Annotated in this window: 217 protein-coding genes, 8 tRNA genes and 2 pseudogenes (2 of these 227 running past the window's edge); 133 read left to right on the top strand and 94 right to left on the bottom strand. The window is 37.5% G+C overall.

Annotated features, from left to right (window positions below; translation table 11 throughout):
- Together BS34_RS0106515 and gloB are read right to left on the bottom strand one after the other, a co-directional pair.
- On the bottom strand, window positions 1-1,560 hold the 5' portion of the coding sequence (locus tag BS34_RS0106515) for a lytic transglycosylase (protein ID WP_158660984.1). The gene continues 249 nt to the left of window position 1, outside the view; 1,560 of the gene's 1,809 nt are visible here — the first part of the coding sequence; its start codon is at window positions 1,558-1,560; its stop codon lies off the left edge, out of view.
- 53 nt (window positions 1,561-1,613) lie between these two features.
- Window positions 1,614-2,390: a hydroxyacylglutathione hydrolase gene (gloB, locus tag BS34_RS0106510; RefSeq protein ID WP_038126299.1), complete on the bottom strand. Its 777-nt coding sequence runs from the start codon at window positions 2,388-2,390 to the stop codon at window positions 1,614-1,616.
- Between the two features lie 76 nt (window positions 2,391-2,466).
- Here gloB and BS34_RS0106505 point away from each other — a divergent pair, with 76 nt between their 5' ends.
- Window positions 2,467-3,267: a class I SAM-dependent methyltransferase gene (locus BS34_RS0106505; RefSeq protein WP_051640724.1), complete on the top strand. Its 801-nt coding sequence runs from the start codon at window positions 2,467-2,469 to the stop codon at window positions 3,265-3,267.
- Between the two features lie 32 nt (window positions 3,268-3,299).
- Here BS34_RS0106505 and dnaQ read toward each other — a convergent pair whose 3' ends face one another.
- The gene (dnaQ, locus tag BS34_RS0106500; RefSeq protein ID WP_029407726.1) at window positions 3,300-4,001 is read right to left on the bottom strand and encodes a DNA polymerase III subunit epsilon; all 702 of its coding nucleotides are present in this window, start codon (window positions 3,999-4,001) and stop codon (window positions 3,300-3,302) included.
- A gap of 67 nt (window positions 4,002-4,068) precedes the next feature.
- Here dnaQ and BS34_RS0106495 point away from each other — a divergent pair, with 67 nt between their 5' ends.
- Window positions 4,069-4,494, top strand: coding sequence for an FKBP-type peptidyl-prolyl cis-trans isomerase (locus tag BS34_RS0106495; RefSeq protein ID WP_029407725.1), 426 nt, complete (start codon window positions 4,069-4,071; stop codon window positions 4,492-4,494).
- 413 nt (window positions 4,495-4,907) lie between these two features.
- On the opposite strand, the gene BS34_RS0106490 is transcribed toward BS34_RS0106495, so the two are convergent.
- Window positions 4,908-5,600, bottom strand: coding sequence for an MBL fold metallo-hydrolase (locus BS34_RS0106490; RefSeq protein ID WP_029407724.1), 693 nt, complete (start codon window positions 5,598-5,600; stop codon window positions 4,908-4,910).
- Between the two features lie 130 nt (window positions 5,601-5,730).
- Here BS34_RS0106490 and hrpA point away from each other — a divergent pair, with 130 nt between their 5' ends.
- From hrpA to rluF, 3 genes are all read left to right on the top strand, one after another.
- Window positions 5,731-9,744: an ATP-dependent RNA helicase HrpA gene (gene hrpA / locus BS34_RS0106485; RefSeq protein ID WP_029407723.1), complete on the top strand. Its 4,014-nt coding sequence runs from the start codon at window positions 5,731-5,733 to the stop codon at window positions 9,742-9,744.
- 467 nt (window positions 9,745-10,211) lie between these two features.
- Window positions 10,212-10,730 carry a c-type cytochrome gene (locus BS34_RS13115; protein ID WP_233993153.1) on the top strand — a complete coding sequence of 173 codons (519 nt, stop codon included), beginning with the start codon at window positions 10,212-10,214 and terminating at the stop codon, window positions 10,728-10,730.
- Window positions 10,731-10,961: 231 nt separating this feature from the next.
- Window positions 10,962-11,909, top strand: a complete 948-nt coding sequence (gene rluF, locus BS34_RS0106475; protein WP_029407721.1) for a 23S rRNA pseudouridine(2604) synthase RluF — start codon at window positions 10,962-10,964, stop codon at window positions 11,907-11,909.
- Between the two features lie 518 nt (window positions 11,910-12,427).
- Here the strand turns inward: rluF and BS34_RS0106470 are convergent.
- Together BS34_RS0106470 and BS34_RS0106465 are read right to left on the bottom strand one after the other, a co-directional pair.
- Window positions 12,428-12,790 (bottom strand): DUF6172 family protein, encoded by a 363-nt coding sequence (locus tag BS34_RS0106470; RefSeq protein WP_029407720.1) that lies wholly within the window; start codon window positions 12,788-12,790, stop codon window positions 12,428-12,430.
- Window positions 12,791-12,915: 125 nt separating this feature from the next.
- Window positions 12,916-13,221 carry a peptidylprolyl isomerase gene (locus BS34_RS0106465; RefSeq protein WP_029407719.1) on the bottom strand — a complete coding sequence of 102 codons (306 nt, stop codon included), beginning with the start codon at window positions 13,219-13,221 and terminating at the stop codon, window positions 12,916-12,918.
- Window positions 13,222-13,357: 136 nt separating this feature from the next.
- Between BS34_RS0106465 and BS34_RS0106460 the strand changes: the two genes are divergently transcribed.
- The gene (locus tag BS34_RS0106460; protein ID WP_029407718.1) at window positions 13,358-13,804 is read left to right on the top strand and encodes a hypothetical protein; all 447 of its coding nucleotides are present in this window, start codon (window positions 13,358-13,360) and stop codon (window positions 13,802-13,804) included.
- A 360-nt stretch (window positions 13,805-14,164) separates the two neighbouring features.
- Here BS34_RS0106460 and BS34_RS0106455 read toward each other — a convergent pair whose 3' ends face one another.
- A complete protein-coding gene (locus tag BS34_RS0106455) occupies window positions 14,165-14,449 on the bottom strand; it encodes a VF530 family protein (RefSeq protein ID WP_051640723.1) in 285 nt (94 codons plus the stop codon).
- Window positions 14,449-15,780, bottom strand: coding sequence for a glycosyltransferase (locus BS34_RS0106450; protein ID WP_029407716.1), 1,332 nt, complete (start codon window positions 15,778-15,780; stop codon window positions 14,449-14,451). The genes BS34_RS0106455 and BS34_RS0106450 overlap by 1 nt, the downstream gene beginning before the upstream one ends.
- Window positions 15,781-15,903: 123 nt before the next feature.
- Here BS34_RS0106450 and BS34_RS0106445 point away from each other — a divergent pair, with 123 nt between their 5' ends.
- The 5 genes from BS34_RS0106445 (at window position 15,904) to BS34_RS0106425 (ending at window position 19,405) form a co-directional block, all read left to right on the top strand.
- Complete coding sequence (locus BS34_RS0106445; protein WP_029407715.1) at window positions 15,904-16,233, top strand: hypothetical protein; 330 nt, start codon at window positions 15,904-15,906, stop codon at window positions 16,231-16,233.
- 41 nt (window positions 16,234-16,274) lie between these two features.
- On the top strand, window positions 16,275-16,613 hold the full coding sequence (locus BS34_RS0106440) for a DUF5052 family protein (protein ID WP_233993152.1): 339 nt from the start codon (window positions 16,275-16,277) through the stop codon (window positions 16,611-16,613).
- Between the two features lie 347 nt (window positions 16,614-16,960).
- On the top strand, window positions 16,961-17,386 hold the full coding sequence (locus BS34_RS12595) for a hypothetical protein (RefSeq protein ID WP_051640722.1): 426 nt from the start codon (window positions 16,961-16,963) through the stop codon (window positions 17,384-17,386).
- 132 nt (window positions 17,387-17,518) lie between these two features.
- Window positions 17,519-18,727: a GGDEF domain-containing protein gene (locus tag BS34_RS12590; RefSeq protein ID WP_051640721.1), complete on the top strand. Its 1,209-nt coding sequence runs from the start codon at window positions 17,519-17,521 to the stop codon at window positions 18,725-18,727.
- Window positions 18,728-18,952: 225 nt separating this feature from the next.
- Complete coding sequence (locus BS34_RS0106425) at window positions 18,953-19,405, top strand: FKBP-type peptidyl-prolyl cis-trans isomerase (protein ID WP_029407711.1); 453 nt, start codon at window positions 18,953-18,955, stop codon at window positions 19,403-19,405.
- A gap of 80 nt (window positions 19,406-19,485) precedes the next feature.
- Here the strand turns inward: BS34_RS0106425 and BS34_RS0106420 are convergent, their stop codons facing one another.
- Window positions 19,486-19,773 (bottom strand): PP0621 family protein, encoded by a 288-nt coding sequence (locus BS34_RS0106420; protein WP_029407710.1) that lies wholly within the window; start codon window positions 19,771-19,773, stop codon window positions 19,486-19,488.
- Between the two features lie 400 nt (window positions 19,774-20,173).
- On the opposite strand from BS34_RS0106420, the gene sucC reads away from it, so the two are divergent.
- From sucC to BS34_RS0106405, 3 genes are all read left to right on the top strand, one after another.
- Window positions 20,174-21,337, top strand: a complete 1,164-nt coding sequence (gene sucC / locus BS34_RS0106415; protein ID WP_029407709.1) for an ADP-forming succinate--CoA ligase subunit beta — start codon at window positions 20,174-20,176, stop codon at window positions 21,335-21,337.
- Window positions 21,338-21,340: 3 nt separating this feature from the next.
- A complete protein-coding gene (gene sucD, locus BS34_RS0106410; protein WP_029407708.1) occupies window positions 21,341-22,222 on the top strand; it encodes a succinate--CoA ligase subunit alpha in 882 nt (293 codons plus the stop codon).
- Between the two features lie 76 nt (window positions 22,223-22,298).
- The gene (locus BS34_RS0106405) at window positions 22,299-23,930 is read left to right on the top strand and encodes an NAD+ synthase (RefSeq protein ID WP_029407707.1); all 1,632 of its coding nucleotides are present in this window, start codon (window positions 22,299-22,301) and stop codon (window positions 23,928-23,930) included.
- A gap of 201 nt (window positions 23,931-24,131) precedes the next feature.
- Here the strand turns inward: BS34_RS0106405 and BS34_RS0106400 are convergent, their stop codons facing one another.
- Entirely contained in the window at window positions 24,132-25,007 is an 876-nt protein-coding gene (locus BS34_RS0106400; protein ID WP_038126297.1) for an outer membrane protein assembly factor BamD, read from the bottom strand.
- A 199-nt stretch (window positions 25,008-25,206) separates the two neighbouring features.
- Between BS34_RS0106400 and rluD the strand changes: the two genes are divergently transcribed.
- Window positions 25,207-26,250 carry a 23S rRNA pseudouridine(1911/1915/1917) synthase RluD gene (rluD, locus tag BS34_RS0106395; protein WP_029407705.1) on the top strand — a complete coding sequence of 348 codons (1,044 nt, stop codon included), beginning with the start codon at window positions 25,207-25,209 and terminating at the stop codon, window positions 26,248-26,250.
- Window positions 26,251-26,271: 21 nt separating this feature from the next.
- Window positions 26,272-27,042: a peptidoglycan editing factor PgeF gene (gene pgeF / locus BS34_RS0106390; protein WP_029407704.1), complete on the top strand. Its 771-nt coding sequence runs from the start codon at window positions 26,272-26,274 to the stop codon at window positions 27,040-27,042.
- Window positions 27,043-27,097: 55 nt separating this feature from the next.
- On the opposite strand, the gene BS34_RS0106385 is transcribed toward pgeF, so the two are convergent.
- Together BS34_RS0106385 and nadC are read right to left on the bottom strand one after the other, a co-directional pair.
- Complete coding sequence (locus tag BS34_RS0106385; protein WP_029407703.1) at window positions 27,098-29,092, bottom strand: monovalent cation:proton antiporter family protein; 1,995 nt, start codon at window positions 29,090-29,092, stop codon at window positions 27,098-27,100.
- Window positions 29,093-29,339: 247 nt separating this feature from the next.
- Window positions 29,340-30,188: a carboxylating nicotinate-nucleotide diphosphorylase gene (nadC, locus tag BS34_RS0106380; protein ID WP_029407702.1), complete on the bottom strand. Its 849-nt coding sequence runs from the start codon at window positions 30,186-30,188 to the stop codon at window positions 29,340-29,342.
- A gap of 424 nt (window positions 30,189-30,612) precedes the next feature.
- Between nadC and ampD the strand changes: the two genes are divergently transcribed.
- A complete protein-coding gene (gene ampD / locus BS34_RS0106375) occupies window positions 30,613-31,206 on the top strand; it encodes a 1,6-anhydro-N-acetylmuramyl-L-alanine amidase AmpD (protein WP_084151578.1) in 594 nt (197 codons plus the stop codon).
- A gap of 67 nt (window positions 31,207-31,273) precedes the next feature.
- Here the strand turns inward: ampD and BS34_RS0106370 are convergent, their stop codons facing one another.
- Window positions 31,274-31,486: a hypothetical protein gene (locus BS34_RS0106370; protein WP_029407700.1), complete on the bottom strand. Its 213-nt coding sequence runs from the start codon at window positions 31,484-31,486 to the stop codon at window positions 31,274-31,276.
- Window positions 31,487-31,917: 431 nt separating this feature from the next.
- Here BS34_RS0106370 and BS34_RS0106365 point away from each other — a divergent pair, with 431 nt between their 5' ends.
- A complete protein-coding gene (locus BS34_RS0106365) occupies window positions 31,918-32,433 on the top strand; it encodes a flavodoxin (RefSeq protein ID WP_029407699.1) in 516 nt (171 codons plus the stop codon).
- A 153-nt stretch (window positions 32,434-32,586) separates the two neighbouring features.
- Here the strand turns inward: BS34_RS0106365 and BS34_RS0106360 are convergent, their stop codons facing one another.
- A complete protein-coding gene (locus BS34_RS0106360; RefSeq protein WP_029407698.1) occupies window positions 32,587-33,240 on the bottom strand; it encodes a histidinol-phosphatase in 654 nt (217 codons plus the stop codon).
- A 194-nt stretch (window positions 33,241-33,434) separates the two neighbouring features.
- Here BS34_RS0106360 and BS34_RS0106355 point away from each other — a divergent pair, with 194 nt between their 5' ends.
- The 8 genes from BS34_RS0106355 to BS34_RS0106315 all read left to right on the top strand — a co-directional run bounded on the left by BS34_RS0106355 (window position 33,435) and on the right by BS34_RS0106315 (window position 43,894).
- Window positions 33,435-33,926, top strand: a complete 492-nt coding sequence (locus tag BS34_RS0106355) for an RNA pyrophosphohydrolase (protein WP_029407697.1) — start codon at window positions 33,435-33,437, stop codon at window positions 33,924-33,926.
- A 451-nt stretch (window positions 33,927-34,377) separates the two neighbouring features.
- Window positions 34,378-37,038: a pyruvate dehydrogenase (acetyl-transferring), homodimeric type gene (gene aceE, locus BS34_RS0106350; protein WP_029407696.1), complete on the top strand. Its 2,661-nt coding sequence runs from the start codon at window positions 34,378-34,380 to the stop codon at window positions 37,036-37,038.
- A 129-nt stretch (window positions 37,039-37,167) separates the two neighbouring features.
- Entirely contained in the window at window positions 37,168-38,520 is a 1,353-nt protein-coding gene (gene aceF, locus BS34_RS0106345; protein WP_029407695.1) for a dihydrolipoyllysine-residue acetyltransferase, read from the top strand.
- Between the two features lie 12 nt (window positions 38,521-38,532).
- The gene (gene lpdA, locus BS34_RS0106340; RefSeq protein WP_029407694.1) at window positions 38,533-40,320 is read left to right on the top strand and encodes a dihydrolipoyl dehydrogenase; all 1,788 of its coding nucleotides are present in this window, start codon (window positions 38,533-38,535) and stop codon (window positions 40,318-40,320) included.
- A 251-nt stretch (window positions 40,321-40,571) separates the two neighbouring features.
- The gene (locus BS34_RS0106335) at window positions 40,572-40,877 is read left to right on the top strand and encodes a type II toxin-antitoxin system RelE/ParE family toxin (RefSeq protein ID WP_029407693.1); all 306 of its coding nucleotides are present in this window, start codon (window positions 40,572-40,574) and stop codon (window positions 40,875-40,877) included.
- A complete protein-coding gene (locus BS34_RS0106330; RefSeq protein WP_029407692.1) occupies window positions 40,864-41,136 on the top strand; it encodes an addiction module antidote protein in 273 nt (90 codons plus the stop codon). Before BS34_RS0106335 ends, BS34_RS0106330 begins: the two co-directional genes overlap by 14 nt.
- 234 nt (window positions 41,137-41,370) lie before the next feature.
- Window positions 41,371-42,003 carry a hypothetical protein gene (locus tag BS34_RS0106325; RefSeq protein ID WP_029407691.1) on the top strand — a complete coding sequence of 211 codons (633 nt, stop codon included), beginning with the start codon at window positions 41,371-41,373 and terminating at the stop codon, window positions 42,001-42,003.
- Between the two features lie 343 nt (window positions 42,004-42,346).
- Window positions 42,347-43,894, top strand: a complete 1,548-nt coding sequence (locus BS34_RS0106315; RefSeq protein ID WP_051640720.1) for a pyruvate kinase — start codon at window positions 42,347-42,349, stop codon at window positions 43,892-43,894.
- A gap of 157 nt (window positions 43,895-44,051) precedes the next feature.
- On the opposite strand, the gene BS34_RS0106310 is transcribed toward BS34_RS0106315, so the two are convergent.
- The 3 genes from BS34_RS0106310 to BS34_RS0106300 all read right to left on the bottom strand — a co-directional run bounded on the left by BS34_RS0106310 (window position 44,052) and on the right by BS34_RS0106300 (window position 47,394).
- Entirely contained in the window at window positions 44,052-44,615 is a 564-nt protein-coding gene (locus BS34_RS0106310; protein ID WP_029407689.1) for a DsrE family protein, read from the bottom strand.
- Window positions 44,616-44,814: 199 nt separating this feature from the next.
- Window positions 44,815-45,294 carry a protein-tyrosine phosphatase family protein gene (locus BS34_RS0106305; RefSeq protein ID WP_029407688.1) on the bottom strand — a complete coding sequence of 160 codons (480 nt, stop codon included), beginning with the start codon at window positions 45,292-45,294 and terminating at the stop codon, window positions 44,815-44,817.
- 192 nt (window positions 45,295-45,486) lie between these two features.
- Complete coding sequence (locus tag BS34_RS0106300; protein WP_029407687.1) at window positions 45,487-47,394, bottom strand: bifunctional diguanylate cyclase/phosphodiesterase; 1,908 nt, start codon at window positions 47,392-47,394, stop codon at window positions 45,487-45,489.
- 321 nt (window positions 47,395-47,715) lie between these two features.
- Between BS34_RS0106300 and BS34_RS0106295 the strand changes: the two genes are divergently transcribed.
- Window positions 47,716-47,925 (top strand): DUF3820 family protein, encoded by a 210-nt coding sequence (locus BS34_RS0106295; RefSeq protein ID WP_029407686.1) that lies wholly within the window; start codon window positions 47,716-47,718, stop codon window positions 47,923-47,925.
- A gap of 47 nt (window positions 47,926-47,972) precedes the next feature.
- On the opposite strand, the gene BS34_RS0106290 is transcribed toward BS34_RS0106295, so the two are convergent.
- Window positions 47,973-48,227 carry a hypothetical protein gene (locus BS34_RS0106290; RefSeq protein ID WP_029407685.1) on the bottom strand — a complete coding sequence of 85 codons (255 nt, stop codon included), beginning with the start codon at window positions 48,225-48,227 and terminating at the stop codon, window positions 47,973-47,975.
- A gap of 313 nt (window positions 48,228-48,540) precedes the next feature.
- Between BS34_RS0106290 and BS34_RS0106285 the strand changes: the two genes are divergently transcribed.
- The gene (locus BS34_RS0106285) at window positions 48,541-48,873 is read left to right on the top strand and encodes a DUF1840 domain-containing protein (RefSeq protein WP_029407684.1); all 333 of its coding nucleotides are present in this window, start codon (window positions 48,541-48,543) and stop codon (window positions 48,871-48,873) included.
- A gap of 118 nt (window positions 48,874-48,991) precedes the next feature.
- Entirely contained in the window at window positions 48,992-50,266 is a 1,275-nt protein-coding gene (locus tag BS34_RS0106280) for a TlpA family protein disulfide reductase (RefSeq protein ID WP_051640719.1), read from the top strand.
- Window positions 50,267-50,362: 96 nt separating this feature from the next.
- Here BS34_RS0106280 and BS34_RS0106275 read toward each other — a convergent pair whose 3' ends face one another.
- Entirely contained in the window at window positions 50,363-51,409 is a 1,047-nt protein-coding gene (locus tag BS34_RS0106275; protein ID WP_029407682.1) for an NADP(H)-dependent aldo-keto reductase, read from the bottom strand.
- 259 nt (window positions 51,410-51,668) lie between these two features.
- On the opposite strand from BS34_RS0106275, the gene BS34_RS0106270 reads away from it, so the two are divergent.
- A complete protein-coding gene (locus BS34_RS0106270) occupies window positions 51,669-52,823 on the top strand; it encodes an IS4 family transposase (protein WP_051640592.1) in 1,155 nt (384 codons plus the stop codon).
- A 250-nt stretch (window positions 52,824-53,073) separates the two neighbouring features.
- Here the strand turns inward: BS34_RS0106270 and BS34_RS0106265 are convergent, their stop codons facing one another.
- Entirely contained in the window at window positions 53,074-53,949 is an 876-nt protein-coding gene (locus BS34_RS0106265; protein ID WP_029407681.1) for a delta-class carbonic anhydrase, read from the bottom strand.
- A 563-nt stretch (window positions 53,950-54,512) separates the two neighbouring features.
- Here BS34_RS0106265 and ppsA point away from each other — a divergent pair.
- From ppsA to BS34_RS13110, 5 genes and pseudogenes are all read left to right on the top strand, one after another.
- The gene (gene ppsA, locus BS34_RS0106260; protein ID WP_051640718.1) at window positions 54,513-56,993 is read left to right on the top strand and encodes a phosphoenolpyruvate synthase; all 2,481 of its coding nucleotides are present in this window, start codon (window positions 54,513-54,515) and stop codon (window positions 56,991-56,993) included.
- Between the two features lie 106 nt (window positions 56,994-57,099).
- Window positions 57,100-57,753 carry an oxygen-insensitive NAD(P)H nitroreductase gene (locus BS34_RS0106255; protein WP_029407679.1) on the top strand — a complete coding sequence of 218 codons (654 nt, stop codon included), beginning with the start codon at window positions 57,100-57,102 and terminating at the stop codon, window positions 57,751-57,753.
- A 176-nt stretch (window positions 57,754-57,929) separates the two neighbouring features.
- Complete coding sequence (locus tag BS34_RS0106250; protein ID WP_051640717.1) at window positions 57,930-58,655, top strand: MBL fold metallo-hydrolase; 726 nt, start codon at window positions 57,930-57,932, stop codon at window positions 58,653-58,655.
- A gap of 28 nt (window positions 58,656-58,683) precedes the next feature.
- Entirely contained in the window at window positions 58,684-59,334 is a 651-nt protein-coding gene (locus tag BS34_RS0106245) for a hypothetical protein (RefSeq protein WP_029407677.1), read from the top strand.
- A gap of 186 nt (window positions 59,335-59,520) precedes the next feature.
- Window positions 59,521-60,225, top strand: a pseudogene (locus BS34_RS13110) (dUTP diphosphatase).
- Window positions 60,226-60,666: 441 nt separating this feature from the next.
- Here BS34_RS13110 and BS34_RS0106235 read toward each other — a convergent pair.
- Window positions 60,667-61,278 carry a DUF938 domain-containing protein gene (locus BS34_RS0106235; protein WP_029407676.1) on the bottom strand — a complete coding sequence of 204 codons (612 nt, stop codon included), beginning with the start codon at window positions 61,276-61,278 and terminating at the stop codon, window positions 60,667-60,669.
- Between the two features lie 266 nt (window positions 61,279-61,544).
- Here BS34_RS0106235 and BS34_RS0106230 point away from each other — a divergent pair, with 266 nt between their 5' ends.
- Window positions 61,545-61,868 carry a DUF4156 domain-containing protein gene (locus BS34_RS0106230; protein WP_029407675.1) on the top strand — a complete coding sequence of 108 codons (324 nt, stop codon included), beginning with the start codon at window positions 61,545-61,547 and terminating at the stop codon, window positions 61,866-61,868.
- Between the two features lie 83 nt (window positions 61,869-61,951).
- On the top strand, window positions 61,952-62,467 hold the full coding sequence (locus BS34_RS0106225) for a GlcG/HbpS family heme-binding protein (protein ID WP_233993151.1): 516 nt from the start codon (window positions 61,952-61,954) through the stop codon (window positions 62,465-62,467).
- Between the two features lie 157 nt (window positions 62,468-62,624).
- Here BS34_RS0106225 and BS34_RS0106220 read toward each other — a convergent pair whose 3' ends face one another.
- The 3 genes from BS34_RS0106220 to BS34_RS0106210 form a co-directional block, all read right to left on the bottom strand.
- Window positions 62,625-63,086 (bottom strand): Spy/CpxP family protein refolding chaperone, encoded by a 462-nt coding sequence (locus tag BS34_RS0106220; protein ID WP_029407673.1) that lies wholly within the window; start codon window positions 63,084-63,086, stop codon window positions 62,625-62,627.
- A 109-nt stretch (window positions 63,087-63,195) separates the two neighbouring features.
- Complete coding sequence (locus BS34_RS0106215) at window positions 63,196-64,362, bottom strand: GNAT family N-acetyltransferase (protein ID WP_029407672.1); 1,167 nt, start codon at window positions 64,360-64,362, stop codon at window positions 63,196-63,198.
- A gap of 247 nt (window positions 64,363-64,609) precedes the next feature.
- Entirely contained in the window at window positions 64,610-65,464 is an 855-nt protein-coding gene (locus tag BS34_RS0106210) for a pirin family protein (protein WP_029407671.1), read from the bottom strand.
- Window positions 65,465-65,569: 105 nt separating this feature from the next.
- On the opposite strand from BS34_RS0106210, the gene BS34_RS0106205 reads away from it, so the two are divergent.
- Entirely contained in the window at window positions 65,570-66,514 is a 945-nt protein-coding gene (locus BS34_RS0106205) for a LysR family transcriptional regulator (protein ID WP_233993200.1), read from the top strand.
- A gap of 100 nt (window positions 66,515-66,614) precedes the next feature.
- Here the strand turns inward: BS34_RS0106205 and BS34_RS0106200 are convergent, their stop codons facing one another.
- Window positions 66,615-67,061, bottom strand: coding sequence for a hypothetical protein (locus BS34_RS0106200; protein ID WP_029407669.1), 447 nt, complete (start codon window positions 67,059-67,061; stop codon window positions 66,615-66,617).
- Window positions 67,062-67,239: 178 nt separating this feature from the next.
- Here BS34_RS0106200 and BS34_RS0106195 point away from each other — a divergent pair, with 178 nt between their 5' ends.
- The 9 genes from BS34_RS0106195 (at window position 67,240) to hybE (ending at window position 76,831) form a co-directional block, all read left to right on the top strand.
- A complete protein-coding gene (locus tag BS34_RS0106195; protein WP_029407668.1) occupies window positions 67,240-68,343 on the top strand; it encodes a DNA alkylation repair protein in 1,104 nt (367 codons plus the stop codon).
- A gap of 25 nt (window positions 68,344-68,368) precedes the next feature.
- A complete protein-coding gene (locus BS34_RS0106190; protein ID WP_233993150.1) occupies window positions 68,369-69,043 on the top strand; it encodes a TIGR01621 family pseudouridine synthase in 675 nt (224 codons plus the stop codon).
- A 75-nt stretch (window positions 69,044-69,118) separates the two neighbouring features.
- On the top strand, window positions 69,119-69,562 hold the full coding sequence (locus BS34_RS0106185; protein ID WP_029407666.1) for a YcgN family cysteine cluster protein: 444 nt from the start codon (window positions 69,119-69,121) through the stop codon (window positions 69,560-69,562).
- Window positions 69,563-69,872: 310 nt separating this feature from the next.
- On the top strand, window positions 69,873-70,628 hold the full coding sequence (locus BS34_RS0106180; protein WP_029407665.1) for a hypothetical protein: 756 nt from the start codon (window positions 69,873-69,875) through the stop codon (window positions 70,626-70,628).
- Between the two features lie 268 nt (window positions 70,629-70,896).
- The gene (locus BS34_RS0106175) at window positions 70,897-73,701 is read left to right on the top strand and encodes a molybdopterin-dependent oxidoreductase (protein ID WP_029407664.1); all 2,805 of its coding nucleotides are present in this window, start codon (window positions 70,897-70,899) and stop codon (window positions 73,699-73,701) included.
- A 12-nt stretch (window positions 73,702-73,713) separates the two neighbouring features.
- Complete coding sequence (locus BS34_RS0106170; RefSeq protein ID WP_084151576.1) at window positions 73,714-74,541, top strand: 4Fe-4S dicluster domain-containing protein; 828 nt, start codon at window positions 73,714-73,716, stop codon at window positions 74,539-74,541.
- 3 nt (window positions 74,542-74,544) lie between these two features.
- Window positions 74,545-75,474 (top strand): NrfD/PsrC family molybdoenzyme membrane anchor subunit, encoded by a 930-nt coding sequence (nrfD, locus tag BS34_RS0106165; protein WP_029407662.1) that lies wholly within the window; start codon window positions 74,545-74,547, stop codon window positions 75,472-75,474.
- Window positions 75,475-75,626: 152 nt separating this feature from the next.
- Entirely contained in the window at window positions 75,627-76,142 is a 516-nt protein-coding gene (locus BS34_RS0106160; protein ID WP_051640714.1) for a TorD/DmsD family molecular chaperone, read from the top strand.
- The gene (hybE, locus tag BS34_RS0106155; protein ID WP_029407660.1) at window positions 76,142-76,831 is read left to right on the top strand and encodes a [NiFe]-hydrogenase assembly chaperone HybE; all 690 of its coding nucleotides are present in this window, start codon (window positions 76,142-76,144) and stop codon (window positions 76,829-76,831) included. Before BS34_RS0106160 ends, hybE begins: the two co-directional genes overlap by 1 nt.
- Window positions 76,832-77,093: 262 nt before the next feature.
- Here hybE and apbC read toward each other — a convergent pair whose 3' ends face one another.
- The 3 genes from apbC to BS34_RS0106135 form a co-directional block, all read right to left on the bottom strand.
- Window positions 77,094-78,191 (bottom strand): iron-sulfur cluster carrier protein ApbC, encoded by a 1,098-nt coding sequence (gene apbC / locus BS34_RS0106150; RefSeq protein ID WP_084151574.1) that lies wholly within the window; start codon window positions 78,189-78,191, stop codon window positions 77,094-77,096.
- Between the two features lie 809 nt (window positions 78,192-79,000).
- Window positions 79,001-79,480, bottom strand: a complete 480-nt coding sequence (locus BS34_RS0106140) for an FKBP-type peptidyl-prolyl cis-trans isomerase (RefSeq protein WP_029407657.1) — start codon at window positions 79,478-79,480, stop codon at window positions 79,001-79,003.
- 123 nt (window positions 79,481-79,603) lie between these two features.
- Window positions 79,604-80,089 (bottom strand): FKBP-type peptidyl-prolyl cis-trans isomerase, encoded by a 486-nt coding sequence (locus tag BS34_RS0106135; RefSeq protein WP_029407656.1) that lies wholly within the window; start codon window positions 80,087-80,089, stop codon window positions 79,604-79,606.
- A gap of 71 nt (window positions 80,090-80,160) precedes the next feature.
- Between BS34_RS0106135 and BS34_RS0106130 the strand changes: the two genes are divergently transcribed.
- On the top strand, window positions 80,161-80,583 hold the full coding sequence (locus tag BS34_RS0106130) for a CopD family protein (RefSeq protein WP_029407655.1): 423 nt from the start codon (window positions 80,161-80,163) through the stop codon (window positions 80,581-80,583).
- Window positions 80,584-80,913: 330 nt separating this feature from the next.
- Here BS34_RS0106130 and BS34_RS0106125 read toward each other — a convergent pair whose 3' ends face one another.
- A complete protein-coding gene (locus BS34_RS0106125) occupies window positions 80,914-81,162 on the bottom strand; it encodes a hypothetical protein (protein ID WP_029407654.1) in 249 nt (82 codons plus the stop codon).
- 604 nt (window positions 81,163-81,766) lie between these two features.
- On the opposite strand from BS34_RS0106125, the gene rimO reads away from it, so the two are divergent.
- The 14 genes from rimO (at window position 81,767) to BS34_RS0106050 (ending at window position 95,855) form a co-directional block, all read left to right on the top strand.
- Entirely contained in the window at window positions 81,767-83,140 is a 1,374-nt protein-coding gene (gene rimO, locus BS34_RS0106115; RefSeq protein ID WP_029407652.1) for a 30S ribosomal protein S12 methylthiotransferase RimO, read from the top strand.
- A gap of 186 nt (window positions 83,141-83,326) precedes the next feature.
- A complete protein-coding gene (locus tag BS34_RS0106110; RefSeq protein ID WP_029407651.1) occupies window positions 83,327-83,833 on the top strand; it encodes a DNA-deoxyinosine glycosylase in 507 nt (168 codons plus the stop codon).
- 153 nt (window positions 83,834-83,986) lie between these two features.
- On the top strand, window positions 83,987-85,483 hold the full coding sequence (yegQ, locus tag BS34_RS0106105) for a prephenate-dependent tRNA uridine(34) hydroxylase TrhP (RefSeq protein ID WP_233993199.1): 1,497 nt from the start codon (window positions 83,987-83,989) through the stop codon (window positions 85,481-85,483).
- Window positions 85,484-85,487: 4 nt separating this feature from the next.
- Complete coding sequence (locus BS34_RS0106100) at window positions 85,488-85,745, top strand: YfhL family 4Fe-4S dicluster ferredoxin (RefSeq protein WP_029407649.1); 258 nt, start codon at window positions 85,488-85,490, stop codon at window positions 85,743-85,745.
- 148 nt (window positions 85,746-85,893) lie between these two features.
- Window positions 85,894-86,559 (top strand): glutathione S-transferase family protein, encoded by a 666-nt coding sequence (locus tag BS34_RS0106095; protein ID WP_029407648.1) that lies wholly within the window; start codon window positions 85,894-85,896, stop codon window positions 86,557-86,559.
- 45 nt (window positions 86,560-86,604) lie between these two features.
- Window positions 86,605-87,609: a hypothetical protein gene (locus tag BS34_RS0106090; RefSeq protein ID WP_029407647.1), complete on the top strand. Its 1,005-nt coding sequence runs from the start codon at window positions 86,605-86,607 to the stop codon at window positions 87,607-87,609.
- Window positions 87,610-87,814: 205 nt separating this feature from the next.
- Window positions 87,815-88,708, top strand: coding sequence for a prenyltransferase (locus BS34_RS0106085; protein ID WP_158660983.1), 894 nt, complete (start codon window positions 87,815-87,817; stop codon window positions 88,706-88,708).
- A gap of 124 nt (window positions 88,709-88,832) precedes the next feature.
- Window positions 88,833-89,729, top strand: coding sequence for a cysteine synthase CysM (gene cysM / locus BS34_RS0106080; protein WP_029407645.1), 897 nt, complete (start codon window positions 88,833-88,835; stop codon window positions 89,727-89,729).
- A 24-nt stretch (window positions 89,730-89,753) separates the two neighbouring features.
- Entirely contained in the window at window positions 89,754-90,251 is a 498-nt protein-coding gene (locus BS34_RS0106075) for a CYTH domain-containing protein (protein WP_029407644.1), read from the top strand.
- The gene (locus BS34_RS0106070; RefSeq protein ID WP_084151573.1) at window positions 90,238-91,686 is read left to right on the top strand and encodes a TolC family outer membrane protein; all 1,449 of its coding nucleotides are present in this window, start codon (window positions 90,238-90,240) and stop codon (window positions 91,684-91,686) included. Before BS34_RS0106075 ends, BS34_RS0106070 begins: the two co-directional genes overlap by 14 nt.
- Window positions 91,687-91,748: 62 nt before the next feature.
- A complete protein-coding gene (locus BS34_RS0106065; protein ID WP_233993149.1) occupies window positions 91,749-93,293 on the top strand; it encodes an ABC transporter substrate-binding protein in 1,545 nt (514 codons plus the stop codon).
- Between the two features lie 314 nt (window positions 93,294-93,607).
- Window positions 93,608-94,135: a L,D-transpeptidase gene (locus BS34_RS0106060; RefSeq protein ID WP_029407641.1), complete on the top strand. Its 528-nt coding sequence runs from the start codon at window positions 93,608-93,610 to the stop codon at window positions 94,133-94,135.
- Between the two features lie 20 nt (window positions 94,136-94,155).
- The gene (gene nikB / locus BS34_RS0106055) at window positions 94,156-95,055 is read left to right on the top strand and encodes a nickel ABC transporter permease (protein WP_029407640.1); all 900 of its coding nucleotides are present in this window, start codon (window positions 94,156-94,158) and stop codon (window positions 95,053-95,055) included.
- Window positions 95,055-95,855 carry an ABC transporter permease gene (locus BS34_RS0106050; RefSeq protein ID WP_029407639.1) on the top strand — a complete coding sequence of 267 codons (801 nt, stop codon included), beginning with the start codon at window positions 95,055-95,057 and terminating at the stop codon, window positions 95,853-95,855. Before nikB ends, BS34_RS0106050 begins: the two co-directional genes overlap by 1 nt.
- 108 nt (window positions 95,856-95,963) lie before the next feature.
- On the opposite strand, the gene BS34_RS0106045 is transcribed toward BS34_RS0106050, so the two are convergent.
- Window positions 95,964-96,413 carry an MOSC domain-containing protein gene (locus BS34_RS0106045; protein WP_029407638.1) on the bottom strand — a complete coding sequence of 150 codons (450 nt, stop codon included), beginning with the start codon at window positions 96,411-96,413 and terminating at the stop codon, window positions 95,964-95,966.
- Window positions 96,414-96,595: 182 nt separating this feature from the next.
- Between BS34_RS0106045 and nagZ the strand changes: the two genes are divergently transcribed.
- Together nagZ and BS34_RS0106035 are read left to right on the top strand one after the other, a co-directional pair.
- Window positions 96,596-97,666, top strand: coding sequence for a beta-N-acetylhexosaminidase (gene nagZ, locus BS34_RS0106040; protein ID WP_199774076.1), 1,071 nt, complete (start codon window positions 96,596-96,598; stop codon window positions 97,664-97,666).
- Window positions 97,666-98,781, top strand: a complete 1,116-nt coding sequence (locus tag BS34_RS0106035) for a mechanosensitive ion channel family protein (RefSeq protein WP_029407636.1) — start codon at window positions 97,666-97,668, stop codon at window positions 98,779-98,781. The genes nagZ and BS34_RS0106035 overlap by 1 nt, the downstream gene beginning before the upstream one ends.
- Before the next feature lie 41 nt (window positions 98,782-98,822).
- On the opposite strand, the gene BS34_RS0106030 is transcribed toward BS34_RS0106035, so the two are convergent.
- Both BS34_RS0106030 and murB read right to left on the bottom strand, forming a co-directional pair.
- On the bottom strand, window positions 98,823-99,458 hold the full coding sequence (locus BS34_RS0106030) for an START domain-containing protein (RefSeq protein ID WP_051640713.1): 636 nt from the start codon (window positions 99,456-99,458) through the stop codon (window positions 98,823-98,825).
- A 57-nt stretch (window positions 99,459-99,515) separates the two neighbouring features.
- Window positions 99,516-100,538: a UDP-N-acetylmuramate dehydrogenase gene (gene murB, locus BS34_RS0106025; RefSeq protein WP_029407634.1), complete on the bottom strand. Its 1,023-nt coding sequence runs from the start codon at window positions 100,536-100,538 to the stop codon at window positions 99,516-99,518.
- Between the two features lie 53 nt (window positions 100,539-100,591).
- Here murB and BS34_RS0106020 point away from each other — a divergent pair, with 53 nt between their 5' ends.
- The gene (locus BS34_RS0106020; RefSeq protein ID WP_029407633.1) at window positions 100,592-102,046 is read left to right on the top strand and encodes a sodium-dependent transporter; all 1,455 of its coding nucleotides are present in this window, start codon (window positions 100,592-100,594) and stop codon (window positions 102,044-102,046) included.
- Window positions 102,047-102,149: 103 nt separating this feature from the next.
- Here the strand turns inward: BS34_RS0106020 and BS34_RS0106015 are convergent, their stop codons facing one another.
- The 4 genes from BS34_RS0106015 to BS34_RS0106000 all read right to left on the bottom strand — a co-directional run bounded on the left by BS34_RS0106015 (window position 102,150) and on the right by BS34_RS0106000 (window position 104,927).
- Complete coding sequence (locus BS34_RS0106015) at window positions 102,150-102,629, bottom strand: Crp/Fnr family transcriptional regulator (RefSeq protein ID WP_029407632.1); 480 nt, start codon at window positions 102,627-102,629, stop codon at window positions 102,150-102,152.
- Window positions 102,630-103,045: 416 nt separating this feature from the next.
- Window positions 103,046-103,285: a hypothetical protein gene (locus BS34_RS0106010; protein WP_029407631.1), complete on the bottom strand. Its 240-nt coding sequence runs from the start codon at window positions 103,283-103,285 to the stop codon at window positions 103,046-103,048.
- Between the two features lie 67 nt (window positions 103,286-103,352).
- Complete coding sequence (gene dapE / locus BS34_RS0106005) at window positions 103,353-104,483, bottom strand: succinyl-diaminopimelate desuccinylase (RefSeq protein ID WP_029407630.1); 1,131 nt, start codon at window positions 104,481-104,483, stop codon at window positions 103,353-103,355.
- A 102-nt stretch (window positions 104,484-104,585) separates the two neighbouring features.
- Window positions 104,586-104,927 carry a Spx/MgsR family RNA polymerase-binding regulatory protein gene (locus BS34_RS0106000; RefSeq protein WP_029407629.1) on the bottom strand — a complete coding sequence of 114 codons (342 nt, stop codon included), beginning with the start codon at window positions 104,925-104,927 and terminating at the stop codon, window positions 104,586-104,588.
- A 189-nt stretch (window positions 104,928-105,116) separates the two neighbouring features.
- Between BS34_RS0106000 and BS34_RS0105995 the strand changes: the two genes are divergently transcribed.
- Window positions 105,117-106,016 carry a DapH/DapD/GlmU-related protein gene (locus BS34_RS0105995; protein WP_029407628.1) on the top strand — a complete coding sequence of 300 codons (900 nt, stop codon included), beginning with the start codon at window positions 105,117-105,119 and terminating at the stop codon, window positions 106,014-106,016.
- A gap of 638 nt (window positions 106,017-106,654) precedes the next feature.
- Complete coding sequence (locus BS34_RS0105990; protein ID WP_029407627.1) at window positions 106,655-107,035, top strand: VOC family protein; 381 nt, start codon at window positions 106,655-106,657, stop codon at window positions 107,033-107,035.
- Window positions 107,036-107,141: 106 nt separating this feature from the next.
- On the opposite strand, the gene glnD is transcribed toward BS34_RS0105990, so the two are convergent.
- Together glnD and map are read right to left on the bottom strand one after the other, a co-directional pair.
- A complete protein-coding gene (gene glnD / locus BS34_RS0105985) occupies window positions 107,142-109,781 on the bottom strand; it encodes a [protein-PII] uridylyltransferase (protein ID WP_029407626.1) in 2,640 nt (879 codons plus the stop codon).
- A 65-nt stretch (window positions 109,782-109,846) separates the two neighbouring features.
- Window positions 109,847-110,629, bottom strand: coding sequence for a type I methionyl aminopeptidase (gene map, locus BS34_RS0105980; RefSeq protein WP_029407625.1), 783 nt, complete (start codon window positions 110,627-110,629; stop codon window positions 109,847-109,849).
- 238 nt (window positions 110,630-110,867) lie between these two features.
- Between map and rpsB the strand changes: the two genes are divergently transcribed.
- From rpsB to BS34_RS0105905, 15 genes are all read left to right on the top strand, one after another.
- A complete protein-coding gene (rpsB, locus tag BS34_RS0105975; RefSeq protein WP_029407624.1) occupies window positions 110,868-111,608 on the top strand; it encodes a 30S ribosomal protein S2 in 741 nt (246 codons plus the stop codon).
- A 99-nt stretch (window positions 111,609-111,707) separates the two neighbouring features.
- Window positions 111,708-112,592: a translation elongation factor Ts gene (gene tsf / locus BS34_RS0105970; RefSeq protein ID WP_029407623.1), complete on the top strand. Its 885-nt coding sequence runs from the start codon at window positions 111,708-111,710 to the stop codon at window positions 112,590-112,592.
- Window positions 112,593-112,767: 175 nt separating this feature from the next.
- On the top strand, window positions 112,768-113,487 hold the full coding sequence (gene pyrH, locus BS34_RS0105965; RefSeq protein WP_029407622.1) for a UMP kinase: 720 nt from the start codon (window positions 112,768-112,770) through the stop codon (window positions 113,485-113,487).
- 1 nt (window position 113,488) lies between these two features.
- The gene (gene frr / locus BS34_RS0105960) at window positions 113,489-114,046 is read left to right on the top strand and encodes a ribosome recycling factor (protein ID WP_029407621.1); all 558 of its coding nucleotides are present in this window, start codon (window positions 113,489-113,491) and stop codon (window positions 114,044-114,046) included.
- Between the two features lie 197 nt (window positions 114,047-114,243).
- Window positions 114,244-114,924, top strand: a complete 681-nt coding sequence (gene uppS, locus BS34_RS0105955; protein WP_233993198.1) for a polyprenyl diphosphate synthase — start codon at window positions 114,244-114,246, stop codon at window positions 114,922-114,924.
- Complete coding sequence (locus tag BS34_RS0105950) at window positions 114,924-115,751, top strand: phosphatidate cytidylyltransferase (RefSeq protein WP_029407619.1); 828 nt, start codon at window positions 114,924-114,926, stop codon at window positions 115,749-115,751. The genes uppS and BS34_RS0105950 overlap by 1 nt, the downstream gene beginning before the upstream one ends.
- A gap of 12 nt (window positions 115,752-115,763) precedes the next feature.
- Window positions 115,764-117,161, top strand: coding sequence for an RIP metalloprotease RseP (gene rseP / locus BS34_RS0105945; protein WP_029407618.1), 1,398 nt, complete (start codon window positions 115,764-115,766; stop codon window positions 117,159-117,161).
- Window positions 117,154-119,457 (top strand): outer membrane protein assembly factor BamA, encoded by a 2,304-nt coding sequence (gene bamA, locus BS34_RS0105940; protein ID WP_029407617.1) that lies wholly within the window; start codon window positions 117,154-117,156, stop codon window positions 119,455-119,457. The genes rseP and bamA overlap by 8 nt, the downstream gene beginning before the upstream one ends.
- A gap of 348 nt (window positions 119,458-119,805) precedes the next feature.
- Window positions 119,806-120,303, top strand: a complete 498-nt coding sequence (locus BS34_RS0105935; RefSeq protein WP_233993148.1) for an OmpH/Skp family outer membrane protein — start codon at window positions 119,806-119,808, stop codon at window positions 120,301-120,303.
- A gap of 15 nt (window positions 120,304-120,318) precedes the next feature.
- Complete coding sequence (gene lpxD / locus BS34_RS0105930; RefSeq protein ID WP_029407615.1) at window positions 120,319-121,359, top strand: UDP-3-O-(3-hydroxymyristoyl)glucosamine N-acyltransferase; 1,041 nt, start codon at window positions 120,319-120,321, stop codon at window positions 121,357-121,359.
- Between the two features lie 26 nt (window positions 121,360-121,385).
- A complete protein-coding gene (fabZ, locus tag BS34_RS0105925; RefSeq protein WP_029407614.1) occupies window positions 121,386-121,820 on the top strand; it encodes a 3-hydroxyacyl-ACP dehydratase FabZ in 435 nt (144 codons plus the stop codon).
- A 2-nt stretch (window positions 121,821-121,822) separates the two neighbouring features.
- On the top strand, window positions 121,823-122,590 hold the full coding sequence (gene lpxA / locus BS34_RS0105920) for an acyl-ACP--UDP-N-acetylglucosamine O-acyltransferase (protein ID WP_029407613.1): 768 nt from the start codon (window positions 121,823-121,825) through the stop codon (window positions 122,588-122,590).
- Window positions 122,574-123,749 (top strand): lipid-A-disaccharide synthase, encoded by a 1,176-nt coding sequence (gene lpxB / locus BS34_RS0105915; RefSeq protein ID WP_233993147.1) that lies wholly within the window; start codon window positions 122,574-122,576, stop codon window positions 123,747-123,749. The genes lpxA and lpxB overlap by 17 nt, the downstream gene beginning before the upstream one ends.
- Window position 123,750: 1 nt before the next feature.
- Entirely contained in the window at window positions 123,751-124,368 is a 618-nt protein-coding gene (gene rnhB, locus BS34_RS0105910) for a ribonuclease HII (protein WP_369699483.1), read from the top strand.
- Window positions 124,369-124,902: 534 nt separating this feature from the next.
- The gene (locus tag BS34_RS0105905; protein WP_029407610.1) at window positions 124,903-125,886 is read left to right on the top strand and encodes a chemotaxis protein CheV; all 984 of its coding nucleotides are present in this window, start codon (window positions 124,903-124,905) and stop codon (window positions 125,884-125,886) included.
- 100 nt (window positions 125,887-125,986) lie between these two features.
- Here the strand turns inward: BS34_RS0105905 and ykgO are convergent, their stop codons facing one another.
- Entirely contained in the window at window positions 125,987-126,112 is a 126-nt protein-coding gene (gene ykgO / locus BS34_RS0105900) for a type B 50S ribosomal protein L36 (RefSeq protein WP_029407609.1), read from the bottom strand.
- Between the two features lie 244 nt (window positions 126,113-126,356).
- Between ykgO and BS34_RS0105895 the strand changes: the two genes are divergently transcribed.
- From BS34_RS0105895 to BS34_RS0105880, 4 genes are all read left to right on the top strand, one after another.
- A complete protein-coding gene (locus BS34_RS0105895) occupies window positions 126,357-128,297 on the top strand; it encodes an ATP-dependent DNA helicase (RefSeq protein ID WP_029407608.1) in 1,941 nt (646 codons plus the stop codon).
- A gap of 40 nt (window positions 128,298-128,337) precedes the next feature.
- Window positions 128,338-129,084: a tRNA (adenosine(37)-N6)-threonylcarbamoyltransferase complex dimerization subunit type 1 TsaB gene (gene tsaB, locus BS34_RS12575; RefSeq protein ID WP_158660982.1), complete on the top strand. Its 747-nt coding sequence runs from the start codon at window positions 128,338-128,340 to the stop codon at window positions 129,082-129,084.
- A gap of 237 nt (window positions 129,085-129,321) precedes the next feature.
- A complete protein-coding gene (locus tag BS34_RS0105885; protein ID WP_051640711.1) occupies window positions 129,322-129,783 on the top strand; it encodes a universal stress protein in 462 nt (153 codons plus the stop codon).
- A 16-nt stretch (window positions 129,784-129,799) separates the two neighbouring features.
- Complete coding sequence (locus BS34_RS0105880; RefSeq protein WP_051640710.1) at window positions 129,800-130,663, top strand: hypothetical protein; 864 nt, start codon at window positions 129,800-129,802, stop codon at window positions 130,661-130,663.
- 3 nt (window positions 130,664-130,666) lie between these two features.
- On the opposite strand, the gene BS34_RS0105875 is transcribed toward BS34_RS0105880, so the two are convergent.
- Window positions 130,667-130,978 (bottom strand): hypothetical protein, encoded by a 312-nt coding sequence (locus BS34_RS0105875; RefSeq protein ID WP_051640709.1) that lies wholly within the window; start codon window positions 130,976-130,978, stop codon window positions 130,667-130,669.
- Window positions 130,979-131,523: 545 nt separating this feature from the next.
- Here BS34_RS0105875 and ycaO point away from each other — a divergent pair.
- Complete coding sequence (gene ycaO / locus BS34_RS0105870) at window positions 131,524-133,242, top strand: 30S ribosomal protein S12 methylthiotransferase accessory factor YcaO (protein ID WP_029407603.1); 1,719 nt, start codon at window positions 131,524-131,526, stop codon at window positions 133,240-133,242.
- Window positions 133,243-133,314: 72 nt separating this feature from the next.
- On the opposite strand, the gene BS34_RS0105865 is transcribed toward ycaO, so the two are convergent.
- Complete coding sequence (locus tag BS34_RS0105865; protein WP_029407602.1) at window positions 133,315-134,052, bottom strand: DUF481 domain-containing protein; 738 nt, start codon at window positions 134,050-134,052, stop codon at window positions 133,315-133,317.
- 237 nt (window positions 134,053-134,289) lie between these two features.
- Between BS34_RS0105865 and BS34_RS0105860 the strand changes: the two genes are divergently transcribed.
- From BS34_RS0105860 to BS34_RS0105835, 6 genes are all read left to right on the top strand, one after another.
- Window positions 134,290-135,246: an acetyl-CoA carboxylase carboxyltransferase subunit alpha gene (locus BS34_RS0105860; RefSeq protein ID WP_029407601.1), complete on the top strand. Its 957-nt coding sequence runs from the start codon at window positions 134,290-134,292 to the stop codon at window positions 135,244-135,246.
- A 48-nt stretch (window positions 135,247-135,294) separates the two neighbouring features.
- Entirely contained in the window at window positions 135,295-136,731 is a 1,437-nt protein-coding gene (tilS, locus tag BS34_RS12570; protein WP_051640708.1) for a tRNA lysidine(34) synthetase TilS, read from the top strand.
- 182 nt (window positions 136,732-136,913) lie between these two features.
- On the top strand, window positions 136,914-138,542 hold the full coding sequence (locus BS34_RS0105850; RefSeq protein ID WP_029407599.1) for a CTP synthase: 1,629 nt from the start codon (window positions 136,914-136,916) through the stop codon (window positions 138,540-138,542).
- Window positions 138,543-138,546: 4 nt separating this feature from the next.
- Window positions 138,547-139,389 (top strand): 3-deoxy-8-phosphooctulonate synthase, encoded by an 843-nt coding sequence (gene kdsA, locus BS34_RS0105845; RefSeq protein WP_029407598.1) that lies wholly within the window; start codon window positions 138,547-138,549, stop codon window positions 139,387-139,389.
- Window positions 139,390-139,480: 91 nt separating this feature from the next.
- Window positions 139,481-140,761, top strand: a complete 1,281-nt coding sequence (eno, locus tag BS34_RS0105840; RefSeq protein ID WP_029407597.1) for a phosphopyruvate hydratase — start codon at window positions 139,481-139,483, stop codon at window positions 140,759-140,761.
- Between the two features lie 22 nt (window positions 140,762-140,783).
- Window positions 140,784-141,107 carry an FtsB family cell division protein gene (locus BS34_RS0105835; protein ID WP_051640707.1) on the top strand — a complete coding sequence of 108 codons (324 nt, stop codon included), beginning with the start codon at window positions 140,784-140,786 and terminating at the stop codon, window positions 141,105-141,107.
- Between the two features lie 17 nt (window positions 141,108-141,124).
- Here BS34_RS0105835 and BS34_RS12565 read toward each other — a convergent pair whose 3' ends face one another.
- The gene (locus BS34_RS12565; RefSeq protein WP_051640706.1) at window positions 141,125-141,679 is read right to left on the bottom strand and encodes a Smr/MutS family protein; all 555 of its coding nucleotides are present in this window, start codon (window positions 141,677-141,679) and stop codon (window positions 141,125-141,127) included.
- Between the two features lie 115 nt (window positions 141,680-141,794).
- Here BS34_RS12565 and surE point away from each other — a divergent pair, with 115 nt between their 5' ends.
- The 4 genes from surE to BS34_RS0105810 all read left to right on the top strand — a co-directional run bounded on the left by surE (window position 141,795) and on the right by BS34_RS0105810 (window position 144,887).
- Window positions 141,795-142,571 (top strand): 5'/3'-nucleotidase SurE, encoded by a 777-nt coding sequence (gene surE, locus BS34_RS0105825; RefSeq protein ID WP_029407594.1) that lies wholly within the window; start codon window positions 141,795-141,797, stop codon window positions 142,569-142,571.
- Window positions 142,572-142,670: 99 nt separating this feature from the next.
- Complete coding sequence (locus BS34_RS0105820; protein ID WP_029407593.1) at window positions 142,671-143,306, top strand: protein-L-isoaspartate(D-aspartate) O-methyltransferase; 636 nt, start codon at window positions 142,671-142,673, stop codon at window positions 143,304-143,306.
- A complete protein-coding gene (locus tag BS34_RS0105815) occupies window positions 143,303-143,890 on the top strand; it encodes a YqaA family protein (RefSeq protein ID WP_029407592.1) in 588 nt (195 codons plus the stop codon). The genes BS34_RS0105820 and BS34_RS0105815 overlap by 4 nt, the downstream gene beginning before the upstream one ends.
- Before the next feature lie 91 nt (window positions 143,891-143,981).
- Window positions 143,982-144,887: a M23 family metallopeptidase gene (locus BS34_RS0105810; protein WP_029407591.1), complete on the top strand. Its 906-nt coding sequence runs from the start codon at window positions 143,982-143,984 to the stop codon at window positions 144,885-144,887.
- 302 nt (window positions 144,888-145,189) lie between these two features.
- Here BS34_RS0105810 and BS34_RS0105805 read toward each other — a convergent pair whose 3' ends face one another.
- The gene (locus tag BS34_RS0105805; protein ID WP_029407590.1) at window positions 145,190-145,567 is read right to left on the bottom strand and encodes an Mth938-like domain-containing protein; all 378 of its coding nucleotides are present in this window, start codon (window positions 145,565-145,567) and stop codon (window positions 145,190-145,192) included.
- Window positions 145,568-145,833: 266 nt separating this feature from the next.
- Here BS34_RS0105805 and alaC point away from each other — a divergent pair, with 266 nt between their 5' ends.
- From alaC to BS34_RS0105780, 5 genes are all read left to right on the top strand, one after another.
- Window positions 145,834-147,030, top strand: a complete 1,197-nt coding sequence (gene alaC / locus BS34_RS0105800) for an alanine transaminase (protein WP_029407589.1) — start codon at window positions 145,834-145,836, stop codon at window positions 147,028-147,030.
- 61 nt (window positions 147,031-147,091) lie between these two features.
- The gene (locus tag BS34_RS0105795) at window positions 147,092-148,402 is read left to right on the top strand and encodes a homoserine dehydrogenase (protein WP_029407588.1); all 1,311 of its coding nucleotides are present in this window, start codon (window positions 147,092-147,094) and stop codon (window positions 148,400-148,402) included.
- 81 nt (window positions 148,403-148,483) lie between these two features.
- A complete protein-coding gene (locus BS34_RS0105790) occupies window positions 148,484-149,527 on the top strand; it encodes a hypothetical protein (protein ID WP_233993146.1) in 1,044 nt (347 codons plus the stop codon).
- Window positions 149,528-149,991: 464 nt separating this feature from the next.
- Window positions 149,992-151,467, top strand: a complete 1,476-nt coding sequence (gene thrC / locus BS34_RS0105785) for a threonine synthase (RefSeq protein ID WP_029407586.1) — start codon at window positions 149,992-149,994, stop codon at window positions 151,465-151,467.
- 125 nt (window positions 151,468-151,592) lie between these two features.
- Window positions 151,593-152,429 (top strand): MBL fold metallo-hydrolase, encoded by an 837-nt coding sequence (locus BS34_RS0105780; protein ID WP_029407585.1) that lies wholly within the window; start codon window positions 151,593-151,595, stop codon window positions 152,427-152,429.
- A 102-nt stretch (window positions 152,430-152,531) separates the two neighbouring features.
- On the opposite strand, the gene BS34_RS0105775 is transcribed toward BS34_RS0105780, so the two are convergent.
- The gene (locus tag BS34_RS0105775) at window positions 152,532-153,392 is read right to left on the bottom strand and encodes a damage-control phosphatase ARMT1 family protein (RefSeq protein ID WP_029407584.1); all 861 of its coding nucleotides are present in this window, start codon (window positions 153,390-153,392) and stop codon (window positions 152,532-152,534) included.
- Window positions 153,393-153,585: 193 nt separating this feature from the next.
- A complete protein-coding gene (locus tag BS34_RS0105770) occupies window positions 153,586-155,346 on the bottom strand; it encodes a single-stranded-DNA-specific exonuclease RecJ (RefSeq protein WP_029407583.1) in 1,761 nt (586 codons plus the stop codon).
- A gap of 17 nt (window positions 155,347-155,363) precedes the next feature.
- Between BS34_RS0105770 and BS34_RS0105765 the strand changes: the two genes are divergently transcribed.
- A complete protein-coding gene (locus BS34_RS0105765; protein WP_029407582.1) occupies window positions 155,364-156,008 on the top strand; it encodes a YqiA/YcfP family alpha/beta fold hydrolase in 645 nt (214 codons plus the stop codon).
- A gap of 208 nt (window positions 156,009-156,216) precedes the next feature.
- Window positions 156,217-156,687 (top strand): peptide-methionine (S)-S-oxide reductase MsrA, encoded by a 471-nt coding sequence (gene msrA, locus BS34_RS0105760; protein ID WP_029407581.1) that lies wholly within the window; start codon window positions 156,217-156,219, stop codon window positions 156,685-156,687.
- 45 nt (window positions 156,688-156,732) lie between these two features.
- Here the strand turns inward: msrA and BS34_RS0105755 are convergent, their stop codons facing one another.
- The 4 genes from BS34_RS0105755 to dksA form a co-directional block, all read right to left on the bottom strand.
- Window positions 156,733-157,071, bottom strand: coding sequence for a hypothetical protein (locus BS34_RS0105755; protein ID WP_029407580.1), 339 nt, complete (start codon window positions 157,069-157,071; stop codon window positions 156,733-156,735).
- 79 nt (window positions 157,072-157,150) lie between these two features.
- A complete protein-coding gene (locus tag BS34_RS0105750) occupies window positions 157,151-157,768 on the bottom strand; it encodes a hypothetical protein (RefSeq protein WP_051640703.1) in 618 nt (205 codons plus the stop codon).
- Between the two features lie 42 nt (window positions 157,769-157,810).
- Window positions 157,811-159,463, bottom strand: coding sequence for a bifunctional aminoglycoside phosphotransferase/ATP-binding protein (locus tag BS34_RS0105745; RefSeq protein ID WP_029407578.1), 1,653 nt, complete (start codon window positions 159,461-159,463; stop codon window positions 157,811-157,813).
- 115 nt (window positions 159,464-159,578) lie between these two features.
- Window positions 159,579-160,007 (bottom strand): RNA polymerase-binding protein DksA, encoded by a 429-nt coding sequence (dksA, locus tag BS34_RS0105740; protein ID WP_029407577.1) that lies wholly within the window; start codon window positions 160,005-160,007, stop codon window positions 159,579-159,581.
- 290 nt (window positions 160,008-160,297) lie between these two features.
- Here dksA and BS34_RS0105735 point away from each other — a divergent pair, with 290 nt between their 5' ends.
- Window positions 160,298-161,059 (top strand): HAD family hydrolase, encoded by a 762-nt coding sequence (locus BS34_RS0105735; protein ID WP_029407576.1) that lies wholly within the window; start codon window positions 160,298-160,300, stop codon window positions 161,057-161,059.
- 98 nt (window positions 161,060-161,157) lie between these two features.
- Here BS34_RS0105735 and BS34_RS0105730 read toward each other — a convergent pair whose 3' ends face one another.
- Together BS34_RS0105730 and BS34_RS0105725 are read right to left on the bottom strand one after the other, a co-directional pair.
- Window positions 161,158-161,499, bottom strand: a complete 342-nt coding sequence (locus tag BS34_RS0105730; RefSeq protein WP_029407575.1) for a HopJ type III effector protein — start codon at window positions 161,497-161,499, stop codon at window positions 161,158-161,160.
- 80 nt (window positions 161,500-161,579) lie between these two features.
- Window positions 161,580-163,022: an FGGY-family carbohydrate kinase gene (locus BS34_RS0105725; RefSeq protein WP_029407574.1), complete on the bottom strand. Its 1,443-nt coding sequence runs from the start codon at window positions 163,020-163,022 to the stop codon at window positions 161,580-161,582.
- A gap of 368 nt (window positions 163,023-163,390) precedes the next feature.
- Between BS34_RS0105725 and BS34_RS12245 the strand changes: the two genes are divergently transcribed.
- From BS34_RS12245 to yjgA, 3 genes are all read left to right on the top strand, one after another.
- Window positions 163,391-164,539 carry a cell division protein ZipA C-terminal FtsZ-binding domain-containing protein gene (locus BS34_RS12245; RefSeq protein WP_038126292.1) on the top strand — a complete coding sequence of 383 codons (1,149 nt, stop codon included), beginning with the start codon at window positions 163,391-163,393 and terminating at the stop codon, window positions 164,537-164,539.
- A 109-nt stretch (window positions 164,540-164,648) separates the two neighbouring features.
- Window positions 164,649-166,676: an NAD-dependent DNA ligase LigA gene (ligA, locus tag BS34_RS0105715; RefSeq protein WP_029407572.1), complete on the top strand. Its 2,028-nt coding sequence runs from the start codon at window positions 164,649-164,651 to the stop codon at window positions 166,674-166,676.
- Window positions 166,669-167,214: a ribosome biogenesis factor YjgA gene (gene yjgA / locus BS34_RS0105710; protein WP_029407571.1), complete on the top strand. Its 546-nt coding sequence runs from the start codon at window positions 166,669-166,671 to the stop codon at window positions 167,212-167,214. The genes ligA and yjgA overlap by 8 nt, the downstream gene beginning before the upstream one ends.
- Before the next feature lie 569 nt (window positions 167,215-167,783).
- Here the strand turns inward: yjgA and BS34_RS12830 are convergent.
- The 6 genes and pseudogenes from BS34_RS12830 to BS34_RS0105685 all read right to left on the bottom strand — a co-directional run.
- Window positions 167,784-168,104, bottom strand: a pseudogene (locus BS34_RS12830) (EamA family transporter); the annotation flags it as partial.
- 62 nt (window positions 168,105-168,166) lie between these two features.
- Window positions 168,167-168,592: a DMT family transporter gene (locus BS34_RS12825; RefSeq protein ID WP_158660981.1), complete on the bottom strand. Its 426-nt coding sequence runs from the start codon at window positions 168,590-168,592 to the stop codon at window positions 168,167-168,169.
- A 442-nt stretch (window positions 168,593-169,034) separates the two neighbouring features.
- Window positions 169,035-169,535, bottom strand: a complete 501-nt coding sequence (locus tag BS34_RS0105700) for an asparaginase domain-containing protein (protein ID WP_029407570.1) — start codon at window positions 169,533-169,535, stop codon at window positions 169,035-169,037.
- A gap of 24 nt (window positions 169,536-169,559) precedes the next feature.
- Window positions 169,560-170,021, bottom strand: coding sequence for a transcriptional repressor LexA (lexA, locus tag BS34_RS0105695; RefSeq protein WP_029407569.1), 462 nt, complete (start codon window positions 170,019-170,021; stop codon window positions 169,560-169,562).
- Window positions 170,022-170,194: 173 nt separating this feature from the next.
- Window positions 170,195-170,518 (bottom strand): YciI family protein, encoded by a 324-nt coding sequence (locus tag BS34_RS0105690; RefSeq protein WP_029407568.1) that lies wholly within the window; start codon window positions 170,516-170,518, stop codon window positions 170,195-170,197.
- A gap of 3 nt (window positions 170,519-170,521) precedes the next feature.
- Window positions 170,522-171,157, bottom strand: a complete 636-nt coding sequence (locus tag BS34_RS0105685; RefSeq protein ID WP_029407567.1) for a septation protein A — start codon at window positions 171,155-171,157, stop codon at window positions 170,522-170,524.
- Between the two features lie 73 nt (window positions 171,158-171,230).
- On the opposite strand from BS34_RS0105685, the gene BS34_RS0105680 reads away from it, so the two are divergent.
- The 4 genes from BS34_RS0105680 to rluB all read left to right on the top strand — a co-directional run bounded on the left by BS34_RS0105680 (window position 171,231) and on the right by rluB (window position 174,550).
- Complete coding sequence (locus BS34_RS0105680; RefSeq protein ID WP_029407566.1) at window positions 171,231-172,079, top strand: PHP domain-containing protein; 849 nt, start codon at window positions 171,231-171,233, stop codon at window positions 172,077-172,079.
- 222 nt (window positions 172,080-172,301) lie between these two features.
- Window positions 172,302-172,925: an L-threonylcarbamoyladenylate synthase gene (locus BS34_RS0105675; RefSeq protein ID WP_029407565.1), complete on the top strand. Its 624-nt coding sequence runs from the start codon at window positions 172,302-172,304 to the stop codon at window positions 172,923-172,925.
- The gene (locus BS34_RS0105670) at window positions 172,922-173,575 is read left to right on the top strand and encodes a site-2 protease family protein (protein WP_029407564.1); all 654 of its coding nucleotides are present in this window, start codon (window positions 172,922-172,924) and stop codon (window positions 173,573-173,575) included. The genes BS34_RS0105675 and BS34_RS0105670 overlap by 4 nt, the downstream gene beginning before the upstream one ends.
- A 63-nt stretch (window positions 173,576-173,638) precedes the next feature.
- The gene (rluB, locus tag BS34_RS0105665) at window positions 173,639-174,550 is read left to right on the top strand and encodes a 23S rRNA pseudouridine(2605) synthase RluB (RefSeq protein ID WP_029407563.1); all 912 of its coding nucleotides are present in this window, start codon (window positions 173,639-173,641) and stop codon (window positions 174,548-174,550) included.
- A 106-nt stretch (window positions 174,551-174,656) separates the two neighbouring features.
- On the opposite strand, the gene BS34_RS0105660 is transcribed toward rluB, so the two are convergent.
- The 4 genes from BS34_RS0105660 to BS34_RS0105645 form a co-directional block, all read right to left on the bottom strand.
- Entirely contained in the window at window positions 174,657-175,265 is a 609-nt protein-coding gene (locus tag BS34_RS0105660; RefSeq protein WP_038126290.1) for a hypothetical protein, read from the bottom strand.
- 23 nt (window positions 175,266-175,288) lie between these two features.
- Complete coding sequence (locus BS34_RS0105655) at window positions 175,289-175,510, bottom strand: SlyX family protein (protein WP_029407561.1); 222 nt, start codon at window positions 175,508-175,510, stop codon at window positions 175,289-175,291.
- Between the two features lie 107 nt (window positions 175,511-175,617).
- Window positions 175,618-177,450, bottom strand: coding sequence for a M61 family metallopeptidase (locus BS34_RS0105650; RefSeq protein WP_038126289.1), 1,833 nt, complete (start codon window positions 177,448-177,450; stop codon window positions 175,618-175,620).
- Window positions 177,451-177,573: 123 nt separating this feature from the next.
- Window positions 177,574-178,563: an SLAC1 anion channel family protein gene (locus tag BS34_RS0105645; protein WP_029407559.1), complete on the bottom strand. Its 990-nt coding sequence runs from the start codon at window positions 178,561-178,563 to the stop codon at window positions 177,574-177,576.
- A 127-nt stretch (window positions 178,564-178,690) separates the two neighbouring features.
- Here BS34_RS0105645 and BS34_RS0105640 point away from each other — a divergent pair, with 127 nt between their 5' ends.
- The 6 genes from BS34_RS0105640 (at window position 178,691) to BS34_RS0105615 (ending at window position 182,037) form a co-directional block, all read left to right on the top strand.
- The gene (locus tag BS34_RS0105640) at window positions 178,691-179,725 is read left to right on the top strand and encodes an SLAC1 family transporter (RefSeq protein ID WP_029407558.1); all 1,035 of its coding nucleotides are present in this window, start codon (window positions 178,691-178,693) and stop codon (window positions 179,723-179,725) included.
- 131 nt (window positions 179,726-179,856) lie between these two features.
- Window positions 179,857-181,269, top strand: coding sequence for a glutamate--tRNA ligase (gene gltX, locus BS34_RS0105635; protein WP_029407557.1), 1,413 nt, complete (start codon window positions 179,857-179,859; stop codon window positions 181,267-181,269).
- Window positions 181,270-181,513: 244 nt separating this feature from the next.
- Window positions 181,514-181,589: transfer RNA gene (locus tag BS34_RS0105630), tRNA-Ala, on the top strand.
- An 88-nt stretch (window positions 181,590-181,677) separates the two neighbouring features.
- Window positions 181,678-181,753 (top strand) — tRNA-Glu (locus tag BS34_RS0105625).
- A gap of 4 nt (window positions 181,754-181,757) precedes the next feature.
- Window positions 181,758-181,832 (top strand) — tRNA-Gly (locus tag BS34_RS0105620).
- 129 nt (window positions 181,833-181,961) lie between these two features.
- Window positions 181,962-182,037, top strand: a tRNA-Glu gene (locus BS34_RS0105615).
- A gap of 230 nt (window positions 182,038-182,267) precedes the next feature.
- Here the strand turns inward: BS34_RS0105615 and BS34_RS0105610 are convergent.
- Window positions 182,268-184,424 carry a RelA/SpoT family protein gene (locus tag BS34_RS0105610; RefSeq protein ID WP_029407556.1) on the bottom strand — a complete coding sequence of 719 codons (2,157 nt, stop codon included), beginning with the start codon at window positions 184,422-184,424 and terminating at the stop codon, window positions 182,268-182,270.
- Window positions 184,425-184,611: 187 nt separating this feature from the next.
- Between BS34_RS0105610 and dusA the strand changes: the two genes are divergently transcribed.
- From dusA to arsC, 4 genes are all read left to right on the top strand, one after another.
- Complete coding sequence (dusA, locus tag BS34_RS0105605) at window positions 184,612-185,688, top strand: tRNA dihydrouridine(20/20a) synthase DusA (protein ID WP_255327152.1); 1,077 nt, start codon at window positions 184,612-184,614, stop codon at window positions 185,686-185,688.
- Window positions 185,685-187,334 carry an exodeoxyribonuclease VII large subunit gene (xseA, locus tag BS34_RS0105600; RefSeq protein ID WP_029407554.1) on the top strand — a complete coding sequence of 550 codons (1,650 nt, stop codon included), beginning with the start codon at window positions 185,685-185,687 and terminating at the stop codon, window positions 187,332-187,334. The genes dusA and xseA overlap by 4 nt, the downstream gene beginning before the upstream one ends.
- A gap of 254 nt (window positions 187,335-187,588) precedes the next feature.
- Window positions 187,589-187,831: an exodeoxyribonuclease VII small subunit gene (gene xseB / locus BS34_RS0105595; RefSeq protein WP_029407553.1), complete on the top strand. Its 243-nt coding sequence runs from the start codon at window positions 187,589-187,591 to the stop codon at window positions 187,829-187,831.
- Window positions 187,832-187,849: 18 nt separating this feature from the next.
- Window positions 187,850-188,203, top strand: a complete 354-nt coding sequence (gene arsC / locus BS34_RS0105590) for an arsenate reductase (glutaredoxin) (RefSeq protein ID WP_029407552.1) — start codon at window positions 187,850-187,852, stop codon at window positions 188,201-188,203.
- Between the two features lie 120 nt (window positions 188,204-188,323).
- Here arsC and BS34_RS0105585 read toward each other — a convergent pair whose 3' ends face one another.
- Entirely contained in the window at window positions 188,324-189,478 is a 1,155-nt protein-coding gene (locus BS34_RS0105585; RefSeq protein WP_051640592.1) for an IS4 family transposase, read from the bottom strand.
- Between the two features lie 549 nt (window positions 189,479-190,027).
- Here BS34_RS0105585 and BS34_RS0105580 point away from each other — a divergent pair.
- Both BS34_RS0105580 and BS34_RS0105575 read left to right on the top strand, forming a co-directional pair.
- Window positions 190,028-190,603, top strand: coding sequence for an IS3 family transposase (locus BS34_RS0105580; protein WP_051640702.1), 576 nt, complete (start codon window positions 190,028-190,030; stop codon window positions 190,601-190,603).
- Window positions 190,604-190,779: 176 nt separating this feature from the next.
- Window positions 190,780-191,058, top strand: coding sequence for a hypothetical protein (locus BS34_RS0105575; protein ID WP_029407550.1), 279 nt, complete (start codon window positions 190,780-190,782; stop codon window positions 191,056-191,058).
- Window positions 191,059-191,198: 140 nt separating this feature from the next.
- Here the strand turns inward: BS34_RS0105575 and BS34_RS0105570 are convergent, their stop codons facing one another.
- Window positions 191,199-191,648, bottom strand: coding sequence for a hypothetical protein (locus BS34_RS0105570; RefSeq protein WP_029407549.1), 450 nt, complete (start codon window positions 191,646-191,648; stop codon window positions 191,199-191,201).
- A gap of 421 nt (window positions 191,649-192,069) precedes the next feature.
- On the opposite strand from BS34_RS0105570, the gene BS34_RS0105565 reads away from it, so the two are divergent.
- The 4 genes from BS34_RS0105565 (at window position 192,070) to BS34_RS0105550 (ending at window position 197,125) form a co-directional block, all read left to right on the top strand.
- Window positions 192,070-193,572 carry an RNA polymerase factor sigma-54 gene (locus tag BS34_RS0105565; protein ID WP_029407548.1) on the top strand — a complete coding sequence of 501 codons (1,503 nt, stop codon included), beginning with the start codon at window positions 192,070-192,072 and terminating at the stop codon, window positions 193,570-193,572.
- Between the two features lie 226 nt (window positions 193,573-193,798).
- Window positions 193,799-194,728 (top strand): cupin domain-containing protein, encoded by a 930-nt coding sequence (locus BS34_RS0105560; RefSeq protein WP_029407547.1) that lies wholly within the window; start codon window positions 193,799-193,801, stop codon window positions 194,726-194,728.
- A gap of 88 nt (window positions 194,729-194,816) precedes the next feature.
- Window positions 194,817-195,524: a response regulator transcription factor gene (locus BS34_RS0105555; RefSeq protein WP_029407546.1), complete on the top strand. Its 708-nt coding sequence runs from the start codon at window positions 194,817-194,819 to the stop codon at window positions 195,522-195,524.
- A 53-nt stretch (window positions 195,525-195,577) separates the two neighbouring features.
- Window positions 195,578-197,125, top strand: coding sequence for an ATP-binding protein (locus BS34_RS0105550; protein WP_029407545.1), 1,548 nt, complete (start codon window positions 195,578-195,580; stop codon window positions 197,123-197,125).
- Between the two features lie 270 nt (window positions 197,126-197,395).
- Here BS34_RS0105550 and BS34_RS0105545 read toward each other — a convergent pair whose 3' ends face one another.
- A complete protein-coding gene (locus tag BS34_RS0105545) occupies window positions 197,396-198,595 on the bottom strand; it encodes an SPOR domain-containing protein (protein WP_029407544.1) in 1,200 nt (399 codons plus the stop codon).
- Window positions 198,596-198,690: 95 nt separating this feature from the next.
- Between BS34_RS0105545 and BS34_RS13150 the strand changes: the two genes are divergently transcribed.
- Entirely contained in the window at window positions 198,691-198,819 is a 129-nt protein-coding gene (locus tag BS34_RS13150; RefSeq protein ID WP_255327151.1) for a hypothetical protein, read from the top strand.
- Window positions 198,820-198,850: 31 nt separating this feature from the next.
- Here the strand turns inward: BS34_RS13150 and BS34_RS12235 are convergent, their stop codons facing one another.
- From BS34_RS12235 to gyrA, 21 genes are all read right to left on the bottom strand, one after another.
- Complete coding sequence (locus BS34_RS12235; RefSeq protein ID WP_158660980.1) at window positions 198,851-199,177, bottom strand: YchJ family protein; 327 nt, start codon at window positions 199,175-199,177, stop codon at window positions 198,851-198,853.
- Window positions 199,178-199,265: 88 nt separating this feature from the next.
- The gene (locus BS34_RS0105530; RefSeq protein ID WP_029407542.1) at window positions 199,266-200,642 is read right to left on the bottom strand and encodes an MATE family efflux transporter; all 1,377 of its coding nucleotides are present in this window, start codon (window positions 200,640-200,642) and stop codon (window positions 199,266-199,268) included.
- Between the two features lie 28 nt (window positions 200,643-200,670).
- Window positions 200,671-200,997: a hypothetical protein gene (locus BS34_RS0105525; protein ID WP_158660979.1), complete on the bottom strand. Its 327-nt coding sequence runs from the start codon at window positions 200,995-200,997 to the stop codon at window positions 200,671-200,673.
- A 232-nt stretch (window positions 200,998-201,229) separates the two neighbouring features.
- A complete protein-coding gene (locus BS34_RS0105520; RefSeq protein WP_029407540.1) occupies window positions 201,230-201,838 on the bottom strand; it encodes an NUDIX domain-containing protein in 609 nt (202 codons plus the stop codon).
- 3 nt (window positions 201,839-201,841) lie between these two features.
- Window positions 201,842-202,924, bottom strand: coding sequence for an alanine racemase (alr, locus tag BS34_RS0105515; protein ID WP_029407539.1), 1,083 nt, complete (start codon window positions 202,922-202,924; stop codon window positions 201,842-201,844).
- Between the two features lie 36 nt (window positions 202,925-202,960).
- A complete protein-coding gene (gene dnaB / locus BS34_RS0105510; protein WP_029407538.1) occupies window positions 202,961-204,409 on the bottom strand; it encodes a replicative DNA helicase in 1,449 nt (482 codons plus the stop codon).
- 198 nt (window positions 204,410-204,607) lie between these two features.
- Window positions 204,608-205,060: a 50S ribosomal protein L9 gene (gene rplI, locus BS34_RS0105505; RefSeq protein ID WP_029407537.1), complete on the bottom strand. Its 453-nt coding sequence runs from the start codon at window positions 205,058-205,060 to the stop codon at window positions 204,608-204,610.
- An 11-nt stretch (window positions 205,061-205,071) separates the two neighbouring features.
- Window positions 205,072-205,968, bottom strand: a complete 897-nt coding sequence (locus tag BS34_RS0105500; protein WP_029407536.1) for a DUF2232 domain-containing protein — start codon at window positions 205,966-205,968, stop codon at window positions 205,072-205,074.
- Between the two features lie 33 nt (window positions 205,969-206,001).
- Entirely contained in the window at window positions 206,002-206,229 is a 228-nt protein-coding gene (gene rpsR / locus BS34_RS0105495) for a 30S ribosomal protein S18 (RefSeq protein ID WP_029407535.1), read from the bottom strand.
- Window positions 206,230-206,232: 3 nt separating this feature from the next.
- Window positions 206,233-206,598, bottom strand: a complete 366-nt coding sequence (gene rpsF / locus BS34_RS0105490) for a 30S ribosomal protein S6 (RefSeq protein WP_029407534.1) — start codon at window positions 206,596-206,598, stop codon at window positions 206,233-206,235.
- Window positions 206,599-206,839: 241 nt separating this feature from the next.
- Window positions 206,840-207,568 carry an orotidine-5'-phosphate decarboxylase gene (gene pyrF, locus BS34_RS0105485; RefSeq protein WP_029407533.1) on the bottom strand — a complete coding sequence of 243 codons (729 nt, stop codon included), beginning with the start codon at window positions 207,566-207,568 and terminating at the stop codon, window positions 206,840-206,842.
- A gap of 9 nt (window positions 207,569-207,577) precedes the next feature.
- Window positions 207,578-207,913: a lipopolysaccharide assembly protein LapA domain-containing protein gene (locus BS34_RS12230; protein ID WP_038126285.1), complete on the bottom strand. Its 336-nt coding sequence runs from the start codon at window positions 207,911-207,913 to the stop codon at window positions 207,578-207,580.
- 85 nt (window positions 207,914-207,998) lie between these two features.
- Window positions 207,999-208,304 (bottom strand): integration host factor subunit beta, encoded by a 306-nt coding sequence (locus BS34_RS0105470; protein ID WP_029407530.1) that lies wholly within the window; start codon window positions 208,302-208,304, stop codon window positions 207,999-208,001.
- 131 nt (window positions 208,305-208,435) lie between these two features.
- A complete protein-coding gene (rpsA, locus tag BS34_RS0105465; protein WP_029407529.1) occupies window positions 208,436-210,094 on the bottom strand; it encodes a 30S ribosomal protein S1 in 1,659 nt (552 codons plus the stop codon).
- Window positions 210,095-210,295: 201 nt separating this feature from the next.
- Window positions 210,296-210,964, bottom strand: a complete 669-nt coding sequence (gene cmk / locus BS34_RS0105460; protein WP_029407528.1) for a (d)CMP kinase — start codon at window positions 210,962-210,964, stop codon at window positions 210,296-210,298.
- Window positions 210,965-210,966: 2 nt separating this feature from the next.
- A complete protein-coding gene (aroA, locus tag BS34_RS0105455) occupies window positions 210,967-212,307 on the bottom strand; it encodes a 3-phosphoshikimate 1-carboxyvinyltransferase (protein ID WP_029407527.1) in 1,341 nt (446 codons plus the stop codon).
- 237 nt (window positions 212,308-212,544) lie between these two features.
- Window positions 212,545-213,435 (bottom strand): prephenate dehydrogenase, encoded by an 891-nt coding sequence (locus tag BS34_RS0105450; RefSeq protein WP_029407526.1) that lies wholly within the window; start codon window positions 213,433-213,435, stop codon window positions 212,545-212,547.
- Window positions 213,432-214,559 (bottom strand): histidinol-phosphate transaminase, encoded by a 1,128-nt coding sequence (gene hisC / locus BS34_RS0105445; protein WP_029407525.1) that lies wholly within the window; start codon window positions 214,557-214,559, stop codon window positions 213,432-213,434. The genes BS34_RS0105450 and hisC overlap by 4 nt, the downstream gene beginning before the upstream one ends.
- Window positions 214,560-214,586: 27 nt before the next feature.
- Window positions 214,587-215,678, bottom strand: coding sequence for a prephenate dehydratase (gene pheA, locus BS34_RS0105440; protein ID WP_029407524.1), 1,092 nt, complete (start codon window positions 215,676-215,678; stop codon window positions 214,587-214,589).
- Window positions 215,679-215,732: 54 nt separating this feature from the next.
- Window positions 215,733-216,827 (bottom strand): 3-phosphoserine/phosphohydroxythreonine transaminase, encoded by a 1,095-nt coding sequence (gene serC / locus BS34_RS0105435; RefSeq protein WP_029407523.1) that lies wholly within the window; start codon window positions 216,825-216,827, stop codon window positions 215,733-215,735.
- 97 nt (window positions 216,828-216,924) lie between these two features.
- Window positions 216,925-219,558, bottom strand: a complete 2,634-nt coding sequence (gyrA, locus tag BS34_RS0105430) for a DNA gyrase subunit A (protein WP_029407522.1) — start codon at window positions 219,556-219,558, stop codon at window positions 216,925-216,927.
- 253 nt (window positions 219,559-219,811) lie between these two features.
- Here gyrA and ubiG point away from each other — a divergent pair, with 253 nt between their 5' ends.
- From ubiG to BS34_RS0105415, 3 genes are all read left to right on the top strand, one after another.
- Entirely contained in the window at window positions 219,812-220,531 is a 720-nt protein-coding gene (ubiG, locus tag BS34_RS0105425; protein ID WP_029407521.1) for a bifunctional 2-polyprenyl-6-hydroxyphenol methylase/3-demethylubiquinol 3-O-methyltransferase UbiG, read from the top strand.
- A gap of 48 nt (window positions 220,532-220,579) precedes the next feature.
- Window positions 220,580-221,236, top strand: coding sequence for an HAD family hydrolase (locus BS34_RS0105420; protein ID WP_051640700.1), 657 nt, complete (start codon window positions 220,580-220,582; stop codon window positions 221,234-221,236).
- A gap of 61 nt (window positions 221,237-221,297) precedes the next feature.
- A complete protein-coding gene (locus BS34_RS0105415; protein ID WP_029407519.1) occupies window positions 221,298-222,014 on the top strand; it encodes an SDR family NAD(P)-dependent oxidoreductase in 717 nt (238 codons plus the stop codon).
- Window positions 222,015-222,340: 326 nt separating this feature from the next.
- Here the strand turns inward: BS34_RS0105415 and BS34_RS0105410 are convergent, their stop codons facing one another.
- The 4 genes from BS34_RS0105410 to BS34_RS0105395 are packed head-to-tail and all read right to left on the bottom strand — an operon-like array spanning window position 222,341 to window position 228,586.
- Window positions 222,341-223,969 (bottom strand): ABC transporter ATP-binding protein, encoded by a 1,629-nt coding sequence (locus BS34_RS0105410; protein ID WP_029407518.1) that lies wholly within the window; start codon window positions 223,967-223,969, stop codon window positions 222,341-222,343.
- An 8-nt stretch (window positions 223,970-223,977) separates the two neighbouring features.
- Window positions 223,978-225,348, bottom strand: a complete 1,371-nt coding sequence (locus BS34_RS0105405) for an ABC transporter permease (protein WP_029407517.1) — start codon at window positions 225,346-225,348, stop codon at window positions 223,978-223,980.
- A complete protein-coding gene (locus tag BS34_RS0105400; RefSeq protein ID WP_029407516.1) occupies window positions 225,345-226,322 on the bottom strand; it encodes an ABC transporter permease in 978 nt (325 codons plus the stop codon). Before BS34_RS0105400 ends, BS34_RS0105405 begins: the two co-directional genes overlap by 4 nt.
- A complete protein-coding gene (locus BS34_RS0105395) occupies window positions 226,322-228,586 on the bottom strand; it encodes an ABC transporter substrate-binding protein (RefSeq protein WP_233993145.1) in 2,265 nt (754 codons plus the stop codon). Before BS34_RS0105395 ends, BS34_RS0105400 begins: the two co-directional genes overlap by 1 nt.
- A 451-nt stretch (window positions 228,587-229,037) precedes the next feature.
- On the opposite strand from BS34_RS0105395, the gene BS34_RS0105390 reads away from it, so the two are divergent.
- Complete coding sequence (locus BS34_RS0105390) at window positions 229,038-229,817, top strand: enoyl-ACP reductase FabI (protein ID WP_029407514.1); 780 nt, start codon at window positions 229,038-229,040, stop codon at window positions 229,815-229,817.
- A gap of 454 nt (window positions 229,818-230,271) precedes the next feature.
- Here BS34_RS0105390 and BS34_RS0105380 read toward each other — a convergent pair.
- The 4 genes from BS34_RS0105380 to BS34_RS0105365 all read right to left on the bottom strand — a co-directional run.
- Window positions 230,272-230,348, bottom strand: a tRNA-Asp gene (locus BS34_RS0105380).
- An 8-nt stretch (window positions 230,349-230,356) separates the two neighbouring features.
- Window positions 230,357-230,432: transfer RNA gene (locus BS34_RS0105375), tRNA-Val, on the bottom strand.
- Between the two features lie 120 nt (window positions 230,433-230,552).
- Window positions 230,553-230,629: transfer RNA gene (locus BS34_RS0105370), tRNA-Asp, on the bottom strand.
- A gap of 1 nt (window position 230,630) precedes the next feature.
- Window positions 230,631-230,686 (bottom strand) — tRNA-Val (locus BS34_RS0105365) (it continues 20 nt past the right edge of the window).

Genomic DNA, 230,686 nt, shown 5'->3' with positions numbered 1-230,686 from the left:
AGAGTGAACGTCATAATGTTTCGCCACTAACCAAAGGCTTTCACCTTCTTTTAGGGTGTGCTCGATTTTTACTCTCTGTTCATAATTTGGAATAATTAATTGTTGACCAATTCTCAATGCTGTTTTTACAGAGAGATGATTTCTAGAGGCGATCTGTTTAGTGCTTAGGTTATATTTTTTAGCTAATAACCATAATGACTCACCTGACTTAACGGTATGTTTATGATTATGCTTATCATTATGTGTGCTTTCAGCATGTTTATGAAGCGTTTTTTTAGAATGTAACTTAGCTTGAGATGCCGATGCCAATTGGGTTTTAACTAAACTGAATTTGTCAGCAGGAATGGGAATTAATAAGGTTTTTCCCGCTCTAATTCTAGAACTCTTCATTCCATTTAGGCGTTTAATTGCTTTGGCAGAGGTTTTATATTTATGAGCAATAACACTCAAGCTATCACCTGAACGAATTTTGTGTTTTTGCCAGTGAATATCAAAGATTGCTTGATTGTTTTCAATCTGCTTTTCAAACGTCTCTGCTTTGTCTACAGGAAGAAGTAGATCGTATGGCCCATTTGGTGGGGTGGCAGGTTGATGAAAGCCGGGATTAAGTGAAGCAAGAACTTCTCTAGTGGTTGATGATAGCTTGGCAACTTGCCCTAAAGAAACTTGTTTGTCTAAAACAATTTGCGAGAAATAGGCATGATTGGCAATCGGTTCAAGAGCTATATTAAAACGGTTTGCATATTCAATAATATGTGCCATGGATAATAATTTGGGTACATAACTTTGGGTCTCTTTAGGGAGAAATTGTTGTATTTCCCAAAAGTTAGGTTGGTATTTGGCAATATTGGCTCGGTCTTTATTTGCTTTTCGATATTTTCTTTGTGCTTTATAGACATTACCTAGTCCAGCATTGTAAGAGGCTAAAGCTAGTAACCAGTCGTTGTTATTAAGCTTATAAAGTTTTTGCAAGTAGTCTAATGCGGCACGTGTACTTTCTACTATATCTTTGCGGCCGTCATACCACCAAGTTTGATCTAAGTCATACAGGTCGCCGGTGCTTGGTATAAATTGCCACAATCCGACGGCTTTCTGATGAGAACGAGCAATGGGTCTAAATCCACTTTCTACAGCGGGTAATAGAGCAATCTCATAAGGCATATTGCGTTTTTTTACTTCACTAAGAATAAAGTATAGATAGGGCTTTGCTCGTTCAGAGACACGTTTAAGATGAGTTTTTCGACTATGGTAAAACCCTAGAAAGTCAGCGTAATGTTCGAAATGTTCATCTGCTAAATCAAACTTATAACGCATTTCATCCCAGATAATAGGGTGGTATATATTTTCTTGCAGCTTTACCTTGAAATCATCCGTTGTAACTTCGGCGTTTATCTGGGGTTGAGCGGGATTGCTTGTTTTTGAAAGTAGAGTTTTAGAGGGCTCTGATTTTAGCGTTGAATTAGAAATGCAGCCGGTTAACAGTAGAGAGCTTAAACCAAGAGTGACTAGACCCAGACTGCTGACTAGACCAAAGCTTAGTGATTTGAATTTAATTGTCATTAACGGTAATTTTTTTATAGAAGGGGATAACATAAGTTTTTTGTCGTTCTACTCTAATGATTATGGTCGTATTCATCTTTCCAAGCTCTTAGCTCAGAAAATAAGCTTTCTTTAGAGTCTTGGGCTCCACGTTCAAGCAATCTTGCTTTTAGTTTGGGGGTATCAAACCTTAGGAAAGGGTTGGTGTCTTTCTCTTCGCCTAAAGTGGATTGTGCTCCTTGATGAATACTCGGGTAATTGATGGTAGTTTGGGTTATTCTCTTTGCTAATAGCTTGTTTTCAGGTTCTGCTAGTTCTGCAAATCCAAGGTTACTTAATGTATATTCATGTGCAGAGAAAAATTGGAGTTCATCGGGTAGCTCACGAAGCTTAAGAATCGATTGGCTAAACTGCTGCACCGTACCGCCTAAAATTCGACCACAACCTGCAGTAAATAAGGTGTCTCCACAGAATAGTAATTGATTATTATAAAAAACAATGTGATCTTTGGTGTGGCCGGGTGTTTCCATCACGCTAAACTGCAAGTCTTCTGCTAGCTGAATGACATCACCTTCTTGGCACTTAATTTGAATACTCGCTAGAGAGCTTTTCGCCGGGCCATAAACGGTAGCATTGGGAAAAGTAGCTAATAACGCATCAATTCCGTCAACATGGTCAAAATGTTGATGGGTAATTAAAATAGCTTGCAACTTAAGCTGGTGCTGTTCTAGGTAATCTAATACTTGTTGAGATTCTCCTGGGTCAACCACCCAAGCATTGACATGATTATGAATAACCCAAATATAGTTGTCATAGGTGCCGACAAAGGCAGGTAAACCAACGATATTCATATAAGATCCCATAAGCAATTGCTATAATTGGCGCTAATGATATCAAAAATATACTGTAAATAGTGGGAAAAGCACGATGAATCAAGGTTTTCAAACGTTTTTAAGGCATTGGTTTCAAACTCCACCAGGCCTGGTAGTTTACAAACAAGAAAAAAAATTGGTTGATAAAGCTCTTAATCGTGTTTTTGGATATTTTTTGGTTCAGCTGGGCTGCGTTTCTAACGAAAATTTGGTTGCGAATAGCCGGGTAGTGACTAAATTGTTAGTCGATAAAAAACTAAGTGACTTACCGGCGCAATCAAAAGACGTGAATTGGATTCAAGCAGAGTTAGATTTTCTACCCATTGCTCGTGATAAAGTCGATGTGGTTTTTTTACCGCATACCTTAGAAACCATTGATGATCCTTATTACCTGCTAAGACAAGTCGATACGATGCTCGTGCCAGAAGGGCATATTGTATTAACAGGGTTTAATCCTTATGCTTGTATTCCTTTTAGACTTAAATACTTTTCTTCTTTAACCTCTTTTAATAAGGCAAATTTCCACCGAGCAAGCCGGCTTAAAGAGTGGCTTGAGGTATTGGGTTATGAGGTGACGCTGGTGGAACACAGTTCAGTAATGTGTTTTACCAATAATGGAAAGTATAAAGTTTGGACTAAAATAATAGAAAAGGTTGAAGAGTCTTTAAAAGGCATTGGTTTAGACTTTGGTAATGTGTACTGTTTAGTTGCTAAGAAAAAAGTAGATGCGCCGACTTTAGTTGGGCTAAAGTGGCATTTACCGAAATGGAGAGGGGTTAAGAATGGAGTCTCGGTATCAAGAGAATCAACTTCTAGACAATCTAAATCTAGACAATCAAATAAAAGCTCTCTTTAATTGTTGGTTAGATATACTGTTCTGAATAAAGCCTACCAGACGAGCTCTTGTCCAGATTTCTTAGAAATTTCTTCTAGTTTTTTCTGATGTAATAAAATTTCAGCATCAGTCGCTTTTAATATTTTAAGTGCAGGGCGGTCGCTTCTTACCTGTACTTTGCTTTCAGCGTCGGTATCAGCATCTTGACTGCCGGCATTTAGGGTTAATGCTGTTTGCCCACCCGTCATTATTAAGTACACGTCTGCTAAAATTTCAGAATCGAGTAAAGCGCCGTGTAAGGTTCGGTTAGAGTTATCAATTCCTAAGCGCTTGCATAACGCATCTAACGAATTTCGTTGGCCTGGATAAGATTTACGCGCCATTTTTAGTGAGTCAGTAATCACACAATGGTCTTCAATTTTGCCCCACTTATTTCCGGGTAACAAAGAGAGTTCATGGTTAATAAAGCCAACATCGAACGGTGCGTTATGAATAATCAGTTCCGCTCCAGCAACGTATTCCATAAATGCATCTGCTACTTTGGCAAATACGGGCTTGTCTTGCAAAAACTCGTCAGTAATACCGTGAACATCAATCGCATCTTGCGGAACGGTTCTTTCAGGATAAATGTATTGATGATAATTGTTATTTGTTAAACGACGCTTAAACATTTCAACAGCACCAATTTCAATAATTCTATCGCCATTGTGCGGCTCAAAACCGGTCGTTTCAGTATCTAATATTATCTGACGCATTCAAATTCTCTTTGCTGTAAAATATCGTTCACCATTTTAAAGCAAAACAAATTCAAAAGGTTGAGTTATGAAGATTAAAAAAGGCAGTCGAGTTACATTTCATTATGAATTACGTGATGATAAAGGCAATGTTTTAGATTCGACATTTGGTGGTGAACCTGTGATTTATATTCAAGGTGAAGGTGAAATTATTGAAGGTCTTGAAGAGTTTATGCAAGGTGAAGAGCCTGGTTTTGAAGCCAAAGTAAGTATTCCTCCAGAAAAAGCTTATGGCTTAACTAATGACGATTTAGTGGTATTTGCAGGCCCAGAAAATTTTGATGATAATGTAGAAATTGAAGTGGGTTCATCCGTAGAAACTGAAGACCCAGAAGGTAATACCATTACTTTCCGTATTATAGAAGTGACTGAAGACAAGGTTTATCTTGACGGTAATCACCCTCTAGCGGATAAAACTTTAGACTACAAAGTAGAAGTATTAGAAGTTCATTAATTCTTCGCAATAATTCAGCTCACTCCTAAAATTTGTTATCTCTGCGTCAGGAAATGGTCATTTACACTTGTAAGCTCACATTAACTTGCTTGACCTAACAAATTTTAGGCGCAATCTGAATCATTCTTAATATTTATAGAGACCTTTGCACGAGACCATGAACACATAAAAACAGCTATAATTCTCTATCTTCAAGCTAAAAAATCCGCCCAATAACTAGTTATTATGCGTATTTTTTAGCCTAAATCTAAAGAATTCTATCTTGTTTTTCTTGTGCCCCTGTCTCGTGCAAAGGTCTCTTATAGTTTTAAATTCTAAAATCACAAAAAAAGCCCGATGAACATAGTTTCAATCGGGCTTTTTTGTATATTAACTTTTAACTTTTAACTTTTAACTTTCAGCTTGTAAGTATCTTAGTCTTCTAAGTCTCCACATTTTAGGTTACCAGGAACTGAAATATCTAAACGTTTTGGGTTAGGAAGGTTTAAACCGTCCATAATGATTGAAAAGTCGTTAAACGATTTGCCATTCCCTACACGCGAATTAAATTGTTTTTCTTCACCAATCGTCGATTGACTAAAACCTTTATAGTCATGCGCAGGGAACACCAATGTGTCTTCAGGTAAGCTAAAAAGTTTTTCTGTGAGTGAATGGTACATGTTTTCGTTGCTACCTAATTGAAAGTCAGTACGACCGCAATCACGAACAAATAAGGTATCTCCGGTAAATGCAGCGCCTTCAATTAAGTAGGTGCTGTCATTGTCAGTGTGACCAGGTGTATACAGCACTTTAATTTCTTGTTCACCTAATTTAAACATATCGCCATCATTCGTCAGAATATCCGCACATTCAGAACCCGATTTAGAGTGAACTGCAATTTTTGCACCAGTGCGTTTACGGATTGGGCCAGCGCCTGTGATGTGGTCTGCATGGATATGTGTTTCTAAAAGGTATTTTACTTTTAGTCCTAATTCTTCAATATGTTGCATATCACGTTCAACTTGTTCTAAAACTGAATCGACCACTGCGGCTTCTTTGGTAGCCTCATCCCAGATTAAATAGGTGTAAGTCCAAGTATCGTAATCAAATAACTGACGAATTTTCATGATTGACTGCCCTGTGTTAGTGAATGAGTAGAGATTGTATTTGTTATAATAAGCGTTTTATTTTGCTTTTTCATGTACTTGAAAAACAATAATACTATATAAAACATTTATCTGGTTATTATCTATACTTATGCTCAATTCGTCAACCCAAAGCTTTTCTGTTAAAAATATTAAAAATGCCATTCAGCGTTGCATGATTAAAGACCGTTTCTTTCTTAAAAGAGCTTTTAATCAAGGGGCTTTTGAAAAGTTTTCGGCTGAAGAATTAGAAAACAACCAGGCCTGGTTAAAGCTCACCAAGCGATTGCAAGATTCTTTATTAAAAGTTGAAGCTCGTCAAAAGACTTTACCAAAGATTGATTATGATGAAGCTCTGCCCGTTGCCAGTAAAAAAGACGGGTTGGTAGAGTTGATTAAGCATAATCAAGTGGTGGTCATAGCCGGGGAAACGGGTTCAGGTAAAACCACACAAATCCCTAAGATTTGTTTAGAAGCGGGTTTGGGTTTGCACGGTAAAATTGGTTGTACTCAACCGCGCCGCTTGGCGGCTCGTAGTGTGGCAGAACGAATTTCTGAAGAACTCGGTTCGTCGCTTGGAAAAATCGTCGGTTATCAAGTACGTTTTTTGGACCAGGTACATGAGCATAGCTTAATAAAAGTGATGACGGATGGGATTTTATTGGCTGAAGTGCAAAATGACCGTTACCTTAGCCAATATGAAGCGATTATTATTGATGAAGCCCATGAACGCAGTATTAATATCGATTTTTTATTAGGAATACTTAAACAGCTATTACCAAAACGCCCCGATTTAAAAGTCATTATTACCTCAGCCACAATTGATACCCAACGTTTTGCAGAACACTTTACTATTAATGGTCAACGACCTCCTGTGGTTGAAGTTTCAGGGCGCACTTATCCGGTTGAATTACGTTATCGCCCATTGTCGGTGTATGAAGACGATGCAGGTAATGAAATAGAGCAGGATATGATGACGGGCATTATTGATGCCGTTGATGAACTCGGTAAAGAAGACCCATTTGGTGATGTTTTAGTGTTTCAGGTGGGTGAAAGAGACATTAAAGAAACTGCTGAAGCCTTAAGAAAACACCAGCATAAAAATACTGAAATTGTGCCGTTATATGCTCGTTTATCAATGAGTGAACAACAAAAGGTATTTCAAACGTCTCAAAAACGCCGCATTATCTTAAGTACTAACGTAGCGGAAACCTCTTTAACGGTGCCAGGTATTAAGTATGTGATAGACCCAGGCCTGGTAAGAATTAGCCGTTACAGTGTGCGTAATAAAGTTCAGCGTTTACCTATCGAAAAAATTTCCCAAGCTTCTGCTAATCAACGTAAAGGTCGTTGTGGTCGTGTGAGTGATGGTATTTGTATTCGTTTATACGCAAAAGACGATTTTAATTCAAGACCGGAATTTACCGATCCTGAGATTCATCGTACCTCATTGTCATCGGTCATCTTGACCATGACTCAATTGCAGTTAGGTGCGGTGAATCGTTTTCCATTTATTGAAGCCCCTAATGATAAAGCCATTAATGATGGTTTTAGACAACTACATGAGTTAGGCGCTTTAGATGATAAACGTCGTTTGACGGAACAGGGTCGCCAAATTGCAAAGCTACCGATAGATCCGAGTGTGGCTAAAATGGTGATTGAAGCTGAGAAAAATGGGGTTCTAGCGGAGGTTTTGATTATTGCCGCCGTTCTTAGTATTCAAGACCCACGTGACATTAATGAAACCACTATGCAGGCAGCACGTACCGCACATAAACCGTTTGAAGATGAACGTTCAGATTTCTTATTCTTTTTAAATCTTTGGCACTTTTATGAGCATCAACGCCGTCACTTATCGCAAAACAAGTTACGTAAGCTTTGTAAAACCAATTTTTTAAACTATATGCGCATGAAAGAGTGGCATGAGTTAACCATTCAATTGGAGCAAAGTTTAAAACGCATTGGCATGAAAGTCGGTGAGTTGCATCTGTTTGAAGAAGTTCGTAAAAAACTTCCTAATGGCCAAGAGGGTGAAGTCACTGAGCGTTTAAGCGATATACATAGTATTGCGGTACACCGTTCTCTATTGGCTGGTTTACTGGGTAATGTGGCAACACGTGATGACGAAAAATCTTATCTGGGAGCGCGTAATACTAAGTTGTTTATTCATCCGAGTTCAAGTCTGTTTAAGCGTAAACCTAAATGGATGTTATCCGCTGAACTGGTTGAAACAACCAAACTTTATGCTCGTACCAATGCTACCATAGACGTGCGTTGGGTAGAAAGTTTAGCTAAACATCTTATCAAGCACAGTTACAGTGACCCGCATTGGCAAAAGAAAAATGGTCAAGTTGGTGCTTACGAATCCATCACTTTGTATGGTTTGCCCATTGTGACCAAACGCCACTGTAATTATGGACCAATTAACCCAAAAGAGTCGCATAAAATCTTCTTACGTCATGGTTTAGTTGAAGGGCAATTATTTACCAAAGCCCAGTTTTTTGTTCACAACCAAGCGTTAATTCAAAAGATTGAAAAGCTAGAACACAAATTGCGTCGTCCTGATTTCTTGGTAGATGAAGAGGTGTTGTATCAATTTTACGATGAACGAATTCCTAAACACCTTTATAGCAAACCCGCATTTGAAAAGTGGGTTAATAAAACTGAAAAAGAATCGCCTCAGACTCTTCAAGCTTTGTTTTTAAGCGAACAAGATTTAATGAAACAAGCTGCCAGTAATAGTGTGTTACATGACTATCCTGATCAAGTTCATTTAAGTCACCAAATGTCTTTAGAAGTAGACTACCATTTTGAACCAGGTAAAAAGAACGATGGTCTAATTTATCACTTACCGTTAGCCAATTTAAATAATGTAGAAGCAGAAGACTTTGAATGGTTAACACCAGGCCTGCTTAAAGAGAAAACGGCTTTTTACATTAAGTCATTACCTAAACAATTGCGTAAACAATTTATTCCAGCTCCCCAGTACGCTGATTTAGTTTTAGCTGAAATGAATCCTGATAAAACGGTAGCCGTAGGTAAAAAAGAGTCATATTTAAATCAACTTGTTTGGGCATTGAATCGTAAAGCCAATCAAAAGGTTTCGTTAAATGATTTTATAGAAACCGATTTACCAGACCATTTAAAACCGTATTTTGTTTTAGAGGATGATAAGGGTAAAAAACTCTCAGAAAGTCATGACTTGAATGTTCTAAAACAAAACTATCAACACTTGGTTGATGCCAAAATACAAAAACATCAAGCTAAACAAAAGACACAAAATCGTATCATTAATGAATGGGATTTTGGTGACCTCTCTGAAAGTAAAACGATTAAAAGCCAGGGTAAAGAGATGTTGGCTTATCCCGCTTTACAAATTCAAGATGAAAATATTGTATTAGGGTTAATGGGGGATCAGCAGTCTGCTTTACATGCCCATTCTCAAGCGGTTATGTTGCTAATTGAACGATTGCTAATGGATAAGGTTAAATATCTACAAAAAAAGTTACCGCTACAAAAAGCTTGTTTATGTTATGCCCCTTATGGAACTTGCCAAGACTTAACGCAACAAGTCATTGACCGAGCATTAAAGACTTTAGTTTCTAATCCTGAACAGATTCGTAAGCAATCTGAGTTTAATGATATTTTGGAAAAAGTACGATCAGAGTGGGTTTTAGTAGCGCAGCAGATAGCTAAACAAGTAAATGAAATTTTTACCTTACATCAAAATGTCGCCAAGCAAGTGAGGGGGCGAGTCAACCCACGGTGGTTAGCCTCGGTTGCGGATATTAAAATACAATTAGATGAGTTAATTTCTAAAGACTTTGTGCGTAATACTCCTGAGAAATGGTTTAAACAAATTGAGCGTTATTTAAAAGCCTTGCAAATGCGTCTGCAAAAGCTGGATTTAGATCCTAATAAAGACCAAAAATCGATTAGAGAAATTCAACCCATCTTAAAAATGTATCAGGATTTAGCCAAAGAGCCGGCTTATCAAAATCAACCAGGCCTGGAAGAAATTCGTTGGATGATTGAGGAACTAAGAGTGTCATTATTTTCGCAGCCTATGAAAACCCTCAAACCGGTTTCAATCAAACGCTTAGAAAAGCAGATTAATTCGCTTTAAATAACTGCTAAAGTAGAGTATTGCTAAATTAGATAATGGTTAAAGCTACATAAAAAACATAGAAATATAAGCACATTAAACTAATCGAGACCTTTGCACGAGAGTATGCACGATTAAAAATGGTTCTAGGTGCCCCTTGAGGGTAAAAATTCACCTGATTTTTGTTGTACCCCAAGGGCACTTACGTTGGGCGACAACTTGTGAATAGCTATCTATTCCCTGCGTTTTCCGCCGCAATCAGGTGAATTTTCCCTCATTTTTCTTTCGCACCTATCTCGTGCAAAGGTCTCTAATCAATTGAATAAGCACTTGTATAAGTGTTTAAAGCGTTTTAAACTCTTATACAAGGCTTTATTTACTTTTTGAATTGCAAAGAATGTTTGTTGCGAATTTGTCATAACCCGGTTAAAAAACTTAAGTATAATGTTCAAGTATAAAATTTAAGTACAAAAATAAAAGGATTTAACATGAAGAAACGTTTTAATTTTAAAACTACTGCAGTCATCACGACAGCAATTTTAGGTTCTACTTTATTATTAGCCGGTTGTTCAGGCGATAATGACGACACAACGGCTGCAAAAGCACCAGCTGCTGAACAAAATACAATGGCAGTAAAACAACCTGCTCCCGTTGAAGCACCTAAAGCTGCGTTACAGCCAGCTCCAGCACCAAAAGCAATGGAAGAAGCTAAAGCTGTGGTAGAAGAGAAAGTGGCGGAAGTGAAAGAAGCCGCAGCTGAGGTGGTTGCTGCAGCACCATCGGGTGAAAAACTTTATGCCACGTGTGTAGGGTGTCACGGTTCAAAAGCTGAAGGTGGAGTTGGACCACGCTTAAGTAATCAAAAGCCAGAAGACATTGTTGCTAAGCTAACAAAATACAAAGCGGGTGAACAGATGGGGCCAATGACAGGAATGATGGCGCCAATGGCAGCAGGATTAAGCACAGCAGATATGGAAGCGATTTCAAAATACGTGACCACTCTATAAATTTTTTATTGTTATCCGTTTAAACGGGTTAACAATATTTAAATTGAATGGCTTAAATAATTAAGCACCTTGTCTTTGGCAAGGTGCTTTTTTGTTTTTTACGAGCTCAATATCTGAAATTTTGCCAATTAATGAATCTAAAGGTCTCCTTAATGACTAATTATTTATGTTTGACTAACATTCGTTATGGTTTAATACACTTTTTTCATGGCATAGAAATTAGGACTCGCTTTGACAATACCGACTGAAAAACGATTGAATAAATATATTAGTGATTCTGGTTTCTGTTCAAGAAGAGAAGCGGATCGTTTAATTGAGCAAAACCGAGTGACCATAAATGGAAAATTGCCTGAATTAGGGACTAAAGTTTTATCGGGCGATATTGTTAAGGTTGATGGAAAAGCGATTGGTGCGGTGGCAGATAATAAGTCAGATCGGGTTTATATTGCGTATAACAAACCCATTGGAATCATTTGTATTACAGATACAAGTATTGAAGATAATATTATTGATGCGATTGGCTATAAGCAGAGAATCTTTCCTATTGGACGATTAGATAAACCTTCTGAAGGTTTAATCTTTTTAACCAATGATGGTGATATCGTTAATAAGATATTACGAGCTGAAAACGCACATGATAAAGAGTATATCGTAACGGTAGATAAACCTATTACTAAAAGTTTTTTGGATCACATGTCCCGTGGAGTACCTATATTAGGGACAATCACTAAGCCTTGTAAGGTTAAAAAAGAGAGTCAATTTGTCTTTAATATGATTTTAACTCAAGGGTTAAATCGTCAGATTCGCCGTATGTGTGAACATTTAGGTTACAACGTTAGAAAACTAAAGCGTTCTAGAATTATGAATGTTGAGTTAGGTGATTTAAAACCCGGTGCATGGCGTTATTTAACGAGTCAAGAAATGAAAGAGATTAATGCTGCGGTCGTCAATTCAAGTAAAACGGCGGCAGAAGACCAAGGTTCAAGACCCAAAGCACAAAATCATACTCGGGATGAATATCGTCAAATTCTTCAAGACAGAAAAGACGGTAAAGTTGCTAAATCTTATAAGCTTGAAAAACCTCAGAAAACTCATAAGACAAAGCCATCAAAATCGGCTAAAAAAACGGTTATTAAAGTCAATAATCCAAAAAGAAAGTCTCTAAGTTTAAAAAAATAATCGGCTCACATTCTTATATAGAAATCAAAGCTAATAAACTTAACCTGTAAAAATTAACCTTAATCTGACAATACAACAGTTAATTACTAACTTAACTTGATAAAAATTCATTATCAGGTTTGGGTTATTTTCCACTTTTGTGATGCTTAATATTGAAGCTTGGGCAAACGCCTTAAGTCCCCTTGTAATAAATGGTGCAAGGTTCTTAGTGTAGTGAACGTTTAAAAAACGCTGCTGTTTGAGCGTAGCGAGTTCAGCGTTTTCAGTTCACAAGCTTAGAACTTGCCCATTTATGGAGTGGGGTTTGTTTTTTGGTTACTTTTTTGCCAAATTGCAAAAAGTAACGGGAAGCCTGTGTGACAATATTTAAGGCAAAGGCTTAATATTTAAATAGGCTTCTCAATCGCTGTATTGTCTGATTAAATCTAAGTTTTTAAACTTAACCAGAGAAAGTTAATTTTTTACAGTTTAGAATTTATCTGATATTGCTATCTAGTAAAGCTTCTCAGGATTAACTTTTATTGAAAATCTTCATCAAGTTCTTCATCAAACTCATCATCAAAATACTCTTCTTGTTCAAGCTCTTTAAGTTCAGCAGGTTTTTTAGTGCGGGTAACGGCTTTAGCTAAAATTTCAAGATAAAATGACTCTAGGCCATCGGCTTGCACTTTGTCGATGATATTGTTTATTTCACTAACATGAAATTCTTTACTCGTTGATTCGTCAGCTCCAAACTTACAATCAAAGTCCCAAAAATTAGTTCCTTTAGGTAAGGCTTTTTTGCGTTCACGATTTAGGTATTTTCTCACTTCCTTTTTAATCGATTCAATCTCGCGGTTAGCTTGAGGATTTTCAGGGGTTAATTTATAAGTTTTTTTCATGATATCTCACAATATAGGTCGAGCTTAAAAAGAGCGGTGATTATAGGGTATTTTGTAGGTTCAAGAGTGCCTTATTTATTTTTGTTTGGATAATATTGGCGTTAATCTTGTCGTTAATCTTGGTATTAATCTTTATTGGCTAAATGGCGTTTAGTTACCCATGTTAAGTGATAACCATGAACCGTTTTAATTGGGCCAATTAGGGTGTTTATCGGTTCGTTAAAAATCGCTTCAGCCATTTCAGTCGCAATGATTTCAGGTTTTACTAATCCAATATCGCCGCCAATTTTTGCTGAAGGGCAGATTGAGTGAGTTTTAGCGAGTTCAATTAAGTCCTCTAAGCAATCAATTTGTGTCTTTAGTGTCACACATTGCTCTTCATTATCGACTAATATGTGGTGGGCTTTAGCACGTGAATCAGGGTGAATCATAATAAACCTCAATTAACAGAAAAACTATTTGATAAGAGTATAAAGAATTCTATTCCTGTTAAGTGAAGATTGTTACACTAAGTTTACACTGCTTAGTTATACTTAGGTTTTTTTAGTGGTATAAAGAATTTTGAATATGAGTAAATACCCTTCGATATTTTTGAATGTAGTGTTGGCCATTACATTATCAAGTATGGCCACAACCTCTCAGGCAATTGATACCAGGCAAGCTATTTGGTTAGATCCGGTTGAAAAAGAAGTGCTTTTAATGGAAATGCGTAACTTTTTAAGAGGTTCGCAAGAGGTTTTAGATTATTCGCTTCAAGGGGATATGGATTTGGTTCATCGAACGGCAAATCCAATTGGTACTAAAATGCTAAAAAATTTACCAAAAGAGATGACTAATAAAATGCCAAAGTCTTTTTATGTAATGTTAAAAACATTACATTATGGTTTTGCTGAAATTGCGGATATTTCAAAATCTTCAGAAGCTCAGCCGGTAGTGGTTATGCAAAAGCTGGCGAGCATGCAAAAACTTTGTGTGGGTTGTCATGCAACCTATCAACTCAAGGTGAATAAATAGAGAACTTTTTCAAAGCTACCAGGCCTGGTAGCTTGTTTTTTTGGGTATATGTATTTTATGATTGATTAAATAAATCTTTTAACCACGAAGACACGAAAGCACGAAGATTTCTAATGTTTAATACCAACTTAAATTTAACGAATAACCAAACTAAACGTAATAAATTAATTGCTGTTAAACTATACAAATGCAAAGCCTTATAGGCATGACTTAAGATCGTTAGGGTATGATTTTCTAATCGCTTTTATTTATTTTTTATCTTCGTGCCTCTGTGTCTTCGTGGTTAATTTTTACAATACTGGATAATCAATCACAAAATATGGATACCCGTTTTTTTATATATTCGTTTATCTGCTTAAACTAGCTTTTTTTGTATTTTCCCCAGTTTTGTTTTGAGCGTATATAAAGTTGTTCAACTTTTTCTCTGGACCATGGGGTTTTTCTTAAAAACGTTAAACTAGATTTTAGGCTAGGGTTACTTTTAAAACAATTAACTGGAATCTTTTCAGCCAAACCTTCCCATCCATAATGTTCTTCAAGTTCACTTACAATCGTTTTAAGACTTAAACCATGCAGTGGATCATTAGGGTGCTCACGTTTTTCAGATGTTTGTTGGTCGGTTTTTTTAGGGGGTAAATTATTCATTAATTCTCATTCTTATTATTTTTTGCTTCTATCCATTGTGCCATATATTGAGTGCTTTTGTGATGGTGATGATTCAGTATTGAGCCAATAAAATTTTGACTACGGTGGTCTTCTAAATGATCAAGCATCTCTTTACAATGTGTGGGTAAAGAGTGTTTTTCTTTAACCTTTTTGTTATTTAAAACATAACGTTGACTGACTATGTTAAAGCCAGTTATTTTTTTATTTAACCAGGCCTGGTGATTTTGATAGAGTTCAATTGCAGCGTCAGCAAACTCGTTGCTACTGTTGGCAATGTTACCAGGCCAATCACTTTTAGAGTCATCGAGCATAGACTCTTTCCCTATTAAAGTTGTAACGCTAGGCGTACCATTTAACATGGCTTCTGCAAGCTTGCCTTTTATGCCCGCACCAAATCTTAAAGGGGCTAACAGTACTTTGGCATTTTGAATAACATCAAATGCATCTTCAGCCCAACCCTTAACTAAAAAGCCTTGTTTGGGATTGTTTAATGCCGTGGCTTTGGGTGGTGGATAAGCTCCATAAATATGCATTTCTGCTTGGGGAAGTTGTTGTCGAATGATGGGCCAAATCGCTTCTTTTAACCACAAAACGGCATCCCAATTCGGGTCGTGTCTAAAATTACCTATGGTCACAAAATGCTGACGTTGTTCAAAGGTGGGAAGGTTTTTAGTCTCTAGCTCTTTATAAAGAAATGGCAAATAGAAAAGTTGTCTAGCGGGGATTTGAAACTGTTCTTTTAATAGTTTAATTTCAAATTCAGAAATCATTAAGGTTAAATCGCATCTGAAAATTGCGGCTATTTCTCTTTTGGTTATTTCGGTTTTTGTCATTTTTGAGAATAACCAGGCCTGGTCGGTTAAGGTTAAGTTTTTAAGATTGATTTCTTGGGGTTTAGTTTTTAAGTAGTCTTTAATGATTTGTTGGCGGCATGCTCTTAAAGAGTGTAAATCTTCGGTATTTAGGACTCTTAAAGCGTTAGGTGCATATTTTTCTACTCGCCAACCAAATTGTTCTTCCATCATAAAACGATCGAAAATGACCAGGTCGGGTTGTAAATTTTTAATAAATTGGTCAAAACTGGCATTGTTCAATTCTATGTTTTGCTCAGTGATGCCAGATTTGGTTAAATCTACTCGGTGTTCTCCAAGTTTAGCGGGGCTAGCAAAAGTGATATTCCAAAGGTCATCTTGAAACAATTTGATTAACTGCATCATTCGGCTACCGGCTGCAGATGAGTTAGGTTCTGGCCAAACATAACCAATAATTAATAATGTTTTATTTGCTGGGCACTGAGAGGAGTGGTTCAAAGTCGTGTCTACTTTTTGATTGGTTTTGATATTGGCTTGAATATGAAACTTTTAACATTATATTGTAATAATCTAAGTGCAATAATGATAACAAAGTAAATGGTATTGTTTTTAAGGATGTATATGAAAAAGAGTTTATTGATTTTGGGTTTGATTGCCATAACAAACTCTGCGCAAGCAGGCTTATGGGAAGATTCTAAATCCTTAGCGGCTGAGGCTTGGGAAAGTACAAAAGAAGCTTCGCTTGATTTAAAAGATAGTGCCTCCCAGAAATGGAATGAAGTAAAAAAAGAGATGGGTTCATCTGAATCAGAAGAAGAGAGTGGACAGCTTTCTGATATTAAAAAATTAGGTGATAAAGAAACTTATATTAAAGCTTGGGAAGGGATTAAAGAGAGCGCGATGAATCCATCAGAACCGAATGTTGATGAAAACGGGATTCCCAAACAATAGGCTATAATAGGTTTAATTAATAAAATTATAGGTGGTAGTTCATGCAACAAAATCAATTCAAATTAAACACAAAACGCTTAGTTTCGATGACGTTAGCGGGCATTATTGGGTTAACCTTAATGTTTTCTTTAAGTGGTTGTGAAAAGGTTGCCAATAGTGCTAAAAACCTTCAATCTGACTGGGTTGGTTTAAATCGAACGGTTGAACTTTACACTTGTATGACGGGTAAGCTAATTAAGGTTTATCGGGGGGATGTTCGATTAAATCCTGAAGATACGTATGGCGCCTCGCTGTTAATTGATGGTAAAAAAGTTCATACCAATTTGTGTTATGTGATTTCAGAAGTTGGCACAAAAGAAGAACCCATAAATATAAAGTGAGACCTTTGCACGAGACGGATGCACGAATAAAAATGGTTAAAAATCGCCTGATTGTTGTTGAAAAACTTGCCAATAGCTAGCTATTAGCTTCGCTTTTCGCCTAAATCAGACAATTTTTACCACATTTTTCTTTCGCGCCCCACTCATGCAAAGGTCTCAAAGTAACTTACTAATAGAAAGTAACTTATTGTTGTAGGAGAAATTAAGGGTTGTTAAATCTAGAGTTCAGCCTTTTTATGGCGATGTTTTCTATTTAAAACAATGCTCTTTTTTATGAAATTCTGCTATTATATTTGCCATTAAATAAAGCAACTAAATAACGATTTCACCTAATTAAAGGTAATAAAATGTTTCAATTTTCAAAGCAAGCAGGCCTGGTAGCTCTAGGTTTTAGTTTGTTAGCTCTAAGTGGTTGTTCTACTCTATCTAATGGTGTGGACTCTGTTGGTAAAGGCGTTGTCTATGCGGGAGAGGGCTTAGAAAAAGTAACTCATGATGTGAGTGTTGAGAAGGTCGATGATGAACGCTTTAATTTATCTACGGAATATAATGAGCCAGTCAGAAAACTAGACAGCTGGGCTATGCGCATAGAAGCAAGAGAAGTTTGTCCTAAAGGTTACGTTTACCTTTCTAGAAACGCTAGAAAAACTGGTGGATTTGCTTATTCTGATACTCAATGTCAGGGCGGAATGTCTTGTTCTTATCAATTAGAGTGGCGAATTAAGTGTCAAGATGTTCCGGATGAGCCGTTTAGTTTATTTGGTAAGATTTAATCCGTATTAACTAACTAAAAAGCCACATTTGAGATGTGGCTTTTTTATATGAGAGATCTTTGCAAAGGTCTCAATATAAAAACGACTAAGTAGAGAACAATTATTACTATTTTAACTCGACATTACCTTTGGTTGACTACCCTTACTGTTGTTACGGTATGGCAAGCATTATCTATTTCACAGTGGCCTGAATCTTGGTTGAGATTGGTGGCTTATGCGCCTTATGCAGTAATGATTCTGGGTGGCTTTATCAGTTTATGGCTTAATCGCATACAACCTTTTTTGGTCTTGTTAAGTGTGTTGTTAGTTAATATATTATTTAGCTATTTTGCACCAGCCGAGCAAATATCCATTGCGCTCTCAATTTTATTTACGATTCTTAGTTTTTTACTCCCTCTGAATTTATTGTTATGGGGTGTTTTGCCAGAGAAAGGTATTCATAACCACTCTTTTAATAGTTTAGCGATGGCTGTTTTTGTGGCTCAAGGTTTGTTGGTTTACTGGGTTATGAGTGAGCTGAATTTGCACTGGATTGATGCTATATCGATGCAAGTATTTCCGGGTGTTGATTTTTATCATCTCTCTTTTGCGAGTACATTGAGCTTTTTATTGGCTGGTTTTATCTTGTCATTAAAGCTCAATCGCCAAAAACAGTTGCGAGTATTTAATCATTCGTTGGTCTTCGTTTTATTGTTAATGGGGTTGGCTCTTAATCAATATATGCAACCCGGTGTTATTGCTTGGGTCTCTTCAATGGTGGGTCTTATTGTGATTTTGTCTTTAGTTTTAGATTCTCACCATATTGCTTATACCGACGAGTTAACTGGCATAAAAGGGCGTAGAGCATTGAATGAATCTTTTATGGGTTTAGGTAAGCGTTATGCGCTTGCCATGATTGATATTGATCACTTTAAAAACTTTAACGATACTCATGGGCATGATATGGGAGATATCGTTTTAAAAATGGTTGCACAAACATTGGATACGGTTAAGGGCGGATCAGTTTATCGTTTTGGTGGTGAAGAGTTTGCCATTGTTTTTGCTGGTAAAACAGCCCATTCGGTAAAATATGAGTTGGAACGCTTACGTGAAGCAGTTGCTAGTCAGATGATTTATGTGGATGCTAAAAATAAAACAAAAGCTTCAGATAAACCGGTAAATGTCACGATTAGTCTTGGATTAGCAGAACCTGATACCAAACATACTACACCTACAGAGGTCTTAAAATTCGCTGATGAAGGCTTATATAAAGCAAAACGTTTAGGGCGAAATAAATTGATTCACTCATTTGAAAAACCGACTAAATCTAGTCCCAAAAGAAACTCCAAAAAAACGGCTTAAACTGTTTAAACCGCTTTAAATCATCTTAAAGCCATTTTGAGACCTTTGCACGAGAGTATGCACGAGTAAAAATGGTTAAAATTTAGCTGATTTTTGTTGGAAAACTTGCGAATAGCTTGCTATTCCCTGCGTTTTCCACCGCAATCAGGTAAATTTTTCCTCATTTTTCTTTCGCACCTATCTCGTGCAAAGGTCTCATTTTCTAACAAAATTTAAAGGTAAATTATGTCTGATAAAAAACGTTCATTGCCAGTAGTGGCAGAAAACAGTGAAATTTCCATAACGTTTAAACTTGAGTTACCCGATGGCACTTTGGTTGAAGAGACTCAGGAGAATGAGCCGTTTCGTTTTCAGATAGGTGATGGTAGTTTTATTAGTACTTTAGAAAGTTTATTAGTGGGTTTGGAACAAGGCACAACGGCTAAGTTAACCTTATCACCAGAGCGTGCTTTTGGTGTTTCTGATCCAGATAACTTTCAGACCATGAATCGAGCCGACTTTCCTGCGGATATGGAGTTACAACCAGGCCATGTTATTGGATTTAATACACCAACAGGAGAAGAGGTACCAGGTACTATTCATGAGTTAGAGGGAGATGAGGTGGTTGTGAATTTTAACCATCCCTTGGCCGATGCAACTGTAATTTTTACAGCTAAAGTTGAAGAGATTTTTGCTTAAAAAGTTTTGGGTATCCGTATTTTATGATTGTTTAAACAATCATAAAATACATATCCAAAGTTTTTTAGGGAGCCCATTTCTTATCGCTCTTTAGAGTGAGCGTGCTCCGCATGATATTTTTGCATATGACCTTCGCTGCAAAAAGTGTCTTTACCATCAAAATAGGCTTCTGCTTGGGGTAGGTGAACGCCGCATTCTGCGCAACGAACCATCTCTTCTGGGTTGTTATTTTTTTTAGCTTGTTGGGCTTTTTCTTTTTGAAACTCTTGTTGACGTTGCTTATCTCTTATTTCAATAACGCGGTTTAATACAAAGCGCACAATAAAAAAAATCAACACTACAAATAGTAGAAATACAATCGCTCTCACAAGCGCTCCTTAATTCAGTTTTATTTTAAAAGTTAAATCATACCTTAAAGTCATCGTTTCATTTAAAAACTTATGTTTTAAGAGGCTTAAAACCTTTTAAATAGGCAATTGTTAATGCATTTAACGCCTAAAAATCATACAATAACAGCAATTTATTTTTTAAGTTGAATATATATAAGAGACCTTTGCACGAGTGGGGCGCGAAAGAAAAATGTGATAAAAATTGTCTGATTTAGGCGAAAAATGTAGCTAATAGCAAGCTATTGGCAAGTTTTCGCCCAACGGAAGTGCCCTTGGGGTACAACAACAATCAGGCGGTTTTTAACCATTTTTATTCGTGCAACCGTCTCGTGCAAAGGTCTCTCTAAGTTTGCTATAACTCTTTGGAGAAGTGTTTTCCATGAATTTACATGAATATCAATCAAAAGCCTTGTTTGCTGAATATGGCATAAAAGTGCCGCAAGGTCAGCTAATTACCCAGTTAGATGAACTTAATAGCGCCCTAGACGCAGTTGGCGACAACGCATGGGTTGTTAAAGCTCAAATTCACGCAGGGGCTCGTGGTAAAGCGGGTGGCGTAAAGCTGGTTAGCTCTCGCGAAGAAGCGATGCAAGTTTCTAGTGAACTGTTAGGAAGTGCTTTAGCCACCATTCAAACAGCGGGTAAGGCTTTACCTATTAATAGCCTTTTGATTGAGCAAACGCTAGATATTGAAGAAGAACTTTATTTAAGTCTTTTAGTTGACCGTGTAACGCGTACTCATACGTTTGTCATTTCTGCTGCTGGCGGTATGGATATTGAAGCGGTAGCCGAAGAGACACCTGAAAAGATTTTTAGTGTGCATATTGATCCAACGGTTGGTGTTATGCCATATCAGTGCCGTGAAGTAGGATTTGCTTTAGGTTTAAAAGGGTCAGCATTTAAACAGTTAGGGCAGTTAATGAGCCGTTTTTATCAACTTGCTTTAGATAAAGATGTTTCTCAACTAGAGATTAACCCTCTAGTAAGAACCACAGACAATGATTTAATTGCTTTAGATGCTAAGGTCAATATTGACCCTAATGCTTTATATAGACAACCAGGCCTGGTTGAATTGCGTGATTTTTCTCAAGAAGATGAGCGTGAAGCCAAAGCCTCTGAGCATGAGTTGAATTATATTGCCTTAGATGGCGATATTGGTTGTATGGTAAATGGTGCAGGTTTAGCCATGGCAACCATGGATTTAATTAAATTAAATGGCGGTAATCCAGCTAACTTCTTAGATGTTGGTGGTGGCGCAACGCCTGAACGTGTTGCGGAAGCTTTTAAGTTAATCTTATCTTCATCGGATGTGAAATCTATCTTAGTCAATATTTTTGGCGGAATTGTCCGTTGCGATTTAATTGCTGAAGGGATTATTCAAGCGGTTCAAGAAGTGGGACTTAATATCCCCGTTGTTGTTCGTTTAGAAGGCACAAACGTAGAACTGGGTAAAGAAATTTTAGCCAATAGTGATTTAAGCATAATTACGGCAGATGGTTTAGCAGATGCCGCACGTAAAGTTGTTGAAGTGGCAGGAGCATAATAGATGAGTATTTTAATTGATAGCAAAACAAAGGTTATCTGCCAAGGCTTCACAGGAAAACAAGGGAGTTTTCATTCCGAACAAGCGATTGCCTATGGAACGAATATGGTCGGTGGCGTTACGCCAGGTAAAGGTGGTCAAACACACCTAGGTTTACCCGTATTTAATACGGTTGCTGAGGCAGTCGCTGAAGCTGGTGCAGAAGCGTCTATGATTTATGTACCACCTGCATTTGCAGCCGATTCTATTATTGAAGCGATTACAGCGGGTATTAAAGTGATAACTTGTATTACTGAAGGGATTCCCGTTGCGGATATGCTTAAGGTACGTGCCGTTTTAGAAAAATCTGATGCCTATTTGATTGGTCCTAACTGCCCAGGCCTGATTACTCCTGGTAATGATGGAGAGGGTTGTAAAATAGGAATTATGCCAGGGCATATTCACTTGCCAGGTAAAATTGGTATTGTTTCACGTTCTGGTACCTTAACTTATGAAGCGGTTCATCAAACTACTCAAAATGGTTTAGGGCAGTCAACTTGTGTAGGTATTGGTGGTGATCCAATTCAGGGGATGAATTTTATTGATTGTCTAACACTTTTCCAGGAAGACTCTCAAACCGAAGGGATTATTATGGTGGGTGAGATTGGTGGCCAAGCTGAAGAAGATGCCGCTGAATTTATTAAAGCCTATGTTACCAAACCCGTGGTTGCTTATATTGCCGGGGTTACCGCTCCAGCCGGTAAGCGTATGGGACACGCTGGTGCAATTGTAAGTGGTGGAAAGGGAACCGCAGAAGCTAAATTCTCCGCTTTAGAAGATGCGGGTGTTAAGGTTGTGCGTTCACCTGCTGATTTAGGGAAAGCAATGAAAGAAACCCTCGGTTAATGGGTGAATTAGGTTTAAAATTGATGACCAGCCGATTCATTTTTTAAATTTTGCGTTGATTAAAGAGAGACGATAAATGACACAACAAGTAACTGTAGTTATGGGACAAATTGATCCGATTGTGGGTGATATTAGTGCAAATGTGGAATTAATAATCAACGCAGCGCAACAAGCAAAAAAAGAACTTCAAGCCGATATTATCGTTTTTCCAGAAATGACAATTACAGGCTATCCACCAGAAGATTTGTTGTTGCGAGATGGTTTATATCGACAAGTCAAAAAAGCCTTAACTCAAATTTGTGAATCCGTTCATGACATTGTTTGTGTTGTTGGCTATCCCATGCAGGATGAACTTGGTGAACGTTTTAATATGGCCGCTTGGATTGAAGATGGAATGATTCAAGCCAGTTATATTAAACAGAATTTACCCAATTACAGTGTTTTTGATGAGCAACGCTACTTTACTCCAGGCCAACAAACCTGTGTTGTTGAGTTTAAAGGTATTAAGTTTGGTGTTTTAGTTTGTGAAGATATTTGGAAAATTACACCTTGTACCGAGGCTAAAGAAGCGGGTTCAGACGTGATATTAAATCTAAATGCCTCACCGTTTTCTGAAGAGAAACATAAAGACCGTATTGCCACTGTGCAAAGACGTGTTGATGAAATTAAACTGCCAATTATTTATGTTAATCAGGTTGGAGGCCAAGACGATTTAGTCTTTGATGGCGGTTCGTTTGCTATGTGTGCAGATGGTGAAGTTTGCGTGCAAAGCCCTGAATTTACTAATGATTTAACTTCGGTAACATTCGTTAAACAAGCCGAATCAGTGGTGATGTTAGAGGGCAGCAAAGCTGAACTCTATGAAGGGGAAGCTAGGGTTTACCAGGCGCTTAAAATGGGCGTTAAAGATTATGTTGAAAAAAACGGGTTTCCAGGTGTTATTTTAGGGCTGTCTGGAGGGATTGACTCCGCATTAACCATGGCGGTAGCGGTGGATGCATTAGGTGCAGATAAGGTTGAAGCGGTCATGATGCCGTTTCATTATACTGCTGAAATTAGTAAAGAGGATGCTGCCCAGCAAGCAATGACAATGGGCGTGCATTACCAATCAATTCCTATTGAATCTATGTATAACGCTTTTGAAGCGGCTTTAGCCAGGAGTTTTGAGGGTGCTCCAGCAGATTTAACAGAAGAGAATTTACAAGCCCGTATTCGTGGGACTTTGCTAATGGCTATGTCTAATAAAGGTGGCAAGATGGTATTAGCAACAAGTAATAAAAGTGAAGTCGCCGTAGGTTATTCAACTTTATACGGTGATATGGTAGGGGGCTTCTCTCCATTAAAAGATATTCCAAAGACTTTAGTTTATCGTCTAGCACAATACCGTAATACACTTTCACCCTGTATTCCAGAAAGAGTGATTACTCGTCCACCTTCGGCAGAGTTAAGGCCTGATCAAGAAGATCAAGACAGTTTGCCAGATTATGAAGTTTTAGACGCGATTATTAAGTACTACGTTAAGCAAGATAAAACTCCACAAGAGATTATTGAGTTAGGGTTTAACGCTGAAGAAGTCAATAAGGTGATTCGTTTAATTGATCGAAGTGAATATAAACGACGTCAGTCTGCCCCGGGTATTAAAATTACCCAACGTGCCTTTGGACGTGATAGACGTTATCCGATTACCAGTCACTATTCTGAAAGTTAACACTAAAAGTAAGCACTAAAAGTTAACAGTAACTAATACAAAAATAACACAAACTAGCGAACTGCTAAAATATTCAAGTTAGCTGAAATTTTGGTAATAAAAAACCCCATCTACCAGGCCTGGTAGATGGGGTTTTTGTTTAATTATTGTAAAGGTCTTTCTTAGCTTAACTAATTATAAACTAATCAAAACTAATCAAAACTAATCAAAAATCCCATCAAAGATACCCGTAATACTAGACCACCAAGACTTATCTTCTTTAGCCGAATTTCCTTTTTTACCATTTTCTGATGGTGAATTTGTTTGAGCTTCAAAGGAGACATCGGTTGCTTCATTGAATGCATCTTTGTTTAGCTGATAAACGTTTTTGGCATTTTGCGCCGCTTCAGTCATACCTAGTTTTTGGTATGAATCTTCAAGCATCGTTAAAGCTTTAAGGGTTGAAGAAGATTGCGGGTAGTTTTCTAGAATGTACTTAGCTCGGTTGGCAGAGGCAAGAAATGCTTCTTTTTTAAAGTAAAAACTTCCTGCTTTAAGTTCGTGTCTCGCCATTTGGTTGCGTAAGATAACTAAACGTTTACTTGCAGCGACCGCATATTTACTATCTGGAAACTGACTAATTAATTGACTGTAGTAATCATAAGCACGTTTAGCCGATTTTACATCACGTGTGGCTGGGTCAGTAACGTAGTTGTCTAGCCAGCTACGAATAATTGAATCGGCAGCCAACCCTTTTAGGTAATAAGCGTAAGCAAGTTGCTTATGTTTTGGAAACAGACGAATAAATTCATCGAGTTCAATAATGGCTGATTCAGGCTCGTCATATTTATAGTATGCATAAGCTAACTCTAAATGAGTTTGCTCAGCATATCTGCCGTAAGGAAAAAAAGCTTTTAACTTTTCATAGTTTTGAATCGCCGTATCCCATTGTTGATCTTTAAAGGCATCGGTGGCATCTAGATAGAACTCTTCTACGGTTTTTTCATCATCCGGCTTTTCAATCAAGCCATTAAGTGTTGAACAGCCTTGTAAAGCCAGGCCAGAAACTAACATTAAGGATAGTAGCGTTTTTTTCATGTTTATTGGGTACTCTTAGGTACAATATGTGTTTTACAATGCGTGAATAAATTTCAAACGATTGTATCATAAATATTGATTATTCAATGATTGGCTTTTATATAAAATCGATCAAAAATGCGAGTTTGCGCATTAGATAAAATTAATAAAACCCTTTAAACGATCACTTAACAATCACTTAGCTAAAAAAGGTTATCTTTTGAGTCAACAAATTCTTACCGCCACTATTCCTCACGATGCTTTAGGCGATCGTTTGGATGTCGTTATCAGCTCACTATTTTCAGATTATTCTCGAAACCGCATTCAGCAATGGATTAAAGACGGTAACCTTAAAGTTGATGGTGAGGTTTGGAAAAAACCACGCCAAGCTGTTTTAGGGGGAGAGCAGGTTGAGTTGTTGGTGGAAATTGAAAACTCGACAGAAATTCCCGCACAAGAAATTGAGTTAGAGATTGTCTATGAAGATGATGCCATTATGGTCATCAATAAGCCACCAGGCCTGGTAGTTCACCCTGGCGCAGGTAATCCGGACGGTACTTTAATGAATGCCTTGTTATTCCATAACCCAGCATTGCGTGAAGTACCTCGAGCAGGGATTGTGCATCGTTTAGATAAGGATACTTCTGGTCTTATGGTAGTGGCTAAAACCGTCCCGGCACAAACTCATTTGGTAGAGCAGTTACAGCGTCATGCGGTGGAACGTATTTATGATGCAGTTGTTGTCGGTAAAATGGCACACGGCGGCACGGTGGACAAACCTATTGGACGCAGTCCTGCAGATAGAAAAAAAATGGCTGTAAGAGCGATGGGCGGTAAAGAAGCCATTTCTCATTACCGTGTCTTAGAGCATTTTAGAGAACATACGCGTATTCGCGTTAAATTAGAAACTGGTCGTACACATCAAATTCGTGTGCACATGGCATTTCTTGGATACCCTTTAGTTGGCGATCCGGTTTATGGTGCACGTTTCAGAATTCCGAAGCGAATGAATGAAGAGTTTGTGAGTTTTTTAAGAGGTTTTCATCGCCAAGCCCTTCATGCAGGAGCCTTAAGTTTAACGCATCCAGTCAACGGTAAAACCATGAAATGGAAAGCCGCCATGCCTGATGACCTCTTTGAATTGGTGGATGTTTTGCGTGAAGATATGGAAGAGTACGAAAACGCACAACTCGGTTACGATGACTTTGATTACGATTACGGCGTTGAAGTTGAGTGGGTAACGGATGAAGATATTCCAGATTAGTATGTAAAAAGAGCTTCTGTTTTGTTTATTATTCCTGATTGGCCAATCCCTAAAAATATCAAAGCCTTATGTACCACTCGTCAAGGTGGTGTCAGTAAGGCGCCTTTTGATTCCCTTAATATGGCAACGCATGTTGAAGATGTCTTAAGTGATGTTATGCAAAACCGTGCCTTAATTCAGCAAAAAGCTAATCTACCTAGCGAGCCTGTGTGGCTCAATCAACAGCATACTGATATTGCCTTAGAGCTGACTAATCAGAGCAGTTTTGCAGAACCTGTGATTGCAGATGCTTCATGGACACAATCGCAAAACGTGGTTTGTGTGGTTATGACTGCTGATTGTTTACCTATTTTACTTACAGATAAACAGGGAAGCTGTGTTGCTGCCATTCATGCAGGCTGGAAGGGTTTGGCAGATAAAATTGTGAGTCAAACCATTCAAAAAATGCCTGTTGAACCCTCAGAATTAATGGCATGGATTGGTCCAGCTATATCCGCAAGACAGTTTGAGGTAGGGCAAGATGTGTTTGATGCTTTTGCACTGCAATCTTCTGATAATACACAGTTTTTTTATCAGCAATCAACACAATCGAGCACAAAATTTCAAACCGTAAAATATTTAGCAGACTTACCAGGCCTGGTAAGTCTTGAAATGCAAAAGTTGGGACTGACTCAAATACACAAAAGTAACTTGTGTTCTTATGAAGATAATGAACAGTTTTTCTCTTACCGGCGTCATGGTAAAACCGGGAGAATGGCCTCTATGATTTGGATTGAAGAATCGCGCTGTTGATTCAATCTCTTAAAGAGGTTTGAGTAACGAGTCTTAAAATGAGTTGGCTTTTATATTAGATTTTTTTACCTTTTTTTAGAAATTTTTCAGCACATTTAATATCTTCTGGTAAACCACTGATAACCACATGATCGTCAAGTCTTAAAACGGTGTCACTTGAAGGGTTTTCACCACGAACATGTCCACGTTTTATCGCATCTATTTGTACATTCAATTCTGAAAGATTGAGTTGTTTTATACTTTTGCCTACTGCGAACATAGTATCTTCAATCAACACGGTGTGAATAATTCCTTTCATCACTTGATGCTGTTCAAGTGGATTATCGTCTTCACCTGGATAGTAGTTTTCGAGTGTTTTATAGCGATTTTTGCGAATATTTCTTGTTTGTTTCAATACTTGGCTAGGTGGTTCTCCAATCATAAGTAACAAGTGTGATGCCAGCATAATACTTGATTCAAAGGTATCAGGAACAACCTCATTTGCACCTGCCTCGGTTAGTTCGTTGACATGTTGATCGTCTATCGTTCTAACCAAAATAGGGATATTGGGATCCAATGCTCTAACGGTTTTAATAATCTTTATTGAGGCGTGAAAATCATTAAAGGTAATAATGACTGACTTTGCTTTACTTAGGGATGCTGCGTTTAATATGGTCTCTTTAGCGGCATCGCCATAGTACACGCTTTCACCCGCTGCACGAGCTTCATGCACACGTTTAATGTCCATATCCAATGCAATAAATCGTTTGTTACTTTTATGTAAAAATCGGCTTACGGTTTGCCCAACACGACCAAATCCGCAAAGTATAACGTGCTTATTTATATTTTTATTGTCTTGCTCAATGGTGTTTTCGATTTCATGATGACTGACTGAATAAGAGCCTTTGTGCAGTTTTTTGGCAATTTTTCCGTTAAATTTAACCAGAAAAGGTGCTACAGACATGCTTAAAACCGCTGCAGTTAATAAGATATTACCAATCTCTTGTGGGAGTAACTTGTAGGTAAAGGCTAAAGTCATTAAGACTAAACCAAACTCACCTACTTGAGAGAGGGTAAGGCTAATGCGAAGTGCCACGCCACCTTCTTTTTGAAACAGCCTGGAAACCGTGTAGAGTACAGCGCCCTTGATAAAAATAATACTTAGCGTAATCGCAATGATTACCCAGAAATGTTTCGCCAAAATATCAATTGAGATAAGCATACCTACGGTAACAAAAAATAGCCCTAATAATATGTCTTGAAATGGACGAATGTCAGACTCTATTTGATGACGATATTCCGTTTCGCTTAACATCATTCCGGCTAAAAAGGCGCCTAAAGTCATAGATAAGCCCATCTCTTCCGTAAATGTCGCTGCACCCAGTGCCACGGTTAATACGGTTAGGGTAAACAGTTCTTGTGACTTGGCTGAAGCCACTTCATGAAAGAGGGGTCTAAGTAGGTACTTACCTATTAAATGCATGATGACAACAACCAAAACCCCTTTGAGGAAAGCCATGCCTAATGCCCAGGAAAGCGCACCATCTTCACCGCCACTCATGGCGAGAGTAGGGATTAAAATAAGTAAAGGAATCGCCATAATATCTTGGAAGATAAGAATGCCTAATGAAGCTCGACCATGCCTAGATTGAATTTCTGATTGTTCAGTCAATTGTTTAATGACTATCGCGGTAGAAGATAGGGCAAACGCACCGGAAACCACAATAGCGGTATTGGCATCCAGGCCTGCAAAGGTGCTAATAATGTAAATAACTGATGCGGTCGCTAAGACTTGAGCTGTTCCAAGTCCAAATACCTGTTTTCGCATAGCGTACATTTGTGAAAAAGAGAACTCTAAACCAATTGCAAAGAGCAAAAATACAATACCAAATTCCGCTAATAGCTCAATGTTTTTCTCTTGTTGTATCCAACCAAAACCGTTAGGACCAACAATAATACCCACAATGATATAGCCCAAAATAGGAGGGAAGTGCAGGCGTCTTGAGATGGATACCGTAATAACTGCTACTGTTAGCAGTAAAACTATATGTAGTAAAATGTGTTCATTCACGGCGATATCTCATTGAAATTAATAATTATTTTTTAGATTATGGTTAGTATGAGACCTTTGCACGAAAGTATGCACGAGTAAAAATGGTAAAAATTCACCTGATTTTTGTTGGAATACTAGCGAATAGCAAGCTATTCCCTGCGTTTTCCGCCGCAATCAGATAAATTTTTTCTCATTTTTCTTTCGTACCTATCTCGTGCAAAGGTCTCAGTATAATAGTAGCAGGTTTATTTTTAGGCTAAGTTTTTTATGCTTTTTTCATCTTAAAGCGCATAGATAAGTCTATTGAACGCAAGTGTTTGGTAATTGCCCCTGTAGAAATAAAGTCTACTTGGGTTTTGGCTAGGGTTTCTAAATCACCAATTTCCACATTCCCAGAAACTTCAAGTTTAGCTTGACCCTTAACGGTTTCAACGGCTTGATACATCATCTCTAGGGTAAAGTTGTCTAGCATAATGATATCGGCCCCCCCTACTAGGGCTTCTTGAACTTCTTCAAGGTTTTCGGTTTCAACTTCCACTGTTTTACCAGGATGTTGAAATTTAGCTATGCCAATCGCTTCTGCAATACCACCGGCTGACATAATGTGATTTTCTTTTAATAGAATGGCATCATAAAGACCAATACGATGATTTTGACCACCACCACAAGCGACAGCATATTTTTGAGCTAAGCGTAAACCTGGTAGGGTTTTACGTGTATCAAGTAGTTTAGTTTTGCTACCTGCTAAATGTTTAACGTATTCGGCAGTGGTTGTTGCTGTTCCCGATAAGGCTTGTAGAAAGTTTAAGGCGGTTCTTTCGGCAGTTAATATATTGCGTGCCGAACCATTAATTTTACAAATGAGTTGGTCTTTTTCAACGTTTTCTCCCTCTTCACATAGCCATTCTACTTGAGCGGTTTCATCGACTTGCCTTAACACTTCATCAAACCAAGGTCGACCACAAATAATAGCAGGTTCACGACAAAATATATTGGCCGTAGCAAGAATGTTTTCAGGAATTAAGCCCGCAGTTAAATCACCCGATTTAATATCTTCATCCAAGGCATTCGCCACGTTACTTTCAATGTTTTCAAAATAATTAATATCAGTCATAATGGTGTCGTATTTGTCTTTCTATGAGAGTGAATCAGGGGTAAATTACGCACAATGTTGCACGATTTAATTAATGGAAGGTATTATAACCAAATAGGACCTAAATAGGACTCAAATAGGCTTTTCTATAAGCAATTTTAGTGATATCTAATGATTAAGTTGATAACTCAAGTTGTTTACCCAAGTAACCACTTTGAAAAAAACTCCTATTAGAGACCTTTGCACGAGATAGGTGCGAAATAAAAATGAGGTAAAATTTGCCTGATTGCGGCGGAAAACGCAGGGAATAGCTAGCTATTCGCAAGTTTTTCAACAAAAATCGGGTGAATTTTTACCCTCAAGGGGCACCTAGAACCATTTTTATTCGTGCATACTTTCGTGAAAAGGTCTCTATTAGTTGTGATGTAAAATTAAAAGCGTAAACATGCATAAAAAAAACTTAAATGTTAACCATGGTCAAGATTTAAAAGTAAATAACCAAAGTGGGTTGATTGAAAATGGCAATTACATTGCCAGCCCAAACTGTGATGATCGTCCAAATCACGAACTACCAGGCCTGGTAGTTGTGCACGGCATTAGTTTGCCGCCCAATCAGTTTGCTGGTGAGGGAATAACGCAGCTATTTACTAATCAACTAAACCCTAAAGAACATCCTTACTATGAAACTATTCAGGGTCTAAGAGTTTCAGCTCATGCTTTAATTAGACGTGATGGGCAAATTATTCAGTATGTGCCATTTCATCAACGTGCTTGGCATGCCGGGTTGTCTGAATATGAAGGACGGGAACGTTGTAATGATTTTTCGATAGGTATTGAGTTAGAGGGCACAGATACTACGCCTTACACTGCAGCACAATACGCCTCTTTATCAAAATTAATTAAAGGGCTTTGGAGTGCTTATCCTACCTTAAAACAAAAACAGGTCGTTGGGCACAACGACATTGCACCGGGCAGAAAAACCGATCCTGGTGAATATTTTATGTGGGATTCTCTAAATCGCTTGTTGCAAAAAGATTAATCCGCTAAATATATAACCAGGCCTGGTTGTTTATGTTGATGTTTTTTTACTGTTTTTTTTGCAGTCGTTAAGCAATCCAACCATCTTTTTTAGGTTTTTTCACCTTAGTTTTTTTAGGGCTATATTTCAAACAATCATCACCTGAAGTTTCTAAAACAACATCACTCGGTAAACGACGAGTTTTAAAGCCAAAGGCTTTACAGCCGCGCGGATTGTTTGCATCCCAGGTGACATAAAAATGTTTACAGGAAAAGCAGTCTATAGGATTAGTTTTTTTCATGTTTAGGTATAAAAATAAGTAAATTCTTAAATTATTAAACTGTGATATTATTCAAATCACAAGGATTATAAGTAATTGTTATTAAGAGACCTTTGCACGAGATAGGTGCGAAAGAAAAATGAGCTAAAATTTGCCTGATTGCGGCGGAAAAGGCAGGGAATAGCCTAGCTATTCGCAAGTTGTCGCCCAACGGAAGTACCCTTGGGGTACAACAAAAAGCAGGTGAATTTTAACCATTTTTACTCGTGCATACTCTCGTGCAAAGGTCTCATTAGTATAAGTAAAAAGTGATTTGAGTTAAGTTGAATTAAATTTTATCGTTTTTTTTACTTTAGGATATTGATTTGAACTCAAATATACTGATTAATACAAGTAATGATTAACAAAACGTATTTTACTAAAGTTTTTTAAGTTTTTAAAAGGGTAATAAAATGAGCAAAGTTGGCCTATTCTACGGAACGGATACAGGTAATACAGAACGTGTAGCAGATATGATCAAAGACAAAGTGGGAGCAGATGTTTGTGAAGTTCACGATATTGCTTCTGCAAGTGCAGATGATTTTGCAAAATACGATAAAATTATTTTAGGTCAACCAACATGGTATTACGGTGAACTTCAAAGTAGCTGGGATGATTTTTGGGAGGACTTTAAAGGTATCGATTTTACAGGTAAAACGGTTGCTTGTTTTGGTTTAGGTGACCAAGCTGATTATTCAGAATACTTTTTGGATGCAATGGGATTAATGCATGATATTGCGGTTGAAAATGGGGCTACTCCTGCAGGTTATACCTCAACAGATGGTTTTGAATTTGATGAATCAAAAGCCGTAACAGAAGATGAAGAGTTTTTTGTTGGCCTAGGTATTGATGAAGACCAACAACCTGAACTGACTTCAAGCCGTGTTGACGAGTGGGTTGATCAAATTAAAGAAGAGATGGAATTGTAATCTCAGCGCAATTCAAAATGACTTGTTTAAAATGAGTAAAGAGCCGTTTATGTCAAATATGACATAAACGGCTTTTTTAGTTTTAGGGCGTGCAAACTACCAGGCCTGGTTGTTTAAATTTGCTTTGGGCTTGCCTAGGTGGTTACTGGGTTTTTATCTAAAACTAATGGACGGCCAGTTGTTTTCTTTAGCGATGGCGATGAGTTTATCGTCACCATCAACCACAATCGGGTTATCTACTATCTTTAATAGCGGTAAGTCGTTAAATGAGTCTGAATAAAAGTAGCTATCGTCTAAGTTTTCGCTTTCTTTGGCTAACCATTCATTTAAACGGGTGACTTTGCCTTTTTGAAATGTAGGCGTGCCGGCGACTTCACCCGTGTAGCGGTTGTTAACTATTTCACCGTTTGTTCCTAAGAGTTCTGTAATTCCATAGCGTAATCCAATCCGGCGGGTAATAAAAGTATTGGTGGCGGTGATAATAATGACTCTATCACCATCTGCTTTGTGTTTATCGACTATAGCTTGTGCTTTTGGCAGGATAATTGGCTCAATATAGGTTTGCATATATTGAGCGTGCCATTCATTGAGGGTTTCCATACTTTGTTCGCTAAGTGGTTTTAAAGCAAAACGTTGGTAGGCCATAATGTCCAAGTTGCCAGCTTTGTAATCTTCATAAAATTGGGCGTTTTGTTCGGCAAAATATTCTGCATCCACATAGTTGTTTTTAACTAAAAACTCTCCCCAAAGATAATCACTGTCGCCGCCAATAAGGGTGTTGTCTAAATCAAAGATTGCTAATGCCATAGTTTTAAATTCTCAATATTAGTTTGCGTGTAATCCTAATCTAAACGGGGTTGTCAAACAAGAATGATGCATTAAAAGAGGGAATAAATAGGCGGGATTGTAATTAAATTTTAATAAAGCTTCCTTTATTGATTGAAAAAACCACAATTTTTAGGCACTATTAGGCTAATTAAAAAAATTTGTACAAGGTTCACATGATAGATTCAGATGGTTATCGGCCTAATGTCGGTATCATTATCGTAAATAAAGAGGGTAAATTATTTTGGGGTAAACGCATTCAACAAGATGCTTGGCAGTTTCCTCAGGGTGGTATTCGCGATAATGAAACTCCGCAACAAGCGGTGTTTAGAGAGTTAAAAGAAGAGGTGGGGTTAGAGCCTTCCGACGTGCGTGTATTAGGTCGTACTCAAGATTGGATTACTTACGATTTGCCCAAACATCTAATTCGTCATTACAGTCAGCCAATATGTATTGGTCAAAAACAAATTTGGTTTATGTTGGGCTTAGAGGGTGATGTGTCTAACATTAATCTTAACCTACACGATACCCCTGAATTTGAAGATTGGGATTGGGTTGACTACTGGCGACCTGTTCAAGAGGTGGTGAACTTTAAGCAAGCGGTTTATCATCAAGCTTTAACCGAGTTGGAAGACTCAATACAAACCTTTTGGTTGGCTCGAAATTGATTTAGACGCTATTTAAAAGTCATTAAACTTTATTAAAACCCATTTATAACAAAATGGGTTTTTTTATGTTTAAAATAAATAATTTAAGCCAGTTGATAGCGGTTAAAAGTTTGTTTTTTTCTGTGGTTGTAAAAATTAGTCATGGATATAAATGATTAGCTTTCAATGGCTTATCTTTAGTTTTTGCATTGAAAGCTTTTACCAGGCCTGGTAGAAATGTTTTTTTGCTTAAAAAATGTTATTATTCACAGGATTTTATTGTCTCTTTTTGAGTCTAAGTTGCGCTCGTTCATGCGCGATAGTTAAAAAGAGAATGCTTTGGAAATACTAAGTAGCTGGAACCCAAAGTAAACAAATGTTGGCGGTATAGATAAGACCTATCTTATGCCGAACCCTTTAGGCTTACCCAGCACCTAAAGATAAATGATCCAACCCATGAGGACACCATAATATGAGCGAGAATTTCGTCGATCAAGATCCACAAGAAACTCAAGAATGGCTAGATGCATTAGAAGCGATAGTCTCTTTTGAAGGGTCTGATAAAGCACAGCATGTCATCGCGACTTTAATTGAAAAAGCCCGAGTTCACGGCATAGACATTCCTTATTCTGCGAATACCCCTTACTGCAACACCATTGCAGAAGAAGAGCAGGCACATTATCCTGGTAATACTTCTATAGAACAAAAGATTCGTGCCATATTGCGATGGAACGCAATGGCAATGGTTTCGGGTGCAAATAAAAATACCAGCGTAGGGGGACATATTGCCTCTTACGCCTCTAGCTGTACTTTATATGAAGTTGGAATGAACCACTTCTTTAAAGGCCCTAAGCACGAACAAGGTGCGGATATGGTTTTCTTCCAAGGGCACACCGCACCAGGGATGTACTCTCGTTCATTTATGGAAGGCCGTTTAACAGAAGAACAGTTAAGAAATTATCGTCAAGAAGTCGACGGTAACGGTCTTTCTTCCTATCCACACCCATGGTTAATGAGTGATTACTGGCAGTTCCCAACAGTTTCAATGGGCTTAGGGCCATTGATGGCCATTTACCAAGCTCGTTTTATGAAATATATGGCCTCTCGTGGTTTAGCGAAAGTTGACGGCCGTAAGGTTTGGGCATTCCTCGGTGATGGTGAAATGGATGAGCCAGAATCACGTGGCGCGTTACAACTGGCTAAGCGTGAACAACTAGACAACCTAGTGTTTGTGATTAACTGTAACTTACAACGTTTAGATGGCCCTGTTCGTGGTAATGACAGCATTATTCAGGAACTTGAAGGTGTATTCCGTGGTGCAGGTTGGGCGGTGACTAAGGTTATTTGGGGGTCTGGTTGGGATCGTTTACTGCAAAAAGATACCTCAGGTAAATTAATTGAGCGTATGGGTGAAGTGGTTGATGGTGAATACCAGGCCTATAAAGCCAAAGATGGTGCTTTCGTTCGTGAACATTTCTTTGGTAAATACCCAGAAACAGCTGCATTAGTGGCGGATATGACAGATGATCAAATCTTTAAGCTTTCTCGTGGTGGACACTCTCCTCGTAAAATCTATAACGCCTATAAACGTGCAGAAGAAACCAAAGGTCAGCCAAGTGTCATCCTAGCGAAAACTGTTAAGGGATATGGAATGGGGCCTTATGGTGAATCTGCCAACACGGCTCACCAACAGAAAAAACTAGACTACGAAGGTTATAAATACTTCCGTGATCGTTTTGCCATTCCGTTCTCTGATGAAGATTTAGCAAAACAGGTTCCTTTTTATGTGCCTGATGAAGACTCAGACGTTATGAAGTACATGCGTGAACGTCGTGAAGCTTTGGGAGGGTCTTTACCTGCTCGTCATGACGAAGCAGAACCTTTACCTGTTCCAGATTTAGAGGCCTTTAAAATGCTAACAGACGGCACGGGTGACCGTGAAATGTCGACGACAATGGCATTTGTGCGTTTAGTTTCAATTCTGTTGCGAGATAAAACCATTGGGCCACGTGTTGTGCCAATCATTCCTGATGAAGCGCGTACGTTTGGTATGGAAGGTCTATTCCGTCAAGTCGGAATCTACGATCCAGCGGGTCAGTTATATGAGCCAATGGATAACGATCAGTTGATGTGGTACAAAGAATCATCAAATGGTCAGGTATTTGAAGAGGGAATTAACGAAGCAGGTTCAATGGCTAACTGGATTGCCGCTTCTACCGCTTATGCAAACTATGGTGTCAGCATGGTTCCCTTCTATATTTACTACTCAATGTTTGGTTTCCAACGTATTGGTGATTTGGCTTGGGCAGCGGGTGATTCACATGCTCGTGGTTTCTTAATAGGTGGGACAGCAGGTCGTACCACGCTAGAAGGTGAAGGTCTTCAGCACCAAGATGGCCACAATATCATTCAGTATGATCATATTCCTAACTGTATGAGTTATGACCCAACATTTGCCTTTGAAATGGCGGTCATTATTCGTGACGGGATTAAACGTATGTTTAATCAAAAAGAGGACGTTTTCTACTACATCACTGCGATGAATGAAAACTATACTCACCCAGCGATGCCTAAAGGGTCTGAAGAAGACATCTTAAAAGGTCTATACAAATTTAAAGATTCAACGGCTAAACACAAAAATCGTGTTCAGTTAATGGGTTCCGGTACGATTTTCCGTGAAGTCATTCAAGCCGCTGAAATGCTTGAAAATGAGTGGAATGTAGCGGCTGATATTTGGGGTGTACCAAGTTTCAACTTGTTGCGTCGTGAAGGGATTGAAGCAACTCGTTGGAACACAATGCACCCAACTTCAACACCTAAAGTTCCATTTGCCACTGAGAAGCTACAAGGTTCTGAAGGGCCATTTATTGTGGCTACGGATTATATTCGTGATTATCCAGAGCGTATTCGTCAATATGTTCCCGGTGAATACTATGTATTAGGGACTGACGGATTTGGTCGTTCAGATACACGTGAACAGCTACGTAAATTCTTTGAAGTAAACAGCGAATATGTTGTGGTTGAAGCTCTAAAAGCTTTAGCCGATGCGGGGACGATTAAGGCAGAGGTCGTTAAACAAGCCATTGAAAAATATGGTATTGATAGCGAAAAAACCTATCCAGTCCACGCTTAATGTTGTAAGTCGCTCGTAAAAACGAGCGACTTTTTCATTTGGGTATTAAGAATATTAAATAAGAATATTAAAAATACCCACTACACAGAATTCGAGAGGTTAATCCCTCTATACAAAGGAAACTTTGAAATGGCAATACAGCAAGTAACTATTCCTGATATTGGTGATTTTGATGCCGTTGAAATCATTGAAATCTTAGTCTCTGTAGGCGATACCGTTGCAGTAGACGACTCTTTATTAACGCTAGAATCTGACAAAGCAACCATGGAAATTCCCTCTCCTGTTGCCGGTACGGTTAAAAGTATCGCAGTTGAAATGGGTGGTAGTGTCTCAGAAGGCGATCACGTTTTTGATATTGAAGTAGAAGACAGTGCCGCTGCTTCAGCACCTGCAGAAAAACCTGTAGCAGAAAAATCACAACCAGCCCCTGCAGTACAAGCGGCAGAAGCGCCACAAGCTCCTAAAGCTGAAACATCCAAGCCAGCGCCGGCAACACACGCAACGGTTGAAAACTCTCCGGTTGTCGCTGCGGCAGCCAATAAACCTGTTAACGCTCAAACGATGAGCGCAAAATCTCACGCTTCTCCATCGGTACGCGCCTTTGCTCGTAAGTTAGGGGTCGATTTAGGAAATGTTAACGGATCTGGTCCTAAAGGCAGAATTGTACAAACTGATGTTGAAGCCGCCATTAAAGCCGTCATGAGTGGTGCGACTGCCGCACCAGGTCAAGCAGCCATGAGTGGGTCAGGTATTCCTCCTATTCCAGAAGTCGATTTCAGCAAGTTTGGTGAAACCACGACTGAAGAATTAGGTCGCATTAAAAAAATCTCTGGTAAATTCTTACATGCAAGCTGGTTAAACGTCCCGCACGTGACACAGTTTGATGAATCTGACATCACTGAGATGGATCAATTCCGTAAAGATCAAAAAGCCTCTGCTGAGAAGCAGGGCATTAAATTAACACCACTTGTTTTCGTAATGAAAGCAGTGGTTAAAGCATTACAAGACTTCCCAAGCTTTAATGCTTCATTGTCTGTTGATGGTCAATCTATTATCAAAAAACAGTATTACAACATTGGAATTGCGGTCGATACGCCTAATGGCTTAATGGTTCCAGTGGTTAAAGACGTTGATCAAAAAGGCATTTATGAACTTTCTCGTGACCTAATGGAAATCTCTGCTAAAGCACGTGATGGTAAGTTAGGGCCTGCCGATATGGCGGGTGGTACTTTCACCATCTCTAGCTTAGGCGGCATTGGGGGTACACAATTTACACCCATTGTAAATGCGCCAGAAGTGGCGATTATGGGTTTATCTAAAGCTAAAATGCAGCCAGTTTGGAATGGTTCAGAATTTATGCCACGCCTAATCATGCCTTTCAGTGTTTCTTATGATCACCGTGCTATTGATGGTGCAGAAGGGGTGCGTTTCACCACCACTGTTGGCAAATACTTAACTGACTTACGTCAGCTAATTCTTTAATAGGAGCTCAAGATGAGTAAAATTATAGACATCGTCGTTCCAGACATCGGTGATTTTGCCGAGGTTGATATTATTGAAGTATTGGTTTCTGCAGGCGAAGAAGTTGCCCAAGATGACTCTTTAGTCACCTTAGAATCTGATAAAGCGACGATGGAAATCCCAGCGCCCTTTGCCGGAAAAGTGGTTTCTTTTTCTGCCGCAGTCGGCGATAAGGTAAAAGAGGGCTCTATTATCGGCACAATGGAAATTGCCGACAATGATACAGTTGCCGCCAACGTAGAAGAAAGCATAAAGCCAGGGGAGTCAGAAACGCCAGTTGCTAATGAAAACACAGCTGAAACCGCTGCGCCTCAAGCCGTTTCTGCATCGGATTTACCGCCAGCAGATATGCAATGTGAAGTCTTGGTGCTAGGGTCAGGGCCTGGTGGTTACACTGCCGCTTTCCGTGCGGCTGACCTGGGTAAAAAAGTGGTGATGGTTGAACGTTACAGCAATATTGGAGGGGTATGTCTAAACGTAGGTTGTATTCCTTCTAAAGCCTTATTACACATGTCAGTGGTATTAAATGAAACCAAAGAGATGAGTGCGCACGGTATTACCTTTGCTGAACCCCAAATTGATATTGATAAAATCCGTGAATTCAAAGACGGCGTTATCAATCAGTTAACAGGTGGTTTATCAGGCCTGGCAAAAGCTCGTAAAGTAGAAGTGGTGACGGGTTACGGTAAATTCACTTCGGCCAATACCGTTTCAGTAGAAGCCGAAGATGGTTCTATTAAGACCATTGCTTTTGAAAAAGCGATTATCGCCGCTGGTTCACGTGTTATTAAATTACCCTTTATCCCACATGATGACCCACGTGTGATGGACTCAACTGGGGCATTAGCCCTAGAAGAAATCCCAGAACGTCTATTGGTTATCGGTGGGGGGATCATCGGTTTAGAAATGGCACAGGTTTATGATTCTTTAGGGTCAAAAATCACGGTGGTAGAACTAGGCGATACCATTATCCCTGGTGCAGACAAAGACATCTCTAAACCACTGCTTAAAAGCATTAAGAAAAAATATGAAAACATTTTCTTAAAATCAAAAGTCACCAATGTAGAAGCCAAAGAAGAAGGTTTATTAGTCACCTTTGAAGGTAAAAATTGCCCTGAAACGGACATGTTCGACCGCGTGTTAGTCGCAGTAGGGCGTGCCGCTAACGGTAAACTGATTGATGCTGAAAAAGCCGGTGTTGCCGTCAACGATTGGGGCTTTATTGACGTTAATGAACGCCAAGAAACCAATGTAGATAACATCTATGCCATCGGTGACCTGGTGGGTCAACCTATGTTAGCCCACAAAGCGGTACACGAAGGTAAGGTCGCCGCAGAAGTGATTAGCGGAATGCCAAGTGCCTTTACCCCAATGTCTATTCCTTCAGTCGCCTATACCGATCCAGAAGTCGCTTGGGCGGGTAAAACCGAAGACGAACTCAAAGCTGAAGGCATTGAATACGAAAAAGGTGCATTCCCTTGGGCAGCGTCGGGTCGTAGCTTAAGTATTGGTCGTGATGAAGGGCTCACCAAAGCCATGTTCTGTGCCAAAACACACCGTTTACTAGGGTGTGGAATGGTCGGGCCAAATGCGGGTGAGCTGATAGCAGAAGCCATGCTAGCGATTGAGATGGGGGCAGATATGCAAGATATTGGATTAACCATTCATCCACATCCTACTTTGTCTGAGACGCTATGTTTTGCGGCTGAGATGGCGGAGGGGACGATTACAGATCTAATGCCACCCAAGCGTAAAAAGTAAATAGGGTTGCGGCTAAAACGTGCCATTTCTGCGTTATGAAAATGATCACATGCGACAGCATGCTCAACATTTTCAAGCCTTGAACTGACAAGTTTTATCTCACAACTTAGCGCTTTTAAGAAACCTGCTTTTGCAGGTTTTTTTATACTTACATGATGTTTAATGCTTAATTTTGCGTAAAATAAAGCCTTTAAAGAAAGCAAAGTTTTTATTTTCTTTACTTTTTATTATCTAATTGGATAAAATGACAAATGCAAATACAGAAGTTTTGGTTGGGTGATGTATGTCCGTTTGATGAAAGCCTAAACCAAATTAAAGATAAACAGGCTAAAGCGAGAATCTTAACTAGACTAAGAAGACTTGAGTTAGGTAACCGTGGTGACTTTAAAAATATTGAAGCTAACCTTTATGAATTACGAATTGATGTTGGCAAAGGTTGGCGTGTTTATTATCAACAGCAAGGTAATGAGTTAGTTTTGCTTTATTTGACTGGTACTAAAGCATCTCAAACAAAAGATATTGAGAAAGTAAAAGGGTGGATAAATGAAAACAAGTGAATTTAGTGCATCTGAATACTTGGAAACAGCAGAAGATGTAAAGGCCTATTTACAAGCGGCTCTAGATGAAAATGATGCTGAATTCTTTATTGATGCATTAGGAGTGGTCAGCCGTTCCAAGGGAATGAAAGAACTATCCCAAAAGACGGGCTTAGGTTATCAAAGCTTATATAAATCGTTTGGCGCAGGTAAACACCCCCGTTTTGAAACGGTTTATAAAGTCGTGAATGCTTTGGGGCTTAATTTTAGGTTGGTTTAACTGGAAAAGGGTAGTGTCCTCTTTTTTTAAATATGCCCCTCTTATTTTTTAGTAAAAGAGTTTGTGGTAGATTTAAACGAACTAATGTTATATTGAGTTATTTTACTTGGATACATATGTCGTCACGGTTTTTGCAAAAAAAATACGCACAAGTTACACCAGTATACTCCGCAAGTGAATGCGGCGTTAGGATGACTAATTATAAATTTGAATAAATGGAGAGTATTGATACAAATGTTTAAAAAATTAAAACAGGCTATTGCTGATGATAATGAACTAGATAGTGAAACCTTACGAATTCTATCGCTGCTTTTTCTATTATTATCAGCATCGATGTCTTTTATACAATACACTCAACATTTCGATTGGTGGCCAGATGCTGAAAGGTCTTTCAGACCAGGGTTGATATCAACAATTGTTGCAATGCTTTTAGTGACGCCTCTTTATATCAGAGGAATCCTAAAATGGAATAAATCATTTTTCACTATTTTTTCATTGATACTTATTCTATTGGTATTTTCTTCTTTTGTTCAATTAGCTGTTGGTGGAAAAGAACATAGTAGTATTATCTATTCTTTGCTGGGAATATCGGTAGTTTTGTCTTGGCTTGGTATTAAAGAAATTGCAGGATTTAGCTGGGCTTTTGCTTTAGCTTCAGGTATCTACTCGGCGATTGAAAGCAGTCTAGTAATGGATTTTGCTGGATTTGTATATATTACTTCAGGATTTGTGGGTGTCCTCTTACACTCAGGTTTAAATCCTGGGCAGTTAGTTCAAGGTATCAAAGAAGAGTATTCTTCATCCTCGAAAAAAATTGTCGATAGTGTCGATAGCGATATCAATTCATCAATTGATAAAATTACATAACAAGCAACTTCATACGGATATTTTGTTCTGCTACGCGCCGTAAAATTCCGGTGAGTTGATTTGTTATATGCTTATAGAAAAGCGGTCAGCTTAGAGTAAAAGAGGTCAGACTGAGGTTCCCCCAAAAAACTGGACACTAAGAAAATTGGACGCTACCCTTTTACTTTGAAATTACCAGGCCTGGTTGTTTAAAAAGGGTAGGCTTTCCCCTCAAACTCGGCAATAACTGTAAATAAAATACTCAGAATTTGACCAAATAAATAGCTTGTGTCACAAAATTTTAAACTCTCTGTATTGGCGTTGTTTTTATAATAGTAAATCACCATTTATAAAGAGCCTTTACATGCCACATACCACCGTATCAGAACAATGTGTACAGTTACCTCAATTACTAAAAGAAGTAACGAATCTCAAACATCGGATTTTGACTGAAACTGAAAAGGAAATTGCTAAACTCGATTTGACGAATACTTCTGAAGCCGCTTTATATAGTATTCTAAATGTATTGAATTACGTAATTATGCGTCGAGAAAAATTACATTCTTTACAATCTAACTTAGCGCAAGCTGGGTTATCCTCTCTAGGACGAATCGAACCGCATGTTATGACAAATATTGATTCCGTTTTAGAAATCTTATCAAGAGTGGTTTCTTGTGAGTCTTATCCAGTGTCAGAGAACCAAGTGTGTATAGATTACGAAGGTGGTTATCGTCAGCTGAAAAAGCGGGCTGAGCGTTTGTTTGGAAGCCCTCCAAAAGGTCGTTCGGAGTATATTATGGTGACTATTCCGACAGAAGCGGCTAGTCAACCTGAACTTATTGAATCATTTCTTAAAGCGGGCATGAATAATGCGCGTATTAACTGTGCTCATGATGATGCAGAAACCTGGTTAGCAATGATTGAACATATTCGTTCTAAATCTACACAGTTAGGATGTGATTGTCGGATTTTAATGGATTTGGCGGGGCATAAGATTCGTACAGGTGACATCATAGCCTCAAAGCACAAGCAGGAAAAACATAAAAGCAAAGATACACAAAAACCTCCACGTGTTTTAATGGGAGATTGGATTATACTCAGTAAGTCTCTGCCTGATTCTAGTGAGCCTTTTAATCAGTTTGCTATTGCTGGTGATGTGTTAGTTACCTGTACTTATGCAGATGTGATTGATTTAGTTAATTGTGAAGAAACGGTTTGGTTTGATGATGGGAAAATTGGAACCATTATTAAGCAGAAAAATGATCAAGCTCTGTTACTTCAAGTGACACATGTTGGGCCTAAAGGTGCTCGACTAAAAACTCAAAAAGGTATAAATTTTCCACAAACGGCATTGAACTTACCCTCTTTGAGCCACAAAGATTGTTCTGACCTCGAGTTTGTTAGTCAGCATGCCGATATGGTAGGTTTGTCATTTGCTGAGTGTGCTGAAGACGTTCTCTATCTTCAAAATAAGTTGATTGAATTAGGACGAATAGATTTACCTATTTTGGCAAAAATTGAAACGGCAGATGCTGTGCAAAACTTACCTGATATATTGATTAAGTCATTAGCTGAGAATATAGATATTGGGGTTATGATTGCACGTGGCGATTTAGCCGTAGAGCTGGGCAGTGTGAGAATGGCGGAAACTCAGGATGAGATTTTACGTCTTTGTGAGTCTGCTCACGTGCCCGTGATTTGGGCAACTCAAGTTTTAGAATCCTTAGCCAAGCAAGGGACGATATCGAGGCCTGAAATTAGCGATGCAGCTATGTCACAACGGGCAGAATGTGTGATGCTAAATAAAGGACCTTATATCACAGATGCTGTTAATATTTTAAGTGAGGTTTTGCAAAAAATGGAAGCGCATCAGTTTAAAAGCCACACCCACTTTAGAGCATTAAAATGGTAGTTTTTCAAAAGTTTGGAGTTTATCTGACAGGTATTCATTTTTAGCTAGTGTCTTTAAAATATAGGATGCTTTACACTCAAGAATCAAGTGCAACACCAAATAACCCCTTTATGGATTCAAAAATCAACTTATTCGTTTAATTGAGTACACTTTTATATTAACGCAAGTAATCTTTGGGTTGTTCGAATAGGTCTTTACGTTCTTGTTTGTTTAGCTGACGAATTGGCACTACGGTGTAACCGATGGCTATGTAATCATTTAGTTGTGCCATTCCTGAGGCAGAAAAGCTAACAAAATCGGGGAAATCTTCTTGTGATAATTTCTTTAACCCAGCGACTGCACCGCATACGTGAATACTAACCTCTTCTTCTTGTACCAACTGATTAAATAGATTGTGCAGTTTTTGTTGACCTTTTGCCTGTTTTTGCAAAGCAAACTCTTCAGCTCCATGCGTTACTACCGCGATATCGACATTTGGGAATTTCTGACGAATTAACATAATTTGATCTCGCACAAAAGGCGCATATTCTGGCAAGGCATTAACATCTAAGGTTTCTATATCGAATACTATCCCATCTGGTTCTTCATTCAAGGCTAGAATCTGTTGAACTTCTGGAGCCATTTTTGGCAATGATTTGTCAGTTTGCTCAGCTTTGCAATTAACTGACACAACCATTAATGCAAGTGCAAACGTTGCTATTATCCAATTAACCTGCTTCATGACATCTTCCTTTTAAGAGGGCTAACCTAGGAATTAATCTCTATATACCTATTATAAATTTAGGCCGAATTTTTAGCGAATTCATTAAGATAAGCTTATATTGAGTAGCTTGATAAAGGATGGGGGCAAACAAGGAGTAGCAGGCCTGGTAAATCCTACATTTGCTTAGTCATTCTCTTGAGGTATTTTGCAGAAGTCTTTAATAGTTTTTTACCAATTCACGTTGAATGTCGCATACAGGTACGTTTTTATCTTGTCGTCCTTCTTGTGCTAAACGGGTGGCTTCTTCAGCGGAATATCCAAACTCTTTCATTAAGGTGATGGCTACTGTTCCAGCTCGACCTCGTCCACCGTGGCAATGAATGGTGATGGATTTTCCGTGTTCAATTTTTTGCTTGAGTTGTTGATTGAATTTTTTGAGTTCTTCAAGATCTGGAATATCCATGTCCTTTACTGGAAAGTTGATGAATTCCATGCCATGTTTTTTACAGATACGTTCTTCTTCTAATAAACCTAACTTTGTAATTTCTTCTGGCAGTAAAAGGCTAATTACGGTATTTATCCCTTGAGATTGATAAAAGTTAATATCTTTTTCAAGTTGGCTATTATCTGGTTTTGGCATCATATAGATTTTAGCGTTATTAATTTCAATGATTTTATACAGCGGAGTAGGTTTCATTATGTATATCTTTGTGTGCGGAATAAAAGTGAATTTATTCTAACGATTTGAGAACAAAATACAATTTGCTTTGTGTCAGTAAATAACAACTCTGCATTAATCGATTTGAACTTGATATGTTCCTGAAGTTTAAACAGATTATAGAAGAAGCTAGTTTAACAATGTGGTTTTAAGCGTTTAAGATTTTGTTGTTTATATCTTATTAATTTTAAGTTTTTCAGTCATTTCTTCAAAAGGAATTGGTCTAGAAAAATAATAACCCTGTAATAAATCAACGCCTAAGTTTTGCAATAAATCGCAGTGTGCTTTAGTCTCTACGCCTTCGGCAACAATGGTTAAATCTAAACAATTTGATAAAGCAATAATCGCTGTGGTAATCGCTAAATCGTTTTTGTCTTCTGTAATATCTCTAATGAGAGATTGATCTATTTTAATTTTATTAATGGGGTAGGTTTTTAAATAACTTAAAGAAGAAAATCCTGTGCCAAAATCATCTAAAGATAAACCGATACCACTTTGCCTTATTTGTTGTAAAAGATTAATTGCTTTTTTATCTTTATCCATTAAATAACGTTCAGTCATTTCAAAGTCAATATAGTCGGTTAATTTTGCAGCTTCTATCAAGGCGATTAATTGACTAATATGCTGTGTAGTAAACTCCAGACCAGATAGGTTAATTGCAACCTTAAAATCCCTAAAGCCTTGCTCATGCCAGCGTTTTAAATCGGTGATGGCTTGAGAGACTACCCAATTTGTTATTTTTGAAATGACACCAATTTCTTCTGCTAATGGGATAAATGAATCAGGTGGAATAAAACCTTTTTCAGGATGGCGCCAACGAATTAGCGCTTCCATATAAACAATATCTTGCCCGTCAGAAGACATAATGGGTTGATAGTAGAGTTCAAAGGCTTCTTGTCTGATCGCTAATTTGAGCTCTGTTTCTAACCAAATGTTTTCCTTAATAGACTCTCTAATCTCCTCATCAAATAGAAAACAGACGTGTTTTTCTGGATTATTCACTTCAGATTTGGCAATCGTCATTGCCATATCGGTTTCTTTCAGAAGTTCGGAACCGTTATTTAATCTCGGTTCAAAACGAGTGACTCCAATACTAGCGGTTAAATTAAATTCTCGTTCGTCAATAATGTAGGGGGATGTAATAATGTTAGATAATTCATTAATCGTCGTGTTAAGTTCTTCTCGGTTCATGTTGGGGTTAAACAACAAGACAAACTCATCGCCTGAAATTCGAAAAAAAGCATCCTCATTTAGAAAGTATTGTTCAATTCGAGTTGATATTTTTTTAAGAAGACTGTCGCCAGTTTTATGGCCGTAACTGTCGTTAATGATTTTGAATCTATCTAAACCAAGTTGTAATAAATAAAAAGCCTTTTCTTGGTTTACTCTTTTTTCGAGTGTTTCTACAAGAGAGGCTCTATTTTTAATGCCGGTTAATACATCGTAATAAGCTAGATAGTCGAGTTTAGTTTCTTGAGCTTCACGTTTTAAGACGATTCCCACAATATACGCACATACATCTAAGACTCTACGATGAAATAAAGTTGGCACTCTTTCTTCAAAACTAGATAAGGCAAAAGTCCCTATAATTTCGCCTTGTTTTATACAAACGGGCATAGACCAGCAAGCGCCTAAATGAAATTCTTTAACTAGATTTTGAAGGTCGTCCCAGCGCTTATCATTTTGGGTATTAGTAACAAAAACAGGCATTTTTTGGTAAATGACGTTACCACAAGACCCCGTGAATGGACCTGGTTTTAATCCGTTTAAGGTCAGTATACCTTCAGGAGGTAGGCTGGGCGCGGCTTTAACATTTAAAACATCATTGGAATTGAGAAGCATGATACTGGCGATAGCATTTGGTACTAAGTTTTCTGCCATAATACAAAGTTTATCTAATGTTTTTTGAGTGTCTTGTTCAAGAGCAATACTTTCTAAAACTTCGCGTTGAAGCCCGTATAAGTGCTCTAATTGTTCAGTAGATAGGAAATCATCTTTGGGTATTGGACAAGTTTCGTCTCCGATGAGCAGCTTATCTAAGGTATCTTTATCACTAGTATTTTTTGACTTGGGTGACATCAATATAATCCTTATTGTTGATATCAGAGGTTTTTAATGTAGTGAAAATGTAAATCACTAGCATATAGCATTTTATATTAACGATTATAATAAGCATTATCAATTTATAATTTGATTTAATGATTGAGTCTTCGTATCTCAAGGTCTTTGTTTATAACCGAGCGTTATTTTTTTATCTGAAATTTGTGGTATTGAGCAAGAGGCGAGAAGTACGGTTGAATGATTAAAAAAGTTTATTTTAGAAGAATAAACTATTCTTGTAGACATCTTTAAGAGGATGCCTTTTTAGTAGAGGTTATCCATTGTTAGAAAAGTTAATTTATGAATCCAGAAAACTTAAAAAAACTAGTTGTTGTGACTATGCCTTATGGAAAATATGAGGGCAGAATTATTGCTGATTTACCCGGAAACTACCTTAATTGGTTTGCGCGAGAGGGCTTCCCACCGGGTAATTTAGGGCAATTGTTAGCTTTAATGCATGAGTTAGACCACAATGGTTTAAAGCCGTTGCTTGACCCCTTAAGATCTTGAGTTATTAAGGTAGTAAGTGCTTGATTGGAAAGAGACCTTTTTTAATATCAGCGATGTTTTTCAAGTTTGTGAAATTGCATCAAAATGATATTAAACAAAATGACATCTAAAATGATGTTAAAGAGTACGTAAAACGCCGTTTGGTAATGCGATAAAAAGAAGGGTAAGCCAATCGTTTGGATTAGATTAGAAACGATGATGTAGTTAAGTATAAATACAGGAATACTGAAAATAAGTGCTTTTTTAAATGCTCTTTTACCAGGTGAAGAGACTGGCTGTGTTGTTTCGATATTGCTTTCCATTTAAAAACCCTTATTTCGACTTCAATATATAATGATAAGTTTGTTCAGACTCTATTTTAGGGCATTAACAGCCTGTATTACTTGAAGAATAATGAATGTAAAAGCGTCTAATAAAGTAAATCCTTAAATTGGAGTGTAGTATTTACAAAAAGTTCGTTATCTGTTTTTTTGAGTACTTTTAGTGATTTAAGTTGATGATATATATACATGATTATTATATTTGAGTCGCTAAAATATAGTTTACACTGATTCTAAAGCGTTGAATTACACATCGTTGAATTACACATCGTTTAATAATACATGGAGAAAACCAATGTTAGTTACTTTTAAAACTAAAGCGCATGCAGGGGTAACGATGTTTGGTGATGTTGCCAGTTACATGATAAACAAAATGGGGCATAGTGGGACAATACCGAGTGCAATTTTAGCCGAGGATGTTCCTGAGGCGCTTGACCTTTTAACGAAAGCAATTAAAGCCAATTCTGCGACCTTTACTGAAACCAATAACAGTGCATGGGATGATGATGCCTCAAGTATAAGTCAGCAAAGCCGGGCAATGCCCTTAATTGAACTATTGAAGGCTGCCGCTGAAGAGAAGTGTGATGTTATGTGGGATAAAGCAAGCGCAACTGAGCCTGGCATTTAGATTTCTAAACTGATAAAAGATCGTTGCTAACGATAGATTAATTAATCGGCTAAATATTTGAAAGACGATTTATGTTTATAGCGATAGGGAAGTTTAGCTTTTTTTAAGGAATTTAACAGTGCGTATTTCGATTAGTTTCATTAGTCTGTGGTTTTGCCTTTCTTATGTTCAGGCAAGTGAGGATATTAATTTACCATTAGATTCGGGTGAAGAAGTAACCGTTAAGGTCTATCCAGCAACCTTTTCTGAACCTAAGAAGCCAATCTTAATTTGGTTTACAGAAGGTTATTCAAGCCGAAAACCGTTTAAAAAATTGATCTCTGAATTTAATGATTTAGGCTATGAGTTTTGGCAGGTTGATCTTTTGGATTCTTATTTTTTAGAACGAACACCAACTAATGTACGCAGATTAAGTGGAGAAGGGGTGGCTGCCGTATTGGAATATGCCACTAAGCAAACCAATAAAACTGGCAAGTTTTTTGTACCGATTAGTACAGGACGAATGAGTTTAATTTTATTGCGTGGCAGTCGTTTATGGCAGTTAAATGAGCATCCTAATCATGGTGTTGGTAATCTTAAACAGGTGGTGACATTTTTCCCTAATTTTTTTGATGCGCCAAAAAAAGCAGGTGATGCTCCCAGATTATTTCCTATTGTTGCTTCAACGAGTTTACCGATTACCCTTGTGCAACCTAGTGAAGGTACTTATAAATGGAAACTTCCGCATATTATTAAGGCATTGGAGTCTGGTAACAGCCAAGTGACGGTTGCTTCGGCAGCAAATTCAAGAGATTGGTACTTTTTACGACGTGACCCTTCTGATTTAGAAAAACAGGAGGGTGAAAAGATTTCAGAACGTTTTGAAACCTGGTTAAAAGCAGGTCAGGTATCTGCTGCGCAAAACTTTAAGCCTGCAGTTAACTTGCAAACTACAACGGCAACAATGAGTGTTAAAGGGTTAGTTCCTATTGATAAACGCATAGCGCCTAATTTTGAGTTGAGCGACGTGCAAGGTAATAAAATTCATTTAAAAGACAAACGTGGAAAAGTAGTTTTGCTTAACTTTTGGGCAAGTTGGTGCCCGCCTTGCGTTAAAGAGATTCCTTCTATGAATCGTCTTGCTAAAAAATTTAAAGTGGATGATTTTGAGATTGTCTCTGTTAATTTTAAAGAAACTCCTGAGACCATTAAAGCGTTTTTAAAGAATGCGCAGGTAGACTTTCCGGTATTAATTGATTTAGATGGAAAGGTCTCAAATCAATATGAAATATTTGCGTTTCCGAGTTCTTTTATTATTGATGCTCAAGGTAGGTTACGTTATTCAGTGAATTCAGCGATAGAATGGGATAAATCACAAGTAAAACAAGTGCTTAATACCTTAATTAAAAAGTGATTTCTAAGTTAACAGGCCTGGTAAAAATAAGGAGTGATGGCATACACTCCCTTATTGAGACGTTTTGAAAATTTGAAGATTTAAAGAGTCGAAGAATTAAGGTGATGGATAAGTGTATTTTTGATGAATTTGCTCCAACTCTACAAGTAGTTCGTTGTTTAACGTGGTGTGAATCGAGTTAATGTTCTCTTCAAGTTGTAGCATGCTGGTTGCACCAATAATGTTGCTGGTAACAAAAGGGCGGGTATTAACATAACTTAATGCCAGTTGCGTTAAAGAGAGACTATGCTTTTGAGCTAAATCATAGTAGGCCTGAATCGCCGCTTGTGCTTGAGGGTTTTGGTAGCGATCAAAACGTGGAAATAGTGTTATTCTGGCATTATCAGGTTTTTGGTTGTTTAAATATTTACCACTTAATTCACCAAATGCCAGCGGTGAATAGGCAAGTAAACCAACATGTTCTTGATGTGAAATTTCAGCTAACCCTACTTCATAACTTCGGTTTAACAAGTTATATGGATTTTGTACCGATACAATTTTTTCTAGCCCCATCTCTTTTGCTAATTGAATAAATTTCATAGTTGCCCAGGCGGTTTCATTTGATAAGCCTATGTGGCGAATTTTACCTGCTTTTACTTGTTGTGAGAGAGCTTCTAAAGTCTCTGCCATGGGGGTTAAATCTTGCGGAGATTCTTTTGGTGTTTCAAAACCTAGTTGCCCAAAATAGTTGGTTGGACGTTCAGGCCAATGTAGTTGGTATAAGTCAATATAATCAGTTTGTAAGCGGCTGAGAGACTGATTTAAGGCTGTTTCAATGGTTGTTTGATTAAATCGAGTCTTGCCCTTACGAATATGTTCAACAAATTCACCAGGTCCCGCTATTTTTGAAGCCAAGACCACCTCATCACGGCGGCCAGTTTTGGCAAACCAGTTACCAATAATTTGTTCAGTTGCACCGTAGGTTTCTGCTTTAGGTGGTACAGAATAAAGTTCAGCAGTATCCCAAAAATTAACGCCTTGGTCTAATGCATAATCCATCTGCTCAAAGGCTTCTGCTTGGGTATTTTGTTGACCCCAAGTCATCGTACCTAAACAGATTTTACTGACTTTTATGGAAGTGTTTCCTAATTGGCTGTACTGCATATGACTCTCTTTAAACGTATTGTATTTGGCATGATTTAGAATTTTATCATAGTACAAAAATTAGATAATGACAGGTTTTAAAGACGCGGATTAAAGTAATAAACGTAAAATAAGAGTTAATGAAAAAACGCTTTTAACTTACCAGGCCTGGCACTAGTGTCCGGAATAAATATTAAAAGCCTTGACAAAAAAGCCGTAACTCCTAGGATAGAAGTATTTCCACCACGAAATAGACTTCAAAAACAATGAGATTACGGCTGTGTTTAACTCTACCCGATTTGCCCAATTTTTAAAACCCATTCGTACCACTTTTCAATCACTTGTTCATCAATATCAAACCGACAAACACGCCAAAGGGTTTAGTAGCTGGAATCAATTAGTCGCGATGATGTACGCACAACTTAGTGGCACTAAATCATTACGCCAGTTGGTTGAAGGGTTTAACGCCCAATCCTCTCACCACTACCACTTAGGCGTAAAAGAGCTGAAACGCAGCACATTATCTGAAGCAAACCGTAAACGCTCTGCTGATGTCTATCAAGCACTTTGCCAACAACTCATGGCTGGTGTGAATCGACAATTACGAAAAGAACTCCACGCTTTTACCTATCTAATAGACTCTTCTCCAATTCAACTGCTCGGTAAAGGTTTTGACTGGGCAGTACAAGGTTCTCGAGTCACAGGCTTTAAGCTGCATATGCAACTAGAACTATCCAACCAAGTCCCTGTTTGTTTTGAAATCACACAGGCCAATATTCCTGATATTACTCAAGCACGAGAGTGGAATTTAGAACCAGGTTCAACCTATGTGATGGATAAAGGGTACTTAGACTACCTCTGGTGGAAAAAGCTCAATGATCAAAAAATCAAGCTGGTCTGTCGTTTGAAAAAAAGAGCGGCAATTACCGTCATACAATCCTACGAACTCGATGAAAAAGCCCCTCATATTCTTGAAGACCAATGCATTGAGTTTAGTGGTTCAAGCCAGAAAAAACGTCTTGGTCAATTCCAGATGCGCCGTGTTGTTGTCAAACGTGACGATAATAAAGGTGAATTGGTATTGATTACCAATGACTTCGAGCGTTCAGCTCAAGAGATTGCCCATCTATACAAGCAACGCTGGCAAATTGAATTATTTTTTAAATGGATTAAACAACACCTCAAAATCAAAAGCTTCATTGGCCAAAACAGTAATGCTGTTCGTATCCAAGTGCTATCAGCCCTTATTGTGTATCTATTGATTAAGCTTGAACAGATGAAAAATAAGTCAGCAGAACCGTTGAGAGTAACGTTTTGGCGGCTTGCTCATGGGTTGTTTGAAAGACCTATTCAGCAGAGTGAATACTTTAGGCGAAAACAACAACGGGAAGAGTTTAAGAAATACCAACTTCCGCTATGGGAGGCTGGTATATGAATTGTGGTACTGAAATATTATTCCGGACACTAGTGCCAGGCCTGGTAACTCAATAGCGAGTTCAAAAATGATGTTAATTTTGACGGGGATTGTGGGTTTTATTCGAAAGGATTAAGTGATTTATTTAAAAAAAGAGACAAGAGGAAGGTTCGTTTAAAGAGTTACCTAACTCAAAGCATGAGTTAGGTAATGTGTTCGTATGTGTTCGCTAAAAATAGTTAACCAATTTCTAGTTGAACTTTTTTAACACTTATTTAATTTTAGAAAGCAAATCAGGGTTAGTGACTAAATTTCTTACGCCGTGAGCGTGATCTTCTTTAAATACGTTACCTTTACACCATTGAGCAACACTTTCAATGTTCACTTTAGCGACCTTAGGACGAACACTCCAGGTGACTTGGAAAGGTGAACCTTTCTCGTTATAACCAGGTCCGGTTGTTGAGCCAGCATATTGAACAGGCGTGCCTGTGTTAGTAGGGATATTTAATGCCTGTTGCTGACCATTCTTAATGCCATATTTAGTTAACGCATTAAAATCGAGTGCATTCTTGTCGTTAACAAGCACATAAACTTGACCTTCAACGCGAAGTTGTGGGTTTTTAATGGAATCACTTAAACAAGAACCTAAGGTTGGGCCTGGTGTGACTTGCGCTGATGAATACACATAGTGCACTTCAATCGTATCCCCAGGGTATAAGCTTCCGTGAGCACTTGGGCAAATTTCGTTATGAACCTTTTGAGTTTCTTTTGCGGTTAACTGACCAGAATAAGCATATCCACTTAAGTAGCCATGACCATCGCCATTACCTGCAAACTTAATGAACTCTCCACCTTTGTGCTCGGCATTTTTATGAAAGTGAATGTTACATAGGTTCATTTGGCTTGCGGCAGGTGCGGTATTAAATGCAATATGGTTGTTTCCTGCTTTAGAATCTATATCTCGTGGAGCTTGTGGGCCAAAGCCTTTTCCGTGAGTGCTTTCTGCTAATTCTGCGCGTTGTTCAGCAATAACTTCATCACTTACTAAAGCATGATGCCCTTCGTGGTGATCTTCGTGATGACCTGTTGTCGTACAAGCCGGTAATATTAAGGCTGCAGAAAAGGCTGCTAAAAGTTTAGTATTCAATTTAATGCTCCTGATTAAGATTAAAAGAGATATTTTATGCTTTTTAATTTTTGTGTTTTGTAAAAGCTAAAAATGACCTAAAGTTGGTTGCCGTCATTTTTGGTGCTTCAAAGTATATACAGTTTTAGTTTTGGGGGTACTTAATATAAATTATCGAGCATAAATAAAACTTATGACAATATGTTTATGATTTATAAAATCTATGTGGATTTTTTATCTGTCACATTAATTTATAGAGGTTTGCTTGATTATAGATTTGTTAATTTTGAGTGTCTTGATTAGCGTTATTTTCTTTTGAAATTAAGCGTTAATTTGATGTTTTTCTTTAATAAATCCTAAAATTTGGGTTAATTTTAGAATCTTTTTTTGTAAATATCGTCTTCTAAATAGGTTTGGTTTTAGTTTTTGTTTAGTTGTAACCTTATGAATTTATTATATAAAGGCTATAACTTAAGTGTTTTCTATAGTAAGTATTGTAAATATCAATATTCAAAAAGGTTTGTGGTTGAAAAAAAACGGTAATCTAGCGCTGTAACAAATGATTATTAAATCTGGAGAAGGTTATGACGTCAGAATTACAATTTGTAAATAGTTCGTATATCCGATTTTTTTCACAAGTGGGTATAAATGATATTCAGTTGGTAGGAGGTAAAAATGCTTCTTTAGGAGAGATGTATCAAAGTTTGGTTCCGCAGGGTGTACCTGTGCCAAATGGCTTTGCTATTACCTCTGACGCCTATAACGTTATTCTTAAAGAAAATGATTTATTAGAGCCACTGCATTCGATTTTAGATGCGCTTGATGTTGAAAATACACAAGCGCTACAAAAGAGCGGTGCAAAGATTAGATCATTAATCTATAACGCAGGGTTACCTAAAAGCTTATATGACGAAATGGTGATGGCCTACAGAACCTTGACCGATTCACTTGGTGAAAATTTTTCATTAGCCGTTCGCAGTTCAGCTACAGCAGAAGATTTACCAACCGCTAGTTTTGCTGGTCAACAAGATTCGTATTTAAATATTTCTGGAATAGATGATTATATTGATGCTTGTAAGCAGTGTTTTGCAAGTTTGTTTAATGATCGCGCAATTCATTATCGTGCTGAACAAGGCTTTGATCATTTTGATGTTTCTTTGTCTGTTGGAGTTCAACTCATGGTACGTTCAGACTTAGCGTCTTCTGGAGTAATGTTTACAGTAGATACCGAAAGTGGTTTTGAAGACCTTATATTAGTTACCGGAGCCTATGGTCTGGGTGAAAACGTTGTGCAAGGTGCTATTGAACCCGATGAATTTTATGTACATAAGCCCACTTTTAAAAAAGGCTTTAGAAATGTCTTAAAACGTCATTTAGGGTCGAAAAAAATCAAAATGATTTATGCAAGTGACGCTAAAAATGGTGATGAAAGTCATGAATGCATTGAAAATGTGACCACGCCTTTAGAGCAGCAACAGGTTTTTTGTATTAGCGATCAAGAGGTCATGAGGTTAGCGGAATATGCCATTAAGATTGAAGATTACTATTCTAAGCATGCGGGTGTGAATCGCCCGATGGATATTGAATGGGCCAAAGATGGCATAACTGGCGAAATCATGATTGTGCAAGCTCGTCCTGAAACAGTGGTTTCTCAGAAATCCGGTGGGTTCTTAAAACAGTATTCATTACAGGAGAATCGTCCAGAAGCTTTAGTAAAAGGTAGAGCCGTGGGGAGCCGAGTGGCTAGTGGTAAAGCTAGAGTGATTGAATCAGCGGAATTTTTGCATGAATTTCAAGAAGGTGAGGTGTTAGTTGCTGATATGACCACCCCTGACTGGGAACCGATAATGAAAAAAGCTGCAGCGTTAGTTACCAATCGTGGAGGTCGTACTTGTCACGCCGCTATTATTGCCCGTGAGTTAGGAATCCCAGCCGTAGTTGGTACCGAAAAAGCCACGGATTTAATTAAAAATGGTGCCGCTTTAACGGTTTCTTGTGTAGAAGGGGATGAAGGTCGGGTTTATGATGAAATTTTACAATTTACGGAAACAGAAATAGATATTGGTGATTTAACCTTGCCTAAAACCAAAATTAAAATGAATTTAGGCAATCCTGAACAAGCTTTTATTGTTAACAAAATTCCTAATGAAGGCGTCGGTTTGGCACGTATGGAATTTATTATTAGCAATAGTATTAAAGTTCATCCACAAGCTTTATTAAATCCACATCAAGTAACTGACACGGCTGTACAAAAACAAATTACCGAAATTACGGCAGGCTATGAGAGTGGTCGAGAGTTCTTTATTGATAAGTTATCAGAAGGCATTGCGAGTATCGCCGCGGGATTTTATCCTAAAGAAGTTGTATTAAGGTTATCTGATTTTAAGACCAATGAGTATGCAACCTTAATAGGCGGTGATGTTTTTGAAGAAGATGAAGAAAACCCAATGCTTGGCTTTAGAGGTGCCGCTCGCTACAACGATGCTCAATACAAAGAGAGTTTTGCTTTAGAGTGCGAAGCGGTTAAACACGTTAGAGAAAACCTAGGGTTAGAAAATGTGGTGATTATGATTCCATTTTGCCGAACGGTGGAAGAGGCCGCACTTGTTATTGACAACTTAGCCATGAATGGACTTAAACGAGGAGAGAATGGCCTGAAAGTCTTTATGATGGTTGAGTTACCCAGTAATGTGCTATTAATGGATGAATTTTCAGAATATTTTGATGGTTTTTCCATAGGAACTAACGATTTGACTCAGCTTGTATTAGGGGTTGATCGTGATTCGCACAAAGTGGCATTTGAATATGATGAACGCAATGCGGCGGTTAAAAAGATGGTTAAAATGGCCATTGACGGTGCTCAACGAAATAACAAACCCATTGGTATTTGTGGACAAGCACCATCAGACTACCCAGAATTTGCAGCCTTTTTAGTCAAAGAAGGCGTTTCATCAATGAGTCTAAACCCTGATTCGGTTTTAGACACCATTCCTATTGTTTTAGAGGCTGAAGAAGAGATAACGCTCTCTAATAAAGTTTTATCCTTCTTTTCTAAAGTAGGTTAAGCCATTAATTAAGGTATCTCATACCAGGCTAGGTGTTTTTTTACACTTAAGCCTGGGTTTTTATTATCATATCAACAACTCAAAATAGACCTAAGGAACCCAAAGAATGAGTATTGTTGAGGTAGCAAAAAAACGATATGCAACCAAAAAATTTGATGCGAGCAAGCAAATTTCTGATTCTGACTTTACTCAGATTAAAACCTTATTACGTTTAAGTCCTTCTAGTATTAACTCCCAACCTTGGCATTTTATTATTGCCGATTCAGCCACCGGTAAGCAACGCTTAGCGAAAGGTACTGAGGGTGCATACAGTGCTAACCATCCCAAAATTTTAGCCGCTTCTCATGTGGTTTTATTTTGTGCTAAAACAGACATTACCGACGAGTACTTACAATATATAACGGATCAAGAAGATAAAGATGGGCGCTTTTCTAATCCAGAAGGTAAAGCTATGGCTTTAAAAGTTCGTGGTTTTTATTCTGATTTACACCGTAAAGAGTGGCATGACGTGCGCTGTTGGACAGAAAAGCAGGTTTATCTCAATATTGGGAACCTGCTTTTAGGAGCGGGCGCTTTAGGGGTTGATGCCGTCCCTATTGAAGGTGTGGATTTAGAGGTGCTAAATCAAGAATTTGACTTAGCCAACAAAGGTCTTACCGCAGTAGCTATTGTGGCATTAGGTTATCAATCCGATGAAGACTTTAATGCAAAACTACCTAAATCACGCTTACCTGAAGAGGTTTTGTTTACTCATTTATAATCAAATAGCTAAATAGACGAATAAAACAAATATGTCATCACGGGTTTCTTCAGTAATTAACCAGGCCTGGTAGAATTTAAAATATTGATTTGTTGTGGGTTAACCCTTTAGGTCTTTGCAAAGGTCTCCTGGAGAGGCTTACGTTAACCTTCAATTTTATACGTAGTGAGAATAGGTTGCAAAATACAGAATTTGAGTTAGTGGTTTTAGGAACTGGAGCAGGAGCATCTTCTGTTTATCATGGTTTGGCAAGTAGTAGTTTTATGCTACTTCATAAGAGTAAACCGTTCTGTTTGGTCGATTTAGGTTTAGGCGTTGGCCATAAGGTTATTCAATATTTTGGTGAGTTTCCTCAACAAGTGATTATTACTCATAATCATTCAGATCACTCAGGTGACTTGCCGGTTGTTTTAAGGGTTGAGCACGCAAAGGGTAATAAAATAAATGTTTTAGCGGCTAAAGAGGTTTCTAAACGTTTACAAGCTTATCGTATAGCTGAACACTTTCAGCAAATTTCTGCTGAACAGCTGGCCGATTGGTCAGAAATTGAACCTTATCAGCCTTTTAAATTGGCTTTTGGATTGTCGATTGAATTTTATCAAGGCGTTCACTCTGAGCTCAGTTACGGTTTTGTATTACGAGATGCCAATGGCAAAGCGCGCTTGGGTTATACCGCCGACAGCTGCGTAGATCAAAGTTTATATAAATTTGTTCAGCAAGCTGATGTGTGTATTTTAGATGCAAGGGCTAATCGAAACGCTTGGCATGCTAGTTTTGGTGAATTAAAAAATTATTTACGACCCAATACCTATATTATTGGGCATGGTTTAAGTTCTACTGATGCAAAAGAAGTTTTAAACTTTTATCCACTATTAGTAGAAGAACAGCGGCTTAAATTTTGATTGTCGTTTTTTAGAAAAGGTTGATTAAATGCTAAATACCGCAGAATTTGTTAAGCAGTTAATACGTTGGGTGTATGTGTTTTCGCCTTATTTTTGGGTGGATAGTTACTTCAAACGTCAAGAGAGTCATTTTGAAATAGAATCTCAGAGCTGGCAAAAAATTCGCGATAAGCGTCTGTTTTTATCAGAATTTTATATTGTAGGTTGGCTCGGCTTATCGATTGCTTTAACCTTAATGACCGTTAATTTCCCGCAAATCAATTGGCCATTGTGGGTTTTACTTTTTCTTATGTTGCGCATATTTGGCATCGTCAATAAAGAGTTAGGCGTTATTTTGTTTGGTATTTGTAAAATTACAGAAGGTTCAATGGTCTCTGCAACCGGTAGAGTTATTGTGTTGGCAATGGTGAACTTTTTAACTGCTATGTTTCTCTTTGCGAGCATTTATCAAATAAATGGAGTCTTTAGTGATGTGCCTAATTATTTTCAGAGTGCATCGCATATTGCAGGGCTAATTCAATCTTTAAATGTTCAGTTCACTATGTCTGGAGCCTTTACACCCGGTAACGCCTTTACTTGGTGGTTAACAACGGCACAAGGTATGTTTTGCTTTGTTTTTGGTACGATTGTTATCTCGCTTTTTGTTTCTTTACTTAGTGTAAAACCTTTAAAAGCTTAATACAAAAAGATAATAAGTATATGACTCTAAGTGTATGATTCTAAGTATATTTATTGGTTTATAAAAGCAAATGATTGAATGAACAACCAGGCCTGGTTGTTTTTTTTATTTGTTGCCAGTTTTATCGGCGTAATAATTTTAATATGACAAAGCGTTAACTAAAAACGTTAACTAATTAGGTAACTCATGACCCAAACAACTCAAAAACCAGAAACCTCACTTGCGATAAATGAAATGCTAACCATGCAAAACACATTAAACTGTGCCACAAATGGAGACGCATGGCGTTCAGGCGTTACTCAGTTGGGTAAAACCATTGATTGGCGTCGTTGTATTGTTATGGAATCTGCGGAGTTAATTGATAGCTACCCCTGGAAACATTGGAAAGCGGTAGATGCTAAAACGGATATTGAAAATGTTCGTGTTGAGTTAGTGGATATTTGGCATTTTTTATTAAGTTTAGGCTTAGAGCACTTTAATCAAGAAACTTGTAAAGACCTGTTTTATAAAGCATTGTTGGCTAATCAACAAGTTGATCATCCTAAACCTAATTCGGTGTTGGATGAAGTAAGAGTACATGAAAAAATGATGCGCTTGGCATTGAAATAAGAAGGCGTTTCCCATGAATACCTTTTAGATTTGAGCACGAGTTTTTTTGATTCTTGTACCGTTGCAGAGCTGGAATTTGAGCAACTTTATCAAATCTATATGGCCAAGAATGTGTTAAATACATTCAGACAAGACAATGGCTATAAAGAGGGCACTTACATTAAAGATTGGAATGGTAAAGAAGATAATGTGGTGATGTTTGAAGTCATTGAACAAATGCAATCTTTCTCAGGTGATGAGCTGTATATGAACTTGGAAAAGTTATATAACCAGTTGTTTTAAGGCGTTATCTTAATACGTTATCCTAAAAAGTTATCTATACCCAAATGCCCCTTTACTTGTAAAAGCTTGAAATTAATCATATAGCGATTGAGAAGCCTTTTTAAAATTACGCCTTTGCCTTAAATTGTGTCACTCAGGCTTCCCGTTACTTTTTGCAATTTGGCAAAAAGTAACCAAAAAACAAACCCCACTCCATAAATAGGCAAATTCTAAGCTTGTGAACTGAAAACGCTGAACTCGCTGCGCTCAAACAGCAGCGTTTTTTTACCGTTCACTACGCTAAGAACCTTGCACCATTTATTACAAGGGGACTTAAGGCGTTTGTCCAAGCTTCAATATTAAACATCAAAAAAATGCAAAATAACTCAAATCTGATAATGATTTTTTATCAAATGATGTTAATAGTTTAGCTGTTGTACTGCCAGATTAAGTTCAATTTTTTTAGATCTTCTTTTGCCAAACCAAAATACGGTTATTCATGGGCATTTCAATGTCTTCTAATAAACTCAGTTGTGCTTCTTGAGCTAAACAATCACACCATTCAAAATCTTTAATGCCACTCTGAGAATTTCTGTTTTTGAGCCATATATCAAAGTTAGCATTGCTCTCACTGGTATAGGCGCCGTTGTAATTAAACGGGCCATAGATTATTACAATCGCTTTTTCATTCAGAATAGCGCTAACATTCTTAAAAAAATCAGTTACATTTTGCTTACTCATAATGTGAAAACTGTTTGCACTGAAAATACCATCGTAATAGGTATTTGGCCATTGTGTCTCAGAAACATTTAATTCTAATGGAGGCAGAATATTGGGTAAATTCACACTGTTTATCCATTGTTTAATTCCCGAGTGAGATTCAATTAAATCAGATGTTTGCCAACTCAAAAAGGGCATTTTTTCAGCAAAATAAACGGCATGTTGCCCTGTACCACTAGCTATTTCTAATACACGTTTACTCTGACTTAAAAGAGGGTTAATAAGTTTAAAAATGACCTCTTTATTTTCTTCACTAGATTGAGAATAAGGCTTGTTGTTTTCAAATTTTTTCATATTTAGTGCTCTTTAAATAGCAGTTTAAAATTAGCTTAACTCAGGTTCTTTAAGAGTATTTTATGGCATAGATTTGCAATATCGCTAAAAATCGATTGACCAAAGTAACAGCCGTAAAACTAAATAACAACCTATTCCAAAAAAATCATGTATTTTGTCTTTTTTTGCGATTGAATTTAGCTTTAGCAAAATCTATTTTTTTTAGTTAAGGTTATAGGTTAATATTTAGCACAGTAATAATTTAAAAACTTCAAATGGAATTAGAGATGAAAAAACGAATACAAAGTGTCTTGATATTAAGTTCAGTATTATTGCTTTCTGCTTGTAGTTGGATTCAACCTTTACCTGGTGCTTATGGAGTAGGGCTTTTGGATGCAGATGAAGTGGCTCACTGTAAAAAGTTGGGTAGCACAACGACTTCTGTTTTAAGCCGAGTAGGGCTTTATGAAAGAGATACAGCGGCAATGAGAAAGGATTTAATTTTGCTCGCACGTAATGAAGCGGTAAATATGCGTGGCGATACTATTGTTGCTATTTCGCCAGTACTCGAAGGTCGTATGGAATTTGCGATTTATAAGTGCCTTAAATAGATATTGTTGAGTAGATGTTGTTGAGTAGAAAATTTTAAGTAGAAACTTTTGCAAGAGTCGATAAAAGTACAAAGGGAAAGCATATGAAGGTTTTAATGAAAAAGACGGTTTATGTTTTAGGGCTCGCCGTTGGCTTGTCTACAGCATCGTTAGGTTTAAGTAACGCTTATGCTGAAGATGTCGTTGATGAGCAAAATATTGGTATGGAGTTGGCGCGTGACTTAGCGACTGAAGCGGTTTTAGCGTGTAGAAAGCAAGGTTATTCAGTGAGTGCAGTGGTAGTCGATAGACACGGTAATCAGCGTGTTGCTTTACGTGATGATTTTGCTTCAAGATTTACCCTACAAATAGCCGAAGAGAAAGCCAATGCGACGATTATGTCGGGATTAAAGTCGGGTGATTTTAGAGCAAAACGAGGTGATATTCGTCCAGAACTTAATCATGTTGATGGTGTTTTAATGATGGTGGGTGGTGTACCGATTATTAGTGGCGGAGTGAGAATTGGGGCGATAGGTGTAAGCGGAGCTCCAGGTGGCGAAAAGGATGAAGCGTGTGTTATGCAGGCTTTAGATAAGCTTGAAGATAGATTAGGATTTTGATTAGAATTAAGTTTAAATAAATTATTTAAAACTTTGTTTTATTTAATTATTTATTTCAAGTAAGTTGAAAATTAAAATTTGAAATGACCTCCCAAAATTGGATATTAACTTTGGGAGGCAATTTTAGCAAACAACCAGGCCTGGTTAAGCGTGCCGATTATTTATAACTTGTTAAGACCTTTTTGTACTGCTTAGGTGTAAGGACCGACTTTATAAATGAACGGCATTTTAATTTGGCCATCATTAAATCAAAGCGCATATTTAAACTCATTTTACCCACTTGCATAACTTGCTCTGGCGGATAATTTTCTAGGGCCATTCTTTTACCTTCGGCTTCCATCTCAATAAGCTTTTTTACCATTCGTTGAACGTTAGGCGATTGCGTTTTATGAAACTTTTTCAATGCCTGCATTTGTTCTTTTGTGACTTTGAGTTCTTTTTTGTGCTGTTTAATGGTTTTCATTAAATTAGGCATAAAACTAGCATGATTTAATTCTTTAAAAAACTCCGCAGAAGGTTTTCCTGGGTGATTCATTTTATGGTTATCAGCACAACTTACTGTGGGTAATAACGTTAGGCTTAATGCGCTGAAAGAGACGGCAAGAATGATTTTTTTCATAATGACTCCAGTCAAGTTTAGGTTTAAAGGTGAATATAAGAGTTATAACGTAAATCAAGCGTTATAGCAAAGGTAGGTCTCTTTATTTAACGTTACCAGGCCTGGTTGTTTATTGATAAGGTGAGTGTTGCTGACAATCTTTTATATACTCATCTATCGCTTGTTTTTCTTGAGCAATAAACTGCTTGATTCCTTGTTCAAAAGGGTTAAGTCCTAACCAATGGGTTGATTGCATGGCAACAGGCGTAAAGCCTCTAGCAATTTTATGTTCACCCCCAGCGCCGGGTTCAAATATTTGTAAGTTATGGTTTATGGCATACTCAATGCCCTGGTAAAAACAGGCCTCAAAATGCAGATGTTTAATCTCTTGCGCAGCTCCCCAGTGTCTGCCATATAAATGTGTGTCAGACTTAAACATTAGGGCGCCGGCGATACATTCGCCGTTTGGGTTATCTGCTAGGACTAATACAATATTATCGGCAAGTGTTTCACCAATGCTTTTAAAAAAGCCAATATTCAGTGTTGGAGTACTCCACTTTTCAATAAAGGTTTTTTGGTAGAAAAAATCAAAATTTTCCCAGTCTTGTTCGCTAGCTTGGTGACCATTTAAAATGCGATAAGTAATTCCGGTTTGCTGGATAGCTTTACGTTCTTGACGAATGTTTTTACGTTTTTTAGGTTTTAGCTGAGCCAGAAAGTCTTCAAATGTTTGGTAGTTTTGATTGTGCCAGTGAAATTGGCAGTCATGTCGTATATAACAATTTGGGTTGTTTTGATCAGCTAACCAGGCCTGTTGATTGGGTTTGGCAAATAAAACGTGAGCACCACTCATGCTGTTTTCATCACAAAATTCGGTCATATGGGTAAACAGCAACTCATATAAATCTGTTTTTTCATTGTCGGATAACTGAGGATTAACTAAAAAACGCTGACCTAGCGCGGGGGTATAAGGTGTGGCTGAAACAAGTTTTGGGTAATAGGGCAGTCCAATTTGGTTCCAGGCTTGTTCCCAAGCTTGGTCAAATACAAATTCACCATAGTTATTGTGTTTTTCGTAAAGCGGCATGGCCGCCACTAATTGGTTTTGAGTATCGTATATCGCAATATGATGAGGTATCCAACCGTATTTTTCACTGACACAATGGTGTACTTCTAAGGCATTCAAAAAACCATGTGTAAGAAACGGGTGGTTATTCTCAATTAAATTATCCCATTGAACCGCTGAAACTTCTGCAATTCTTGAGTGAATTTTAATTTGATAGGGTACGTTGGTCATAGATTAATTTATGGTTTATTTGTGTTGTGTAAGACTTGAACCAGGCCTGCTAGTTTAAGAGATTCCTTTTAACTCGTTGTTAAGATTCTATTTTAAAATCACCAGGCCTGGTTAGTTTGTTGTTTTGTGCTCTGTCTTAAATCCGGTTTTAAATTCGGTTTTAAATTCTATTGAGAAATATTAGCACTAAATCGATTTTTTAATCTTAGTTTTGGCTTTTGTTTGAGTTTGAGTTTTTGTTTTGGTGTTAAAACAATCCATTGTTGTAGTCAGCAATGGCTTGCTTAATTTCAGATTGAGTATTCATCACAAATGGACCACCTTTGGCAATAGGTTCATTAATTGGCTGCGCGGCAACCAGTAAAAAACGAGTATTATCAGTTGATGCCGTTAAATGAATGTTGTCGCCTTCGCTTAATATAGCGAGCTCTTTTGCTTGAATCTCTTTAAAACCTGATTGTGCTTGGGTTAACTTTAGCGAGCCTGAAATTAAGTAGATAAATGCATTAGCATCAAAATCTATCGTTTCGGTAAATTCAGCGCCATTTTGCAAAGTTACATCCATCATTAAAGGTTGAATGTAGCTATTTTTAACGGGGCCAATGGTTCCTTGTGATGTTTTACCGGTGACGACTTTAATTTGAGTGTCATTATTACGTTGTTCAAGAGATATTTCATCAGGTGAAAATTCTTGGTAACTTGGCTCGACCATCTTGGCAGAAGAAGGTAGGTTTACCCAAAGTTGAAATCCCATCATTAAGCCATCTTCTTGTTCGGGCATTTCAGAATGAATAATGCCTTTGCCTGCCGTCATCCATTGAACACCTCCAGCTTTTATTAAACCTTCGTGGCCTTTGTTGTCTTTATGGCGCATATTTCCAGCCAATAAATAGGTTACGGTTTCAAACCCCCTGTGCGGATGAGGTGGAAACCCTGCAATGTAATCATTGGGATTGGTTGATTCAAAATAATCGAGCATTAAAAAAGGGTCTAGTTGCTCTAGCTCTGGACTTCCAATAATTCGAGTTAAACGCACTCCTGCCCCATCAGATGCTGGTATACCACGGGTTTTGTAGTTAATACTTCTATTTGTCGATGTCATATTTTTTTGTTTCAACCTCTTTTTGATGTTTGTGAAAATCATAACTGTTGTTTTATAGTGAATAAACTGGCAATATTTGAATTAAGTGTTCTTGTTTTGGCAACAATGTTAATTCTGTTTGTTTCAGCATTAAAAGAGGTAACTATGGGGCAGTTAGAGAATATTCAGGTTTTTATTAGAGTAGTGGAAGCAGGTGGAATTAGTCGAGCGGCGGAACAATTAAATATTGCAAAATCAGCGGTCAGTAGAAGGCTAGCTGAGTTAGAAAACCGTTTACAAACTAAGCTTATTCATAGAACCACGCGCCGTTTTAATTTAACTGAAGCTGGTCAGCTTTATTATAACCAAGCGTTAGGCGTGGTCGATTCTGTAAAAGCCTTAGATAATAGCTTGGCAAGGTCGAGTGAATCTTTTGAAGGTCAGCTAAACTTAGCTTTACCTCTGTCTTTTGGGTTATTGCATTTAACGCCAGTCATTGATGCTTTTATGCAAAAACACCCAAAATTAAACATTAAGGTAGATCTTTCTGATAAAGAGATTAACTTGGTGCAAGAGGGTGTGGATGTGGCATTAAGAATTGGTGTTTTACATGATTCATCTATTCAAGCCAGAAAGATATTACGGATTAAGATGATGTTATGTGCTAGCCCCAACTATTTAAAAGAGTACGGTGAACCTAAAACGGTCAAGGCATTGAGTGAAAGAACCTTTTTAAGATATTCAGCGGATGCAGGTGATACCTTCACCATAACTAATCCAAAGGGTAAAAAAGAGACTTTAACTGTAAAAGGACGATTACAATCTAATAATGGTGATTTGTTACAGGCCTTAGCAATACAGGGTAATGGTGTTATTTTGACGCCCACTTTTGTTTGTTGGAAAGCATTAAAAGAGGGATTGCTTAAACAGGTGTTACCAGATCATAAGTTGGCTTCTATCAATGCTTATGCAATCTATCCACAAAATCGATTTTTATCTCAAAGTGCGCGGGGTTTTATTGATTTTTTAATTGAGTATTTTGCCGATAAACCTTATTGGGATGAACTTTAAATGTATCTGATTATGGGCTTGCTTTAAATACTAAAAAGTCCGCTAAGAACAGAATTCAGAGCGGACTTATCACGGCAATGATAGGTTTTGATTTTGTCTTTTAGTGAGTGACAGTCTCATTAAACAGGTTTTGTTGACCCATTAAGATATCAATTTCGTCTTGAGTTAAATACTCATGTTCATTTGGCTGTTTACTCGCAACGGCACTAGGAAGTTCAAATGGGTAGTGTTTAAGTTGGTTTTCATTCAAACTATCAACAAACTTTTGTAGTGCGATGATGACCTGACCATTTAAATCGCGGTTAGTTTGTTCAAGAATAATGTCATGCAATTGATTTACCCAGTTCATTTGAGTGGCTCTAACAAGTTCAGAATGATTTTTTAGGTTGCCACTTTCAATGGCGGCCTGATAACCTTCGGTTAGTTGTTTAATATCGGCAATTATCATTTCAGCAATTTGAATAGTTTGCTCAGAGGTGGTCTCTAATCGTTGGTCAATAAACTCTAAACAGGTTTGAATTTTTTGTGTGGTATTCATGGTCGACATGGTCAGTATCCTTTTTAATAATCTGTACTAGTGTCAATTAATCGACGTTATTACGATATTTTTTTATTCTACAACTACGGTTATATCAAATGGTGTGCCAGTTTTGAGTTTTTAACTTTAAAATTAATTAACTTATTGAATTATATAAGTTTTATATTGGAATTATGTTGGAATTGTTTTGTCAAAGTTATTAAAAGAAGAAATTAGTAAGCAAAATATCAAAAAATTGACAGGTCTAATAAAAAACATTAAACCAGATTTTGACGCCCTAAGTTTTGAACACTCTGTTTTAGATGAACAATGGGTTAATCTTGCTTTAAAGCAGAGAATACGCAAACTTAGTGAGCAACTTCAAGTTTATTTAAGTTGTTCATACTTAGAGTCTTTAAACATACTGAAAGCGGTATCGGTTGAATTTAGTGGCTTGTTTCATTTTATTTTTGCTGATTATGTAGAGCTTTATGGCTTGAATGATTTTGAATCATCCATGCAAGCGTTGGCTCTGTTTACTAAGAACAGTACTGCAGAATTTGCTATTAGAGCATTTTTAACTAAAGAACCTGAAAAGACTAAACAGCAACTCTTAATTTGGTCAAAAAGTAATAATGAGCACTTAAGGCGTTTGGCGAGTGAAGGCGTTAGGCCTCGTTTACCGTGGGCTGGGCATTTAAACTGGATTGCAGAAAACCCAGAGTGGGTTAGGCCTATATTAGAAAATTTACACTCAGATGGTAGTCGTTATGTACAAAAAAGTGTTGCCAATTTACTCAATGATTTAAGTAAGAGCCAAGAACAATGGGTTTTAGAATTACTGGAAACTTGGTTAACGCATAATAGTCCTAGTAATGAAACCAAGTGGATTGTTAAACATGCACTAAGAACATTATTAAAAAGAGGCAATGCCAAAGCGTTGGCGTTAATGGGGTATGGTTCTATTGAACATATAACGCTTAATGAATGGCAGTTAGATAAAAATGTCCAAATTGGTGAGGTTTTAAATGGGCAATTTATCATTACATCTCAACAAAAATTAGGGGTATTGCGGTTAGAATATGCGTTATGGTTTTTAAGAAAATCGCAGAGTCCATACCGTAAAGTATTTAAACTGGCTGAATCTTGTTATAACTCGGATTGTAAGGCGTTTAACTTACGTCATAACTTTAAGCTGATTAGCACTCGTCACTATTTACCAGGCCTGCATAAAATTGAATTAATCATTAATGGGCAAACCATGCATTCATCAATGTTTGAACTCCAACAATCTATTACTAATCAAAGCTAATAAGAACTAATAAGACTGAATAAACGTGATTCCTATTCTTTTTCAAAATAATGACTTTATTGTGGTGAATAAACCTGCGGGGTTAAATTTTCACTCAGAAGAATCACCAGGCCTGGTAGTTTTGGTTAAACAGCAATTAGGTGTTAATGAGATTTATCCGGTGCATCGTTTAGATAAAATGACCTCTGGACTGTTAATTTTGGCTCTAAATAAACTAAACGCTCAGAATTTTCAGAAATTATTTGAAACTCACCAAGTCGAAAAGTTTTATATTGCTATTTCAGACCAAAGGCCCAAAAAGAAACAGGGATGGGTTAAAGGAGATATGATTCCCGCGCGAAGAGGGAATTGGATGTTAACCAAAACACAAAGTAACCCTGCAATCACTCAATTTGTGAGTGCTTTAATTCAACCTGGTGAGCGACTGTATTTGTTAAAACCTAAAACCGGTAAAACCCATCAGTTAAGAGTCGCTATGAAAAGTTTATCGTCACCGATTTGTGGTGATGAACGTTATGGTGATTCACTAAAAGCAAAACTTAACGATAGAGGCTACTTACACGCTTATGCCATTCGTTTTACATTAAATGGTCAAGATTATGAATATGTCTGTAATCCCGATACAGGAAAACGCTTTTTACAAAACGAGACCGTAAACCTTTTACAAAACTGGCAACAACCTTGGAAGCTATTTAAATAGTCTTTTTATGAATAGTCTAAATAAATATTTTAAATAAATACCTTAAATAAATTAACTTAGTTTTTTGTGAGTAATATGAGTAATAAAGCAAAACCGTTTTGGGAAACTAAAACCTTAGATGAGATGTCGCAAACAGAATGGGAATCATTGTGTGACGGCTGCGGATTATGCTGTTTAACCAAGTTACAAGATGATGAAACAGACGAAGTGGTTTATACATCCGTTGTCTGTCCATACTCAGATGTAGATACTGGACAGTGTAAAGATTATGCAAATAGAAGCGTTAACGTACCAACATGTGTTCAATTAACCTTAGAACGCGTAGCAGAGTTTGATTGGTTGCCTGATACTTGTGCTTATCGAATGATTTACCGTGGACAAGGTCTAGCAGATTGGCATCCTTTAGTTTCAGGGAGTTCAAAAACAATGAAACAAGCACGAGTTGGCTTAACGGCAATTCCCGTTGTTATTGATAGATCAGGTATAAATTACGAAGAGTTTATGATTGATAAACCTTAAGAGTTAAACCTTAAGAAATAGATCTTATGAAATAAGTCTTAAAAATCCAGTTGATAAACCATGTATAAGAATATGCTTATATAAGGTATTTTAAGTCATAATAAAAATTTTCAGGTGGATAATCTCTGTCTTTAGTTTCAAACTGTCTATGTATGTCCATGTGAAGCAAATTTATTCACTTTACGATTTTTTTAAGCATTCATTAAGAATATTTTTAATAAAGAATAAAAAAATTGCTTATGCAGTTCGTTGTGTTTGAATTTATCATAAACAGTGATTTGGATATCCACATAAATTAAATGGAGTTAATATGAAAGAAAGTTCTTGGTTAAATTTACCTAGTTTGTCACTGTCAATGAAGGCACTTTTTACAGGGTATATTTTTGTTGTTGGTTTAGGTTTGATGATGGCGGGTGCACAAATTATGTTAACCCACGGTATGGCAGATGGTAAGTTTGGTTTGTCGGTTGATGATATTGTTTATAGCTATTACGGTAACCGAAATGGTTCTAAATTAGAAAGTAAGTTGCACGGTTCTATGAAAGAGAAGGCTACGCCAGAAGAAAATTTAACACTGATTAAGTGGGCGCGAGCAGGAGCCGATGAAGCTGAATGGAAGGCTACTATTAAACCCATCGTCGATGCAAAATGTGCAATGTGTCACGCTAATATCCCAACGCTACCAAATATCACTAAATACGATGTGATTAAGAAAATTGCTGAGGTTGATCATGGTGCAGAAATTGGGTCATTAACTCGTGTCTCTCATATTCACTTATTTGGTATCTCTTTTATCTTCTTCTTTGTGGGCTTGATTTTCTCAATGGCTGTTGGATTTAAACCTTGGGTGAAGGCAACGATTATTTTTATACCATTTGCGTTCTTAATTTTAGATATTGCCTCGTGGTGGTTAACAAAAATAAACCCTAATTTTGCTTACTTTGTCATTATTGGTGGTTTTGGATACAGTATGGCGGCCGGTATTATGCTGTTTACCTCTCTTTACCAGATGTGGGTTATGCCATTTAAAGGTCAAGAGTCAGATGAGAACACCTGGAAAGGTTAAAAATTAGATTGTTTCAAATCAAGTTTTGTTTAAATAAAATTTAAGCAAATCTTTTATAAAAGACCCAAGATTTTATCTTGGGTTTTTTTTGCCAGCTAAATCCCTTATATTACTAAGGTTTAGAGAGAAACCTAGTTATTTACTAGGTTTATTTATATATAAATTTTATTTTCCCTTATTAATAATAATGATTTTAACTGAGATAAGTCGGTGCTTATACTCAGTTTTGTATAAATGCATATTATTAGTCAAAAACAGGGAATAGTTTATGGCATGGTCATTTCCAAAACTCACTCGTAGAACCTTTATTAAAGGTGCGGCTGCAACAACAGCAATGGGTGCTTTAGCGACTTCAAAAATTGCTTCGGCACATTTACCTTCATGGGACGATCTGATGTTTGCTGATAGCAAACGTAAAGAGATGAAAGAAAAGTTAGATTACACAATTTGTAACTTTTGTTCTTCATTATGTAATATTGAGATTCGTACCCTAACCGATGGCGAAACAAGTCGTATTGTTAAGCTAGAAGGGAACCCTCATTCAACCTTAAACCGCGGCCGAGCTTGTGCCCGTGGTCAGTCTGGTTTATTTCAAACTTACGATACCGACCGTATAAAGACACCGATGATTCGTGTTGAAGGTTCTAAACGCGGCGAGATGGCTTTCCGTAAAGCAAGCTGGGAAGAGGCTTACGAGTATATCGCTAAAAATACCAAGGACGTTAAGCCTTGGGAGTGGACAACCGTTGGCGGTTGGACTAACTGCGTGTTTTATATGAATTGGGCCGTGCCTTTTTCAATGGCAAACCAAATTCCTAATATTGTTGCTTCACCAATGCAGCACTGTGTTACCACCGGTCACCTTGGCACCGATTCAGTGACGGGTAACTTTAATATCCATGATGAAATCCTACCGGATTTTGATAATGCTCGTTACATTATGTATATCGCGAATAACGGTTCTATGGGGGCGGTATCAACAGCTCGTGTGGTTCGTGCCGCTGAAGGGATTCAGCGTGGTGCTAAGGTGGTCGTGTTAGACCCTCGTTTATCAGAAACCGCTGCCAAAGCGGATGAATGGGTGCGTATTCGTCCAGGTACCGATTTAGACTTTACCATGGCGTTAATGAACGAAATCATGTCTAAAGATTATTACGACAAAGATTTTTGTATTAAACATACTAACTTACCCTTCTTGATTGAAAAAGATGCGGAAGGTGAGTGGCAGATACTTCGTGATGCCAATGGTAATTTTTCTGTTTATGACGAGGTCACCGCATCTGTTCAACAAGTTAAGGCACATGATAATGCCAATGAGTTAAGCCTTGATGGTAAGCGACTGATTCCAAGCTTGAGATTACCTGAAGGCTTAGAACTCAATGGCAAGCCTGTCCAAACGGTATTTGAAGCACAGCTTGATGAAATTAAGCATATTACGCCTGAATTTGCCGCTAAAACCACTACGATTCCTGCTGAAGATATTGTGCGTATCGCTTATGAATACTCTCACATTAAACCTGCCATTATTGATCCAGGCTGGATGGGCGCGCGTTATAACAATGTACAAATGTTGCGTCGTACACAAGCTATGTTACAAACCTTAATTGGGGGAATTGATAGCAAGGGTGGCTGGATTAATGCCGCCGAAGTGCGTCATAAAGTCCACACTACCCATGAAGCTCGCCAAAAAGGTGAACAGCAAATGCATCCATTGGCAACGGTGGGTGGAATGCCATTTGCAGAGATGGTGGTTGATGTCTTCAGTAATCCTAAAAACTTTAAACATGGTAAGCCTGCATGGGCGTATGCCTTTGCCGAGCAACAAAAAGCAGCCGGTAAGCCTTGGGTCTCTTTACCCGTTATGGCCGACACAGGTTTGTTTGAGTCTGTGCGTGGAGAGGTTGAATATAAGGGTGAGCAATATCTTACGAAAGCCTTCTTTATTAATGGTGCTAACCCTGTACATCATTATTTCCCTGACTCTTATTGGAAGGACATGCTAAATCATGACAATGTTAGTTGTGTGGTTTGTATGGATGTTCTGCCTTCAGATACGACGGCTTACGCGGATGTTATTCTCCCTAACTCAACATATCTAGAACGGGATGAGCCAGGTATTTATGGAAATGGTGTTAACCAAGATTTAGGCTTAACAACGCGCTTTAAAGCGATTGACCCTATTTACGATACCCATGAAGTGGCTGATGTCATGTTTAAAATGACAGAGATTATTTCTGGTAAAGCAGGTGTTGAAGCTTATTATCAATCTATTGATGAATTAGCGGGGTTATCGGCCTCTAAAGCTAAGAAATATGTGGCAGAAGAAACCGCAAAAGGCACCCCTGATCCTCATGCGGCAGCTTATCGTCGTGTGAGTATGGAAAATGCCGCTGAAGAGGTTGGCGAAACCGCTGAAAACTTTGAAAAAATCCTGCGTGAGAAAGGGGTTTATTACATTAAAACCATGGAAGAGTTGCTTGAAGAAGCGGCTATGCCTCAAAAAATGCCGGTACCGACTAAATCGGGTCGTTTAGAGTTTTACTCTGGCTTATTTGAAATGATTCGTGGTAACAGTACAACGCGTGCGCCTAACTTTGGTGTATTAGCAACGCACTTCCCATCGGGTATTTTAGGTGAAAAAGTCAATCAAGACCGCATGTTAGGTGAAGGTGAGTTTTACTTTACTTATGGTAAATCGCCAACCGTATCTCATGGTTCTACTAATGCCAATAACCCAGTCTTGTCTGCAATTAATGTTTTTAAAGAAGATATTTACACGGGGATTTGGATTAACCCTACGCGTGCCGACAAGTTGGATATTAAAACAGGTGACATGATTAAAATCACAAACCTTGAAGATGAAAGTTTAAATGTTGATGGTAAAGCTTATGTCACTAATCAAGTTCAGCCAGAATCCGTATTTATGTACTCATCATTTGGGACAGAAAACGCGGCCTTAAGTCGTGCAGCAGGTTTTGGTAGTGCCATTAATAAAGTGATTGGTTACAAAGTTGACCCGGTTGTGGCAGGTTTCCGTTCACAAGAATTCACTATCAAAGTTGAAAAAGTTTAAAGGAGATCACGGATGGCTCATTATGCAATGCTAATTGACCTCAATACCTGCACAGGCTGCAACGCTTGTATGGCGGCTTGTGCGGTCGAAAACCAAACGCCGTTTTGGTCTGACAAATGGCGTACTAAGGTACATGATATTACTAAAGGAAAAACCGATGCAGACACGGCTCGAATTTTCTTCCCACGTTTGTGTAATCACTGCGACAACCCACCTTGCGTGACGGTTTGCCCAACAGGGGCAACTTACAAAATGGATAACGGAATTGTCGATGTTGATGATGATATGTGTATGGGCTGTCAAGCTTGTACCCTAGCTTGTCCATACGACGAACGTTATGCCTTAGATTATGATGACAATACTGAGAAAAAAGCCGTTTTTGGTGAAGAAACTTTGAAAAAGACGCGCCCAGGCGTTGATAAGTGTAACTTCTGTAGAGACCGTGTTGAAGACAATCGCTTACCTGCGTGTGTTGAGACTTGTGTGGGGAATGCACGTCAGTTTGCCGATTTAGATAATCCAAATGACCCGGTCACGCAACTCATCAATTCAGGCATCGCTGAACCGCTGATGGCACATTTAGGGACTAAGCCAAATGTCTATTACATACCGGTTAAAAAACAGACCATTCATTATGAGCGTGACATGTTTAATGGTCAAAACTCGGAAGGTGGTTTGCACCCTGTAGGGGGCGAAAACGGCACAACTTTTGAGCGTAAACAAGCTGCTGAAAGTGGTCAAACCGAACCGGCTCATGAGCAGGCAATGTTTGATGTTAACAGCCCATTTGCGAATTCGAGTGATGCTCAAATGACAGACTTATTAAAAGTGGAGGCGTAATCTATGTTCTATTTTGGACAAGAACAATGGAATTGGCTAGTTGCCGTTTACCTCTTTTTAGGGGGCATGGGCGCTATGGTGATGGCGATTTCTACTTTAGTTCACCGTTTAAAAGTGTTTGGTCAGGATAATACTTTACTGATGATTTGGGGGAACTTAACTGGGTTTGTCATGTTGTCAGTGGGTTCAGCGATGCTGTTCTATCACCTTTTGGACCATTTAGCAGTTTGGCATGTTTTATTAGGTGTGTTTAACAAGCCGGATGCCTGGATTGCGTGGGGTACTTGGTCTATTATTTTTGGGATGATTTGGGGGCTTGTTTATACCTTGCCACACATTCCGACGCCAAAATTTTTAGGTTGGTGTCAGTTATTAAAGTTCTTTAAATGGTTTGGAACAAAGTACGCTGGGCTGATGGCATGGGGTACGGTGTTTATGTCGGTGTTTACGGCTGTTTATACGGGTATGTTGTTACAGTCATTCCCAGCCGTTGAATTGTGGCATAACCCTGGTATTCCCGTCTTGTTTACGGTTTCTGCCACCTCAACCGCATTAGCATCATTATTAATCCTTCAGTATGTTGTTGTGCGTGCTGATGACCATGAATTACGTCACCGTTTTGAATTGATTGATACTTGGTTGATTGGTTCAGAAATTATTATTATTGCAGGGTTCTTCTTCTACCTTTTAAACGGGACTTTAAATGGTCAAGCATCTCATGAATTGCTTTGGGGAGATCCAATTTGGACTTATGGATTTTTTGTAGCAGGTCTGATTGTTCCATTTTTGATTAACTTAGGCATGGTCACGCATAAACTGCCAAGCAATGGTTTTTTGGTGATTGTTTCAGCGACTTTAATACTAATGGGTGGTTACATCCTTCGTCACTACATGCTATTGGCTGGAATATGGGAACTGCCGTATCCTAAATAATCCTTAAATTAGTTAGCCTATAAAAAGTAGTTTTAACAAAAAGCACTCAATTTTGGGTGCTTTTTATTTTATGGAGATTTTGCATGAGTCTCAATCTCCTATAACGATTTCAAGATATAATCCAAAATAAAAAATGATAACAAGGAATGTTTATGTCAGAAAAAATACAAGAACTGATTGTTCTTTCTGGTTTGCTTGGAGAGCCCTGTGAAGAATCAATAGAAGCGATTCAAGAACTGGCGCCACAGCTCAACTGGTTATCTGAGGCATCAATAAATGAAATTGAATCGACGCCTTTAGAAAGGTGGCAAATGGAACATACTCGTTTATTTGTTTCAGGACACCCTAAAACAGAATGCGCCCCTTTTGAATCGGTTTGGATAGAAGGGCGTATGATAGGTGAAACCACGCACTCTATTCAGGCGTTATATAACAAAGTTCAATACAGCCCCGATGCAGAGCTGCCCGCTGACTATTTAGGGTCAGAACTTGAGTTTTTAGCCTTTGTTTTAGAAAACTACAGTGAACAACAAGCTTTTTTAGTTGAGATTTTAGAACACTTACATACTTGGGTTCCCAAGTTCGCGAAGGCCGTTCGTATACATGCTGATATGAGCTTTTATCGTGATTATGCCAAACGTTTAGAAGCCTTATTTGAGATGCAATAATGTCAGACGCTAGCGAAAAACAATTAGAAAATATGACCAGGCTTGGTAATCCATATTGGCAGTTAATTCCGGCGAACACTCTTAAAGAAGCGCATGACTTAATTATTCATAGTTTTGAGCATACCTACCACAAAAACTTTGAAGATCAGTGGATGGGGGTAAACCATGATTTGCAAGTTGAAATGCGTGGTATTAAATTTGTAGAAGGGTGGATAACTGGGTTTTTACTGACGCCATGGATGTTATGTAATCTTTACATTCCTGTGCACCCCGAAAAGACACTTTCTTTTGACATTGAGCCCGAGTGGCAAGCAAGCGCACAATCAGATCAAGACTATGTGGTGATTGGGCCTTTACAAGAATTTTCTGTTGGCGGCCAAGCGCAAAAAGCCTATTTGAACTATCACCCTGAATTAGGTCATTATTTACTGCAACCCTTAGTGCAAATTATGGATAAATATCCCGATAATGAGCGAGCTTTTGGTGCTTGGTCTGAGGTTATTGCTTTTCGTAAAGCGCATTATGAAAAATTAGAACAAGAACAAGTGGCAAGAGAATTGGCTGAGCAAGAGGTTCATCAACAGAATCCTCAACAGAGTCAACAAGACGCCACGCATTCAAATGACAATAAAGTGATGGATGAAAATGAAGTTTTAGATAGAAGAGGGTTTTTATCTAAATGGCTTTAAAGAATGGGTTGCTGAACGCCTATGACAAGCGAAAAGGGCTGTCATAGGCGGTTCAGCCAAAGTTAATCAGAAAAGTCTTTATGAGACCTTTGCACGAGATAGGTGCGAAAGAAAAATGAGTTAAAATTTGCCTGATTGCGGCGGAAAACGCAGGGAATAGCTAGCTATTCGCAAGTTTTTCAACAAAAATCAGGTGAATTTTTACCCTCAAGGGGTACCTAGAACCATTTTTACTCGCGCATACTTTCGTGCAAAGGTCTCTTTATATATTCCATTTGATGGTTTGTGGGTTTTGCGTTCCTGACTTGAGTTGTTCTTCTGTTTGCGGTACCAAAGGGGCTTGGCTGTCTTGAATGTACAATGCGGATGCGACTTTACGTGCAATTTCTCTAAAGCTTAAAGCGACCTTAGACTCTGGCTCAGCGGCTACGGTAGGTTTGCCGCCATCGGTTTCTTCTTGAATACGTTTATCTAATGGCAAAGACCCTAAAAAATTAACCATGTATTGCAATGACATGAGTTGTGCACCGTCGTGACCAAAAATATGCTCTTCATGGCCGCATTTAGGGCAGATAAACATATTCATATTTTCAATCACGCCCAAAACCGGGACTTCGACTTGGTGAAACATTTTGAGACCTTTTTTAGCATCTAATAACGCAATTTCTTGCGGGGTAGACACCACAACCGCACCTGACACAGGAATTTGCTGAGAAATCGTTAATTGCACATCCCCCGTTCCTGGCGGCATATCAATCACTAGGTAATCTAATTCTGGCCATTGCGTACTAAAGAGTAAGGTTTTTAAAGCGGAATCTAATTGCGCGCCACGCCAGATAAGCGGGGTGTCTTCTCGGGTAATATGATTGGCAATGGTGGCGATTTCGATACCATGTGCTTGAATGGGTTTGATTTTATCGCCGTTAATCTCTGGACGTAGTTCATCAATTCCAAACATTTTCGCTTGGCTTGGGCCGTATAAGTCGGCATCTAAAATCCCCACTTTAGCCCCTTCAGCTTGCAAGGCTAAAGCTAAGTTGGCCGTTACGGTAGACTTACCAACACCGCCTTTTGCAGAAGAAATTGCAATGATATTTTTAATATTTACCAGGCCTGGTTGTTCTTTAGAAACACGGGTATAAGGTGTTATTTGGTAATTAAATAGGATTTCAGGGCGAGCAGCATCATTCAGTTCTTTTTCGATTTCTGCACGCAGAGCCTTTTCATTTCCTTTAGCAGGGTAAGGAAGTGTTACCTTAATTTGGTTCTCAGAAAAAGCGAGAGCATCTAAATCATTTAGGGTTTTGCCAAGATAGGGTTCATTAATATTGCCTATTTTGATTTTTGTTTGATTATCCATAATCAATATTCCACTTTTTGCATTATTTAAACATGCATTATTTAAACATAAGGGGTAATTTTACTCGGCTTGCAGAATATTTAAAATTAAGGTATTTAATATTTGTTGATAAAGAATCTGTAAAACCTTACTAAACCATTTTTAAAATATTGGGTATATGTATTTTATGATTGATTAAATAAATCTTTTAACCACGAAGACACGAAAGTACGAAGATTTCTAATGTCTAATACCAACTTAAATTGGGTATATGTATTTTGTGATTGATTAAACAAATCTTTTAACCACGAAGACACGAAAGCACGAAGATTTCTAATGTCTAATACCAACTTAAATTTAACCAATAACCAAACTAAATTTAATAAAATAATCGCTTTTAAACTATAGAAATGCAGATCTGCATAGCTTATAGGCATGACTTAAGATCGTAAGGGTATGATTTTTAAATCGCTTTTATTTATTTTTTTATCTTCGTGCCTCTGTGTCTTCGTGGTTAATTTTTACAAAACGGGATAATCAATCACAAAATACGGATACCCCCTTAAATTTAACGAATAACTAAACTAAAAGTAATAAATTAATCGCTTTTAAAGTTTACAAATACAGAGTTTATAGAAATAACTTAAGATCGTTAGGCTATGGTTTTCTAATCACTTTTATTTATTTTTTATCTTCGTGCCTCTGTGTCTTCGTGGTTAATTTTTACAATACTGGATAATCAATCACAAAATATGGATACTCAAAATGTTTAGACATAAAAAAGCCCCAGTTAAAATGGGGCTTTTTTAGGCTCTAATTTTTAATTTAAATTAGTGCTCATGACCACCGTCACCGTGAGCATGACCGTGCTCTATCTCTTCAGGCGTTGATTCACGTAAACCCACCACTTCAACATCAAATGTTAGCGCTTGACCGGCTAGTGGGTGGTTACCGTCTACCGTTACCTGATCATCTTCAATATGAGTAATTTCTACTGAGTGCATTCCTTGTTCAGATTGCGCTTCAAAACGCATACCAATTTCTAATTCTTCAACGCCTTGAAACATTGAACTTGGAACGGTTTGTACTAATTCATCAACACGTTCACCGTAAGCTTGCTCAGCAGGGATAGTTGTCTTAAATTTATCACCGACTTTTTTACCCGCTAACTCGGCTTCTAAACCAGGAATTAAATTATTGTGTCCATGTAAATAAGCTAAAGGATTGCCGTTAGAAGCATCCATTTGCTCACCATGTTCGTTGGTTAAGGTGTATTCGATTAAGGCGACTTTATCTTGTTCAATATTCATCTATCTGTGTCCTGGTAAATCTATTAAGTATTTTTGAAATTAACCGTTTAATGTTAACAACTGAGGTTTTAACTGACAACTATCATAACGTTTCAGTTTTGTTTCTGCACTTTTTGCTGAAAATTAATCGTGGTGATGTCCACCAGTGCCGTGTGCGTGGCCATGAGAAATCTCTTCTTCAGTGGCATCACGAACATCAATAACTTCAATATCAAATGTTAAATCCATGCCCGCCATTTCGTGGTTACCATCAACAGTCACGGTTTCATCGTTGATTTCAGTAATCACGACCGAATGAAAACCTTGTTCAGATTGTGCTTCAAAACGCATGCCTACTTCAATATTATCAACGCCTTGAAACATCTCTTTAGGTACACCATCTTGAATTAAATGGTTTTGTTTTTCGCCATAAGCTTCTTCTGCAGGAATGGTAACGACAAATTTATCGCCAGCTTGTTTATTACTTAATTCCGCTTCTAGTCCTGGAATTAAATTATGATTTCCATGCAGGTATGCAAGAGGTTCGTCACCTGAAGCATCCAATAGGTTGCCTTGCGCATCAGTAAGGGTGTATTTAATTTGAACAACTTTATCGTTTTCGATTTTCATGGCGATTCATCTATTAGTTTTTTATAAAACAGGTATGATACTAAAAATAAATTAACCCTTGGAGAAATACAATGTTATGGCTTAAAACTTTTCATATTTTATTTGTGATGTCTTGGATGGCGGGTATTTTTTATCTTCCCAGAATTTTTGTACATTTCGTTGAAGGCAAAGAAGCTGGTCAAGATGTGGATCGTTTAGCAATAATGGCTAAAAAGCTATACGGCTTTATGACGATTATGATGATGTTAGCAATTGGAACCGGTGTTTGGTTGTGGTTGGCGTATTTTCCTATTGCAGAGGGGATGGGTTGGTTACACGCGAAAATTGTTTTTGTACTCTTAATGTTGGCTTATCATCTATGGGCTAAAAAACGCATGAAAGAGATGCAAGAAGGGCATTTGGATCACGGTGGTATTTATTATCGTTGGGCAAATGAGATTCCATTACTGTTAGTCACTATCATTCTTATTTTAGTGGTTGTTAAGCCTTTCTAATAACTTGAGACCTTTGCACAAGAGTATGTACGAGTAAAAATGGTTAAAATTCACCCGCTTTTTGTTGCACCCCAAGGGTACTTCCGTTGGGCGACAACTTGCGAATAGCTAGCTATTCCCTGCGTTTTCCGCCGCAATCAGGCAAATTTTACCTCATTTTTCTTTCGCACCTATCTCGTGCAAAGGTCTCAACTTAAATAGTGTTTAAGTTTTATTTAAAAAGGAGTTATCAGGCCTGGTAACTCCTTTTTTTATGCCCTTTAAAATTGGTAGAAAAGTCGCAAGCTTAAATTATAGAGTTCCTTGGGCTCTTTATTAATGAGCGTGGTATCAATTCTTTTTAGGAGTGTTGGAACCTTCTATATGAAAGACAATGAAGTCTTTTTTGGAAAGTTCATATTCTAGTTTAATATCAAAAGACAAGGTCGTTTCAGGTTCAATTTGACTTTCAGAACTCTGTTGATGTACTAAGTTTATGCTAGCTTCAGTATTAAAAGGCAATGAAGTATTGGCATTAGCCGAACCATTAATACTGTAACCCAAGGTTATGATAAATAGAGGGGTTAAGAAATTCTTCATTAGTCACTTTGCCATATTATTTACCTGTTTAATTATCTGAAAAGGTCTCAATTGATTTTTTGTCTATTATTCATGAGAAAATATAAATATCAATCTAAATAATAATGATTTGTATTTATAATTGGTTTTAGAGATGTTAAGATGTTTTTTAGGTTTTAAATAGTTAAATTTAATGTGTGGATTTAATAGGTGGATTTAATAGGTGGATTTAATAGGTGGAGGATGTGATGGAGTTACAGTTGCAAATATCGGATGAAGTCATAAAAAAGTTGTTGATTTTAGGTGTGCTTCACCCTAACGAAATAAAATGCTTAAATTCGGAAAGTAGAGATGTCATTAAGAATATGTGTTTGGCGTCTTGTTCACCAAAAAATTGTCATTTGTGTGATATGAGAGACAGTTGCAGTATGCCTTTTATGGATGAAAAGAGGGTTAATATTTCAATTCAAAACAAGAAGGTTTTAGAGTCTGTAAAAGGTTTCTAATTAAGCTCTCTAACTAAGCTCTCTAAACAAGGTCTGATAGCTTCCAAAAAATGTATTTTTGGTCTGTTGCTCGTAATCAGTTAAAATACGCCCATTCAAAATATTAAGAGAATGGTGTTATGTCTAAGTCACAACCAACGGTTGGTGTTATTAGTTTAGGTTGTCCAAAAGCAACGGTGGATAGTGAGCGTATTTTAACGCAGTTAAGAACGGAAGGTTATCAGCTAACTAATAGCTATGAAGATGCTGACACGGTGATTGTGAATACCTGTGGTTTTATTGATAGTGCCGTACAAGAGTCTTTAGACACTATTGGTGAAGCATTAGAAGAGAACGGTAAGGTGATTGTTACTGGTTGTTTAGGGGCTAGAGCAGAAGAAATTACCGATGTTCACCCTAAAGTGCAAGCTGTATCGGGTCCTGCGGCTTATGAAGAAGTTTTAACGGCCGTTCATGAAGTTATTGAGCCACCCAAACATAATCCTTTTGTAGATTTAGTACCGCCTCAAGGTATTAAATTAACCCCAAAACATTTTGCGTATTTAAAAATATCAGAAGGCTGTAATCACCGCTGTACGTTTTGTATTATTCCGTCAATGCGTGGTGATTTAGTGAGTCGTCCAGTGGCTGATGTGATTAATGAAGCCCAACGTTTAAAAGAAGCAGGCGTTAAAGAGTTATTAGTCGTTTCTCAAGATACTGCCGCTTATGGTGTAGATGTAAAATACAAAACAGAATTTGCAGAAGGGCGACCAACTAAAACTTCGATGGTGGGCTTATCAGAAGCATTAGGTGAAATGGGCGGTGTTGATGAGTTTTGGATTCGTTTACATTATGTTTACCCTTACCCTAATGTGGAAGAGGTGATTCCTCTAATGGCAGAAGGTAAAATTTTGCCTTATTTAGATATGCCATTGCAGCATGCAAATCCTCGTGTTTTAAAAGCCATGAAACGCCCAGGTAATATAGATAAAACACTGGAACGTATTAAAAAATGGCGTGAATCAGTACCGGATTTAACCATTCGTTCGACCTTTATTGTGGGGTTCCCTGGCGAAACAGAAGAAGAGTTTCAAGATCTTTTAGACTTTTTAGAAGAAGCTCAGTTAGATAGAGTGGGCTGTTTTCAGTATTCACCAGTGACGGGTGCTGTGGCAAATGATATTGCAGAGCAAGTGCCTGATGAAATCAAACAAGAGCGTTATGACCGTTTTATGCAATTACAGCAACGAATCAGTGCTGACAAAATGCAAGCTAAAGTGGGTAAGGTCATGAAAGTATTGGTTGATGAAATTGATGATAAAGGCGCGGTAGCTCGTTCTATGGCCGATGCGCCAGAAATTGATGGAATGGTCTTTATTGATGATGCTTTTCACTTACAACCTGGAGAGTTGGTCACGGTAGAAATTATTGGTGCGGATGAATATGATTTGTGGGCAAAGCCAGTAGATGAGTTTGTAAAACAAGATAGTTCTTATATTGAATTGGGTTAAAATTTTGTTTCTAGATTTTTTTGAGATTTAATCACGAAGTCACGAAGACAGGAAGGTTGAAGAGGAAATGTAAAAAGAGATGTTTGTTAAGGCCTCTAAGTCTTTATTACTTAACCTACCTTTAAAAACTTCGTGCCTTCGTGCCTTCGTGTCTTCGTGGTAAAAATTAATTTTTAAGAAATACTTATGAACCAAGACCACTGTGAAAGCTTTTCATATATAGCATCAGAAAATCCACATTGGATGATTTTGGGTACTATGCCGAGTGTTGAATCATTAAAGCAATCTTTTTATTACGCACATCCTAGAAATGCGTTTTGGCCAATTATGCAAAAATTGACTCATCACAGCATTCAATCACAAGAAGATAAAATACAATTAATCAAATCAACAGGCCTGGTACTTTGGGATGTTTTATCAAGTTGTGACAGGCCTGGTAGTTTAGATAGTGCTATTAAGCAACCCGTTGCTAATGACTTTAATGGCTTATTTGCGGATTTTTCAAATATCAAAACCGTGGTCTTTAATGGTCAAAAAGCACAACAACTGTTTAAACAGCATGTATTAAAAAAGCAAAATTTGCCTACTGATATTCAATATATTGTCTTACCCTCCACCAGTCCAGCCAATGCTGTCATAAAACCTAAAGATAAACAGTTGTTTTGGCAAGAAAAATTATCTCATTTAGTTTAAAATACCGCCTTCAATTAATTTAGAAAATAATTGTCTTATTGAATTACCCATTTTTCATTCATCAACTCATTACTTTGGAGATTTGCCTTGGAAGCAGAAAATCAAATACGAGTTGTATCAGAGCTGTTATCACCAGCAGGTACAACTAAAAACATGGAATACGCCTTTGCTTATGGAGCAGATGCCGTTTACGCAGGTCAACCACGCTATAGCTTACGTGTAAGAAATAATGAGTTTGATGAAGAAAATCTAGCCAAGGGTATTGCTCGTGCCCATGAATTAGGTAAGAAGTTTTATGTGGTTAGTAACATCGCTGCACATAACTCAAAAGTAAATACCTACATGAAAGATATTGAGCCAGTTATTGCTATGAAGCCAGACGCTTTAATTATGTCTGACCCTGGTTTAATTGCGATGGTGCATGAGAAATTTCCAGAACAAGAGATTCATTTATCGGTTCAATCAAATGCAGTGAACTGGGCTACGGTTAAGTTTTGGTATCAAAACGGGGTACGTCGTGTGGTGTTATCTCGTGAGCTTTCTATGGCAGAGATTCGTGAAATTCGCGAAAAAGTGCCTGAGATGGAACTTGAAGTGTTTGTTCACGGTGCTTTATGTATTGCCTACTCAGGTCGTTGTTTATTGTCTGGTTATATTAATAAACGTGATGCTAACCAGGGAACTTGTACCAATGCATGTCGTTGGAACTACAACACCTATGAAGCCAAAGAAGATGAAACTGGCGATGTTGTTGGAACTCCACGTATTGAAGTTGAAAATATCACTGATTTAACCGGCAGTACTGAACGTGCCGCCCCTGAAGTTACTAATTATTCGCCAGAACAAGCAGCTACTTCTGAACCAACCGCTACGCCAGAACCAACATTGGGCTTGGGTGAAACTACTGAAGTCGCCATGTTGCTTGAAGAAGAAGGCCGACCAGGTGAATTAATGCCAGCGTTTGAAGATGAACATGGTACTTATATCATGAACTCTAAAGATTTACGTGCGGTTGAACTGATTCCCGAATTGGTTGATATGGGCGTCCACTCTCTTAAAATCGAAGGGCGTACTAAGTCACATTATTACGTGGCACGTACTGCACAGGTTTACCGTAAAGCGATTGATGATGCCCTAGAAGGTAAAGAGTTCGATCAAACTTTACTCACAGATTTAGAGAGTTTGGCTAGCCGAGGTTACACCGAAGGTTTCTTGCGTCGCCATGTGCATTCAGAATATCAAAACTACGAATATGGCGTGTCTAAATCAGAACGTCAACGTTTTGTAGGGGAAGTAACTGGAGTGATTGAACGTGATGGTAAATCCTTCTTAGAAGTTGATGTTAAAAACAAATTCTGTGTCGGTGATTCTATTGAAATTATGAGCCCCGCAGGCAATGTTTCTATGGTTTTAGACCATATGCAAACACATCATGATGAAGTGGTTGATTGTGCAAAAGGCTCGGGTTGGTTGGTTAGAATACCTAATCCGTTCAAAGATTTAGATGAATCTGTTCTTAAGTTTTGTTTAGTGATGCGTAATGAATCTTGGGGTGGTGATGTTAAGCGTGATGCGGCAGCCAAAAAAGTAAAACAAGAGCAAGAAGCTCAAGATTTAATTAACCGTGCAGCAGCTAAGGCTATCGGATAATTTCATGGCGTTAAAGATTCTTAAAGGCTGTATAAATTGCGATATGTGTGAGCCTGAATGCCCAAATAAAGCGATTTCTATGGGTGAGAAAATTTATGAAATTAACCCCGATTTATGCACTGAATGTGTTGGGTTTTACGACAACCCAACGTGTATCAGTGTTTGTCCGATAGATGTCATTATTACCGATCCAGAAAGGGTTGAAGATCATGATACGCTTTATGAAAAGTTTACCGAATTAGTAAAGTCTGACAAAATTTAGACGGTTTCTTTAAACATTCATTAACCCTTGCAAAGGTCTCTGAGAGTAGTTGCTAGTAAAAAATTAGCCGACTATACCCAGAGGCCTTTTTTTATGGTTTAATCTTCTTTATTAAAACATTTATTTAATATCTATTTGAGAGAGTCCCATGTCTACAACATTAGAACTAATCAGTTTCAAATTATGTCCATTTGTTCAACGTGCCGTTATTGTTTTAAAGAAAAAGAATATTGACTTTGATATTACCTATATTGACTTAGGTAATCCTCCAGAATGGTTTAAGGAAGTTTCGCCTTTAGGGCAGGTGCCGGTTTTAAAAGTGGATGGTGAAGTGTTGTTTGAATCTTCTGTTATTCAAGAATATGTAGATGAGATTACACTACCATCATTGCAACCGACTGACCCTTTAGTTAAAGCTAAAAATCGTGCATGGATTAGTTTTGGTGGTGAGATTTTAATGGCTTTACACCCTATGGTAACCCATAAAGATGAGGCTGTTTCTAATGAAAAACGAGGCGTTGTTTTACAAAAATTGCAACAACTTGAAGCCGTGCATTCGGGAGGCGCTTATTTTAATGGTGAAGAATTTACTATGATTGATGCGGCTTATGCTCCCATGTTTATGCGTATGGATTTTATTAAAAACCTTACTGGAATAGACTTATTATCAGAAACACCAAAATTGGCTAAATGGGCTGAAAACTTACTGGCATTAGAGTGTGTTAAGGCCTCAGTTGTGCCTGAGTTACCTATGATGTATAAAGGTATGGTTAAGCATATGGATGGTTATCTGGCTACGTTGTTGGCAGATTAAATCTGAACCTTTATAGCTTAGTGCAGTTTAAACGATGATTAACGGATGCTGTTAACTCTCAATCAATTGTCTAATCCATGTTTAGGCAAATTCAAATTAAACCTACCAGGCCTGGTAGGTTTAAAATTTAACTTTATTCTTAAAGTTATGACTCATAGAGCTTCTATAAAAACTATAAAAATTATAAAAATTATAAAAATTATAGTATTAGGAGTTATTCTTCAGTTTGTTTCTGACTCTGTTTACGCTTACACTAAGCATCAATCTTCTATTTCTTTTCAAAGTATTAGCCAGCAAGAAGCTCGTTGGGTTGGTCATAAAATTTATCAAAATGAATGCGCCGCTAAACCAAAAAATTTAACCTATTGGGGTAAAGTAGAAGATTTTCCTTCTTTTGGAATAGGGCATTTTATTTGGTATCCGCAAGGGGTAAAACAAACTTATGAAGAGACGTTCCCAAAAATGGTCGATTACGTTTCAAGGTTTAAACCGCTGCCGCTTTTTTTGCAAAAATTATCGCCTTTTAATGCACCCTGGCAATCAAAATTAGAGTTTGACCAGGCCTGGTCAGGTACTGAGTTAACGCAATTGAGAACTTGGTTATTAAATACTCAGTCTTATCAAGCAGAGTTTATTGCCCATCGATTTAACTCTGAATTTACCAAACGTTTAGCTCTGTTTTCTCAAACTAAGCAAGCTCATTATGTATCGATTGTTGAACGTATGATGGGCTTTAAAAAAGGGCGATTTGCTCTGCTCGATTATGTCAATTTTAAAGGCTTTGGAAATCAAAAAGAAAATTATCAAGGAGAGCAGTGGGGATTATTTTCAGTGCTTGAAGCGATGCCATTAATTTCAGTTAATGATAGTGATAATGTTGGTATTAATTCTCATGCTAAGACTCATGCGAATAAAGTTTTGCTAAATCAATTTATTGTTGCCGCTAAATCCCGGTTGTCGTTGAGAGTAAAACTAGCACCAGTAAATAGAAAAGAACAGCGTTGGTTAAAAGGATGGTTTAAGCGATTGGATGGTTATTTAGTTGATTAGATGTAAAAAAACGCTACAGTGGTGAGAATAAGCAATGGGAAGCCTGAATGACAAAAATTAAGGTAAAAACTTAACATTTAAAAAGGCTTCTCAATCTCAGAACGGTCTGATTAAATCAAAGGTTTTACAATATTATTCGTCTTAATAAATTACATACAGTCATTTAGTTTTTTCTTGCTCGAGTAATCATATTGAAGGAAGGATTTTGCATAATTTTAAAACTGTCTTAATGGCCGCTAGGCCTAATTTTTTGCTATTGAGTGTTTCTGTGGTTTTATTGGCCGCAGCATTAGCAAGTTATGAAGGGGTTAATTGGTCTTGGTGGGTTTTTGTAATTACCCTGCTAGGAGCTGTTTTAGCGCATGCTGCAGTCAATTTATTGAATGAATACCAAGATAATTTATCGGGCTTAGATTTTATGACCGATAAAACTCCTTTTAGTGGCGGTAGCGGTGCTTTGCAGGCTAATCCCTTGGCGAGTCAAGCCGTTTTAAATGCCTTTAAATTATGTCTATTGTTATTGGTTGTTATTGGGGGAAATTTTATTTATCTGAAAGGCTGGCAAATATTACCGATAGGACTTGTAGGGTTATTAATTGTTATTTTTTATACTTCTAAAATTACCAAATCACCTTGGCTATGTTTAATTTCACCAGGCCTGGCTTTTGGGCCCTTAATGATATTAGGTAGTTATTTTGTCTTAACCGGGGAATTAAGTTGGTTGGCTTTTTCACTATCTCTAGTGCCATTTTTCTTGGTCAATAATTTATTACTTTTGAATCAAATACCAGACTTAAAAGCGGATGAAAAAGTCGGGCGTTACAATATCTTAATGAAACTAGGGGTGCGTAATGGAATTTATATTTTTGCCACGTTCGAGTTTTTAGCTTTTGCGAGTTTTGTCTTGAGTGTTTATGCCTTTAATCTACCCATTACACTTTTTTGGGTTTTAACCTTGTTGATAGTCGTAATTCCTATGGTGATAATTGCGTTAAGGGATTATGATAATGCTAGTAAGTTTATGCCTGCGCTAGCGATGAATGTTATCAGTAATCTACTTGCCCCATTTTTTATAGCCGTTGGTTTGTGGCTTAATTAAAAGAGACCTTTGCAGGTGTGATGCGAAGCAAAAAGGGTGAATTTTTATCACTTTAATCTGCGCAAAGTTCTCAATAAAACAGCGTGTTTGGTGTTTCAACCAAAAAAGTATTTTAGGATGAGTAATGCAATATAAAACATTAATGGATTTTGTGGGAAATACCCCTTTAGTTAAGTTACAAAGATTGGTTAATCCTAAAACCAACAGTGTGGTGTTAGCTAAGTTAGAAGGTAATAATCCAGCCGGTTCAGTAAAAGATCGTCCAGCGATTAATATGATTAAGCAGGCTGAACTCCGTGGTGAAATTTCCCCAGGCGATACCTTGATTGAAGCCACCAGTGGTAATACCGGTATTGCCTTGGCCATGGGTGCCGCCATGATGGGTTATAAAATGAAATTAATCATGCCAAATAATATGAGTATGGAGCGTAAAGCTTCTATGGCCGCTTATGGCGCAGAGCTTATTGAAGTCACCAAAGAGCACGGTATGGAAGGCGCACGTGATTTAGCTGAGAAAATGGCTCGTAATGGTGAAGGTGTGGTTTTAGACCAGTTTGCTAACCCAGATAACCCCTTAGCGCATTACCAATCTACGGGGCCTGAAGTTTGGCGAGATACTGAAGGTACCGTCACCCACTTTGTTAGTGCAATGGGCACCACCGGCACAATCATGGGAACTTCTATGTTTTTAAAAGAGCAGAATTCAGATATTCAAATTGTGGGAGTTCAGCCAGAAGATGGTGCCGCAATCCCAGGTATTCGTCGTTGGCCAAAGGAATATATGCCTAAGATTTATGAGTCTACCCGTGTAGATCGAATTATTGATATGTCGCAGCCTTTGGCTGAAAATACCATGCGCCGTCTGGCTAATGAAGAAGGGATTTTTGGTGGTGTTTCTTCTGGCGGTTGCGTTGCAGCCGCTTTAAAAGTAGCTGAAGAAGTTGAAAATGCGGTAATTGTTTGCATTATTTGTGACCGAGGAGACCGATATCTCTCTACAGGCGTGTATAATTCTCATTAAATTCAATTTTAGGAACCTTATTGCATGGCACGAGAAATAGAGCGTAAGTTCTTATTAAAAAATCAAGATTGGAAAGCTTTAGCCCATAAAAAAACACATTTTGCACAAGGTTATCTCAATGATATTTCAGATAAGAGTGCAAAAAGTTCGGTTAGAGTTCGTATTGAAGGCGATAAAGCCAATATGAATATTAAGAGCTTAGAAATTGGGTTAAGCCGTGATGAATATGAGTATGAAATACCGTTAGATGACGGTAAAAAAATATTAGCGACGTTAGCATCTGGGCCAGTTATTGAAAAAGAGCGCCACTTAGTCACGGTAGATAGTCATACATGGGAAATTGATGAGTTTTTTGGTGATAATCAAGGCTTGGTGATTGCTGAAGTAGAAATACAGAGCGAAGACGAAACCTTCTCAATGCCAGAATGGGCAGGAAGAGAAGTGACTGAAGAGGTCCGTTTTTATAATATTAGTTTAAGTAAACGTCCATTTAATAGTTGGAGCGAAGATGAAAAACAGTAATAAACAAACAACGAATCAAAATACGACTTACTTTTTTACCCATAAAAGGGAAAGACAATTGCGTAAAAATTTTACTGAAAACCTCCCTAAAAAAGTCACAAAAAAACTCATTGTTTCGGCTATATTGGCTATGACGAGCCCGTTAGCTTTTGCAAATGCTTTAGGCTTAACTGACGTTTATAAAATGGCACTGAGTCATGATGCTAAATTAGCACAGGCTCAGTCACAGTATCAATCAAATCTTCAAGGTGTTGATACCGCAAGAGCGGCATTGTTACCACAAGTACAGGCAGACGGTAGTTATTTTATAACCGATAGCAATATTGATTCTGCGGATGTTAATACTGAAAGTCTTTCTTTAACGCTTAATCAGTCTTTGTATCAGCACAGTAGTTGGGCAAGATATGACCAGGCAAAATATGCTGCTGAAGCGGCGGTAGCAACTTATAAAAATGCTGAACAAGATTTAATTTTGCGAGTTTCTCAACGTTATTTTGATGTTTTATTAGCGCAAACGAGTTTGGAACTTTCTAAAACAAAGCAAGCTGCAGATCTCACGCAATACAAAACGGCAGAAGCTTCAGCAGAATTAGGTTTATCAAGCCGTGTAGATGTTTTACAAGCTAAATCTAGTTTTGATTTGTCAAAATCAGAAACCATCAGTGCTGAAAACGGTTTGGATGTTGCGTTAGAAGCACTTGCTAAAATTACGGGTCAATCTGTGACCCGGTTAAAACAGAATGACTTAAAAGCTTTATTACCTAACGCAAACCTACCAACAACCTCTTTAGCCACGAATCAGTTAGAAAAAACTGCTGAAGTAGAAAATTTAACGGTAAAACAAGCGCAAGCACAGTTAGCACAAGCCACTGAAGAAATTGAGGTTCAGCGCAGTGGGTATTGGCCAACGGTTTCTTTACAAGCTAAGTATAGTGATACAGATTATTCTGATTACTCGGGGGCAGCTTATGCAGATAACAATGCAACCTCTGTTGGTGTATCGGTTTCAATGCCTTTATATTCTGGTGGGGCAACTAACTCTCAAGTCAGTGCCGCAAAGTATCAATCTATTGCTGCACAGCAAGCCTTAAGAGATGCTCAAGAGAGTGCAAGATTAAATGTTAGAACTCAAGTATTAAATATCCAGCGTGGCGAAAAACTGATATTGGCATTAAAAGAGGCTGTTAAGTCAACGGATGCTTTTTTAGAGTCGGCTGAAGAAGGCTATAAAGTTGGTTTAAAAAGCCTACTTGAAGTGTTAACCGCCAGAACAAATCAAACCAGCGCGCATAAAAATCTGGTTGAAGCATTACATAACCAAGTGATTAGTCGTCTAAACTTGGAAGCGAGTTTAGGGGATTTAACCATTGATGATATTCAGGTTTTTGAACCTTTACTACAAGTACCACAATCTTCAAAAATGGCGAATAAATAGAGTTTAGTTAGTTATGTATTGCTTTATTTATTATTGTGTTAGTTATTGTTATTGGAGTTTGTTTGAGCATTAAACGTCGCCAGTTTATTAAACGTGGTGTTATGTCCGCTTCTTTAATAACTTTACCAGGCCTGGTAGGGTTATCGGGCTGTCAATCTCAATCAAACCTTTCAGAAATTCTAGTTGGGATTACCTCTCGTCCAAGAATGTTAGACCCACGTAAGGCGACTGATGCCTTATCGAGCCGAATTAATCGTTTACTGTATCGTCAGCTTATTGATTTTAATGAACGTTTTGAAGCGGTTCCTGATTTAGCAACCTGGCAGCAAATATCCAATACTCGTTATGTTTTTACCCTTCAAGAAAACTCTGTGTTTCATAATGGTTTATCTCTAACAGCAGATGATGTGGTTGCCACTTATCAAAGTATTTTAGATCCTGATTTTGGTTCTGCCCATAGAGGTTCTTTAAAAGGAATTGTTTCTATTAAAGCTTTAAACTCAACCGAAATTGAGTTTGAGATAGATAAGCCTGACGCTTTATTTGTTGGACGTTTAGTCATCGGTATTTTGCCTAAAAAACTGATAGAGAATAAGCACCGGTTTCAAGAACAGCCAATGGGGTCGGGGGATTGTGAGTTTGTCTCTTTATCTGAGCAAAAATTGGTGATTAAACGCCGTAAAGATGGGGTTAATTTAGTATTTATACCTGTTAAAGATGCTACGGTCAGAGTGTTAAAACTTAAAAAGGGTGAGTTAGATATTATTCAAAATGACTTATCACCCGAACTGGTTCAATATTGTCTTAAACAACCTGAGTTGAACGTGAGCTGGCATAAAGGAACTAATTTTGGTTATATCGGTTTTAACTTTGATGATCCGTTATTAGCTCAATCGGCATTGCGTGAAGCGATAGCTCATGGAATTGATAGACAAGCCATTGTTAATGCCATGTTTTCTGGCCATGCTCGTTTAGCGGGTGGTTTATTAGTACCAGAACACTGGTGTGGCGTGCAAAATATGCCGCAGTATGAATATAATCCAGAAAAAGCCAAGGCCTTGCTTAAAACCTTAGATTTAGACAAGTTACCAGGCCTGGTTACTTATAATGAAAACCAAGAACCCATTATTACTTTAAGTTATAAAACTTCAAACGATCCAACGCGAATTCGTTTGGCAACAATCTATCAATCGCAACTAAAACAGATTGGGATTCATCTCAATATTCAAAGTTACGATTGGGGAACCTTTTACAGTGATATTAAAAAAGGGCGTTTTCAATTATATAGTTTGGCTTGGGTAGGAATTAAAAGCCCTGATATTTTTCAGTATGTATTTGACTCGAATGCAATTCCACCCAATGGGGCTAATCGTGGACGTTATCGTGATGATAAGGCCGATCAGTTAATTCGATTGGCGGGTAAAACCCAAAACCTGGCAGATCAAGCTAAACTTTACCAAGAATTACAACGCCATTTACAACAAACCTTAGCGACAATACCGCTTTGGTATGAAGACCAATATGCCGTAGCGAGAAAAGAAATATTCGCTAATCAGTTATTTTCTGATGGTCGTTTAGATGGACTTTTGAATGTGATTAAATCTTAATGAGACGAGATCTTTTTACGCAGAGTCTTGCAAAGGTCTCATAGAGACCTTTGCACGAGAGTATGCACGAGTAAAAATGGTTAAAATTCACCTGATTTTTGTTGTACCCCAAGGGTACTTCCGTTGGGCGACAACTTGCGAATAGCTAGCTATTCCCTGCGTTTTCCGCCGCAAACGAAGAACTCGACGCACGAAGGGGTAAGTCGAGAATCAGGCAAATTTTTTACCCTCAAGGGGTACTTACGCCTATTTTTCTTTCGCACCTATCTAGTGCAAAGGTCTCATAATGTTTTTAATTTATTGAGTGATTGCTTTTGAAGAATTTTATTGTGGTGTCGATAAGCCAGCAAACCTTAGAGGTATTTGCTTCTGCAAGTTTAGAACCTATTACAACATCAAAACCTATTACAACAGGGGTAAGACCTATACAAAGTTATGCGGTTAGTACCGCCTTGAATGGCGTAGGTTGCGAAAAAAACTCTGGTAAAACGCCTCTTGGTAAACATGTTATTCGCGCAAAAATTGGCCAAAATGAACCCCTAAATAGCGTTTTTGTTGGTAGGCGACCAACGGGTGAAATTTATTCGCCAGAATTGGCTCAGTCTCAGCCAGAACGTGATTGGATTTTGACTCGAATTTTATGGTTATCGGGTTCTGAAGTGGGTCAAAATCGTTTAGGTCAGGTTGATACTATGCAACGTTATATTTATATTCACGGCACTCCTGATTCAGAGCCCATGGGTGTTCCATTGTCACATGGCTGTATTAGAATGCGTAATGAAGACATTATTGAACTGTTTGATTTAGTTGAGGTTTCAACTCCTGTGGAGATTATCTGTTGATTGCTTATGCCTTAAGGCTAATGGGATCCGTTTTATTTGTATCTTGGATAGTGGGAACCTTAGTTTTCTTTTTAATTCATCTTGTGCCTGGTGACCCGGTTGCGGTTATGTTGGGTGATTGGGCAAGCCCGGCCGATGAAAGTGCTTTAAGAGAGCAATTAGGTTTAAACCTGCCTATTTGGACGCAATATATTCACTACCTATCAGGCCTGGTGCAATTTGATTTGGGTACTTCTCTATTTTTTCAACAACCGGTTAGCGAACTGATTGCTGAACGCTTCCCAATGACATTGCAATTAGCGGTTATGGCATTGATTGTTGCGGTATTAATTGCTTTTCCTCTTGGAATTTGGGCGGCTTTAAGAGCGGGTAAGTGGCCTGATCATCTTTCTATGACGGTTTCACTTATTGGGGTTTCAATTCCAAACTTTTGGCTTGGGCCCATGTTGATTTTAGTATTTTCATTAAGTTTAGCTTGGTTGCCAGTAAGCGGGGCTGAACAACCTTTTTCTTGGGTGTTACCTTCTATTACTTTAGGTACGGCATTAGCGGCTATTTTAGCTCGAATGTTGCGAGCCTCTTTGCTAGAAGTGATGCATGAAGATTTTATTCGTACCGCGCAAGCCAAAGGTTTACCGTCCACCCTGGTTTATGGCAAGCACGCTTTACTAAATGCTTTATTACCTGTCGTCACCATTTTAGGTTTACAGTTAGGGACGTTATTAGGTGGAGCGGTGATTACAGAAGTGGTCTTTGATTGGCCTGGTCTTGGACAATTATTGGTGGAATCCATTCAACGCAGAGATTACCCTGTAGTGCAAGGCTGTATTTTAGTTATCAGTGTGGCTTATATTACGGTGAATGGTTTAACAGAGTTAGTCTATGCCTGGATAGATCCAAGAATAAGGGTGGCTAGCTGATGTTAAGAGTAGTGAGTTATGTCATTGTGGTTGTCTGGTTAGCGTTGGCGATACTCGGATTTTTAATTGGCGATAATGCAAATTATGTCGACTTAAATGCCTTTTTGTCAGCACCCAACAACCAGGCCTGGTTAGGTGCTGATGAATTAGGCCGCCCAGTGTTACAACGAGTGGCTTTAGGCGCTCAAACGTCGCTATTTGTTGCCTTAGGGGTTGTTTTTTTCTCGGCCATTATTGGGACGACGATTGGGGTGGTTAGTGGTTATCTTGGTGGTTGGACAGATCGTGTTGTTACTAAAATAATCGATGTGTTTTTAGCTTTTCCTGGTTTGCTATTAGCGATTGCTTTAGCGGCTATTTTAGGGCCTGGAATTGAGAATGTAGTTTTTGCATTAGTTGTGGTGGGTTGGGTTGGGTACGCGCGTTTATCTCGTGCTCAAACCTTAAGCATTCGTCATCGTGAACACATCTTAGCGGCAAGAGCTTTAGCGGTACCTGTCCCGGTTATGCTGTTTCGGCATGTTCTTCCTCTGATTTTAGCTCCACTGGGTGTAGAAGCCACTTTTGGGATTGCCGGTGCGGTTATTTCTGAAGCTGGGTTATCTTTTTTAGGTTTAGGCGTTCAGCCACCCGATGCCTCTTGGGGAAGTATGATTAAAGAGGGCACACGTTATCTATTGGTTGCACCTCATTTGGTATTAGCGCCAGGTATTGCTTTAATGTTAGTGGTGTTAGCGGTAAATTTAATTGGTGATCAATGGCGTGATCATTTAGATGTGAGAACTCGTTCGGTTAAATAAATTTACGAATATACATTTTAATTAACAAACGATAACGCAGAAATAAAATAGAAGGTTGTTAGATCATTATTAACAGATTGGAATCTACCAGGCCTGGTAGATTAGGTTTTAGAACCTTTTAAGTATTGTGACCTTATCACCAATGGTAATTTCGCCTTTACGTAAAACCTTACAACGAGCTCCACCGCGCCAGTTTGGAGTTAAAGCCGATTTTAGTCCAGGCTGAAGTTCATCCATACGATTACAAGGATCTGTTTCTTTGGTGATTTCTAATAAAACATTACCAATTTGAATTTGCTGACCAATCATTGAATTTGAAAATTCAATGTCATCAATTAATAGGTTAGCACGACGCTCAGTCCAATTAATTTCTTTACCGCTTTCAGCACAAGCTTGTTCCCAATTTTTTTTAGAAAGCAATGTCACACTGGTATTTACGTTTTTTTGACCTTGATAGTCATTTTCTAATCCACTATCAACCGAAACGGCAATATGGTTATGTGTAGTGATATCGCCTCTAGATTTTGTATGTGTAGCTATTCCTATTAATTTAGCCATCTATGTATCCTTATTCTTTTAACCATTCATCAACTTTTGCAAAAGTCTCTTGCAGATTTTAAATTTTGAATATGACAATACGGTTAAGCTTGTGTTTCTATTTTCATTTTTGGGTATGATATCTCTCATTAAAATAATACAACGTTCTTACAATCAAATTGAGTCACATTTAAAGGTTAATAATGCAGCACATAACAGGTAAGTCAATGTCATTAGGAAGTGTTATGGTCGACATTGAAGGCACACAACTTCAGGCCCATGAGATAGATCGTTTAATGGATCCGATGGTTGCCGGAGTTATCCTTTTTAGCCGCAATTTTGAATCTGCTGAACAAATTCAAGACTTAACTCATGAAATTCATGATTTACGCCATCCTAAACTATTAATTGGGGTGGATCATGAAGGTGGTCGAGTGCAACGATTTAGAACGGGGTTTACGCATATTCCGCCAATGCGAGTATTAGGCGAGTTGTACGAGCAAGACCAAAAACAAAGCTTTGAAACCGCTGAAAAATTTGGATGGCTATTAGCTGCTGAGTTGCTTGCTGTGGGCATCGATTTTAGCTTTGCCCCGGTGGTAGACTTAGATTATGGCGGAAGTAAAGTGATTGGTGATAGAGCGTTTCATGCGAATCCAGTTGCGGTGGGTCATTTAGCTTTTCATTTAATGAATGGCATGCGTAAGGCGGGCATGGCGTCGGTTGCTAAACATTTTCCTGGGCATGGTTATATTGAAGCTGACACACATTTAGAAGTTGCAGTTGATGAGCGTTCTTTAGCTGAAATTCAGCAACATGATATTCAACCGTTTTTACGATTGATAGAGAATGGGGTGGATGCAGTGATGCCAGCGCATGTCATTTATTCTCAAGTGGATAAAAAACCAGCGGGTTTCTCTGAGTATTGGTTACAAAATATTCTTCGTCAACAGTGCCATTTTGAAGGGGCTATTATTAGTGATGATATGAGTATGAAGGCTGCAACTGAGTATGGAAGTGCTGCGGATAGAGTATTAAATGCTTTACAGGCCGGCTGTGATTTGGTTTTAGTTTGTAATGACCCTATGGCAGCAGATGAAGTCTTAAGTAAAGTTCATTGGCAGTCCAATCCTTTATCGCATGCTCGTTTAATTCGTTTACATGCACATGGAAAGTTTACCTATTCAAAACTACAATATGACCCACAGTGGCAAGCTGCAGTATCAATTGTCAATCAAATAAATCAACAACAAGATCAAAAGGATTTAATTTAATGGAATGGTTAACGCAAATTTGGACGAATTTAGTTGGATTATTTGGTGGTCAGGTTTGGCTTTTATTGGTTTTATCTATTTTGACCATTACCGTTGTTTTAGATGTTGTGCAAAGGTATGTATTACGTATTGTTCATTTTAGGCTTTTAAAAACTAAACACATTTGGAGCGATAGTTTTGTTGATGCTGCTAGAGCGCCATTTTCATTCTTTATTTGGATAACGGGTTTAATTTTAATGCTCACGACGAGTATTAACCATTTTGATGTTTATACCAATACAGTGCCTTATATTCTGTCTTTTAAAGCGACAATATTAACGCTTTCTTTTGGTTGGTTTGCAATTCGTTTGGTTCAGCGTTTAGAGCTGCACTTAAAAGATGTAGCACGTCAAGATGATCGTTTGGATGAGGTTACGGTTGAAGCGTTCGCTAAGATTATTCGTTTATTAGTGTTTATTTTAACGGTATTGTTCTTCTTAAGTGCTTTTGGTGTAAGTTTAACCGGTTTATTAGCCTTTGGTGGTGTAGGGGGTATTGCCATTGGTTTTGCGGCTAAAGACCTGTTAAGTAATTTATTTGGCGGTTTAATGCTTTATATGGATAAACCTTTTACCGTTGGAGATTGGGTGCGCTCTCCTGATCAAGAAATTGAAGGGACGGTAGAGCAGATTGGTTGGCGTAGAACGACGATTAGAACGTTTGATAAACGTCCGCTTTATGTTCCCAACGGAATTTTTGCCAATATTGCTATAGAAAACCCGTCAAGAATGACAAATCGTAGAATTAAAGAGACGATGGGCGTTCGTTATGCCGATGTGCATAAAATGCGAGACATTGTTAAAGATGTAAAGACTATGTTAAAAGAGAATGATGATATTGATAACAATCAAACTTTGATTGTTAACTTTAATTGTTTCAGCGCATCTTCTTTAGATTTCTTTATTTATACGTTTACAAAAACAACTAATTGGGTTGCTTATCATGAAATTAAGCAAGACGTTTTACTCAAAATTAGCGATATTGTAGAAGGTCATGGGGCTGAAATGGCATTTCCAACCCGTACTTTACATATCGAAAGTTCAGTTGAAGCCGCTATTCCAACAAAAGACTCTTAATTAGATACTAGTTCTAGTAGCAAGGCTTCTGCAAAGAAGCCTTATTGATTTTCTAAGCGATTCTTTAAATTAGTTAAGGTGTAAAAAGGCATATCAATCACCATCGCATTGGCTAACCAACTTGGAATCTCGCCACCTGGTTCAGCACTAATCTGAAACGTCACTTCGGTCTGCTTTTCATTTTTGGGGATAAGCTTCCAAAAACCTTCTAGCCTAGGAATACGAATTTTATCTTCTTGACGAGGGTAAGCATTTGGCATGGCTTTTAACTCAATCAATAAACCACCGTTTTTAAGGGGCTTATTGGTAACTAGGGTAACGGAGTCTCTATCAGTAACAGGCCAAGGGGTTTTTGTGACTGAATAGGTTAATGACTGGTTTTTATTAATGGTTTTGATGTTTTTTGCAATAGGGGTGTTGTGATACCATTTAGGAATGTTTTGGGTATCATGGATTACCGCATAGGTTTTCTCAAGAGGTTGGTTAACAACAACTTGTCCTTTAAAGGCTTTAAATTTTGAATTAGGCACCGCTTGTGTCCAGACTTGAACGGGTGAGTCTTCATCAGTAGGTTCTAAAGTCCAAGCTTTCACTGGAGTACTATTAAGACAAACGATTAGGCTTGTAAGAGAAAGAATGATTGGAGTTGGTTTAATCAATAATTTATTAGATAGCATGAACACCCTTTTATATAAACTCAACAACTTTGGCAAAGTTTTCAATTAATCTGTGCTTCATAATACAATAACTTCAGGTTCTAAGTATATTCCAAATTTATGATTCACATCTTCTTGAACGAGTTGATAAAGTTCAGTGATATCAATAGGTTTCGCGCCACCTAAATTAACTAACACGAGAGCGTGTTTTTCAGAAACACCTGAACGACCATGTGAACGACCTTTCCAGCCGGTTTGTTCGATTAACCAAGCAGCGGGTATTTTATAGTTACCATTAAGCGTTTTATGGTGTGGAATATCGGGATATTCAGCTTGTAAGGTTTCAAAATAATCGGGGTCTATAATAGGGTTTTTAAAGAAACTACCGGCATTACCATGACGTTTTGGGTCTGGTAAGCGTCTTTTACGAATAGCAACAACGGCATCGTAAACCATTTTGGGTGTCAGACTTTCTTTACTGAAATCACTTAATGCATTCTTGAGCGGATCATATACAAGATTGGCTTTTCCTGAACTTAATTTTCTTAAACGAAAAGTCACACGGTGAACTAGCAGTTTATTAATAAACTCTTCTTTAAAAATACTGGTTCTATAACCAAACCTACATTCTGCATTTCTGTATTCAATGCGTTGACCATCGTAAATATTTAAAGTTTGTACTCGGGTAATCGTGTCACGCGCCTCTGAACCATAAGCACCAATGTTTTGTACAGGAGACGCACCAACGGTTCCGGGTATTAATGCTAGATTTTCTAACCCCCACCACTCATTTTCAACCGTATAGGTGACAAGGTCGTGCCAGTCCATACCAGCACCGACCGAAAGCCAAATGTTATCTTCATCCTCTTTTACAATCTTGATTTTATCGTAGGTACAACGAACCGTTACCCCAGCAATATCCTGCGTAAACAAGATGTTACTGCCGTCCCCAATAATGAACCAGGGTAAGGACGCCATTTTAAGATCACTTCTTAAGGTTAGGATGTCGCTCTGTTTATTAATTTCAACATAGTATTGAGTTTTAACATCAATATTAAACGTGTTATGGGGCTGTAAGGAATGGTTGGCCTGAATGTGCATATCACTCTTGTGTATAATGAGTTTCAAATTAGAATTATTATAAAGGAAGATGAATGAGCCAGTTAAAACTTTCTAAAGATTCTTGGTCATCTCAAACTGTATTTATTATGGCAGCGGTTGGTTCTGCTGTGGGATTAGGTAATTTATGGAAATTTCCATATATTACCGGTGAAAACGGTGGCGGTGCTTTTGTATTAGTTTATTTAGCGTGTGTTTTATTAATTGGGATTCCAGTACTGTTTTCTGAATTAGCGATGGGACGCGCTGGTAAAGCAAACCCTGTGCAAGCTATGGCCAATATCGCTAAGGAAAATGGTGCGAGCAGACTGTGGACTTTATTAGGATTAAATGGGGTTTTAGCAGGTGCGTTAATTCTATCTTTTTATACGGTGATTGCTGGATGGGCTTTAGCCTATTTTATTTCGAGTGTACAAGGTGTTTTTGTTGGTATTGGTTCAACAGGAGCGGGAGAATATTTTAGTAATCTCTTAGCAAATCCTTATGAGTTGCTGCTTTGGCATACCTTGGCGAGTTTATTGACGGTAATTGTTGTCTCAAGAGGAATTAAAAGTGGAATAGAGAAGGCGATAAATTTTATGATGCCTGGTTTGTTGCTAATCTTATTGGTGCTTTTGGGTTACGCAACAACAACAGGGGCTTTTGGTCAAAGTTTTAGTTTTTTGTTCTCTCCAGATTTTTCTAAACTAACCTGGGAGTCGGTGTTAGTCGCTATGGGCCATGCCTTTTTTACGCTAAGTATTGGTTTAGGAACGATGATGGTTTATGGCTCTTATTTAAGTAAAGAGTTTTCTATTGTTAAAGCGGGGTTATGGATTGCTATAGCAGATACCGTCGTTGCTTTGTTAGCAGGCCTGGTGATTTTTTCTATTGTATTTGCTAATGGCTTGGAACCCGGCGCGGGTCCAGGGCTTTTATTTCAAACTTTACCGGTAGCGTTTGGTGAAATGACGGGAGGGTGGTTCTTTGGAACCCTATTTTTTGCTTTAGTTATTATGGCGGCTTTTAGTTCCTCAATTTCATTGATAGAGCCTGCTGTCAGTTGGTTTGAACAAAACTGGGGAATTAAGCGTGTTAAAGCGGCTTGGATTTTAGGTTTTTTAATTTGGTTTATTGGTATTGGAACGGTTCTTTCATTTAATGAGTGGTCTGATGTGCACTTTTTAGAGGGTAAAACTTTCTTTGATTCGTTAGATTTTATGACCACAAATATTATGTTGCCACTGGGCGGTTTATTAATGGCGGTATTTGTCGCTTGGGTCTTTAAAGAGGATGCTCGTAAAGAGGAGCTTCCTCTTAAAGGCAAAATGATGATGGTATTCTTATTTGTTTTAAAATGGATATCGCCAATCGCCATTATTATTGTGTTTGCTTCTAACTTGGTTTCTGAAAAGCATGTATGGACATTGGTAATTATTTCAATTGCCATTTATCTTTTGTATGTTTGGAATGCGATACGAAACAGAGCGGTTAAAAGTGCAGAGATCTAAGATTAAGTAAAATGGGAACATAACAAAATTTAGGTAAAAAAGGAGGCGCTAAGCCTCCTTTTTTGTATTCATACAATGCTAACTAATGCTAACTAATGGGGGATTAGTATTCTGCAGTATATTGGTTTTGTACCATGCGGTGCATTTCTAGGTATTTAGCATTGATTTTACGTTGCATGACGTGTGAATAACGTAAGATTGAACGCATAACGTGATAAGTTAACATCGGTTCTTTTTCAACCAATTCTTCAAAAGCATCTTTGTGAAGCATTAAAACTTTAGAGTCTTTTTTAGCGGATAAGCGCATAGTATGTGTATTGCCATCAATAAAGCTTAATTCCCCGGTCATAGAGCCTGGTTTAAGGGTGTCGATATGAATGGTGTTGTTATTACCAAGTACTTTAATAATGTCTAATTTTCCGCTTACTAATAAATATAAAGTTTCGTCTTTAGTGCCAGCTTCAAATAATGTTTCACCAGCAGAAAGAGAGCGTTTAGTTACGGCTGTTGATAATTTTTCGCACTCTTCGAAGGTAACGTCTTGTCCTAAAATAGTTTCAGAAATGAGTTGTGCAATGTTCATTTTTATTAAGTCCTTAGTGAAAGCTTTGTATGTGATGGGTACTAGAAAAAACTCTCAAATGGTGAAAAGTTTTTATTGAGACCTTTGAACGAGATAGGTGCGAAAGAAAAATTAGGCGTGAGTACCCCTTGAGGGTAAAAAATTTGCCTGATTCTCGACTTACCCCTTCGGGCGTCGAGTTCTTCGTTTGCGGCGGAAAACGCAGGGAATAGCTAGCTATTCGCAAGTTGCCGCCCAACGGAAGTGCCCTTGGGGTACAACAAAAATCGGGAAAATTTTTACCCTCAAGGGGCACCTAGAACCATTTTTACTCGCGCATACTCTCGTGCAAAGGTCTCTTACTATTTAATTTTAAACCATCGTATGGTAATTAGTTGGGTAAATTTTGTTTTCATTTACCAGGCCTGGTTGTTTTATTATCTCAATACTTCAACAGGAAAAAAGGTATCAAAAAATGCACCTATTCCCCAAACAAACGTCATGATAAGAATAAACACAATCAGTATGGAGCGTGCGGTTTTATTATCAATAAACTTGGCTTTCCAGTCCTCTTTTTTAACAAGAGGCCACACAAAGTATAGAAATACGGCTAAAGCAACAAGCTGTAGGGCGATAAGTAAATATTGAACGGATAATGGGAGTTCAGTTTCAGTCATAAGGTTCTCTTTGTGAACTAAACCTGTCAAAAAGACAGGTTTTAAGTGACTCGTTTAAAATAGGTTTTTATGCCAAAAGATTAACCAAAGTGCGGTAATACAGTTCAGTTAATTGATTTAAATCACTGACACTCACTTGTTCATCTATTTTATGTATAGTGGCATTTAACGGACCAAGTTCAATAACTTGCGCTCCTGTTGGTGCAATAAAGCGTCCGTCAGAAGTTCCTCCGCCGGTTGACAGTTTTGGCTCGTAGCCTAATTGCTCTTTTGAGGCTTTAGTAATTGCCTGAATCATTTCACCTTCTGCAGGTGTTATGAAAGGTAGCCCTGATAATGTCCAGTTTAGTGTGTAGTTAAGGTTGTGATGATCTAATATTGCATGCACACTTTCTTGTAACGATTCTGGTGAATGTTCGGTAGAAAAACGAAAATTAAACTGAATGCTCACTTCACCAGGAATAATATTGGTTGCACCGGTTCCCCCGTTTATATTGGATATTTGAAATGAGGTTGGTGGGAAATATTCATTGCCGTGATCCCATTGAACTTGTACAAGCTGCTCTAAAGCCGGTGCAACATTGTGAATAGGATTATCTGCTAATTCAGGGTAGGCGATGTGTCCTTGAATTCCTTTAATGGTTAAATGGCCACTTAAAGAACCACGACGACCATTTTTGATTGAGTCACATAGTTTATTAGAGCTTGAAGGTTCTCCGACTAAACAATAATCAATTTTTTCATTTCGAGCTTCTAAGGTTTCAATCACTTTTACGGTTCCATTAACGGCGGGTCCTTCTTCGTCGCTCGTGATTAGATAAGCAATTGAACCTTTGTGATTAGGGTAGTCGTTGACAAAACGTTTACTCGCCGCCATAAAGCAAGCGATAGAGCTTTTCATATCAGCCGTGCCACGTCCAAACATCATGTCACCGTCTATATGTGCTGAAAAAGGCGGATGAGTCCAGGCATCTTCAGGCCCAGTTGGTACAACATCAGTATGGCCTGCAAAAGCAAAACAAGGAGATTCGGTTCCTCTGCGAGCCCAAAGATTGTCCACCTCTCCAAATTTTAAGTTCTCAACTTTAAAGTCAAGCGGACTAAGGTAGTCAGCAATAATTTGTTGGCAACCTTTATCATTTGGAGTAACAGAGTCTATTTGAATAAGTTGTTGAGCTAAGTGAATGGTTTCAGTCATGTTTACTTCTTTTTTATTGTTTTGCTTAATGAGTCATTAACGTAATGAAAATTATAAGCAATGAAAAAGGTTGCTATTTAAAAGTTCTTTGAGCTTTGTTTTTTAAACCGTTAAATTTTGATATTCTTCAGCTTTAAAGCCAACCAGTAAGGCGGTACCCGTTTCTAAAACAGGGCGTTTAATTAAAGTTGGCATCTCGGTTAAAGGCATTAAGTCTTTTTTAGACATTAAATCTTCTTTTTGCTTTTCAGTTAATTGTTTCCAACTTGTACTACGTTTGTTTACCAGTACTTCGATAGGCTGAGATTCTAACCATTTTAAAATGGTCGTTAAGTCTAAGCCTTGCTTTTTAAAGTCGTTAAACTCAAAAGCAATGTTATTGGCTTGTAAAAACTTTTGTGCTTTACGAACCGTATCGCAGTTGGGAATACCGTACATTTTCATTGATTTTATCTCTTAGTTTTTCTTATCAAATTATTATAAAGATAAAGTGTTATCTATGTGCTTACAAATGCGAATGATTTGATAAAAAAATCACTTTTTTTATGATTTGAGGTGTATTTATGTCTCAGTAAATCTAAAGAGCGGGTATACTTCACGGTTTATTTATTTTTATTAAAAGAGAGTAGCATTATGACAATCAAGCGAATTGGACACCGTTATAGCGATACTAAAACCGGCGTAACTTTAGATGTGTGGTTTCCTCGTTCTAACAAAGAAATTGCCCGTAACTGTTTAGCGTTAAAAGCAGGTTTAATTAAAAGTGATTTTGTAACGGTAGAGATTGCTTCTGTTGATGATGCTCCTAAATCTGCTGAAGACGCTTATTTGCGTTTACACCTGTTATCAGAGTGTGAAGTTAAGCCAAACGAAATTAATTTAGACGGTGTTTTTGGTCTACTTAATAATGTTGCTTGGACTTCTGCAGGCCCTGTTTTACCATCTGAAGTTGAAAATCTTCGTGAAGCGATTGAGGGTGAAGTGCATCAGTTTAATGTTACTTGTGTCGATAAGTTCCCTCGTATGACAGATTACGTAATTCCTGAAGGGGTTCGTATAGGAAATGCTGATCGTATTAGACTAGGTGCACACTTAGCTGCGGGTACAACAGTTATGCATGAAGGGTTTGTAAACTTTAATGCAGGTACTTTGGGTAACTCAATGGTAGAAGGGCGAATTAGTGCGAGTGTTGTTGTGGGTGAAAACACAGACATTGGTGGTGGTGCTTCTATTATGGGTACGCTTTCTGGTGGAGGTAAGCAGGTTATCTCTATGGGTAAAAGAAACTTATTGGGTGCAAATGCTGGTTTAGGGATTTCTTTAGGTGATGATTGTATTGTTGAGTCTGGTTTGTACATTACAGCGGGCACTAAAGTAAAAATGCCTGATGGTTCGATTGTTTCGGCTCGTGATTTATCAGGTGAGTCTAAATTACTGTTTAGACGACATAGCCAAACTGGTGCGGTTGAAGCGATTGTAACGGATGGTTCTTTGTGGGGTGGTTTAAACACGGCTTTACATAGTAACGATTAATTAAAACTCTTATTGGTTTTATAAAGAGTTTTATAACTAGCTTTTCATTTTGTTCTTAAATAAAGGCTGGGGCTTGTAGGATTTGTATATAAGTTTATCTTTAAAAGTTTAGATTTAATCACGCAGTACAGCGGTTGAGAAGCCTTTTTAAAAATTAGCCTTTGCCTTAAATATTGTCACTCAGGCTTCCCGTTACTTTTTGCAATTTGGCAAAAAGTAACCAAAAAACAAACCCCACTCCATAAATGGGCAAGTTCTAAGCTTGTGAACTGAAAACGCTGAACTCGCTGCGCTCAAACAGCAGCGTTTTTTTACCGTTCACTACACTAAGAACTTTGCACCATTTATTACAAGGGGAGTTAAGGCGTTTGCCAAAGCTTCAATATTAAGCATCACAAAAGTGGAAAATAACTCAAATCTGATAATGAATTTTTTTCAAGTTAGGTTAGTAATTAACTGCTGTCTTGTCAGATTAAGTTGAATCTTTTTCAACTTATCTACAAGCCAAAATCTCCATTCTTCTTATCTGTTCAATATTCAATTTATAGTCAATTTATATTCAATGAATTTGGCCTTTGTGTCTTTTGTTATAATTTTGATTAATATGTTCGTTTCTTTTTAGTCTAAAGAGGTTTTTTGTGGCAAAAGTGGTTGGTTTTGATCATGTTAGTATTATTGTAAAAGATGCTGAGGCTTCTCTTGCTTTTTACCAGTCTTTATTAGATGTTGATGTTTTGCAACGTCCTAATTTAGGGTTTCCTGGTTATTGGGTTGATTTATATGCTGGGCAGAGTTTGCACATTATGCAATTAGATAACCCAAATCAATCTACTATTAGACCTGAACACGGCGGTAGAGATTATCATTTTGCATTGAGAGTCGATTCAATTGATGAGTTTGTTGTTAAATTAACAGAAATAGGGCACCCATTTACGCTGAGTCGTTCTGGTCGAAAAGCCTTATTTTCTAAAGACTTAGATAACAACGCTTTTGAGCTATTCGAATATTCTGTAAACTAGGTTTTTTTAAAAGCTACCAGGCCAGGTAGCTTTTGTTTTGCATTTATAAAGCTTTCATGTGGAGTTTATTTTTAAGTTGACTAGCAGTTAACTAATAGTTAATGAGTTAATTCTCAATCATATCAAGCAAAGCTTTTGATAAGTTATCTTTTCTTTCTTTGCTTACAATGGCTTGGTTAGCGGTGTCGCTAATTAAGAATACATCCTCTGCCTTTTCACCTACCGTATGTATTTTGGCATCATGTAAACGAATGTTTTCAGATTTAAGCGCACAACTAATTCTAGCTATAAGCCCTGGTGCGTCTTTCGTGTTAATGCTTAACTCGGTTAAAGATTCATCAATTTTTTCAAATAAAATTTCTGTAGGCGTATCAAAGTGTTTTACTCTTCGGTTTGTAAGTAAACTTCCTTCATCAAGAGGCTCGATGTCATCTAAGTTAAGTTGGAATTTGATTTTATCAATGACTTCATTGTGTCTTTCTTTAGCTAAATAGTCATGAGTATCGGTATTTAAGAAGTACATCATTACTAACGTCATCTTATCGCTACTGCTAAATATTCTCGCTTCTACCACATCGGTACCTAATAAATCTAAAGAGTTAGCGATGTTTGCAAACAAATAATCTCTATCAGGCATATAAATGATTAATTCAGAGGCTCCACGTTGAGATTGTTCTTCCAAGAAAACATGGTTGTCAGTTTGATTGCATTGATAAAGTAATTTAGTAATACGTGCTACTTCATTAGGGGATTGTTTACTGAAAAAATCACTTTTGGACAAGCATTTCCATAAATTATTAAATTCAGCGGATGGGATGCCACGTTTAGAGAGAAGCTCTCTGGCTTTCTCTTGAGTTTGAAGCGCTTTTTTCTGTTTATTTTTAGGTGAATTTATATTTAACGCCAACACATTTGAGGTTTCGTTATAAAGTTCTAAAAACAGAGAGTTTTTCCAATCGTTCCATACTTCTTGAGAGGTTGAACAAACATCGGCTACGGTTAGTAGGTAAAGGTAATCAAGATGTTCTTGATCTTTTACGATTTTGGCAAAATTTTGAATGACTTCAGGGTCACTTAAATCTTTCTTTTGAGCGACGCTAGAAAAGTCGAGATGATATCGCACCAGCCAACTTATCATATTGCCGTCTTTCTTGGATAAGTTGTGAGTGTTGGAAAATTCAATAGCATCTTCAGCTCCCAGTATTTCATGAGCGCCATTTCGACCTTTGGCAATATCATGAAATAATCCGGCTAAAAAGAGAACTTCAGGTTTGCAGAGGTTTTTTGCAATTTGGTGAGCCGTTGGAAATTCATAGGTAAACTTATCTACAAAAAAGCGTCTTAGATTACGAATAACTAAAATGGTATGGTCATCTACCGTATAGGCATGAAAAATATTAAATTGCATTAAGCCTGTAATTTTTTTAAATACGGGTAGGTATTCTCCTAACACTCCGTATTTATGCATACGTTTAACGGCAGCATTAACCCCTTTAGGCTGTCTGAATATTTCCATAAACAGGGCTTTGTTAATCGGGTCATTTCGGAAGTTATCATCGATTAAATAGAGGTGGTCACGTATTGATCGAATTGCATTAGAACGTAAACCTTCAACGTCTGGAAGTGTTTCTAAAATGATAAACGACTCAAGTAGAGCGGTAGGATTTTTTAAAAACACTTTAGGATGGGTAATATCTAGGTAATTGTTAATCGTTTTAAAGTGGTTGTTGATGCTTTTTACTTCACTGTTTTCGTCATCAAAAAGTATTTCTCTAAAGTGTTGTAGCAAAATTTCGTTAAGTTTTACGACGTTATGCACATTTCGATAGTAACCACTCATAAACTGCTCAACAGCCATTTTATGTTCGTTATCAGTGAATCCAAAGCTTTCAGCTATAGCTTGCTGTAAATCAAATTGTAAGCGGTCTTCGCGACGTTTCTTTTGGTGCTGTAAAGCAAACCGAATGCGGTTTAGGTATTTATAGGCAGCTTCAATTTCTAAAAACTCTTCCGTGGACAGAAAGTTTCTTTGCACAAGCTCATTTATGGAATTGGCATTGAGGTGGCGCTTAGCTACCCAATAAATAGTTTGAATGTCACGTAAACCACCTGGACTCTCTTTAATGTTGGGCTCTAATTGATAAATAGTGTCATTAAAGCGTTCGTGACGTTTTTCCTGTTCTTCGACTTTAGCCCTGAAAAAAGCTTTACGATTCCAAAAATCTGTCGTTTCATTCCAAATTTGTTGCAGCTGTTCAAATCGTTCATAGTCACCTGTTAACCAGCGGGCTTCAAGTAGATTTGTTGCTGTAGAAACATCTTCTAAACCAGCTGTTTTACAGTCTTTAACAGTACGTATCGCATGACCAACATCAAAGCCAAGATCCCATAAAAAGGTAATAAACTGGCAAAGTTCTTCTTGACTGTTATTTAGGTCGTCACACAGTATAAGAATGTCAATGTCTGAATAGGGGTGAAGTTCTCCACGACCATAACCACCTACAGCAATGAGCGTTCCGGTGTTTTCAGGTATGAATTTTTGCCAGATTTTTTTTAGAAATTGGTCAATAAATGTTGCACGTTCTTTTATTAACTCGGCAACGGCAGAACCGTTTTCAAATTCTTCAAATTGATAAGAGTTAAAGCGAGACAAAACCTCTCGACCCAGTTTTATTTTTTCAAATAAGGGTATTTCTTCATCAGCCAGTGATTTGAAAAAATTGGGAGTGCTTGTGTTATCCGTCATGCTTTTGGCTCATTGTTGAGTTGTAAAAGGGGGTTAAATATTTTATCGACTCATGTAAAAGTCTCTTAGGGTAATACCGGCTTTTCATTGGTTCTTAGGGTGAATATTTCATATCCCGTCTCAGTCACAGTTAGAGTGTGTTCCCATTGTGCGGAGAGTTTTCTGTCTTTTGTTACCACAGTCCAATTATCACCTAATACTTTGACGGGCGCTTTTCCTTGGTTAATCATGGGTTCAATGGTGAAGACCATGCCTGGTTTTAATACGATGTCTTTGAGTTCTGGTGCGGCGTAATGTAATACCTGTGGGTCTTCGTGGAACTCAGAGCCAATACCGTGACCACAATATTCACGTACTACAGAATAGTTGTTTTTTTCTGCGTGCTGCTGAATAGCATAAGCAACATCATATAGTGTTGCGTTAGGTTTAACTTGTTCAATACCTAGCCATAAACATTCATGAGCAACTTTAGATAAACGACTTGCAAAAGGCTTGACTTCGCCCACTTCAAACATTCGGCTAGTGTCACCATGATAACCCTCTTTGATAACGGTAACATCGATATTAACAATGTCTCCTTTTTTTAAGGTTTTTTTATCATCAGGTATACCGTGACAAACCACTTGGTTTATTGATATGCAGCTAGATGCTGGAAAACCATGGTAGTTTAAGGTGGCCGGAATTGTACCTTGTTCTTCGGTCATATATTTATGCATAATAGCGTTCAATTCACCTGTTGAAGCGCCAGGAATAACGTAAGGGGCAATCATTTCTAGAACGTCAGCAGCGAGTTTTCCAGCGACGCGCAGTTTTTCAATTTCTTCAGGGGTTTTGATTTTAATAGTCATGAATAAGGTTTCTTTTGTTTTGGTTAAAATAAGGCGAATTTAATCAATTTAAATTGTTAATTTGGCTTGAATATGTTATAAATGCCGCGCCTTTCGAATGAGAGGAATTTTAACAGAAAATCCGCACGTTTACCGACACATAAAACGGGGTGCTGAATATCATTAATTAAATATAGATATTTTAGTTCGTTTTATGGGGTGAACGGAGGCTTAACCCAAAACTATTGGAGATAAAATCATGGCAAAAGTAACCATGCGTCAAATGTTAGAAGCTGGTGTTCATTTCGGTCACCAGACTCGTTATTGGAACCCTAAGATGGCTGAGTACATCTTTGGAGCACGTAACAATATTCATATTGTTAACTTAGAAAAAACTCTACCTATGTTTAACGACGCGTTAAACATGATGGGCGGAATCGCAGCTAACAAAGGTAAAGTGCTTTTTGTTGGTACTAAAAAAGCAGCACGTGAGTTGGTTTCTCAAGAAGCTCAACGTTGTGGTATGCCTTATGTTGATTACCGTTGGTTAGGTGGTATGTTAACTAACTTCAAAACTATCAAGCAGTCTATTAAGCGTCTAAAAGAATTAGAAGCGATGGAAAAAGACGGTACTTTTGAAAAGATCACTAAAAAAGAAGCGTTAATGATGACTCGTCAAAAGACTAAGTTAGAGCTTTCTTTAGGTGGTATTAAAGACATGCGTGCAATGCCAGATGCTATTTTTATTATCGATACTGGTAATGAAAAAATTGCTATCCAAGAAGCACAAAACCTAGGTATTCCAGTTATCGGTGTAGTAGATACTAACAATGACCCACGTGGTGTTGATTATGTTATCCCTGGTAATGATGATGCAATCCGTGCAATCTCTTTATACTTATCTGCTGCTGCAGATGCAATCAATGAAGGTAAAGCTACCATCACGACTGCAGTTGAAGGAGATGATTTTGTAGAAGCTGAAGAAAAAGCAGCTAAATAAAATACATTAGTAACTAACCAGGCCTGGTTAAATAAAACGTTATATTTTATTTAATTGGGTCAAATTGAATTAAATTTTCTTTAAGTAAGGATTTAAAAAATGGCTATTACAGCAGCAATGGTTAAAGAACTACGTCAAACAACTGGCGCAGGTATGATGGATTGTAAAAAAGCGTTATCTGAAACAGATGGCGATATGGATGCAGCAATTGAATTTCTTCGTAAGAAGGGTATGGCTGGTGCAGATAAGAAGGCAGGTCGTGTAGCCGCTGAAGGTGTTATTGCGATTGCCGTTTCTGATGATAAAAAATCAGGTATTATTGCAGAAGTAAACTGTGAAACAGATTTTGTTGCCAAAGGTGATGAATTTAAAGGTTTCGCAAATGAAATTGCAGCGATTGCCTTAGCAAACAATACAACTGATATTGAAGCAGTAATGAACGCTGAAATGGCTAATGGTAAAACAGTAGATCAGACTCGTCGTGAAATGATTGCTAAGATTGGTGAGAACATGGAAGTTCGTCGTCTTGAGCTTATCGAAACAACGGGTCAAATTGGTCAGTATCAGCACGGTGAAAAAATTGGTGTTGTTGTTTCTCTAGAAGGTGGTGATGACGCTCTTGCACGTGATGTTGCTATGCATGTTGCGGCAGCTAAACCTTCTGCGGTTTCTTCTGATGATTTAGATTCTGCGGTTGTTGAGAAGGAACGTGCGTTCCAAATCGAACAGGCAAAATCTTCTGGTAAGCCAATGGAAATCATTGAAAAGATGATTGAAGGACGTATGCGTAAGTTTGTTGGTGAAATTACGCTACTAGGTCAGTCTTTTGTTAAAGACCCTGATCAAACTGTAGAAAAGCTATTAAAATCTAATGGCGCTTCTGTTGATACGTTCATTCGTCTAGAAGTAGGTGAAGGAATTGTAATTGAAGAAACTAACTTTGCAGATGAAGTTGCTCTAGCAGCTAAGGCTGTAACTGGTTAATTCAGTTTGAATCATGAAGCCATAGTAAGCTCTTACTGTAAAGTAAGGCTGCTATGGCTTTTTTGTATGTAATTATTTTGAAGGAATGGAAATAAAGTTTTTTATAAGTTTTTGAATTTAAATTGGTTTTTAAACACTTATAAAACGCTTTGAATTAACTTTTTGGGGATTGGGCATGGCACTTAAGTATAAACGTATATTATTGAAATTTAGCGGTGAAGCTTTGATGGGTGATGGTGATTTTGGCCTAGATGCAACTACTTTAAAAAGTGTTGTATCTCAAGTTAAGTCATTACGCGATTTAGGTGTAGAAGTGGGTATTGTTGTAGGTGGTGGTAATATCTTCCGCGGTGCTCAAATTCAAGGTTCAGGTATTCAACGCACAACGGGCGACCATATGGGGATGATGGCTACGGTCATTAACGCTTTGGCATTAAGAGATGTTATTGAAAGTATGGGAATGAAATCTCAAGTGCTTTCTGCAATGAGTATTGAGGGAGTCTCTTCTGGTTTTAATGCTAATACGGTTAAGAAGCAGTTAGCTAATGGTGAGGTTTTAGTGTTTGCTGCAGGTACTGGAAGCCCATTTTTTACAACCGATACTGCTGCCGCATTACGCGGAATTGAAATTGATGCCGATATTGTTCTAAAAGCGACAAAGGTTGATGGTATTTATACGGCAGATCCAGTAAAAGACCCTAAAGCCACCCGTTATCAAGCTTTAAGTTATGATGATGTAATTCAAAAAAATTTACAGGTTATGGATATGACAGCATTTGTTTTATGCCGTGACCATAAGATGCCTATCCGTGTATTTGATATGTTTAAGGATGGTGCAGTAATTAGAATTGTTCAAGGTGAAGATGAAGGCACCTTGGTAAGCGCAGGAGAATAAAATGTTAAATGAAATTCAAAACGATGCTAAGTCAAGAATGCAAAAGTCTATCGAAAACTTAGAAGGGAATTTTGCAAAAATCCGCACTGGTCGAGCTCATCCAAGCATTCTTGATGTGGTAACCGTTGATTATTATGGTTCTGAAGTGCCGATTAGTCAGGTGGCTAATATTAACGTTGAAGATGCTCGAACATTAACCGTTCAACCATGGGAACAGCCAATGGTCGCTGTGGTTGAAAAAGCGATTATGATGTCTGACTTGGGTGTAAACCCTGTGACTAATGGAAATATGATGCGCATTCCAATGCCGCCTTTAACTGAAGAGCGTCGTCGTGATTTAACTAAAGTGGCACGTCAAGAAGCTGAGAATGCTCGTGTTGCCGTTCGTAATGTTAGACGTGATGCAAATAGTGATGTTAAAGATTTGTTAAAAGATAAAGAAGTGACTGAGGATGAAGCTCGTCGTTCTGAAGATCAAATTCAAAAGCTAACGGATGAAGCGGTTAAAAAAGTCGATGCATTATTAGCAGAAAAAGAAGCGGCATTAATGGAAGTCTAAGACAAAATTAAGTCGATATTTATGCACATTTACGGCATAATTGACGAGTTTTATTACTACTGCTAATTTTTGATTGCGTAGATAGAACGGCCTTAGAGTAAATAAAGACTCTAAGGCCGTTTTTTTATTTTTTTGTTGGAGCTGTTTTGTCAGAAAATATTAAGAATCCAAACTTGCCTAAGCATATTGCCATTATTATGGATGGTAATGGACGTTGGGCAAAAAAACGTTTATTACCACGTTTTATCGGACATCAAAAAGGCTTGAATGCGGTCAAAAGAATCGTTTCTTATAGCTCAGAAATTGGGATTGAAGCTTTAACGTTATTTGCTTTTAGTACTGAAAACTGGAAGCGTCCAAAAGATGAAGTTAATAAGTTAATGGGGTTGTTTTTAAAAGCGTTGCAGAAAGAGGTTAGTAAGCTTTCTGAAAACAATGTGCAGTTACGCATTATTGGAGACCGTGGCGCTTTTAGTGAAGAAATTCAAAAACATATTGCCATGGCTGAAGAATTGACTAAAAACAACACCGGTTTAGTATTAACCATAGCAGCGAATTACGGTGGTCGTGCAGATATTGTTGCGGCAGTTAAGCAGTGGCAATTAGATAATCCAACCAAAAGTACTTCTCAACTAGATGAGGAATCCCTTTCTAGCTTTGTTGCGCTATCTGATTTGCCTGACCCAGATTTATTGATTCGTACCGGCGGTGAGCAACGCATTAGTAATTTTTTAATTTGGCAAATGGCCTACGCCGAGTTGTATTTTACAGATGCCTTATGGCCAGACTTTGATGAAAAAGAGTTAGATGCGGCAACAAAATCTTTTTCAAATAGAGAAAGAAGATTTGGTAAAACGAGTGAACAGGTAAAAAAATAATGTTAAAGCAAAGAATTATCACCGCTATTGTTCTTGTTGTGTTGTCTATTTGGGCGCTTTTTTATTCAACGCCAGATGTATGGAAAGGGTGTTTATTGCTTGTAGGCTTTATTGCGGCATGGGAATGGAGTGGGTTTGCGGATATTAAAACGCCTTCTTTGCGTTTAACTTATGCATTAGGGGTAACGGTAGCGGCAAATTATGCAGTGGATACCTTTACTATGCAAAATATTGCTATGTTAACCATGGTTGAAACACTTGCGTTGGTTTCTGTCGTTTCGCGCTATCAGATGGCTAAGGGGGAATCTAAAGGTTCCTCAATGAGTTTTACCTTACTAACGGGTGTATTAGCGATTATATTGTTTGTAGTGGCTATGGTTAAATTTAGAGTTGACTTTGGTCCTATAATTGTTTTGATAAGTATGTTGTTAATTTGGGCAATCGATACGGGTGCTTATTTTAGTGGAAGACGCTTTGGTAAAACCAAACTTGCGGTACATGTCAGCCCTGGAAAAACTTGGGAAGGGGTCCTTGGTGGTGGCATTCTGGCGTTTGTTATTTCGCTTATCGTTTTAAATATTGTAAATGTAGAATTAAAATATTCTATGATTTTAATGTCGGTTGTACTTACCCTGATTGCGTTGTTTTCAGTGTTTGGTGATCTTTTTGAAAGTGTCATGAAGCGCCAAGTTGGTTTAAAAGATAGTGGTAAAATTCTACCCGGACACGGTGGTGTTTTAGATCGTATTGATAGCTTGTTAATCGCTGTCCCCATGCTTTATTTAGCTTGGTATTATAGTGTCGTGCTTTATGACTTTAGAGCCTAAATGGATACGGATATGAATATATTTTGGTCTTTGATTGGCTTTGTTTTAGTCATGGGTATTATCGTTACTATTCATGAGTGGGGTCATTATCAAGTCGCCCGTTTTTTTAATCTTAAAATATTAAAGTTTTCAATTGGTTTTGGTAAGCCGATTTATAGCCGTAAAGGAAAAGAAACCGAGTTTGTGGTTGCTCAAATTCCTTTAGGTGGTTATGTAAAATTTGCAGATGAACGCGAAGAACTGGTTGCAGAAGAGGATTTACATCGAGCGTTTAATCGTCAATCAGTTTATAAACGTTTTGCGATTGTTGCTGCTGGGCCGGTTATAAATTTAGTGTTTGCCTGGATTGTTTTTGCGATTATGTACATGGTTGGTGTAAGTGGTATGAAGCCACTTGTAAATGAAGTTGTTCCAAATTCCGCTTTAGAGCATGCGATACAGTCTCAGCAAAATAATCTACATCTAAACAACCAGGCCTGGTCAGTTTCAAAAGTTAATAGTAAAGATGTTTATAGTTGGCAAACGGTTCATCAGCAGTTGCTACAGTCGTTAGCTAATGGCGAATCCAATGTAAGCTTTAGGCTGCAAAGCCTTCAATCAAATCAATATGTTGATGTCAATAATGTTTCTTTGTCAGCAATTGATATTAATCAACCTAAACAAAACTGGTTGGCTTTATTAGGTTTTGTTCCAACAAAACCCGTAGTTCCCGCTGTATTAGGTGAAGTGCTTAAAAACGGACCAGCGGATAAGGCCGGTTTGATTTCAGGGGATAAAGTTCTATCTATTGATGAAAAGCCTATCCAGAACTGGCAAGATTTTGTTAAAGTAGTGCAATCAAATCCAGGGCAATCAGTAAAAGTTGAATTTGAGCGTGATTTGGCTGTTTTTAATGCTGTTGTTAAGCTTAAAAAAACAACTCAGGAAGATGGTAAAGCTGTTGGCAAAATGGGGGTTGGGGTATTCATTGATGAAAATACCTTAAAGCCTTATTTTATTAATGTTAAATACGGTTTTTTTGAAGCTTTTGAAAAGGCTTATCAACGCAGTGTCGACTTGGTTGTGATGAGTTTAGTCATGATTAAGCGCATGGTGATTGGTGAGGTAAGCGTTAAAAATATCTCCGGCCCTGTTAGTATTGCACAGTTTTCAGGACAAGCAATTCAATCTGGTCTAGTCGCTTTTTTAAGCCTGCTTGGTCTGCTGAGCTTAAGTATTGGTATTTTAAATTTATTACCAATTCCAGTTTTAGATGGGGGACATTTAGTGTACTTCCTTATCGAAATGATTAAAGGCTCGCCAGTAGGTGAGCGAGTTATGGTGGCTGGACAAACCGTTGGGTTAATAATGATTATTGGCTTAACATTTTTCGCCTTATTTAATGATGTAATAAGAATATCTCATGGTTAATATGTTTCAAAAAAACTCTACAAAAACAATTTTGTCAGCAGCAATCGCTTCTGTATTATTCACACCCAGTTTAGCTTACGCTTTTACTCTTAAAAACATTGAAGTAGAAGGGGCAAATAAAATTGGTTTTGAAACGATTAATAATTATTTAACCGTTTCTCCTGGTAAGGATGTTAATGCTCAGCAGATTCAGGAAAGCATCCAACGTTTATATAAAACAGGTTTTTTTAAAGATGTTTCTTTTTATCAAAGGGATAACGGAACCTTGGTTATTAAAGTTTTAGAGCGTCCCTCTATTGCGGAAATTAAAATTGAAGGTAATTCTCTTATTGAAACGGATGTCTTAACATCAGCTTTAGATGGTTTAGGTCTAAAAAAAGGGCGTATCTACAACCAAGTTCAGATGGATCATGTGGTTGTTGACCTGAAAAGACGTTATCAGAACCAAGGTTACTATGCCGCCGTAATTGATATTGTTACAACCGAGTTACCTCGTAATCGTGTTGAACTAAAAGTTGATATTAAAGAGGGTGAGCCCGCGACCATTGGTCGTATTAACCTGGTCGGTAATAAAGTTTATACGGATAAACGTCTCAAATCCCTAATGCAGATGGTTGAAAATGCATCATTTGGTAGTGGTGATAAATATTCTAAACCTAAAATGGAAGCGGATATTGAAACCTTAAAATCATATTACCTTGATAGAGGTTTTGCTGAGTTTAAGGTTCGTTCTTCTCAGGTAAGTATTTCAGCCGATAAAACAAAAGTTTTTACTACCATCAATATGTCGGAAGGGCCAAACTATTCCATCTCTAAGATTGATTATGTGGGTGAAATCATTATTGCCCGAAAAGAAATTGAGTCTTTAACACAAGTTAAAGAAAAGGATGTGTTTTCTCGAAGCAAGGTGATTGAATCGGTTAATGCAATACGTGACCGCTTAAGTGAAGAGGGGTATGCGTTTGCTGAAGTCGCTCCTGAAACGGTTTTAAATAAGGACAATAATACCGTTGCTTTAACCTTTAAGGTTGAGCCTAAAAAACGTGTTTATATTAGACGTGTGGAAATTGAAGGGAATACTCGTACACGTGACCATGTAATTCGTAGAGAAATGCGTCAGCTTGAGAGCGCGCCATATTCTCTTAAAATGGTTCGACAGTCTAAAGAACGTTTACAAAGAGTTGGTTTTTTTAAGAGTACAGACATAGAAACAAAACGCGTTTCAGCCGACCAAGTAGATTTAGTGGTTAAAGTCGAAGAGCAAGCAACAGGGTCTTTTTCAGCGGGTGTTGGTTACTCTCAAACAGATGGGGCGAGTTTTAATTTAGGTATTTCAGAACGTAATTTCATCGGTAGTGGGAATAAGCTTAATTTTAGTGTCTCTACAAGCTCAGCTAAAAAGTCTGCTGATATTGGCGTAACTAACCCTTACTTTACAAAGGATGGAGTTAGCTTAGGTGTAGGTTTGTATTACAGCGAAATAGATGCAAGTCAATTATCTATTGCGGACTATACAACAAATAATCTAGGTGTAAGACTTTCTTTAGGTTATCCGTTAAGTGAAAATGATTCACTCTCTTATGGACTAAAGTTTGACTCTCAAGAGTTAGTTTGTTCAGATACATTCACATTCTGCAGTAATTACGTTGATGATTATGGAAAAACAGCTAATTCCATTATTGCTTCTATGGGTTGGGTGCATAATACAACTAATGCTTTTTACTTTCCTTCGGATGGTCAAAAAACCAGTTTATCTTTTGAGGGAGTATTGCCTTCAACTTCCAAAACCCCTTATTACAAAGTATATTTAAATGAAAATTGGTTCCAACCAATAAGTAGGAACTTTACTTTACAACTTAAGTCTGGCTTAGCATTTGGTGATGGATATGGTGATATTGATAATTTACCATTCTATGAAAAATTCTATGCTGGAGGGATCGGTTCGGTTAGAGGCTATGAATCTAATTCTTTAGGGCCTTTATATGATTCAACAACAGATGGTTCTACCAGCCCTACTGGCGGTAGTGTTAAATTGACGGGTACTGCGGCGGTAGTCTTCCCGATACCCTTTATTGAAGATTCAAGTAATGTGCGAATGAGCTGGTTCTTTGACTTTGGTAATGTGTTTGATGACTTTGGCAAAGTAAAAGTAGACGACCTTAGAACGTCAACAGGTTTAGGCGTTTCTTGGATTACACCAGTAGGTCCACTGACGTTTAGTATTGCTCAGCCAATTTCTTATCAATCGGATGATAAGCTACAAACCTTCCAGTTTACGCTTGGTGCAGGTTTTTAAGAGTATATTTAAGCAGTATTGGTATATTTAGAGACCTTTGTTAAAAGGCATAAACACGAGATTATTTACGAGTAAAAATGGTCAAAATTCACCTGTTTCTCTTGACTCTTTGTGGAAAAAAACGAACAGACCCAAACGGGTAAGTCGAGAATTAGGTGGGTTTTATAACCTCCATGAGGTTTTAGGCTGTTTTTCTTTTGATCCTAATTTTGATCCTAATCTTGTGCAAAGGTCTCACATAGCGATTTTATTTAAGGTAAAATCCTTAAAAGTATTTATAAAAAATAAAAAAACGGATGGATGGATTCAATGCATAACCTTTTAAAACTAACTTTTACAGTTTGCATAATGGCGATTTCAACAGTATCTTTCTCTGATACAGGTGTTAAGTTAGGTGTAGTGAATGTCGCTTTATTGTTAGAGCAAGCCCCTCAAGCTAAATCAGCAACAGCCGCTCTAGAGAAAGAATTTTCTCCTCAGCAGGCTGAGTTGAAAAGTTTAGCTGCAAAACTTGAAAAACAGCAGTCAGCTTACAAAAAAAATAAATCGGTCATGGGTGATACCCAAAAGGTGACAAAAGAACGTGAAATTTCTATGCTAACACGTGAAATTCAGCGTCGACGTAATGATGTTCAAGAATTACTTAACCTACGCAGAAATGAAGAGTTAGCTAAGTTGCAAAATGTGGTTAACCAAGCAATTAAAACCATTGGTAAAAAAGAAGGTTTTGACTTGATTCTGTATGAAGGTATCGCCTACACAAACAAAAGAATTGATATTACTAATGATGTCTTAAAGCATCTTAAAACGGTAAGTACTAAACAGCGTTCTGAATTTAACAAGTAAATCAGGGGCAGATAAGTGCAACTTCAAACCATATTGTCGCTTTTAACTGGAAAAGGAGTTGATTATGATTTTGTGGGTGATGAATCCATCAATATCAATCAAGTCGCTAGTTTAGATAAAGCGAAATCAGACCAAGTCTCTTTTCTAACCGATAAAAAGTATCAATCTTTTTTAAAAGATACTGAAGCAGGTCTGGTAATTCTAAATAGACAGACTGCGTCAGATACTAGAGATACAAGAGCCGCCCAGCTATTAGTTGATAATCCTTATTATGTATATGCTCTAGTAGCTCAGTTTTTAAATCCACTCAAATCGTTACCAAATACTATTCATCCAAGTGCTGTTATTCATAGTAGTGCTAATATTGCCGATAATGTCTCGATTGGGGCGAATGTAGTGATACAAGCTGGGACGACTATCAATAGTGGAACTTATATTGCAGCAGGATGTGTTATTGAGGAAGATTGTCTAATCGGTTCTAATTGTCGCCTTGGTTCTAATACTTCTATTTGTCATCAATCGATCATTGGAAATAATGTCATTATAGAAGCTGGAGCCGTAATCGGTGGCGATGGCTTTGGATGGGCAAATAATAAAGGACAATGGGTGAAGATACCTCAAGTTGGGCGAGTTGTTATTGGAAATGATGTCTCTATTGGTAATAACGTCACAATTGATAGAGGGGCAATTGAAGATACGATTATAGAGGATAATTGCATTATCGATAATCAAGTGGTTTTAGCTCATAATGTTAAGATAGGTTCGGGATCAGCTATTGCTGGACAAGCAGGCTTTGCAGGAAGTACGACTTTAGGTAAAAATTGTACTGTTGCTGGTCAGGTAGGGTTTGCTGGACATATTACTATTGCAGATAATGTTCACTTTTTAGCCAAGTCAGGGGTGACTAATAATATTACGGAAGCAGGAGCCTATTCAGGTTTTCCTGCAGTAAAAGCTTCGGATTGGCAAAAAAATAGTGTTCGTATTCGCCAGTTAGACAAACTTGCAAAACAAGTTAAGGCCTTACAAAAACAAATTGAAAAACTATCAGATTAATAAATTAAAGTTATTGGATTACAACAATGGAAGTTAAAGAAATTTTTGAATATTTACCGCATCGTTACCCTTTTCTACTGGTAGATAGAGTAACCGATTATGAGGCAGGTAAAAGACTAACAGCATTCAAAAATATAACATTTAACGAACCTCAATTTACAGGTCATTTTCCTGACAACCCAATTATGCCTGGTGTAATGATTATTGAAGCCATGGCCCAGTGTACAGGAATATTAGCGTTTCGCTCACAAGGTGGAAAGCCAGATGGTTCATCAATCTATTATTTAGCATCGGTTGATAATTGTCGTTTTAGACAACCTGCAATTCCAGGAGATAGGCTTGATTTTGAAGTCAAAGCTCTTGGTAATAAGCGTGGTATTTGGAAGTTTGAATGTACTACCATGGTTAATGGTAAATTGATTGCATCTGCCGATATGATGTGTGCTGAAAGAAAGGTTTAGTTTTGATTCATCCAAGCGCTCTTATTGACCCCAATGCGAATATTGCTAATGATGTAGAAATTGGACCTTTTTGCGTTATCCAAGGTAATGTTAGTATTGGATCTGGCTCAAAACTAGATTCTCATGTTGTCATTGAGGGCAATGTTAATATTGGTGAAAATAATCATTTTTTTGCATTTGTATCAATCGCGGCGCCTCAAGATAAAAAATATGCCGGTGAATCGACTACGGTTGAAATAGGAAATAACAATACCTTTAGAGAGAACGTAACGATAAATCGAGGTACGGTTCAGGATATAGGCAAAACGGTTATTGGTGACGATAACTGGATTATGGCTGGTGTTCATATCGCTCACGATTGTATTATCGGTAGTCATTGTATTTTTGCCAATGCGACAGCTTTAGCAGGGCATGTTGTTGTTCATGATTGGGCTATCTTAGGTGGTTATACCTTAGTACATCAATATTGCCATATAGGCGAACATAGCTTTTGTGGCATGGGAAGTGTTATTAACCAAGATGTTCCAAACTTTGTGGTGGTATCAGGTAATTTAGCCGGCCCTAGGGGAATTAACCTAGAAGGCTTAAAGCGCAGAGATTTTGATAAATCACAGTTATCATTGATAAAAAAAGCGTATCGTGTTCTCTACAGAACAGGTAATCGTCTTGAGCAAGCGTTACATGAAATTGAGCTTATCAATGATGATAAAGGTACATTAGATTCACTCTTTAAATTCTTAAAAAATTCTCAACGTGGCATTGTCAGATAACCTTCAATCAATAAACGTAGATTCACCTATTTTCGCTATGGTTGCAGGGGAATCTTCAGGTGATACTTTAGGGGCTGACTTAGTCCGTAGTTTAAAATTACGCTATCCTAACGCCAGATTTGTAGGTATAGGCGGTCCCAAAATGCTCGCTGAAGGTTTTGAAACTTGGTTTCCAATGGAATCACTTTCCGTGATGGGTTTTTTTGAGGTAATTAAACATCTACCTTCTCTTCTTAAAATTCGTAAAAATCTCATAACAAAATTAATCGCGCTCAATCCTAATGTTTTTATTGGTATCGATGCCCCTGACTTTAACTTCAAAGTTGAGTCTGTATTAAAATCGAATTCAATAAAAACGATTCATTATGTGGGGCCTTCTGTATGGGCATGGCGTGAAAAACGATTAGCTAAAATTAAACTTGCTGTTGATGGTGTCTTAGTTTTATTTCCATTTGAGCCAAGTTACTATCATCGCTATGGTATTCCGGTAAAATTTGTTGGCCACCCAATAGCTAATCAATTTCCAGAAAAGCCGAATACTCCAGAAGCCAAAAAAACCCTAGGGTTTTCTGTTGATGCCTCAGTTACTGCTATTCTACCCGGATCACGCATGAGTGAGATTGATAAAATGTCTGATGTTTATATTCAGGCAGCGAGTAAATTATCACTTATTTATCCTGATATGGAATTTGTAGTACCGTGTGTTCATGATAAAGCTATGCAGAGGGTAAAGCAGTCTGTTGATTTTTATGGAAAATCATTAAAAATTAAATTGCTTCTAGGCCAGTCTCGTGAAGTTTTAGAAGCCTGTGATCAAGCTTTAGTCACTTCAGGGACAGCCACTCTTGAGTGTGCGTTGATGAAAAAGCCTCTGGTTCTTGCTATTGCGGTTCACCCTATTTCTTATTGGATAATGCAGCGATTAGCTACGACGCAATGGATTGGTTTGCCAAATATTTTGGCAAATGAAACCTTAGTTACTGAACTTATTCAACAAGACGCGACGGCAGATAAAATAGCGCTTAATATGGGAAGGTTAGTGATTGATAAAAAATTACGTGAACGCCAAATAACCGCTTTCCGTAATCAGTATCAGCAGTTAAAACAAAATGCTTCTGAGTTAGCCGCAGATGCGGTTGAGCAATGGATGAAACATTAACGTGCAAAAAGATTTATTTTCAGAGACAGATGTCGAATCTTACCAGTCTTTGACAGGCAGCACTGTTGGGGTTGATGAAGTTGGTAGAGGGCCGTTAATTGGCGATGTTGTTGCCTGCGCTGTTATTTTACCTAAGGAATGTCAACTTCCATTAAGAGATTCAAAAAAACTGAGTGAAAAAAAACGAAATACTTTAGCGGAGTTAATTAAACAAGAGGCAATTGGGTACTGTGTTGCTTTGGCTTCCCCAGAAGAGATTGATCAGTTAAATATATTGCATGCGACTATGTTGGCTATGAAAAGGGCGGTTTCTGGTCTTGATGCGCAAGGTTTATCTATTTCACAGGTTTATGTAGACGGCAATCGTTGCCCCGATATTACTCATTCCTGCCACTCTGTCATTAAAGGGGATGATAAAGTAATGGAAATTAGCGCCGCTTCTATCTTAGCCAAAGTTTATCGTGACCAACAAATGTCAGAATTGCATGAAATCTATCCTCAATATGGTTTTAATCAACATAAAGGCTATCCTACCGCTAAACATTTACAGGCTTTAAAGAAGTTTGGCATGATTCCTGGTTATAGAAAATCATTCAAACCAGTTAAAGCGATGTGCTAATTTTTATTTAATAGAAATTAACCAGGCCTGGTGATTTAAATAAATGAATTTTTAGTTGTGTTAATTTAACTAATAGAGATCCTTGAACGAGAATATGCGCGAGTAAAAATGGTTCTAGGTGCCCCTTGAGGGTAAAAATTTACCTGATTTTTGTTGTACCCTAAGGGTACTTCCGGTGGGCGATAACTTGTGAATAGTTAGCTATTCCCTGGGGCTTCCGCCGTAATCAGACAAATTTTTTACCCTCAAGGGGTACTCACGCCTATTTTTGTTTCGCACCTATCTCGTGTTTATGCCCTTGGGTGCAAAGGTCTCTAATACCTAAAAATATAATGAGAGATATTTGCAAGATTCTATGAATATATAAAAAAGGTCATAATTCTCTAACTTAAGCCTACAAAAATCCGCCCAATAGTTCACTATTTAGCGTTTTTTTAGACTACATCTAAAGAATTATTTCACTTTTTTTTACATTTTAGACTCGCGCATAGGTCTCACTGAAAACGTTAGCTTAATTTATATAAGGCAATTTCTATGTCGACAGCTTTAGAACAGGTTGAGAAGACCGCTCAATTAAGTAAAAATAATCAGATGAGTCTGATGATTTTTCAAGTTCAATTCCCTAAAGAAAATTATACCCCAGCCTATTATGGAATGAATGTTTTCAAGGTCCGAGAGGTTCTTGAGGCTAGGGCATACGAAGTTTCTGAAGTGCCCGATTCAAATTCATTAATTGAAGGTATGATTGAATTACGAGGTGTTTATTTACCCGTTATTGATCTGCCTAAGTGGATGGGGTTTGAGATGACGGAAGAAGAGCGTGAAAAATCGATTATTATCGTTTCGGACTTTAGTCATAATTTCGTTGGTTTACGTGTTTCGCATATTCATGGTGTAGAAGAGAAGAACTGGTCAGATATTCATGCGGCTGGAAATTATAATGTAAATGTGAATACCAACCAAATAGTGAATCACACCTATTTGCAAAATAGCGATACCTTATGCTTTATTCTAGATATTGAAAAACTTTTAATAGAAGCAATGCCAACCATGGCTGAAAAGATTTTTGCTTCGGCTAAAGATGTTAGTAAAGTCGATTACGTGTTTAGAGATGAGGTTTACGATAAAACAATTTTGTTTGCAGAAGACAGTAAATCTATTCAGAAGTATATGGGAATGGTTTTTGATCAGCTGGGGCTTAAGTATGTTTGTTTTGATAACGGTCGTTTGTTATTAGATTATATTGCTAAACTGCCGACTTTAAATGATATCTCAATGGTATTCACTGATTTAGAAATGCCTGTTGCATCAGGGCATACTGTTATTAGAGAAATTAGAAGCAGTCCAGTAACTAAAAATATGCCTATTATCGTTCATACGTCTATGACGAGTGAAAATAATAGTCGAGAGGTTTTGGATATGGGGGCTAACTACTTTATTGGAAAGGTAGATACCGATTTGATTGTGGAAACGATTAAAAAGGTAGAAAAAGACTTTGAGGGTTGGATAAGCCAATAGGCTTTAGTAGTAATGTTTTAATTATCAAAGTCTGATACTTAAATTTAGATACAAAAAAGGCGCATGATCAGTGCGCCTTTTTGACATGAAAACCTAAAGATTAACGCTGACGCGCTTTAAATTTAGGGTTAGTTTTACAAATAACGTAAACTTTTCCACGACGTTTAACAACTTGACAGTCCTTATGACGTGTCTTAGCTGATTTCAAAGAAGATAAAATTTTCATCAGATATATCCATTATAAAATTTGCCGAATATTCAAAACCAATTCGACTTAAGTTCAAATTTGAAGTCGCGGATTATAACGACATAATTCTATATTGTCTAGCAATCTCTCAAAAAACATACAAAATTCCACTCTTTTGTGTTTATTCCCTCATATAAGCTTCTTTTGCTACCTTTTGCTACCGTATGTAGTATTGTTTTGCGTATAATTTAATATTCTGTTTTATGAGTTTACAACATCTAATATGACGCTATCTTCTGATAAAAAAAATACCACTAAACAACTATCGATAGACTCTGTTTTAGGTGAAACGGGTAGTTTGGCAAAATTAGTAGATGGCTATGCGCCAAGACAAGCACAGATAGACATGGCTAAGGAAGTCATGGAACTGATTGAAGAGAATGACACCCTTCTTGCTGAGGCGGGAACCGGAACAGGTAAAACATTTGCTTATTTAGTTCCCGCGTTACTATCGGGCAAAAAAATTATTGTCTCAACGGCAACTAAGACCCTTCAAGAGCAACTTGTTCAAAAAGACCTTCCTATTCTTTTTAAAGCATGTGAAATTTCTGGAAAAGCGCGATTACTTAAAGGGCGCGACAATTATGTTTGTCCTCAACGTTTAGAGGTCACAGAAACAGTAGAACAACACAGTAAACAAGATTGGAAAAAGTTATCTCAAATTAGAGAGTGGGTTGACAAGAAAACCCTAAGCGGTGATAAGTCTGAATTAGACTCGGTTTCTGAAACGGACACTATTTGGAGAAAGGTCTGTGCTCGTATGGAGTTTTGTCAGGCGGCTGAATGTAATCAAGATTCGGGTTGCTTTTACCCTGTTGTAAAACAAAAAGCGATTGATTCACAAGTGTTAGTGGTTAATCATCACCTGTTTTGTGCGGATCTTTCTTTACGAGAGCAGGGATATGGTGAAATTCTACCCGATGCAGATATTTATATTTTTGATGAAGCTCATCAATTGCCCGATGTGGCGGCTCAGTTTTTAGGTTTTTCCATTTCCAGAGTGCAGTTAGAAGAACTCATTAGGGATATTAAGCAAGCTCAAAAGGCTGAATCACCCGAAACTACAAAAATCAATGATTTAGCCGTTATGCTTGATGAACAGGTTAAGCTTATCAATGATTCACTAGGTAAATGGGAAAAACGTTGGACATGGAATCAACTTCAAGATGAAAAAGTTTTTCAAGTTGCAATTAAACGCTTTACAGATGTATTAGGCTTGGTCATTAGTGAGCTTAAACTGGTTGTTGAACGAGGTAAGCAGCTGACAGCTGTTCATAAACGTAGTCAGGAGTTACTCGCACAATTTAATGATTGGTTAACCAGTCAATCTGAAAATAAAATTCGTTGGGTGGAATCTTCTCAGGCACGTTTTAAATTTAATCTGACCCCTTTAAGTGTTGCAGCGCCTTTTAGTCGACAACGTGAAGATATTGGCGGAGCATGGTTATTTACATCAGCTACATTAAGTGTAAAAAATAATTTTGAATATTTTGCAAAGCGTTTAGGTTTAGATGATGCAAAAACAGCTTGCTGGAAAAGTCCTTTTAACTATCAAGAGCAAGGTCTAATTTATCACCCAATTGGCTTACCAGAGCCCAGAAGTAGTGAATATGTTAAAGTTTTGTTGAGGGCTGCATGGCCATTGCTTAAAGCCAGTGAAGGTAGAGCGTTTATGCTATTCACCAGTCATAAAGCTTTGCAGGAAGCCAAAGCAATATTAGAAAGTCATTGGGATGGTACTCTTCTTGTGCAGGGGGACCTTCCTAAGCTTACCTTGTTGCAACGTTTTAAAGATTCAGATAATGCTATATTGTTGGGCACTAGCAGTTTTTGGGAAGGCGTTGATGTAAAAGGAGATGATCTGAAATTAGTTATTATTGACCGTATCCCTTTTGCTCCGCCAGATGATCCTATTGTGCAGGCAAGAGAAGCCTATTTAAAAGAGAAGGGTTTAAGTGGTTTTGCACATTTTCAATTACCCGAGGCGGTAATTGCCATGAAGCAGGGTTCTGGGCGTTTGATAAGGGATATTGGTGATAAGGGAGTATTAATGCTGTGTGATCCTCGACTATCAACTAAGGGTTATGGCAATACAATCAAACAAAGCTTGCCTGATTTTCCTTGGATTTATGAGGCTAAGGCCGCTATAGATAAATTAAAATGAAAAGAATAAGATTAAAATGGGTACGGAGAGTGAATTACAAATGAGTTTGAAAAATGTATTAGCTATTGAAACGTCAACTGCCGCTTGCTCTGTAGCGCTAATTTATAATGAAAAGACTTATTCTTGTCATGAAATTTTGCCACAAAAACACGCTCATAGAGTCTTAGAAATGGTCGATGAGGTACTTCATCAGGCTGGTATTGATTCTGGTGAAATTAATTTGCTTGCGTATGGAGAAGGCCCCGGTGCTTTTACTGGTGTAAGAATAGCATCCGGTGTCATTCAAGGCCTGGCATTAGGCTGGAATAAACCAGTGATTGCGATTTCCTCTTTGTTAGCAATGGCAGAGGAGACCCTTTCTAAAATAAAACCAGAAAAAGATTTAAGTTGGGCGTCACTCCTTGATGCTCGGATGAATGAAGTTTACTTAATGACCGGTACCTATAATGCCCAAAATAAAGAAATTCTTTCTGACAACCCTATATTGATACCTCCAAGAGAAGTTACAGAATATATACCAAACGTTTGTGAATTGGGTATTGGAGATACTGATACTGAATATCCAGACCTAAAAGAACTCTTCAATGACTGGAGTTCTTTACTTCCAAATGCCGTTTCTATTGCAAGGTTAGCAATAACTAATAGTAATCATAGTACTAATGCCAATGCTAATTCAGCTTCTTATTTAGATTCAGCTATTCCGAACCCGTTGTATTTACGTAACCATATTGCAGACACGATTGAGGAGCGTAAACAAAAAAAGCTATCAGCTGAAGCTGCAAAATAATAGAGACATTTCGAGAATCTATGAATGTATAAAAAAGTGATAAAAAAGTGATAAAAAATTCCATAAAATCTTTTAATTATGATTTGAAAATTTAAACGGTTTACTGCTTAAATAATAAGCAGTGGTGGCAAAGTATAGGAATTATATGGTTTTTTTTAAGTTAAGTTTTTATTACACACAAACTTATCCACAGTAAATGTGAATAAAAAATTAAAAGGTCTTTACGAGGGCGGTTAGATGAATATGGTTGTTGAGAATAATGGTATGTATAAACATATATTGGTTGCAGTTGATTTTTCTGAAAATAGTCAAAAAGCACTAGAAAAAGCTCAGGCGATGGCGAGTCAATGCCATGCTGATATTGAACTCATTCATATTGTTGAAATTCCGGTTTATCCAGTTTTAGAGGATATTGCTGTAATGGGAATGCCGGGGCTTTGGGATGAAGAATTGGCTCAAACATTATTAGAGACTTCAAATACAAAATTACAAAAACTAGCAAATCAATTCCAAATAACAAATTTTAAGGTTATTGAAGGGATTCCGAGTAGTGATATTGTAGAATACGCTAGTCAAAAACAGCATGATTTGATTGTAATGGGTGCGCATGGTGTCTCGGGAATAAAACTCCTAACCGGCTCTACGACTAACTCTGTCATCAATCATGCAAAATGCGATGTATTGGCCGTTAAACTCTAATCTTTAGGTTAAATAAATGATAAAACTCCACAAAAACTTTTATATTTTAGTTTGTATTTTACTTAGTGCTTTTATAAGTAAAGCATGTGCTGTTGGTTCAATGCATAAATTCTCTGAGGGAGATACTCTCTTTGTTGCCTATCCTGCGGCTAACATAAAAGATGATGCTTTTATTATTGGTCAAGTTAAGCATGTAATGCCTAATGGTGATTACAAAATATCGGTAATGGATTATGTAGAAGGTCATGACTACGGTGTTTCATGTGTACCTATGGTTAAACACGAACTTGCTCCAAATAGTGATACTAAGGACAGTGTTTGGGAGTTATGGACAGATACCACCAAGCTTGATAAAAAGCAGTTAGATTACTTAGTTTCTCATAAGGATGCTTTAGAACTAGGATATGGAAAAACTTATTTTATTGAAAGAAATAATCTTTATATCGTTTTTGGGCGTTGGAAGTCAGATGCTCCATTATTGAATGCGGAACGAATCCTAAAAGCGGAAAAGCAAGCAAAATTAAATGGCTTAGAAGAAATGATTCCTGCATTTGAGATTGCGCGATTAGACCGAATGAGTTTTTATGGTGAGTATGGCAGACCTATGCAACCCTATGAAAGTATTGCGCCATTAATCATTGCTCTTAACAGAATAAAAGATTTATTTGATAAAGATGATGACCTTAAACAGGCTTGGTATAGTAAAAAACGTGACTGGAAAGCTATTTCTCAAAGTACAAAATATTATTTCTTAATTCAGGCTATTGACAAAGTGGTGGAAGATGCTAAATCACAACTTTATGAAGATGGCCTTGAGCAAGCTGCTCCAAAAGATTTAGAACAGCTCAAAAAGCAAATTAGTGAATTCAAAAAACGTTAAGCATCATTCTTTTGGATGATGGTAGTAAGTGTCATTTAGATAGTCTGCAATTTGCTCAACTTCATCTTCAAACAATCCAGTATTTAAGTTGGAGTTACAAAAGGCAACCGTTTTAACTAGTTTTGGATAAGATGTTGTCTTTTGAGGGTCGTAGGGTTTTGCCGCATGACATTTCATACAGTTTACTGAATCATGCAGCTCTTTACCTGGGTGAGGGGCATTGGCAAAACTAGTTGATGAAAATAAACCCAATGTTAAGCTTGAAATAAGGATTAGATTGGTTGAGTGGTTTGATACTGTTTTAAGTGGTTTCATGATTGTAGCCCTAATTAATATTATTAGAGACCTTTGCACGAGATAGGTGCGAAAGAAAAATGAGGAAAAATTTGCCTGATTGCGGCGGAAAAAGCAGGGAATAGCTAGCTATTCGCAAGTTTTCCAACAAAAATCGGGTGAATTTTAACCATTTTTACTCGCGCATACTCTCGTGGAAAGGTCTCTATTAGTATTGATAGCTTTACATGAGGTGATTACATCGATAAACGTGATTAAAAAACTGTTGAAAAAAATACCAATAATCATCTATTAGCTATGATTTTCGCCTCAATCAGATAATTTTTACCACAATTTTTCTTTGTAGCCACTTGTGCACAGCTCTCATTGAAAAAAAATTGTAACCAAATTCTATTTTAATGATTATTTAATCGATAGCGATTGAATATATGGATGCTATTCCAAAATTTTTTAATGCAAGAAATTATGAGTTAACTGTATTATTTAGGTTTTCTTAAAGTTATGTTTTTCTTAAAAAATTAGAAAAATCTATAAACCGAATATTATTTAAATAAAGTTGAAAAGAAATGAGTGAGTTAACCTACATTAAAGGTAAAGATGCCTGTTTAGAGGATTCAATTGCAAAAATGCAGGCGACCCTAAAAAAAATGGATTTTGAAATTGAGGAGGCTTCTTGGTTAAACCCCGTAAATAATGTCTTTTCACTTCATATCAATGATAAGCGTTGCCCAGGATTATTTACCAACGGCAAAGGAACAAGCCGAAAATCTACACTGGCAAGTGCTTTGGGAGAGTTTTTAGAGCGTCTATCAACTAACTATTTCTTTTCCGATTATTGGTTGGATGTCGAAGAAAATCACCAGGCCTGGTTATATTATCCTGATGAAAAACATTTTGATGAAAACGATATTGAGACGTGTTTAACGCCTGAATTATGGGGCTTTTATAATGATACGGATGAGTTGGGTTTTAATGAATTGCTAAGCTTTAATGATTCAGATGAGAAAGTTAAGGCGATTCCGTTAAAAAATAACTCAACAAAAGAAGTAGTTTACTTTCCAATGAATCTATTGAGTAATCTTTATGCGAGTAATGGTTTATCAGCAGGAAATACCGCTTTAGAAGCGCAGGTTCAAGGCTTGTCAGAAATTTTTGAGCGTTGGGTTAAAAACAAGATTTTGCGGGAGAACCTTTGCTTGCCTGAAATTCCCAATGAAGTGGTTGAAGCATTTCCTGCTATTGTTGAAGCCGTTGAGGCGTTAAAGAAAGCGGGCATAGAAGTCTCAATGCGAGACGCTTCTCTGGGTGGTCAATTTCCTGTTATTAATGTCACGCTATTTGAACAGAAAACAGGGACTTGTTTTGCTTCATTTGGATCTCATCCAATATTTGAAGTCGCTCTAGAACGAACCTTAACAGAGTCACTTCAAGGCCGTCATCTTGATAACCTTGATGGTTTTCAATTACCTGTGTTTGATGCTTATGCGGTAGCCGAGGATGAAAATATTGAGAACCATTTTATAGATTCTAGCGGTCTTATCCATGTTAATTTTTTATCTCAAAACTACGACTTTGAATTTGTGAACTGGGATTTTTCTGGAGACACTCAATCTCAGTGGGATAGTTTGTGTGAATTAGTTATGCAGCAAGAAACTCAAGTTTTTGTCGCAAATTATAATCATTGTGGCTTTGAGGCTTGCAGAATCGTTGTTCCAGGAATGTCTGAGATTTACCCAACTGAAGAGATGATAGAGAGTAATCAGAATGTTGGCCGTTTATTGAGAGAAGCACTTCTTGAGCTTCCTAATTCTAAAAATTATTTAGGTTTAGTCGGCCTTATAGATGATTTAGGGTTTAGTGATCATCAAGGTGTTGCCTCGCTTATTGGTTTAATGCCTGATCCAGGGTCTTTTTGGGCAGAACTAAAAATTGTTGAGTTAAGATTCTGGGCTTTGCTTGCTGCCGAAGATATTGAAGGGGCGTTTGATGCGATTCAGGATGCGATTTATTTTGTAAATCCAAATAGTAAATGGATGCTTCAATATCAGGCATTAAAGTTTTGTTTAGAAATGATGGTTGAAAACTGTGTTGATAGACAGGCTAGCGAGCTTTTGTTTGGGCTTGAATTAAGTGACCAGGCCTGGTTATATCTAAATGGGAATGTTGTGTTTGATGGCCAAGATTTAGGTTTAGATATATTTAATAACAGTCTAAGACATCAGGCGTTATTGGATATTTATGAAAAGGCAAATCAAATAAAAGCTCTTAGTGTTCCCATATCATAATAGAGAATAAAATTGCTAATTAATAGAGCGTGTTATGTTGAAATAACTCGCTCTTTTTTATTAATGCAAATCTTAAAAGTCGTAAATTAAGGTTAATACTGTTTGAGTATCTGTCTTTTTAGTCCCGGCGGCAGGGCTATCGTTATGACGGTATTTATAAGCGGCTTTTAGGTTCATTTTTTCAGCCACTTTTATTTTAAATCCGGTATTACTCTCTAATTTAGTTTGTTCTTCGCCAGTCGTTACGGAGAGATCTTGTGCAAAAGCGACCTGTTCGTTGATTTTATGGGTTAAGTTAAGCTTAGCGATACCGACTGTCTGTGAATCCGAGTCTACACCTTGAGTAACATAGTCAGTGTTTTGATAACCGACACTCATTTCTCCGTTTAGATTGGTCTGTTCAGTTTTATAAAGTGTTTTACCTAAACCTAGCGAGTATGTGCTATCTAGCTCAATGTCCGAAAACTTGTCTTTTTCAAATCGAGCACTCACAAGGCTGTAATAAGATTTATCAGCTGTGTAATAGCGATTACCTTGAATATTAATAATGTAGCGTTCTTGAGTTTGTGTACCATCTTCTGATTTATAGTTGGCTTCAAGTTCTGACTTAATGCTGTAATTTTTTTGGCTGTAGATTAATTTTAAAGCGCCATATAAAGAGGTATTAACGGTGTTACCCGTACTATCACTAAATCCGAGTTCACCAGACCCTGTAAGTGGTTTGGTGGATGAATCACTGGCAGAAAAGGCATTAATAGATAAAAGTGATAAGGCAATAGCGGAAATGGTTTTTGATGTTTGAATAAGCATGGAAATTCCTAATTTTATCAGCGTGTTTTCACGATTTAAATGAGTGTTTGTTTTTGAAGTGGTGGATTTTAAAGGGAAAATAGATAAATACAAGAGATGTAGATAAACTAAGTGATTAATAGAAGTTAATTAATTAGAGGGTATAGTCTAAATTTTTTTAGCAAATTACCCATTAAAAATGCATTTTTGTTAAAATATCAAAATTAATAGACCCTCTAGAAGACGGATAAAAATAATATGAAACTTGATTTTTTAGATTTTGAACAGCCAATCGCCGAATTAGAAGCCAAAATTGATGAGCTTCGTCATTTGGATAATGCAGATATGAATTTGTTACAAGAGATTTCGGCATTAGAAGAGAAAAGCAAAAATTTAACGGAATCAATTTTTAAAAAGTTAACAGATGTACAGATAGCAAAAGTTTCTCGCCATCCTCAACGTCCTTATGCATTGGATTATATCGATTCTGTTTTTACAGACTTTAAAGAGCTTCATGGAGATCGCGCCTTTGCTGATGATGAGGCTATTGTAGCTGGTATTGCTCGTCTGGAAGGGCAGCCTGTTATGGTAATCTCACAAGAAAAAGGTCGAGATACAAAAGAAAAAATTCGTCGTAATTTTGGTATGCCTCGTCCAGAAGGCTATAGAAAAGCTTTACGCTTAATGAAAATGGCTGAGCGTTTTAATATTCCTGTGGTTACTTTTATTGATACTCCTGGTGCTTATCCTGGTATTAATGCAGAAGAACGTGGTCAAAGTGAAGCGATAGCAAGAAATTTAATTGAGATGTCAGAGCTTAAAACGCCAATTATTTGCACAGTAATTGGTGAGGGTGGTTCTGGTGGTGCCTTAGCAATAGGTGTTGGAGATATCACTATGATGATGGAATACAGTACATATTCAGTAATCTCACCAGAAGGTTGTGCATCTATTCTTTGGAAAAATGCGGCTAATGCCTCTGATGCTGCAGAAGCTTTAGGGATTACAGCGACTCGTTTAAAATCTTTAGGTTTGGTGGATGATATTATTCCTGAACCGCTTGGTGGGGCTCATCGTGATTATGACGTTTCAGCAAACAATGTAAAACAGGCCTTGATTGCACAGCTTAATGAATTGAAAGCTAAGCCTGTTGATGAGTTAGTTGCCGCTAGATATGATCGTTATATGGGTTATGGAAATTTTGAATCGGCTTAATTTCCTATGTTCTCAATATGTTAAACACTTCTTAATATAGAGGTGTTTATGAATTATTTAGTTAGCCGATCTTCACAAGAAAATTCTATTCAAAAAGCTATCAATTCCTATTTGCACTCTATCACTCCAACGACAAACCTATTTGTGGGTTTTAGTGGAGGCCTTGATTCTAGTGTTTTGCTTCATGCTTTAACAACAGAGCTTAAGACTCTAAATTTATCTCTCCCTCTTCATGCAATTTATATCAATCATGGTATACAGGACGAATCTAGCCTTTGGGCAGAGCATTGCCGTAACGTCTGTGAATCTTTAAACATTAACTTTATCGCTCTGAGTATTGATTTAGGTAGCTTTAATCGTCAAGGTTTAGAATCTAAGGCGCGTCAGTTACGTTATAAAGCATTTGAAAAAGTTATGGATGATTATGGTGTTTTAGAGGCTTGCTTAATTACCGGACATCATCAGCGAGATCAAGCTGAAACCTTACTGCTGAACTTGTTTAGAGGGAGTGGAATTGGCGGTTTGTCAGCGATGCCTAGTGATAAAGCCAAAAAATTTACCAAGTCTGATGGTCAATTGATTAACTATACTCATAGTAGGCCTCTTTTAAATGTGCCCTATAGCGAGCTTCAAACGTATGCTAGTCAATATAACTTGAGTTTTGTAGAAGATAAAAGTAATCAAGATGATCACTATAGGCGAAATTATATTCGGTTAAATGTCTTACCTGGATTGAAGGATGTATGGCCAAAAGTTCAAGCTAATATTGCTAATACCGCTTCAAATGTTCAAGAAGCATCAATTTTATTAGACCGTTTAGCTCAAGATGCATTGCAAAAAATGAATTTCACCCCATCTTTTATTGAGCTCGTTGATTTTGAAATGTTTGATTGGATCGAGCAAAAAAATATCATACGGTTTTGGTTCAAAGTTTATTGGCCGAATACCGTGTTAAATAGAGCTCATTATGATTGGATTTTAGATGCTTTTGATAATTATGCGATGAGTAAAAATTCAGATTATCGTTATCAATTGAAGTTGGGTGAGTTAAGGTTTTATCAATCTAGATTGTATTATTTACCTAAACAAGCAGAGCCTTTTGAAATTGAATTTATATTGGGTTCAAATGAAATAAATTTAGATGGTTGTGAATCAAATGATTTTTTTGATGACAGTAAGGGTTTTTACTTTTTTAACAATAGGATAACTCCTGGAGTTAAAGTTAAATTACGTTCTGTCTCGGCTTGCGATGAGATAAATAGAAAAAAGTTAAAAGCCTTTTTTCAGAAAAATAAAATCCCGTCTTGGGAGAGAAAAGTCTGGCCTGTTATGGAGTTTTCGGATAAATCTATAGCTGTTTTAGGTTGTAATAAGTGTCAAGCTACTCCTGTTTTAATGGATAATTCTCAGAATTTTCGCGGAGAGAATAACACATTTTATTTAAATTATTGTCAGCGATTAAGCTTGATGAAACTATTGAAATAATCGTTATTAATCTCATTAGATTTAAATAGCAGTATTATTTCAATGCTTAGTTAAATTTAAGTTGTTCAAAGTTGTTTAAAACTGAATTAATACATTGCTGAAAGTAGTGCTATAAGCTATAATTTTCTTCCATTCTGATTACCCTCATTCGTAATTTCAAAACTTCTAAAAAGTGTGTGTTGATGACTAAATTTATATTTGTAACAGGTGGTGTAGTTTCTTCTTTAGGAAAGGGCATTGCAGCAGCATCTTTGGGTGCATTGTTAGAAGCTCGTGGCCTAAAGGTTAGTATGCTTAAAATGGATCCATATATTAATGTGGATCCAGGAACAATGAGCCCACTTCAACATGGTGAGGTTTTTGTAACCGATGATGGTGCGGAAACCGATTTAGACTTGGGTCACTACGAACGTTTTGTTCAACGCCATTTTACACGCCGTAATAGTTTTTCTACGGGTCAAGTTTATGAAACGGTTATTCGTAATGAAAGACGCGGTGATTACCTCGGAGGAACGGTTCAGGTTATTCCCCATGTTACTGATGAAATTATGCGTCGCATTTTAGGGGCTGCAGAGGGTTATGATGTGGCTTTGGTTGAGGTTGGTGGAACGGTTGGTGATATTGAATCTTTACCGTTTTTAGAAGCTATTCGACAACTTAGTATTGAAGTAGGCCGTGATCGTGCTCTATTTATGCATCTAACCTTATTGCCTTATATTGCGGTTGCGGGTGAAGTTAAAACAAAGCCAACACAACACTCGGTTAAAGAGTTACGTTCTATTGGTATTCAACCGGATGTTCTTATTTGTCGATCTGAAATGGCGCTTGAAGAGAGTGAAAAACGTAAAATAGCGCTATTTACCAATGTGGAAGAGAAAGCGGTTATTAATTCTTTAGACGCGGATACTATTTATGCCGTTCCACGTATGCTGCATGAACAAGGTCTTGATGGCTTAGTGGTAAACAAGCTTAATATCGATGCAAAATCTATCAATCTTGCTGATTGGGATGAAGTGGTAAAAGCTCAGTTAAATCCAAGTAAAACCGTAGAAATTGCCATGGTTGGTAAGTATGTAGATTTAACTGAAGCATATAAGTCGTTGATTGAGTCACTTATTCATGCCGGTATTCATACTGATACGCATGTTAATATCGATTATATTGATTCTGAGACATTAGAAACGAATGGTATTGAAGCACTTAAGGGTAAAGATGCCATTTTAGTTCCCGGTGGTTTTGGTGAACGTGGTGTGGAAGGCAAGATTTTGGCAATTCAATATGCTCGTGAAAACAAGATTCCTTACTTAGGCATTTGTTTAGGAATGCAAATGGCTGTCGTTGAATATGCACGAAATGTAGCCGGTTTAAAAGACGCGCATAGTAAAGAGCTAAATCCAAATACACCGCATCCTGTAGTGGCATTGATAACTGAATGGACCGACGAAAACGGCCAAGTTGTGGAACGTACTGAAGATGCAGATTTAGGTGGAACTATGCGTTTAGGCGGCCAGAATTGTTTGCTTGATAAAACGTCAAAACTTCACGAAGTTTATGGTGCTGATATTATCCGTGAACGTCATAGACATCGTTATGAAGTGAATGATGGCTATGTTCCTAAGCTTGAAGCGGCCGGATTAATAATTTCTGGTCGTTCGGAAGATGGCAGTTTAGTAGAAACTGTTGAGATTGCAGATCACCCTTGGTTTGTTGCTTGTCAGTTCCATCCTGAATTTACTTCTACACCAAGAAATGGTCACCCGTTATTTACGGCATTTGTAAAAGCGGCTAATACATATAAATCAAAAGGTTAATTAAATGAAATTATGCGGATTTGATGTTGGTATAGACCAACCATTCTTTTTAATTGCGGGACCTTGTGTTATTGAGTCAGAACAGTTGGCTATTGATTCAGCAGGCCAGTTAAAAGAAATGACTGAAAATTTAGGTATTCCTTTTATTTATAAGTCTTCGTATGACAAAGCAAACCGCTCATCTACAAAAAGCTTTAGAGGCTTGGGGGTAGAAGAAGGTCTAAGAATTTTACAAAAAGTGAAAGACGAAATTGGCGTGCCCGTGTTAACTGATGTACATGAAGACACTCCTTTGAATGAAGTCGCTTCGGTAGTTGATGTGATGCAAACGCCAGCTTTCTTAGTGCGCCAAACAAACTTTATCCAAAATGTTTGCCGTCAAGGTATTCCCGTTAATATTAAAAAAGGTCAATTTCAAGCGCCTTGGGACATGGATCAAGTTGTGGCTAAAGCCCATGAAGTAGGTAATGAACAAATTATGGTTTGCGATCGTGGTACTTCTTTTGGTTATAACACCTTGGTCTCAGATATGAGAGGCTTAGCCTCTATGCGTTCAACGGGGTGTCCCGTTGTTTTTGATGCAACGCACTCAGTTCAACAGCCGGGTGGACAAGGTACAACATCAGGCGGGCAAAGAGAGATGGTTCCTGTTTTGGCTCGTTCTGCAATTGCGGCAGGTGTCTCAGGGGTATTTATGGAAACTCATCCTGATCCAAAAAATGCATTAAGTGATGGTCCAAATATGTGGCCTATTGGTAATCTTCAGCCTTTATTGGAGACACTAAAAATGCTGGATGATACGGTAAAAAAACAAGGGTTTATTGAAAGTAGCTTATTAAGTGAATAGAAGCTCGTTTTAGTTTGTCATTGAGTTGTAATAAATACTCGATAAAATAACCCCATCAAATAAATTTAAAAAAGAAGTAGGAAGTTAAAGAATGTCATTAATTAAAGATATTAAAGCCCGTCAAGTCATTGATTCTCGTGGAAACCCAACGGTTGAAGCGGATGTTATTCTAGATGATGGCTCAATGGGTCGTGGTATTTCACCTTCTGGAGCGTCAACAGGCTCTCGTGAAGCAATTGAGTTACGTGATGGCGATAAATCTAAATTTGGTGGCAAAGGTGTATTAACAGCAGTTAATAATATCAATACTGAAATAAAAGCCGCTTTAATTGGTAAAGATGCAACCGATCAATCTGCGATTGATGGCATTTTGATTGAACTTGACGGAACTCACAATAAAGCGCGTTTAGGTGCTAATGCGATTCTTGCAGTATCAATTGCCACTGCTCAAGCCGCTGCTAAGTCTAAAAACTTGCCTTTATATGCTTACCTAAAAACAGATACTTATAAAATGCCAGTTCCAATGATGAATATCATTAACGGTGGTGAGCATGCAGATAACTCTGTAGATTTCCAAGAATTTATGATTATGCCTGTTGGTGCGCCAACGATGTCGGAAGCAATTCGTTACGGTGCGGAAGTGTTCCATGCACTTAAGAAAGTATTGCATGACAAAGGCTATAACACTTCGGTAGGTGATGAAGGTGGATTCGCTCCTGACCTTAAATCTAATGAAGAAGCCATAACGGTAATTTTAGAAGCTATTGAAATTGCTGGCTATAAAGCTGGTGAAGATATTATGATAGCTATGGATGCTGCTTCATCTGAATTATATGAAGATGGTATGTATAACTTAGGTTCAGAAAATAAAAAATTAACCTCAAAAGAGATTGTTGATCTTTTATCTACTTGGGTTGATAAGTATCCAATTATCTCAATAGAAGATGGTTTAGATGAATCTGATTGGGATGGTTTTAAATACCAAACTGAAAAAGATGGCCACCGTTTGCAAGTTGTTGGTGACGACCTATTTGTTACTAATCCTAAAATCTTTGCAGAAGGGATTGAAAAGGGCATTGGTAACTCAATCCTAATTAAAATTAACCAAATTGGTACTCTAACAGAAACGTTTGAAGCTATCGCGATGGCTAAAAAAGCGGGTTATACGGCTATCGTTTCTCACCGTTCTGGTGAAACTGAAGATACGGTTATTGCTGATATTGCTGTTGCAACCGGTTGTGGTCAAATTAAAACAGGATCATTATCTCGTACGGATCGTATTGCTAAATACAACCAATTGATTCGTATTGAAGAAGCATTGGGTGATGAAGCTGTTTACCCTGGTAAAGAAACATTTTACAACTTAAAGTAATGACAGAGATTAGGTCTGCAATGTGAAAAAGATTTATATTGCATTAGCTATTCTTATTGTTGTTTTGCAAGCTCGCTTATTGTCCTCCGATGGAGGGCTCGGCGAGCTTTTTGTTTTGCAGGACCAGCTAAATACCTTAGAAAAGTCTTTAGAGGAACAACGTTTAGAAAATGTAAAGTTAGCTAAAGAGGTTAAGTCATTGCAAACCAATCCAGCGGCAATTGAAACATTGGCTAGACAAAATTTAGGAATGGTTAAGGAAGATGAAGTTTTTGTTCAAGTTATTGAGCTAAAAACGCCTGAAGTTGAAGAAGAGCAAGATATTAAAGTGAATAGCGCTAAATGATTTATCAGTTAACTCATTTAATGGGCTTTTAAAAATAGGTTAACAGCACCGGTTCCACCATCTTTTTCTGGGGTGCTTGCAAAGGCAATAATGACTTTAATCTGTCGAAGAAGTTGATTAACTAAATTTTTTAAAATGGGGTATTCATCTTCTGAATTGTAGCCTTTACCATGAATTATACGAATAAAACGGTATTTTTCATGATAACAATGGCTTACAAATTCAATGATTTGTTGTTCGGCAGTATCCTGTGTAAAACCATGAAGATCAAGTACCGCTTGAATACTAAATTCGCCTTTTTTGAGTTTAGACAACTCTTGAAGGCGAATCCCTTTTTGGTGATAAAGAATGCTTTCAAAAGCACTGACTTTAGAGGTAGAAAAGTCTTTTTCAGTTTCTAACGTTGTTTGTTTTTTTTGTTCAAGATTCGCTTTACGCTTTACACGTTTTAATACACTTTTTTGAGCCGCATTAATTGCTTTAGGATTGTAACTCTCATTTTTTTTAGTGGTATTTAAAGGCTTAACATCCTTCATAGCCTCAAGAAATATAGATTTATCTTCTACTGACATAATGGTAACTATATAATCCGTGTATTAATTTGTTCTTAATATTTTGTTCTAAACAAGGTGCTAAGAGCTTTATTTTTATGTTGGTTTATTTTAAATGCTTTAAGGGTTAAAGATAATGAAAATATTACTCTCTAATGATGACGGTTATTTTGCACTAGGAATTCAAGCAGCATTTAAATGTTTACGTCAAAATATTGAGTTCTCGCGTTTGGATATTATGGCTCCCGAACGCAATCGTAGTGCCGCTAGTAACTCATTAACCTTACTTGAACCTCTTCGTATGAATCTTCATACCAGTTTAAGTAATGACCCGCTTTGTCATGTCTATAGTGTGAATGGCACACCAACTGACTGTGTGCACCTGGGTATGAATGGCGGGTTAGATTATCAACCTGATATTGTGGTTTCTGGTATAAATGCTGGTGCGAATATGGGGGATGATGTACTTTATTCAGGTACGGTTGCAGCAGCGACAGAAGGCCGTTTTTTAGGAAAACCTTCTATTGCTATTTCGCTTTGTGGAGATCAGCATTTTGAGACGGCTGCGCATGTCTTGTTAACATTTTTTAATGATTTACCATCTCTCATGCTTGCTCAAGATACTATTATTAATATTAATGTTCCTGATATTCCTTTATCAGAATTAAAAGGAATAAAAATTACCCGTTTAGGGCGTCGTCATATTTCTGAGCCTGTTGTAAAACAATCAGACCCTAGGGGCCTGCCAATTTACTGGATTGGACCTGCTGGAGAAGCCGCCGAAGCGGGGGATGGAACTGATTTTTATGCGGTTGAGCAAGGCTATGCTTCCATTACGCCCTTAAAAATCGATTTAAGTCATTATGAAATGATGGAAACGCTACAAAACTGGGAAAAACAAGTCGTCTTATAGCGCATTTGCTTTTTAAGAAAACTCGATAAAAATATAATTAAATGAAACTAGTTTATGCAATACCCTAATGCTGCTTTTGAGATATATCAAGGCCTTGGTATGACTTCTCAAAGAACTCGTAGCCGTCTTGTAGATCGCCTTATTGAAAAAGGTATCAATGATTCAAAGGTTCTTGAAGCAATGCGTCTTGTACCTAGGCACCTATTTTTAGATGAAGCAATGGCTTCACGTTCTTATGAAGACACGGCTTTACCGATTGGTTATGGTCAAACCATCTCTCAGCCTTGGGTGGTTGCCAAAATGACAGAATGGTTGTTTGCATCTTCTTTTCCAATTAAAAACGTTTTAGAAATAGGTACCGGTTCAGGCTATCAAACCGCTATTTTGTCATTATTAGCCGATAAAATTTACAGTGTTGAGCGTATTCAACCTTTGTCTGAACGTGCTATGGGCGTTTTAAATAAACTTGAACTCGATAATGTTGAATTCTCCTTAAGTGATGGGCACTGGGGTTGGCCAAATAAAGCGCCTTTTGATGCAATTATTTCTGCAGCCTCACCTGCCGAACTTCCTCAAGAGTTAATCAAGCAGCTTAAAGTAGGAGGGCGTTTAGTCATGCCTATAGGCGAAATAGAACAAAGACTTTACGGCTTTGAAAAAACAATAAACGGTATAACGGAAATCTGTTTAGGTGAAGTTATGTTTGTGCCAATGAAGCAAGGAATTGAATCTTGAAAATTTTTACAACTTTATATGATAAAGCATTGCAATGGTCTAAGCACCCTAAGGCGCCAATTTACTTAGGTGGATTAAGTTTTGCTGAATCGTCTTTTTTTCCGATTCCTCCTGATGTCATGTTAATGCCGATGAGCTTGGCTCAGCCTAATAAGGCCTTTTATTATGCTTGGTTAACAACCATATTCTCAATGTTAGGAGGGTTGTTAGGTTATGTGATTGGTTATTGGGCAATGGATTTATTGCAACCTCTAATAGAAGATTTAGGTTATCAAGGCAAATTGGCACAAATCAATAATTGGTTTAATGAATATGGAGTGTGGATTGTTTTTATTGCCGGCTTTAGTCCTATTCCTTATAAGTTATTTACTATTTCTGCTGGGGCTAGTGGAATGGCTTTATTACCGTTTATGGTCGCTTCATTTATTGGTCGTGGAGCAAGATTTTTTTTGGTCGCCAGTCTAATGCGTTGGGGTGGTAAAAAAATGGAAGAAAGTGTTAGAAAATGGGTTGACTGGATCGGTTGGGGCTTAGTAGTATTGATTATAGTGTATATTGGTTATAAAACACTTTACTCGCAATAATGATTATCAAATCATTGTGACTTTGATTCCTTAATTGTGCAAATAACTTTTATTTCACCACATAAATTTTTAAATAAAGAACTTCAAATCTATGACGCGTATTAAACAATCAGTTCTAAAGGTAATGACTTTATTAACGACAAGTTTGGTCATTGTCTCTTGTTCTTCTCCTACCAAATATCAATCTAGGCATGCAGATGAAGTAAAGCCTATTGTTGATACAAATAAAAAAGTGCATACATGTCATTCACCATATCGTGTCGTTGCTGGTGATACATTAAGTGGTATTGCTGTAAAGTGTGATTCGAGTATTGCGGCTATCGCTAATGAAAACCACCTATTGCCTCCTTATATTATTTATATTAATCAAGATTTAATTCTGCCGATAGAAGATGTAACCTCTTCAAAAAAGAAAACTTCCTCGGTTAAAGAAGCTTCTAAAAACAAGCAAGATACTAAAAAACAAGAAATTAAACATTTAGAAAAGCAAAAACTTAAAAAGACTCAAACTAAACTAGTTAAAAATAATCAGCCTAAAAGTAGCAAAATATCGGCAAAAAAAGAAACGACAGCTAAGGCAATTTCGCGTAATCAGTCAATAAATACCCACAAAAGTTCAAAGAAAAGTAAAGCTTGGGTTTGGCCGATGCATAAAGGTCTTGCCTATCGTTACATCAGAGATCATGCCGGATTATCTGTTTTAGAGATATACGGGGTTCCCGGGCAAAAGGTAAGAGCCGTAGCACCAGGAAAGGTCGTTTATGCGGGGAATGGTATTATTAATTATGGTTGGATGTTAGTTATTAAACACAACAATGGTTATATGTCTATTTATGCGCATAACAGTGCTCTATTAGTTAAAGAGGGCGATGATGTTGATTCTGGGCAAGAGGTTGCTCTAATGGGAGCGACGGGGAATACAAAACGACCTAAGCTTTATGTAGAAGCTCGTTATCAAGGCCGTAAAGTAGATATCAAAAAAGTGTTAAAACAATAGTTATTGAGACCTTTGCACCCAAGGGCATAAACACGAGATAGGTGCGAAAGAAAAATAGGCGTGAGTACCCCTTGAGGGTAAAAAATTTACCTTATTGCTGCGGAAAATGCAGGGAATAGCTAGCTATTCGCAAGTTGTCGCCCATCGGAAGTGCCCTTGGGGTACAACAAAAATAAGGTGAATTTTTACCCTCAAAGGGCACCTAGAACCATTTTTACTCGTACATACTCTCTTGCAAAGGTCTCAGTTATTCAGCGTTCAATGGTTAAAACTTAAATAAAAGTAACCAGGCCTGGTTACTTTTATTTAACATCTATGATTAATGCTAACAAAATATCTCTATCTTCAGTTGTTAACACATTGTAGGTTCTGCACGCCGCATCATTAGCCATCACTTCTAACCCAACACCTTGAGATGCACAGTATGCAAAAAGTTTTGGTTCAGGAAACTCTTGAGTATCGCCGGTTCCAAGAATAATGACTTCTGGTTTTTCAGCTAATAATTCATCAATAAGTTCGGTGCTAAGTTCGCTTATATTTGAACATTTCCATTGGTCATTGTAGCTTTTTTTCGTGATAAAACAGCTTTGACTAAACTCCATATTATTTACTTTTACCAGGCCTGGTTGATAACTTTTTACAGCTAATACATTTGAGTCACGATGTTCAGTAAATTTCATAATTAATTCTCAGAGTTAATAGGTAAGTCAGTTAGTCATTATAGTAAATTGTATTGTTAATGTAGCAGTATAATTCCCTAAAAAGCGTGATTTAAGCGTTATTTTCAATTGACGAAAATTTATGATGCTGTATCATTATTCCTTTATTTATTTTCTCTCTCAGAAACGTAAAGCCAAGCACGATTTGGTTTATTAATTCGTGTGATTTTGGCATAAAAATCAACAGTTTCCGAACCTGAGATCCCCGTGATAGAAGGTGTACTTTCGTGTCAGACGATTTTCAAAGAATAAACAGACTTCCTCCCTATGTTTTTAATATTGTTGGTGAACTTAAAGCTGAAGCCAGACGCAAAGGTGAGGATATTATTGATTTTGGAATGGGAAATCCAGACCAAGATACACCGAAACATATCGTTGATAAGTTAATTGAGGTTGTTCAAAGAGAAGGTACGCACCGTTATTCTGTCTCGCAGGGTATCCCTCGTCTTCGTAAAGCAATTTGTAATTGGTATAAAACTAAGTTTGATGTTGCGTTAGATTATGAAACTGAAGCGGTGGTTACGATTGGTTCAAAAGAAGGTCTAGCACACTTAGCGTTAGCAACGGTAGATAAAGGTGATACGGTTCTTGTGCCTAATCCAGCTTACCCAATTCATCCTTATGGGTTTGTTATTGCGGGTGCTGATATTCGTCACGTTAAAATGACTCCTGATACTTGTTTCTTTGACGAATTAGAAAAAGCGATAAAAGACTCATGGCCAAAACCAAAGATGTTGGTTTTAAATTTTCCAGGAAACCCAACTACCCAAACGGTAGATTTAGAGTTCTTTGAGAAGGTAGTGGCAATTGCTAAAGAGCATAATATCTGGGTTATTCATGACTTAGCTTATGCGGATATTGTTTTTGATGGTTATCAAGCACCGTCTATTTTGCAGGTTGAAGGAGCAAAAGATATTGCTGTTGAGTTCTATACGCTTTCTAAAAGCTATAATATGCCTGGCTGGCGTGTTGGCTTTATGGTTGGAAACCCTACATTAGTTAATGCATTAAAGCGCATGAAATCATATTTAGATTACGGTACCTTTACGCCTATTCAAGTGGCAGCTATTGCTGCTTTAGAAGGGCCACAAGAGTGCGTTCAAGAAATTTCAGATATGTATAAACTTCGTCGAGACGTTTTATGTCAGGGGTTAAATGCTATTGGATGGAATGTTGAGCCACCTAAAGCCACAATGTTTGTTTGGGCTCCGATTCCTGAAGAATACAAAGCAATGGGGTCAATTGAATTTTCTAAAAAATTACTATCAGAAGCCAAGGTAGCCGTTTCACCTGGAATTGGATTCGGTGATTATGGTGATGACCATGTACGCTTTGGTTTAATTGAGAATGAACACAGAACACGTCAAGCCATTCGTGGAATTCGCGATATGTTCCGTAAAGATGGTTTAATCAAACAAGACTAAAAATACACTGAGAACTTTGTCGTTAGAGTGACTTAAATAATCGCAACAATAGGAAAAAAGAATGAAAACAATCAAAATCGGGCTATTAGGATTAGGAACTGTAGGTGGCGGAACGGTTGATATTCTGCAAAACACTTTGCCTGAAATCCAACGTCGTCTTGGTCAGTCGATTGAAGTTGCGATTATTGCCGTTAGAGATTTAAATCGTCCTCGCAATGTTGATACAGCTGGCATTACGTTAACCGATCAAACTTTTGATGTTGTTAATCACCCTGATGTTGATATCGTTGTTGAATTAATGGGTGGAACAGGCCTTGCCAAAGAATTTTTAGAAACGGCGATTAAGAATGGTAAGCACATTGTTACCGCTAACAAAGCTTTAATTGCAGAACATGGTAATGAACTCTTTGCGCTAGCTAAAGAGAATAATGTGATTGTTAATTATGAAGCAGCTGTCGCTGGCGGTATTCCTGTTATTAAAGCAATGCGTGAAGGTCTAGCCGCTAATAAAATTGAGTGGGTTGCCGGAATTATTAATGGTACAGGCAATTATATTCTTACCGAGATGAAAAAGCCGGGCGCTGACTTTGCTAAGGTCTTAAAAGTTGCTCAAGAACTCGGTTATGCAGAAGCTGATCCTACTTTTGATGTAGAAGGGATTGATGCCGCTCATAAATTAACCATTCTTGCTTCAATTGCTTTTGGTATTGAGCTTCAATTTAATAAAGTTTATACCGAAGGAATCAGTAGAGTGACTGCTGATGATATTCGTTTTGCCCAGCAGTTAGGTTATGAAATTAAACACTTAGGGGTTGCAAGTCGAGCTGAGAGTGGTTATTCATTAAGAGTTCATCCAACTTTAGTTCCAAGTGATGTGTTAATTGCTAATGTAAATGGTGTTATGAACGCTGTGATGGCTAAAGGTGATCACGTGGGGCCAACTATGTATTATGGCTCTGGAGCAGGAGCTGGGCCTACAGCAAGTTCAGTGGTAGCAGATATTATTGATATTATTCGTTGGAAAGACCAACCTGCCGCAGATCAAGTCCCTGCATTAGGGTTTGCTGCTGACGAGCTTGAATCAGCTCCTGTTGTTTCAATTGATGAAATTTCAACGAGTTATTACATTCGTTGCTTGGTAAAAGATCAAAAAGGCGTTCTGGCTACTGTATCAGCCGTGTTTGCTGAATCTGATATTAGTATGGAAAATATTCATCAAGAACCTTGTGATAATAATACTGATGATGCAACCTTAGTGATTATTACCAACCAAGTGAAAGAGATTCGTATTAATGAAGCCCTAGAATCTCTAGCTAAATTAGAGGCGATTGATGCTGATATTATGCGTATACGTATTGAGACGCTAAGCTAATCAAGTCATGTTTTTGCTTTAGCTTCATAGTTGATTTTCTCAAAGTCGGGCATGCCCGACTTTTTTATAGGAGTTTTTAATTTGTCACACGCCGTTACATTATGGATTCCAGATTTACTTAATCATTTAAGAGTAAAAGAGGCTCAGTCAGCTTTAAAAGTATTATCTCTACCAGGTTTACAAACGTTACTAGCTAAGGCGGATAGATTTGCCGTTAAACCGCAAAATTTTTACGAGCAAGCGAGTTTTTTGTTTCACCAACCTAGTTGTCTTTCAATTGCGGCAACCAAAGCTGGCGTTGAAATAAAGGATTATGATGAATCACTATTTTGGTTAAGTGTTGACCCTGTGCAGATGGTTCCTGATAGAGATACATTAGTGCTTATACCTGGAAATACCTTGCAAATTACGGATGATGAATCAAAATCGTTAATTACCGCGTTTAATGAACATTTTGCAGAAGATAAAGTGGAGTTAATTTGGGCAACGGCAACTCGCTGGTACCTTTCGATAAAACAACCGGTTGATATTCAAACAACCTATATAGAAAAACTTGCTTATCAGTCAGTGAATGAACACTATCCAAAGGGCAATGCCTCTCAGTATTGGCGTCAATTAATTAATGAAACGCAAATGCTATTCTATACTCATCCTATTAATGAAAAACGCCGTGAAAAAGGATGGCCTGAAATTAACAGTGTATGGATATGGGGAGAGGGTAAAATCGATTCTAGTCAGGTTTTACGCAGAACTGATGCCGCTATTTATTCTCAAAATGTCTATTTGTCAGGAATGGCTAAGCAAACAGGTTCATTGTCATTTTCAGAACCTGCAAACTACCAGGCCTGGTTAAAGCAAATTCAGTCGAATAATGATTTAAAAATAAACAAGCATTTCATTAGCTTAAATAGTACTTCTGACGACTTAGATTCATTACAGTTAGAGGATTGGATTACGCTTTTGAAGCAGTTAGAAGTGGATTGGTTTGCTCCATTATTAAACGCAGTCAAGTCAGGTAATATTGATTCTTTACTGTTAGATTTAGGACAAACTTATCGTAGTCACATTAAGCCTTCTAATCTCAAACGATTTTGGCGTCTAAAAAAATCGCTTAGTCAGGTTTAGTCTGTTTGCACGAAGTATTAAATCTCTTTTTAGAGCTAAGCAAAAGAGACACAATCAACTAAAATTGGGTATATGTTTTTATGATTGATCAAATAAATCTTTTAACCACGAAGACACGAAAGCATGAAGATTTCTAATATTTAATACCAGCTTAAATTTAACGAATAACCAAACTAAACGTAATAAATTAATGGGTTTTAAACTTTACAAATGCAGAGCTTATAGGTATGACTTAAGTTTGTTAGACTATGATTTTCTAATAGTTTTTATTTATTTTTTTATCTTCGTGCCTCTGTGTCTTCATGGTTAATTTTTACAATACTGGATAATCAACCACAAAATATGGATACCCCTAAAATTTAGCGCATATTTCTGTATAATTCTCGCTAATTAAATTAACGAGATTTTTTTACTTTTGTCAGTGACAGGTGAAATAGTCTCAAAATCAAATAAATAGGTTTGTTATGAATTTTATTGAAACACGTGGTAATGATGGTCAAAGACCTGCTTCAATCACTTTTGCCCAGGCTATCTTAAGCCCAATGTCCTCATTTGGTGGTATTTACTCACCAGAGAGTCTTCCCATTTTTGACGAAGTTTTCATTAAATCTCATATTGATTCAGATTACAAAACGGTCGCTAAATCAATCTTATCGCTTTTTGAAGTCGATATTGATGAGGCAATTATTGATAAAGCCTTAAGCCTGTATGATCATTTTGATGACCCAAAACAACCGGTTCCTTTGGTTAAAGTCTACGATGATTTATATGTTAGTGAATTATTTCATGGGCCAACACGCGCTTTTAAAGATATGGCCTTACAACCTTTTGGTTCGGTTTTATCCGCTATTGCAGAACAACGTAATGAAAAATATCTCATTTTAGCGGCAACGAGTGGAGACACGGGGCCAGCGGCTTTAGATACATTTAAAGATCAAACAAATGTACAAGTAGCTTGTTTATATCCAGACGGTGGAACTTCGGATGTACAACGTTTACAGATGGTGACCGAAGATGCCAAAAATTTAAAAGTTATTGGTATTCACGGTGATTTTGATGATGCGCAGTCAGCACTCAAAATGTTGTTAACCTCACCGGCCTTTGAAGCTTCTTTAAAAGAGCACAATATATCTTTGTCAGCTGCAAATTCGGTGAACTTTGGGCGTATCATCTTTCAAACTATTTACCATGTCTACAGCTATTTAGATTTAGTCCGCCAAGAAGCCATTGCTTTAGGAGATAAGGTTTATTTAAATGTTCCTAGTGGAAACTTTGGTAACGCTTTAGGGGGTTATTACGCTTATAAAATGGGCTTACCAGTTAAGCAAATTCACATCGCTTCCAATAATAATAATGTATTAACTAAATTTATTAACACGGGTGAATACGACTTACGTGATGCTTCTGTTATTCCCACCATTGCACCCGCTATGGATATTTTAAAGTCTTCCAATATTGAACGTATTTTGTTTGATTTGTTTGGTGCAGAGCGAACTAAAGAGTTAATGCTAAAATTGGATAGTGATAAATTTTATAAATTAACTCCAGAAGAGTTAGCTCAAGTTCAGTCCATTTTTGCGGCCGATTTTTGTACTGATGAAGAAGGCTTAGACTATATCAAACAGGCATTTTCTGTAGGGTATTTAATGTGTCCACATACAGCAACCTGTTTTAAGGCTTACGACACTTGTCGTAAAGATAAAACCATTAAAACAATTGCTTATGCAACGGCTGAGTGGACAAAATTTTCACCGGTTATTTCTTACGCATTAACCGGTAAAACAGTGGAAAAAGACATTGATGCTTTACAGATGATTGCTGATAATGCGAATGTGGCAATGCCTGCTCAAATTGCAGGGCTGTTTGATAAACCTATAGCACAACCAATAGTAATCAATAAAGTAGATATTGAAAAAGAAATTCTTAATTTTTTAGCTTAGTGATGATCTGAATGACGAGCGACACAATATTAGGTACCAGGTATTAATGGCGTTTGGTTGTGGGGCGAGGGCAAGCTTAATCAGTCAAACATTCTGCAACATCAAACTGCTATAAGGCGTCTATTATGTCTATAAAAATTACCTGCCTCGTCGAAAACTCAGTGGCTTTAAGTTCCCGTTATTGGGGAGAGCATGGTATGTCTGTGTTAATTGAAGAAGACAGTAATGTCACACTGTTTGATACGGGTCAATCTGGCGATGTGTTGTTACACAACATGCAAGAGCTAAGTATTGACCCAAACCGTATTACCAATATTGTGTTAAGTCACGGACATTACGACCATACAGGCGGGTTAAAGTCGCTTATAGAGTTAATCGGCCCTAGACCTATATATGGTCATCCTGATATTTTCAATCAACGTTTTAGTGAACGTCCTGATGGGTCACTAAAACCAGTTGATATGCCGTTTTCTAAAGAGTCTTTGGTTAATGTCACATGGCACCTTGAATCTGAAGTCATCCAAGTTACAGATGCAGTTTACACAACAGGAGAAATCCCAAGATTAGAGCTTTTGGAAAATGAAGGGGATGAGCGTTTAAAAGTCTGTACATCACCAAGTTGTAGTGCTCTGGTAAAAGACCCGCTTAAGGATGATATGAGTCTAGTTGTTAAAACTTCAAAAGGCTTGGTTGTATTATTAGGGTGTTGCCATGCTGGTGTAATAAATACCTTAAACCAAATTGAAATGAAATTTCCAAATGACGAAATATACGCAATGATGGGGGGAACCCATTTGGCTAAAGCATCTGAACCAAGGTTAATGGCAACTGAAGAAAGAGTGAAAAAAATGCCAAAAATTGGCTTTTCACACTGTACAGGTCTGCCAGTTTCTGCACGATTTTTAACCCGTTTTCCTCAACAGGCATTTGTCTTTCAGGTTGGGTCAGTACTTGAATTCTAATACTGCTAAATGATTTAAAAATTGACCTATATGAGTTTAACGTGAATTTAAAATGAATTTAAAGCGCTTGCTATCAAGCGTTTTAAAAACAAGACTCTCCAGCTAACCCTTTGGTCCCTTGACGATTAAGTCAAACTCTTGGACCCCTAACTCATTGGCTATAACATTACATTTTGCTTGTAGCAAAAAGAACAACGGTGCGTCAACCTCACTCAAGCTTTCAAAGTTCCCTTGCCCTTTAGCGATAATTAATTCAGCGTGTTTAAAACGTGTTACGAAATCACTTGAACAATCATCAAGTAGTGTGCCTGGTGCATCTGATCCATTATCAATGATTTCGGAACATACCTTATCTAAGCCAGCTTCAGTTGCCTCTAGGTATGTAACGTCATTAATAGTTGCAGAGCCTCTAACGACATAGGTGACAGGAAGTTGGTAGTGCTTAACCAAGGTTTCAATCAAAAGTCGATCAAAGACAGTTTCCCCACTGTTATCACCTAAATAGAGCAACGATTTAATGGTTTTTAATCGAGTTTTCAGGTTTTCTATATCGTTCACAGCCAATGGTTTAGTCATAACACGATGAATACTGTCTTCGAGGTCATAGTGGTCTGAGATACCAAAATCAATAATATTACCAGCGATACTTAACCTTATTGCGAGGTCAATCGGATCAATCGCCTCATCAATTTGGATGCGTAATCGATCATACAAATTTAAGGCATTTTGAGTACTGGTTATTTTGACCGCTCGGTATGGATCGTTATGACCAGACTCAGCACGAACGATTCGATGTATGAGTTGGGCGATGACGGGTGGGCTAGTACCTTCAGGTAGCTCAGAAAGTGACTCCATAACCGATTTTAGTATCGATTGTTGAGCAGATTCACTTAGGTTTGCGAAACGAGAAGCTTGAAGTGCTTGCCTCATAAGGCAAGGGTAGCAATCTAAATAGGTTTTCATAATATTTCCAGAAATATGGCGACAATCATGCCGAAAAAAGCTTACCGAGAATTATTGAAGCTTAATTAAAGCTCTAGGATTCTATTGCATAACTATTCTTATTTAAAGAATCTAAATAGTTAGTAATTTTATCAATAAGCATAAAGGTCAAGTATGAAGATAGAATGTTATTTGCGGTACTTATGACAAATGCTTAAGCTTGCTGCAACGACTGCAACTGAAGCTGTAGGCTTGTACGTCCGCCAAAATGGTTTATGCTTGGTTTATAGACACCTTGCACCCAGTCCCCAGGACTGAATAGGGTTGGGTCATCTTGATGCTGTTTGGCATTGAAGTAGATAGCTTGAATGATTTTACCGCTTTGAGTACGTAATTTACATGAAAGGTGGGTTTTGGTTTGACCAACTTCTCTTAATTGTACAATCGTAAAATTTCCTGAAAACAAAGGTTTAGGCCATTCTCTACCATAGGGTTCTAAGGCATTAACCTCTTCAATTAATTGCGGTGTTAATAGCCAGTCATCTAATTCGCCATCGGTTTCAATAATAGGAATAGGAGCAGAATCACCTAATTGCTTTTTAATCGCTTGTTCAAATAAATCACTAAATTCATCATAAAACGCAATAGGAATCATGCAGCCAGCAGCGCCTTTGTGTCCTCCCATGGAGATAAAGAGATCGGTTTTTTGTTCAGACATCCATTGAAACGCTTCACGTAAATCTATGTTTGGCACAATTCCACGTGCGCTACCGGCTAAATTTCCATCTTCAAGGTCTGTCATTGCCACAGTAGGCACGCCATATTGTTCGCCTATACGTGATGCGATAATACCTTGAATTCCTGCATTACCGTCCATTTTTAAGGTCATTGAGTAGGTTGTATCTGTATATCGTTCTTTGGCTTGTTGGTGAGCTTGCTTTAGCATCACTTCTTGTTGTGATCTACGATTTTGATTGTCAGCATCGAGTTGATCTAAATAATTCATAGCTTGATGAACATTTGAAGCTGTTAGAAATTTATACGCTGTGGTTACGTCACTGACACGACTAGCGGCATTAATTCTGGTGGCAACCTGAAAGCCTAAAAACTCAGCGTCAAAAGGTAAACCTTGGTTATCATTTAACTGACGTAATGCCTGCCAAGCAGGTGATTGAAACAGATTAATTAATTGTAAACCGGCATGCACAATCGCTCGGTTGTTAGGGCTTTTTAGGCTTACGCTGTCTGCGACTGTGCCTAAGGCTACGTTAAGTGCTAGGTATTTTAAAGATGGGCTTTCTTTGTCTAGTAATCCTTGTTGAATTAAGGTTTGTCTTACCTGAGTCATCACTAAGAAAATAACAAAGCATCCCGCGACGGTTTTGTCGTATTCGCAACCGGTTTGTTGAGGGTTAACGGTACAAATTGCACTTTTAGGAACACCTGCTATTGGAATTTGATGGTGATCTGTGACACAAACAGAAATTCCATGAGCTTTGAGTTGAGCAATTCTCTCTTCATCACTTGAGCCCTGGTCAGCAGAAATAACCAAATCGACGGGCTGCTTAATTGAGAGAATACGTTTAACAACATCATCAGTAATTCCGTAGCCTGTTTTTCGGTCGCCAATCACATGAACAATGCGAGACTGTGGTAAACCAAAATATTCACATAGTGCGGTAGTAGCAACCCATGCTGAGGTAACGCCATCGGTATCATAATCCGTAGCCAGGACTATGACACCATTGCCTTTTATGGCATTAACAATAATCTCTGAAGCTTGCTCAATATTTTTTAAAGCAGAAGGGTGCTGGATGTGTTTTAATTTTGGAAAAATAATTTCTTCAAGTTGCTCAGTTTCATCCGTTCTATTGGCAACTAATCGGGCTTGAAAGTCACTTAAACCCAATTTTTTGGCAGCATTAAAGGTATTTTGCGAAGGGGTTCTGTGAACAATTTTAGGCTGTTTTATCATAAGAGGATTCTAACAGAATGCAAGATTGTATTGGTGTCTATCTACACGGGTTTTTAAGTAGCGGTAATAGTGAAAAGGGTCAATGGTTAAAATCTAAAGTTAAGCAGAATTCATCCTGCTTTAAAGATGTTTATACACCTACCTATCCAATTGCCTCACCGCAAGCGAGTGTGGAAGAAATTAATCGCTGTATACAACATGCCCTTAGTCTATCAAGTAAGGTGATTTTACTAGGTTCATCCATGGGCGGCTATTACGCACAATATTTTGGCCAAAAATATGCAATTCCATACATAATGATTAATCCCGCTTTAAATCCAACGCCTATCTTTACACAAAATTTAGGTAGTCATATTAATCCAGCTACAGAAGAAGCTTTTTGTATTGATGCGGCCTATATTGAAGCCATTCAGAGTTTTAATTTTTCTGATTTACAGCAGAATATTCCCGCTTTGTTATTATTAGATACAGATGATGAAGTGATTGATGTTGAGTTTGCTTTACAGAGGTATGCTCAGAGTTATGTAAAGAGTCATGAATGCAAAGCGGGTATAGATCAGAATTCAAAGTTTGAATCAATAATATTTACCGGAGGCGATCACCGTTTTATTCATATGGATACCGCCTGGTTAGATATTCAAGCTTTTGCAGAGCGACTTTAATATCTTCATAGATAATGGATGAGACCGTTGCACGAGAGTATGCACGAGTAAAAATGGTCAAAATTCACCTGATTTTTGTTGAAAAACTTGCGAATAGCTAGCTATTCCCTGCGTTTTCCGCCGCAATCAGGTAAATTTTCCCTCATTTTTCTTTCGCACCTATCTCGAGCAAAGGTCTCTAGATGAGACTATAAATAATGGAGAAAATATGAGTATTAAACATTTAATGTTGGGTGCAGGTTGTTTTTGGGGGGTGGAGCTAGATTTCTCAAAACAACCCGGCGTAATTGAAACTGCAGTAGGTTACGCAGGAGGAAATACCGAATCACCCAATTATGAGCAAGTTTGTAGAACTGAGACAATGCATGCCGAGGTGGTTTTGATTACATTTGATGATGAGTTAACGTCTCGCCAGACGTTACTAGAATACTTTTTTAGCATGCATAATCCAACCACTTTAAACCGGCAAGGCCCAGATAGTGGGACTCAATACCGTTCGGTTATTTTCTATGAAAACCAAGATGAGAAAATAGCAGCAGAGTCAATTATTGAAAAGCAGCAAGCCAATTTTAACCAGCCAATCGTCACGACTTTAGAGGAAATGGCGGTTTTTTGGAGAGCCGAGGAATATCATCAGCAGTATTTTAAGAAACGCGGTATTAATCAAGGCTGTCATTAGATTATTTTGGGTTTTGTTTTCTGGTTGTTGGTTAGGGAGTCTTGCTTAGGCCCAGCTATCAAAAATTTTGCCCATTGAATCATCAAATAGATTATTTTCAACTTCAAGTACTTTGACTAAGCTTTTAATGTGGTTTTCTGTTGTATGAATGCCAATCATGTTGGTTTCTAATGAATTTGAACTGGCTTTGTTTAAAGCTTCATAATCTACTTTGTTGCTTGCTGATAACGCTGTTTGTTTGTCATTATCAAGCTGGTAATTGGGCAAAGTTCGGTTAAGTTCTTGGCTTATTGTCCCTAGCTTATTAAAGCCTTCTTTTATGCCATTATTAGCAATGCTAGATGCCATAAATGTGTTGTTTTGAGCTGTATTAATCGTGGTCATAATGATTACCAGGCCTGGTTATTAATATTCATTTGAGCATACTTATAGGCAAAAGCCTCAACTTAAGGTTAGTCTTTAACTAACCTTTATCATCTTTTTTAATTACCGCGTAGCGATCATGGCTTTTAATAATGTATTCAACAAAAATGTTCCCTAATCGTTCACTACCTTCGCGATCTAAAATGATTTTAACGTCATCGTCCTGCCAAATATAACTTTGATATGAGAGAGTTCCACCCCAGCCTTTACGCATACTTTGCGTTGGTTGACCTAAATCGCCAATCAGTTTACGTGCAACATCTTTTGTTTCAATGGGTGTGCGTTTATTGCTATTAACGATAGAGTAGGGGCGGTAAACTCGTTTAACAGAGACAACATCACCTGCATGATTGTATTGAAAGGTAACATGGTAACTATCTCTCATTTCTGACCAGGGAAAAAATTTATCAATATTACGTTGTTTAACCGTTGTTTTGGCTTGAAGAAACCCACCGATATCCCATAGATGACTTCTTACGGTATTCAAGTTGGCATCAACTAACTTTAAGCCAAGAAATTGAACTTCTTTAAGTGGTTTTTGAGATTCAGGTTTTGTCGAAGCGGCGTCTTCAGCATATGAAGTATTGATAGATAAGCTAAAGATTAATAAAGGCGCCAGGCATCTATAAAAGATAAAATTTTGTGCAAAATGTTGCATAAATATCCTATGCTCTGCAGCGTTTAATGTAGAAGTTATACTCTATTTTATCGGCAAATTTAAAAATTCTTGAATAGATTCTTTAGGAAAACGTTGGCGTAATTCATTAATATTGATTAATAAGGCATTTTCATCGGCTCTAGGTTCTTCAACTTGTTTTAGTTGATTAAGCATGACGTTGATAGTGGCATCAGAAGGGTTGTTGTTTAACTTTTGGCGTAGATTGATAGATTGTTTAGCGGTTTCTATTGTTGATAGCAGTGAAAATACAAAATAATCTGCAGAGCAAGTTTTGGCGACTTGATGAATGGTTTCTCGATGGTGGCGCTTTAAAAAAGTGGCATCTAAGATGACGTTAAAACCTAAATCCATACAAATTTTGGCATTATCCGCTAAAGCTTTGTATGTCTTGCGGTTCATTTCGTTTGAATAAAGCTGTTGTTTTTCTTCTTCGCTGACTCTGTGATGGGCATCTATACCGAATAAGGTTTTTCGAATACGATCTGAGCTTAAGATAATCGCTTTAAAATCACCTAACTCATCTAGCAATTGATTCGCAAAATAGCTTTTACCAGAGCCTGACACGCCTTGTAATAAAATACACTTTGGTTTTTGTTTAGGAACATTATTATTGGGTTGAGTGTAGCCAATGGCTTGGTCAATATAACTTAATGCAGTTTGTTCAATACACTTTTGTTCTAAACTATTTAAAGGCAGTTGCTCAGCGCGCAAAGCGGTAATTTTTGCCCTAACCATCGTTCGATAAACTCGGTAAAAGTTTAGCAAATACAAACCCTTATAATCTAAAGTTTGTGTAAGGTATTGAGATAGAATTTTGTAGCTAGTCGCAAATTGTTTTCTAAAATCTAAATCAATGAGCAAAAAGGCTAAGTCACTCATGACATCTATCCAACGAAAATACTCATTAAATTCAATGCCATCAAATAGAACTGGTTGGTTGTCAATTAAGGTAATATTGTCTAAATGTAAATCACCATGACACGCTTTAACAAAACCATTTTGTTTACGCTCTTTGAGGTTTTGTTTATGAATCGAGAATTCTTGATTGGTCCAAGCTAAAAGAGAGGTGAGTTTTTGTTGTGTTGCAGAATCAGAAAAGTATTGGCTTAAAGAAGGAAAGTTATCCAACATAGGTTGAAGCTGAATTTTAGGCTCTCCGTATTCAGTGTTTAATTCAACAGGTTGTGCCATTTTATGAAAGTTTGCAATCTGTTCAGTTAAAGCAGAAATCATGTCTTCATTTAAACTTGATTCACCTAACATTCGTCCAAGCACATCATTAGGGTTGAATTGTTTCATCTTAACCAAGTAATCAACAGTGTCTTCGTTTACTGAATGAGAACTGTCTTGTGAACTTTTGTCATTAGAACTTTTGCCTTTAGTGAGGGGGGTTAAATGTATGTTTGAACCCTGCTTGACGATTTTATCTATACCTAGATAGAGCTGTGGAGCTGTTCGCCTGTTTAGGGTTAATTCAAGTTCACAGAATTTTTTTCTTAGTTGAATGGTAGAAAAATTTAAAAAACCAAAATCGACAGGTTTTTTTAATTTGTATGCGTAGGGACCTGTTAAAAATACAATTGAGATATGAGTTTCAATCGTAGTAATTAAGTCGACGGGATGAGGGTAGGTTTCTGGATTGAGCAGGGCGTCAATAAGATCGGCTGTATTCAATACATTAAACTCGGTTAGTTTGGATAAAAAATAATGGGCAAAATAATTTGCCCATTTAACTATCGACTAGGATGTTACAGAATAAGAAAGTTGAAATGTTTAATTTGTTTCAAAATTAAGCAACACCCTGTTTTTCACGGATTTCTTGTTTACGTTTCATTTCCACAGTCAAATCAGCGGTAGGACGTGCTTCCATCCGGCCTAAACCAATTTCATCGCCACTAAGTTTGCAATATCCATATTCACCAGAATCAATTAATCTTAGCGATTTATCAATCTTGGCAATTAGCTTACGTTCTCTGTCTCGAGTACGAAGTTCTAAAGCAAATTCTTCTTCTTGAGAAGCACGGTCATTAGGGTCAGCAGGCGTGTCTGAATTTTTTTTAAGGTGAGAAACCGTTTCGTTTGCTTCCTCAATGAGTTGTGATTTCCAGGCAAGTAATTTACCTTTAAAATGCTCAAGCATTTCTGGGCTCATGTATTCTTCACCCTTTTTTGGCTGGTAAGCAGGGTAGTTTTCTATAAAGTCGACGCTATATTCCATTTTCTCTCTCCTAAATCTACGACACAAAAATAGTTTTTGTAATGTTTTGAACTGTGTCGTTTTTCTTAACCGTGTTTTATATCAGTTTTAAACACTTTCAACAAGCTAAATTTAGTAAGTTTACCTAAGAAATATTTAATAACCATTTTTACACACGTAGACTCTCGTGCAAAGGTCTCTTATAGTTATTATAACTAATATGACTTGAAATTAAGCAGTGAATAAAGCAGAATCTGTTTTCAGTTTAATTAGCTTACTGAATATATATACATACAAAAAGAGAGTAAAAAATGGCTGCATTACAAGCATTATTATTTGACGTTGATGGTACTTTGGCTGATACCGAGCGTGATGGACATCGTCCTGCATTTAACATGGCATTTGAAGGGGCTGGTTTAGATTGGAATTGGGATGAGGCTCTATATGGTGAGTTATTAGCGGTCACTGGTGGTAAGGAACGTATTCGTTTTTACTTAGAAAAATTTAATACCGATTTTAAAAAGCCAGAAAATTTTGATGATTTTGTAAAAGGTCTACATGCTGCCAAAACCAAGTTTTATACACAGCTGATGGCGGAAGGAAAAATTCCTTTACGTCCAGGTGTTGAAAATTTAATTAATGAAGCTAAAGCAGAAGGTATGCGCATGGCAGTCGTGACTACGACGACACCAGAAAACGTAACCGCGTTACTTGAAAATACTTTAGGGCCAGATTCAGAAAGCTGGTTTGAAGTCATTGCTGCAGGTGATATTGTGCCAGCTAAAAAGCCTGCACCAGATATTTACAATTGGGCATTAGAGAAAATGAATTTGACTCCTGCGGATGCGATTGCATTTGAAGATTCTTCAAACGGCATTCAATCATCTATTGGAGCAAATTTAAAAACAATTATTACCATTAATGAATACACTAAAGACGATGATTTTAGTGCGGCAGATTTAGTGTTAGATCAAATGGGTGACTCAACCAATCCATTTTCTGTATTAGATGGAGATGCGCAAAATCATACTTATCTAGATCTAGCTCTAGTTGAAAAAGTACATGCGGCTTAAATCAGTTGTTAAGAGTTAAGAATAAAAACCCGCCTAAGAAATTAATATCTTAGGCGGGTTTTTTATTTCATTTTGTCTTTTACCAGGCCTGTTTGTTTTTATTTTGCCGTTAAAGCTTGAGCATTAAATTTAATCCCTTTCCACCCGGTCTTCATGAAGTTACGAATATTTTGATGGTCGTCATTGTTAGGGTTTTGTAAAACATCTATGGAGTAGTAATCACCAAAGGCATTTAGAGTCGCTTGCTCAGATAAGTTGTGCAGTTGAGCAAAAGAAAAGACCTTACATGAACCATTATTGGTGTTCTCTTCGTTAACTGTATTTCCATTTGTGAATGCTGTTGGGCAAAAATTATAGTGATTATCAATTACTTCCATAACTTTAGTGAATGCTACAGGCGATTCGTTTAATGCATTAATTAAATTTTCAGGGCTTGTCATAATATTGTCCTAAGTTTCAATTTATAATTCTGGTTTTAATCGTTGCAAAAGATACACTAAAATATTGTAAATATCACCTCCTATTGTTTTATAGGTTCAAGTAATTTGGTTACACCATAAGCCGCTTGCTGATGAGTTGATTTGGTAAAACTCGCATCAATTAGGAATTCTCTTAGTTTCATCCAGGCTAGGTTTTTAGTTCCACCGCCCACTGTAAAAATCCTTTTAATTTTAGGTAGGCCCATTTCTTCTAATTTTTGGTAAGCTATTTTTTCAATGTTTGTCATACCAAATAGTATCTTTAATACATAATACTGGTGTTGCTTAAGGCAAGAATCACTGTGATAAATGTCTGTTTTTTTGCAATTTGGTCGAGACGGCATTGAAGGCGAAAGTTCAGGATTGGAAATCGGAAATCGTTCACCTTTTTCATTTAGCGGATAATAATTTGCATTTTCCTCTTTCAAGTATTTGCTTATAAATGAATCCGCTGTATTCTCTATCAAGTAAATTAAATCTTTAAGGTCATATTCATTTAGTAATACTTTTCCACCCGTATTAGAGGCGCCACCCACTAACCAATGTGCTCCTAGTTTATGGCTGTAAAGTCCGTACTTGTCATCAAATATCGGTTCGTTAGAGATCGCTTTAATGACCATTGTTGAGCCTAAAGACGTTACGGCGTCTCCTGTATTAATCGCTCCAGAGGCTAAAAACCCCGCAATGCTGTCCGTTGTACCCGCCATGACCGTCAACTCTTTATTAAAGCCAAAATTTTTAGATATTGAAGGCATGATTTTTGCCAAAAAATCACCTGGCTTAACGACTAGAGGGAGAGTGACTTGAGAATTAATGCCATTAAGATAAGGCATAACCCAATTTGGCCAGGCCTGGTTGACGGAGTTATAACCCAGTTTTAAGGCATTGTTTTCATCGGTAATATTTAATACACCGCATAAATAATGATTGATAAAATCAATTTGATGGCAAATTATAGGCTGTTTTAAGTTTGGGTTTTTCATCAGCAAGGTGCTGACCTTTGCTAAGGTACTTGAGACTCCTTGAGCCCCAGAATATTCTTGTGACTGTGTGATTAATTGCGCAATATCTTGCGCAGGTTTGCTAGATTGTGAATCGTTGTACATTAATGCTCTAGTGCAAGGATTACCTTTTTGGTCAACTAAGAGAACGGTGGAAGAGGTCGCATCCACGACTAAATGGGTAATAAGTTGACTGTTAAAATTCTGTTCTAAGTTTTTTAGGAGTTTTTCAAGGTGGTTAATCCAAACGTGAGGGTCTTGAGAAATTTCTACTGTATTTGATTGTTCGTTAAATTCAGGTTTCGCTGCAGGCATCGCTATATGAGTTTCAAACAATATCTTCTCAAGCATCTCTTTTTGGTCAAAAACTCTTTCAACAACACACCCCCTTATTCCTGAAGTTCCAATATCTAAACCAAGAATAACTTGTTTTTGAAGGATTGAATTCTTAAAGGGAAGGTTGTCTTTTTGTGTGGGAATCATTTTTATTAACCTTAAATTTCACAGTTTGAATTGTAACTCAGAATATTTATTTTAAACATTATACGGTTAAAGAATTAAAGCCGATAATTTTGGTATTATGAGTTTATATTCATAGAGGATTAAATAGAACTTTAAGCGTATTTTGTGCTAATTCTTTGGCAAAAAGTCCTTTAAAAAAGGTACAATTATCGATTAGATTATTAGCGGCTTCACCTAGCATAAGTTTTTTAGGTTGTTTGCTGTCAGCTAAATTAAATGCTTAACTGATAAGCCCTTTATTTTTAACGTATTTTCAAAAAAAGAAATGTTTTAAAGTCTGTTTTCTAAGTTTATATTTAGGGGATTTTGAAATTTTGGAGTTGTCTTAAATGAATGAATTACAACAAGTACTTTTAATTTTTGCTGTTGTTGTCATTGCTGGTTTATATTTTTTAAGCCGTAGCCGCCAAAATGCGATAAAAAAGAACTCTAAATCGAACTCTGCTTCTCAATCACACGATTCAGAAACGGCTAACCCAACCACGATTGTTGAAAATAAGCCGCTTGAAAGCACTCTAAATAAAGATTCAGACAAAGCAGCTGAAGCTTTAAATAATCTTGGAAATCCTCACATTCCATTATCAGCATCTACAGAACAACGCATTACCCAAGGTAAAGGGTTCTCAAATTCAGAATTGCAACAGCCATCGCCAAATCAGGAACCCCTTTCAAACCGCTCACAAGAACAGAAGTCTAAACTAGAGAGTGTATCAACTGCAAACGATGAAAATGAATTGGACATTCACCGTAATCAAGGCGTTCTTTCTTTTGGAGAGGAGTTTGATATCCCTGAAGATTCACACACTTCAACAGACTCCGCTAGCATAGAATCTCAGCTAGCTGCACAAGTTCAAGACAATAGCTCTGAAGCGTCGATAAGTGTTGTTAATGATGAAGCTCGTAAGGATAGCCAAAATGAGGGAAAACATCACGTTTTAGTGGTAGATGATCCGGGTATGACGGGTGAAGTTGACGAAAGTTTGGCTTCTTCTGACTTTGTTAAACCTTCTTTTGGAATTCCTGAAGAAGAACTCAATGCCAAGACAAAAAAGATCTCAACCAATAAAGAGCCAGAGGTTTATGTCATTATGGTGTTAAGTACTGGCCAAGAATTTCCCATGAATGCAGTTAATCAGGCATTGTTGGGTGTTGGCTTAAGTTACTCTGAACAGGCTATATTTGTTAAAAAAGATAATATGGGTAATCCCTTTATAAAAGTCGCCAATATGCTAGAACCAGGAACCTTTCCTGTCGAGAATCTTGAAGGGTACGCAACACCAGGTATTGCCATGATTTTAGAGTTGCCGACAACTGTCAGAGCACCTGCTGCTATGCATGATTTAATTATGATGGCACGCAAAATCTCTCAACGGTTACAAGGCCGATTATATGATATGGATAAGCATTTAATTAAAGAATCTGACTTACAATCCATGCGAGATGCCGCATTAGATTACGAATCTGAACCGATTGCTTAGTTATTTTTAATTATGTTGACTAGTGTTTAGTTAAATACATTATTTTCTAAAAAGGGTTGTTATAAATTTTAATGACCTACCTCCCGTTTACATCGCCAAAAGTACCTTCATGCCTACAATAACGCATAAAAAATTAAATGAGTTAAAGCAAAAACTTGCCAAGTTAAATCATGCTTATTATGTGCTAGATAATCCCTTGATAAGTGATGCTCAGTATGATGAGCTTTATCAAGAACTAGTTGCTATAGAACGCGAAAATCCTCAATGGATTACGCTGGATTCACCCACTCAACGAGTCGGTGATAAACCTTTGTCTCATTTTGAATCGGTAACACATGCAGTCCCCATGTTTTCTTTAGATAATGCTTTTTCTCAAGAAGATTTGTTTGATTTTCAGCGCCGAATAAAAGAACGTTTAAATACAGATTCAGAAATTGAGTTTTCGGCTGAACCTAAAATGGATGGTTTGGCAATTAATATACGCTATGAAAACGGCAAACTTACCCAAGCGACTACACGTGGTGATGGATTGGTTGGCGAGGATGTTACTCATAATATTCGCACGATGCAATCGGTACCACTACATTTGTTAGGTGAAGGTTGGCCTGATATTCTTGAAGTTCGTGGCGAAGTTTTTATGTCGAAAAAAGTATTTAACCAGTTAAATGCCGAAAGTATTCAACGTGGTGATAAACCTTTTGCAAATCCAAGAAATGCTGCAGCGGGTACCTTACGTCAGCTTGATCCTAAAATAGCAGCTCAACGAAAGTTAAGTTTGTATCTCTATGGATGGGGTCAAATTAGTGACAATAGCCAACTTCCAGAAACTTATGATGCCGTTATAAATCAATTCAAGCTTTGGGGGTTGCCAACAAATCCAGATGCTCAAGTGGTTATAGGCTCTAAGGGTATGTCTGAATACTATGATATGTTGATTGAGAAAAGGCCTAATTTAACCTATGAAATTGATGGAATTGTTTATAAAGTTAATGCATTAAACACACATCAAACGCTTGGCTTTACTGCTAAAGCACCACGTTGGGCCATTGCCCGTAAATTTCCTGCAGAAGAAGTTTGGACCAAATTGCTAGAGGTTGAAATTCAGGTTGGGCGAACAGGGGCTTTAACGCCTGTTGCTCGATTAGAACCGGTTGCTGTTGGAGGCGTTATTGTTTCTAATGCAACGCTACATAACCAAGATGAAATTGATCGAAAAGATGTACGTATTGGCGATATGGTTATTGTTAGACGGGCAGGCGATGTGATTCCTGAAGTGGTTGGCCCTGTGTTAGCACAACGTCCTGACAACGCAAAAAACTTTGTTATGCCTCATTCTTGCCCAGAATGTGGTTCTGAGGTTATTAAAGAATCGGATAAGGCGGTTTATCGTTGTACTGGCGGGCTTTATTGTCCGGCACAACGCAAACGTGCTTTACAGCATTTTGTATCACGTAAAGCGATGGATATTGTTGGTTTAGGTGATAAGTTAATTGATCAATTGTGTGATTCAGGCAGAGTAAAACACCCTGATGATTTGTATAGACTTGAGGCTAAAACTCTTGAAAGTATGGAGCGCATGGCTAGTAAGTCTGCGCAAAAAGTCATTGATGCTATTGAAGAATCAAAAGAAACAACCTTAGCACGCTTTATCTTTGCTTTAGGCGTTCCTGAAGTAGGTGAAGTAACAGCAAAAAATTTAGCTAACCATTTTTTAAGTTTAGAGGCGATCAAAACCGCTGATCATGAACAGCTTTTGAACGTATCTGATGTAGGTGAAATTGTAGCTGATCATATTGTGACCTTCTTTCAACAGCCGCATAACGAAGAAGTGATTAATGGACTAATCGTTGCCGGAATTCATTGGCCAACGCCTGTTAACAATAAGGTTTCTAATAATTCTAATTTTGTAGGAAAAGTCGTTGTTTTAACAGGAACATTACAGCAAGTATCTAGAACGGATGCAAAACAAAAACTTGAAACGTTGGGGGCTAAAGTCACCGGAAGTGTTTCGTCTAAAACAGACTATGTTATTGCAGGCGAAAAAGCAGGTTCAAAATTAACCAAAGCAGAACAACTTGGCATTTCTGTTTTAACTGAGGCAGAATGGATAGAAATGATAGGAGAAACGAATGGTTAGACCACGTAATGTAGGCCGAGTTCAAGCAAAAAAAGAAGTTCCGGATTGGGAGCAAGAGGAGTTTGAAAGCCGAAGTGATATAAAAAGAGCGGCTCAAGCGGTAACGGATTTGGGTGAGCAGTTGTCAGAAATGACAGAACCTCAAATTAAAAAATTACAACTTCCTACCACACTGCAAGATGCTCTTTTGCTATTAAAACGCATGGATAAAGGGCCGGCATTAAAACGCCAAAAACTTTATATAGGTCGTTATTTAAGGCAGGATGAACCTTTAATTGCCGAAATTAAAGAAAAATTAGCTGAAATTGAAGCTAAAAAGAAACAGCAAAATGCGCACTTTCATAAATTGGAAAAATGGCGTGATCGTTTGATTGAAGAAGGCGATGACGCCTTGCATGAGTTTTTGAACGTATACACTCAAGCAGACCGTCAGCAGTTACGTCAGTGGATTCGTAATGCTAAAAAAGAACAATCGCAATCTAAACCACCCAAGTCTGCTAGAGAGCTGTTTAAATATCTTAAAGGCTTAGAGTGGTAAGCTTATGATTTATAACGGGTAGTTTATCTTAGATAAACTACCAGGCCTGGTCATTCATTTAGTAATCTGTATAAGTTAAATTTTATACATCAATTTGTATAAGTTTTTAAAAATTGAACTTAATCTGACAGGACAACAGTCAATTACGATTCTAATTTAATAACCAATTATAATGAGATAAGAGTTTTTTTCATTTTTGTGATGATTAATATTGAAGCTTGGACAAACGCCTTAAGTCCCCTTGTAATAAATGGTGCAAGGTTCTTGGTGTAGAGAACGGTAAAAAAAACGCTGCTGTTTCTCGTCTCTACAGCCGAGTTCTTCGTTTGAGCGTAGCGAGTTCAGCGTTTTCAGTTCACAAGCTTAGAACTTGCCCATTTATGGAGCGGGGTTTGTTTTTTGGTTACTTTTTGCCAAATTGCAAAAAGTAACGGGAAGCCTGCGTGACAAAATTTAAGGCGAAGGCTCAATATTTTAAAAGGCTTCTCAACCACTGTACTATCTTATTAAATCCAAGTCTTTACATATAAGTAATCTGTTTTTTCGGGTTTCTATATGAATTTTGGCAACTATTCTTTTGTTCTAAAACGCCATTCAAATAAAATTAATCCAGTGATAACTAGGCTTGTTCCTAGCCAAGTTGTTACTGTTAAGCTCTCATTATTTAATAAATAACCAAATAATAAAGCAAACACTGGGGTTATAACGGGGATTAATGCTACTTTCATTGCATCTACATTTCTTAGAACATAAAAGTAGAGTAAGAAACCAATTACTGAACCGACTGATGCGGCGTATAAAATTGCATAAACTTCTCTAGGCATAAGTGCCGGCCAGTCAAATAGAGTGCCGGGTGCAATTAAAAAATGCCCAATGACAGTAAACCATAAAGCGCCTACTACAACATTTAATGCAGGTAAATTTGTACCACACCGTTTAACTAAGACACTTCCTAATAGTGAAAGCTAACCGCTATCAAAGCGACACCAATCGCCATCAATTGCATATGCATTAAATCTAAATCAATATTTGGAATAAAAATGCTTAATAATCCGGCTAAAACTAAAAATACCGCCATTATTTTTTGTAAGGTCAGTGGTTGGTTAGGCAATAAAAAATAAGCAAATACGCCAGTCGTTACCGGGGTCATGGCAAAAATGATTGCTACCCAACCAGAAGGAAGATATTGACCCGCCCAATACATTAATGTCATACCTCCAAAGATAGGCATGGCTGCAAAAAAATAAACTTTTAATGCCGCAAAATCATACTGAAAGGGCTCTTTTCTCAACCAGTAAAAAATCGGCAAGATAAGAAGTGCGCCTAAAGCAGTACGTGAAGCAACCCCAAAAAACCAATCGGTCTCCCCGCTCCACACAATCGCTAAAGGCGTTGTGGTCCAGATTAATACAACAGTGATTTACGCCAGAACTACGGTCATTTTTAACTCGCTTAGGTGATTCGGTTATTTGATTTAAGGGGAACTTAGTCTGGGTTAGATGAAATCTAGGCTAGATTCGTTTTGTGTAAAGTCTGAAATTAATAGAGAGTGTTTATTAATTGAGACCTTTGCATGAGATAGGTGCGAAAGAAAAATAGGCGTGAGTATCCCTTGAGGGTAAAAAATTTGCCTGATTCTCGACTTACCCCTTCGGGCGTCGAGTTCTTCGTTTGCGGCGGAAAACGCAGGGAATAACTAACTATTCGCAAGTTGTCGCCCACCGGAAGTGCCCTTGGGGTACAACAAAAATCGGGTGAATTTTTACCCTCAAGGAGCACCTAGAACCATTTTTACTCGTGCATACTCTCGTGCAAAGGTCTCAAATAGTTTCAAACAAACCTAATGCACGATTTTTTTGAACTTGCTGGGCTGTAAATAATTGACCATTCATAGCAATATAAACACTGGGTTTTGCAAGTTGTACGGCCATTAAAGCACTCGCTATATTAAAGCTGGCATCGGAGTTACCTAATTTAAAAGGACGCATTGCACCGGTTAATACAATGGTTTTATTTAACAAGCCTGGTCGGTTTAATAAATACTCAGCGGTTTGGCACATAGTATCAGTTCCGTGAGTGATAACGATGTGAGAATGATGGCTGGTTAAGCAGGCCTGGTAAATTATCTCACGGTCAGTATCCGTCATTTCTAAGCTATCTTTAAGCATTAAAACCTGTGATTGGATATCAAGTGTTGTATTTGCTTCAGATAACAGTTCTGATAGGTGAGTTTCAGAAAATACCAGTTCACCACGAATAGCATGATAATCTTTATCAAGCGTTCCACCAGTAATGAGTAGCTCTATTGTTAAATCGTTCATACTTTTGTGTAAAGGACTCTTAAATTAGGGTTGACGAAGTATACCTGTAACAATTCCTAAAATTTCAATATCTTCATTTTTAAGAAAAATTGGTTCCATATCTGCATTTGCAGGTTGTAATCTAACGCCAGTTTTTTCAATGTAGAGTTTTTTCATGGTTACTTCTTCATTGTTAATGCGAACAACAACAGATTCACCATTTTCAGCAGAAGAGCGGCGTTCGATAATGACAATGTCACCATCTTCGATGTTCTCTTCTATCATTGAGTTACCTTTTACCCTTAATGCAAAAGTCTCTTTTTTAACCATACTTGCCGGAACTGAAACCGTGTCGTAGTCCATTTCCATTTGTATCGGTTCACCAGCAGAGGTCCAGCCTAAAACCGGAATAGACACAAAATCTATATCAACCATTTCTATGGGATCAGCGGCTTGCAGTTGCATTTTTTGATTACGTTTTGGAATTAAATAAGCAAGATTAGACATAGTGTTCTCTCTTTAGGTAAAACAATTAAGAGATCTTTGCACCCAAGGGCATAAACACGAGTCGTGGATGTAAGAAAAAAAGTGAAAGAATCCTTTAGGTTGAAGATAGAGGATTATGGCCTTTTTTAAACATTCATCGACTTTTGCAAAAATCTCAATAAGGTCTTGTTAAATTATTCTTCGTTTAAATCGGTTGGCTCGGGTAAAACCTGTTTAAAGGGTTTTACATGAACTTCTTTGTAAACGCCAGTTTCTAAATAAGGGTCGTTGTTAGCCCAGTCTTTTGCGGCTTCTAATGATGGAAAATCGGCCACGATTAAACTACCGGTGAAGCCGGCTTCACCGGGTTCTACACTATCGATAGCTGGATTAGGTCCCGCTATGACTAATCGATTTTGTTCATAAAGTTCTTTTAAACGGGCAATGTGCTTAGGGCGTGCTTTTTCACGCAATGGTAGGCTATTTTCATTATCGTAAGCAAAAATTGAATATAACATCCATCAGTCCTTTTTATCATTTGGTTGAGTTGAATGGTTTTTATTAAGCTGTTCAATTAATTCATCATCAGAATGACCTTCTTGCAAGGCTTGTTTTTCAGCCTCTGAATCCGACTCTTCAATATAACGGCTAATATATATGCCTTGAATAATAATGAAGACTAGTGTCATTCCCATTAAACCAAAAAGTTTAAAGTCTACCCAGGTATCTGTGTCGTAATTGAAAGCAACATAAAGGTTGGTAACTCCTGAGATGATAAAAAATACAATCCAAAGCCAACTTAATCGTATCCAAATATTGTCTGTTAAAGCAATGGCTTGGCTCATCATGCGTTCAATAATGGGTTTTTCACCAATATAGTGGCTTCCTAAAAAGACTAGTGCAAACCCCCAGTTAACAATAGTGGGTTTCCACTTAATAAAGTCTTCGTCTTGCAGGATTAAGGTTAATCCACCTAAAACTAAAATTAAGGCTAAGGTAATAAGATGCATTTTTTCTACACGTTTATGCTTAAGGTAGAAATAGGCAACTTGCGCAATAGACGCAACAATAATTACGGCGGTAGCCGTGTAGATGTCGTACATCTTGTAAGCAATAAAAAAGAGTACAACGGGAAAAAGGTCAAATAATAATTTCATGTAGCCAAACGTTTTTTTATGTTAATTTAGAGGGATTCTATATGGGTTTGCTAAGGATTAAAAGGTACAAATTATGAAAGTTGATTTTCATTGCCACACAACGGCCTCTGATGGCAGTTTATCACCTAAAGAAATCATTGACTTAGCACTAAAACATGAAGTAACCACTTTAGCTATTACTGATCATGATACTACCTCAGGTTACGAACAAGCTTTAGATTATGCGAATAAAAACAATATTCAATTAATTACCGGTGTAGAGGCTTCGTGCACTTGGAATGGCCATACCATTCATATAGTTGGTTTAGATTTTGATTTAAATAACCAAGTTTTACAAAATGGATTAACGTCCATAAGGGAGTTACGCCATGAACGCGCGAATAGCATGATTGAAAAACTCGCTAGTAAACCCCATATAAAAATTGAAAATCTTGAAGATAAGCTTTGGAATTTAGTCGGTGAGGGCGTTGTAGGGCGTGGCCATTTTTCTCAACTTCTTCAACAAGAAGGATTGGTTAAAACGGGTCAACAAGCTTTTGATCGTTATCTAAAAAAAGGTAAGCCAGGGCATGTAGGCGTTACCTGGCCTGATTTAGCTGAAGTGGTTGATTGGATAAATCAAGCAAATGGCATTGCGGTCATCGCTCATCCAGGTATTTACAAATTTACCAGTAATAAATTAAATCGTCTAATAACTGATTTTAAAGAAGCCGGTGGCCAAGCAATGGAGGTAGTTAATCAACCAAGACATTGTGCGGATATTAATGGTATGGCTGAAAGAGCCCTAAGGAATGAACTCTACGCTTCTTTAGGTTCTGATTTTCATCGCCCTGAACATAGCTGGCGCGGGTTGGGTTGGTTAGCGCCTATGCCTCAAACGGTTAAACCAGTATGGGAGTTATTTAGAAGCTCTATTATTTAAATAGAGTTTTACATCAATTAGTTGCAAGAATAAAGCTAGATAATACAAGACTGATTAAAAGTCTGATTGCCGCCGATAAATCTGACAATATCTAATCACTAGTGGAGAGTTTAGATTTAGTGAGGTAATTTTTACTCCATTTTCCTTTCAAGCCCGCTGTATGAGAAGAAATAGCGTATAATTAGCGCTTGTTTTTTTGACGTATGTTTTTTAGGGTTTGTTGTGGCTAGAAGTTGTAAATATATTAGTGTTCATCCAGATAATCCACAATCAAGATTATTGGAACAAGTTGTTGATATTCTAAATAAAGGTGGGGTAATTGCTTACCCAACTGAATCGGGTTATGCGTTAGGTTGTTTATTAGACATTAAAGATGGTGCGGATAGAATTCGTCAAATAAGACATCTTGATGAAAAGCATGAACTGACTCTAATGTGTCGCGATTTAAGCAATTTATCAGAGTATGCCAAAGTTGGAAATACACAATTCCGTTATTTAAAAAATCACTTGCCAGGGCCATACACTTTTATCCTGCCAGCAAGTAGAGAAGTTCCTAAACGTTTACAAGCACCCAAACGTAAAACTATCGGTTTGCGTGTTACGCCAAATATTGTCACTAATGCCTTATTAAAATATTTTGATAAACCATTGCTAACGGCAACCTTAATTCAACCCGAGGAGTCTTCTCCAATGACAGATGGTTGGAGTATTCAAGAAGAATATGCTCATTGTTTAGATGCGGTGCTTGATGGTGGTTTTAGTGGTTTTGAACCAACAACAATTATTGATTTTACCGAAGAAGAACCTGTTTTGGTTCGTCAAGGTCAGGGAACCTTTTTAGAATGAATGAATTAACGATTATCCAAAAAATAGCGGTTTGGGCTTTACCCGTTATTTTCGCAATTACTTTACATGAAGTGGCTCACGGTTGGGTGGCTTCTAAATTTGGTGACCAAACGGCTAAAATGTTAGGGCGTTTAACACTAAACCCAATAAAACATATTGATCCCATTGGTACGATTGTCGTCCCTTTAGCCTTGCTTTTTTTAGGAGGTTTTATTTTTGGTTGGGCTAAAGCGGTTCCCGTTGATACTCGCAATTTTAAAAATCCAAGTCGAGATATGGCTTGGGTTGCCATAGCTGGCCCAGCATCTAACTTAATTATGGCGATAATTTGGGCTGTGATTGCTAAAGTAGGTATGGTTTTACAGGCTTCATCCCCAGATATAGGGTTGTTTTTAATTTACAGTGGTTTAGCAGGGATTAGCATTAACTTAATATTATTAGTGTTAAACCTCATCCCAATACCACCGCTAGACGGTAGCCGAGTTTTATCGGCCTTTTTACCTAAGAAATTGTCTTGGCAATATAATCAATTAGCCCCATATGGCTTTTTTATTATTTTAGGTCTTATGTTTTTAGGTTTATTAACGCCTCTATTAATGGGGCCTTATAGCATGTTTAAAGATATGATTTTTACTATCGTTGGGCTATAGGTATAAAGTTATTTACTGTAATCACAAAGTCGCCAATGGCAAAACTGAATAAAGAGAAAATATATGAATCAACCCACAGATGAAAAGCTTCAAAAAATTCTAGCACGTGCTGGTTTTGGTTCAAGACGCTCAGTTGAAACGCTTATTAGTGAAGGCTTGGTTAAAGTTAATGGCCGTACCGCTAAACTAGGAGACCGTGCCACGCCCGACGACAAAATAAAAGTGCGAGACCAGGCTGTTAAAGAAACGCGTTTACAAAAACAACCAACCCAAGTGATTTTGTATAACAAACCTGAAGGGCGTGTATGTTCGCGTAATGATGATAAAGGACGAGACACGATATTTGAACAGTTACCTCGTATTATCAATGGTCGTTGGATTAGTATTGGACGTTTAGATTTAAATACGAGTGGTTTATTAATCTTAACCAATAACGGCGAATTAGCTAATCGTATGATGCATCCCTCTTATGAGGTTGAACGTGAATATACTGTACGTGTTTTTGGTGAGGTTAGTGATGATGCGTTACAACAGGTTGTAAAGGGCGTGCAGCTCGATGACGGTCCAGCAAAATTTACAAAAGTATCTAAGATGCAAACTACATTAGAGGGCGAATCAATCAATAAATGGTACAAAGTCACCATTAAAGAAGGGCGTTTTAGAGAAGTTCGTCGAATTTGGGAAGCAGTAGGTGTTCAAGTCAGTCGTTTGCATCGTGTTCGTTATGGTCAATTTACAATTCCTAGAGCGCTCCGTAAAGGTAAAACAGAAGCCTTGACCTGGAAGCAGATTAACCAGTTATTAAAGTCTGTTGATTTGAAAGAAGAAGCGCGTCCAGATTTACGCAGCAATAAACAAGCGGGTGAAAGAAAGCAAAAGCGTATGAACTCTAATTCTAAACCCGTTGCTAGAAAACCCTCATCTAAACGAACCATTCATGACTTGAGTGATGGTTTTAATAAACGTAGAAAGTAATAAAACCCGGTTAGAGTTTATAGGTTTTTAAAACTTACCAGGCCTGGTAAGTTTTATTTTGATTGAGCTTTTAACGCGTTAATAATCGCTTAATATGTAAAAAAGGTTAATAATTCAGCCTCTCATAGGGGTTAACGATACTAAAGCTTTTAACATAAATAATTTCGCAAGCCCCTGCACCTTGATCACTTCTTACCATGGATGTTTTCCACTTCCAGCCAGTGTTTTTCTTAACATTTACTAAGTAGCCTTTTATATTGACTAAGTCACCATTACGAATTTTTTTGAACTCTTCAGCAATGACCTCATTATCAGGAATTAGGTGCATATTTGCACTACTATTAATGACCTCATTTTTAGGGATAGGTAAGTTATCCGTTTCCCATTTATACCAACGTTTTTCTTGCCAAATATCGAACTGATTGATAATCGTTTCATCCGACATTTGCCCCCAGCCAAGGGCTAAATCAATAGGGGATATTCGTGCTTCTTGGTCAAAATAATAACGAGATGCAGATAGTACTCTAGCTTCTACTTCAAAAGTAGCTCGAGGATAATAGGTATAGTCTCCTTTACGAAACGATCTTTGATCTGTTGAGTTTTGGTAAGGCGTTCCACTTGCGATAACTCCAGGCCCTAATTCAGGCGCATTACCAATATAGTAAAAGTGTTTCCAGGCAAAAAAGACAATAATTAAAAAGATGATTTTTTTCATAGATTGAATTCTATCATTAAAATCTAATAATGCGGTGGTGGAGTTTCATCTTGTGGATCTTTAATACTCTCTTGTTTAATGGTTTTAATGTAATCGGTTAGTAATGACAACTTTTTTTCTAAAAGTTGAATTTCTTGGTGTTGCAGTGCAATGGTTCGCTCTAAGGCTTCAATGCTATCATCGTGAAATGACTGATTCATTTCTAGTTGATCGATACGTTCTAAAAGTTGTTTGTTATTAGGCATGATGTCAATTTTGTAAGTAATGTAGAGGGTTTTGTACGAAGTATAAATTGCTTGTCTCTACTTCGTGCAAAGACCTAAGTGAATAAGTTGAGCAGTGAGCTAGTTTGCTAAGCTCGCTCAGTTAGCCAAGTTAAGGTTTTGTTTTGAGAATCGGTTTTTCTAAGAGTCACTCTATCCTTAGGTGGCATCTCCAGTTGAATATGAGTTGTTCTTAATTCATCTCTTCTAAAATAATGACAACGCAATGGTTTAGAGTTGTCATGTCTTGCTAATAGTTTTTCTAGTTGAGACTTAGTGTCGATACGTAAATCATTTAAGGCGATGATTTGATCTCCTGCGGATAAACCAGCATGATAAGCAGGCTGCTCATTCCAAACATGCGTCACCTTTAATGTTCCTTGGAGGGTAGGGCTAACATTGGCACCTAAAAAATTAGGTAGGCTGTTATCGTCATTAACACTTGCTGAATCTGCAGAACTATTAGAATTATTGGTTAAAGCACCGCCTAAATCATCTAAACTAGTTAATGCTCTTAATTCAAACTGATAACCAAATTCTGCAAATAAATCCTCAAAAGGGATGTCTTTAGTGCCAAATAAATAATCTTCAAAGAACGGCGTTAAGTTTATTCCACTAGCTTCTGAACAAATTGATTCTATTTGTCCATCTTCTAGTCCTGTTTGACTTTTGCCAAACTGATTCCAAAGGCTTAATAAAACATCATCTAGTGATTTTTTACCCTTGGTCTCTTTGCGAATGGTTAAATCAAGTGCCAGAGCAATTAAACTTCCTTTAGTGTAATAGCTAATAATCGCATTAGGCGCATTTTCGTCTTGTTGGTAAAACTTTGTCCAGGTTAACCAACTTGACTCTGCAACGGATTGTTTGAAACGTCCTGGCATCCTGTAAACTCGAGTCATTTGTTTAGCTAAGATTTGTAGGTATGTCTGTGTGTCAATTAATCCTGCTCTGTGTAAGATTAAACCATCGTAGTATGAGGTTATTCCTTCAAACCACCACAGTTGATTGGTATAAACGGAAGTTTGTAAATCACTTGCTTGGTATGGCTTAGGTTGAATGCGTTTCACATTCCAAGTATGAAAATACTCATGACTGCAGAGTTCTAAGAACTGTAAATAGCCATCAGTTGCTTTACCCATGCCCTTATAAGGTAAATCGTCGCGACTACAAATCAAGGCTGTAGAGTTACGGTGTTCTAATCCACCGTAATCACTACCCGTTACCATAACCTGAAATAGATAATCTTCAACGGGAGCAGGTTGTCCAAATAAATTTATCTCCGTTTCACATATTTTAATTAAGTCTTGTTTTAAACGTGTTTCATCGCACTCAAAAATTCCGGTTATGACCATTTTATGAGGCACACCACAAGCTTCAAAACAAATTTCAGTAAAGGTCCCCATCTCAACGGGATAATCAATTAATGCGCTATAGTTGTCTGCTTGATATAAACCAAAACCATTGTCATCAACCTGCTTTTGAGGCATGCCTGTGGCGACTTTCCAGTTATTTTCTTTGGTAACTGAAGAAGGCTCAATAATTACTTCACAAGGCTGACTATTTTGATTTATTACCTCTAAAAAAACAGAAGTACCATTAAAAAAGGCATGAGATTCATCAAAATGAGCTCCGCGAACGGATAAATCCCAAGCATAAACGTAATACTCAACGGTTACCGCCTCTAAACTTGAAAAAGACCAGTTTGACTTATCAATAGTATGCAGTTCAATGGAATCACCGGAAGCGCTGATAACCTTGATTTCAGTAAGATGTTTGGCAAAGTCTCGAATTAAATAACTACCAGGTATCCAGTTAGGTAGGCGCAGGTTTTGAACTGGCTGGATGGGGTTTGAAATGGCTAAAGTTACTTTTAAATAGTGTGATTTAGGGTCAAAGGCTGAAATTTGATATTGAATCATAATGGTCTAATACGCTTTTTTTGTGTGTACTTAAATGATAAAACAGCTTTGCCAAAATTAATAAAAAGAATGCTTAATGTTTTTATAAAACGTACTTAATTTGTGCAAAGCTCTTAAATAAAACTAGTCTGCTTTAGGGGGTAAAGGCAAGGGTAAACAGAGTTTTTTATTTTTAATGGCAGTTAAGGTTTTGAGAGTTAAATGGAAAATAAGTGCAGATAAAATTGAGAGTAAAAACATTGCAACATAACTGTAAAAGGCTAGTCCAAGCTGTTGATACATAACAAAAGTTGCCAGAGTAATAGCACCTAAAGGAAACGTGTAAGCCCACCATGCGATTGAAAAGGGGACGTTAATAAAACGCACTATTTGACTCAATAATAGTAGGGTTAAAAACAGACCGGTGTAGTAGAGAATTCTGGCAAACTCATCCACACCTGCCATACCGTTTAAACTCATATAGGATAAAAATCCAAGCGAAGGGGGGGCAATTAATATAAATAAGGTAGGTTCAAGTAATTTAAGTAATGGCGGATGAAAGAACAAACGATACATTACAATACTGCTAAGAATAATCCAAAAAACCAAGCCTATACTAAAAAAGAACCAACCTAATTCGACATTAGCAAAGTGTACCGCACCCAGTGGAATAACAATAGCGCCAACCACGGGGATAAACCAAGCGGGATTCATATCGGTAATTTGCCATTTTTCATGATGAATCCAATTGCTGAGAATATAAATTAATAAACCAAATTGCACTACAGCACCAATAACCCACATGATTTGAGCTAAATCAAAAGCGATATCTCTAAAAATTAAACTTAGTAATAACAGACTAATACTAAACGTAGGAAAAAAATGTAATAAAACGGGATGATTAAATTCGGCAATGACTTGGCTGGAGTTTTTTAGTAACTTTGTAAAATAGGCAATCGTTAAAATGGCAAAAATAGTCGTCGTAAAAAGGGCTAAACTATAAAACACATTAATAGATATACCAATCTGATGGTTTGCTGCTTGAAATCCAAGCGTTAATCCTGAAAACCCCATAACTGCACCAAATAAGTTAATAGGAATATTCGCAATTCGACTGGTATTTTGATTTTGCATGATAGTAAGTACTCTACTTATGACGATTAATAGAAAGCATTTTTTATGCTGTTAATTCAAGTATTATAAGATAGAATTTTTACATAGATTTAAATTAACCATTTTTTATAATCAATAAGGTGTCAGATTGCGTTTAAATTACCTACCTAGTATTTTGTTTTTTGGTATGCCCATGGGATTGATTGGTGCAGGACTAAATGCAAGGCATCTTCAAGAGTTATTTAATATAGAGTTTGATTTCTCAATAGCAATATTATTTTATGGATGGATTGCGTTTGTATTTGTTTTAACTCATTACGTATGGCATCTAATCAGAGCCACTAATCGAAATAAATTAATTCTGGAATGGTATGACCCTTTTAGAAGATCGTTTTTACCCTCGGTAAGCTTAACGACTATTCTATTTTTAATGAGTGTTTATCAAGTATTAGATAGCTATTATTTAATTGACCAGGCCTGGTTGTTTTACACCATTCTTTTTGTTGCTTTGATGCATTTCTTAATGAATATTTTTTTAGTTAATGGTTGGTTGTTTGATTCTAATCTTCAGCTGAATCATCATAAACCAACCTGGTTTATTTTATTATCTGCCAATTTTGTGATTGTGATTGCGTTAATGAGTCAGTTTGGTACAAGACAAACACCCTGGGTCTATGAGTTTAGCTATTTCTTCTTTTCAATTGGCTTGTTTCTATGGCTGGCATTTTCAACATCACTTTTTTACCGGTTAATGTTTAGTGTGCCGTTACAAGTCCAATTAAGACCAAGTTTGTTTATATTTTTGGCGCCACCATCTTTAGCTTGTGTCGCTTCATTATTTATTTCTGATGCTTATATACACTCAGGAATAATTACTCTTGAGGCTGTTAATATCGTAACTTGGTTTAGTTATGGCTTTGCCTCAATGATGTTATTAATTTGGCTTGTCAATTACCGGTTCTTTATGAAGGGAGGCTTGACTATGGCCGGCTGGTCTTATGTTTATCCATTAGCCGCTTATGGTTTAGCATCTCAATACCTTGCTCAAGCTTTAGAGAGTAAGTTTATGGCTGTGTATAGCATATTTATATTCGTCGCCGTATTAAGCTTAATTATTATGCTAAGTATTTGGCTAGTAAAAGCCGCAATAGAATTTAATGAGAATAAAATAGCTCAGAGTTAAAAGAGTTAAAAGAGTTAAAGAAAGGTCTCAATTAAACAAATTTAGCGTATATCTTAATTTTCAATTTCTCGTTACCCTCTCAGCGTTTATAATAAGCGTTTTTCGATTATCTTATATTTTGGAGTCTTCCTGTGATTCGTACTCGCTTTGCCCCTAGTCCAACCGGTTATTTACATATTGGTGGCGTTAGAACAGCTCTTTATTCATGGCTTTATGCTAAAAAACAGGGCGGTGAATTTACTCTGCGAATTGAAGATACAGACTTAGAACGTTCAACAGAAGAGTCAGTAAATGCCATTTTAGAAGGTATGAGTTGGTTAGGTCTTGATTATGACCAAGGGCCTATTTATCAAACTGACCGTTTTGATCGTTATAAAGAAATTATTCAACAACTGTTTGATAAAGATCTAGCTTATTACTGCTATGCAACTCCAGAAGAGTTAGATGAAATGCGTGAGGCGCAAAAGGCAGCCGGCGAAAAACCTCGTTATGATGGTCGTTACCGAAATTTTGATGGTGTTCCTCCAGAAGGAATTAAGCCCGTTATTCGTTTTAAAAACCCAGAAGAGGGTGATGTAATAATTGAAGACCTTGTTAAAGGTGAAGTCATTGTTAATAACAAAGAGTTAGATGATTTAATTATCGCTCGTCCTGATGGTACACCAACCTATAACTTTACCGTGGTAGTTGATGATTGGGACATGGGAATGACGCATGTTATTCGAGGTGATGATCACCTTAATAACACCCCACGCCAAATCAATCTTTATAAAGCGATTGGCGCAGAAGTACCAAAATTTGCCCACATCCCTATGGTATTAGGAGAAGATGGTAGTCGTTTATCTAAACGTCACGGTGCAGTGAGCGTGCTTCAGTATAAGGAACAGGGTTTCTTACCAGAAGCCTTGCTTAACTATTTAGTGCGTTTGGGTTGGTCCTATGGTGATAAAGAAGTTTTTTCCATTGATGAAATGGTACAGCACTTTGATTTAGACTCTGTAAATGGTTCACCCTCTACGTTTGATACCGCAAAATTAACTTGGATTAATGAACAGCATATAAAGTCTGCACCAGCAGAGTATTTAGCAACGCACTTATCGCCTTTTGTAGCGCAACTAGGTTGTGATTTAAGTCAGGGGCCTGCTTTAACTGATGTGGCCGACTTATTACGTGACCGCGCTAAAACGTTGATAGAAATGGCTGACGGTTCAGTATATTTCTATTCTGATTTTGAAGAGTTTGAAGCGGGGGCAGCTAAAAAGCATCTAAGACCGGCTGCAGAAGAACCATTGCGTTTAGTTTTAGAGAAATTAAGTGCTTTAACAGAATGGAACGCAGAAGCGATTCATGCCGAAATTGATGCAACAGCAGAAGCACTAGAAGTAGGCATGGGAAAAGTGGGGATGCCACTACGTGTTGCAATAACAGGAGGAGGGCAATCTCCTGCAATTGATGCTACGGCCGAGTTAATTGGCAAACCTCGTTGTATGACACGTTTAAATATGGCTTTAGAATTTATCGAAAAGCGTAAGCTAGCCCAATAGTTTCCAGCTCAATAAGTTTTTTACTTGAGTAAAATGTGTTTATTAAAGGTCGTTTAAGGATTACCCCCTAAGCGGCTTTTTTAGTTTTTATTATGGCTTTTATAAAGGCCAAAATTCAAAAAAGATATTACAAACAGGTGCTTAAAACATCAGTAAAATTTAAATTGTAAAAAGAGACGCTTTTTTTACAATTTATACTTGACGAAACAGCGCAACTCTATATAATACGCACGCATCAGCTCGAGGGGCTATAGCTCAGCTGGGAGAGCGCAACACTGGCAGTGTTGAGGTCAGCGGTTCGATCCCGCTTAGCTCCACCAAGTTGATAATATAGTCCGTCAGAAACCCACTAGGCCGGGAATCAAAGCTGATGGCAATTGATAGAATTTAGTTTTATCACATTATAGTGTCCCGTTCGTCTAGAGGCCTAGGACACCGCCCTTTCACGGCGGTAACAGGGGTTCGACTCCCCTACGGGACGCCACTATGCGGGAATAGCTCAGCGGTAGAGCACAACCTTGCCAAGGTTGGGGTCGCGAGTTCGATCCTCGTTTCCCGCTCCAATTTTAAGTGTGTTGATGACCTAGGCCATAACAATCATCAACAGACTTTAATAGCCTCTTTTGAGGCTGTTAGAACTTGCTAACCAATCCCTATCGATTTAATCGAAAGTAGTTGGTTAGCAACAATCTGTCCCGTTCGTCTAGAGGCCTAGGACACCGCCCTTTCACGGCGGTAACAGGGGTTCGACTCCCCTACGGGACGCCATATAAATAAACCCGCTAATGAGAAATCGTTAGCGGGTTTTTTATTGTCTAAAAATTTTACAATGTTAAAAAAGTAAAACTTTCATTAACTCCATTTATATAAGTTGGAAAGTGGTGGGGGGTAAACAGAGTTTTATCATTTATTTAGAAGTTCATACTTAACCAGGCCTGGTTGTTTTTTTAAGTTATTTTGAGACCTTGGGTGTAAAGATTTTATTTTATAGAATCCAATCAATCGGTTTTAATTGATACCGATTCTACATTGGAGATAATCTCAATATAATCAAGCAAATCTCCCAAGTTGGTTGAGTAATCTAACTCTAGTGTTAGATTCATTAATACACTGTTCTCTTGTGTATTAGTTTTGGTTTGAGATGATATTAAATTAATATCAAGCTCTGTTAAAGTGGTCATTACATCGCGCAGCAAGCCTTTACGATCAAAAGCAACAATTTGAAGTTCAGCCGTAAAAGAGGGTTGTTCTGCCTGTGCTTTATTCCAAGATACTTCGATTATTCGTCTTTGGTCATCATGAGATAGGTTGAGTATATTGGCGCAATCATGTCTATGAACCGTAATACCTCGTCCACGAGTAACAAAGCCGACAATGTCATCAAATGGCTTAGGGCTGCAGCAGGGTGCTAAATTTGTTTTAAGATGAATAGCACCAATAACATAAGCTTCTGCTTGTTCCTGTTCTTTTACGGTTTGGTCAAAGCTAAATATTTTCTGCTGTCGAATGTGTTCTTTTTCTGGTCTGAGCTCGGATTGAATGGCACTGGTTAACTGGCGCTCATTAATTCTGCCTTTACCAATGTCTTCAAATAATGCTTCTTCAGAGTCTACTCTAAAACGATTAGCAATTTTTTTACTGGATATGTTTTCAGCATGCAAACGTTTTATTTCTCGGTTGAATAGCGTCTCACCTGTTGTGGTGTTTTCGGTTTTATTTTGTTTATTAAACCAGTTTCTAACTTTGTTGCGTGCACTTGAGCTGGTTAGATACCCTAAATTAGGGTTTAACCAGTTACGGCTAGGCTCACCGTTTTTAATGGTTAAAACTTCAACCTTATCACCCGTATTTAAAACATAACTAAGTGGTTGAATGCGACCATTTACTTTTGCACCACGGCAACGATGTCCTAATTCAGTATGTATTTGATATGCAAAGTCTAAGGGCGTTGCACCTTGTCTGAGCGTTATAATCTCATTTAATGGTGTCATGATATAAATATGTTTGCTTTGCAGCTCGGTACTTATTTCTTTAAATACATCAGGATCGTCAGAGCTTTCCAACAACTGTCTTACATTAGCGATACTATGCTCTAGGTTTTCATCAAAATTACTGTTTCCACCTTCTTTATATCGCCAATGGGCGGCAATTCCATACTCCGCATTGTGATGCATTTCTGGAGTGCGTATCTGAATCTCAACAGTTTTTCCTTCTGGTCCAATAATGACAGTGTGTATTGATTGATACCCATTTTCTTTAGGGGTGGTAATGTAATCATCAAATTCGTGTCTAACATAGTTCCAGCGACTGTGAATAAGTCCTAATGCTTCATAGCACATCTGTACATTATCAACGTAAATACGAACAGCTCGTAGGTCATAGAGTTCTTCAATTGGAAGTGATTTACGGTTCATCTTCTTCCAAATGCTATAGATATGTTTTGGGCGTCCAGATATTTTAGCGTTGATATTTTGTTGCTTAAGCATTTGGTCAAGAGTTTCTAAAACGACATTAATGTAGTTTTCACGTTCAGAACGCTTGGCTTGCAATTGATGGGCTATATCTTTGTATTCTTCAGGGTGAAGGTATCGAAAAGATAAATCCTCGAGCTCCCATTTTAATTGGGCAATCCCCAAGCGGTTAGCAAGTGGAGAAAAGATTAATTCTGTCTCCGCGGCTATTTGATGACGAACCGCTTCCTCTTCATGTTTTAATTCTCTAAGACGAGCCACTCGATAGGCTAGTTTCATAATCATGATACGTATATCAGTAGTCATGGCTAAAAGCATCTGTCTCAAACGCTCATTCTGAACATCATCAGATTTTCTATCGACATCAAAATCTTTAAACTGATTAAGTTTACGAATTCCTTCAACTAACTTGGCAGTTCTTTCTCCAAATACTTCAATAATGTTTTCAATAGGGTAGATGGGTTCGAGATTACTGTCACTGATTAAAACAGCGATTAGGGTTTCTTCATCTAGCTTAAGGTTAGCCAGTATATGTGCCACGGCATAGCTACGTACTACGCCTTTTTCAGGAAGGTTATCTGCCTCTAACGCCATCGCACAAGCTTGCATGCCTTTATCTTGCTGCTCTTTGGTTAAACTAAAATCTTTAAAGACTTCATTATAGAGAGATTGGGTTGAATTCATCTGTGTGCCAAGTTTTATATTATTTTTATAGCAAAATATTTTAACGAGTTTTTTTACTTATAAGATGGTATTTTCACTAAAAGATTTTATCTGTAAACAAGTGGTGATAAATGAACTGGTTTATAGAGCCTTGCAATGCGATAATACGCCTAATTTTTAAACACGAATAATTCAAGTTGATTTTATTTTGACTCACCAAGCTTTGTTAAAAATACCAAAAAATGCTGTAAATAAGAACTTAACTCATGCTAATAGTGCAGTAGGTTTTTCTGTTGCGCCTATGCTCGACTGGACAGATAAACATTGTCGTTTTTTTCATCGTCAATTAAGTAACCAGGCCTGGTTATATAGTGAAATGGTAACAACCGGTGCTATTATTTATGGTGATAATCTACCGCGATTTTTGGGGCATAATGATTGTGAGGCACCAGTTGTGTTGCAACTTGGTGGTAGTCATTCTAAAGATTTAGCGACTTGCGCGGCCTTAGGTGAAGAGTGGGGTTACTCAGAAATTAATTTAAATGTAGGTTGTCCAAGTGATCGTGTGCAAAATAATATGATTGGAGCTTGCTTGCTTGGTCATCCTGAACTTGTTGCCCAAAATGTTGCCGCCATGAAAGCTAAAGTGAGCATTCCTGTTACGGTTAAAACTCGTATAGGTATTGATGAACAAGAAGATTTTCAAATTTTACGTAATTTTGTAGCAGGCCTGGTAAAAGCAGGGGTTGATGGGGTTATTATTCATGCCCGTAAAGCTTGGTTACAAGGACTCTCACCTAAAGAAAATCGTGAAGTTCCTCCTTTAAAATATGATTGGGTTCATAGAATAAAAGCTGAATTTCCAGACTTAGATATCGCTATCAACGGTGGGTTAAAAACTCATTCCCAAGCCGTAGAACATTACAATGAATATCAATCGTTACCTGCTGTAGATGGCGTTATGCTTGGTAGAACGGCATACGAGCAACCTTATTCATTGGCCGAAGTTGATCAGTTATATTATGGTGAAGATAAACCCATTATTACGCGAGACCAAGTGCTGGATAATATGTACCCTTATATTGAACAACATCTAGTTAATGGCGGTAAGCTTATTCAAGTAACACGCCATATGCTAGGGCTTTTTCATGGCTTGCCTGGTGGAAGAATCTGGCGACGTCATTTGTCAGAAAATGCTTTTAAAGCAACTGCCGGAGTTAATGTTGTGGAAGAAGCTTATAAAATGGTGTCTCAAGAAATTAAACGCATGGAAGATCGTACATGACTTTTTTAGAGGTTCCGTTTCGTGAAAAAGACCAAGCAAAATCGCTGGGTGCTCGTTGGGATGCGGTAAGTAAGCGCTGGTATGTACCTGAAGCTTTGAGTGATAAGCTTGATGATTTTCAAAAATGGTTACCTCAATCAAATGCTCACGCCGAATCTAACGATGTAACTTCCAATGTAACTACCAATGTAAACATCGATAAACAATCATTAAATCTCGCTTTTGAACCTTATAGCTCAAATGAAAATAAAGAACAAAAGGGCGCTAAGCTATCCGTTGTATTAAGTAAGGTGCAAGCTAATTTAAGGCAGGGTTTTCCTGGTGGAGTATGGGTGGTTGCTGAGATTGCCAACATCAATACTCGACGTGGTCATGTTTATTTGGAATTATCAGAAACGAATGACAGTGGTCAAGCGGTAGCTAACTGTAGAGCAATGATTTGGCAAAGCCAGGCTAATCGATTGTTAGAGCGATTTAATCTAGAAACTGGGAGTGAGCTTGCAATTGGTCAGAAAGTACTCTTTTTAGCAGAAATTAACTTTCATGAACAGTACGGGTTTTCTCTGGTTATTCAGGATTTAGACCCTAGTTATACGCTAGGTGAATTAGAACAAAAATTAAATAAAATCCGTAAAAGTTTGATTCAAAAGGGCATCTATCAACAAAATAAATCTCACTATTTGCCATTAGATTTTTTCCGAATTGCTGTTATAGCACCACCACAGGCTGCAGGTTTAGGTGATTTTAGAGCGGATGCTGATGAATTGCAGCAGCTTGGTTTATGTGAATTCACCTATTTCTACAGCAGTTTTCAAGGTGAGTCAGTTGAAAATGAAATGCTTGAAGCGATATCAGCAGTTAAGTCGCTTCATCAAACTAATCCCTTTGATGCCCTAGTCGTTATTAGGGGCGGTGGAGCTAAACTCGACTTAAATTCACTTAACATTGAATCTATAGCTGAAACATTGTGCTTGATTGAATTACCTGTTTTAGCAGGAATTGGGCATGAAAGAGATAATACAATTCTGGATGAAGTCGCCCACAGTCGTTTTGATACACCAAGTAAAGTCATAGGTTTTATAAAATCTCAAATCATACAACAAGCTAAAAATGCACAAACAAACTGGACTCATATTGAACAGTCCAGTCGTATACAGGTGCAAAATCTACATTACAAAATCAATAAGCTTAATCATGATATTACTCAAAACAGTTTAGGTTGTGTATATCGCTGGCAAAAACGTATTGAGCCCATTCATTATGAAATTAGCCGACTGAGTGAATCTAAAATATCTCGAGTTTCAAACTTAATTGATACCTTACATCAAACAATTAACTCTGAAGTTAAACGAAAAGTAGACTTGATTGAAAATGAAGTTAATCAGCTCCAACAAACCATTAGCCAAGAAGCAAAGAGAACTTTATCTACTCAAAAACAACAGATCATTCAATGGATTGCATTTATCTTAAGTTCAGGGCCAAAGTCTCAATTAAATAGAGGGTTTAGCCTGGTCAAGAATTCGAATGGGGAGCCAATTACGTCAGCTCAAGAAGCCATAAAGCAACCTATTATTGAGGTTGAGTTTAGCGATGGTATTATCGAAGCTGAAGTTGTAAAAAACCAAAAAATTAAACAAGTTAATTAGAGAGACCTTTGCACGAGAGTATGCGCGAGTAAAAATGGTTCTAGGTGCCCCTTGAGGGTAAAAATTCACCTGATTTTTGTTGAAAACCTTGCGAATAGCTAGCTATTCCCTGCGTTTTCCGCCGCAATCAGGTGAATTTTTCCTCATTTTTCTTTCGCACCTATCTAGTGCAAAGGTCTCAGAGAGTTTTGTTCGAATTTTAATCTAGAGCAAAGTAATTACAATATTTAAACCCGAATAAGAAGGGCGTCACTATGAGTCAAACAGCTGAAAGTTTTAAAGATAATTATCAAAAATTACAAGAGATTGCACAAAAACTCGCTAACAGTGGTGAGGTAGATATTGATGAGTTAGTTCCTATGGTTGATGATGCTACCAGGGCTTATCAATTATGTAAGTCTCGTATTGAGGCAGTAGAGTCAGCTTTAAATACACGTTTAGATAATGAAACGGGAAATGACTCAGGAAATGAATCTAATAAGGGTTCTGAGCAATAGAGGGTCTTGGAGAGTAATATGAAATCAGCAACTATTTATCATAATCCCCGTTGTTCTAAAAGCAGAAACACACTTAAGATATTAAATGAAAATAATATCAACATTAATGAAGTACGCTATTTAGAAAACCCACCAAGTAAATCTGAATTAGCTGAACTTTGTGAACTCATGAAGGTTAAACCCTTTGATATTATTAGAACCGGTGAAGCATTATTTAGCGAATTAGGTTTAACCAAGAAAGATTCGCGAAGTGATGATGAGTGGCTAGATATTTTAGCGGCTAACCCAAAATTGATTGAAAGACCGATTGTAAGAATTGAAGATAAAGCTGTCATGGGTAGACCACCAGAAAATGTTTTAGATATTCTTTGATCTATCCTTTAATATGTCTAGGAAAGTAAATAAGAAAGCAAAAATTCAAGTCATTAAATTCATAACTTAAAATAACCAGGCCTGGCACTAGTGTCCGGAATAATATTTCAGTACCACAATTCATATACCAGCCTCCCATAGCGGAAGTTGGTATTTCTTAAACTCTTCCCGTTGTTGTTTTCGCCTAAAGTATTCACTCTGCTGAATAGGTCTTTCAAACAACCCATGAGCAAGCCGCCAAAACGTTACTCTCAACGGTTCTGCTGACTTATTTTTCATCTGTTCAAGCTTAATCAATAGATACACAATAAGGGCTGATAGCACTTGGATACGAACAGCATTACTGTTTTGGCCAATGAAGCTTTTGATTTTGAGGTGTTGTTTAATCCATTTAAAAAATAATTCAATTTGCCAGCGTTGCTTGTATAGATGGGCAATCTCTTGAGCTGAACGCTCGAAGTCATTGGTAATCAATACCAATTCACCTTTATTATCGTCACGTTTGACAACAACACGGCGCATCTGGAATTGACCAAGACGTTTTTTCTGGCTTGAACCACTAAACTCAATGCATTGGTCTTCAAGAATATGAGGGGCTTTTTCATCGAGTTCGTAGGATTGTATGACGGTAATTGCCGCTCTTTTTTTCAAACGACAGACCAGCTTGATTTTTTGGTCATTGAGCTTTTTCCACCAGAGGTAGTCTAAGTACCCTTTATCCATCACATAGGTTGAACCTGGTTCTAAATTCCACTCTCGTGCTTGAGTAATATCAGGAATATTGGCCTGTGTGATTTCAAAACAAACAGGGACTTGGTTGGATAGTTCTAGTTGCATATGCAGCTTAAAGCCTGTGACTCGAGAACCTTGTACTGCCCAGTCAAAACCTTTACCGAGCAGTTGAATTGGAGAAGAGTCTATTAGATAGGTAAAAGCGTGGAGTTCTTTTCGTAATTGTCGATTCACACCAGCCATGAGTTGTTGGCAAAGTGCTTGGTAGACATCAGCAGAGCGTTTACGGTTTGCTTCAGATAATGTGCTGCGTTTCAGCTCTTTTACGCCTAAGTGGTAGTGGTGAGAGGATTGGGCGTTAAACCCTTCAACCAACTGGCGTAATGATTTAGTGCCACTAAGTTGTGCGTACATCATCGCGACTAATTGATTCCAGCTACTAAACCCTTTGGCGTGTTTATCGGTTTGATATTGATGAACAAGTGATTGAAAAGTGGTACGAATGGGTTTTAAAAATTGGGCAAATCGGGTAGAGTTAAACATAGCCGTAATCTCATTGTTTTTGAAGTCTATTTCGTGGTGGAAATACTTCTATCCTAGGAGTTACGGCTTTTTTGTCAAGGCTTTTAATATTTATTCCGGACACTAGTGCCAGGCCTGGTAACTTATCGTTTGATTCAAGATTTTGCCATCAATACTAGGCTAAGCTATTTATCTCAAATTTATTCGTCCATTTTAAAATCACAATTACATCTTAAATTGCCGCTGTTAATTACGAGTAATTTTCTTCGAAACTTATTCGCCAATCAATCTTAATAAGAAGCAAACCGGCGCCAAAAAATACATTATCAAAGATTATTCACTAAATAGGGTATTTACCAGAATCATGTCGTTTTTGTGCAAAATTCAATTTAACATAATATATATTATACGAATATTAGGTAGAGTTGATTTAAGGTTCTTTTTAGTTCCCAATTTAGTTATCTATTTGTTTTTATTGTATTTAATTATATTTTAAAGCTTTGCTTTCTGGAGTGGATACACTATTTAGTACCTAGATGATAAATTATAATTATCAAAAGGAGCAAATAGATGAGCCGCAGAAAATACGACCAGGATAGAAACTTCATAGTCAGCTACCCCAACCAAGTTTGGGTTGGAGATATAACCTACATCAAAACATCAATGGGCTGGTTGTACCTTGCGGCCTATATTGACCTTTATTCGAGGAAAGTCGTTGGCTGGGCAATTGATACTCATATGCGCTCAGAGCTGGTTGAAACGGCTTTAAAAAGAGCCTTGTGGAATCGTAAGCCACCTAAAGGGCTTATGGTTCATACCGACCAAGGAAGTCAGTTCATTAGTAATAGCTATCGACGGTTACTCAAGCATTGGAGCATAAAACAAAGCATGAGCCGTAGAGGAAATTGTTGGGATAATGCTGTGATTGAAAGCTTCTTTAAGACACTTAAAGTAGAAACGATTTATCAGCATCCAAAGCTAATCTCAGTGAAGGATATGAAACAAGTCATTGCTGAATATATGGGCCACTATAACCATATTCGGCCGCACAGTACGAACGGTTATTTATCGCCGGTGAAATTCGAACAAAAAAGAATGGAGCATTTAGCTCGAATGGAAAAAAGTCTAGGTATCATAAAGTGTTGACACTCCATTCATTCGTGATGCTAACTAAATACTTACCCTGAAATGTTTTTTATTATTTAAATTATTTAAATTTGTTAAATCTGATTTTATTTAATCAGTTTCTATTTTAAAATTCATTGAGTAAAAATATTACTAAGCCCCGATTATATTTTCTACATTAAATAGGATTTAAGATTATGAAGCCGCTAAATGAATTCAAGCCAGGAGTTTATGAAGTTACCCAGGGTCAATATCAAGGTGCTGCACTTTTTTTAGTTGAGGTTTCTGAACCTGAAGAAAGTGAGTTTATTTATATGACTGCTTTTAACCCCGAATCTGAAGAAAGCCATGAAATTTATTCAGAGGAATGGACAGCTATGGTCATTGAAGATGGTTTAAGTCGAAAAGAAGATATTCCAGATGAGATTAAGGATATGTATTTAAAAGGTGGTTTTTCATTGATTGATGGGCTTTAAGTTGTGTATACGCCCTTTTAATTTATTTTAAAAAGATAAAAGAAAAAAACCGAGTAAAAGACTATTGTTTTTACTCGGTTTTTTCATTTACTTTTGCATGTTACGTTTGCTAGGTTTGGATTTATAGCTAATTTATAAACCTAGTTAATACCAACATGGTCAGACAATAAAATTAAAATGGGTACGATTGAGACTAATGCCAGTAAGATTGCAACCCAGGCTTTATCTTCTTTGTTCTTAAGTCCGATTGCTCCGGCCACAATCGCAATTGGTGCCGCTACCCAAGCAATTGGAGGAAATACAAAGCTAAATAAAATAGCGACTACACCGGCAACCATACCTAACGTTGCTGAATCACCTGGTGTATAGGTTTTAGTGTTACGCATGTCATCAGGTTGTGTGCTAGCTGATTTTAAACGACCCATAATCGCATTTACATCTGATTCACTTAAATTATCTTGCACAACTTCTAAGTCAGTCATTCCAAGTGTAATTTTCTTATTTAAGTAAAGTTCTTTCACTAAATCATCCCAGCTAGCATTTTCATCAAGCTGGTCAATAATGGCGTTAGCGTCTTTTTTTATTGACATTTTGTATCCTCTAAACTGATTAATAAACCTTGAATCTCTTATTAATTCAGGCTTTTTCTTAAAAAAACTGAGTAGTTTTAAGCAACGATTTATGGCTATGAGCGAATTTCATGCCGTAAATGTAGTTTTAGCTTACGTTTTATAATTATTTTGATTATTATATCTATTATATGAGACCTTTGCACGAGAGTATGTACGAGTAAAAATGGTTCTAGGTGCCCCTTGAGGGTAAAAATCCACCTGATTTTTGTTGAACCCCAAGGGCACTTCCGTTGGGCGACAACTTTAGAATAGCTAGCTATTCCCTGTGTTTTCCGCCGCAATCAGGAAAATTTTACCTCATTTTTCTTTCGCACCTATCTCGAGCAAATGTCTCAATATTTGTTTTTACTATTCTAATTTTTGAGGAGCTTTCTTCAGTATGGCACTAATGCCCGGCTTACAAATTAACATGGGTCAGCAGTTAAAACTGACCCCTCAATTACAGCAGTCGATCAAAATATTGCAGTACTCTGCTCTTGAAGTTCAACAGACAATTGATGCGACTCTTGAGACAAACTTCATGCTGGAGATTGGTGAAGAGTTTGACCAGGAAAACGAAGAAACTGAAGAATTAGAAAACCCTCAAGATACTTCTAAAGAAGATAAAACAGAGAAGAAAGATGAGGTTGAAGCTCCTCTGGATATTAATGAATCCAACAATATCAAAGATGATTTAGAAGTTGATTATGATTGGGAAGAAGTTTATACCGACCATACACCCTCTTCTAATCAATCCAATGAAGAATATACTAGCGCAGAAACCTATACCGCCTCTGAAGAATCATTGCATGACCACCTTTACTGGCAGTCTGATATTTACCCTTGGGATGATAATGAATCGGTTATTGCTTCTTACATAATTGATGATATTAATGATGAAGGTTACTTATCTAATTCATTAGAAGATATCAATAAATCTATTTCAGATAATGAACCGAGTATCATCACTTCACAAGCAGAAGTCGAAGCTGTTTTAACGGTTATACAACAATTTGAACCCACAGGTGTCGGTGCTCGAACGGTGCAAGAAAGTCTTTTACTTCAGCTAGCCAATCAGCCTAAAACGCCTTATGTTATGACGGCGATTCAACTTATTACAGAGAATTTTGATTGGTTATCTTTTCATGATTCAAAAAGGATTAAAAAGCTTTACGGTTTAGATGATGAGCAGCTTTCTCATTTAATTAAGCTGATTCAAACTTTAAATCCACGTCCTGGTCGTGATTTCTCAAGCACTCAATCTGAAGTCATTGTTCCTGATTTAAGACTAAAAAGAGCGAAAAATGGGTGGTTGGTTGAATTAAATAGCAACGCCTTCCCTAGACTTTCTATAAATAGTGCTTACATTGATTTGGCAGGTAGTATTAAAAACAATGACCAGTCTAAGCAGATTAAAGAACAGTTAATTGAGGCTAAGGGCTTGATAAAAAGCATTCATAGTCGTGGTGAAACGCTATTAAGAGTTGGTAAATTTATTGTTGAAAAACAAGAACGCTTTTTTGAAGAAGGCGAGCATGCTATGCAGCCGCTTGTTTTAAGAGAAGTTGCTGACCATTTAGAGTTACATGAATCAACTATTTCTCGTGCGACCAATCAAAAATATATTCAAACCCCTCGGGGAACATTTGAGCTGAAGTATTTCTTTTCTACAGGGGTTAGCCAATATGGTAGTGCGGATCAATCTGCTATTTCGATTAAAGCCCATATCAAAGAGTTAATTGATGGTGAAGACCCTAAAAAACCCCTAAGTGATAGCAAGTTAATGAGCTTACTCGAAGAAAAAGAGATTGTTGTTGCTCGAAGAACGATTGCCAAGTACCGTGAAGCTCTAAAAATCCCTTCTTCTAGCGAACGTAAAAAGTTAAATAAATTTAAGTTTTAGAACTTAAAGAGCGCTTTATACGAGTATACATCTCATACAAAACTCCCTTTGAACATTACGTTTTGTTTATAACCACTATAAACCTTTTAAAATAGTGGTTTTTTACTTCCTTCCCACAGTATAGAATTCTATATATTCTCACCATTTGATAGCTCAGATAATTAGTATTTTCACAATGGTGCTTTTATAATATTAATATATTAATTTAATGATGTTGAATAAAACTATGAATAGACTAAATATTGAACAAATTCAAGAAGCCGCGCAACAGCAATGGGAACACCAGGCTGAAGTAAAAGAGTATATGTCTGCTGTTAACCCTCCTATGCCTAAAATCGATGTTATTGATTACCCTAGTGAATTACACCAAGGTGGTGAGACTCGAATTGTTCCATTTGATTTATCTAAACAATTAGAAACCGATTATCCCGCTACCTCTCCAAACTTAATGGCTAATTACATTAAGATTTCAACTGGAGATACCATTAAAACCGATGCGTCAGTGACGTCACAAATGTTTTACATCATTCGCGGATCAGGTCGTACCCAAATGAAACACGGTACCATTGAATGGAAAACTGGAGATTTATTTACTTTACCAGGTGTGCCAGATGCCCTTCATACCGCTTCCGAAGACACGGCTATTTATTGGGTAAATGATGCTCCATTATTGCATTATTTAGGTGTTAAGCCTTCTAGTGAGCGTTTTCAACCTGTTCTTTACACTAAAGAACGTTTATGTAAAGAGCTTGACGATATTAGAAAAGTAGCTGAAGGTAGAAATAGAACGGGGTTTTTATTATCCAATCCACACTTCCCGCAAACAATGACATTAACCCATACATTATGGGCGCTTTATAATGTTTTACCTGCTGGCGTTGTACAAAAAGCACACCGTCATAATTCAATTGCTTTAGATTTTTGTGTTAGTGCTGGGCCAGAAACGTATACAATGATTGGTAAAGACGTTGATGAAAATGGTGAAATTATTAACCCTATTAAGGCAATGTGGACACCAGGCTCAGCATTTGTAACGCCTCCTGGTTGGTGGCACTCACATCATAATGATTCTGGTGAGGATGCCATTGTTCTACCTATTCAGGATGCTGGAATTATTATGAATATGCAGGTTTTAGACTTTCAATACATTCGATAAGGTCGAAGACAAGATATGATACTGTTCGAGTTTTAAGTGCTTAAAATTACAAACAGATGTCTTTGATATATTAAATTAGGAATACATGATGCAATACACCGATTATAAAATTGCCGTTATAGAAGATGATGAACGCCAACTAAACAGCTTAGTTGAAGCGCTTAAACAGCAAGGTTTTACAATCACTCCTTTTACTAATCGAGAAGATGCAGAAGCGTCTTTTGCAGAATCCTTGCCTGATTTAGTTATTTCAGACATTATCTTAGGTTCTGAGGTTGATGGAGGGTTTGATTTAGCTAAGCATCTATTAAATTATAATCAACCTATCCCTATTATATTTTTATCTGAAAGACAGTCTGAATTTGATATTTACACGGGTCATGCTTTAGGTGCGATTGATTACTTGCCTAAACCGATTAGTCTTAATGTATTAATAGTGAAGGTTAAAAACTTACTTCGCATTACCGGAGCTCCAAAATCCAATAATGCAAATGATGAAAAATCAAAAATAGTAAATCTTGAACTTGCTCCTGAGCAGTTTAAAGCCTATTGGCATGACAAACCTTTGGATTTAACCGCTACAGAATTTGAAATGCTGAAGCAGTTTGCTATGGCGGGTGAAAGTAGTGTTATCTCTTATGATGCACTTCAGTCCTCTACACAAGGCGTTGTTGAGAGAAACACCATTAATACTCACATTTGCCGAATTCGAAATGCATTCAAAAAAATCACACCTGAATTTAATTTAATTCACAATGAATATGGACGTGGTTATAGTTGGCAAGATAAGTCTTAATGTTGCGATTAAGTTTATACGGCTAGGTTCATATTTTAGGACATTACAATTAGATGCTTATCTCCCATCATGGCTTACGATTATCCATAAGAACTCGTTTCTTTATCTTATTGTTATTGTTGACAATACTCCCCTTTCTAGCTTATCGTTTTGCCATAGATTTACATCGTATCATGTTGAATAATCAAGCGATTGTTCAAGAACAAACGGTAGAAAACCTAGCTCTTATTTTAGAAAATAGAACCGATCTTTGGGCGCTTCAGATACAATCAGGAATGCCTACCCGTTTAAGTCATTTAAATTTAACGAATTCAGTTTTATGGGTTGTGAATGAAAACCGCCAAACCACTTATGTAGTGGGACAACTTCCCGATCATGAACCAACTAAGTCTGTTGATCTATTCACTTCATCAGGTAAGATATTGATTAAAACGTTAGCCACTTTCTTGCCCTACTCTTTACCCTATCCATATCCTCAAAGTGCGACTCCTGAACATAAGCTAATCACAACGGCTTTAGCAGGCAAAACCGTTCAACAATATCGAATGGATGATAACCAGCAGCCAATTTCATTGATGTCATCTACCCCATTGATTATTAAAGGGAGAATTATAGGAGCAATTGTTTTAGAACAAAGAATGGAAACACTTTTTAGTCACAACCTAAACTATTTTTATAGACTAATTGGTATTGGTGCCTTTATTTTCTTGATTGTCATTATTGGTGCCTTGATACATACGGCCTCTTTATCAAATAGAATCATACGCTTAGACAATGATGTGAAACGTACTTTTAGTAGTCAAGGTCGTATTACAGAGTTAACTTTTCCAGATAAACGGACTTTGGTTTATAACGACGAGCTTTCAGACCTTAGACATCATATTCACGAAATGCTTAAGCAGTTAAGTGCTTATGAACGTTATCTAAAGCAACTACCTAAAACATTGCGTCACGAAATTCATAATCCGTTAAATCGTCTTTCTATGGCCTTATCATTATTAGAACAAGGGAGTGATAACCCTCAATTAGGGTATGCTCAACATGCATTAGCTCAATTAAAACAGATTATTAGCTCTCTTTCAGAGGCAACGAGTATTGAAGACAGTCTACAAAGTCAAGAGCCTGAAAATTTTCCGATAGGCGTAATGCTAAATCACTATCTGCAAAACACTCAAACCTTGCACACAAATTGGCATTTAGACTACCAATGCAGTATTCCAGATAGTGTTCAATTGTGCGGTGATGGTTTTATGATTGAACAGTTAATGGATAAGCTACTGAGTAATGCCGCGGATTTTTCTGACAATAAAATCCCCATTACTGTTCATTGCAAACTATTAGGTGATAATATCCAAATTTCAGTAATGAACTCAGGTGAATTTTTGCCTGAAGGGTATGAAAATCAAGTGTTTGATGGCATGACTTCAATGAGAACGCTGAACCAAGCTGAAGAGACACACTTAGGTTTGGGATTGTATATAGTAAAACTCATTGCAGACTTTCATAACGGTAATGTTTATGCTGAAAACATTGAAACCTATCTTAATAAGCCATTTAAAGGGGTACGGTTTGTTGTGAATCTACCCGTTAACCGAAGCTAATTCTACTAACCAATGTCATTTTAGTTATCGATTAGTTTTTACCCTTATTTCTCAAATTCATCACATAACCTTACAAGCTTAAAAACGATTTATTGTTGTAATGCTGAGCTGTAATTGCTATGTTTCTTAATGCTTATTTATTTGTGCAAGGCAATACAGCCAAAGTGAAAAGCTTATTAATGAAGTGACTGAGTGTGATTACTAGGCCAAGAGAACTTTGGCCTAACTCTGAATTACCCTAATTCCTAACTAACTCTATCGAATTAAGTTTTACTGGATGCGTGATGATAAATCGCGTACTTTACGAATCCAGGGAGTAATTCCTGTATTGGTTTTAATTTCTTTTGCCAAAGCATTAGCTTTCGCTCTGTCTGCAAAAGAACCAGAGACTAAAACATAGTTAGTTAGATTATTGCGCGTTTGCGGTAATACTTTAGTGTCTTTTAGTTGGTTTTTACTCACTATCTTTTTAAGAGAATCAGCATCTGGCATACTTGCTAACTGTAAAATATAGTGCATTTTAGGCTGTTGTAATAACCAATTAACATCTTTTGAAGTACTAACTACTGGAGCTTTGGGTGCTTTAGGAGCCGCTGGACTCGTTGTGCTCTTAACAAGTTTGATTAAAGGTTCGTCAATAACAGGAGTATTAACTGTTTTAACCGTAGGGGTTTCTATTTGTGCACTTTTTTCAGTAGGCTTTAATTTTGACGAGTTTATCATTGGAACGGCATTTATTGAATCGCCGTTATTTTTTAAATGCTCAAGTATAATCTCTAATTTTTTATCAATCTTGGATTCAAGCTGTTGAGTGTAAACCTTTAATTTTTGATCTAAAACGGCTTCTGTTACGATATTTTGACTTGTGCTGCTTTGGGTCTCTAAAGCCATAGTCGCAGCTGAATCTTCAATATCTTTTGAAGTTGTTGAGGAGGTTGAATCAGAAGCTATAGACACTTTAGTTGAGTTAAGGCCTTTCATTGCAGTCTGTAATTGAGATACCTTTATTTCTAACGCAACGACTTTATTTTCTAATTGGGTAAATAGTTCAGACTTTCCACCCGATGCGACCACTTCACTTAGGTTTTTCATATCACTTTCAAGTGTTTGAATTTTAGCCATACTCTCTTCTTTGGCTGCAAGTACTTCTTGAAGTTCTTTATGAATACTGGTGTAGGCAATATAAATAACACCCAAAATAGTCAAAAATAAAGACAGCATAATAACTACGCCGATAATGGATGACTTGTTATTTGAATTAGGGCTAGAAAGAAGCTGGTTACTATAATTCGCTTTAGGTTTACGTTCTGGTTTTTCTGGCATAACATCCTCTGCGGCATTTAACCAATCATTTAATGAGGGGGAATTTTCTTTTGAAGGGGCTTTTTGAGAAATCTTGCTAGCTTTAGATTCGATTTCTTCAAGAATTTTGGCTCTTTCTGATTCTAGTTCTGAAATAGTAAGCGACATAATATTTAAATGATTTACCTAAGCTGTAATTAAAATTATTGTAAAATGCTTTGATTAAAAAAGATACTGAAACATGACTAAGGAGTTAGATAAATATGCCTAATATGGAAAGTGTAGGTTCTGCGCTGTTAATTACATTGGGATTACTTGGTGTAAGTATTATTGTCGTGAGTTTAGCCATGTGGTTTTTATATAAGTTTTTTAAAAACAAAGAGGGAGAATGATAACTGAAGTAAATTCTTATTCTTCTGGTGATCATTCATTTTTTATTTCACCATCCACATACTGCCAGTTACCATCTTGATTACGTTTAAAAAAGCTCTTTTCATGCAAACAGCCCTGATCAGCTCCAATTTGGTAGTAAGCAATAAACGTAACCCAGCCTTGTTGATCTTTTTTACGCCCTTGTTTTTTGCCATTAATAACCAACTTAGTCCAATGTAAACCTGGCGTAAATTCAATGTTACCAGGCCTGGTAGCTTTGTCCCAGGTATTAATTAAGTAATCTGTTAGGTGCAATTCAAAAGCACAAAAACGAGATCGCATAAGCTGTTCGGCAGTATTGGGTGTTGTCTCATTCAAATGAAAAGGCAGACAGCAATCACAATACCTTTTTTGACTGCCGCACAAACATGAATCTGCGGGGTCTAGTGTTTGTTTTGTAATTAGATTACTTAAAGTGAACATAATAAATTTGTCTTAATCGTAGGCTAAGCAAAATAGCCGCTAAAATTAACCCTAAAACAATCCCAAGCCAAAAGCCTTGAACTCCCATAGGCTCTACAATCCAATTGGTATACGTAAAGATATAACCCAGCCCTAAACCAATTCCCCAATAGCTGATTAAAGTAACCCACATAGTAATCTTTGTATCATGAAAGCCTCTTAAAGCCCCAGCAGCACATACTTGAACGGCATCAAAAACCTGATACATTGCCGCAAAAATCAATAAAATTGAGGCAATCACTAAAACTTGTTGATCAAAGGTATAAATTTCAATAATTTGAACTCTTAAGATAAAACTGATTGAGGCTAAAACAGATCCAATAAAAATTGCCCATACGAAACCTGTAAAAAGGGTTATATGAACTTTATTGCGATTAGCTTCACCAAAGCCATAGCCTACTCTTACTGTTAACGCCATGGCCAAACTAAGCGGTACCATAAATGTCAAGGAGGTAAAGTTGAGTGCTATTTGATGAGCCGCTAAAATCATTGTTCCTAAGGGGGCTATAAATACCGCGATAAAACTAAAAAGACTCACTTCAAAGAGCAAAGCTAAAGAGTTTGGTATACCAAGAGCTAAAATAGGTTTAATACCTTCCTGCCAGTTGATTTTCCAGGTTTGTAATTTAAGAATTTTGTAATCTTTTAAGTACGGTTTATATTCTGAATTTTTTAATACATACACCATACCAATAAAAAACATCGCCCACATAACCAGTGTGCTTGCAACACCACATCCGGCAGCACCCATAGCATCTACCGGCCCTAATCCATAAATAAAAACGGCATTGAGCGGTATATTTAGCAGTAAAGCTAAAAAACTAATCCACATGGTCGGTAACGTTTTACCTAGTCCCTCCCAAAAGAATCTTAACGCTTGGTAAAGTGCAACACCTGGCATACCAAAGGCGATGTAAAAAAGATAATCTTGGGTTAATTGATAAACTTGAGCGTTTAAAGAGAGTAAATTTAATAACCAGTCCAGGTTCATGAGTATCACTAGAGAAGTGATTCCTAAAGGTAAGGCTAGCCATAACCCTTGAAACAAATACAATGGGATAGCTTTTGTATTATTTTGACCTTTTGCCTTTGAAATAATTGGGGTAATTGCTAATAAAACACCGGTAGCAAACATAAAGACTGGAAGCATAATACTTGTGCCTAGCCCAATAGCCGCTAAATCATTAGTCCCCACTCTTCCTGACATAATGGTGTCAACCACACCTAAACCGGTTAACGCAAGTTGCGCTAATAATATTGGAAAAGCCAATCTAATTAACAGGTTAGATTCTTCTTTAAAAGAAAACCAAGTCATTTTCATAAATTGACCAAAACCTTAAAATTTAGCATTATTTTGAATCATCATTATTAGAATGGTTGCTGGATTGAGTAGGTTTAGAATCCAATTGCTTTTCATCACTAATTAAAGACTCTTCACTCTGATTCCAATACTCTTTACCGTGCTGATTTTCTAGTTCGTTAATATCTTCTTCAAGATAATTACTATTTTCATCTTCAGAATCAATATGAATAATAGCGCTTGGCATAGTGAAGATTATAATGAGTTTTAGAGCCCAGAAAACGGTGGCATAAACTACCACGGCCAAAGCTAAGATAAGCGGTAATCCAAACACTAAATCCACAATTAAAGCCTGGCCAGCAAATAATTTTTGCATAAGGCTTTTTTCTATAAACGTAAAATATAACCAGCCAATAACTGACATTAAACTCAGTAAAATCACAACCTGATTTATTTTAGGGTGAAGTTTGGTGTTTCTAAAAAGACAAAGCATATGATTCTCTTAAAGTTTGAATGTTAGGGTTAAATATTGAGGCTAAATATTAAGGTTAAGTCGGAAAGATTCTTTTACAAATTTTTCTAGAAATTGACGATATTAACGCTATTAATTATTCAACCAGGCCTGGTAGTTTTTGATAAAACAACCATTGAAGTGCAACGTAAGTGCTGACAACATTAAACTGCCCTGTCGTCAATTGTTGTTTAGCATCTTTAAACGATAACTTAACAATACGAATATCTTCGTCCTCACTGGCTAGTCCAGCGTGGCTATGTGTGTCTGAACTATCAATATCGCTAGCAAATAAATATAACACTTCATCACAGCCACCAGGACTAGGGTAAAACTGGCTAATGTATTCAAGATTAGAAACCATTATTCCGGTTTCTTCTTGGCACTCTCTAATACAGGCCTGTTCTTTGGTTTCACCAGAGTCAATCATGCCGGCAACCGGTTCAAGTAACCAGGCCTGGTCAATATCATTATTTTTTAAGGCTTTTTCAACCGCTCCAGCTCGGCATTGTTCTACTAAAACAACTTGTTCTAAGCTTAAATCATAAAGCAGTACAACAACGGCTTCCCCGCGTTTAAATACTTCTCGCTTAACAATTGGACTCGAACCACCCTGATAAAGACTGTGACTAAATTCTAATAAATTGACTTGAAAAAAACCCTTAAAAAGCATTCGGTTAGAATCAAGTAATAAAGTTTTATCCATTATCTATTTCACCTCTATCATAGGCACACGTTTGGTAATACCGCACAAAATTTCATAACTGATCGTTGAAGCGTGATGAGCAATTTCATCAATGGATAACGCTTTCCCCCAAAGTACCGCACAATCCCCTATTTGAGGCTGAATTTTCATATCGGTTAAGTCTACGGTTATCATATCCATAGACACTCTACCGACTAAAAAGACGCGTTCGCCATTGATTAAGACAGGAGTGCCTGTTTGAGCATGTCTTGGATAGCCATCACCATACCCAATCGCCACCACCCCAATGATGCTTTTACGCTGTGCAATCCAAGTATTACCATAGCCAACGGATTCACCTTTTGAAATAGTTTTGATAGAGATGATTTCAGATTCAAGTTGCATGACCGCTTCTGCTTGCTTTTCTAAGCCAGGAATAGAGCCACCACCGTACAAAGTAATGCCAGGACGCACCCAATCTAAATGACTTTGAGGATAACAGAGAATACCGGCAGAATTGGCTAAACTTTTACCATAGTTAAATTCTGAACAACATTCATTAAAGGTAGTAATTTGCTGATGGGTAAACGCTTTAGCTTCTTCAGAGACCTCGTCTGCTGAAGCAAAGTGTGACATAATTTGGATACAAAACTCATTTGGTGAGACATTAAGCTTGGTTATCACTGAGGTTAATTCAGAAGGTTCAAAACCTAAACGATGCATTCCTGTATCAACTTTAATCCATACATTTAATTGGCTTGAAATTGCATTGTTTAAAAGCCAGTTTAATTGGTGATGAGAGTGAATAACAATATCTAAACGGTTTTGAATAATTTCTGGAATTTCAGTTTCTGAAAAAAAGCCTTCTAATAATAGAATTCTATGTAAAAAACCTTTTTGGCGGAGCATTATCGCTTCGTCTATAGACGCTACGCCAAAAGCATCTGCAGTACTTAATTGATGAGCAACACGCTCCATTCCATGACCATAACCATTTGCTTTAATTACGGCTATAACTTTACTGTTAGGTGCTGCTGTTTGCACTCGTTTTAAGTTGTTTTTTAGGGCCGATAAAAACAAATAGGCTTTTGCAGGACGATAGGTCATAAAGTAACCAATTTAATTATGAATTTAATTATGAAGTTAATAATGCTCATCAGGCACATCAAATGCCGCGTGGTTTTCAAAACGGGTATATTGACCAATAAAGGTTAATGCAACCGTACCTAAAGAACCATTACGGTGTTTACCTAAAATAATTTCAGCCATTCCTTTGTCTTCAGTATCGGGGTTATAGACTTCATCACGGTAGATAAAAATAATTAAATCGGCATCCTGTTCAATCGCCCCGGATTCACGTAAATCAGACATAACAGGACGTTTATTTGGGCGTTGCTCTAAGCTACGGTTAAGCTGAGATAAAGCAATAACAGGAATGTTTAGTTCTTTAGCAAGAGCTTTTAAACCACGAGAGATTTCAGAAATCTCATTTACTCTATTTTCTGAATTCGCTGAGCCACGCATTAACTGAAGGTAATCGACCACGATTAATCCCAGGCCGGTAACAACTTTTTCTGGATCTTCAACCCCCGCTTCAATGGCTTCTTTACGCTGTAAATCACGTACATCTTTATCAATACGGCGAGCTCGAGCGCGTAATTCTGTAATCATTAACGCAGGTGTATCATCAATATAAACCTTTGCTTGAGAAAGAACGTTAATCGCTTTGTTTAACTTAGGCCAGTCATCTTGAGCTAATTTACCTGTTCGCATGCGCCCGGCATCAATCCGGCCAATAGAACTTATCATTCTCATGGCTAGAGATTCACCAGGCATCTCCATACTAAACACGGCAACGGGTGTATTGTTTTTGGTTGCTATATTCTCCGCCATATTCATTGAGAAAGTGGTTTTACCCATAGAAGGTCGTCCAGCAACAATAATTAAATCGCCCTTTTGTAAACCTGCCGTCAGTTCATCAAACTTAGTTAAATGGGTCTCTTGGCCGGTGATAGAGCCTTCTGAATTAAAGAGTTCGTCAATTTTGTTGATTGCCGATTCTAAAAGAACATCCATTGATTTATAAAGGCGTTCCTTACCCTCACCATGTTCTGCAATTCCCATTATTTTAGCTTCGGCAATATCTAAAACATCACGAATATCTTTTCCTTGAGGAAAATAAGCGGTTTCAGCAACTTCATTGCTTGCTTGAATTAATTTTCTAAGAATGGATTTGTCACGAACTAATTGAGAGTAATAGAGAATATTAGCTGAGCCGGGTGTATTTTTAACCAATTCAGCTAAATAACTTTTATCCCCAGCGGTATCTAGTAAGCCAACATTACTTAAGTAAGCAACCACAGAGATTAAATCAAAAGGTTTGTTATTACGGCTAAGTTCAAAAATAGCTTCAAAAATGACCTGGTGCTGTTTGGTATAAAAATCCCCATCATTCACAATCACAACAACATCATCCAGCACATCATTAGATAGCATCAAACCGCCAAGAACAGATTGTTCTGCTTCTATTGAGTGAGGTGGAACTTTAAAGAGTTCATCGACATTATTCGTTGAAGAGTTATTTTTGGCCATAGAAAGTCATTTAATCTAAATTTGTTTTGAAAGAAACTATTATAACTTCTGTTTAAGATTACAAAAGATAATCACTAATTTTTTATGAATGTGAAATGGATACAGAGAGAAGTCTTATCCAGAAGAATTTAAGACAATAAAAAAGCGGAGGTACTCACTACAAGTACACTCCGCTTTAAAGCAGATAAAGCGAAAAAATTACTCTTCAGTCGCTTTAACTTCTACTGTAATTGAAGCAACTACATCAGTGTGTAATTGAACATCAATTTCATAAGTACCTACATGACGTAGAGCACCTTCAGGCATACGAACGTCACGACGTTCCATATCAAATCCTGAAGCCTTAAGAGCATCTGAGATGTCTTGAGTACCAACAGAACCAAATAATTTACCTTCTTCACCAGCAACAGACTCGATAGTTACGACTTGACCGTTTAGGTTTTCGTAAACACCTTGTGCAACTGCTAATTCAGCCGCTGCAGCTAATTCTAGCTCAGCGCGGATTTTTTCAAACTCAGCAACATTTTCTTTAGTTGCTGCTTTTGCTTTACCTTGAGGAATCAAAAAGTTACGAGCATAACCAGATTTAACTGAAACTTGATCACCTAAAGATCCTAGATTTTGTACTTTTTCAAGCAGAATAACATTCATAGCTTAAACCTCTATAGTTCTTCATTTTCCCATCGGCTTCTAAAGTCGACCCAAGTGTCTACTAAACCGATGGTTGCTAAAACCAACATCGCTTGTGGGAATAAGAATAACAATATATACAACCCAACTAACCAAGCTTTTTTAAGCTTTTTTGTTGAAACGGTGTGATGTGCAATGGCAATGCCTTGAAACATCAAACCGGCAATGATTATGCCAGATAAATCATAAACCAGACCCGCTTCAGTACCACTAATTAAGCCAAGTATCGCTAATATAATCGCTGTATAAGCAGTCGATTTTGGTAACGACATTTGGTAAAAATCAGTTTTAAACTGGCCTGGATTATAAAGCTCACTTTGCCACCATCTTGCTATGATTAGAATGGAAAACCACAAAATAATCATAAAGACAGAAATTAACATAGTCACCATTTGGGCTAATTCTGGTAACAGAGTAGCATCAAATGGAATCTGTGAAGCCTCTAGAACTGGTGAGATATATTGATTAAACAATGATATCCACCAGTCTACTGGATTAGGTGTTGCTATATGAAACAAGACAACACTTATACCAGTAATAACCATCGCTAGTTGGAGTGATAGAGCTAATGAATTTGTTTGTCTTAAGACAATAGACATTAACCAAATTGGTAGCATATATTCAATAATCGCGATGATTGCAGGATAATAATTACCCGAAATCATTACGGTTAAAGCGATATTACTCACCACACCCCAAACCAGGGTTTTAAAACCTTCCGTTACAGAAATTCTTAATGTAACCAAGGCAATAATTGCACCAACCAGTATTCCGAATGGTGCTAAGAAAACACTTAAAGCTGAAAATAAAACGACGGCAATAATAGACTGCATTTGGCCTTTCATTGCATAGTTGGCTATTCCTAGCATGCTTTCTGTTATCTCTTATTTACCACAAATCAATTATTTATGTTGATCAGTGTATGGCAATAATGCAATGTAACGAGCACGTTTAATTGCTGTTGCTAATTGACGCTGATACTTAGCGCTTGTTCCAGTAATACGACTAGGAACAATTTTACCTGTTTCGGTAATATATGCTTTCAAAGTATCTAAGTCTTTGTAATCAATTTGTTTAACGCCGTCAGCGGTAAAACGACAGAATTTTTTTCTACCAAATCCTCTAGCCATTTCTTACTCCTTATTATCGCGAGTATCGCGACGCTTATCAGAACGCTCATCTTTCTTAGCAACCATTACTGAAGGTTCAGTAATGGCTGTCTTTTGCTTAGTAACCATGCTACGTAAAACCGCATCGTTATAATAGAAAGCATTGTTAAGTTCATCAAGAATCTCTTGAGAACATTCAATGTTAAGCATAATGTAATGTGCTTTGTGTACCTTATTGATAAGGTAAGCAAGTTGACGGCGACCCCAGTCTTCTAAACGGTGGATTTGACCACCAGACTGTTCGATAAGGGCACGGTAACGCTCTAGCATTGCAGGAACCTGTTCAGATTGATCAGGGTGCACTAGAAATACGACTTCATAATGACGCATTCATTTTCTCCTTATGGATGATAAAACAGTCTCCTGACATGGCTCGTTATCTATATAACAAGATGCAGTGAGACAAGGATTTCTTCAGACATACAGCCTGAAAGGCGCGAATTATAAACGAGTTTTAATTTTAATACAAATAAGAATTGTACGAAAGTACTTGTTTTGCCAAAGTTTTTAATAATCAACTTAGCAAAACTAATAATAAAGTAATTTCATATTTAACCGTTATCGGGTTAGATTACTTTTTTAAGCTTAAATTAATTTGCTTAAGTACTTCTTGAGGGTTGTCTGCTTGAGTGATTGGGCGTCCAACGACTAAGTAACTTGAACCTGAAGCCATAGCCTGTGCAGGAGTCATAATGCGCTTTTGGTCATTAACAGCACTTCCTTCTGGTCTTATCCCAGGTGTGACTAGGCAAAAATCTTGATTAACGATTTTACGTAAAGGTTGAGCTTCTTGAGCTGAACAAACCACTCCATCTAATCCTGAATCTTCTGCTAATTTAGCCAGACGTAATACATTTTCTTCTGGTGAACCTTGTAGCCCTATTTCAGCTAAATCTTCTTGTTCCATACTGGTTAAAATGGTTACCGCGATTAAAAGAGGCTTTCTTTCAATATCTGTTAACTCATCTAAAGCACTTTTAGCGGCTTGCATCATCTTACGACCACCAAGCGCATGAACGTTTACCATCCAAACCCCTAAGCTAGCAGCTGCTTGAACCGCTTTAGCAACCGTATTAGGAATATCATGATATTTTAAGTCTAAAAATACATCAAAGCCCAGCTCAATTAATGTTTTTACAAACTGAGGCCCAGCAACCGCAAACAACTCTTTTCCGACTTTTAAACGACAAGTTGAGCTATCAAGTGTTTGTACAAACTGAAGAGCAGAATCTGCGTTGGCAAAGTCTAATGCAACTAAGACTTTAGGGTCTAATGTAGAATAAGATATGTTTGATGTCATTTTATAACTCTATTTTTCTAGTGAAACCAATTGATTAGACTCTTTAGTTGAAGACTCTTTAACTTGAATATTGGCTTTTTTTAATTGAATAATTTGATCGGAGAGTTTTAGATTTTGTTTAGTTTTTTGTCTAACGATCCAGCGTAAACGAATAACCTGCATTGAGATAATCGCAGCACCCACAACTAACCCAATAATGAACAAAACTGCCATAATGACGCTTAAAGGTAAGTTAACAGAAGTAATAAGGAGGTTTAATTCTACTGAAGTGGGATTAAGAACCCCTAAAACAACACCTATTATCAAAAAGGATATGATAAATAAAAGTGAGAAAAGTTTTAGCATATATGAATCTCTACAAAGAAGTTATAGAGAGATTATAGAGGAATAAATAAAAAAAGGGGGGAGAAAACTCACCCCTTTTTAATGTTTACAGCAAGATATCTGTATTTTCCTTAGAGTCATCAACTCGTTCTCTTAAAGCTTTTCCAGGCTTGAAGTGTGGAACTCGTTTATCATCTAATTCAACCGTTTCCCCTGTTTTAGGGTTACGTCCAACTCTTGCTTTTCTGTGATGTAAACTAAAACTTCCAAAACCACGTATTTCAATACGTTCGCCTTGAGATAAAGTATCAATCATAGAATCAACAATTTGGTTCACTGCAATCTCAACGTCCTTTTGGGCGAATTGAGTTTGTTTTCTTGCAATGAGTTCAATAAGTTCTGACTTGGTCATATTGTATTGCTCTTATTTATCTCTCGTATATTGAGAGTTTCAATAAATCTAATGTGAAGCATTAGAGAGACCAAGGTGCAGCCTGTAAAGTAACAGGCTACCCTTTAGAAAGACGTTAAATGTAATTTAAATTACATTTTGTCCTTGAAAAGATCACCTAGAGTCGTACCAGCAACAACTTGCTGTTCTGAGTAACCTTTGATTGCTTCAGCTTCTTCAGCAGCTTCTTTAGCTTTAACTGAAAGAGATAAAGAGCGGTTCTTACGGTCAATGTTAGTAATTCTCGCAGAAACTTCATCACCTTCTTTAAGAACGCTTGAAGCATCACGAGTATCTTCCATTAACTCAGAAGTGCGAAGGTAACCTTCAACTTCAGGAGCTACATCAATAACAGCGCCTTTTTCATCTACAGATTTAACGGTACCAGTCACAATAGAACCTTTACCGTTGTCTGCAACAAACTGACCAAATGGGTCTTGCTCTAACTGCTTAAGGCCTAAAGAGATACGCTCACGATCAGGGTCAATAGATAGGATAACTGTTTCTAGCTCATCACCTTTTTTGAAGTCACGAATCGCTTCTTCACCAGGCTGATTCCAAGAGATATCAGTTAGGTGCACAAGACCATCAATACCACCTTCTAGACCGATAAAGATACCGAAATCAGTGATAGACTTGATGCTACCAGCAATCTTATCGCCTTTAGCGTGAGTTGCTGAGAAACCTTCCCAAGGATTAACAGTACACTGCTTGATAGATAGAGAGATACGACGACGCTCTTGATCAACATCAAGGATTTTAACGCGAACTTCTTGTCCAAGGTGAACCACTTTAGATGGGTGGATGTTGCGGTTAGTCCAATCAAGTTCAGAAGTGTGAACTAAACCTTCAATACCATCTTCAATTTCAATGAAAGCACCGTAATCAGTAATGTTAGCAACTTTACCAGCCACTTCAGCACCCATTGGGTAACGAGAAACCATATCTGCCCAAGGATCTTCTTCAAGCTGCTTAAGACCAAGAGATACACGGTTACGTTCTTTATCGAATTTAAGAACCTTAACATCAATTTCATCACCAACTTGTACGATTTCAGATGGGTGATTAACACGACGCCAAGCCATATCAGTAATGTGTAGAAGACCATCAACACCACCAAGGTCAATAAATGCACCGTAGTCAGTAAGGTTCTTAACGATACCTTTAAGAGTAGCACCTTCTTCCATGTTAGCAAGAATAGCTTCACGTTCTGCTGAACTTTCTTGTTCAATAACTGCACGACGAGAAACAACAACGTTGTTACGCTTACGATCAAGCTTAACAAGTTTCATTTCTACTTCTTTACCTTCTAGGAAACCAAAGTCGCGAATTGGACGAATATCCACAAGAGAACCAGGTAGGAAACCACGAACGCCTTCAACGTCAACAGTAAGTCCACCTTTAACTTTACCAGTTACAAGACCAGTAACAACTTCGCCTTCTTCCATAGCAGTTTCAAGGCGATCCCAAGTCTTAGCACGCTTCGCTTTCTCACGTGATAAGCGAGTTTCACCTAAACCATCTTCTAAAGATTCTAGGTAAACTTCAACTTCATCACCAACAGCAACTTCAAGTTCACCGTTTGCGTCTAGGAATTGAGACTTAGGAATAGAAGACTCAGACTTCATGCCTGCGTCTACAAGTACAGTTTCTTTATCAATACCAACAACGGTACCAATGATTAAAGAGCCTGTGTTAAATTTTTCTTGAAATGATTCTTCAAATAATTCAGCGAAAGATAATTCACTCATGGATAATATTACCAATTTTTCATACCGCTTACTTACCGCAAATGGGGTTTAAGTAAATAGTCGGGTCAGTTAATAATTGCCAGCTTCCCAAAAGCCAGCAGAAAATACAAATCCCCGGACTAAGAAAAGACCAGGGATTTAGAAAAACTTTTAAAATCAATCAATTAAGACTGATTTTTAATAACTTGCCAAGATTAAAACTTATTTCATTAAGTTTCGCTCCCACAATAAAGACATCGCTTTTTGACACACTTCTTGGATATCTAAATCCGAAGTATCTATCACAATTGCATCGTCTGCAGGTTTGAGAGGAGCTGTCTTTCGACCTGTATCTCTCTCATCCCTTTCTTGGATGTCTTGAGTTATCTGAACAATGTTAGCATCAATTCCTTGGTTTTTCAACTGTTTAACACGTCTTTTTGCCCTTACTTCAGCAGAAGCCGTTAAATACAGCTTTAAAGGTGATTCCGGAAAGACAACCGTTCCCATATCACGACCATCCGCTACCAGGCCTGGTAACTCTGCAAAGTCTTTTTGTCGCTGTAACAAGGCGGCACGTACTTCAGGAATTACTGCGACTGTAGAAGCAACACCAGCCACTTCTTCAGTACGGACTTTAGAGGTAACATCCTCACCATCATATAAAATACTGGTTGCTTTGAACTCAACCGGAAGTGTTTCCGCGAGTTTTACCAGGCCTGGTATATCATCTAATGCCATTGTATTTTTAACGGCACCAAAAGCTAAAGCACGGTAAATTGCACCGCTATCCAATAAATGATAACCCGTTTTACATGTTAGGTATTGGGCTAAGGTGCCCTTCCCAACGCCGCTTGGACCATCAATGGTGACTACTGGGATATTAGACATAATCAAGATTCCTCAAAAACATTTACGTTCATACCAACTTCATTAATAAGATCAACAAAAACTGGAAAGGATGTATTAACGTTAGCACAATCATCAATAACAATTTCAGACACCGCATTCAAGCCCGCAATTGTCATGGCCATTGATATGCGGTGATCATGATGACTTTGAATGACTGCATTTTGGTTTTTTTGAGTACCACCATTAATAATCATTCCATCGGGAGTTGGTTGGGCATCAATACCCACTGCAATTAAAGCATCTGCCATAACTTGTATACGGTCTGATTCTTTTACTCGCAATTCTTCGGCACCGGTTAAGACGGTTTGCCCTTCTGCAGTAGAAGCAACGACGAATAAAACTGGAAACTCATCAATCGCTAAGGCAACTAACTCTTCTGGAATATTAATACCTTTTAAAGGTGCATAACGAACATGGACATCTGCAACGGGTTCTCCACCAACTTCATGAAAGTTTTCAAGCTGGATATCTGCACCCATCAATTTAAGAATATCAATAATTCCAACACGTGTAGGGTTCATTCCAACGTGTTCTATGACTAGATCAGACCCTTTAGAAGCTGCAGCAGCGGCCATAAAAAATGCTGCCGAAGAGATATCTGAAGGCACATCAATATGACGAGCCGTCAATCTTCCACCACCATTTAGACAAGCCTTCATTCTTTGATTATCTAGCTTTTCAGAATGTACTGTATAGCCAAAACCATTCAACATACGCTCAGTGTGGTCACGTGTTGGTGCAGGTTCTAAAGCGCAAGTTTGTCCATCTGCGAATAAACCGGCTAAAAGCACACAAGACTTTACTTGTGCACTAGCCATCGGCAAAGTGTAATCAATCGCTTTTAAGGTCTTGCCTTTACCATGAATAGTCATAGGTAAAGTTCCGCCTTCTTGAGTTTCTAGGTCTGCACCCATTAATCTCAGCGGATCAGTTACCCGCTTCATTGGTCTTTTAGAAAGCGAAGCATCACCAATTAACTCACAATCAAAATCTTGCCCAGCTAATATACCGGCTAATAAACGAGTAGAAGTACCAGAATTCCCCATATCTAAAGGTTTATTAGGCTTTTTTAAGCCACGCAGACCGACACCATGAATAGTGACATTGCCTTTGTCAGGACCTTCAATCTCAACCCCCATCTCTCGAAAAGCTTGCAATGTAGCCAGGGCATCATCACCTTCCAAAAAACCGGTAACCGTCGTTGTGCCTTCTGCTAGCGCGCCTAGCATAATGCTTCTGTGTGAAATTGATTTATCGCCAGGCACACGAATGCGCCCTTTGATAGTGCCACCAGGTTGTACTTTAAATTTAATGTTTGACATAGTTATCTATTCTTAATTGTCTTTGTTCTGAGTATTTTTATTAAATAGAGACCTTTGCACGAGATAGGTACGAAAGAAAAATGTGGAAAAATTTACCTGATTGCGGCGGAAAACGCAGGGAATAGCTAGCTATTCGCAAGTTGTCGCCCAACGGAAGTGCCCTTGGGGTACAACAAAAAGCAGGTGAATTTTAACCATTTTTACTCGTACATACTCTCGTGCAAAGGTCTCTAATAATTATTTGTTTACAATGTGTTTATCGCGAGCGTTCTTGGCATCATCAAAAAGGCGATAAAGTGCTTCAGCATCCTTATGCTCGACTAGTTTAGTTAATTCATCAATTGCATTACCATAGTTTTTAAGCCACTTTGTAATCGCATCAGAATTATATACAGCAATATCCCGCCACATCACTGCATCACTTGAAGCAATTCGAGTAAAGTCTCTAAATCCACCCGCAGTATATTTAAATACATCTCCTAGCTCTTCATGTTCATTTAGCATATCAACTAAAGAATAGGCTAAAAGATGAGGTAAGTGACTTGTCGCTGCAAAAATTTCATCGTGCTGTTGAGCATTCATAATTTCCACATTAGCCCCTAGTGAAGTCCATAAGTGTTTAACAGTTTCTAAGGACATTTGCGAGGTATTGACGGTTGGCGTCAAAATCACACGGTGGTCAATATATAAGTTTGCTTCTGCAGCAGCAACGCCACTTTTTTCTTTTCCTGCGATTGGATGACCGGGCACAAAGTGCTTTGGAAGTTCACCAAAAACTTCTTGAGCAGATAGAATGACGCTACTTTTAGCACTTCCACCATCTGTAATAATAGTCTGTTCAGACAGATATGGTTTCATATCAAGAAGGACTGATTTCATAGCCCCTAAAGGCACCGCTAGAAAAACTAAATCGCTGTCCTTAACGGCATGACCTATATCCGTGCTAAAACTATCAATTACACCTAAATTCACAGCAAGTTCGAGGTTTTTCGTGTTTTTTCCAAAACCAACAACTTCTTCTACCAGGCCTGCTAGTTTAACGCCTTTGGCAAAAGAGCCACCAATTAAACCTACACCAATAATCGTTATTTTTTTTAATTTATTAATAGTCGTTAACTCAACGTTCATAAGGTTTGATACACCTTTTTTAGTGCATCTATAAAGTATTGATTTTCAACTTGAGTACCAATGGAAACCCTTAAGTATTCAGCTATTCCATAATTAGCCACAGGACGAACAATGACTCCCTCCTCTAAAAGCTTTTGATTGTACTCAAGCGCTTTTGAACCAAGATTAATACAAACAAAATTACCAATCGAAGGGATGAATTCAATCGATAAATCTTGTAAAGCGCTAAGAATTTGACGCATACCCTCTTGATTAACTTTTACCGCTTGTTTTACAAATTCTTGATCTGCCAAAGCGTGCTTTGCAGCAATTTGCGCATAATGATTTACATTAAAAGGCTCTCTAACCTGGTTAATATACTGAATGGTTTCTGGATTTCCCACCATATAACCTATCCGTAACGAAGCTAAACCATACGTTTTAGAAAACGTTCGCGAAACTAATAAATTAGGATAAGCCTCAATATCATTAACGCCGTTAAAATAAGTATTATCATCCAGAAAAGACTGTGCATATTCAAGATAGGCTTCATCCAGTACCACAATGACATGTTTTGGTACCGATTTAATAAAAGCTTGCCACTCTTGTTTACTAAAATAAGTCCCCGTTGGATTATTAGGATTAGCGATATAAATCACTTTGGTTTTATCCGTAATAGCGTCTAGCATCGCGGGTAAATCATGCCCCCAATTCTTGGCTAAAACCTCTACTCCATTTGCTCCTACAATCTGCGTAGAAATAGGGTAAACCGCAAAAGCATATTGCGAGTAAATAATTTCATCGCCAGGCCCGGCAAAGACTCGAGCAACTAATTCTAGTAATTCATTAGATCCATTACCAATAGCAAGCTGTGCAGAATCGATATTTAAAAACTGTGCTAAAACCTGTTTGAGTTCATAGGCGCTTCCATCAGGGTAACGTGCAATTTCTGACAACTCATCCTGAATCGCTTTGATAACATTAGAACTAGCTCCTAATGGATTTTCATTAGAGGCTAATTTAGTAATATTTTCTAAGCCAAGCTCACGCTGAAGGTCGCTTACCGGTTTTCCAGGAACATAAGGATTAATATCTAATACTTGAGGTTGAACTTGATCACAAAATAATAATGGAGTTGATTTCATATTTGTACTTTTATCATGTCAAAATGACTATAAGGGAGAAACGGGGAATGATCCCAGAAGTTTGTAAAATGCCGCTTTAGATTGAACTTCTTGCAAGGCCGCTTTTAAATTTTCATCATTTTGATGCCCTAAAACATCAATAAAGAATAGATAATCCCAAGTTTTATCCGTTGAAGGCCTAGAGACAATGCGTGTCATATTAATATTACGCTGACTAAAACAGCTCAAAATATCCAATAACGCACCTGATTTATTGTGAATAGAAATGATTAACGCTGTTTTATCCTCACCGCTTGGCTGAGTTTCTTCTTTTCCAATAACCCAAAATTTAGTCGAATTATCTTTATAGTCTTCTATATGAGAATCTAAAATAATTAACTGATAAAGCTGAGCTGCTTGTTCAGAAGCAATGGCTGCTAGCGTATTATCTGATTGTGCTAATTTAGCCGCCAAAGCATTGGATTGAACTGCTTCCACTTCAGCCCAAGGTAGATTATTCTTTAACCAGCCTTCACACTGCCCTAAAGCTTGTTGGTGGGCTACAACCTTTTTGATGCTTTTATGAGAAGTGGATTTTGACATCAAACAGTGATGAATCGGCAGCTCAACTTCCCCTGAAACCTTAAGGTTGCTTTTAATCAACTCATTTTGAGAGGATTTCACCACGCCTTCAGATGAGTTTTCAACCGGAACAATCCCGTAATTGGATTCACCTTTTTCAACCGTAGCAAAAACGTCTTCGATTGTGGTTACGGCAATCGCTTGAGCTGATGAGCCAAACTGCTTAACAACACTGGCATGAGAATAACTTCCTTCTGGCCCTAGATAAGCAACGGATACCGGCTGTTCTAAAGCCAAACAGGCTGACATAATTTCTCTAAAAAGCTTTGCCATTTCAACATCTGGCAACAAACTAGTATTACGTGCTTTAACCGATCTTAAAACCTGAGCTTCACGTTCAGGTCGGTAAAATACGGCATCAACATTTCCACCTTGAGTTTTAATATCGGCAACTTTTTGAGCACACTCTGCTCGTTGACCAATTAAAAGCTGAATCTGCTCATCAATAGAGTCAATTTTATTACGGATTTCTGTCAGTTGTGCCTGTTCAGTTGTCATTATTAACCTATGAATTAAAACGATAAAATACGTTGAGACCTATTTACAAGGTGGTTATGCATTTTCAGCAGCGAATTTACGCATAAACTCAATTAGAGCGTCAACCCCTGCTTCTGGCATAGCGTTATAGATACTTGCTCTCATACCGCCAAATGCTTTATGACCTTTTAAACTTAACAGGCCTGCTTCTTTAGATTTCTCTAAAAATACTGCATCTAAGTCATTGTTTTTTAGATTAAAGGTAACATTCATCCAAGAACGTTCTGATGGATTAATACTATTTTTATAGAAGTCTTCTGAATCTATGTATTCATAAAGCTTGGTGGCTTTGCGTGCATTAACATCCGCTAAATGCTTTACACCACCCGTTGTTTTTATCCAATCAAATACCAGGCCTGCTAAATACCAAGAATAGGTTGCTGGTGTATTAAACATAGATTCATTGTTAGCGTATACATTCCAATTCATCAATGTAGGAGTATCTGAACGCGCTTTTCCTAATAAATCTTCACGTACAATCACAATAGCTAAACCTGCAGGCCCAATATTTTTTTGGGCACCGGCATAAATCATGGCATATTTACTGACATCTATTTCGCGACACATAATATTGGATGACATATCCGCAATAACAGGTTTACCTTGTGCAAATACTGTCTCTAAATGTTCATCTTTAAGCTCTAAACCCGTAATGGTTTCATTGACGCAGATATGAATATATTTCGCATCACTAGAAAACTTCCATTCACTTTTTGCAGGAACTTCTGTGGGATTAGACTCTTTTTCACCCGCAACAACATTAACATTGGCATAACGAGAAGCTTCTTTAATCGCTTTAGTTGACCAAACACCGGTATTTAAATAATCTACAGTGTCATTTTGTTGAGCTAAATTCATTGGAATCGCTGCAAACTGCAATGAAGCTCCTCCATGCGTAAAGATCACTTTATAGTTATCAGGAATTTGCATGACTTCACGTAAGTCTGCTTCCATTTTATGAACCACGCCCATAAACTCTTTACTGCGATGGCTCATCTCCATCACTGACATACCTGTATTTTGCCAGTTCAAAAATTCAGACTCTGCTTTTCGCATTACCGCTTCAGGTAACATTGCTGGACCAGCACTAAAGTTAAATGCTCTCGCCATTTTTTATATCCTTAAATATCAAAAGGATACCTTCATTATTTAAGAAGGCACCCATATAGATAACCAACTATTTAGATTAAATAGTCGGTTATTTTAATCATTCTTCAGTAGTTTCTTGAGTGTCGCTAGATGCTGAATCTGTGGTAGCTTCAGCTACTGTTGAATCAACCATATTGGCTTCGCCATTTTCATCTAAAGGCTCTTCGTCATCTTCAATATCAACAACGGCTAACCCTACAACCTGCTCGCCTTTTCCAACGTTAATTAACTTAACACCTTGAGTATTGCGACCAACAACTGATATCTCACCAACACGAGTTCTCACCAATGTGGCTTTATTTGTTATTAATACAACCTCTTGATCTTCAGAAACTGAAACGGAAGAAACGACCGAACCATTACGTTCAGTTGTTTTAATAGAGATAACACCTTGTCCACCACGATTAATGGTTGAGTAATCTTCTACAGGAGTACATTTACCAAAACCATTTTCTGTCGCAGTAAGAATTAATGCTCCTGGTCTGGCTATTTGCATACTAATAACTTTAGCATTATCAGCTAGCTTCATACCGCGAACACCACGGGCTGTACGCCCCATTACACGAACATCACTTTCTTTAAATCGAATCGCCTTACCGATATTGCTAAACAACATAACTTCTTGTTCACCATCGGTTAATGCTGTACCGACTAATTCATCATCGTCCAGTAGATCAACCGCAATAATCCCGTTAGCACGCGGGCGAGAGAAATCTTTTAAAGCTACGCGCTTAACAACTGAGTTACGAGTTGCCATAAAGACAACACGATCATCAAATTCATTAACCGGTAGTACAGAAGTAATATGCTCATCTGCTTCTAGAGGTAAAACATTAATAATCGGTTTACCACGACTTCCTCGGCTAGCTAAAGGTAATTGCCATGTTTTTTGCCAGTACAATTTACCTTTGTTTGAGAAACACAACAACATGTCATGCGTGCTTGCTACAAATAGTTGGCCAACTTCATCTTCTTCTTTCATGGCGGTTGCCGACTTACCACGACCACCACGTTTTTGTGCACGATAATCACTTAATGGTTGAGTTTTAATATATCCATCTTGCGACAAAGTCACAATACGATCTTCAACCGCAATTAAGTCTTCTGCATCTAAATCTTGATAGCTGTAATCAATTTCTGTACGACGAGCATCACCAAAGTTTTCTATGACTTCAACTAACTCTTCTTTAACCACCTCAGTCAAACGATCAGGGTTTCTTAAAATTTCTAAGAACTCAGCGATTTTAAGAATTAAGCCTTTGTACTCTTCAATTATTTTATCTTGCTCTAACCCCGTTAAACGGTGTAAACGCATTTCAAGAATAGCTTGAGCTTGAGTTGGCGATAATTTATAAGTAGTACCCTCTGCACCAAAACCTTCTGGTAAGTCTTCCGGACGTACGTCCTTCATTTCTACATTTTCAAGAAGGTCAACCACTTTTCCAATTGCCCACGCTTTTTCAAGCATACGCTCTTTAGCAACTGCTGGGCTGGGAGAGGCTTTAATTAACTCGATCATCTCATCAATATTGTTTAACGCAACCGCTAAACCTTCTAAAATATGAGCTTTTTCACGAGCCTTACGTAAGTCAAAAATGGTACGACGAGTAACCACTTCACGACGGTGTTTAACAAAAGCTTCAACCACTTGTTTTAAATTAAGCAGTTTGGGCTGGCCATCAATTAAGGCAACCATGTTTACACCAAATACTGTTTGCATTGATGTTTGTTTGTATAGGTTGTTAATAATGACTTCTGGCACTTCACCGCGACGAAGCTCAATAACGATACGCATACCGTCTTTATCAGACTCATCTCTTAAGCCGGTAATACCTTCAATCTTTTTCTCTTTAACTAATTCAGCAATACGTTCAATCAGTTTTGCCTTATTAACCTGGTAAGGCAGTTCATTAACAATAATTTGTGATTTGCCAGACTTATCGTTTTCAACAGCTGTTTTAGAACGAATTTTGACACGTCCACGTCCAGTTTCATAGGCTTCGCGAATTCCAGATGTTCCATTAATTAAACCATGCGTTGGAAAATCTGGACCAGGAATATGTTCCATCAGGCCTGCTACATCAATCTCAGGGTTTTCAATGTATGCTAAACAGGCATTAACGGTTTCAGTTAAGTTGTGTGGAGGGATATTGGTAGCCATACCAACGGCAATACCGGATGAACCATTAACTAATAAGTTTGGAATACGTGTTGGTAATACGGTAGGTTCCGATTCTGAGCCGTCATAGTTCTCTGCGAAATTAACTGTTTCTTTTTCTAGATCTGCTAATAGCTGATGCGCAATCTTGGCCATTCTAATTTCGGTATAACGCATAGCCGCAGGTGAATCACCATCAACCGAACCAAAGTTACCTTGACCATCAACCAGCATATAACGTAACGAGAATGGCTGAGCCATACGAACAATCGTGTCATAAACTGCCGTATCCCCATGCGGGTGATATTTACCAATTACATCACCGACGATACGTGCCGATTTTTTATATGGCTTATTAAAGTCATTACTTAGTACACTCATCGCATATAAAACACGACGGTGAACTGGCTTTAAACCATCTCTTACATCTGGAAGCGCTCGCCCTACAATTACACTCATTGCGTAACTTAAATAGGATTGCTCCATCTCATCTTCTAAAGCTATTGGAATAATTTCACGTGCAAACTCTGACATCTAATATCCATCTTTTTGAATAAAATCTATAAAACGTTAATTATATAGCAAATAACGCCTTTAAAGCCAACTTAATCTCAAACCCTTCCCCCTATCGAGAATGCATAAAAATCGCCTGAGGGCTATTTAAATTCAAAAAAATGCTTTTTATTGATTTAAAGACATTAAAATCGCATTGAAAATAGATTATCTCGTATAATTTTCGATTGATATTTATTTTTTATACATCATTTGAATAAATTAAGAGCAAATTATGGCCTTAGAAAGCAGTCAAACTAATAATGCAGATCAAGATGAATTAGATAACTTTAATCGACTTTCAAATACCTGGTGGGATTTAGAAGGTGAATTTGGTGCTTTGCATAAAATAAATCCACTTCGTTTAGAGTTTATGCGTAAACATCATGAAATTAAGAATCAAAAAATCGTTGATATTGGCTGCGGTGGAGGTATTCTTTCTGAATCATTAGCGGCCAATGGTGCTGATGTAACCGGAATTGATTTAGCTGAAGAGGTGTTAACAGTTGCCAAACTTCATGGATTAGATTCTGGGGTTAAGGTTAATTATCAGTTAATTGCCGCAGAAGAATTTGCAAAAGAGAATAACGAACAATTTGACATAGTCACCTGTATGGAAATGTTAGAACATGTTCCTGATCCGTCATCTATAATTCAAGCTGCTGCAGAATGTGTTAAGCCAGGTGGTTGGGTGTTTTTTTCCACGCTAAACCGCAACTATAAATCCTATTTATTAGCGATTTTTGCTGCTGAACAAGTTTTAAACTTAGTGCCTAAAGGAACTCACACCCATGAAAAATTCATCACGCCTGCTGAGATGGATGCCATGGCAAGAAAGGCCGATCTTTACCTTAGAGATGCTAGTGGTATTGAGTTTAACCCTCTTCTTAATCATTACGGTTTAAATGATGACCTGAGTGTTAACTATCTTTTAGCTTACCAAAAAGCACTTTAGAGTTAAAATCCAACTACACATACTACCTAAACAGGCCAGAGAAAATTTATGTCCATAAAATGTGTTCTATTTGATTTAGACGGCACCTTACTCGATACCTCTTATGACTTTGCATATGCTTTAAAATTAACCTGTCAAGAATATAAGCAACCCGTACTTAATTATCAAGATATTAGAAGTACAGTTTCTAAGGGCGGTTTAGCCATGACTCAACTTGCCTTTCCTAAGTTACAAGATGAAGAGCTTGAAACGCGTAGACAGGTATTCTTAAAACACTACTTAGATAATATTAATCACCATACCCAAATTTTTCCTGGTTTAGATTCTGGTTTAGAAATACTTGCCGCTAAAAATATCCCCTGGGGCATCGTAACCAATAAACCCTCTCACTTAACTGAAGAGCTTCTAAAAAATTATCGTTTTAAAAGTAAACCTAAATCAGTCATTTGTGGTGATACCCTACCCGTCAGAAAACCAAACCCTGACCCCATGTATTTAGCGGCTGAACAATGTGGTGTAAAACCTGAAGAGTGTATCTATATAGGTGACCACCCACGAGATATTGAAGCGGGCATAAATTCAGGGATGAAAACCGCTGCCGCCATGTATGGTTATTTACCAACAGAAGCCACTCAAAAAGATTGGCCAGCAGATATGTTTTTTCATACCCCTTATGAACTGTCACAATTTATTAAATCTTTGTAAGCTTTATTAAAACTATCCAGTTAATTCAACAAACCGAACGTGTAAGGTTATAGACTAAATTATGCAAACATATCTAATTACCGGTGCGGCACAAGGCTTAGGTAACGCTTTAGCTCGACAATTAATTAAATTAAATCATCAAGTTATTTTACTGGATAAGGAGCTAAAACGTTTAAACGCTTTTTACGACGAGATTGTAGAATCTGAATGGAACATTGATTTAGTTGCTCTTTATCCAATGGATTTATTGGGCGCGAATATTGATGACTATAAAGCCCTTACGGAGAATCTGAACCATGAATATGGGCATTTAGACGGTGTTTTCTTAAATGCAGCAACACTGCCCGCCTTTACGCCGATAGAGCATTTTGACTATATGCAATGGTATGAAGTCTTGCACACAAACTTAAATGCAAATTTTCACTTAATACAACAAACCTTACCTTTATTAACAAATTCACCTAAAGGTAAGCTCATTGCTATTAGTGATAACAATATTAAAGCGCACCCTGCATATTATGGTGCTTATGGCGTAGCTAAGGCAGGCCTTGAACAACTACTTAAAACCGTTGCAGCTGAAACTAAACAAACCAATACAAACTGCTATATTGCAAAATTAGAAACTTTTGCTACGGAATCTCGCGGTAGGCTTTTCCCAGGAGAAAATCCTAATAACTTAATCTCAGCAGAAGATATGGCAAGTTATATTTTAGCAAGTATTTTTGAAAAGCCTAGCATGACCGCCTCTCCTGATTTTGGAATTATTGAAAAGCTATAAATCATCAATGTACCAGGCCTGGTAACTTAAATATTTAAATTTATATGAGACCTTTGCACGAGATAGGTGCGAAAGAAAAATAGGCGTGAGTACCCCTTTAGGGTAAAAATTTTACCTTATTGCGGTGGAAAACGCAGGGAATAGCTAGCTATTCACAAGTTTTACAACAAAAATAAGGTGAATTTTAACCATTTTTACTCGTACATACTCTCGTGCAAAGGTCTCTATATGTAAAGAGACTTTTGCAAGAGCCTATGAATGGTTAAAAAGGTCATGGTTATCCATATTTACCAATACAAAATTATTACGCAGATATTATAAAGATATCAGGCAAACATTACTTTGCGAATCAACTCTGGGGCAGAATTAAGAAGTTGTTTTGTGTAGTCTTGTTGTGGATTATGCATAATCTCTTCTACAGTGCCCTGCTCAACGACTTTTCCATTTTGCATAACGGCAACTTTATGAGCAATGCTTGGAATAATCGATAAATCATGGGTAATAAATAAATAAGACAATTGATACTTTTTCTGCAGCTCTTCAAGAAGCGCTAACACTTGAGCTCTTACCGTTACATCTAATGCACTAGTAGGTTCATCACAAATAATTAACTCTGGTTCAACGGCTAAGGCTCTGGCAATTCCAATACGTTGACGTTGACCTCCAGAGAACTCATGCGGATAACGATGCTTGTGTTCGGTTAATAATCCTACCTGATTTAACAGTTCATCAATACGTTGGTCTTGATCTTGTTTATTTTGACTTCCAACCTTAAGACTCACCATTCCTTCACGTATAATCTCACTGATGGTCATTCTTGGATTCAATGCCGAGAAAGGGTCTTGAAAAATGACCTGAATTTTTTTACGTAGCGGCTTCATCTGTCTTTCAGATAAATTGGTGAGGTTAATTTGATTATCGATATCTGCCGCATAAGAAACTTGGCCATCAGTTGTATTAACTAGCTTAAGAATCGCTTGACCAATGGTACTTTTCCCAGAACCTGATTCACCAACTAAAGCCAAAGTTTGACCTTTTTCAATGCTTAAACTCACACCATCTACAGCCTTTACCATTCCGACCATTCTCTGAAATAACCCTTTTTTAATTGGGAAATGTACTTTTAAATCATTAAGTTCTAATAATTTTGTAGAATTTAACTGTGGTTTTAAGGTTTGTTTTGGTACCGCATCCGCTAGTAATTTTTGTGTATAGGGGTGTTTGGCCTGATTGAAAAAAGTTTGTTTATCTGCTTGCTCAACAATTTTACCTTGTTTCATGACAGCAACCGTATCGGCCATCTCATACACAACACCCATATCATGGGTAATAAACAAAATAGACAGGCCTCGTTTATCTCGAATCGACTTTAATAAATCTAGCACTTGAGCCTGAATGGTGACATCTAAAGCTGTTGTGGGTTCATCTGCAATAAGTAAATCTGGTTCACAAGCTAATGCCATTGCAATCATTACACGCTGCTTTTGCCCACCAGAGAGTTGGTGTGGATACCAATCAAAGCGAGCTTCTGCATCCGGAATACCCACCTCTTCAAACAAAGAGATTACCTTTTTTCGCGCTGAATGTTTTTTTAAACCCAGGTGCAATTGAAGTACTTCCGCAACTTGATCACCTACTTTCATTACCGGGTTTAAGGAAGTCATGGGTTCTTGAAAAATCATCGCGACTTGCTTACCACGTATTTTTTGCATTTGATATTCTGGTAATTCAAATAGGTTTTGTTGTTGTAGAACAATATCACCAGAATCTACCGTAATAACCTCTGGAAGTAGACGCATGATTGCAAGTGAGGTTAGTGATTTACCACTCCCCGATTCACCCACTAAAGCAAAAATTTCCGCAGGCTTTATAGCAAAACTAATATCATCTATTAAGCAACTTTGGCCAATATTTAATACTAGATTTTGTACGCTTAAAACGGTAGATTCAGACATGGTTTTTCCTATTTTTCAGAGCGTGGATTTAGTACCCACTGAACTCTATCGGCAAAAAGGTTTGCGGATAACACTAAAATAAACATAAAGATAAAGGCGGATAACAGCGACCACCAAACCATCGGTTCACGCGCCATTTCTAAACGAGCCTGGTTAATCATATTACCCCAGCTTGGCATGGTTGGGTCGACTCCTACACCAACATAAGATAAAACCGCTTCTGCTAAAACTAATCCACTAAAGTCTAGGACTAGAGCAATTAAAATAAGGTGAACTAAGTTTGGAAGGATATGCTTGCGAATAATCGTAAAGGGTTTTAAACCAAAAGCTTTAGCGGCAGTAACATATTCTATTTGACTAATTTTTAAGGTTTCCGCTCTCAATAAGCGACAAAGTCCTGTCCAACTGGTCATACCTAAAATAAATATCAAAAACAATAAACGTATATCAGCACGTTCTTGAGTACTACCAAACCATTCAGCATGCGTACTCATTATTGACTGCATGACCAATACCGCCGCCGCAATCAACAATACTCCTGGTATAGAGTTTAAGGTGGTGTAAAGGTATTGAATAACATCGTCTATCCACCCCTTAAAATAGCCTGCACTTATTCCCAAAAGCAACGCTAAAGGCAGCATAACAACGGTTGTTAACCCTCCAATTAGCACGCCTGTGCGAATACTTTTTAACGATTGATAAAGTACATCTTCCCCTACTTTATTGGTGCCTAATACATGATAATCAAAGCTTAATAAATAAAACCACGTTCCAATAAAAATCAAGAGAAACAATGTTATGTAAGCGACAGACCAAGGCAGGCTTTCGGTTTTTATTCTTGCCGAGCTCATAGCCAGCTTTTTAAGACGAAAATAACCGTGAATCAAAATAATTGCAATAATGATGACTAAGGCAATTAAAAAAGCCCAACCCGTTTGAGTAATCACATCATAGGCAACTAGACTTTGTTGCATATCAATATGTTTTGCTACATTTTTTAACGGCAGGTAAACTTGCTGAACATTTCCGGTTGTATTGTAAATCACACTAGAGCTGTACTCTTTTAAAGCAAACGGTGCTGAATAAGTTCTTTCGGCATTGAGAATTAAGTGCTCTAACCCCATATCAAGAACGCTAACAAGCTCTTTGTTTAAGGTATTGTTTTCAGCAGATTCAAATTTAAAATGCATTGAGTCCATTAACGCAATTGCAAAATAAAACAATAAAATAATCGCAGAAATCATGGCCGTCTTTGATTTAAAGACATTTCTCCACTGTATTCTTTTTTGAGCATCTTTAGATATTTGATAAATACCAAGAATAATAAGAGCAAATAAGCTCCAAATCATGATGTCTGTCCACAAGAAAGTTAACATCATGAGAGCTTCACCCTAGGGTCAAAATAGGTATAAGAAATATCCGTTAAAATTAAACCAACGATATAAAGAACAGACCCTAGAAATACCATTGCCTTAACAATACCAAAGTCCTGTGATTGAATGGCATCAATCGTATAACTACCCAGGCCTGGTATACCAAAGAAGGATTCCATGATTAAACTGCCCATAAATAAGGTTGGAATCACTACCACGACACCGGTTAAAATAGGCAATAGTCCATTTTGTAAAACATGTCCAAATAATACTTTTATCTCCGACAAACCTTTTGCTCGAGCCGTTCTAACATAATCTTTATTAATTTCTTCTAAGAAAATACTACGATACCAACGAATACCCGCACCAATACCGGAAAAAACCCCAATTAACACGGGCAAAATCAGGAATTTAATTCCCTCTAATCCTTCTGCATAGCCTGAGATAGGAACCCAGTGCCAGGTTTTACTAAATAAGACTTGGCCGGCAATAATATAAAAAAGTCCTGAAATTGACATAATAGCAACAGCCAACCCCATGGTAATGCTATCTAAGGTAGAACCTCTAAATAAAACGATTAGGAGAGCTATTGCAATATTGGTCACCAAACCAATGATAAAGGTAGGCAATGCTATGGCTAAACTTGGCCACATTCTTTCATAGATATCAGCAGATATTTGGCGCCCTGAATCAGATTGCCCAAAATCAAAGCTAAATAACTTTAGGGATTCTTGCATAAACAAAGTATCGGTTAACAATCCATGACTATGTTCTGTTGTATTAATAAATAGCGGTTTGTCATAACCATGATCCACTTTCCATGACTGAATCATTTCAGGAGTTGTCTGTTTGGCACCTAATTGAGCTCTTGCCATATCATCAGGTGTATTCACCATAAAAAATAAAGCAAAGGTAATTAAATTAACGCCTATTAAAATAGGCACGGCAAATAACAGCCTTCTTACAATATAGGCAAACATCAACTGACCTCGCCTTTTAATTTCAAATCGTGTGATTTTTTATTTTTAAGCATAATCTGTTGACGCTTTTGATAGGCTTTTTTAAGAGGCCAAATCGATAGTAAAACAAATATTATGACTAAAATAATGGGCCAAATAATTGGGCTGTTCCATTTTTGCTGTTTTGCATAACGTTGTTCGACATCAATTCTTTTATACTTTATGGTGTTATTTGCTAAAGCATTTGGCCAGACATTTTTATACCAACTATGATACAAAGCAAGAGATTTAGGGTGGAACCCCCAAGCCCAAGGAGCATCTTTTTGAACTAAATGCACCATTTTTTTAATAATGGCTAAACGCTCAGGACCATTTTGCATGGTCTTCATTTGCTCAAACAATTTATTAAATTTAGGGTTATCGTAGTTAGCACTGTTTACCCCTCCACCATTGGTATTGATGGTGGCATTTCCTCCATAAAGCAGGAACATAAAGTTTTCAGGATCTGGATAATCTGCATTCCAGCCCCAACTAAACATCTGCCCTTTTGCTTGACGTATTTTATCTTGAAAACGATTGTAATCTGTGGCTCTAATAATGAGATTAATACCCAACTTAGCAAACTGTTTTCGGTACCAATTTAATTGTGATTGGCTGTCTGGCCCGGTTGCCGCAGTATCATAATAAAGCGATAACACCTCACCATTAGCTTTTCGTCCGTTTGGGTATCCCGCTTCAGCCAAAAGCTTTTTAGCGTATTCTATCGATTTACGGCTCGCATGATTCTCATTCCAATTATATAAAAAAGAATTCATCCCCTTTTTTCCAGATTCATATCCATAAATACCTGGCGGGATTGGGCCTTGAGCGGCAATCCCTCTTCCATTCATAAAGATGGAGATATACTCTTCAAAGTTAACAGCAATACTAATAGCCTGACGTAGCTTTTGCTGTTTTGCAGAATAGCCACCAACCACCGGATCTGTCATATTAAAGCCAAAATAGTAAATGGTAGGCTCTACCTGGCTCAAAAACTTAATCCCTTTGACTTGCATCGCTTTAGTTAGATTCATCGATCCAGAACCTGAGACAGAAACCGCTTGATCAAAACTATCTGAGCTTACACCTGAAGCATCATAATAACCCTGCAAAAATTTATTCCATAAGGGTACGCTCTCTTTCTCTAAACTGTAAACCACCTCTTTAATAAAGGGTAAACGTTTACCGGCATCTTTTAATAAAGCAGTATCTGAATCTTTAGTAAGCCCAGAAGTTGGATAAAATTCATCATGAAAATTTGGATTAGCTAATAAACGCATAATGCGGTTGGGATTATTTTCTGCAAGATAATATGGACCCGTTCCAACGGGTGATGTATCAAGCGTAATGTTTTTTTCTACCAGGCCTGGTTGTTTATAAAACTTATCTGCTTCCCAAGGGATTGGCGCAAAGAAATTCATGGTTAGCCAATATAAAAACTGAGGATAAATACCCCTTATTTTAATTTTAAAATGCGTTTTATCAATGACTTGCACACCACTAATAGAATACTTATTTAAATCAAAATAAGTCTCTTTACTTTTTGTTCCCGATGCTTTTAATTGCTGAGAAAAAGCCTTTGTAACCTTTTTAGAAAAAGGTTTTAACCCCACAATATATGATTGCATTGAATCTAAAATAGGAGAATGGTTCTGCCTTAAAGCCATTCTTTTAATGGCATAAACATAATCTGCTGCTTCTAAATTTCGTGTAGCTTGTTGTGCAAAATCATTAACATTATGAATTGAAGCCAGTTTTTGTGGCGTTAAATCATGATATAGGTATTGGCTCGCATTTTTAACAAAAGCGGGATGATTTTGAAATTTAATATTATCTTTTAATTCAAACAGATACTCTGAAAACTTAATATCAGAACTGTTTTTTAAAACAGCCTCACCTGACTGATTGAAATACTTAACCTCAGGCATTTTTGTCAGCGTAAGCGGCTCTACTTGGTAAGGTCTTTTTAAATAATGGTACTGCAATGGTGGTTCATAAACCTGACTTAAAAAAGCCCACTCATTAGAGTTATAAGACACAACGGGGTCAAGATGTTTGGGAGGAGAACTAAAAGAGCTAAACAAGGTCTGTTTATTGACCTGTTGGCTTGTGTATGGTGAATTCCAATTATTTGAATAAGACTTCATAGAAACAGACAACAATAAAAAAACCAACAGAAGACTCCATTTGAATAATGTGAAGCTCTGTTTGTCATTCTGTTTTTCTTGATATGTCGTATTAAACAACTTTTTACCTATGTGTTTTAAATCTATGGTTTAAATCTATGGTTTAAATCTATAGCTTATAACGCAGAATAAATACAACGTTTAGTAGCCCCGTGACAATAGAATAATGAGACCTTTGCACGAGATAGGCGCGAAAGAAAAATGAGGGGAAATTTGCCTGATTGCGGCGGAAAATGCAGGGAATAGCTAGCTATTCGCAAGTTTTTCAACAAAAATCGGGTGAATTTTAACCATTTTTACTCGTGCATACTCTGGTGCAAAGGTCTCATAAAGTTAATACTTAAATCGTGTTTCTATCGTAATCAATTTTAATAACTTCAAGCATTATAACCAATAATTTAGCGTTATAATGCCTATAAATTTTAATGGCATTCAATTCACTTAATTGAGTTTTTACCCAATAAGAGAACTCATTGAATGTCTTTGTCTAAAATCACTATTGGAGAACAATATGGGATTCCTAACTGGAAAAAAAGCCTTAATTATCGGTGTGGCAAATAATAAATCTATCGCTTACGGTATTGCTAAGCAAATGCATGAGCAAGGAGCTGAAATCGCTTTAACCTACCAAAATGAAAAGCTAAAAGGTCGTGTAGAAAAAATTGCTGATGAACTTGGTTCTAGTATTGTCCTTCCATTAGATGTTGCAAGTGATGCAGAATTAGATGCAACATTTACAGAGCTTGCTAAAAACTGGACTGAGGGCTTGGATATTCTAGTCCACTCTGTGGCATTCGCACCACGTGAAGAACTTGAAGGACGAATGATTGATGCCTCTACACGCAATGGTTTTAGTATTGCTCATGACATTAGTGCATACAGCTTAACAGCATGTACAAAAGCTGCCTATGAGATGTTAAAAGCAAAAAATGGTTCAGTTATGACGGTTTCATACCTTGGTGCAGAACGTGCAGTACCAAACTATAACGTAATGGGAATCGCTAAAGCATCACTAGAAGCCACTGTGCGCTACTTAGCTGCTGACCTTGGTCAAGATGGGATTCGCGTTAATGCCGTTTCTGCTGGACCAATCAGAACTCTTGCGGCCGCCGGAATTAAAGACTTTAGAAGCATGTTAGACAAGGCTGCTCAGTCTACTCCACTTCGCCGCAATGTTTCGATTGAAGAAGTCGGTAATACTGCTGCATTCTTATGTTCAGACTTAGCTTCAGGTATTACAGGTGAGATTACCTATGTTGATGGTGGATACAATATCACCGCTTCAACCTAGTTCAGTTCCTACCAGGCCTGGTAGGATTCTTAAACCAGAATAAAGCCAATTAAACCGCATTTTATTGCGGTTTTTTATCTCTAACAGACTCAAATCCAAGGAGACCTTTGCACGAGAGTATGCACGAGTAAAAATGGTTCTAGGTGCCCCTTGAGGGTAAAAATTTACCTGTTTTTTGTTGTACCCCAAGGGCACTTCCGTTGGGCGACAACTTACAAATAGCTAGCTATTCCCTGCGTTTCCCGCCACAAACGAAGAACTCGACGCCCGAAGGGGTAAGTCGAGAATCAGGCAAATATTCTCTCATTTTTCTTTCGTACCTATCTCGTGTTTATGCCCTTGGGTGCAAAGGTCTCCAAGAGTAATAAATAGTGTAAACAAGATGAATAATCTTTAATGAAGTTACTGATATAAAAAAAGCCACTAGAGTAACCTCTAGCGGCTTTTTAAATAATGGCGGAATAGAAGGGATTCGAACCCTCGACACCCTGCGTGACAGGCAGGTACTCTAACCAGCTGAGCTACTACTCCGTATTGTATGGTGGGTGATACTGGGCTCGAACCAGTGACCCTCGCCTTGTAAGGGCGATGCTCTCCCAACTGAGCTAATCACCCAGGATATTCGATAAGTCTTATTTTTGATGCTCTACTGAGCTTAAAATGCTTATCTTATAGTTACTGCAAACTCCTGAAGATTTGCAATAAAAAAGCCAGTCAAAGACTAGCCTTAAAATTTGGCGGAATAGAAGGGATTCGAACCCTCGACACCCTGCGTGACAGGCAGGTACTCTAACCAGCTGAGCTACTACTCCATGGTGGGTGATACTGGGCTCGAACCAGTGACCCTCGCCTTGTAAGGGCGATGCTCT

The sequence above is a fragment of the Thiomicrorhabdus sp. Milos-T2 genome (assembly GCF_000702325.1).
Lineage (GTDB): Bacteria > Pseudomonadota > Gammaproteobacteria > Thiomicrospirales > Thiomicrospiraceae > Thiomicrorhabdus.
This window is presented reverse-complemented; position numbering and strand designations above follow the sequence as displayed.

Coding starts and splice junctions, on each gene's coding strand:
- BS34_RS0106425 (WP_029407711.1), top strand. CDS start 18,953: ATGTCTGATAAAAAACGTTCATTGCCAGTAGTGGCAGAAAACAGTGAA.
- ampD (WP_084151578.1), top strand. CDS start 30,613: ATGCATAAAAAAAACTTAAATGTTAACCATGGTCAAGATTTAAAAGTA.
- surE (WP_029407594.1), top strand. CDS start 141,795: ATGAAAATATTACTCTCTAATGATGACGGTTATTTTGCACTAGGAATT.
- pyrF (WP_029407533.1), bottom strand. CDS start 207,568: ATGACATCAAACATATCTTATTCTACATTAGACCCTAAAGTCTTAGTT.
- BS34_RS0105690 (WP_029407568.1), bottom strand. CDS start 170,518: ATGTTATATTCAATTTTTGCTTACGATAATGAAAATAGCCTACCATTG.
- BS34_RS13115 (WP_233993153.1), top strand. CDS start 10,212: ATGAAGAAACGTTTTAATTTTAAAACTACTGCAGTCATCACGACAGCA.
- BS34_RS0105580 (WP_051640702.1), top strand. CDS start 190,028: ATGAGCCGCAGAAAATACGACCAGGATAGAAACTTCATAGTCAGCTAC.
- nikB (WP_029407640.1), top strand. CDS start 94,156: ATGGGATCCGTTTTATTTGTATCTTGGATAGTGGGAACCTTAGTTTTC.
- BS34_RS0105420 (WP_051640700.1), top strand. CDS start 220,580: ATGTCCATAAAATGTGTTCTATTTGATTTAGACGGCACCTTACTCGAT.
- alr (WP_029407539.1), bottom strand. CDS start 202,924: ATGACCTATCGTCCTGCAAAAGCCTATTTGTTTTTATCGGCCCTAAAA.
- fabZ (WP_029407614.1), top strand. CDS start 121,386: ATGGAAGTTAAAGAAATTTTTGAATATTTACCGCATCGTTACCCTTTT.
- BS34_RS0106295 (WP_029407686.1), top strand. CDS start 47,716: ATGAATCCAGAAAACTTAAAAAAACTAGTTGTTGTGACTATGCCTTAT.
- BS34_RS0105530 (WP_029407542.1), bottom strand. CDS start 200,642: ATGAAAATGACTTGGTTTTCTTTTAAAGAAGAATCTAACCTGTTAATT.
- rseP (WP_029407618.1), top strand. CDS start 115,764: ATGAATATATTTTGGTCTTTGATTGGCTTTGTTTTAGTCATGGGTATT.
- BS34_RS12565 (WP_051640706.1), bottom strand. CDS start 141,679: ATGTCAGTAGAAGATAAATCTATATTTCTTGAGGCTATGAAGGATGTT.
- sucC (WP_029407709.1), top strand. CDS start 20,174: ATGAATTTACATGAATATCAATCAAAAGCCTTGTTTGCTGAATATGGC.
- BS34_RS0106135 (WP_029407656.1), bottom strand. CDS start 80,089: ATGAAAATCGAAAACGATAAAGTTGTTCAAATTAAATACACCCTTACT.
- aceE (WP_029407696.1), top strand. CDS start 34,378: ATGAGCGAGAATTTCGTCGATCAAGATCCACAAGAAACTCAAGAATGG.
- BS34_RS0105770 (WP_029407583.1), bottom strand. CDS start 155,346: ATGATAAAACAGCCTAAAATTGTTCACAGAACCCCTTCGCAAAATACC.
- BS34_RS0106075 (WP_029407644.1), top strand. CDS start 89,754: ATGGCACGAGAAATAGAGCGTAAGTTCTTATTAAAAAATCAAGATTGG.
- BS34_RS0105725 (WP_029407574.1), bottom strand. CDS start 163,022: ATGATTCCCACACAAAAAGACAACCTTCCCTTTAAGAATTCAATCCTT.
- glnD (WP_029407626.1), bottom strand. CDS start 109,781: ATGACGGATAACACAAGCACTCCCAATTTTTTCAAATCACTGGCTGAT.
- kdsA (WP_029407598.1), top strand. CDS start 138,547: ATGAAATTATGCGGATTTGATGTTGGTATAGACCAACCATTCTTTTTA.
- hybE (WP_029407660.1), top strand. CDS start 76,142: ATGTCAGACGCTAGCGAAAAACAATTAGAAAATATGACCAGGCTTGGT.
- BS34_RS0105805 (WP_029407590.1), bottom strand. CDS start 145,567: ATGAAATTTACTGAACATCGTGACTCAAATGTATTAGCTGTAAAAAGT.
- BS34_RS0106460 (WP_029407718.1), top strand. CDS start 13,358: ATGAGTAAATACCCTTCGATATTTTTGAATGTAGTGTTGGCCATTACA.
- rpsA (WP_029407529.1), bottom strand. CDS start 210,094: ATGAGTGAATTATCTTTCGCTGAATTATTTGAAGAATCATTTCAAGAA.
- BS34_RS0106095 (WP_029407648.1), top strand. CDS start 85,894: ATGTCTACAACATTAGAACTAATCAGTTTCAAATTATGTCCATTTGTT.
- tsaB (WP_158660982.1), top strand. CDS start 128,338: ATGAGTTTGAAAAATGTATTAGCTATTGAAACGTCAACTGCCGCTTGC.
- BS34_RS0105645 (WP_029407559.1), bottom strand. CDS start 178,563: ATGCAAAATCAAAATACCAGTCGAATTGCGAATATTCCTATTAACTTA.
- BS34_RS0106175 (WP_029407664.1), top strand. CDS start 70,897: ATGGCATGGTCATTTCCAAAACTCACTCGTAGAACCTTTATTAAAGGT.
- BS34_RS0106405 (WP_029407707.1), top strand. CDS start 22,299: ATGACACAACAAGTAACTGTAGTTATGGGACAAATTGATCCGATTGTG.
- BS34_RS0105525 (WP_158660979.1), bottom strand. CDS start 200,997: ATGCAAAAATTATTTGCTGGCCAGGCTTTAATTGTGGATTTAGTGTTT.
- rpsF (WP_029407534.1), bottom strand. CDS start 206,598: ATGCGTCATTATGAAGTCGTATTTCTAGTGCACCCTGATCAATCTGAA.
- rpsB (WP_029407624.1), top strand. CDS start 110,868: ATGGCAAAAGTAACCATGCGTCAAATGTTAGAAGCTGGTGTTCATTTC.
- msrA (WP_029407581.1), top strand. CDS start 156,217: ATGAGTATTAAACATTTAATGTTGGGTGCAGGTTGTTTTTGGGGGGTG.
- BS34_RS0106255 (WP_029407679.1), top strand. CDS start 57,100: ATGAGTATTGTTGAGGTAGCAAAAAAACGATATGCAACCAAAAAATTT.
- BS34_RS0105555 (WP_029407546.1), top strand. CDS start 194,817: ATGCAATACACCGATTATAAAATTGCCGTTATAGAAGATGATGAACGC.
- BS34_RS0106010 (WP_029407631.1), bottom strand. CDS start 103,285: ATGACTGAAACTGAACTCCCATTATCCGTTCAATATTTACTTATCGCC.
- BS34_RS0106160 (WP_051640714.1), top strand. CDS start 75,627: ATGTCAGAAAAAATACAAGAACTGATTGTTCTTTCTGGTTTGCTTGGA.
- BS34_RS0106205 (WP_233993200.1), top strand. CDS start 65,570: ATGTTAATTCTGTTTGTTTCAGCATTAAAAGAGGTAACTATGGGGCAG.
- BS34_RS0106110 (WP_029407651.1), top strand. CDS start 83,327: ATGAACCAAGACCACTGTGAAAGCTTTTCATATATAGCATCAGAAAAT.
- BS34_RS0105850 (WP_029407599.1), top strand. CDS start 136,914: ATGACTAAATTTATATTTGTAACAGGTGGTGTAGTTTCTTCTTTAGGA.
- arsC (WP_029407552.1), top strand. CDS start 187,850: ATGAAATCAGCAACTATTTATCATAATCCCCGTTGTTCTAAAAGCAGA.
- uppS (WP_233993198.1), top strand. CDS start 114,244: ATGGATGGTAATGGACGTTGGGCAAAAAAACGTTTATTACCACGTTTT.
- BS34_RS0106360 (WP_029407698.1), bottom strand. CDS start 33,240: ATGGCATTAGCAATCTTTGATTTAGACAACACCCTTATTGGCGGCGAC.
- BS34_RS0105885 (WP_051640711.1), top strand. CDS start 129,322: ATGAATATGGTTGTTGAGAATAATGGTATGTATAAACATATATTGGTT.
- rpsR (WP_029407535.1), bottom strand. CDS start 206,229: ATGGCTAGAGGATTTGGTAGAAAAAAATTCTGTCGTTTTACCGCTGAC.
- map (WP_029407625.1), bottom strand. CDS start 110,629: ATGACTATTAAAATCAAAACCCCTGAAGAAATTGAAAAACTGCGCGTC.
- BS34_RS0105560 (WP_029407547.1), top strand. CDS start 193,799: ATGAATAGACTAAATATTGAACAAATTCAAGAAGCCGCGCAACAGCAA.
- sucD (WP_029407708.1), top strand. CDS start 21,341: ATGAGTATTTTAATTGATAGCAAAACAAAGGTTATCTGCCAAGGCTTC.
- BS34_RS0106310 (WP_029407689.1), bottom strand. CDS start 44,615: ATGAAGCAGGTTAATTGGATAATAGCAACGTTTGCACTTGCATTAATG.
- BS34_RS0105575 (WP_029407550.1), top strand. CDS start 190,780: ATGAAGCCGCTAAATGAATTCAAGCCAGGAGTTTATGAAGTTACCCAG.
- BS34_RS0106000 (WP_029407629.1), bottom strand. CDS start 104,927: ATGAAAATGTACGGTATTCCCAACTGCGATACGGTTCGTAAAGCACAA.
- pyrH (WP_029407622.1), top strand. CDS start 112,768: ATGGCACTTAAGTATAAACGTATATTATTGAAATTTAGCGGTGAAGCT.
- dnaQ (WP_029407726.1), bottom strand. CDS start 4,001: ATGCGTCAGATAATATTAGATACTGAAACGACCGGTTTTGAGCCGCAC.
- rimO (WP_029407652.1), top strand. CDS start 81,767: ATGTCTAAGTCACAACCAACGGTTGGTGTTATTAGTTTAGGTTGTCCA.
- BS34_RS0106290 (WP_029407685.1), bottom strand. CDS start 48,227: ATGGAAAGCAATATCGAAACAACACAGCCAGTCTCTTCACCTGGTAAA.
- BS34_RS0105865 (WP_029407602.1), bottom strand. CDS start 134,052: ATGCTTATTCAAACATCAAAAACCATTTCCGCTATTGCCTTATCACTT.
- BS34_RS0106030 (WP_051640713.1), bottom strand. CDS start 99,458: ATGCTATCTAATAAATTATTGATTAAACCAACTCCAATCATTCTTTCT.
- BS34_RS0105410 (WP_029407518.1), bottom strand. CDS start 223,969: ATGTCTGAATCTACCGTTTTAAGCGTACAAAATCTAGTATTAAATATT.
- BS34_RS0105655 (WP_029407561.1), bottom strand. CDS start 175,510: ATGCCTAATAACAAACAACTTTTAGAACGTATCGATCAACTAGAAATG.
- BS34_RS0105450 (WP_029407526.1), bottom strand. CDS start 213,435: ATGAACGTTGAGTTAACGACTATTAATAAATTAAAAAAAATAACGATT.
- BS34_RS0106035 (WP_029407636.1), top strand. CDS start 97,666: ATGGAATGGTTAACGCAAATTTGGACGAATTTAGTTGGATTATTTGGT.
- BS34_RS13150 (WP_255327151.1), top strand. CDS start 198,691: ATGCCTAATATGGAAAGTGTAGGTTCTGCGCTGTTAATTACATTGGGA.
- BS34_RS0105735 (WP_029407576.1), top strand. CDS start 160,298: ATGGCTGCATTACAAGCATTATTATTTGACGTTGATGGTACTTTGGCT.
- BS34_RS0105765 (WP_029407582.1), top strand. CDS start 155,364: ATGCAAGATTGTATTGGTGTCTATCTACACGGGTTTTTAAGTAGCGGT.
- BS34_RS0106090 (WP_029407647.1), top strand. CDS start 86,605: ATGCTGTTAACTCTCAATCAATTGTCTAATCCATGTTTAGGCAAATTC.
- gloB (WP_038126299.1), bottom strand. CDS start 2,390: ATGAATATCGTTGGTTTACCTGCCTTTGTCGGCACCTATGACAACTAT.
- BS34_RS0105500 (WP_029407536.1), bottom strand. CDS start 205,968: ATGCTAGGAATAGCCAACTATGCAATGAAAGGCCAAATGCAGTCTATT.
- BS34_RS0105400 (WP_029407516.1), bottom strand. CDS start 226,322: ATGTTTGCCTATATTGTAAGAAGGCTGTTATTTGCCGTGCCTATTTTA.
- ligA (WP_029407572.1), top strand. CDS start 164,649: ATGCCTACAATAACGCATAAAAAATTAAATGAGTTAAAGCAAAAACTT.
- BS34_RS0105415 (WP_029407519.1), top strand. CDS start 221,298: ATGCAAACATATCTAATTACCGGTGCGGCACAAGGCTTAGGTAACGCT.
- thrC (WP_029407586.1), top strand. CDS start 149,992: ATGAATTTTATTGAAACACGTGGTAATGATGGTCAAAGACCTGCTTCA.
- hrpA (WP_029407723.1), top strand. CDS start 5,731: ATGCTCAATTCGTCAACCCAAAGCTTTTCTGTTAAAAATATTAAAAAT.
- BS34_RS0105810 (WP_029407591.1), top strand. CDS start 143,982: ATGACGCGTATTAAACAATCAGTTCTAAAGGTAATGACTTTATTAACG.
- BS34_RS0106400 (WP_038126297.1), bottom strand. CDS start 25,007: ATGAAAAAAACGCTACTATCCTTAATGTTAGTTTCTGGCCTGGCTTTA.
- serC (WP_029407523.1), bottom strand. CDS start 216,827: ATGGCGAGAGCATTTAACTTTAGTGCTGGTCCAGCAATGTTACCTGAA.
- BS34_RS0106505 (WP_051640724.1), top strand. CDS start 2,467: ATGAATCAAGGTTTTCAAACGTTTTTAAGGCATTGGTTTCAAACTCCA.
- eno (WP_029407597.1), top strand. CDS start 139,481: ATGTCATTAATTAAAGATATTAAAGCCCGTCAAGTCATTGATTCTCGT.
- BS34_RS0105700 (WP_029407570.1), bottom strand. CDS start 169,535: ATGAACGATTTAACAATAGAGCTACTCATTACTGGTGGAACGCTTGAT.
- frr (WP_029407621.1), top strand. CDS start 113,489: ATGTTAAATGAAATTCAAAACGATGCTAAGTCAAGAATGCAAAAGTCT.
- BS34_RS0106180 (WP_029407665.1), top strand. CDS start 69,873: ATGAAAGAAAGTTCTTGGTTAAATTTACCTAGTTTGTCACTGTCAATG.
- dksA (WP_029407577.1), bottom strand. CDS start 160,007: ATGGAATATAGCGTCGACTTTATAGAAAACTACCCTGCTTACCAGCCA.
- BS34_RS0105390 (WP_029407514.1), top strand. CDS start 229,038: ATGGGATTCCTAACTGGAAAAAAAGCCTTAATTATCGGTGTGGCAAAT.
- aroA (WP_029407527.1), bottom strand. CDS start 212,307: ATGTCAAACATTAAATTTAAAGTACAACCTGGTGGCACTATCAAAGGG.
- BS34_RS0106455 (WP_051640723.1), bottom strand. CDS start 14,449: ATGAATAATTTACCCCCTAAAAAAACCGACCAACAAACATCTGAAAAA.
- BS34_RS0105995 (WP_029407628.1), top strand. CDS start 105,117: ATGACAATCAAGCGAATTGGACACCGTTATAGCGATACTAAAACCGGC.
- BS34_RS0105520 (WP_029407540.1), bottom strand. CDS start 201,838: ATGGATAAAACTTTATTACTTGATTCTAACCGAATGCTTTTTAAGGGT.
- BS34_RS0106015 (WP_029407632.1), bottom strand. CDS start 102,629: ATGAACATTGCACAACTCATTTCTGAAACTATTTTAGGACAAGACGTT.
- BS34_RS0106470 (WP_029407720.1), bottom strand. CDS start 12,790: ATGAAAAAAACTTATAAATTAACCCCTGAAAATCCTCAAGCTAACCGC.
- aceF (WP_029407695.1), top strand. CDS start 37,168: ATGGCAATACAGCAAGTAACTATTCCTGATATTGGTGATTTTGATGCC.
- BS34_RS0105860 (WP_029407601.1), top strand. CDS start 134,290: ATGAAACTTGATTTTTTAGATTTTGAACAGCCAATCGCCGAATTAGAA.
- BS34_RS0105730 (WP_029407575.1), bottom strand. CDS start 161,499: ATGACAAGCCCTGAAAATTTAATTAATGCATTAAACGAATCGCCTGTA.
- BS34_RS12595 (WP_051640722.1), top strand. CDS start 16,961: ATGTTTCAATTTTCAAAGCAAGCAGGCCTGGTAGCTCTAGGTTTTAGT.
- hisC (WP_029407525.1), bottom strand. CDS start 214,559: ATGAAATCAACTCCATTATTATTTTGTGATCAAGTTCAACCTCAAGTA.
- BS34_RS0105780 (WP_029407585.1), top strand. CDS start 151,593: ATGTCTATAAAAATTACCTGCCTCGTCGAAAACTCAGTGGCTTTAAGT.
- BS34_RS0106050 (WP_029407639.1), top strand. CDS start 95,055: ATGTTAAGAGTAGTGAGTTATGTCATTGTGGTTGTCTGGTTAGCGTTG.
- BS34_RS0105650 (WP_038126289.1), bottom strand. CDS start 177,450: ATGATTCAATATCAAATTTCAGCCTTTGACCCTAAATCACACTATTTA.
- BS34_RS0105405 (WP_029407517.1), bottom strand. CDS start 225,348: ATGATGTTAACTTTCTTGTGGACAGACATCATGATTTGGAGCTTATTT.
- BS34_RS0106465 (WP_029407719.1), bottom strand. CDS start 13,221: ATGATTCACCCTGATTCACGTGCTAAAGCCCACCACATATTAGTCGAT.
- BS34_RS0106185 (WP_029407666.1), top strand. CDS start 69,119: ATGAGTAATAAAGCAAAACCGTTTTGGGAAACTAAAACCTTAGATGAG.
- BS34_RS0106285 (WP_029407684.1), top strand. CDS start 48,541: ATGTTAGTTACTTTTAAAACTAAAGCGCATGCAGGGGTAACGATGTTT.
- BS34_RS0106100 (WP_029407649.1), top strand. CDS start 85,488: ATGGCGTTAAAGATTCTTAAAGGCTGTATAAATTGCGATATGTGTGAG.
- BS34_RS0105545 (WP_029407544.1), bottom strand. CDS start 198,595: ATGTCGCTTACTATTTCAGAACTAGAATCAGAAAGAGCCAAAATTCTT.
- BS34_RS0106225 (WP_233993151.1), top strand. CDS start 61,952: ATGAAGGTTTTAATGAAAAAGACGGTTTATGTTTTAGGGCTCGCCGTT.
- BS34_RS0105820 (WP_029407593.1), top strand. CDS start 142,671: ATGACTTCTCAAAGAACTCGTAGCCGTCTTGTAGATCGCCTTATTGAA.
- BS34_RS0105610 (WP_029407556.1), bottom strand. CDS start 184,424: ATGAATTCAACCCAATCTCTCTATAATGAAGTCTTTAAAGATTTTAGT.
- xseA (WP_029407554.1), top strand. CDS start 185,685: ATGACTTTTTTAGAGGTTCCGTTTCGTGAAAAAGACCAAGCAAAATCG.
- BS34_RS0106200 (WP_029407669.1), bottom strand. CDS start 67,061: ATGTCGACCATGAATACCACACAAAAAATTCAAACCTGTTTAGAGTTT.
- BS34_RS0106130 (WP_029407655.1), top strand. CDS start 80,161: ATGTTATGGCTTAAAACTTTTCATATTTTATTTGTGATGTCTTGGATG.
- BS34_RS0105570 (WP_029407549.1), bottom strand. CDS start 191,648: ATGTCAATAAAAAAAGACGCTAACGCCATTATTGACCAGCTTGATGAA.
- BS34_RS0106300 (WP_029407687.1), bottom strand. CDS start 47,394: ATGTCACCCAAGTCAAAAAATACTAGTGATAAAGATACCTTAGATAAG.
- BS34_RS0105875 (WP_051640709.1), bottom strand. CDS start 130,978: ATGAAACCACTTAAAACAGTATCAAACCACTCAACCAATCTAATCCTT.
- dnaB (WP_029407538.1), bottom strand. CDS start 204,409: ATGGCCAAAAATAACTCTTCAACGAATAATGTCGATGAACTCTTTAAA.
- nrfD (WP_029407662.1), top strand. CDS start 74,545: ATGTTCTATTTTGGACAAGAACAATGGAATTGGCTAGTTGCCGTTTAC.
- BS34_RS0105895 (WP_029407608.1), top strand. CDS start 126,357: ATGACGCTATCTTCTGATAAAAAAAATACCACTAAACAACTATCGATA.
- BS34_RS12230 (WP_038126285.1), bottom strand. CDS start 207,913: ATGCTAAAACTTTTCTCACTTTTATTTATCATATCCTTTTTGATAATA.
- tilS (WP_051640708.1), top strand. CDS start 135,295: ATGAATTATTTAGTTAGCCGATCTTCACAAGAAAATTCTATTCAAAAA.
- ykgO (WP_029407609.1), bottom strand. CDS start 126,112: ATGAAAATTTTATCTTCTTTGAAATCAGCTAAGACACGTCATAAGGAC.
- tsf (WP_029407623.1), top strand. CDS start 111,708: ATGGCTATTACAGCAGCAATGGTTAAAGAACTACGTCAAACAACTGGC.
- ubiG (WP_029407521.1), top strand. CDS start 219,812: ATGGCCTTAGAAAGCAGTCAAACTAATAATGCAGATCAAGATGAATTA.
- dapE (WP_029407630.1), bottom strand. CDS start 104,483: ATGACTGAAACCATTCACTTAGCTCAACAACTTATTCAAATAGACTCT.
- ppsA (WP_051640718.1), top strand. CDS start 54,513: ATGACGTCAGAATTACAATTTGTAAATAGTTCGTATATCCGATTTTTT.
- BS34_RS0106210 (WP_029407671.1), bottom strand. CDS start 65,464: ATGACATCGACAAATAGAAGTATTAACTACAAAACCCGTGGTATACCA.
- BS34_RS0105775 (WP_029407584.1), bottom strand. CDS start 153,392: ATGAAAACCTATTTAGATTGCTACCCTTGCCTTATGAGGCAAGCACTT.
- BS34_RS0105755 (WP_029407580.1), bottom strand. CDS start 157,071: ATGACCACGATTAATACAGCTCAAAACAACACATTTATGGCATCTAGC.
- BS34_RS0106365 (WP_029407699.1), top strand. CDS start 31,918: ATGAGCAAAGTTGGCCTATTCTACGGAACGGATACAGGTAATACAGAA.
- BS34_RS0106220 (WP_029407673.1), bottom strand. CDS start 63,086: ATGAAAAAAATCATTCTTGCCGTCTCTTTCAGCGCATTAAGCCTAACG.
- BS34_RS0106140 (WP_029407657.1), bottom strand. CDS start 79,480: ATGAATATTGAACAAGATAAAGTCGCCTTAATCGAATACACCTTAACC.
- BS34_RS0106245 (WP_029407677.1), top strand. CDS start 58,684: ATGCTAAATACCGCAGAATTTGTTAAGCAGTTAATACGTTGGGTGTAT.
- BS34_RS0105585 (WP_051640592.1), bottom strand. CDS start 189,478: ATGTTTAACTCTACCCGATTTGCCCAATTTTTAAAACCCATTCGTACC.
- gyrA (WP_029407522.1), bottom strand. CDS start 219,558: ATGTCAGAGTTTGCACGTGAAATTATTCCAATAGCTTTAGAAGATGAG.
- BS34_RS0106495 (WP_029407725.1), top strand. CDS start 4,069: ATGAAGATTAAAAAAGGCAGTCGAGTTACATTTCATTATGAATTACGT.
- BS34_RS0105795 (WP_029407588.1), top strand. CDS start 147,092: ATGAAAACAATCAAAATCGGGCTATTAGGATTAGGAACTGTAGGTGGC.
- apbC (WP_084151574.1), bottom strand. CDS start 78,191: ATGGATAATCAAACAAAAATCAAAATAGGCAATATTAATGAACCCTAT.
- rplI (WP_029407537.1), bottom strand. CDS start 205,060: ATGAATGTTATTCTGCTTGAAAAAGTACAAAATCTAGGATCTTTAGGT.
- cmk (WP_029407528.1), bottom strand. CDS start 210,964: ATGTCTAATATCCCAGTAGTCACCATTGATGGTCCAAGCGGCGTTGGG.
- BS34_RS0106445 (WP_029407715.1), top strand. CDS start 15,904: ATGAAAAAGAGTTTATTGATTTTGGGTTTGATTGCCATAACAAACTCT.
- BS34_RS0105880 (WP_051640710.1), top strand. CDS start 129,800: ATGATAAAACTCCACAAAAACTTTTATATTTTAGTTTGTATTTTACTT.
- BS34_RS0106170 (WP_084151576.1), top strand. CDS start 73,714: ATGGCTCATTATGCAATGCTAATTGACCTCAATACCTGCACAGGCTGC.
- BS34_RS0105660 (WP_038126290.1), bottom strand. CDS start 175,265: ATGAAAAAAATCATCTTTTTAATTATTGTCTTTTTTGCCTGGAAACAC.
- BS34_RS0105680 (WP_029407566.1), top strand. CDS start 171,231: ATGAAAGTTGATTTTCATTGCCACACAACGGCCTCTGATGGCAGTTTA.
- nagZ (WP_199774076.1), top strand. CDS start 96,596: ATGCAGCACATAACAGGTAAGTCAATGTCATTAGGAAGTGTTATGGTC.
- BS34_RS0106305 (WP_029407688.1), bottom strand. CDS start 45,294: ATGAAACCTACTCCGCTGTATAAAATCATTGAAATTAATAACGCTAAA.
- BS34_RS0106325 (WP_029407691.1), top strand. CDS start 41,371: ATGTTTAAAAAATTAAAACAGGCTATTGCTGATGATAATGAACTAGAT.
- ycaO (WP_029407603.1), top strand. CDS start 131,524: ATGAGTGAGTTAACCTACATTAAAGGTAAAGATGCCTGTTTAGAGGAT.
- xseB (WP_029407553.1), top strand. CDS start 187,589: ATGAGTCAAACAGCTGAAAGTTTTAAAGATAATTATCAAAAATTACAA.
- BS34_RS0106070 (WP_084151573.1), top strand. CDS start 90,238: ATGAAAAACAGTAATAAACAAACAACGAATCAAAATACGACTTACTTT.
- BS34_RS0105750 (WP_051640703.1), bottom strand. CDS start 157,768: ATGCAACATTTTGCACAAAATTTTATCTTTTATAGATGCCTGGCGCCT.
- BS34_RS0105565 (WP_029407548.1), top strand. CDS start 192,070: ATGGCACTAATGCCCGGCTTACAAATTAACATGGGTCAGCAGTTAAAA.
- BS34_RS0106490 (WP_029407724.1), bottom strand. CDS start 5,600: ATGAAAATTCGTCAGTTATTTGATTACGATACTTGGACTTACACCTAT.
- BS34_RS0105470 (WP_029407530.1), bottom strand. CDS start 208,304: ATGACCAAGTCAGAACTTATTGAACTCATTGCAAGAAAACAAACTCAA.
- BS34_RS0106020 (WP_029407633.1), top strand. CDS start 100,592: ATGAGCCAGTTAAAACTTTCTAAAGATTCTTGGTCATCTCAAACTGTA.
- BS34_RS0105905 (WP_029407610.1), top strand. CDS start 124,903: ATGTCGACAGCTTTAGAACAGGTTGAGAAGACCGCTCAATTAAGTAAA.
- BS34_RS0106335 (WP_029407693.1), top strand. CDS start 40,572: ATGCAAATACAGAAGTTTTGGTTGGGTGATGTATGTCCGTTTGATGAA.
- pheA (WP_029407524.1), bottom strand. CDS start 215,678: ATGACAACTGAACAGGCACAACTGACAGAAATCCGTAATAAAATTGAC.
- BS34_RS0105670 (WP_029407564.1), top strand. CDS start 172,922: ATGAATGAATTAACGATTATCCAAAAAATAGCGGTTTGGGCTTTACCC.
- BS34_RS0106370 (WP_029407700.1), bottom strand. CDS start 31,486: ATGAAAAAAACTAATCCTATAGACTGCTTTTCCTGTAAACATTTTTAT.
- yegQ (WP_233993199.1), top strand. CDS start 83,987: ATGGAATACGCCTTTGCTTATGGAGCAGATGCCGTTTACGCAGGTCAA.
- BS34_RS0106440 (WP_233993152.1), top strand. CDS start 16,275: ATGCAACAAAATCAATTCAAATTAAACACAAAACGCTTAGTTTCGATG.
- BS34_RS0105935 (WP_233993148.1), top strand. CDS start 119,806: ATGGCGATTTCAACAGTATCTTTCTCTGATACAGGTGTTAAGTTAGGT.
- BS34_RS0106330 (WP_029407692.1), top strand. CDS start 40,864: ATGAAAACAAGTGAATTTAGTGCATCTGAATACTTGGAAACAGCAGAA.
- murB (WP_029407634.1), bottom strand. CDS start 100,538: ATGCACATTCAGGCCAACCATTCCTTACAGCCCCATAACACGTTTAAT.
- BS34_RS0106045 (WP_029407638.1), bottom strand. CDS start 96,413: ATGGCTAAATTAATAGGAATAGCTACACATACAAAATCTAGAGGCGAT.
- yjgA (WP_029407571.1), top strand. CDS start 166,669: ATGGTTAGACCACGTAATGTAGGCCGAGTTCAAGCAAAAAAAGAAGTT.
- cysM (WP_029407645.1), top strand. CDS start 88,833: ATGCAATATAAAACATTAATGGATTTTGTGGGAAATACCCCTTTAGTT.
- BS34_RS0106315 (WP_051640720.1), top strand. CDS start 42,347: ATGCCACATACCACCGTATCAGAACAATGTGTACAGTTACCTCAATTA.
- rluB (WP_029407563.1), top strand. CDS start 173,639: ATGAATCAACCCACAGATGAAAAGCTTCAAAAAATTCTAGCACGTGCT.
- lpdA (WP_029407694.1), top strand. CDS start 38,533: ATGAGTAAAATTATAGACATCGTCGTTCCAGACATCGGTGATTTTGCC.
- BS34_RS12245 (WP_038126292.1), top strand. CDS start 163,391: ATGAATGAATTACAACAAGTACTTTTAATTTTTGCTGTTGTTGTCATT.
- bamA (WP_029407617.1), top strand. CDS start 117,154: ATGGTTAATATGTTTCAAAAAAACTCTACAAAAACAATTTTGTCAGCA.
- BS34_RS0106125 (WP_029407654.1), bottom strand. CDS start 81,162: ATGAAGAATTTCTTAACCCCTCTATTTATCATAACCTTGGGTTACAGT.
- BS34_RS0106215 (WP_029407672.1), bottom strand. CDS start 64,362: ATGACCAACGTACCCTATCAAATTAAAATTCACTCAAGAATTGCAGAA.
- BS34_RS0106275 (WP_029407682.1), bottom strand. CDS start 51,409: ATGCAGTACAGCCAATTAGGAAACACTTCCATAAAAGTCAGTAAAATC.
- nadC (WP_029407702.1), bottom strand. CDS start 30,188: ATGACTGATATTAATTATTTTGAAAACATTGAAAGTAACGTGGCGAAT.
- BS34_RS0105685 (WP_029407567.1), bottom strand. CDS start 171,157: ATGAAATTATTATTTGACCTTTTTCCCGTTGTACTCTTTTTTATTGCT.
- BS34_RS0105550 (WP_029407545.1), top strand. CDS start 195,578: ATGCTTATCTCCCATCATGGCTTACGATTATCCATAAGAACTCGTTTC.
- BS34_RS0106355 (WP_029407697.1), top strand. CDS start 33,435: ATGATAGATTCAGATGGTTATCGGCCTAATGTCGGTATCATTATCGTA.
- BS34_RS0105950 (WP_029407619.1), top strand. CDS start 114,924: ATGTTAAAGCAAAGAATTATCACCGCTATTGTTCTTGTTGTGTTGTCT.
- BS34_RS0106230 (WP_029407675.1), top strand. CDS start 61,545: ATGAAAAAACGAATACAAAGTGTCTTGATATTAAGTTCAGTATTATTG.
- BS34_RS0106235 (WP_029407676.1), bottom strand. CDS start 61,278: ATGAAAAAATTTGAAAACAACAAGCCTTATTCTCAATCTAGTGAAGAA.
- lexA (WP_029407569.1), bottom strand. CDS start 170,021: ATGTCTAATCTTGCTTATTTAATTCCAAAACGTAATCAAAAAATGCAA.